The 187,929-nt window shown below is 73.5% G+C and carries 152 protein-coding genes and 3 pseudogenes; 93 read left to right on the top strand and 62 right to left on the bottom strand.

Annotation, left to right across the window (positions count from 1 at the left end; translation table 11 throughout):
• Positions 1–373 precede the first annotated feature (373 nt).
• On the bottom strand, positions 374–2,098 hold the full coding sequence (locus NX794_RS06800) for an FUSC family protein (protein ID WP_258777295.1): 1,725 nt from the start codon (positions 2,096–2,098) through the stop codon (positions 374–376).
• Positions 2,099–2,266: 168 nt separating this feature from the next.
• On the opposite strand from NX794_RS06800, the gene NX794_RS06795 reads away from it, so the two are divergent.
• The 5 genes from NX794_RS06795 (at position 2,267) to NX794_RS06775 (ending at position 6,247) form a co-directional block, all read left to right on the top strand.
• The gene (locus tag NX794_RS06795) at positions 2,267–2,845 is read left to right on the top strand and encodes a DUF5134 domain-containing protein (protein WP_258777294.1); all 579 of its coding nucleotides are present in this window, start codon (positions 2,267–2,269) and stop codon (positions 2,843–2,845) included.
• Between the two features lie 13 nt (positions 2,846–2,858).
• Complete coding sequence (locus NX794_RS06790; protein WP_258777293.1) at positions 2,859–3,794, top strand: M56 family metallopeptidase; 936 nt, start codon at positions 2,859–2,861, stop codon at positions 3,792–3,794.
• 193 nt (positions 3,795–3,987) lie between these two features.
• Positions 3,988–4,686 carry a phosphatase PAP2 family protein gene (locus NX794_RS06785; RefSeq protein ID WP_258777292.1) on the top strand — a complete coding sequence of 233 codons (699 nt, stop codon included), beginning with the start codon at positions 3,988–3,990 and terminating at the stop codon, positions 4,684–4,686.
• A gap of 10 nt (positions 4,687–4,696) precedes the next feature.
• Positions 4,697–5,386, top strand: a complete 690-nt coding sequence (locus NX794_RS06780) for an HAD family hydrolase (protein ID WP_258777291.1) — start codon at positions 4,697–4,699, stop codon at positions 5,384–5,386.
• Positions 5,387–5,572: 186 nt separating this feature from the next.
• Positions 5,573–6,247: a TetR/AcrR family transcriptional regulator gene (locus NX794_RS06775; protein WP_258777289.1), complete on the top strand. Its 675-nt coding sequence runs from the start codon at positions 5,573–5,575 to the stop codon at positions 6,245–6,247.
• 32 nt (positions 6,248–6,279) lie between these two features.
• Here the strand turns inward: NX794_RS06775 and NX794_RS06770 are convergent, their stop codons facing one another.
• Positions 6,280–6,891, bottom strand: a complete 612-nt coding sequence (locus NX794_RS06770; RefSeq protein ID WP_428985862.1) for a DUF6214 family protein — start codon at positions 6,889–6,891, stop codon at positions 6,280–6,282.
• A gap of 195 nt (positions 6,892–7,086) precedes the next feature.
• On the opposite strand from NX794_RS06770, the gene NX794_RS06765 reads away from it, so the two are divergent.
• A complete protein-coding gene (locus NX794_RS06765) occupies positions 7,087–8,445 on the top strand; it encodes an FAD-dependent oxidoreductase (protein WP_258777288.1) in 1,359 nt (452 codons plus the stop codon).
• 97 nt (positions 8,446–8,542) lie between these two features.
• Positions 8,543–10,066 carry a nucleobase:cation symporter-2 family protein gene (locus NX794_RS06760; RefSeq protein WP_258777287.1) on the top strand — a complete coding sequence of 508 codons (1,524 nt, stop codon included), beginning with the start codon at positions 8,543–8,545 and terminating at the stop codon, positions 10,064–10,066.
• Here the strand turns inward: NX794_RS06760 and NX794_RS06755 are convergent.
• A pseudogene (locus tag NX794_RS06755) lies at positions 10,043–10,120 on the bottom strand (transcriptional regulator); the annotation flags it as partial. The gene NX794_RS06760 and the pseudogene NX794_RS06755 overlap by 24 nt on opposite strands.
• A gap of 269 nt (positions 10,121–10,389) precedes the next feature.
• On the opposite strand from NX794_RS06755, the gene NX794_RS06750 reads away from it, so the two are divergent.
• Positions 10,390–11,469, top strand: a complete 1,080-nt coding sequence (locus tag NX794_RS06750; RefSeq protein ID WP_258777286.1) for an NADH:flavin oxidoreductase/NADH oxidase — start codon at positions 10,390–10,392, stop codon at positions 11,467–11,469.
• Positions 11,470–11,498: 29 nt separating this feature from the next.
• Here NX794_RS06750 and NX794_RS06745 read toward each other — a convergent pair whose 3' ends face one another.
• From NX794_RS06745 to NX794_RS06735, 3 genes are all read right to left on the bottom strand, one after another.
• Positions 11,499–15,812, bottom strand: coding sequence for a cation-translocating P-type ATPase (locus tag NX794_RS06745; protein ID WP_258777285.1), 4,314 nt, complete (start codon positions 15,810–15,812; stop codon positions 11,499–11,501).
• Between the two features lie 10 nt (positions 15,813–15,822).
• Positions 15,823–16,398 carry a hypothetical protein gene (locus NX794_RS06740; protein ID WP_258777284.1) on the bottom strand — a complete coding sequence of 192 codons (576 nt, stop codon included), beginning with the start codon at positions 16,396–16,398 and terminating at the stop codon, positions 15,823–15,825.
• A 277-nt stretch (positions 16,399–16,675) separates the two neighbouring features.
• The gene (locus NX794_RS06735) at positions 16,676–17,416 is read right to left on the bottom strand and encodes a PaaX family transcriptional regulator C-terminal domain-containing protein (RefSeq protein ID WP_258777283.1); all 741 of its coding nucleotides are present in this window, start codon (positions 17,414–17,416) and stop codon (positions 16,676–16,678) included.
• Positions 17,417–17,479: 63 nt separating this feature from the next.
• Here NX794_RS06735 and NX794_RS06730 point away from each other — a divergent pair, with 63 nt between their 5' ends.
• Together NX794_RS06730 and NX794_RS06725 are read left to right on the top strand one after the other, a co-directional pair.
• The gene (locus NX794_RS06730) at positions 17,480–19,159 is read left to right on the top strand and encodes an acyl-CoA dehydrogenase family protein (RefSeq protein ID WP_428985858.1); all 1,680 of its coding nucleotides are present in this window, start codon (positions 17,480–17,482) and stop codon (positions 19,157–19,159) included.
• A 134-nt stretch (positions 19,160–19,293) separates the two neighbouring features.
• A complete protein-coding gene (locus NX794_RS06725; RefSeq protein WP_258777281.1) occupies positions 19,294–21,264 on the top strand; it encodes a HEAT repeat domain-containing protein in 1,971 nt (656 codons plus the stop codon).
• Positions 21,265–21,289: 25 nt separating this feature from the next.
• On the opposite strand, the gene NX794_RS06720 is transcribed toward NX794_RS06725, so the two are convergent.
• Entirely contained in the window at positions 21,290–21,871 is a 582-nt protein-coding gene (locus tag NX794_RS06720; RefSeq protein WP_258777280.1) for an Rv1733c family protein, read from the bottom strand.
• 256 nt (positions 21,872–22,127) lie between these two features.
• Between NX794_RS06720 and NX794_RS06715 the strand changes: the two genes are divergently transcribed.
• The 3 genes from NX794_RS06715 to NX794_RS06705 all read left to right on the top strand — a co-directional run bounded on the left by NX794_RS06715 (position 22,128) and on the right by NX794_RS06705 (position 24,874).
• The gene (locus tag NX794_RS06715; protein WP_258777279.1) at positions 22,128–22,805 is read left to right on the top strand and encodes a uracil-DNA glycosylase; all 678 of its coding nucleotides are present in this window, start codon (positions 22,128–22,130) and stop codon (positions 22,803–22,805) included.
• Positions 22,802–23,779 (top strand): N-acetylglucosamine kinase, encoded by a 978-nt coding sequence (locus NX794_RS06710; RefSeq protein ID WP_258777278.1) that lies wholly within the window; start codon positions 22,802–22,804, stop codon positions 23,777–23,779. The genes NX794_RS06715 and NX794_RS06710 overlap by 4 nt, the downstream gene beginning before the upstream one ends.
• Positions 23,780–23,947: 168 nt before the next feature.
• Positions 23,948–24,874 (top strand): sirohydrochlorin chelatase, encoded by a 927-nt coding sequence (locus tag NX794_RS06705; RefSeq protein ID WP_258777276.1) that lies wholly within the window; start codon positions 23,948–23,950, stop codon positions 24,872–24,874.
• A 123-nt stretch (positions 24,875–24,997) separates the two neighbouring features.
• On the opposite strand, the gene NX794_RS06700 is transcribed toward NX794_RS06705, so the two are convergent.
• Together NX794_RS06700 and NX794_RS06695 are read right to left on the bottom strand one after the other, a co-directional pair.
• The gene (locus NX794_RS06700; protein WP_258777275.1) at positions 24,998–26,035 is read right to left on the bottom strand and encodes a lactonase family protein; all 1,038 of its coding nucleotides are present in this window, start codon (positions 26,033–26,035) and stop codon (positions 24,998–25,000) included.
• A gap of 173 nt (positions 26,036–26,208) precedes the next feature.
• A complete protein-coding gene (locus NX794_RS06695) occupies positions 26,209–27,702 on the bottom strand; it encodes an FUSC family protein (RefSeq protein WP_258777274.1) in 1,494 nt (497 codons plus the stop codon).
• 231 nt (positions 27,703–27,933) lie between these two features.
• Between NX794_RS06695 and NX794_RS06690 the strand changes: the two genes are divergently transcribed.
• From NX794_RS06690 to NX794_RS06680, 3 genes are read left to right on the top strand one after another with little or no spacing between them, the layout of a single operon-like run.
• Positions 27,934–28,410, top strand: coding sequence for an Lrp/AsnC family transcriptional regulator (locus NX794_RS06690; protein ID WP_258777272.1), 477 nt, complete (start codon positions 27,934–27,936; stop codon positions 28,408–28,410).
• Positions 28,411–28,446: 36 nt separating this feature from the next.
• Complete coding sequence (locus NX794_RS06685) at positions 28,447–29,166, top strand: HAD family hydrolase (RefSeq protein ID WP_258777271.1); 720 nt, start codon at positions 28,447–28,449, stop codon at positions 29,164–29,166.
• 53 nt (positions 29,167–29,219) lie between these two features.
• Positions 29,220–30,740, top strand: a complete 1,521-nt coding sequence (locus tag NX794_RS06680; RefSeq protein WP_258777270.1) for an MFS transporter — start codon at positions 29,220–29,222, stop codon at positions 30,738–30,740.
• 21 nt (positions 30,741–30,761) lie between these two features.
• Here the strand turns inward: NX794_RS06680 and NX794_RS06675 are convergent, their stop codons facing one another.
• On the bottom strand, positions 30,762–31,577 hold the full coding sequence (locus tag NX794_RS06675; protein ID WP_258777269.1) for a LysR family substrate-binding domain-containing protein: 816 nt from the start codon (positions 31,575–31,577) through the stop codon (positions 30,762–30,764).
• A gap of 58 nt (positions 31,578–31,635) precedes the next feature.
• Between NX794_RS06675 and NX794_RS06670 the strand changes: the two genes are divergently transcribed.
• The gene (locus tag NX794_RS06670) at positions 31,636–32,025 is read left to right on the top strand and encodes a DUF5997 family protein (protein ID WP_258777268.1); all 390 of its coding nucleotides are present in this window, start codon (positions 31,636–31,638) and stop codon (positions 32,023–32,025) included.
• A 166-nt stretch (positions 32,026–32,191) separates the two neighbouring features.
• Positions 32,192–32,527: a beta/gamma crystallin domain-containing protein gene (locus NX794_RS06665; RefSeq protein ID WP_258777267.1), complete on the top strand. Its 336-nt coding sequence runs from the start codon at positions 32,192–32,194 to the stop codon at positions 32,525–32,527.
• Between the two features lie 125 nt (positions 32,528–32,652).
• Here NX794_RS06665 and NX794_RS06660 read toward each other — a convergent pair whose 3' ends face one another.
• Positions 32,653–33,075, bottom strand: a complete 423-nt coding sequence (locus tag NX794_RS06660; RefSeq protein WP_258777266.1) for a secondary thiamine-phosphate synthase enzyme YjbQ — start codon at positions 33,073–33,075, stop codon at positions 32,653–32,655.
• 121 nt (positions 33,076–33,196) lie between these two features.
• Between NX794_RS06660 and NX794_RS36040 the strand changes: the two genes are divergently transcribed.
• The 6 genes from NX794_RS36040 to NX794_RS06635 all read left to right on the top strand — a co-directional run bounded on the left by NX794_RS36040 (position 33,197) and on the right by NX794_RS06635 (position 38,409).
• Positions 33,197–33,280: a putative leader peptide gene (locus tag NX794_RS36040; protein WP_313884353.1), complete on the top strand. Its 84-nt coding sequence runs from the start codon at positions 33,197–33,199 to the stop codon at positions 33,278–33,280.
• Between the two features lie 170 nt (positions 33,281–33,450).
• On the top strand, positions 33,451–34,347 hold the full coding sequence (locus tag NX794_RS06655; RefSeq protein ID WP_258777265.1) for an ABC transporter permease: 897 nt from the start codon (positions 33,451–33,453) through the stop codon (positions 34,345–34,347).
• Positions 34,320–35,054, top strand: a complete 735-nt coding sequence (locus tag NX794_RS06650) for an ABC transporter ATP-binding protein (protein WP_258777264.1) — start codon at positions 34,320–34,322, stop codon at positions 35,052–35,054. Before NX794_RS06655 ends, NX794_RS06650 begins: the two co-directional genes overlap by 28 nt.
• Before the next feature lie 53 nt (positions 35,055–35,107).
• Positions 35,108–36,121 carry an ABC transporter substrate-binding protein gene (locus tag NX794_RS06645; protein ID WP_258777263.1) on the top strand — a complete coding sequence of 338 codons (1,014 nt, stop codon included), beginning with the start codon at positions 35,108–35,110 and terminating at the stop codon, positions 36,119–36,121.
• Between the two features lie 20 nt (positions 36,122–36,141).
• Positions 36,142–37,287: an LLM class flavin-dependent oxidoreductase gene (locus tag NX794_RS06640; RefSeq protein WP_258777261.1), complete on the top strand. Its 1,146-nt coding sequence runs from the start codon at positions 36,142–36,144 to the stop codon at positions 37,285–37,287.
• A 42-nt stretch (positions 37,288–37,329) separates the two neighbouring features.
• Positions 37,330–38,409 (top strand): NAD(P)-binding domain-containing protein, encoded by a 1,080-nt coding sequence (locus NX794_RS06635; RefSeq protein ID WP_258777260.1) that lies wholly within the window; start codon positions 37,330–37,332, stop codon positions 38,407–38,409.
• A gap of 46 nt (positions 38,410–38,455) precedes the next feature.
• Here the strand turns inward: NX794_RS06635 and mltG are convergent, their stop codons facing one another.
• Together mltG and NX794_RS06625 are read right to left on the bottom strand one after the other, a co-directional pair.
• The gene (mltG, locus tag NX794_RS06630; RefSeq protein ID WP_258777259.1) at positions 38,456–39,352 is read right to left on the bottom strand and encodes an endolytic transglycosylase MltG; all 897 of its coding nucleotides are present in this window, start codon (positions 39,350–39,352) and stop codon (positions 38,456–38,458) included.
• A 63-nt stretch (positions 39,353–39,415) separates the two neighbouring features.
• Positions 39,416–41,218 (bottom strand): ABC transporter ATP-binding protein, encoded by a 1,803-nt coding sequence (locus tag NX794_RS06625; RefSeq protein WP_258777258.1) that lies wholly within the window; start codon positions 41,216–41,218, stop codon positions 39,416–39,418.
• Positions 41,219–41,332: 114 nt separating this feature from the next.
• Here NX794_RS06625 and NX794_RS06620 point away from each other — a divergent pair, with 114 nt between their 5' ends.
• Complete coding sequence (locus NX794_RS06620; RefSeq protein ID WP_258777257.1) at positions 41,333–41,782, top strand: MarR family winged helix-turn-helix transcriptional regulator; 450 nt, start codon at positions 41,333–41,335, stop codon at positions 41,780–41,782.
• 88 nt (positions 41,783–41,870) lie between these two features.
• Here NX794_RS06620 and NX794_RS06615 read toward each other — a convergent pair whose 3' ends face one another.
• A complete protein-coding gene (locus tag NX794_RS06615) occupies positions 41,871–43,481 on the bottom strand; it encodes a peptide-N4-asparagine amidase (RefSeq protein WP_309505966.1) in 1,611 nt (536 codons plus the stop codon).
• 413 nt (positions 43,482–43,894) lie between these two features.
• Between NX794_RS06615 and NX794_RS06610 the strand changes: the two genes are divergently transcribed.
• Together NX794_RS06610 and NX794_RS06605 are read left to right on the top strand one after the other, a co-directional pair.
• Positions 43,895–45,223: a M1 family metallopeptidase gene (locus tag NX794_RS06610; RefSeq protein WP_428985861.1), complete on the top strand. Its 1,329-nt coding sequence runs from the start codon at positions 43,895–43,897 to the stop codon at positions 45,221–45,223.
• Between the two features lie 156 nt (positions 45,224–45,379).
• A complete protein-coding gene (locus NX794_RS06605; RefSeq protein WP_428985857.1) occupies positions 45,380–47,452 on the top strand; it encodes an N-acetylmuramoyl-L-alanine amidase in 2,073 nt (690 codons plus the stop codon).
• On the opposite strand, the gene NX794_RS06600 is transcribed toward NX794_RS06605, so the two are convergent.
• On the bottom strand, positions 47,449–48,198 hold the full coding sequence (locus NX794_RS06600; protein WP_258777254.1) for a hypothetical protein: 750 nt from the start codon (positions 48,196–48,198) through the stop codon (positions 47,449–47,451). The two genes, NX794_RS06605 and NX794_RS06600, sit on opposite strands and share 4 nt — an antisense overlap.
• Before the next feature lie 135 nt (positions 48,199–48,333).
• Here NX794_RS06600 and NX794_RS06595 point away from each other — a divergent pair.
• The 3 genes and pseudogenes from NX794_RS06595 to NX794_RS06585 all read left to right on the top strand — a co-directional run.
• Positions 48,334–49,936, top strand: a pseudogene (locus NX794_RS06595) (ABC transporter ATP-binding protein); the annotation flags it as partial.
• A 396-nt stretch (positions 49,937–50,332) separates the two neighbouring features.
• Positions 50,333–50,800: a DUF5709 domain-containing protein gene (locus NX794_RS06590; protein WP_258777253.1), complete on the top strand. Its 468-nt coding sequence runs from the start codon at positions 50,333–50,335 to the stop codon at positions 50,798–50,800.
• 42 nt (positions 50,801–50,842) lie between these two features.
• Entirely contained in the window at positions 50,843–51,106 is a 264-nt protein-coding gene (locus NX794_RS06585) for a type B 50S ribosomal protein L31 (protein ID WP_258777252.1), read from the top strand.
• Between the two features lie 30 nt (positions 51,107–51,136).
• On the opposite strand, the gene NX794_RS06580 is transcribed toward NX794_RS06585, so the two are convergent.
• Complete coding sequence (locus NX794_RS06580; protein WP_258777251.1) at positions 51,137–51,931, bottom strand: metal-dependent hydrolase; 795 nt, start codon at positions 51,929–51,931, stop codon at positions 51,137–51,139.
• 145 nt (positions 51,932–52,076) lie between these two features.
• Between NX794_RS06580 and NX794_RS06575 the strand changes: the two genes are divergently transcribed.
• Together NX794_RS06575 and NX794_RS06570 are read left to right on the top strand one after the other, a co-directional pair.
• A complete protein-coding gene (locus NX794_RS06575; RefSeq protein WP_258777250.1) occupies positions 52,077–54,590 on the top strand; it encodes a DEAD/DEAH box helicase in 2,514 nt (837 codons plus the stop codon).
• A 19-nt stretch (positions 54,591–54,609) separates the two neighbouring features.
• Positions 54,610–55,476 (top strand): acyl-CoA thioesterase, encoded by an 867-nt coding sequence (locus NX794_RS06570; RefSeq protein ID WP_258777249.1) that lies wholly within the window; start codon positions 54,610–54,612, stop codon positions 55,474–55,476.
• Positions 55,477–55,541: 65 nt separating this feature from the next.
• Here the strand turns inward: NX794_RS06570 and NX794_RS06565 are convergent, their stop codons facing one another.
• Positions 55,542–56,531: a DUF6397 family protein gene (locus NX794_RS06565; protein WP_258777248.1), complete on the bottom strand. Its 990-nt coding sequence runs from the start codon at positions 56,529–56,531 to the stop codon at positions 55,542–55,544.
• Between the two features lie 125 nt (positions 56,532–56,656).
• A complete protein-coding gene (locus NX794_RS06560) occupies positions 56,657–57,070 on the bottom strand; it encodes a roadblock/LC7 domain-containing protein (protein ID WP_258777247.1) in 414 nt (137 codons plus the stop codon).
• A gap of 93 nt (positions 57,071–57,163) precedes the next feature.
• On the opposite strand from NX794_RS06560, the gene NX794_RS06555 reads away from it, so the two are divergent.
• The gene (locus NX794_RS06555) at positions 57,164–57,592 is read left to right on the top strand and encodes a PPOX class F420-dependent oxidoreductase (RefSeq protein WP_258777246.1); all 429 of its coding nucleotides are present in this window, start codon (positions 57,164–57,166) and stop codon (positions 57,590–57,592) included.
• A 7-nt stretch (positions 57,593–57,599) separates the two neighbouring features.
• On the opposite strand, the gene NX794_RS06550 is transcribed toward NX794_RS06555, so the two are convergent.
• Together NX794_RS06550 and NX794_RS06545 are read right to left on the bottom strand one after the other, a co-directional pair.
• Positions 57,600–58,202 carry a GTP-binding protein gene (locus tag NX794_RS06550; protein WP_258777245.1) on the bottom strand — a complete coding sequence of 201 codons (603 nt, stop codon included), beginning with the start codon at positions 58,200–58,202 and terminating at the stop codon, positions 57,600–57,602.
• Between the two features lie 190 nt (positions 58,203–58,392).
• Positions 58,393–58,803: a DUF742 domain-containing protein gene (locus tag NX794_RS06545; protein ID WP_258777244.1), complete on the bottom strand. Its 411-nt coding sequence runs from the start codon at positions 58,801–58,803 to the stop codon at positions 58,393–58,395.
• A 152-nt stretch (positions 58,804–58,955) separates the two neighbouring features.
• On the opposite strand from NX794_RS06545, the gene NX794_RS06540 reads away from it, so the two are divergent.
• A complete protein-coding gene (locus NX794_RS06540; protein ID WP_258777243.1) occupies positions 58,956–59,555 on the top strand; it encodes a class I SAM-dependent methyltransferase in 600 nt (199 codons plus the stop codon).
• A 165-nt stretch (positions 59,556–59,720) separates the two neighbouring features.
• On the opposite strand, the gene NX794_RS06535 is transcribed toward NX794_RS06540, so the two are convergent.
• On the bottom strand, positions 59,721–60,626 hold the full coding sequence (locus NX794_RS06535; protein WP_258777242.1) for an oxygenase MpaB family protein: 906 nt from the start codon (positions 60,624–60,626) through the stop codon (positions 59,721–59,723).
• A 105-nt stretch (positions 60,627–60,731) separates the two neighbouring features.
• Between NX794_RS06535 and NX794_RS06530 the strand changes: the two genes are divergently transcribed.
• Together NX794_RS06530 and NX794_RS06525 are read left to right on the top strand one after the other, a co-directional pair.
• On the top strand, positions 60,732–61,019 hold the full coding sequence (locus NX794_RS06530; protein WP_428985860.1) for a hypothetical protein: 288 nt from the start codon (positions 60,732–60,734) through the stop codon (positions 61,017–61,019).
• 141 nt (positions 61,020–61,160) lie between these two features.
• Positions 61,161–62,024, top strand: coding sequence for a hypothetical protein (locus tag NX794_RS06525; RefSeq protein WP_258777240.1), 864 nt, complete (start codon positions 61,161–61,163; stop codon positions 62,022–62,024).
• Positions 62,025–62,097: 73 nt separating this feature from the next.
• Here the strand turns inward: NX794_RS06525 and NX794_RS06520 are convergent, their stop codons facing one another.
• Positions 62,098–62,280 carry a hypothetical protein gene (locus NX794_RS06520; protein ID WP_258777239.1) on the bottom strand — a complete coding sequence of 61 codons (183 nt, stop codon included), beginning with the start codon at positions 62,278–62,280 and terminating at the stop codon, positions 62,098–62,100.
• A 206-nt stretch (positions 62,281–62,486) separates the two neighbouring features.
• Positions 62,487–63,653, bottom strand: coding sequence for a xylose isomerase (gene xylA / locus NX794_RS06515; RefSeq protein ID WP_258777238.1), 1,167 nt, complete (start codon positions 63,651–63,653; stop codon positions 62,487–62,489).
• A 122-nt stretch (positions 63,654–63,775) separates the two neighbouring features.
• Between xylA and xylB the strand changes: the two genes are divergently transcribed.
• The 16 genes from xylB (at position 63,776) to NX794_RS06435 (ending at position 93,256) form a co-directional block, all read left to right on the top strand.
• Positions 63,776–65,236: a xylulokinase gene (gene xylB, locus NX794_RS06510; protein ID WP_258777237.1), complete on the top strand. Its 1,461-nt coding sequence runs from the start codon at positions 63,776–63,778 to the stop codon at positions 65,234–65,236.
• 27 nt (positions 65,237–65,263) lie between these two features.
• Positions 65,264–66,472, top strand: coding sequence for an ROK family transcriptional regulator (locus NX794_RS06505; RefSeq protein WP_258777236.1), 1,209 nt, complete (start codon positions 65,264–65,266; stop codon positions 66,470–66,472).
• A gap of 458 nt (positions 66,473–66,930) precedes the next feature.
• The gene (locus NX794_RS06500) at positions 66,931–67,536 is read left to right on the top strand and encodes an N-acetylmuramoyl-L-alanine amidase (protein ID WP_258777235.1); all 606 of its coding nucleotides are present in this window, start codon (positions 66,931–66,933) and stop codon (positions 67,534–67,536) included.
• A 163-nt stretch (positions 67,537–67,699) separates the two neighbouring features.
• Positions 67,700–69,007, top strand: a complete 1,308-nt coding sequence (locus tag NX794_RS06495; RefSeq protein WP_258777234.1) for a GAF domain-containing protein — start codon at positions 67,700–67,702, stop codon at positions 69,005–69,007.
• A gap of 56 nt (positions 69,008–69,063) precedes the next feature.
• A complete protein-coding gene (gene adh, locus NX794_RS06490; protein ID WP_258777233.1) occupies positions 69,064–70,587 on the top strand; it encodes an aldehyde dehydrogenase in 1,524 nt (507 codons plus the stop codon).
• Between the two features lie 1,572 nt (positions 70,588–72,159).
• On the top strand, positions 72,160–73,461 hold the full coding sequence (locus NX794_RS06485; protein ID WP_258777232.1) for an MFS transporter: 1,302 nt from the start codon (positions 72,160–72,162) through the stop codon (positions 73,459–73,461).
• Between the two features lie 279 nt (positions 73,462–73,740).
• Positions 73,741–78,762, top strand: coding sequence for a non-ribosomal peptide synthetase (locus tag NX794_RS06480; RefSeq protein ID WP_258777231.1), 5,022 nt, complete (start codon positions 73,741–73,743; stop codon positions 78,760–78,762).
• Positions 78,759–82,100 (top strand): non-ribosomal peptide synthetase, encoded by a 3,342-nt coding sequence (locus NX794_RS06475; protein WP_258777230.1) that lies wholly within the window; start codon positions 78,759–78,761, stop codon positions 82,098–82,100. The genes NX794_RS06480 and NX794_RS06475 overlap by 4 nt, the downstream gene beginning before the upstream one ends.
• Positions 82,097–86,104 carry a non-ribosomal peptide synthetase gene (locus NX794_RS06470; protein WP_258777229.1) on the top strand — a complete coding sequence of 1,336 codons (4,008 nt, stop codon included), beginning with the start codon at positions 82,097–82,099 and terminating at the stop codon, positions 86,102–86,104. Before NX794_RS06475 ends, NX794_RS06470 begins: the two co-directional genes overlap by 4 nt.
• Positions 86,105–86,220: 116 nt before the next feature.
• Positions 86,221–87,228, top strand: a complete 1,008-nt coding sequence (locus NX794_RS06465; RefSeq protein WP_258777228.1) for a GHMP family kinase ATP-binding protein — start codon at positions 86,221–86,223, stop codon at positions 87,226–87,228.
• Entirely contained in the window at positions 87,203–88,261 is a 1,059-nt protein-coding gene (locus tag NX794_RS06460) for a pyridoxal-phosphate dependent enzyme (protein WP_258777227.1), read from the top strand. Before NX794_RS06465 ends, NX794_RS06460 begins: the two co-directional genes overlap by 26 nt.
• Complete coding sequence (locus tag NX794_RS06455) at positions 88,258–89,490, top strand: ATP-grasp domain-containing protein (RefSeq protein ID WP_258777226.1); 1,233 nt, start codon at positions 88,258–88,260, stop codon at positions 89,488–89,490. The genes NX794_RS06460 and NX794_RS06455 overlap by 4 nt, the downstream gene beginning before the upstream one ends.
• Positions 89,487–91,010 carry an argininosuccinate lyase gene (gene argH, locus NX794_RS06450; RefSeq protein ID WP_258777225.1) on the top strand — a complete coding sequence of 508 codons (1,524 nt, stop codon included), beginning with the start codon at positions 89,487–89,489 and terminating at the stop codon, positions 91,008–91,010. Before NX794_RS06455 ends, argH begins: the two co-directional genes overlap by 4 nt.
• On the top strand, positions 90,997–92,079 hold the full coding sequence (locus NX794_RS06445; protein WP_258777223.1) for a GntG family PLP-dependent aldolase: 1,083 nt from the start codon (positions 90,997–90,999) through the stop codon (positions 92,077–92,079). Before argH ends, NX794_RS06445 begins: the two co-directional genes overlap by 14 nt.
• A 118-nt stretch (positions 92,080–92,197) precedes the next feature.
• Positions 92,198–92,395 (top strand): MbtH family protein, encoded by a 198-nt coding sequence (locus NX794_RS06440; RefSeq protein ID WP_258777222.1) that lies wholly within the window; start codon positions 92,198–92,200, stop codon positions 92,393–92,395.
• A 102-nt stretch (positions 92,396–92,497) separates the two neighbouring features.
• The gene (locus tag NX794_RS06435) at positions 92,498–93,256 is read left to right on the top strand and encodes a class I SAM-dependent methyltransferase (protein ID WP_258777221.1); all 759 of its coding nucleotides are present in this window, start codon (positions 92,498–92,500) and stop codon (positions 93,254–93,256) included.
• An 85-nt stretch (positions 93,257–93,341) separates the two neighbouring features.
• On the opposite strand, the gene NX794_RS06430 is transcribed toward NX794_RS06435, so the two are convergent.
• The 4 genes from NX794_RS06430 to NX794_RS06415 form a co-directional block, all read right to left on the bottom strand.
• A complete protein-coding gene (locus NX794_RS06430) occupies positions 93,342–94,622 on the bottom strand; it encodes a helix-turn-helix domain-containing protein (protein WP_258777220.1) in 1,281 nt (426 codons plus the stop codon).
• Between the two features lie 97 nt (positions 94,623–94,719).
• Positions 94,720–94,893, bottom strand: a complete 174-nt coding sequence (locus tag NX794_RS06425) for a hypothetical protein (RefSeq protein ID WP_258777219.1) — start codon at positions 94,891–94,893, stop codon at positions 94,720–94,722.
• A 135-nt stretch (positions 94,894–95,028) separates the two neighbouring features.
• On the bottom strand, positions 95,029–97,110 hold the full coding sequence (locus tag NX794_RS06420) for a P-loop NTPase (RefSeq protein ID WP_258777218.1): 2,082 nt from the start codon (positions 97,108–97,110) through the stop codon (positions 95,029–95,031).
• Positions 97,111–97,173: 63 nt separating this feature from the next.
• Entirely contained in the window at positions 97,174–100,233 is a 3,060-nt protein-coding gene (locus tag NX794_RS06415; protein WP_258777216.1) for an AfsR/SARP family transcriptional regulator, read from the bottom strand.
• Positions 100,234–100,598: 365 nt separating this feature from the next.
• On the opposite strand from NX794_RS06415, the gene NX794_RS06410 reads away from it, so the two are divergent.
• The 3 genes from NX794_RS06410 to NX794_RS06400 all read left to right on the top strand — a co-directional run bounded on the left by NX794_RS06410 (position 100,599) and on the right by NX794_RS06400 (position 103,252).
• The gene (locus NX794_RS06410; RefSeq protein WP_258777215.1) at positions 100,599–101,045 is read left to right on the top strand and encodes a nuclear transport factor 2 family protein; all 447 of its coding nucleotides are present in this window, start codon (positions 100,599–100,601) and stop codon (positions 101,043–101,045) included.
• 436 nt (positions 101,046–101,481) lie between these two features.
• Complete coding sequence (locus NX794_RS06405) at positions 101,482–102,516, top strand: helix-turn-helix transcriptional regulator (protein WP_258777214.1); 1,035 nt, start codon at positions 101,482–101,484, stop codon at positions 102,514–102,516.
• A 253-nt stretch (positions 102,517–102,769) separates the two neighbouring features.
• Positions 102,770–103,252, top strand: a complete 483-nt coding sequence (locus NX794_RS06400; RefSeq protein WP_258777213.1) for a hypothetical protein — start codon at positions 102,770–102,772, stop codon at positions 103,250–103,252.
• Here the strand turns inward: NX794_RS06400 and NX794_RS06395 are convergent.
• The 5 genes from NX794_RS06395 to NX794_RS06375 all read right to left on the bottom strand — a co-directional run bounded on the left by NX794_RS06395 (position 103,213) and on the right by NX794_RS06375 (position 115,865).
• Entirely contained in the window at positions 103,213–106,254 is a 3,042-nt protein-coding gene (locus NX794_RS06395) for a lantibiotic dehydratase (protein ID WP_258777212.1), read from the bottom strand. The genes NX794_RS06400 and NX794_RS06395 overlap by 40 nt on opposite strands.
• A gap of 79 nt (positions 106,255–106,333) precedes the next feature.
• Positions 106,334–109,543 carry a non-ribosomal peptide synthetase gene (locus NX794_RS06390; RefSeq protein ID WP_258777211.1) on the bottom strand — a complete coding sequence of 1,070 codons (3,210 nt, stop codon included), beginning with the start codon at positions 109,541–109,543 and terminating at the stop codon, positions 106,334–106,336.
• The gene (locus NX794_RS06385) at positions 109,540–112,758 is read right to left on the bottom strand and encodes an AMP-binding protein (protein ID WP_258777210.1); all 3,219 of its coding nucleotides are present in this window, start codon (positions 112,756–112,758) and stop codon (positions 109,540–109,542) included. Before NX794_RS06385 ends, NX794_RS06390 begins: the two co-directional genes overlap by 4 nt.
• A gap of 13 nt (positions 112,759–112,771) precedes the next feature.
• Entirely contained in the window at positions 112,772–114,076 is a 1,305-nt protein-coding gene (locus NX794_RS06380; RefSeq protein ID WP_258777209.1) for an MFS transporter, read from the bottom strand.
• Between the two features lie 79 nt (positions 114,077–114,155).
• Positions 114,156–115,865, bottom strand: a complete 1,710-nt coding sequence (locus tag NX794_RS06375) for a carbamoyltransferase family protein (RefSeq protein ID WP_258777208.1) — start codon at positions 115,863–115,865, stop codon at positions 114,156–114,158.
• Positions 115,866–116,130: 265 nt separating this feature from the next.
• On the opposite strand from NX794_RS06375, the gene NX794_RS06370 reads away from it, so the two are divergent.
• Positions 116,131–117,006: a GNAT family N-acetyltransferase gene (locus NX794_RS06370; protein ID WP_258777207.1), complete on the top strand. Its 876-nt coding sequence runs from the start codon at positions 116,131–116,133 to the stop codon at positions 117,004–117,006.
• Between the two features lie 12 nt (positions 117,007–117,018).
• Complete coding sequence (locus NX794_RS06365) at positions 117,019–118,725, top strand: CocE/NonD family hydrolase (RefSeq protein WP_258777206.1); 1,707 nt, start codon at positions 117,019–117,021, stop codon at positions 118,723–118,725.
• On the opposite strand, the gene NX794_RS06360 is transcribed toward NX794_RS06365, so the two are convergent.
• The 4 genes from NX794_RS06360 to NX794_RS06345 all read right to left on the bottom strand — a co-directional run bounded on the left by NX794_RS06360 (position 118,710) and on the right by NX794_RS06345 (position 122,619).
• The gene (locus tag NX794_RS06360; RefSeq protein WP_258777205.1) at positions 118,710–119,780 is read right to left on the bottom strand and encodes a glycosyltransferase family 2 protein; all 1,071 of its coding nucleotides are present in this window, start codon (positions 119,778–119,780) and stop codon (positions 118,710–118,712) included. The two genes, NX794_RS06365 and NX794_RS06360, sit on opposite strands and share 16 nt — an antisense overlap.
• Positions 119,777–120,538 (bottom strand): class I SAM-dependent DNA methyltransferase, encoded by a 762-nt coding sequence (locus NX794_RS06355; protein WP_258777203.1) that lies wholly within the window; start codon positions 120,536–120,538, stop codon positions 119,777–119,779. Before NX794_RS06355 ends, NX794_RS06360 begins: the two co-directional genes overlap by 4 nt.
• 57 nt (positions 120,539–120,595) lie before the next feature.
• A complete protein-coding gene (locus tag NX794_RS06350) occupies positions 120,596–121,789 on the bottom strand; it encodes an ATP-grasp domain-containing protein (protein ID WP_258777202.1) in 1,194 nt (397 codons plus the stop codon).
• A 65-nt stretch (positions 121,790–121,854) separates the two neighbouring features.
• A complete protein-coding gene (locus tag NX794_RS06345) occupies positions 121,855–122,619 on the bottom strand; it encodes a class I SAM-dependent DNA methyltransferase (protein ID WP_309505965.1) in 765 nt (254 codons plus the stop codon).
• 85 nt (positions 122,620–122,704) lie between these two features.
• Here NX794_RS06345 and NX794_RS06340 point away from each other — a divergent pair, with 85 nt between their 5' ends.
• Positions 122,705–124,081, top strand: a complete 1,377-nt coding sequence (locus NX794_RS06340; protein WP_258777200.1) for a condensation domain-containing protein — start codon at positions 122,705–122,707, stop codon at positions 124,079–124,081.
• 52 nt (positions 124,082–124,133) lie between these two features.
• On the opposite strand, the gene NX794_RS06335 is transcribed toward NX794_RS06340, so the two are convergent.
• From NX794_RS06335 to vioD, 7 genes are read right to left on the bottom strand one after another with little or no spacing between them, the layout of a single operon-like run.
• Positions 124,134–124,799 carry a PIG-L deacetylase family protein gene (locus NX794_RS06335; protein ID WP_258777199.1) on the bottom strand — a complete coding sequence of 222 codons (666 nt, stop codon included), beginning with the start codon at positions 124,797–124,799 and terminating at the stop codon, positions 124,134–124,136.
• Entirely contained in the window at positions 124,796–125,770 is a 975-nt protein-coding gene (locus NX794_RS06330) for an NAD-dependent epimerase/dehydratase family protein (RefSeq protein ID WP_258777198.1), read from the bottom strand. Before NX794_RS06330 ends, NX794_RS06335 begins: the two co-directional genes overlap by 4 nt.
• A complete protein-coding gene (locus NX794_RS06325; protein ID WP_258777197.1) occupies positions 125,767–126,825 on the bottom strand; it encodes a Gfo/Idh/MocA family protein in 1,059 nt (352 codons plus the stop codon). The genes NX794_RS06330 and NX794_RS06325 overlap by 4 nt, the downstream gene beginning before the upstream one ends.
• A 48-nt stretch (positions 126,826–126,873) precedes the next feature.
• Positions 126,874–127,620 carry a GNAT family N-acetyltransferase gene (locus NX794_RS06320; protein WP_258777196.1) on the bottom strand — a complete coding sequence of 249 codons (747 nt, stop codon included), beginning with the start codon at positions 127,618–127,620 and terminating at the stop codon, positions 126,874–126,876.
• Between the two features lie 7 nt (positions 127,621–127,627).
• Positions 127,628–128,656 carry an arginine beta-hydroxylase, Fe(II)/alpha-ketoglutarate-dependent gene (gene vioC, locus NX794_RS06315; RefSeq protein ID WP_258777195.1) on the bottom strand — a complete coding sequence of 343 codons (1,029 nt, stop codon included), beginning with the start codon at positions 128,654–128,656 and terminating at the stop codon, positions 127,628–127,630.
• Positions 128,657–128,662: 6 nt separating this feature from the next.
• Positions 128,663–130,585, bottom strand: a complete 1,923-nt coding sequence (locus NX794_RS06310; protein ID WP_258777194.1) for a non-ribosomal peptide synthetase — start codon at positions 130,583–130,585, stop codon at positions 128,663–128,665.
• On the bottom strand, positions 130,585–131,721 hold the full coding sequence (gene vioD / locus NX794_RS06305) for a capreomycidine synthase (protein ID WP_258777193.1): 1,137 nt from the start codon (positions 131,719–131,721) through the stop codon (positions 130,585–130,587). Before vioD ends, NX794_RS06310 begins: the two co-directional genes overlap by 1 nt.
• Before the next feature lie 359 nt (positions 131,722–132,080).
• Here vioD and NX794_RS06300 point away from each other — a divergent pair, with 359 nt between their 5' ends.
• From NX794_RS06300 to NX794_RS06290, 3 genes are all read left to right on the top strand, one after another.
• Positions 132,081–133,439 carry an MFS transporter gene (locus tag NX794_RS06300; RefSeq protein WP_258777192.1) on the top strand — a complete coding sequence of 453 codons (1,359 nt, stop codon included), beginning with the start codon at positions 132,081–132,083 and terminating at the stop codon, positions 133,437–133,439.
• Complete coding sequence (locus NX794_RS06295; RefSeq protein WP_258777191.1) at positions 133,436–134,425, top strand: macrolide 2'-phosphotransferase; 990 nt, start codon at positions 133,436–133,438, stop codon at positions 134,423–134,425. Before NX794_RS06300 ends, NX794_RS06295 begins: the two co-directional genes overlap by 4 nt.
• Positions 134,426–134,516: 91 nt before the next feature.
• Positions 134,517–134,936 carry an acyl carrier protein gene (locus NX794_RS06290; RefSeq protein WP_258777190.1) on the top strand — a complete coding sequence of 140 codons (420 nt, stop codon included), beginning with the start codon at positions 134,517–134,519 and terminating at the stop codon, positions 134,934–134,936.
• A 15-nt stretch (positions 134,937–134,951) separates the two neighbouring features.
• Here the strand turns inward: NX794_RS06290 and NX794_RS06285 are convergent, their stop codons facing one another.
• Positions 134,952–135,749, bottom strand: a complete 798-nt coding sequence (locus NX794_RS06285) for an alpha/beta fold hydrolase (RefSeq protein WP_258777189.1) — start codon at positions 135,747–135,749, stop codon at positions 134,952–134,954.
• A 299-nt stretch (positions 135,750–136,048) separates the two neighbouring features.
• Between NX794_RS06285 and NX794_RS06280 the strand changes: the two genes are divergently transcribed.
• Both NX794_RS06280 and NX794_RS06275 read left to right on the top strand, forming a co-directional pair.
• Positions 136,049–136,303, top strand: a complete 255-nt coding sequence (locus NX794_RS06280; protein WP_258777188.1) for a response regulator transcription factor — start codon at positions 136,049–136,051, stop codon at positions 136,301–136,303.
• 56 nt (positions 136,304–136,359) lie between these two features.
• Entirely contained in the window at positions 136,360–136,545 is a 186-nt protein-coding gene (locus tag NX794_RS06275; protein ID WP_258777187.1) for a hypothetical protein, read from the top strand.
• A 200-nt stretch (positions 136,546–136,745) separates the two neighbouring features.
• Here NX794_RS06275 and NX794_RS06270 read toward each other — a convergent pair whose 3' ends face one another.
• Entirely contained in the window at positions 136,746–137,594 is an 849-nt protein-coding gene (locus tag NX794_RS06270) for a LysR family transcriptional regulator (RefSeq protein WP_258777186.1), read from the bottom strand.
• A 93-nt stretch (positions 137,595–137,687) separates the two neighbouring features.
• Between NX794_RS06270 and NX794_RS06265 the strand changes: the two genes are divergently transcribed.
• Positions 137,688–138,425, top strand: a complete 738-nt coding sequence (locus tag NX794_RS06265; protein ID WP_258777185.1) for an SDR family oxidoreductase — start codon at positions 137,688–137,690, stop codon at positions 138,423–138,425.
• Positions 138,426–138,510: 85 nt separating this feature from the next.
• Positions 138,511–139,014 (top strand): hemerythrin domain-containing protein, encoded by a 504-nt coding sequence (locus NX794_RS06260; protein WP_258777184.1) that lies wholly within the window; start codon positions 138,511–138,513, stop codon positions 139,012–139,014.
• A 103-nt stretch (positions 139,015–139,117) separates the two neighbouring features.
• Here the strand turns inward: NX794_RS06260 and ppk2 are convergent, their stop codons facing one another.
• The gene (gene ppk2, locus NX794_RS06255; RefSeq protein ID WP_258777183.1) at positions 139,118–140,113 is read right to left on the bottom strand and encodes a polyphosphate kinase 2; all 996 of its coding nucleotides are present in this window, start codon (positions 140,111–140,113) and stop codon (positions 139,118–139,120) included.
• Positions 140,114–140,283: 170 nt separating this feature from the next.
• A complete protein-coding gene (locus NX794_RS06250) occupies positions 140,284–141,837 on the bottom strand; it encodes an MFS transporter (protein ID WP_258777299.1) in 1,554 nt (517 codons plus the stop codon).
• 320 nt (positions 141,838–142,157) lie between these two features.
• On the opposite strand from NX794_RS06250, the gene NX794_RS06245 reads away from it, so the two are divergent.
• The gene (locus NX794_RS06245; RefSeq protein WP_258777182.1) at positions 142,158–143,153 is read left to right on the top strand and encodes an Lrp/AsnC family transcriptional regulator; all 996 of its coding nucleotides are present in this window, start codon (positions 142,158–142,160) and stop codon (positions 143,151–143,153) included.
• Between the two features lie 15 nt (positions 143,154–143,168).
• Here NX794_RS06245 and NX794_RS06240 read toward each other — a convergent pair whose 3' ends face one another.
• The 4 genes from NX794_RS06240 to NX794_RS06225 form a co-directional block, all read right to left on the bottom strand.
• Positions 143,169–143,732: an MSMEG_1061 family FMN-dependent PPOX-type flavoprotein gene (locus tag NX794_RS06240; protein WP_258777181.1), complete on the bottom strand. Its 564-nt coding sequence runs from the start codon at positions 143,730–143,732 to the stop codon at positions 143,169–143,171.
• Positions 143,733–143,805: 73 nt separating this feature from the next.
• Complete coding sequence (locus tag NX794_RS06235; protein WP_258777180.1) at positions 143,806–144,705, bottom strand: NmrA family NAD(P)-binding protein; 900 nt, start codon at positions 144,703–144,705, stop codon at positions 143,806–143,808.
• Positions 144,706–144,872: 167 nt separating this feature from the next.
• Positions 144,873–146,321, bottom strand: coding sequence for a family 43 glycosylhydrolase (locus NX794_RS06230; RefSeq protein ID WP_258777179.1), 1,449 nt, complete (start codon positions 146,319–146,321; stop codon positions 144,873–144,875).
• Between the two features lie 169 nt (positions 146,322–146,490).
• Positions 146,491–147,774, bottom strand: coding sequence for an ATP-binding protein (locus NX794_RS06225; protein ID WP_258777178.1), 1,284 nt, complete (start codon positions 147,772–147,774; stop codon positions 146,491–146,493).
• Positions 147,775–148,697: 923 nt separating this feature from the next.
• Here NX794_RS06225 and NX794_RS35880 point away from each other — a divergent pair.
• The 3 genes from NX794_RS35880 to NX794_RS06205 are packed head-to-tail and all read left to right on the top strand — an operon-like array spanning position 148,698 to position 150,830.
• A complete protein-coding gene (locus NX794_RS35880; protein WP_309505964.1) occupies positions 148,698–149,597 on the top strand; it encodes a GNAT family N-acetyltransferase in 900 nt (299 codons plus the stop codon).
• Positions 149,598–149,622: 25 nt separating this feature from the next.
• The gene (locus NX794_RS06210; RefSeq protein ID WP_258777177.1) at positions 149,623–150,168 is read left to right on the top strand and encodes a putative immunity protein; all 546 of its coding nucleotides are present in this window, start codon (positions 149,623–149,625) and stop codon (positions 150,166–150,168) included.
• A 53-nt stretch (positions 150,169–150,221) separates the two neighbouring features.
• Positions 150,222–150,830 (top strand): TetR/AcrR family transcriptional regulator, encoded by a 609-nt coding sequence (locus NX794_RS06205; protein WP_258777176.1) that lies wholly within the window; start codon positions 150,222–150,224, stop codon positions 150,828–150,830.
• Between the two features lie 101 nt (positions 150,831–150,931).
• On the opposite strand, the gene NX794_RS06200 is transcribed toward NX794_RS06205, so the two are convergent.
• A complete protein-coding gene (locus NX794_RS06200; protein WP_258777175.1) occupies positions 150,932–151,696 on the bottom strand; it encodes an SDR family NAD(P)-dependent oxidoreductase in 765 nt (254 codons plus the stop codon).
• Positions 151,697–151,936: 240 nt separating this feature from the next.
• Here NX794_RS06200 and NX794_RS06195 point away from each other — a divergent pair, with 240 nt between their 5' ends.
• On the top strand, positions 151,937–152,788 hold the full coding sequence (locus NX794_RS06195) for an NmrA/HSCARG family protein (RefSeq protein WP_258777174.1): 852 nt from the start codon (positions 151,937–151,939) through the stop codon (positions 152,786–152,788).
• 93 nt (positions 152,789–152,881) lie between these two features.
• Here the strand turns inward: NX794_RS06195 and NX794_RS06190 are convergent.
• Together NX794_RS06190 and NX794_RS06185 are read right to left on the bottom strand one after the other, a co-directional pair.
• Positions 152,882–154,044 (bottom strand): annotated as a pseudogene (locus tag NX794_RS06190) (alpha/beta hydrolase family protein).
• Positions 154,045–154,169: 125 nt separating this feature from the next.
• Positions 154,170–154,493, bottom strand: coding sequence for a hypothetical protein (locus NX794_RS06185; protein WP_258777173.1), 324 nt, complete (start codon positions 154,491–154,493; stop codon positions 154,170–154,172).
• 388 nt (positions 154,494–154,881) lie between these two features.
• Between NX794_RS06185 and NX794_RS06180 the strand changes: the two genes are divergently transcribed.
• The 7 genes from NX794_RS06180 to NX794_RS06150 all read left to right on the top strand — a co-directional run bounded on the left by NX794_RS06180 (position 154,882) and on the right by NX794_RS06150 (position 165,428).
• On the top strand, positions 154,882–155,358 hold the full coding sequence (locus NX794_RS06180; RefSeq protein WP_258777172.1) for a hypothetical protein: 477 nt from the start codon (positions 154,882–154,884) through the stop codon (positions 155,356–155,358).
• A 244-nt stretch (positions 155,359–155,602) separates the two neighbouring features.
• Complete coding sequence (locus NX794_RS06175) at positions 155,603–158,182, top strand: Pls/PosA family non-ribosomal peptide synthetase (RefSeq protein WP_258777171.1); 2,580 nt, start codon at positions 155,603–155,605, stop codon at positions 158,180–158,182.
• A gap of 13 nt (positions 158,183–158,195) precedes the next feature.
• Positions 158,196–161,459, top strand: coding sequence for a non-ribosomal peptide synthetase (locus NX794_RS06170; protein WP_258777170.1), 3,264 nt, complete (start codon positions 158,196–158,198; stop codon positions 161,457–161,459).
• Positions 161,460–161,501: 42 nt separating this feature from the next.
• Positions 161,502–162,506 carry a TauD/TfdA family dioxygenase gene (locus NX794_RS06165; protein ID WP_258777169.1) on the top strand — a complete coding sequence of 335 codons (1,005 nt, stop codon included), beginning with the start codon at positions 161,502–161,504 and terminating at the stop codon, positions 162,504–162,506.
• Entirely contained in the window at positions 162,503–163,573 is a 1,071-nt protein-coding gene (gene sbnB / locus NX794_RS06160) for a 2,3-diaminopropionate biosynthesis protein SbnB (protein WP_258777168.1), read from the top strand. The genes NX794_RS06165 and sbnB overlap by 4 nt, the downstream gene beginning before the upstream one ends.
• Positions 163,574–163,609: 36 nt before the next feature.
• Positions 163,610–164,701 (top strand): 2,3-diaminopropionate biosynthesis protein SbnA, encoded by a 1,092-nt coding sequence (sbnA, locus tag NX794_RS06155; protein ID WP_258777167.1) that lies wholly within the window; start codon positions 163,610–163,612, stop codon positions 164,699–164,701.
• Positions 164,702–164,789: 88 nt separating this feature from the next.
• Positions 164,790–165,428: a DedA family protein gene (locus NX794_RS06150; protein ID WP_258777166.1), complete on the top strand. Its 639-nt coding sequence runs from the start codon at positions 164,790–164,792 to the stop codon at positions 165,426–165,428.
• A 12-nt stretch (positions 165,429–165,440) separates the two neighbouring features.
• Here the strand turns inward: NX794_RS06150 and NX794_RS06145 are convergent, their stop codons facing one another.
• Positions 165,441–165,920 (bottom strand): hypothetical protein, encoded by a 480-nt coding sequence (locus tag NX794_RS06145; RefSeq protein ID WP_258777165.1) that lies wholly within the window; start codon positions 165,918–165,920, stop codon positions 165,441–165,443.
• A gap of 75 nt (positions 165,921–165,995) precedes the next feature.
• Between NX794_RS06145 and NX794_RS06140 the strand changes: the two genes are divergently transcribed.
• From NX794_RS06140 to NX794_RS06130, 3 genes are all read left to right on the top strand, one after another.
• A complete protein-coding gene (locus NX794_RS06140) occupies positions 165,996–166,343 on the top strand; it encodes a VOC family protein (RefSeq protein WP_258777164.1) in 348 nt (115 codons plus the stop codon).
• 99 nt (positions 166,344–166,442) lie between these two features.
• Positions 166,443–166,805, top strand: coding sequence for a DUF779 domain-containing protein (locus tag NX794_RS06135; RefSeq protein WP_258777163.1), 363 nt, complete (start codon positions 166,443–166,445; stop codon positions 166,803–166,805).
• Between the two features lie 72 nt (positions 166,806–166,877).
• On the top strand, positions 166,878–168,116 hold the full coding sequence (locus tag NX794_RS06130) for a phosphodiester glycosidase family protein (RefSeq protein ID WP_258777162.1): 1,239 nt from the start codon (positions 166,878–166,880) through the stop codon (positions 168,114–168,116).
• A gap of 18 nt (positions 168,117–168,134) precedes the next feature.
• Here NX794_RS06130 and NX794_RS06125 read toward each other — a convergent pair whose 3' ends face one another.
• From NX794_RS06125 to NX794_RS06105, 5 genes are all read right to left on the bottom strand, one after another.
• Positions 168,135–168,329: a hypothetical protein gene (locus NX794_RS06125; protein WP_258777161.1), complete on the bottom strand. Its 195-nt coding sequence runs from the start codon at positions 168,327–168,329 to the stop codon at positions 168,135–168,137.
• 124 nt (positions 168,330–168,453) lie between these two features.
• Positions 168,454–169,536 (bottom strand): acyl-CoA dehydrogenase family protein, encoded by a 1,083-nt coding sequence (locus tag NX794_RS06120; RefSeq protein ID WP_258777160.1) that lies wholly within the window; start codon positions 169,534–169,536, stop codon positions 168,454–168,456.
• Entirely contained in the window at positions 169,533–170,714 is a 1,182-nt protein-coding gene (locus tag NX794_RS06115) for an acyl-CoA dehydrogenase family protein (RefSeq protein ID WP_258777159.1), read from the bottom strand. Before NX794_RS06115 ends, NX794_RS06120 begins: the two co-directional genes overlap by 4 nt.
• Positions 170,711–171,676 carry an NADPH:quinone oxidoreductase family protein gene (locus NX794_RS06110; protein ID WP_258777158.1) on the bottom strand — a complete coding sequence of 322 codons (966 nt, stop codon included), beginning with the start codon at positions 171,674–171,676 and terminating at the stop codon, positions 170,711–170,713. Before NX794_RS06110 ends, NX794_RS06115 begins: the two co-directional genes overlap by 4 nt.
• Before the next feature lie 107 nt (positions 171,677–171,783).
• Positions 171,784–172,359, bottom strand: a complete 576-nt coding sequence (locus NX794_RS06105) for a helix-turn-helix domain-containing protein (protein WP_258777157.1) — start codon at positions 172,357–172,359, stop codon at positions 171,784–171,786.
• 77 nt (positions 172,360–172,436) lie between these two features.
• On the opposite strand from NX794_RS06105, the gene NX794_RS06100 reads away from it, so the two are divergent.
• The 8 genes from NX794_RS06100 (at position 172,437) to NX794_RS06065 (ending at position 180,839) form a co-directional block, all read left to right on the top strand.
• Positions 172,437–173,369, top strand: coding sequence for an NAD(P)/FAD-dependent oxidoreductase (locus NX794_RS06100; RefSeq protein ID WP_258777156.1), 933 nt, complete (start codon positions 172,437–172,439; stop codon positions 173,367–173,369).
• A 728-nt stretch (positions 173,370–174,097) separates the two neighbouring features.
• Entirely contained in the window at positions 174,098–175,636 is a 1,539-nt protein-coding gene (locus NX794_RS06095) for an ATP-dependent DNA ligase (RefSeq protein ID WP_258777155.1), read from the top strand.
• Positions 175,636–176,106 carry an NUDIX hydrolase gene (locus NX794_RS06090; protein WP_258777154.1) on the top strand — a complete coding sequence of 157 codons (471 nt, stop codon included), beginning with the start codon at positions 175,636–175,638 and terminating at the stop codon, positions 176,104–176,106. The genes NX794_RS06095 and NX794_RS06090 overlap by 1 nt, the downstream gene beginning before the upstream one ends.
• A 78-nt stretch (positions 176,107–176,184) precedes the next feature.
• A complete protein-coding gene (locus NX794_RS06085) occupies positions 176,185–177,570 on the top strand; it encodes an NADP-dependent succinic semialdehyde dehydrogenase (protein ID WP_258777153.1) in 1,386 nt (461 codons plus the stop codon).
• A 26-nt stretch (positions 177,571–177,596) separates the two neighbouring features.
• On the top strand, positions 177,597–177,830 hold the full coding sequence (locus NX794_RS06080) for a DUF6213 family protein (protein WP_258777152.1): 234 nt from the start codon (positions 177,597–177,599) through the stop codon (positions 177,828–177,830).
• A 201-nt stretch (positions 177,831–178,031) separates the two neighbouring features.
• Positions 178,032–179,099, top strand: a complete 1,068-nt coding sequence (locus NX794_RS06075) for a type III polyketide synthase (protein WP_258777151.1) — start codon at positions 178,032–178,034, stop codon at positions 179,097–179,099.
• The gene (locus tag NX794_RS06070) at positions 179,096–180,313 is read left to right on the top strand and encodes a cytochrome P450 (protein ID WP_258777150.1); all 1,218 of its coding nucleotides are present in this window, start codon (positions 179,096–179,098) and stop codon (positions 180,311–180,313) included. The genes NX794_RS06075 and NX794_RS06070 overlap by 4 nt, the downstream gene beginning before the upstream one ends.
• Before the next feature lie 7 nt (positions 180,314–180,320).
• Positions 180,321–180,839, top strand: a complete 519-nt coding sequence (locus tag NX794_RS06065) for a cupin domain-containing protein (RefSeq protein ID WP_258777149.1) — start codon at positions 180,321–180,323, stop codon at positions 180,837–180,839.
• 49 nt (positions 180,840–180,888) lie between these two features.
• Here the strand turns inward: NX794_RS06065 and NX794_RS06060 are convergent, their stop codons facing one another.
• Positions 180,889–182,118, bottom strand: a complete 1,230-nt coding sequence (locus tag NX794_RS06060; RefSeq protein WP_258777148.1) for an acyl-CoA dehydrogenase family protein — start codon at positions 182,116–182,118, stop codon at positions 180,889–180,891.
• Positions 182,119–182,284: 166 nt separating this feature from the next.
• Between NX794_RS06060 and NX794_RS06055 the strand changes: the two genes are divergently transcribed.
• Complete coding sequence (locus NX794_RS06055) at positions 182,285–182,929, top strand: TetR/AcrR family transcriptional regulator (protein WP_258777147.1); 645 nt, start codon at positions 182,285–182,287, stop codon at positions 182,927–182,929.
• Here the strand turns inward: NX794_RS06055 and def are convergent.
• Entirely contained in the window at positions 182,926–183,510 is a 585-nt protein-coding gene (gene def, locus NX794_RS06050; protein WP_258777146.1) for a peptide deformylase, read from the bottom strand. The two genes, NX794_RS06055 and def, sit on opposite strands and share 4 nt — an antisense overlap.
• Before the next feature lie 153 nt (positions 183,511–183,663).
• Between def and NX794_RS06045 the strand changes: the two genes are divergently transcribed.
• The 4 genes from NX794_RS06045 (at position 183,664) to NX794_RS06030 (ending at position 187,917) form a co-directional block, all read left to right on the top strand.
• The gene (locus NX794_RS06045) at positions 183,664–184,902 is read left to right on the top strand and encodes a MurT ligase domain-containing protein (RefSeq protein ID WP_258777145.1); all 1,239 of its coding nucleotides are present in this window, start codon (positions 183,664–183,666) and stop codon (positions 184,900–184,902) included.
• A gap of 19 nt (positions 184,903–184,921) precedes the next feature.
• Entirely contained in the window at positions 184,922–185,650 is a 729-nt protein-coding gene (locus NX794_RS06040) for a type 1 glutamine amidotransferase (protein ID WP_258777144.1), read from the top strand.
• 165 nt (positions 185,651–185,815) lie between these two features.
• Positions 185,816–186,841: a 6-phosphofructokinase gene (locus tag NX794_RS06035; RefSeq protein ID WP_258777143.1), complete on the top strand. Its 1,026-nt coding sequence runs from the start codon at positions 185,816–185,818 to the stop codon at positions 186,839–186,841.
• A gap of 119 nt (positions 186,842–186,960) precedes the next feature.
• On the top strand, positions 186,961–187,917 hold the full coding sequence (locus NX794_RS06030) for a cytochrome c oxidase assembly protein (RefSeq protein ID WP_258777142.1): 957 nt from the start codon (positions 186,961–186,963) through the stop codon (positions 187,915–187,917).
• Positions 187,918–187,929 lie beyond the last annotated feature (12 nt).

The following is a 187,929-nucleotide window of genomic DNA, read 5'->3' as shown; positions in this document are numbered from 1 at the left end:
TGGTCGGGGTGGGAGGCTGCCGGGGGCTCGTGCCCGGGGCGGGCGGAAACTGAGAGTTCGTGCTCCGGCCCGGCGGCTGCGAGGGGATCGTACTCAAACCCGGCAGCAACCGAAGACTCCCCGCCCGGCCCGGCGGCAGCCGGCGGTTCGGGCTCCGACCGGGCGGCAGCCGGGGACTCAGGCTCCAGTCGGGCGGCGACGGGAGACTCATCCCCGAACGCGGCGGCAGCCGGAGACTCGGCAACCGGAACCCCCTCCTCCGACCCGGCAGCGACCAAAGGCCCCTCCCCCAGCCCGGCGGCAGCCGGAAGTTCCTCCCCCGACCCGGCGGCAACCGTTTCGTTGGCGGGCGGCGGTTCGCCGTTCGTCGCCGTCATGGCCGTGTGTCCTCCGTCGTCCTGCCGGTGTCGTGGTCCCGCGGTACGAGGTCCTGGTGTCGTACCGTCGCGGCGAGCGTACGGTGTCCGGCCTGCTCGGTGAGCACGACCCGCTCCTCGGGCAGGGCGCGCTGCCACCACTCGCCGGCGGCGGCGTCGGCCGTGGCGCGCAGGTCGACGAGGGCGGCGGCGAGGGCGCGGCGGGCCGGCTCCAGAGCGCGTGGCGCGGAATCCGGTGCGGCGAGCAGCCGGGCGGCGTCTTCGCGGGCGCGTTCCGCCGTGGTCAGCGCCTGTTCCAGGCGGTCGCCGGCGCGCCGGTTGGTGACGGCGACCGCGGCGACGAGGCCCACGAGCGCGCCGACGAGGGTGTCCAGGACCCGTTCGGTGATCAGCCGGCCGGCGTCCTGGGTGTGGGCGAACTCCGTGACGAGCAGCGCCATGGGGGTGACGCAGACGCTGCCGAGCCAGTAGTTGCGGCTCATCAGCGCCTCGGCGCCGAAGTTCAGGGCGGCAGAGGCGAGGACCAGGAGGGCGGGGTGCAGATGGGCGAGCGGGGCGAGGGCGGCGAAGGCGAGGACGCCGAGGAGATTGCCGACGACGCGCTGGAGGCCGCGGCTCCAGGTGAGGGTGACGTTGGCCTGGTAGAGGGAGGCGGCGGTGACCAGCGCCCAGTAGGGGCGGCCGACGCCGAGGGCGAGGGACGCGTAGCCGGCCAGGGCGCAGCCGACGGCGGTGCGGACGGCGATCGGCGCGAGGGGGCCGAGGAGTCGCCGCAGCGGCCTGCGCGGCTGTGCGCGTTCGAGGTCGACACCCAGCAGTTCGTCGTCCAGCAGTTCGTCGCCCAGCAGTTCGTCGCCCAGGAGTCCGTCGTCCAGGAGTCCGTTGTCCGACTCGCGCGGCGGCGCGACCCGCGGCACCGGGCCGTTGCCGCGCAGTTGCCGGGCCCAGGCACGCAGGCGTGCGGGATCGGCGTCGGCGGGGGCGGCGAGGGCGATCTCGGCGCGGACCAGGAGCTGTTCGAGGGCGCGCCGGGTGCGGTCGGGGCGGGCGCCGGCGGCGAGCAGCGACTGCCAGCCGGTGTGGATGGCGGCGGCGCTCGCGGCCCGGGCGCCGGCGTGGCCGTCGCCGGTGCCGCAGGTGTCGGCGTACGCGGCGGTGGCGTTGAGCGCCTGGGCGGTGGCGCGGCGCTCGGGCCCGTGCGGGCGCAGCAGTCCGGGCGCCATCCCGACCAGCCAGGCCCAGGCTCCCGCCGCGAGGGCCAGACCGATGTGTCCCGGCACCTGGCCGAGCGTCTGCGGGGCGAACAGCGAGGCGGAGCTGATGAAGGTCAGGACGACGTTGGCGGGCGGCCCGACGCGGGTGGCGTCGCACACCGTCTTCTGCGCGGCGGCCAGGAGTGCGCCGACCGTGACCAGGACGACGGCGTCGGAGGTGAGCGCGGCCGTGAGCAGAGCCACGGCGAGACCGCCGACCATGCCGAGGATCACCCACGCCAGGGTCCGGGCGCGGGCGGCGTAGGGCCGATTGTGGCCGTAGAGGGCACACAGGGAGCCGGCCATGGTGTACATGGCGAGGTCGAGGCGGCCGAGGGCCAGCAGGGCCAGGTTCGGCGGCAGGACCGAGGCGACCACGCTCAGCGCGGGCTTGAACCAGATGTCGGAGGGCCGCCCCAGGCGGAACGCTCCGGCGAGGGGAAGACGATGGGGGGTCGCACGACTCATACATACCAATTTAGCATGTGTTTTACTCGTGAAATATATACACGGTCCGGGGGTACTCCCGCCGGCCGTGCTCCGCCCCATGCCCCCCGCGTACACCCTTGCGCTCGCGTGCGCTCCGCCTGGCGTGGGCATCGCACCCTCGACCGACCGTCGAGCGGGGAGGCGCGCATGCACGGACCGGTGGCGGCAGCCTGGTTGCTGGTCGCCCTGTGTGCGGCGACCGGGGCCTACTGTCTGCTGCGCATGCGCAGCGGCGTCGAGGAGCAGCGCCGGGCCGCGGGCGGCGAGGCGCTGATGGGCTTCGGGATGGCCGTGATGGCCGTCCCGGCGGCGGTGTTCACACCGCCGGAATGGACCTGGCCGCTCTACGTCGCGGTGTTCGCCGGGGCGGCCCTGCACGCGCTGTGGGCCGCCCGCGCCGCCCCTCACCATCTGCACCACCTGGTCGGCGCCGGAGCGATGGTCTACATGTCGGTCACGATGACCGCGGCCCCGTCGGCCGCCCACCACGCGCACGCACACGGCGGCGCCGGCGCGCCTGCGCTCACCGGCGCACTGCTGCTGTACTTCACCGGGTACGTACTGCTGTCCGGCGCCCGACTGGTGCCCGCCACCGGTACCGGGATGGCCGTCGGCGTCACCAGCAGCGGGCCAGCCGCCCTCCGCTGGGGCGACCGGCCGGAGCTGGCGCGGGCGTGCCGGCTGTCGATGGCCATCGGGATGGTGGCCATGCTCCTCACCATGTGAATAGGCTGCGTCCATGATGGTCCCGGAGACCCTGTTGCTGCTCGGCGCCCTGACCGCCGTCGTGGCCCCGCGGCTGCTCGCCCGGGCCGACTGGCCGGACCGTGAACCGGTCGTCGCCCTGTGGGCGTGGCAGTGCGCGGTGGCGGCCGTCCTGCTGTGCTGCGCGCTGTCGATGACGCTCAGCGCCGCCGCGGCCTGGCAGGCGGTGCGCGGGCACGTGTTCGCGCCGGCGCCGCGCGCGGTCGTGGAGGCCTACGCCCTCGGTACGGCCGGGCCCTGGGCGGCGGCGACCGCCGTCCTGCTCGCCTCGGGTGGACTGTGGACCCTGGCGATGCTGGTACGCGAGGTCGTACGGGACCGGACCCGGCGGCGTGCGCGGCGGGCCGAACTCCTGGTGCGCGCACCGCTGTTGCCGGGCGAGGAGCTGGCCGACGGCCCGCTGGTGGTGCTGGAGGGCGAGCGCCCCGACGCCTGGTGGCTGCCCGGTACGGCGCCCCGGCTGATCGTCACCACAGCCGCTCTGCGACGCCTGAAGGGTCGCCAGTTGGACGCGCTGCTCGCCCATGAGCAGGGGCACGCGCAGGCGCGGCACGACTGGCTGCTGCACTGCTCGACCGCGCTGGCCACCGGGTTCCCGCAGGTCCCGGTGTTCGGTGCGTTCCGCGACGAGATGCACCGGCTGGTCGAACTGGCCGCCGACGACGTGGCCTCACGGCGCTTCGGCCGACTGACCACGGCGCTTGCGCTGGTCGAACTCAACGAGGAACGCGGCGTGTTCGGCCCCACGCCGACCCCGCTGGCGCACGTGCCGCAGCGGGTGCACCGGCTGCTGACCGCGCCGGACCGGCTGTCCGCACCGCACCGCCTGCGCCTGACGGCGGCCGCGGCGCTCGTGCCGGTGGTGCCGGTACTGGTGACCCTCGTACCCGCGCTCCGGACGCTGGGCTGACAGCGGTCGCCGCCGTGGTACCGGTGCTCGTGACCCTCGTACCCGTGCTCCGGACGCTCGGCTGACGCCGTTCCCGCACGGGCCCACCAGACCAGTGAGTCGGCCCGGCCCGGGCCGGACCCACGACCTCCGCCACCGGCCTCACGGCGGCCGCCATTGGCCTCACGGCCGCCCGGTCGGCGAAGATCGCGGAATGCACCGTCCACCCACCGCACCCGCCCCGCCCCGCCCCCGCACCGCGCTCCGCACGGCCGCCCTGCTCGGCGCCTGCTCCGTGGCGCTCCTGGTCCTGGTCGCCGTTGGCTGGCACCCGTTGCTCGCGGCGGACGACGACCTCTCCCGTACGTTCCACCGCTGGGCGGTGCGGGAGGGGGCGGTGACGGACGTCTTCCGGGTGCTGACGGACTGGGTGTGGGATCCGCTGACCATGCGTCTGGTGGCCGCCGCGGCCGTGGTGTGGCTGGTGTGGCGGCGGGCGGCCTGGTGGACGGCGTTGTGGCTGGCGGTCACCTGTGCCCTGGCGACGCTCGTGCAGCAGGTGGTGAAGGCGGCCGTGGACCGTCCCCGGCCGGTGTGGCCGGACCCGGTGGACTCCGCCCACTACGCGGCCTTCCCCTCCGGGCACGCGATGACGGCCACGGTCGTCGCCGGCCTGCTGCTGTGGCTGCTGCACCGCCACGGCGCGGGCCGCGCGGTGTGGCGTACGGCCGTCGCGGTGGCGCTGGTGTCGGTGCCCGGTGTGGGTGTCACCCGGGTGTGGCTGGGTGTGCACTGGCCGTCGGACGTGGTGGGCGGCTGGCTGTTCGGCGCCCTGCTGGTGGCGCTGGCCGTGGTGGCGTACGAGTGGCCGTGGGCCCGGCGGGCCGAACCGACCGGCCGGCGGCGCGGGTGAAGTCCCGCGCATGGCAGCCGTGTTGTTCGACTTCTCCGGGACGCTGTTCCGCGTCGAGTCCACCGAGTCCTGGCTGCGGGCGGTGCTGGACGATTCCGGCATCCTCCTTTCCGAACCCGAACTGGAGCGTGCGGCACAGGCCTTGGAGGCGGCCGGTGCCCTGCCGGGCGGCGCCGAGCCGAGGCAGCTGCCGGGCGAGCTGGCCGGGGCGTGGGCGGTACGGGACAAGAGCGCGCGACTGCACCGGGCCGCCTACACGGGCCTGTCCCGGCGGGTGCCGCTGCCCGACCCGGCGCTCCACGACGCCCTGTACGAGCGGCACATGACCCCGGCCGCCTGGTCGCCCTACCCCGACGCCGTCGAGGTATTGCGGGCCCTGCGCGAGCGCGGCGTCGCGGTGGGCGTGGTCAGCAACATCGGCTGGGACCTGCGCCCGGTGTTCCGCGCGCATGGGCTCGACCCCTTTGTCGACGCGTACGTGCTGTCGTACGAGCACGGCGTGCAGAAGCCGGACCCGCGGCTGTTCTCGGTCGCCTGCGAGGCGCTGGGCGTCGATCCGGCGCGGACGCTGATGGTCGGCGACAACAGGGCGGCGGACGGCGGTGCGACCGCGCTCGGCTGCCGCGTCCATTTCGTAGACCATCTGCCGGCTCACCTGCGACCCGACGCGCTGCTTCCGGTACTCGACCTGGTGGGCTGACCGCCCCGGGGCCCGGCCCCGACCGCCCTCGACCTGGGTGCCCATGCGTGGGCCTCGCGCCGTCCGTCTGAGACGATCCCCCGCGTCGCCCCAGACGGACGGCAGCTCTCGGCAGGTCCCGCGCATGGCGGAGCCCGGTGCCCTGAGTATAGTTGGCTGGCAGCCAGTCAACGCAGGAGTTACAGGATGTCCCCGCGCAGCCCCTCGGTCAATGAAGAGTTGCGGCGGCGTTCCCGGGAACGGCTGTTGCACGCCGCCCTGGAGCTGGTCGGCGAGCGCGGCTTCGAGGCCACGACGCTCGGCGACATCGCGGACCGCGCGGGTTCGGCACGCGGTCTGGTCTCGTACTACTTCCCCGGCAAGCGCCAGCTGGTGCAGTCGGCGGTACACCGGCTGATGCACCGCACGCTGGAGGAGGCGCTGGAGCGGGAGCCGCGCACCGAGGACGGCCGGGAGCGGCTGGCCCGGGCCATCGACGCGATCCTGGGGCTGGCCCGGGACCGGCCGGTGCTCATGCGGCAGCACATGGCGGGGCTGCTCCAGGCGGAGGGCTTCGTGCAGTGCCCGGAGCAGCGGCGGCTGTCGGAGCTGCTCGGCGAGACCGTCGCCCGGTACGGCTCCGAGGACGTCTCGGCCGACTACCCACTGCTGCGAGCCGTGCTGATGGGCGCGGTGTACGCCGCCCTGGTGCCCGGCGTGCCGATGCCCGTCCCGGTGCTGCGGGCCGAGCTGTTCCGGCGTTACGGGCTCGGCTGGGAGCTGGGCGTACCACCGGAGAGTGTCGGGCGGGGAGCGGCCCGGGAGCCCGACCCGGACCTGTCCCGGTTCTTCGCCACGGGGGAAGGGCCGGGCTCCGCCTGACGGACGAGGGCGTGCCCGGGGCGTCACGGGGGTCAGCGGCGGGCGTGCCTCGGTGTCAGGAAGCCCGCGTCCCGTGCCTGGGCGATCAGCTTGAGGGAGCGGCGGCGGCCGTGCCCGGTGGCGCTCATGACCGCGAGGACCGGATCGGTGCCCTGCCGCTGCGCGGCCCGGTACTCCTCGGCGGCGAGCCGGCGGCCCTCGGTCCCGCGCGGCCACGCCTGCCGGGCCCGGCCGGCGGTGGCAGTCGCAGTCGCAGTGGCGCAGCCCGGCGGTGCCCCGGCGGGCAGGTCGGCGAGGCGGGCGGGCTCGGCATCGCAGAGTGCGGGCTCAGTGTCGCAGAGGACCGGCTCCGCCTCGCGAGCGGCGGACTCCTCGGATGGTCGGGCACTTCCCCCGGCCCCCGCACCCGCCCCGTCCGCCACCCCGCACGCGGTGAACAGCGGTGCCTCGATCCACTCCGGCAGCGCCTTCAGGTCGGCGAGGGAGAGGGCGGGCTCGGCGCTGACGTCCTCGACGGAGACGGACCCGCCGCTCAGCACGGCGAGGGCGTCGACGCGGGCGCCGTCCGGGAAGGCCAGCAGGACATGGAACCAGGCGAGGTCGCCGCCGTGCTCCCGCACCGTCCACGCGGGCCACACGGAGATGGCGCCGTCCCGCGCGCTCCGCCGGGACAGATCGAGAAACGCTGCTCCTGACACCCCCGCAAGGTAACCGCATGATCACATTCCATACGAACGGACACGCGTCCGCGTCACCCCGCCGGACCCTGCCGTCACGGGCCCGGCGGTGGGATGCTGGAGCCATCCGCACACCGTCCTCCCTCCGGTGAGGAGTCCGCCGTGCTGCGAGTCGCCGTCGTCGGTTCCGGGCCGAGCGGGTGCTACACCGCCCAGAGCCTCGTCCAGCTGGATCCCGGGGTGCGCGTCGACGTCCTGGACCGGCTGCCGTGCCCGTACGGGCTGGTCCGGTACGGCGTCGCCCCGGACCACGAGAAGATCAAGTCCCTCCAGGGCAGCCTGCGTACGGTGCTGGAGCACGAGCGGGTGCGGTTCCTCGGCGGTGTCCGGGTGGGCGGTCCGGGCGGGCTGCCTCCGGTGCGGCTGCGGGAGCTGTACCACGCGGTGGTGTACTGCGTGGGCGCCGCCGGCGACCGCGGGCTCGGCGTCCCCGGCGAGGAGCTGCCGGGGAGCTGGTCGGCGACCGAGTTCGTGGCCTGGTACAGCGCGCATCCGGACGCGGCCGACGCGGGGTTCCTGCGCGGGGTGCGCTCGGCGGTGGTGATCGGGGTCGGCAACGTCGCGGTGGACGTCACGCGGATGCTGCTCCGGGGCTCCGCCGAACTGCGCCCGACCGACATCCCGCAGGCGGCCCTCGACGAGCTGTCCGCGAGCGCGGTACGCGAGGTGCACATGGTGGGCCGGCGCGGTCCGGCGCAGGCCCGCTTCACGACCAAGGAGCTGCGCGAGCTGGGTGTACTGCCGGGCACCGAAGTGTCGGTCGACCGAGGCGAGTTGACGCTGGACCCGGTCGACCCCCGCACCCTGCCCGCCGTACCGCGCCGGAACCTGGAGGTGCTGCGCGGCTGGGTGGAGCGGCCCCCGGCGGCGGCCGGGCGGCGGATCCGGCTGCGCTTCTTCCTGCGCCCGGTCGCCCTGCTGGAAGGCGCGGGGGGCCGGGTGGGGGCCGTGCGGTTCGAGCGGACGGCTCCGGACGGGCTCGGCGGCGTGCGGGGCATCGGCCGGTTCGAGGACGTGCCGGCGCAGTTGGTGCTGCGCTCGGTCGGCTATCGCGGGGTGCCGCTGGAGGGGCTGCCGTTCGACGCCGCGACCGGCACGGTTCCGCACCTGGCGGGGCGGGTCGTCCGTGACGGCGTCCCCTCCCCCGGTGAGTACGTCGCCGGGTGGATCAAGCGGGGCCCGTCGGGCGTCATCGGCTCCAACCGGCCCTGTGCGAAGGAGACGGCGCTCTCCCTGCTCGCCGACGCGCCCGCGCTGGAGCACCGGACGGTGCCCGAGGACGCGGTGCCGGTGCTGCGGGCGGCGGGCGTCGAGCCGGTGCCCTGGAGCGGGTGGCTGTCGATCGAGCGGGCCGAGGCCGCGCTGGGGGCGGGTCTGGGGCGGGGCGCGGTCAAGCTGGCCGACTGGGAGGCGCTGCTCGGGGCGGCGCAGTCGGGTCCCGCCGGGCGTCGGGAGCCGTGACACACAGCGGCAACAGCCTGGAAATCAACAATCTGTTCAAGGCTCGTACGGTCTCGTCCTGTTCGCTCGTCTCCCCCGCCGCCGCCCTGGAGTCCCCATGAGTACGACCGCCGAGGTGCACCCCGTCGACGCGATACCACCGGCCCGGCACCTGGCCGCCTTCGGCTTGCAGCACGTGCTGGCGATGTACGCGGGGGCGGTCGCGGTGCCGTTGATCGTCGGTGGCGCGATGAAGTTGTCGCCCGCCGACCTGGCGTACCTGATCACGGCCGATCTGCTGGTGTGCGGCATCGCCACACTGATCCAGTGCGTGGGGTTCCGGCGGTTCGGGGTGCGGCTGCCGATCATGCAGGGGTGCACGTTCGCCGCCGTCTCGCCGATGGTGCTGATCGGTAAGACGGGTGGCGGACTGCCCGCGATCTACGGCGCGGTGATCGTCGCGGGGCTCGCGATCATGCTGCTGGCGCCGGTCTTCGGCAGGCTGCTGCGCTTCTTCCCGCCGCTGGTGACGGGCACGGTGATCCTGATCATCGGGCTGTCGCTGCTGCCGGTCGCGGGCAACTGGGCGGCGGGCGGCGCCGGTGCGAAGGACTTCGGGGAGCCGAGGAACCTGGCGCTGGCGGGCTTCGTGCTGCTGGTGGTGCTGGGGGTGCAGCGGTTCGGGCCGGCCGCGCTCGCCCGGGTCGCCGTCCTGATCGGCATCGCGGTGGGGCTGGCGGTCGCGGTGCCGTTCGGGTTCACCGACTTCGGTGGCGTGGCGGACGCCGACTGGCTCGGGATCAGCACGCCGTTCCACTTCGGCGCGCCCGAGTTCAAGGTGTCGCCGATCGTGTCCATGCTGGTGGTGGCGCTGGTGACGATGACCGAGACGACCGGTGACCTGATCGCCGTGGGAGAGCTGACCGGGCGCCGGGTCGAGGGCCGGCCGCTGGCCGACGGGCTGCGCGCGGACGGGCTTTCCACGGTGCTCGGCGGTGTCTTCAACACCTTCCCGTACACGGCCTACGCGCAGAACGTCGGCCTGGTCGGCATGACGCGGGTGCGCAGCCGCTGGGTGGTCGCGGCGGCCGGTGCGATCCTGGTGCTGCTCGGGCTGCTGCCCAAGCTGGGCGCGGTCGTCGCGGCGATCCCGGCGCCAGTGCTGGGCGGGGCGGGTCTGGTGATGTTCGGGACGGTGGCGGCCAGTGGGCTGCGGACGCTGGCCCGCGTCGACTTCCAAGGCACCCACGACCTGACCGTGGTGGCCGTCTCGGTGGCGATCGGCATGCTGCCGGTGGGCGTGCCGACGGTCTACGCGAAGTTCCCCGACTGGTTCCAGACCGTGATGAACAGCGGCATCAGCGCGGGCTGCCTGTCCGCGATCGTGCTGAACCTGCTCTTCCCTCACCTCCCGGAGAAGGCGGATCCGGCCTCAGACGGTGTCGCCGAGCCGGCGGTGCTGCCGGTCGGCGGCGGCGAGCAGACTGTCGAGCAGTCCCGGGAAGAGGCCGTCCAGGTCGTCCCGGCGCAGGACGTTCAGCTTGGCCGTGCCCCGGTAGACCTGCCGGAGGACCCCGCTCTCGCGCAGCACCCGGAAGTGGTGCGTGGTGGTGGACTTGGTCACCGGCAGGTCGAACTGTGAACAGGTCAACTCGGTTTCCTTCGCGGCGAGTTCGCGTACGATCCGCAGCCGCATGGGGTCCGAGAGCGCGTGCAGCACCGACTCCAGCCGGATGTCCCCACGCTCCGGGTGCGGCAGCGCCCGCCCGGGGGTGGCGGTGTCGGTCACGGCGGCTGCCTTTCGTCGGGGCCCCTCGGACGCGGACACGGGGGCCGGGCGCGCGGACCGCGTGCGGCTGCGGCCCGCTTCCCGCATTGTACGAGAGACGTCGTAGTTTGACAGCTCTCGTAGTACGAGCGTTATCGTACGAGCGATCGCTGGTCCCGTGACGATTGGAGTCCGTCGTGAGCGCGCTCTTCGAGCCCATCACCCTGCGCGGGGTGACCATCGCGAACCGCGTCTGGATGGCCCCGATGTGCCAGTACTCGGCCGCGCCGGAGGGCCCGCTGACCGGCGCGCCGGACGACTGGCACTTCGCGCACTACGCCGCCCGGGCCGCGGGCGGCACCGGCCTGATCGTGACCGAGGCGACGGCGGTCTCGCCCGAGGGCCGGATCTCGCCGTACGACCTCGGCCTGTGGAACGACACGCAGGTGGAGGCCTTCCGCCGGATCACCCGCTTCCTCGTCTCCCAGGGCACGGTCCCCGGCATCCAGCTCGCGCACAGCGGCCGCAAGGCGTCCACGGAGCGGCCGTGGCGCGGTGGCGGGCCGGTCGGTCCGGAGGAGCACGGCTGGCAGCCGGTCGCCCCGAGCCCGTCGCCCTTCGACGCGGGCCACCCGGTGCCGGCCGAGCTGACGGTGGACGGGATCGAGGAGATCGTCGGGCAGTTCGCGGACGCGGCCCGCCGGGCGCTGGCCGCCGGTTTCGAGGTCGTGGAGGTGCACGGCGCCCACGGCTACCTCGTCCACGAGTTCCTCTCCCCGCACTCCAACCACCGCACCGACGCCTACGGCGGCTCGTACGAGAACCGCGTACGGTTCGCGCTGGAGGTCGTCGACGCGGTACGCGAGGTGTGGCCGGACGACAAGCCGGTGTTCTTCCGGGTGTCGGCCACCGACTGGCTGGCGGAGGGCGGCTGGACGGCCGAGGACACGGTGCGTCTCGCCCGCGATCTGCACGCCCACGGTGTCGACCTGCTCGACGTGTCGACCGGCGGCAACGCCCCCCGCGTCCGCATCCCGGTCGAGCCGGGCTACCAGGTGCCGTTCGCCGCCCGGGTGAAGGCGGAGACGCCGCTGCCCGTCGGCGCCGTCGGCTTGATCACGGAGGCCGAGCAGGCCCAGAAGATCATCGCCAACGGCGAGGCGGACGCGGTGTTCCTGGGCCGCGAACTGCTCCGCGACCCGTCCTGGGCCCGGCGCGCGGCACGCGAACTGGGCGGCGAGGTGCGGGTACCTGACCAGTACCACCGGTCGGTGTGAGGTCGGCGGCGGCGCCGGGGGCGGGCTTCTCAGGCCGGCTCCGGTGTCGGATTCTGCCGGTCGGGCAGCAGGCGGCCGATCGTCTCCTCCAGGCGGGGCAGGGCGCGCTGTCCGGCCAGGGCGAGGGCGATCGCCGCGGCGACGCCGGCCCAGGCGACCGGGCCGAGCGGGGTGCAGCCGACGAGGCGGCTGACGCCGGGGGTCTGGACGACGGCGACCAGGGCGGCGGCCGACCCCAGTGAGGTGACCTGGACCAGGCGGCTGTCGCGCCGGTCGAGCAGGGTCTGCGCGAGCTGGGTGCCGACCACACCGCACAGCGCCATGGTGCCGGCGCGGCGGGCGGTGCCCGGTGTGTAGCGGCCGATCAGCCAGGCGGTGAGCGCGCCCAGGCAGGTGGTCAGGGCCCGGTGCCGGATCTGCCGGAGCAGGGGTTCGCCGAGCACCCCGGCCGCCTCCTCGACGTGCGCCAGGTCCGCCTCGCCCTCCTTCTCCGTCACCGCCACGGCCATCGACGGGAACAGGTCGGTGAAGAGGTTCACCATGAGCATCTGCCGGGTGGACAGCGGCGCCCGTCCGGACAGCAGCGTGCCCAGGATGCCGAAGCCGACCTCGCCGGCGTTGCCGCCGATCAGGATGGCGATGGCGTCGGCCACGCTGTGCCACAGGGCCCGGCCCTCGCCGACCGCGTCGATCAGGACGGTCAGGTCGTCGGCGGTGAGGACGATGTCGGCGGCGTTGCGCGCGGCGGCCGAGCCCCGGGCGCTGATGCCGACGCCGATGTCGGCGGCGCGGATGGCCGCCGCGTCGTTGGCGCCGTCGCCGACCATGCCGACCACCCGGCCGGCGTCCCGCAGCGCCTCCACGACCTGGAGCTTCTGCTCGGGTGCCACCCTCGCGACCACACCGGCGTCGCGCAGCATCCGGGCCCGGGACGCCCGGTCGGCCGCCGCCAGTTCGTCGCCGGTCACGACCACGGTGTCCTCGGGCCAGCCCAGGTCGGCGGCGATGGCCCGCGCGGTCTGCGGGTGGTCGCCGGTGAGCATGACCGGTCGTACCCCGGCCTCCGTCAGACCGTGCACCAGGGCCGTGGAGGTGTCGCGGGGTACGTCGGACAGGGCGAGCAGTCCGGTGAACTCCAGGTCGGCCAGCGGCTGTTCGAGGACGTCGGACTCGTTCTCGTCCCGGCCGAGGGGCCGTTCGGCCACCGCGAGGATGCGCAGGCCGCTGCCGGCGAGCGTGTGGGCGGATTCCTGGGCGTGCTCGGCGAGGCCGGTGCAGGCGGGCAGCACGGTCTCCGGTGCGCCCTTCACGACGAGCACGGGCGGACCGTCCCCGGCGCGGCCGACGGCGGCCGCGTAGCCGCGCGCCGCCTCGAACGACAGGCCCGCGAGCTGGGTCCACTCCGGGTCCGGCTCGGCCGCCGCCAGGACCGCCTCGTCGGTGGCGTGCACCGGGCGCTCGGAACCGCCGTTGAAGCGGGGGCAGGCGCGTGCCGCCGAGCGGACGGCGTCCGCCGAGCCCGCGTCGCGCGCCGGCCGGACGGTGCCCTCGGTGTCGGAGACCCGCACGAGCCGCAGCCGGTTCTCGGTCAGGGTGCCGGTCTTGTCGAAGCAGATGGTGTCCATGCGGCCCAGCGCCTCCAGCGTGCGCGGGGTGCGGACCAGCACGCCGCCCCGGCTCAGCCGCCGGGCCGCCGCGAGCTGGGCGACCGTGGCCACCAGCGGCAGCCCCTCGGGCACGGCCGCCACGGCCACCGCGACACCGCCGCTGACCGCCTCCCGGATGGAGGTGCCGCGCAGCATCGCCAGACCGGTGACCGCGGCACCGCCCGCCAGGGTCAGCGGCAGCGCCTTGCGGGTGAGGTCCTGGAGCCGGGCCTGTACTCCGCCGGCCGGGGGCGTGCGGGCGGCCAGGTGCACGGCGCGGGCGGCCTCGGTGTGCTCCCCGGTGTCGACCACGACGGCGCGGGCCTCGCCGGCCACCACGGTCGTGCCCTCGAAGACCATGCAGCTCCGGTCGGCGACCGGGGCGTGCGGGGTCGGGTCGGTCTGCTTCTCCACCGGCAGCGACTCGCCGGTCAGCGCGGACTCGTCGACCTCCAGTCCGTCCTGCCACAGCAGCCGCGCGTCGGCCGGGACGACGTCGTCGCCCTTGAGCTGGATCACGTCGCCGGGCAGCAGCCGGCCCGCCGCCACGGTGCGGGTGCCGCCGGCCGGCGCCTCCTCCTCGGGCGGCACGACGCGTGCCTTCTGCTGCTGGTCGGCGACCAGTCCGGACAGCGCCCGTTCGGCGCGCAGCCGCTGGACGCCGCCGACGAGTGCGTTCAGGTCGAGGGCGCCGACGACGAGCAGCGCGTCCACGACCGAGCCGAGGATCGCCGACGCCGCCGAGCCGACCGCGAGCACCGGGGTGAGCGGGTCGTGGAGTTCGCCGCGCACGGCCTGGCCCAGCTGGTAGGACCAGCGCAGGGGTGCCACGGCGGGGTGTCCGGCGACGCCGGCGGCAGCCTCGCGCACCCGGCCGGCCAGGTGTTCGCCGGGTCCGGTCCCGGCGGCCGGTTCGCGTTCCAGCCGCTCACGGGCCTCGTCCGGCTCCAGTTCGTGCCAGTGCACGCGCGGGCGCGGATGCGGGGCGCGGGCCGTGGCCACGCCGAACGCGGCGCGGGCTCCGGACAGCAGGGCGGTGGCGGCACCGACGTCGACGGGTGCGTGCCGCAGGCCGGGCAGCAGGGCGAGCCGGCCGCGTCCGCCGCCGGACTCGCCGACGGCCACGAGGAGCCCGGAGAGCGCGGCACCGGAGCGGGCCAGCGTCTGCGACCGCCGGCCGACACCGCGCGCGGCCGGTACGGCGACGAGCACCCGCCACACGTCGGGCAGGCCGCCCAGGGCCAGGATGTCCGCGCCCCACACGACCGCGCCGTCCTGGTCGGTCAGGGCGACCGCGACGTCGCTCGCGCGCAGCGCGGCCAGGACGTCCTGCTCGTCGCCCGAGCGGACCCGGGCCACCGTGAGGACGGTGCCCTCCTCGCCGCGCGCCTCGTACACCACGTCGTCCAGCGGCCGGCGCGTGTCGACCACCTGGTCGGCGAGCATGGTGAAGTCCCTGAGCGCCGGGTCGTCGACGAGTACGACGCGCAGCCCCGCCCGGCGTGCGGCGTCCAGCACCGGCTCGGCCCAGGGGTCGGCCTCGCCGTCCGGGCCACGCAGCGCGCCGGAGTGCAGGACGACCGTGCCGGCCATCTCCAGCTGGCGCAGCCGCTCGGGGTCGCGGACCAGGACGCCGGTGCGGGCGAGGGCGGCGCTGAGGAGGGCGTGGAAGGCGGCGGGACCGTAGCGGGCCGCCTTCGGCGAGCCGGCCAGTACGGCTTCGGCGGCCTCGGTGGTGTTGTGCTTGACGAGCAGGGTGGCGGCGGCGCCGAGCAGGCTTCCGGCGGAGGCGTGCGAGGCGTACTCCTGGGCCGGGGACTCGCGCAGCGGCGGCCGGGGCGCGCCCCGGTCGGCGAGGCTGACCCGGTCGGGTGCGCACAGCCGGTCGTGGACGGTGTCGAACGCGGCGGCGCGGGCCGCGGTCTCGAACACCTGGCAGCCGCGCAGGGCGCCGTCGAGCACCAGGGAGGTGGGGGTCTGGCCGGCGCCGTGCACGGCCGCGTTGGCGCAGGCGAGTGCCAGGTCCATGCGGGCGGGGCCGAGCCGGTCGCGCAGCCAGGTCCGGAAGCGGGGGTTCTCGCGCAGCAGCGTCACCGCCGCGGTCACCATGCGGGGCGAGGGCGGCAGCCGCAGGGAGTAGGCGCCGACGGCCACGCCGACGCCGGCGCAGTCGGCGGCCAGGGCGGCCACGGCCTGCCGCACCCCGGCCGGGTCGGCGGGGTGCGTGGTCTCCTCCACGTCGTCGGCGGACAGCAGCAGCCCGTGCCGCTGGGCCAGTCCGGCGGCGTGCGCCACGACTTGGTCGGCCGCCTCCTCGCCGGTCGCGGTGATCACCAGGCGGGCGAGTCCCTCGTCCCAGTAGGCGACGAGGACGTCCGGCCGTTCGGCCAGCGCCTCGGCCACCCGGCGCGCCAGGTGGGCGGTACCGCCCGGGTGCGCGGCACCGGTTTCCGCCGGGCGGAGGGCCAGGTGGGCGCGGGCACCGGCCCGCCAGTGGTCGTCGGTGCCGGGCAGCGTGTTGCGGGCCACGCGCGCCACCCGTACGGCGGCGTCGGCGCCGCGCACCCCGGCGCGTGCCGTCCCGGCGGCGGCGCCGGCGGCCACCCCGACGGCCGGCGCCGCGGCCCGCGCGAGCAGTCGCGGGGCCGCGGGCAGCAGACGTGCGGCGGTGGCGGGCACCGTCAGCAGACTGAGCACATCCCTCTCCTCAGAGCGTGGTGCGGTCGGGCCGCGCGGTGGGTCCGAGCGGGCCGTGCGAGGGCTTCGGGGCGTTCGCCGCGGGCGCCGGCGGGGTGTGCCGGGCCGCCTTCGGGGGCCCGGAGGGCTCACCGGCCGACGGCGTCGGTGGCGCCGGCGGTGTCTCGACGGGGCCCGGCGGCTCGGTGCCCGCCGGCGGGTACGGGGCGGCCGGGCGGGTGCCGGTCGCCGGTTCGTCCGCCAGGGGGTCGCCGGCGGACCGCAGGGCCGCGGTGCCGATGTCCTGCGCGGGGTCGGGGCGGTGGATCGACACGCCCTCCTGCGGATGCGCGGGCCGGGGCTGGGTGAGCCAGGCCACGGCAGCGCCGGTCAGCGCCACGGGCCACTCGACCACGCCGGCGGCGCCGAGCAGTCCGGCACCGGCGTACACCGCCATGCGCCGGCCGCGCGGCGAGACCACGCCGACCTTGTCCAACGTCCCCTCGGCCGCCCGGGTGACCGTCCCCGCGCCGGGCACCTTGCGGAGCACCGAGGCCGCGCCGCGCAGGGGCGCCGTGAGGGTGGACGACGACTTCTGCTCAGCCATGACTCTCCTCGGGGTGAGATCGCTTGCCGTCCCCCGATCCCCGCCGGGTGCCCACGACCGCACCGGTCATCCCCTATGCAGTGAAATGACCGGTTTCTCCCAGGGAACGCCATGCCACGCACCGGCGCCACCCGCCCCGATCCACCCGAGGACCGCACCGGACCCGGACGGACGAGTCCGTCACCCGACGCGCCGCCGCTCCTTCAGTGGACGACCACCCCGAGCCCGGACCGTGGGCGGGCTCAGCCGCTCAGCGCCGTAGGTACGACACGCCAGGTCACCCCAGTGCCCGAGCCAGCTCCCGCCGGTACTCCGCGTACGCGGCCCGCAGCGCCTCCCCCGGCCAGTGCGCGGGCAGCAGGGCGGCAGGCAGCACGGGGTCGGTGAGCAGGTGGCGGACGGAGGCGGCGTAGGCCGTGAGGCGGTCGGCCGGGGTCCCGGCCCGTGCCGCGACCGCGAGCAGGGAGCGCGCGGTGGCCGCCCACGCGTCCAGCGGCCAGAGCCGGGCGGCCAGCTCGCGCGGGGGCTCGGCGGGGCGGGCGGTGTAGAGGTCGGCCGTGGCGCGCAGGTCGTCCGGCAGGGCGCGGTCGAGGTTGGCCGGGCGCAGCCACACACCCTCGCGGCGTTCGGCCAGCCGCAGGCCGGTCAGCCGGGCCCGCAGGTCGGCACGCTCGGCGGGCCCGCGGCCGGTCGCGGTGACGACGAGCATCTCCCAGTCGCCGCGCCACGCGCGCGCGGCGGGGTCCACGGCGTCGTCCTGGCGGCGCTGGCGGGCCAACAGCCGGTCGCTGAGCCCGTAGACGCCGTCCGCGCGCCGCAGGTCACCGGCGGCCACCATCCGGCTCAGGGCGGCCCGCAGCGTGGAGCCGCCGACCCCGAAGGGCGCCACCAGGTCGACCAGGTCCTTCACGGGCAGCCTCGGCGGGTGCGCGCCGAGCAGCAGGCTCAGCACGACGGACCGCGCGGACAACGGCCGCAGCTCCCCCGCACCCGGTTCCGCCGGCACGTTCATACGCATGGGCACGTACTGTACGGTCCCCCTCCTGTTGCATCATTGCCACGGCCGTAGAAGAAGTGCAACATGGCGCTCATGGCCTCGCTACCCGCACCCTCGCCGCAGTCGCAGCCCCTCTCCGTCACGCACGACGTCACCAACCAGCCCCCGCCGCTCGCCCCGTACGACGCCTCGGAGGACCAGGCCCTGCTGGAGGGGGTGCGCCGGGAGGGCGCCGGATGGGCCGAGGCGGACCTGCGCGCGCTGGGGGTGCGGGCCGGCAGCGCGCAGGCGCAGGAGTGGGGCGAGCTGGCGAACCGGCACGAGCCGGTGCTGCGCACCCACGACCGCTACGGCCACCGTGTCGACGAGGTGGACTTCCACCCCAGCTGGCACCACCTGATGCGGACGGCGGTCGCCGAGGGCCTGGCCGGCGCGCCCTGGGCGGACGAGCGGCCGGGCGCGCACGTGGCCCGTACCGCCGGCGGCCTGGTGTGGGGACACACGGAGGCGGGGCACGGCTGCCCGACGTCGATGACGTACGCCGCCGTGCCCGCGCTGCGCGCACAGCCGGATCTGGCCAAGATCTACGAGCCCCTGCTGACCAGCCGGGAGTACGACCCGGAGCTGCGGGTGCCGACGGAGAAGCCCGGGCTGCTGGCCGGGATGGGCATGACCGAGAAGCAGGGCGGCTCCGACGTCCGCACGAACACCACCACGGCCACGCCGACCGGCGAGCCCGGCGTGTACACGCTGCGGGGGCACAAGTGGTTCACCTCGGCGCCCATGTGCGACGTCTTCCTGGTGCTCGCGCAGGCCCCGGGCGGCCTGTCCTGCTTCCTGGTGCCGCGTGTCCTGCCGGACGGCAGCCGCAACACCTTCCGTGTCCAGCGGCTGAAGGACAAGCTGGGCAACCGCTCCAACGCGTCCTCGGAACCGGAGTTCGACCGGACGGTGGCCTGGCTGGTGGGTCCGGAGGGCCGGGGCGTGAAGACCATCATCGAGATGGTCAACTGCACCCGCCTCGACTGTGTGATGTCGTCCGCGACACTGATGCGCAAGACGCTGGTCGAGGCGGGCCACCACACCCGGCACCGCAGCGCGTTCGGGGCCCGGCTGATCGACCAGCCGCTGATGCGCAACGTCCTCGCCGACCTGGCCCTGGAGTCGGAGGCCGCGACGACGCTCACCCTGCGGCTGGCGGGCGCGGCCGACCGCGCGGCGCGCGGGGACGAGGGCGAGCGGGCCTTTCGGCGGATCGCCACCGCGGTGGGCAAGTACTGGGTCACCAAGCGGGGCCCGGCGTTCACCGCGGAGGCGCTGGAGTGCCTGGGCGGCAACGGGTACGTCGAGGACTCGGGCATGCCCCGGCACTACCGGGAGGCGCCGCTGCTGTCGATCTGGGAGGGTTCCGGAAACGTCAACGCGCTCGACGTGCTGCGCGCGCTGGGCCGGGAACCGGACAGCCCCGAGGCCCTGTTCGCCGAACTCGCCCTCGCGCGCGGGGCGGACGCCCGCCTGGACGCGGCCGTGAGCGGGCTGAAGGACCAGTTGGCCGAGACCGGCCCGCTGGGCGCCCGCCGTCTGGTGGAGCGGATGGCCCTCGCCCTGGGGGGGTCTCTGCTGGTCCGGCACGCCCCGGCCCCGGTGGCGGACGCCTTCTGCGCGACCCGGCTGGGCGGCGACTGGGGGCACGCCTTCGGCACCCTGCCCGCCGGCACCGGCCTGGACACGATCCTGGAACGCGCGTTGCCCGGCCAAAACTGATCCCACCCCGCGCGCGGTGCCGCCACTGGCCGATCACAGCCGACGAACAGCACACAGTCGGCCACCCTTTCCGGACCACTGTCAGTGCCGTGGTGCACACTCCCCGTCAGATGGCACTCGTCTGGGGAGGACACGTGTTCAGGGGGATCGACGAGGTGGACTGGGCCTCGCTGCGGCACGCGCACGGCAGCGCCGAGGACGTGCCCGGCTGGTTACGGGGGCTGGCCTCCGCGGACACCGCCGAGCGGACGACCGCGCTCGACGGGATCTACGGCGCCGTGCACCACCAGGGAAGGGTGTACGACTCGACGCTGGCCTGCGTGCCGTTCCTGTTCGCGCTGGCCGCACAGCCGGAGGTGCCGGACCGGGGCGCCCTGGTGGAACTGCTGGTCAGCATAGGGACGCAGGGCGCCGACGGGGACGGGCGGGCCAGGTCGGCGGTGTGCGCGGGCGCCGAGGACTTCGTCGCCCTCGCCGGGGACCCGGACCCCGGGGTGCGGTGCGCGGCGGCCTGCGCGCTGGTCCGCTTCCTGGCCGAACCGGCCCGCGTCCTGGACCTGTTGCGGCGCCGTCTGCGGGCCGAGCGGGACGGTGACGTCCTGCACACCCTCACCGAGTCGCTGGGCCTGTTCGCCCGCCGGCACCCCGCGCACGCCGACGCCGCGGTGGACCTGCTGGCCGAGCTGAGCACACCGCCGTACGCGCCCGGTACCCGGCTCGCAGCGCTCGGGCAGCTCGCGCTCGGCACCCCCGGCCGGCTCCCCGCCGACCTGGTGCCGACGGCCGTACGGCTGCTGCGGGAGCGCTCCGCGCACCGGGCCGACGGGGCACGGCACGGCGAGGCCGACACCCTGGTGGGCCGCATACGGCGGCTGCGGCCGTCCGACGAGCGGGGCTCCCGGCTGCTGCGCACCCTGCACACCGCGCTGGGCGACCGGGTCGGGGACCGGATCGCCCTGCTCGCCGGGCAGTTGACCAGCCCGGACCCGGTGGACCGGTGCAACGCGGCCTGGATGGCGGCGGACCTGTTCCGCGGCCGGCGCGGCGACTTCACGACACCCGTCCGGCTGCTCGGCGCACAACTGGCCACCGAGCACGACCGGTTACGGGAGGCGGCGGTGACCGTCCTGGCGGAGCTGTTCGCCCTGGCCGCGCCCGCCGCCGACGACCTGCACACGCTGGTGGCCGCCCGGCCCGACCTGTGGACGCACCGCTGGGAGCGCGGCACCGCCCTGCTGGGCCACCCGCTCAAGGCCCTGGCCAGAACCGGCGATGCCCGGGCCCTGCCGGCCCTGACCCACCTGCTGGCCGCGCCGACGGTACCCCCCGATCTGGTCCCCGAACTCGCCCACCTCGGCCGGGCCGCGGCCCCCCTGGCTCCCGAGCTGCGGCACCGCCTCGGCCGGATCCCGCTGGACTCCCCGTCCGCCGCCGGGCTCGCCGCGCCGCTGCTGTCGGCGGTCCGGGCCGTCGGGGACACGGACGCCGTCCCGGAGGTGCTGCGGCTGCTGTCGGGCGCCCCGGACAGCCTGGGGCCCCGCGACGCGGTGGCTGGCCAGGCGGTCCGGACCCTGGAGGCACTCGGCGCCACCGACCGGGCGGCACCGTCGCTGCGTGCCCTGCTCGGCACCCGGCACGCGGCCACCGCGGCGGGCGCGCTCTGGTCGGCGGACCGGGACGCGGGGGCCGTACTGCCGGTGTTGTTACGCGAGTTACGGGAGGGGGACCCGGACAACCGCCGCGTCGCCGCCCTCCGTCTGGGTGAACTGGGCCCGGTCGCCCGCCCCGCCCTCCCGCACCTGCGCCGGGCCCTCGCCTCGGGCCCGCCGGCCCAGCGCGCGGCGGCCGCCTGCGCCCTGTGGCGCGTCGACCCGGACCCGGGCCCGGTGCTGCCGGTGCTGCGCACCGCCTGGGTCCAGGCCCCGCGCACCCGTCTGCCGATCGCCCGCTCCCTCGCCACCATGGGCCCGTTCGCGGCGCCCGCGCGGGACCTGCCGGCCACCGAACTGCTCTCGCCCCGGCGGCACATGACCGGCGGAGACGACGCGATCCCCGAGGACGAGGCCCTGCTGAGGGCGTGCCGGGAGGTGCTGGCGATGACGTAGGCACCCGCCCGGACGGACCCGGTGATCAGACCATCGGACCCCATCGCCGGCCGAAGCGCGCCCAGGCCGTGTCCCAGTCGGCCATCCGGCGGCGCTCCAGCCGGCCGCGCAGGGCGAGGCCGCCGACGAAGGGGACGGCGGCCGTGCTCAGGCCGGCCAGGGCGCCGATGAGCGAGGACCGGAAGGCGGCCTCGGAGGCGGACACGGGGTGGCCGACGAGCCGGCCCCGCGCATCGGTCCAGACGGTGACCGGGGTACCGGCCCCGCTGCCGGCCCGGACCCGGATCCGGCCGGTGCGGGCGCTGCCGTCGGCCGCCGTCCAGCGGATCTCGGCCCACACCCGCGCACCGGAGGAGCCGTGGCCGTGCCGGTGCACGGGTGCCGGGACGCGCTCGGCGACGTGTGCCGTGACCGGGCGGGACGCGGCGCGTTCCCGGGCGAGTCCGCGCTCCACGGAGCGGGCCGCCACCAGCCCGGCCGCCACCCCGGCCACGACGGTCAGCACCAGGGCGCCGAACACCACCCAGGCCTCCACCACGTCGGCCCGGCGTCTCAGCGGGTTGCGCCGCCAGCGCCAGAGCCACACCTTCGGACCACGGAACGCCATCAAGGGCATCCTCCTCACGAGCGCACCGACCGGCCGGACCGCCCCCTCCCATACGGGAGAGACCGCTCCGTCGCTCACGACGAGCCGTCACCCCGACGGTCGCACGCGACCCCCCTCGTGCGCGGGCGCATCCCGCAACGCACCCGCCCGCCACCGGGAACCGGCCACCTGCCCGGCCCCCGTCCGGGTCCCGGCGACCGACCCGTTCGGGTCATCGTTTGATCGCCGACGGGTGTACGGCAGTAGGGTGACGCCCGTGGCACCACGACCCTTGCATGAGATCGTCGAACCGGGCTGGGCGAAGGCCCTGGAACCCGTCGCCGGACGGATCGCCGAGATGGGCGACTTCCTGCGCGCGGAGATCGCCGCGGGACGCACCTACCTCCCGGCCGGCCCCAACGTCCTGCGGGCCTTCCAGCAGCCCTTCGACGAGGTGCGGGTCCTGATCGTCGGTCAGGACCCCTACCCGACGCCCGGGCACGCGGTGGGCCTGTCCTTCTCGGTCGCCCCGGAGGTACGGCCGCTGCCGCCGAGCCTGATCAACATCTTCCGCGAGCTGAACAGCGACCTGGGCCTGCCCCAGCCCGCCAACGGGGACCTCACCCCGTGGACCAGGCAGGGCGTCCTGCTGCTCAACAGGGCACTGACCACCGCCCCGCGCAGCCCCGCCGCACACCGCGGCAAGGGCTGGGAGGAGGTCACCGAGCAGGCGATCCGGGCGCTGGCGGCGCGCGGCAAGCCGCTGGTGTCCATCCTGTGGGGCCGCGACGCCCGCAACCTGCGCCCGCTGCTCGGCCGCCTGCCGGCCGTGGAGTCCGCGCACCCCTCGCCGATGTCGGCCGACCGCGGGTTCTTCGGCTCGCGTCCGTTCAGCCGGGCCAACGACCTGCTGACGCAGCAGGGCGGACAGCCGGTGGACTGGCGCCTGCCGTGAGCGAGCCCGGCCCCGACGGGTACCTCGCCGTCGACTCGGGTGGCTCCGGCCTCCGGGTGGTGGTCGGCGTCCCGGGCCGGGAGCCCTCGGCGCCGCGGGAGACCCGGGAGCCGGTCCGCACCGGCGCCCGGGGCATCGACCCCGGCCACCTGCTGGCACAACTCCTGCCGCTGGCCCGCTCGCTGGCGGCCGAGGCGGGTCTCGCGCGACTGGACACCGCGGTCGTCGGCGCCGCCGGTTTCGCCACCCTGGGCGAGGCCCTGCGCGCCGAGCTGCCCGGCGCTCTCGCGGACGGCCTCGGCGTGCGCAGGGTGGCGCTCGCCGCGGACGCCGTCACCGCCTACGCCGGCGCCCTCGGCCCGCGTCCGGGCGCGGTGGTCGCCGCCGGTACCGGACTGATCGCGATCGGCACCGACCTGCGGACCTGGCGGCGGGCCGACGGCTGGGGCCATCTGCTGGGCGACTGCGGCGGCGGCGCCTGGATCGGCCGGGCCGGGCTGGAGGCGGCGCTGCGCGCGTACGACGGCCGGGACGGCGGCTCGGCGGCGCTGCGAGCCCGCGCGGAGGAGCGGTTCGGCGCGCTCCCCGGACTGCCGGGACAGCTGTACCCGCGCCCGGACCGGCCCGCCGTCCTCGCCTCCTTCGCCCCCGAGGTGGCCGGCTGCGCGGCGCACGACCCGGTGGCCGCGGGCATCCTGCGCACGGCGGCCCGGCACCTGGCCGAGTCGGCCGCAGCGGTGTGCCCGGCCGGGGGCGAGCCGGAAGTGGCGCTCACCGGCGGCCTGTGCCACCTCGGCGATCCCCTCCTGCTGCCGCTGGAGGAGGAGTTCGGGCGGCTGCTGCCGCGCGCCCGCCGGGTGCCGGCCGAGGGCGACCCGCTGCACGGCTCGGTCCGGATCGCCACCGCGCTCGCCGCCGACCGGCTCACCCTGCCGGGTGAAGCGACGATGCTGCACGTCACCTCGTGCCGGTGACCAGGACGTCCGTGAAGGGCGATTGACCCCGGGGGCGCCCCATGCGTCCGGCACGTGCCAGAAGCAGGTGCGCACCACCCGCAACTCATCAGACAAAACCGGACGGATACCGCTCACCTGCACCCTCCCCGAACAGGGGAGCACCGGAAGCCAGTAACATGCGGCGCCATGAGCTCCCCCACTGGACCCGCGTCCGGCCTGCCAGTACGAATGCCGCGACCCCGCCAGCCCGGACGGCACCGCCGCCCGGAACCGCTGGTGGCCCCCGAGGGCGCGCCCGCGCTCGTCCTCGCGGTGCCCGGTGCGCCCAGCGCCGCCACGCGCGGCCTCGCCGAGGAGGTCGTGAGCATCGCCCGCTCCGAGCTGCCCGGCCTGGACGCCCGGATCGGGTACCTGGACGGGGACGACAGCGAGTTCCCCACCCTGACGTCCGTGCTCGCGCACACCGCCGCCCAGCGCGCCGCCCGTTATGAGCAGGCCGTCGCCGTCGGCATCGAGGGGATCAAGGAGCCCGACGGCCCGGTCGCCGTGGTGGTGCCGCTGCTGGCCGGTCCGGACAGTGCGCTGCTGCGCCGGATCCGCCAGTCCGTGATGGACAGCCGGGTCGCCGCCGAGCTGACCGACGCCCTCGGCCCGCACCCGCTGCTCGCCGAGGCGCTGCACGTGCGCCTGTCCGAGGCGGGCCTGGCGCGTGCCGACCGCGCCCGTCTCTTCACGGTGGCCACCGCCGCCGACGGCATCATCCTGGCCTCCGTGGGCGGTGACGAGGCCGTGCAGGCGGCCGGGATCACCGGCATGCTGCTCGCCGCGCGTCTGGCCGTGCCGGTGATCGCCGCGGCCCTGGACCAGGAGGGCTCCATCGCCTCCGTCGCCGAGCAGTTGCGCTCCTCCGGCTCGCAGCAGCTGGCCCTCGCGCCGTACCTGATCGGCCCGGAGATCGACGCCGGTCTGCCGGCCGCCGCCGCCGAGGAGGCGGGCTGCGCCACGGCCGAGCCGCTGGGCGCCTACCCGGCGATCGGCAAGCTGGCGCTCGCCAAGTACACGACGGCGCTGGGCATCTCCCCGCAGCAGCCGCAGGGCGCCCCGGTCCGCTGACCGCGCGCTCCCGCACCGGTACGACACAGGGCCCGCTCCGTCCCCGGAGCGGGCCCTTCGCCGCTGTCGGCCATGCCGCCCTCGGACTCGGCCCCAGACCCAGACCCGGACTCGGGCTCGGGCTCAGCCGAAGACGACGCAGGAGGCGGCCGTGACCGGTACGGAGCCGTCGTACCGGGGCAGCCCGGTGCGCTCGTCCAGGGCGAACCAGCTCACGTCCCCGGAGCGTTCGTTGGCGGCGTAGAGGAAACCGGCGTGTTCGGCGAGGGCGCGCGGCCAGTGCCCGCCGCAGGGGACCGTGCCGACGAGCCGGAGCCCGTCCCCCTCGACGGCGAGGACCGACAGGACGTCCTCGCCGCGGGTGGCGGTCCACACGAAGCGGCCGTCGGGCGCGACCACGATGCCCGAGGGATAGGCGTCGCCGGCCGGGGCGCCCGGCAGCAGCGGGACCTCGGCCAGCGGCTTCAGGGCGCCCTCCGCCGGGTCCCAGCGGCACACGGTCACCGTCGGGGTGAGTTCGTTGACGACGTAGGCATGCTCGCCGTCCGGGTGGAAGGCCAGATGGCGCGGTCCCGAGCCGGGGCGCAGGGCGAACTCGCGGTACACGACGGGGGTGCCCTGGTCGAGGGCGCACACCCGCACCGAGTCGGTGCCGAGGTCGACGCTGACGGCCCACCGCCCGCCGGGGTCGGGCAGCACCTGGTGGACGTGCGGGCCGCGCTGGCGCCGGTCGTGCGGGCCCGATCCGGTGTGCTGGAGCTGGCCGGAGGGCTTGGCGGCGAGGGTGCCGTCCGGGCGCACGGGCACGGCGGTGACGCTGCCGGAACCGTAGTTGGCGGTCAGCACGTGGCCGTCGTACAGGCTGAGGTGGGTGGGGCCGCTGCCGTCCACCGGTACGGGCGGCCCGGCGAGTTCCGGCCGCTCGCCGCGCAGCCGGTACGCGGCGACGGCTCCCTCGGCGGTCTCGCTGACCGCGTAGAGCGTGCCGCCGCCCGGCGCCAGGGCCAGGTAGGACGGATCGGGTACGTCCTTCACGGCGGCGACCAGGGTGAGGGCGCCGCCGTCCGGCGCGACCCGCGCGGTCACCAGCCCGGGACCGCCCGCCGCGGTGAACGATCCGATGTACGCCCGGCGCCCGTCCGCGCCGCCGTGCTGTGCCACCGCTGTCCCCTCTCGGTAGAACCGCTCGCGGCCGACGGTAGCAGCCGCCCGTGCGCGGTCTAGACCAAGGGCGGGACAGCGGGCGGGTCTTTACGGACGCTGGGCAGGCCTCACAGGCCCCGGAAGACCCCTCGGACCCTGGGAGACCCCTCGGACCGGCCCGCAGGAGGTCCTCAGGCGTCCACCAGCCGTGAGCCCGCGGGCGTCCGCAGCGGCTCCGCCAGGTCGGCGAGGGCGCGCTCCAGCCCGTGCAGGTGGGCCAGGGCAGGTTCGACCGGTGTCTCGGCGGCCTCGGCCGGAGTGTGCGGGCCGCCCGCCGTCAGTGCCTCGACCGCGGTCTCCACGCGCCAGCAGGCGGCGGCCAGCCGGTCGTCGTGCGAGGCCTCCGGGTCGGCGGCGATCGCGACCAGGCCCCGGATCTCGCGGGCGCAGTCGTCCAGCAGCGCCAGCACCCGGTGGGCGCGCCGCTTGCGGGCCGGCATCAGGTGCAGCGGGTGCACCAGCGGCGCCACCGAGAGCCGTACCCGGCCGAGCAGGTGCTCCAGCTCGGCGACGAGCGGCGCCGGGTCGGCCCCGGGGGAGCCGCCGAGCCGGGCGGCGGCCTCGGCGGTGCAGGCGTGGACGCAGCGCAGGGCGCGCTGTATCCAGGCGTCGGTGGTGGCGTGCGTGGTGACCGGCAGCAGGAGCAGCACGGCCAGCGCGGCGCCGAGCGCGCCCACGGCGGTCTCCGTGACGCGCAGGGCGAGCAGGTCCGGGGTGAGGACGCCGAGCAGGCCGTACAGCATCTCGGCGAGCACGGTCACCCAGAGCATCATCCAGGTGTAGGAGACGGCGGCCGTGTAGAAGATGCCGAAGACGGCGACGGCCACGGCCACGGCGGTCGGGACCGGCGCCCCGTGCACCGGTACGGCGACGAGGAAGCCGAGGCCGATGCCGATCACCGTGCCGAGGACCCGGCGGAAGCCGCGCACCAGCGTCTCACCGCGCGAGGCGGTGTTGACGAAGACCCACCAGGTGGCGCCGACGGCCCAGTACCAGCGCTGGCCGGACACCAGTTGCCCGACGACCAGCGCGAACCCGGCGCCGGCGGTGGCCTGGAGCGCCTGCCGCGTGGTGACCCTGGCGAGGCCGGTGCCGCCGGGCGGCGGGGCGGGGACGAGGGCCGGGGGCAGCCGGCGTTCGTAGCACCAGCCACCGAAGCGGACCAGGGCGGCGCTGAGCAGGGAGAGCAGGACGGACGCGGAGAGCTCGGGCAGCCGGTCCGGGGTGGCGTGCAGGAACTGGGCGACGAAGAAGGTCATGAAGGCGAACACGCCGAGGCTGTGGCCGCGCGGGCCCCAGCGGCGGGCGTAGACCCCGGCGCCGACGACGGCCAGGAAGACCAGGTCGCGGGCGACGGGCACGGCGTGCAGCCCGGCCGCGGCGGCGAGCACCGGCAGGCCGACCGCGGGCAGCAGCGCCGTGGTGACCGCCTGCCCGCGCACGGTCGGGTCGGCGACGGTGAACAGCGCGAGTAGCGCGGCGAGGCCGCCGGTGACGGCTCCCACCAGCGAGTGTCCGACCGCCAGACAGACCACGACGGCCAGGCCGATGCCGAGGACGGCCCGGGCGGCGAAGCGCAGGCGCGCCCGCCCCGGGTCCGGGGCCACGAACATCCTCTTCAGCACTGCTGTCCTCCCCTGGGAACCACCGGCATGGAAAAGGCGCCGCGGAGGTCCGCAGCGCCATCGACACGCCCATGAGAGCACCACAGGGCTCACTGGCTCAAGTGTTTCCCGGATCACTGGGCCATTGGCGCAGCATCCGCCTGCGGTCTGAGCCGGGCGGAATGCCAACGGTCCAGGTCGGGTGGGTTCCTCGCGGGGCGGGTGGCTGGGCCATTGGTACAGTCGGGGATCATGGCCGTGGACGAGCTCGACACCCGTATCCTCCGGCTGCTCCTGGAGCAGCCGCGCACCAGCGTGCGCGAGTACGCGCGCGTCCTCGGCATCGCCCGCGGCACGCTCCAGGCCCGGCTCGACCGCCTGGAGCGGGACGGCGTGATCACCGGCACCGGCCCGACGCTCTCCCCCGGCGCCCTGGGCCATCCGGTGCTGGCGTTCGTGCACATCGAGGTCACCCAGGGGCATCTGGACGACGTGGGCGACGCCCTGGCCGCCGTACCGGAGATCGTGGAGGCCTTCTCGATCACCGGCGGCGGCGACCTGCTGGCCCGCGTGGTGGGCCGGGACAACGCCCATCTCGAAGACGTCATCCAGAAGCTGATCAGCCTCCCGGGCGTGGTGCGCACCCGCACCGAGGTGGCGCTGCGCGAGCGCGTCCCGTACCGGCTGCTGCCGCTGGTGGAGTCCGTCGGCCGGGCGGCCCGCGCCTGACGCCCGGCTCGCCCGCCCCTTGGCATTCTGTCCCGCATGAGCGATCTCGGTGCCCTTTCGGTCATCTTCGATCTGGACGGCACGCTGGTGGACAGCGAACCGAACTATTTCGAGGCGAGCCGGCGGACCCTGGCCGAGCACGGCGTCCCGGATTTCACCTGGACGGACCATGAGGGCTACGTCGGTATCAGCACCCGGGAGACGGTGGTGCTGTGGCGGGAGCGCTACGCCCTGAGCGCCCCGCCCGAGGAACTGCTGGCCGCACTGGAGCGGCGCTATCTGGCCCTCGCCCGCATCCGTACCCGGGTCTATCCGCAGATGCGCGCGTTCGTCGAATTGCTGGCCGCGGAAGCGGTGCCCATGGCGGTCGCCTCGGGCTCCTCCCCCGAGGCCATCGCCGCGATCCTGGCCGGCACCGGCCTGGGCGCGCACCTGCGTACGGCGGTCTCGGCCGACGAGGTCCCGCACGGCAAGCCCGCCCCCGACGTCTTCCTGGAGGCGGCCCGGCGTCTGGGCGCTGACCCCGCCGACTGTGTCGTCCTGGAGGACGCCGCACTCGGCGCGGCAGCCGCCCACGCGGCCGGGATGCGCTGCCTCGCGCTCCCCTACGTGGCCGCTCAGGCGCACGACCCCGGCTTCGCCGACGCGAGCCTGCTGCTGCCCGGCGGCCAGGAGGATTTCACGGCCCGGTCGGCGTACGCGTGGCTGCGGGAGACGGCCGGCGCGCGCCGGCACCGGGAGCGGCGGCCGGGGTGATGCCGGCGGTGGTTCTGCGTGCGCGCCGGGCCGGGGCTGCTTAGCGTGATCGCATGACCACACCACAGGCCCCGCCCGCGCCCGCCCCCGACGACCGGCGGTGGAAGGCGCTCGGGGTCTGTCTGACGGCGGGTTTCATCTCGCTGCTCGACACCTCGATCGTGAACGTGGCCCTGCCCTCCATGGAGCACGGCCTCGGGGCTTCCGAGGCCGCCCAGTCCTGGGTGGTCTCCGGGTACGCCCTCACCTTCGGGCTCGCGCTGGTGCCGGCGGGCCGGCTGGGCGACATGCGCGGCCGGCGGCAGGCCTTCCTGTTCGGGCTCGCGCTGTTCACGGTGGCCTCGGCGGCGTGCGGACTCGCCCCCGGCGCGACCTGGCTGGTGCTGTTCCGGCTGATCCAGGGCACCGCCGCCGGCATGGTCGCGCCGCAGACCTCCGGGCTGATCCAGCAGATGTTCCAGGGCGCCGAACGGGCCAAGGCCTTCGGCCTGCTCGGCAGCGTCATCGGGGTGTCGACGGCCGTGGGTCCACTGGCGGGCGGTCTGCTGATCAACGCGGTCGGCACCGATGACGGCTGGCGCTGGGTGTTCTTCGTGAACCTGCCGATCGGCATCGCCGCCTTCGTCGCGGGCCTGCGGCTGCTGCCGCGCTACCCCGTGGCGGCCGGCAAGCGGGAGACGTTCGACCTGTTCGGGGTGCTGCTGCTCGGCTCCGGTGTGCTCGCGCTGATGCTGCCCCTGGTGCAGGAGCAGCAGTGGCAGGGGCGGGAGAAGTGGGCGCTGTTCCCGGTGGCCGCGGTGCTGCTGGGCGCCTTCTGGGCGTGGGAGAAGCGGCAGGGCCGGCTCGGCCGGGCCCCGCTGGTCGACCTGGGATTGTTCTCGCTGCGCTCGTTCACGCTGGGCGCGCTGATCAGCCTGTCCTACTTCGCCGGGTTCACGACCGTCTTCTTCGTCATCACGCTCTACCTCCAGAACACCGTCGGCTACAGCGCGCTGGCCGCGGGCGTGACGGTGCTGCCCTTCGCGGCGGCCTCGGCCGTCGGCGCGGCCCTCGGCGGACGGCTGGTCGTGCGGCACGGCCGCAGGCTGGTCGTCATCGGGCTGAGCGGGGTGGCGCTGGGGCTGCTCGGGGTGGTCGCGGCGGTGCAGCTGGTGCCGGGGGACGGCGTCGGCTGGGCTACGGCGCTGCCGATGGTCGTCGGCGGGATCGGCTCCGGGCTCACCGTGTCGCCCAACACGACCCTCACCCTCACCCTCGTGCCCGTGCGCCGCGCCGGTGCGGCCGGCGGGGTGCTCCAGACCGGCCAGCGGGTCGGCTCCGCGGCCGGCATCGCCGTGGTGGGCGCGGTGTACTTCGCGCATCTCGCCAGCCACGGCCGTACGACCACGGCGATCCAGCTCGGACTGCTCACCGCGGTCGGCATCATCCTGATCGCCCTGCTGCTGGCGGTCGCGGACATGCGGGAGCGCCGGACGCGCACCGAGCCGGTGAGGCCTGGAGAGGCGGCACGGCCGGGTTCGGACGGAGACGGGGAGGGAGACGGGGTCGGGGAGAAGGTGGGCCGGGGCGTGTGAGGGGCGTGCCGGGCCCCGCCGTCACGATCTGCGGCGCGGCTTTCCTCGCTGCTTCGCCGGCTTGGCTCCGCCGCCACCGGTACGGCCGCGTGCCGTGCGCCCGGCCGACTTGGCCCCGCCCGACTTGACCCCGGCCGACTTCGCTCCGGCCGACTTCGCGGGTCCGGGCTTCTTCTGCCCCGCGCGCTGCCCCTTCCCCTCCTGCCCGGCGTCCGCATGCGCCGGCGTACGGCCGCGGGTGCTGTTGACCGTGCGGCCCCGGACGATGCCGATGAAGTCCTCCACCAGGTCGGTGGTGGCCTCCTGCGGCCAGGACAGCGCGACGCCCGACTGAGGGGCGTCCACGACCGGGCGGTAGGTCAGATCGCGGCGGTGGTGGAGGCGGGCCAGCGACTGCGGGACGACGAGCAGGCCGACGCCCGCCGCCACCAGCTCGATCGCGTCCTCGGTCGTCGCGGGCCGCTCGAAGGCCGGCTCACCGGGCGGCGCGGGCCAGTCGAAGACGTCGTCGCGGGGGTGGAACAGCACCTCGTCGGCGAGGTCGGCGAGCGTGACCTCGTCCACCGCGGTGATCAGGTGGTCCTTGGGGACGACCACCACCGAGGTCTCGGTGTACAGCGGGATCGCGCTGAGGACGTCCCGGTCCACGGGCAGCCGCACGAGGCCCGCGTCGGCCTCCCCGGCGCGCAGCAGCTCGGGCGCCTCGGCGGCGGACGCCTGGACGAGGACGAGCGGGATGTCCGGCAGCCGCTCGTTCCAGATCCTCACCCACTTGGCGGGCGTCACTCCGGGAACGTACGCGAGCCGGAACGACGGTGATTCCTCCGAGCCTGTCACCAGGCCAGGTTACCGGCCGTGGTCGGGATGCCCGCACCCGGCCGATACCCTTGACCTCATGAGTTCGCAGCAGAGCACCCAGACGATGAAGCCCGCGACCGCGGCGAAGAAGCTGGGTGTGTACCTCCCCGCCACTCCCGCCTCCTTCCAGGAGGGCGTGGTCTCGCGCGCCGAGCTGAACGAGTTGCAGACGAATCCGCCGGAATGGCTGCGCGAGCTGCGGCAGAACGGCCCCCACCCGCGTCCCGTGGTCGCGGCGAAGCTGGGCGTGTCCATCGCCGGTCTCGCGCGCGGCGGTGTCACCGAGGCGCTGACCACCGACCAGATCGAGGCGCTCAAGCAGGAGCGGCCCGAGTGGCTGGAGAAGGAGCGGGCCACGCAGGCGGAGGTCCGCAAGGAGGCCGCGCGCATCAAGCGCAAGAACGCCGAGCAGGCCGAGCAGGACTGACCTCGCGTCCCGCTTCCCGGCCGACGGCTCGGCCTGATCCCGGCCCCCGACCCACCGCTTCGAGGAACCCGGAACCGGCGGGAACGAGCAGCGACGTTTTCACATCTCCTCAACTGCACGTTCGCAAGCTGCACTTCTGCACATGCGCAACCTTGAAGGAGACTCGATGAATCGCGCGATCAAGCGGATCGGACTCACCGTCGCCGCCACGGCCGCCCTGTCCGTGCTCATCCCGGTGAGCACGGCTTCCGCGCTCAACCGCACGGACTGCGGCGGCCGGAAGGACCTCCTCAAGGTCACGAACTACGGCGGTTCGGGAACGCTCTGCTTCGCCAACGCGGGCTCCCAGAACGTCCACATCTACAACGTGAACAAGGTGGAGGCGGGGAACAACCGGGTCCTGGTCACGCTCGGCGGCCGCAACTACACCATCGAGAGGAACCACTCGATCGTGGACGTCGAGGGCCTCGACCAGGAACTGACCTACATCAAGATCTACTAGGGCTCCCGCCGCCACGGCCCGTGGCGGTAGGCCCGTTCCCACTCGTCTTCTCGCGAGAAGGGGCCCCACCGGCAAGGCCGGTGGGGCCCCTTCCATGTCGATCGACCCCACTCGTGCGATCTCGCTCAGGCGAGAAAGCTCAGCCGCACCCGGCGGCTCTCGTTGTCCTTGTTGGTGTCCACGAGACACACGGACTGCCAGGTGCCCAGTTCCAGACGGCCGTCGATCACCGGGAGGGTGGCGTGCGGAGGTACGAGGGCCGGCAGGACATGGTCGCGGCCGTGGCCGGGGCTGCCGTGGCGGTGCTGCCAGCGGTCGTCGGCGGGGAGCAGGGTGTGCAGGGCGGCGAGGAGATCGTCGTCGCTGCCGGCGCCCGTCTCGATGACGGCGATACCCGCGGTCGCGTGCGGGACGAAGACGTTGAGGAGGCCGTCGCGGCCGGCCGCCGCCTCCCGCAGGAACTCCTCGCAGTCCCGGGTGAGGTCGACGACGCGTTCCCGGGAGCCGGTGGAGACGCTCAGCGTTCGGGTGGTGAAGGCATCTGACATGACCCCATCCTGACCCATACGCCAGGTTTCACACCCCCGGACGTGACCAGCTCGCGATACCGGGGTCCACAGAGCGAGACATCGTTGACCCTGCGGTGCTCATCTGGCTACGTTCACCCGCATGTTGCGTTCAGCCCTGCTCACCACGCGCGGTCACATCGACCTGCTGCGGGTGGCCTCCGCCGCGTGTCGCCGCGGCCGCTGACGCCCTTCTCTCCTCCTTCTCCGTCTTCGCCTCGCCGACGTTTCGGCGGGCCGCCCCGTCGTACCCGTACGCCGCTCCCGGCCTGGATGGCCTGATCCGGTCGTGCCGTAGCGGCGGCGACTGCTGACGCGCCTCCGTTCTCCCGTCCGCTCTCTCCTCGTGGAGCGTCCATGAGCATCAGCCATGCCCCGCCCGGGTCGCCCTCACCGGACATATCCGGTATATCTAAGTCTTTTGCCCCGAATGCCGAGGGCGTTTCCGGCCCCGACCTCCAGCCCGTCGTCCCCGTCTCCTCCCGGCGTGCCCGCGTACCGCGCTGGCTGCGCCGTACCTCCGGTCCGCTGCTGCTGCTCGTCCTGTGGCAACTCCTCAGCGCCACGGGGGTACTGACGGCCGATGTGCTCGCTTCCCCGGAGCGGATCGCGCAGGTCGGCCGGGATCTGATCAGCGACGGCTCGCTGCCGTCGGCGATGGGCACCTCACTGCGGCGCGTCGCTTTCGGCCTGCTGTTCGGCACCGTCATCGGGACCGGACTCGCGCTGGTCTCGGGGCTGTTCCGGATCGGCGAGGACCTGGTGGACGCGCCGGTGCAGATGCTGCGCACGGTGCCGTTCGTCGGTCTCATCCCGCTGTTCATCATCTGGTTCGGCATCGGCGAGGCCCCGAAGACCGCCATCATCACCCTCGGTGTGACGTTCCCGCTCTACCTCAACGTGTACGCCGGCATCCGCGGCGTGGACACCCAGCTCATCGAGGCGGGCGAATCGCTGGGGCTGTCCCGGTGGGGGCTGGTGCGGCACGTGGTGCTGCCGGGCGCCCTGCCCGGCGCGCTGACCGGGCTGCGCTACTCGCTCGGCGTCGCCTGGCTCGCGCTGGTCTTCGCCGAGCAGGTCAATGCCGACTCCGGCATCGGGTTCCTGAGGGTGCAGGCGCGGGAGTTCCTGCGGACCGACGTGATCGTGGTCTGCCTGATCGTCTACGCCTTCCTCGGTCTGCTCGCCGACTTCATCGTCCGCTCCCTCGAAAGGCTGCTGCTGCAATGGCGACCGACGTTCACCGGCCGGTGACGCCCACGGTGACCCAGGCGGTGCGCGTGGAGGGGCTGTCCCGCACCTTCGACGGCCGCGCGGTCATCGACGACCTCCGGCTCGACATCGCACCGGGCGAGTTCGTCGCCCTGCTCGGCCGCAGCGGCTGCGGCAAGTCGACACTGCTGCGGATCCTCGCGGGCCTGGACCGCGACATCAAGGGCACCGCGCTGGTCCCGCGCCGCAGGGCCGTGGCCTTCCAGGCACCCCGGCTGATGCCGTGGAAGAAGGTGTGGCGCAACGTGCTGCTGGGCCTGCCCGGCAAGCCCGAACGGGCCCGTGCCGAACGGACGCTGGACGAGGTGGGCCTCGGTCATCGGGCCGGCGCCTGGCCCAAGACCCTCTCCGGCGGCGAAGCCCAGCGCGCCTCCCTCGCCCGGGCGCTGGTGCGCGAGCCCGACCTGCTGCTGCTGGACGAGCCGTTCGGCGCGCTCGACGCGCTCACCCGGATCAAGGCCCAGCACCTGGTCGCGGAGGTGTGGCAGCGCCGCGGCTGCGCCGTGCTGCTTGTCACGCACGACGTCGAGGAGGCCGTCCTGCTCGCCGACCGGGTCCTGGTCATGGACGACGGCCGGATCGCCCACGAGCAGCACGTCGGCCTGGACCGGCCGCGTGACATCACCGATCCCCGGTTCGCCGAACTCCGCGCCGGCCTGCTGCGACGACTCGGCGTCGACACCGCCTGACCCCCTCTCCTGATTCTCCCCCTCTCTTTTCCGCGCACATGAACGGAACCGTCATGCGACAACGCCTCCTGCCCGCCGCGCTGCTCCTGCCCCTCGCCCTGCTGCTCACCGCCTGCGGCGGCGACTCGTCCGCCGACACCGGCGGCGACGTCGACGGAAAGGGCTCGGTCACGCTCAACGTCGGTGACCAGAAGGGCGGTTCGGAGGCCATCCTGCGCGCCGCCGGTGAGCTGAAGAACCTCGACTACAAGATCAAGTGGTCGACCTTCACCTCCGGTCCGCCACTGCTGGAGGCCGTCAACGCCAAGGCCGTCGACATCGGCGGAGTCGGCAACACCCCGCCGGTCGTCGCGGCGGGCTCGGATTCGAAGATCAGCGTCGTGGCCGCCTGGCACGGCACCTCCAAGAGCGACGCCATCCTCGTACCGAACAGCTCCAAGCTGACCGCGCCGAACCAGCTCAAGGGCAGGTCCGTCGCGGTCGCGCAGGGTTCGTCGGCACACTTCCAGCTGGTCGCCTCGCTCCAGGCCGCCGGGCTGAGCCTGGACGACGTCAAGGTCAAGTACCTCCAGCCCGCCGACGCGCTCGCCGCCTTCACCTCCGGCAAGGTCGACGCCTGGGCGGTCTGGGACCCGTACACCTCCCAGGTGCTCCAGGCCAAGCAGGGGCGCGTGCTCACCACCGGCGAAGGCATCACCAACGGGCTCACCTTCCAGGTGGCCGCGCCCTCCGCGCTGGCGGACCCGAAGAAGGCCGCCGCCGTCAAGGACTACCTGACACGGTTGCGCCGGGCGCAGGACTGGGTCCACGGCCATCAGGAGGAGTGGGCCAGGGAATGGGCGAAGGACACCGGGCTGCCCTATGAAACGGCGCTGGGCGCGGTGCGGCGAAGCGTTTCCACGCGGGTCGCGGTCGCCGTCGACAAACCGCTGATCGCCTCCGAGCAGCAGCTCGCCGACACCTTCACCAATTTGCAGCTCATCCCGAAGAAGGTGCGCTTCGCCGACTTCGTGGACGACCGGTTCAACGGTGACCTGCCCCCGTCCACGACCGCTCCCAAGAACTGAGAGACGAGAGGAGATTGGCGATGGCCGTACGACTGCACTGGTTCCTGCCGACGGGCGGCGACGGGCGCACCCTGGTGGACCGGCACGCCTACGGCCCGAACGACGGCCGCAGGACCGCCGGGGTACGCGCCCCGGACATCGAGTATCTGACGCAGATCGCCAAGGCGGCCGAGCAGCTCGGCTTCGAGGCGGTGCTGACGCCGACCGGCACCTGGTGCGAGGACGCCTGGCTGACCACGGCCGCCCTCGCGCAGCACACCGAACGGCTGAAGTTTCTGGTGGCGTTCCGGCCGGGACTGCTGTCGCCGACGCTGGCCGCGCAGATGGCGTCGACCTACCAGCGGGTGACCCGGGGCCGGCTGCTGCTGAACGTGGTGACCGGCGGCGACTCGGTCGAACAGCGCCGCTTCGGCGACCATCTGGACCACGACAGGCGCTACGAGCGCACGGACGAGTTCCTGTCGGTGGTGCGCGGGGTGTGGCGGGGGCAGCCGTTCGACTTCCACGGCGCCCACTACCAGGTGGAGGGCGGGCTGACCGCGCTGGCGCCCGACCCGGTGCCGCAGGTGTTCTTCGGCGGCTCCTCCGCCGCGGCCGGACCGGTGGCGGCCCGGCACGCCGACGTGTATCTGACGTGGGGCGAGCCGCCGGCGCAGGTGAAGGAGAAGACGGACTGGATCCGTTCGCTGGCCGAACGGGAAGGCCGTACCGTGCGCTTCGGCATCCGGCTGCACACCATCTCCCGGGACTCCTCGGCGGAGGCGTGGGCCACGGCGAACCGGCTGCTCGACGACCTCGACGCCGATACCGTCGCCGCGGCCCAGGCCGCGCTCGGGCGCAGCGAGTCGGTGGGCCAGCGCCGGATGCTGGAGCTGCACGGCGGCTCACGGGACCGGCTGGAGATCCACCCGAACCTGTGGGCGGGGATCGGGCTGGTCCGGGGTGGCGCGGGTACGGCGCTGGTCGGCAGCCACGCCGAGGTCGCCGACCTGATCGAGGAGTACCACGCGCTCGGCATCGAGCACTTCGTCCTCTCCGGCTATCCGCATCTGGAGGAGGCGTACTGGTTCGGTGAGGGGGTGATCCCGGAACTCGCCGCACGGGGCCTGTCGGCGGGCACGGCCGCCGGGGACGGGGCGCCGCTGCTGGTGGCCGGCGGGCGCTGAACGGCCGGGAAGATCCGCGCGCGGCTCCCTGTTGGGGGAAGCGTGAACGCACTCCACGAGGTTCAGGTAGTCGTCATAGGCGCTGGTCAGGCCGGTCTGGCTGGCGCCTATCACCTGCGGCGCACCGGGTTGGAGCCGGAGCGTGACTTCGTGGTGCTGGACCACTCCCCCGCGCCGGGCGGCGCCTGGCAGTTCCGCTGGCCCTCGCTGACGTACGGCAAGGTGCACGGGATGCACGCGCTGCCCGGCATGGAGCTGACGGGCGCCGATCCCGCGCGGCCGTCGGCGGAGGTCATCGGCGAGTACTTCGACCGGTACGAGCGCGCCTTCGGCCTGCGGGTGCGGCGGCCGGTGGACGTGCGCGCGGTCCGGGCGGGCGAGGGCGGGCGACTGCTGGTGGAGACCTCGCGGGGCGCTTGGTCGACACGCGCGCTGATCAACGCGACCGGAACCTGGGACCGGCCCTTCGTGCCGCGCTATCCGGGCCAGGAGGCCTTCCGGGGCCGGCAGTCGCACACCGCGCGGTACACCGGGCCCGAGGAGTTCGCGGGGCTGCGGGTGGTGGTCGTGGGCGGTGGCGCCTCGGGCACCCAGCACCTGCTGGAGCTGGCCCCGTACGCCGCCGCCACCACCTGGGTGACCCGGCGGCCCCCGGTGTTCCGCGAGGGGCCCTTCGACCAGGAGGCGGGCCGGGCAGCGGTCGCGCTGGTGGCGGAACGGGTGCGCCAGGGGCTGCCGCCGCGCAGCGTGGTGTCGGTCACCGGGCTGCCGCTCAACGACGCGATCCGGCGGGGTCTCGCGGACGGGGTGCTGGACCGGAAGCCGATGTTCGACCGGATCACTCCGGACGGCGTGGCCTGGGACGACGGCCGGCGGGTGGCGGCCGACGTGATCCTGTGGGCGACCGGTTTCCGGGCCGCGCTCGACCACCTGGCCCCGCTCCGGCTGCGTGAGCCCGGCGGCGGCATCCGGCTGGACGGTACCCGCGCGGTGGCCGACCCGCGGGTGCACCTCGTGGGGTACGGTCCCTCGGCGAGCACCATCGGCGCGAACCGGGCGGGCCGCGCGGCCGTCCGGGACATCGGACGGCTGCTGGCCGGCCAGGACACGGCGGCCGCGTGACGTCCCGTCAGCTCGGACGTCCCGCCGGCCCGGACATCCCGTCGGTTCAGCGGGTGGCCGGTGCCGAGGACGCCGGTGACTGCCGAGGGCCCGGGGTTCCTGCCGCGGCGCTCTGGTGGCGGGCGTTGAATTCCGCCACATTGCGCATGTGCGTGGTGTAGTCCGCGGTGAAGCGAGTGTCCCCGGGCTTGACGGTGACGAAGTACAGCCAGTCACCCGGTGTCGCGTTGAGCGCCGCTCGCATCGCGTCCTCGCCGGGGTTGTCGATCGGAGTCGGCGGCAGACCCATGCGCTGGTAGGAGTTGTAGGGGCTCTCGATCCGGGTGTCGTCCTCGGTGGTGCTCAGGGTGGTGCGGTTCAGCCCGTAGTTGAGGGTCGAGTCCATCTGGAGCGGCATGCCGCGCTCCAGCCGGTTGAGGACGACCCGGGCGACCTTGCCCATGTCCGCCTTCGTCCCGGCCTCGGCCTGCACGATGCTGGCGATGGTGATGGCCTGGTAGAGGTTCATGGCGTTGCGCTGCGCCCCGGCCGCGACCGGCGCCGCGTCGAACTTCCGCTCGGCGGTGGTGACCATGTCCCGCAGCAGGGACTCGGGCGTCGCCCCCTGCCGCACCGGGTAGGTCGCCGGGAACAGATAGCCCTCGGGGTTGCCCTCGGCCTCACCGGGGAGCTTGAGACCGGCCTTGCCGACGGACTTGCGGGTGCTGCCGGAGGGCAGCTTCAGCACCTTGTCGATCGCGTCGTACACCTGGCCGGCGCGCCGGCCCTCCGGGATGACCAGGGTGACGGGCTTCGGCTCCGGGCGGCCGGGCTCGTCGCCGCCCACCACCAGCAGCGGCACCGCCACGGCGGTGCCGGCCACGACGGCGCCTGCCGCGACCAGGGCGAGTCGGCCTCGGCGGGTCAGTCGGAACGTGCTCCGCAGCGGAGTTTTCGTCTGCATGCGGGCACGGTAGTACGCATATCGCCACAAACCCGGCAAATATTCAGTTTGTCTACCGCTGCGTCAGGCGACGGGTTCCAGCTGTGCGTCCCGGCGCACCAGGGCCGCGTAACGCCCGTCCAGCTCCAGCAATTCGTCGTGGCTGCCGCGCTCCACGACCCGGCCCGCGTCCAGGACCACGATCTGGTCGGCGTCGCGGACCGTGGACAGGCGGTGGGCGATGGTGACGGTCGTGCGGTTGGCGGACAGGGCGTCGATGGCCTTCTGGACGGCCGCTTCCGTGCGGGTGTCGAGCGCGCTGGTCGCCTCGTCGAGGATGAGCACCGGCGGATCGCGCAGGATGGTGCGGGCTATCGCGAGGCGCTGCTTCTCGCCTCCGGAGAAGCGGTGGCCGCGCTCGCCGACGACCGTGTCGTATCCATCGGGCAGGGCGGCGATGTGGTCGTGGATCTGCGCCGCCCGGGCCGCCGCGTGCAGTTCCTCGTCGGTGGCGTCCGGCTTGGCGAAACGGAGGTTGTCGGCGACCGTCGCGTGGAAGAGGTACGTCTCCTGCGAGACGACGCCGACCGCGCGGGCGAGGGTGTCGAAGTCCAGGTCGCGGACGTCGATGCCGTCCAGGGTGACGCGGCCGCCGGTGACGTCGTAGAGGCGCGGCACCAGGTAGCCCAGCGTGGACTTGCCCGCGCCGGTCGGGCCGACGACGGCGAGGCTGCCGCCGGCGGGCACGGTGACGTCGATGCCGTCGAGCACCGGGCCGCCCTTGCCGTCGTACCGGAACTCCACCTCCTCGAAACGGACCTCGCCTTTGACCCGGTCGAGGTGGACGGGCTGTTCGCGCTCGGTGATGTCGACGGGCAGGTCCAGATACTCGAAGATGCGCTGGAAGAGCGCGAGCGAGGTCTGGATCTGGACGCCGGTGGCGAGCAGGCTCACGGCGGGGCGGAACAGGCCCTGCTGGAGGGAGACGAAGGCGACGATGGTGCCGAGGGAGACCTCGGGACCGCCGAACCGGAGGGCGAGGCCCGCGGTCCAGTAGATGACGGCCGGCATCGCGGCCATGACGACGGTGATCACGGCCATGCGCCAGCGACCGGCCATGTTCGATCTGACCTCCAGATCGACCAGGCGCTCGGACTCGTCGGCGAAGGACGCGGTGAGCGAGCCGGAGCGGCCCATCGTGCGGCCGAGCAGGATGCCGCTGACGGAGAGCGACTCGGTGACGGTCGCGGCCATGGCGGCCATCTGCTTCTGCCGCTGGGTGGTGATCCTCTTGCGTTCGTCGCCGACTCTTCTGCTGATCCACACGAACACCGGAAGCAGGAGCAACGAGACGACGGTGAGCCGCCAGTCGAGGGCGACCATGGCGACGATCGTGGCGACCACGCTGGTGACGTTCGAGACCAGGGAGGTGGCGGTGGAGGTGACGGTGGCCTGCATACCGCCGATGTCGTTGGCGATGCGGGACTGCACCTCACCGGTGCGGGTGCGGGTGAAGAAGGCGAGGGACATGCGCTGGAGCCGGCCGTAGACGGCGGTGCGCAGGTCGTGCATGACGCGCTGGCCGACCGTCGTCGAGATCAGTGTCTGCAGTACGCCGAAGACGCTGGACAGGAGGGCGCTGAAGATCATGCCGAGCGCGAGCAGGCTCAGCAGGCCGGTGCGCCCCTGGGGGAGCGCGACGTCGAGGATCTCCCTGAGCAGGAAGGGCGTGGCCACCGAGACCAGGGAGGAGGCGCCTACCAGCAGGCCGACGATCGCGAGCCGGCCGCGGTAGGGGCGGAAGAGGCCGAGGATGCGGCGCACCTGCCGGGGCTGTTCGCCCGCGTCGGCGGGTGGGGTCCAGGAGGTTTCACGTTCGGGGTTCATGGGCTCCTACGGAGGTGAACGGGCGCCGGCCGAGGACGGCCGGCGAGGACTGAATGGAGCATAGCTCATTGTTACCTATACTCACAATGAACGGCGTCCTGATATTGTTCCCGCATGACCATCCCAGATCCCGACGGACTCCTCGCCGAGCAGTTGCTGCGGCTGACCCGCCGGGTGCACCGCATCCAGAAACGTCATCTGGAGGAGCGTGACCTGGGCGTCACACCGGCCCAGTCCCGGCTGCTGCGCACGCTCGCGCACTACTCCTCGCCGCCCCGCATGGCCGACCTCGCCGCGCGCCTGGAGGTCGTGCCCCGAGCGGTGACGACGCTGGTCGACGGGCTGGAGGCGAGCGGCAAGGTGCGCCGGGCACCCGATCCGGCGAACCGGCGCGTGACCCGGATCGAGCTGACCGACGAGGGCCGGGCGACCCTGGACAAGCTGCGCGGCGCCCGCCGCTCGGCCGCCGAGGAGATACTCGCTCCGCTCACCGAGAAGGAGCGCCAGGTGCTCGGCGTCCTGCTGGACACCCTGGTCGACGGAGACGCCGTCAAGCCCTGCTGACAGCGGCACGGCCCCCGCTCGGGAGAGGGGGCCGCTGCCGCCTGACTCGCTCCGCTGCCGCCTGACTCGCTCCGTCAGGGCCTCCGGTTCAGCACCGGTCGCGGTCCTCGGTCAGCACGCCCTGCGCGGTGGCCAGCGAGCGGTCGTAGCAGCCGTCGGAGCCGTGGAGCCGGTAGCGCTCGCTCGACGTGCCCACCGCGTGCCGCTGTTCCCGCGGGACGTTCAGGGTGTAGGCGGCGTCGCCGCTGTAGGTGTCGTCGAGCCGGGACCAGGCGGTGCGCCGGCCGGCCCGTCGCTCCACGATGTCGGCGCGGTCGCCGAGGGTCAGTTCGGTGCGCAGCCGGTCGTCCGGCCCGGTCGTCGTGGCGCCGTTCATCGTGTACGTCCGACGGGTGTGAGTCGTCCGCGCGGGGCCGTACCCGGCGACGGTGACGGTCTCGTCGTCGGTCCAGGCCGCGTCGAGTCCGTCGGTGGTCTCGCCCTCGGTCCAGCGGTGCGCGGAGGTGTGGGCGAGGACGCGGCTGACGGTGGTGGTCACCCGGCCGTGCGAGGTGTCGAGGTAGCCGGAAACGGTCAGCCGGTGCCCGGCATCCGTGTCCACGCGGTTCTCCGCACCGGGCGTGTACGTCGACGTGTTCACGGGATCGGTGTCCTTGCCCACGGTCAGCGCGCCGGTGACGTGTGCCCGGTGCGCGTCGCGCCAGACCAGGACGTTCACCGGAGTGCTCCACCCCGACTGGCCCTCCGGGACGCCGGCGACGGAGACCTCGACGCGGTGCGGCCGCCCGTCGTTGAGCAGACCGGCGAACGGTGTCAGGTCGTACTCGACGGGCCGGACGTCGAAGGCGCGGGGGGCCGGGAGGACGTACCAGAGGAAGGGGTTGGACCAGCCGCCGGTCCAGACGTTCGGGAACGGCGCGGCGATGCCCGCGAGCCGGCCGTCGACCCGGATCCGCACCTCGCGGTAGGGCCCGTGATCGGCCTTGCAGGAGTACGACGCGGGATCGGCCACGGTCAGGTACCAGAACTCCTCGCAACCGCCTCCCGACCCGGTCGCGTACACCTCGGCGACGATCCGCTCGCTGTTGCGCGGCGTGGTCAGAGTGGTGCCGTCGGGCGTGTCGGCGAGGGTGAGGACACGGTCCGGTGCGGGGGTCTCGGGGCGGCCGGCGTAGAAGGTGAGGGTGACGTGGACGTCGATGACGCCGGTGTAGGTGTCGTCCACGACATTGCCGATGAGCATCTCGACGTCGTGCGCCCCGCGGAAGGTGTCGCTGTAGCGGGTGACGTCCTTCTCGACGTGCCACGCGATGCCGTCGGGCGAGGGCTCGGGGGTGGAGGTGCGCAGGATCTCGACACCGCCGACGTGCAGATAGCCGAGCCGGTCGTACTGACGCCCCTTCACCTTGCCGTCGAGGCGCAGGACGACCTTGCTCCAGCGGTCGCCGCAGCCCTCGGGCGGGGTATACGCGCCCCGGTAGGGGGTGTAGTCGCGGAACTGGGTGTCCGCCAGGGTGACCTGGCAGGACCTGGTGTGCGGCCGGTCGGGCGGCGGTGCCGCGGTCACCGGGTCGTGCCAGTCGGTGCCGAACTCGGCGGGGACGTCCGCCGGGCGGGCGGTGGCGGCTCCGGCACCGAAGAACGTGCTCACCAGAAGGGTCGCTCCGGCGAGCATGGACATGACTATCCGTCTGCTCATGGCCGCTGTTCTACGGCGTGTTCGCCTCCGGCCGCAATGAGATCTCCGGACATACGGAGGCCTCGCCCCCGCTCCCCGCACGGCACCTGCGGCATGACAGAGAGGCGTTCGGTGATATAAGCGGATCTTACTGACATAGTGCCGTCATGGAGATCGTGAAGGGGTCCCCCACGGGGCCGGAATCCACCCATCGGCAGGCCCGACGGGAGCGTTCCCGGTCTTCCCCGCACATCCGTCGCGCGGTCCTGACGCTCGCCGGTGCCGGTGTCCTCGCCGGTGCCGTCGCCCTCACCGGCCTGCTCCCCCACGGCATCCACGGCTCACCCGCACCGGGCCCGGCCGCCTCGCCGGACCGGACCGCCCCGTCCGGCCCCGCCCCCTCCTCCGGCGCCCGGGGCATCGGCGACCCGCTGATGCCGCTGGCCGGCAACGGCGGCTACACCGTCCGCCGCTACACGCTCGACTTCGACTGGCGGGCGCCCCGGACGCCCTTTCCCGCCGGCGCCGCCATCAGCGCCACCGCCACCCAGGCCCTGTCCCGCTTCGACCTGGACTTCGCGGGCAACACCCTGCGCGAGGTCACGGTCGACGGCGCCCCCGCCACCGCCGTGCGCGACGGCGACGAACTCGTCGTCACCCCCGCCCGGCCCATCCAACGCGGTGCCACCTTCACCGTCCGCGTCCGCTACACCGCCGACCCGACCCTGCAACGCCACCGCGACGACGCGATCCAGGACTACGGCTGGGTACCCACCGCGGACGGCACCCTGGTCTACGCGCAGCCCGACGGTGCGAAACTGGTCTTCCCGGCGAACGACCACCCCAGCCTGCGCGCCCCGGTCACCTTCCACATCACCACCCCCACCGGCCTCAGCGCCGTGGCCAACGGCCGGCTCGTCGAGCGGACCCGGCAGGCGGACGGCCGCACCCGGTGGACGTACGACTCCGAGCAGCCGATCGCGGCCCAACTGGTCCAACTGGCGATCGGGAAGTTCACCTTCGTGGACACCACCGGCCCGCACGGACTGCCCGTCCGGGACGTGGTCCCCGAGCACCTGACCGGCGACACGGAGCCGTACCGCTCACTGACCCCTGATCACCTCGCCTGGCTGGAGCAGCGGCTCGGCCCGTACCCGTTCAGCCGCTACGGCGTGCTCGTCGGGGACACCGACCAGTCCGTGGCGCTGGAGACGCAGTCGCTCTCCGTCGTACCGAAGGACGACCTGCTCGGCGACCGGGTCGACGCCGAACGCGACCTCGTCCACGAACTGACCCACCACTGGACGGGCGACAGCGTCGCGCTGCGGCGCTGGTCCGACCTCTGGCTGAGCGAGGGTCACGCCCGGTTCTACGAACGCCTGTACTCCGAGGAGCACGGCGGCGCGAGCCTGGAGGACACGATGCGAGCCGCCTACGAACAGCACGACCAGTGGCGGCACGACGACGGAGCGCCCGCCGAGCCCACCGGGCCCACGCTGTTCAAGCTGATGCGCTACGACGGCTCCGCCCTGGTGCTCTACGCCCTGCGGGAGAAGGTCGGCGCCGGCATCTTCGAGCGGATCGAGCGCTCCTGGGTGACGACGTTCCGGGGCCGGGCGGCCGGAACCCGGGACTTCGTCACCCTCGCGTCCAGGGTGGCCGGCGAGGACCTGACGCCCTTTCTGACGGCCTGGCTGTACGGCCCGCACACCCCGCCGATGCCGGGTCATCCCGACTGGCGGACGGACCCGGTCGAGGACTGATCCGCACGCCGCCGACCGAGTGGCCTGTGCCCGGCCGCTCGGCCACCCCGGTGACGGTTGGCGCGACGTGGCGCCGAAGGCACGGAAACGTACCAGGGGTGGCGAACAGGACAACTCCTTCGTCCTGGTGTGTCGAGCATGTCTGGAGACCGTGCAATGAGAAGACCGGCCGCCCCACGCGTTCCCAACGCCCTCCGCGGGTACCGCCGAACGGCCTGCGTGATCGCGTCGGCGGCAGTGCTGGCACCGCTGCTGCTCATCCCGCTGTCCGGCGAGGAGGGCTCCTCGGACCGCCGTCTCCAGGACGCCTTCGAGGACGCCGCCCGCGAGTACCACGTGCCGCGCAGTGTGGTCATGAGCGTGTCCTATGTGCAGTCGCGCTGGGACGCGCACCCCGGCTCCCCCAGCGTCGCCGGCGGCTACGGCCCGATGCACCTGCTCGACACGGCCCTGCCCACGTCCCCGGCTGCGGCGGCCGGCGGCCAGGCGCAGGACGACACCGCCGTCCGGCCGCCCGTGGGCAAGTCGGCGGCGAGCCCCGCGGCATCCGGTTCTCCGAAGAACGACCACACGGTGCGGCCGGCGGACCTGGAGCAGGCGGCGCGCCTGATCGACGCCCCGGCGGAGCGGCTGCGCACGGACGCCGTCGCCAACATCCGGGGCGGCGCGGCCCTCCTCGCGGCCACCCAGCACAAACTCGGCAAGCCCCTCAGCGACAACCCGGCCGACTGGTGGGAGACGGTCGAGCGCTACCCGGGCACCCGCGACCTGACCTCGGCGGCCGAGTACGCCAACGACGTCTTCGACGTGATCCGCAAGGGCGCGCGCCGCACCACCGCCGAAGGGCAGGTCGTCACCCTCGCCGCCAGCCCCGGCGTCCGCCCCCGCGCCGCCCAGACCCAGACCCCGAAACGGGCCAAGGAGGTGGAGTGCCCGGCAGGGGTGTCCTGCGACTGGCTCAGCGCGCCGTACGAGCAGATCGACGACGACGGCGCCTACGGCAACCACGACGTCGCCGACCGGCCCCGGGACCAGAAGATCGAGTACATCGTCATCCACGACACCGAGGCCAGCCTGCGCAGCATGCTCCAGACCGTCCAGGATCCGACCGAGGCCTCCTGGCACTACTCGATCCGCTCCAGCGACGGCCACATCACCCAGCACGTCAGGACCAAGGACGAGGCCTGGCACTCCGGCAGCCAGTTCGTGAACTCGCACTCGATCGGCATCGAGCACGAGGGGTTCCTGACCCAGCCCGGCACCTGGTACACGGAGCGGATGTACCAGTCCTCGGCCCGGCTGGTGCGCTTCCTGGCGAAGAAGTACGGCGTCCCGCTCGACCGGCAGCACATCTTCGGCCACGACAACGTGCCCTCGCCGACCGCCGAGTCCATCCCGGACATGCACGACGACCCCGGCCCCTTCTGGGACTGGCGGCACTACTTCGACCTGCTGGGCGCCCCGCTGAAGGCCACGGCCGGACCGGACAGCGGCATGGTGATGATCCTCCCGGACTACGCCAGGCACAAGCCGTCGTTCACGGGGTGCGGCGGCCCCGGCGTGCCGTGCCCGCCGCACGGCTCCAGCGCCGTCCGGCTGCACACGGAGCCCTCCGACGACGCCCCGCTGATCCAGGACCCCGGCCGCAAACCGGACGGCGACCCGTCCACGGAGGACGTCAACGACCTCGGCTCGCGTGCCTCGGCGGGGCAGACCTTCGCCGTCACCGAGCGCAGCGGCGACTGGACGGCGATCTGGTTCCAGGGCCACAAGGCGTGGTTCCGGAACCCGACGAAGCAGCCGACGGCGGTCGGAGCGGCCGGCCGGATGGTGACGCCGAAGGAGGGCCTGGACGACATCCCTGTCTACGGCCGTGCCCTGCCGGAGTCGGACGCCTACCCCGAGGACGTCGAGGAGCCGGCCGAGTCGCCGCTGCCGTACCGCTTCAAGGCCGGCCAGCGGTACGTGACCCAGGACCGCATCGGCAGCTCCTACGTCGACCGGTCGTCCTTCGCCGACACCCCCGAGCCGGTCATCAAGGGCCACGAGGGTTACTACGAGATCCAGTTCGGCCACCGGCTCGCCTACGTCCGGGCGAGCGACGTCGACGTACTGGCCGCCCCTGCCACGGCGGGGTCGTCGTCCACTGCCGGGTCCTCGGCCGGTGCCGGGCCGTCGGCCGCTGCCGGGCCGTCGGCCGGGCGCAAGAGCGGGCCGGCCGGGCATTAGACGGTCGGGCGACCGGCGGACAGTGCGGCGCGGTCCCCCATCACGATCACGGGATGGCGGGACGGGTCGAGCGTACGCAGCAGGAACTCCATGGCCTTCTCGGAGACGCTGACGCACGCCGAGGTGCCGCTGTGGTGGTCCAGGTGCAGCCAGATGCCGCCGCCCTTGGCCTCCCCCTGGGGACGGGTCGGGTCCAGGGGCGAGGTGCCGCGGATCCGGTTGTAGTCGATGGCGATGACGTAGTCGAAGTCGTGCTGGTGCGCCGCGTCCCATTCGGCCGGGGGCGCGTAGGCCGGATCCTGGCGGTACGGCAGCCGGGCACCCGGATCCCGCAGCCGTCCGCCCGCGTCGGACAGGGTGAAGACCCCGACCGGGCTGCGTCCGTCGTCCACGTGGTGGTGGGTGGTCCAGCCGTGCCGGCCGTTGTGGGCGGGCCAGCCGGCGACACGGTGCCAGTCGGTGCCGGTACGGGTGTACAGCACCACGGTCGAGTCGGAGGAGTTCTTCCCCTCCCCGTACACGGCCACCACCTGGCGAGAACTCGCCGGGATCCGCCGGAGCAGGCGGTCGCCGACACCCGGGACCCGGGTGGGATCCGCGGTGGACGGTCCAGGAGCCGGGTGCGCGGTGTGGCGCCGGCCGTCCGCTCCCGGCGCGTCGTCGGTTCCGGTGGAGCCGGCCGAGCCGGTGGAGCCGCCGCCACCGCAGGCCGTCAAGGCCGCCAGAAGGGTTGCCAGAGTTGCCACGGCGACCGCCGCGCGCCGCACGCTGTCGTTGCACACCGGTCCATGGTGGCATCACACATCGCTCGATCATGCGATCTACCCGGACCTCCCCTGTTCCTGGCGGTTTGTCACCCGATCGGGCCCGCCCGGCCGGAAGCCGTCGTCGCCTCCATGGTGGGTCCGTACCTGCACGGCGACCTGGCGGAACGGGTGTCGGCGGACGCGCGGGGAGCTTCATCTCGGCCTGACGGCGGGCCTGTTCGTGCTCGCGCTCGGCGTGCAGGCCGTGTTCGTCCAGCAGGTGCGGCTGCGCGGCGCGATGCCGGGCGAGCGGATGCTCGCCGACCTGCGCGAGGACTTCCTCGTCCGGTCGGTCGGGCTGCCGCCCGGTGTCCTGGAGCGGGCGGGCACCGGCGATCTGCTGTCCCGCATCACCACCGGCATCGACCGCCTCGCCAACGCCATGCGCGAGGCCGTGCCGCAACTGGCCATCGGTGTGGTGTGGGCCCTGCTGCTGCTCGGCGGGCTGGTCGTGACGGCCCCGGCGCTCGCGGCGGCCGTGCTGGTCGTGGTCTGCCGGTGGTACTTCCGGCGGGCGCCCTCGGCCTACCGCTCCGAATCCGCCGGCTACGCCGCCGCGGCCCTCGCCGAGACGGTGGACGCGGGCCGCACCGTCGAGACCCACCGCCTCGGCGCCCGCCGCGTCGCGCTGCCGGAACTGCGGATCAAGCGCTGGGCGGCCTGGGAGCGCTACACGCTCTGGCTGCGCTCGGTGCTCCTTCCCGCGATCAACGCCGTCCACCTCATCGTGCTCGGCTCGGTCCTGATGGCCGGAGGCGTGTTCGTGCTCCACGGCTGGATCGGGGTGGGCCGGCTCATCACGGGCGCCCTCATCGCACAGATGCTCGGCGACCCCGTGAACCTGATCCTGTGCTGGTACGACGAGGTACAGGTGGCGCAGGTCTCGCCGACCCGCCTGGTCGGAGTGCGGGAGGTCGAGCCGGCCGCCGGCGACGGCTCGCCGCACCCGGACGGACGGGACGTGCGCGCCGACCGGGTGCACTTCGGCTACCACGAGGGCGTCGACGTGCTGCGCGGGATCTCCCTGGACGTCGCGCCGGGCACCCCGCCGGCCCTGGTCGGCCCGTCGGGCGCCGGCAAGTCCACCCTCGGCAGGCTGCTCGCCGGGATCTACGCTCCCCGCGCCGGGCGGATCACCCTCGGCGGGGCGGAGCTGTCCCGGATGCCCGCCGAGCGGATCCGCTCGCATGTCGCCCTCGTCAACCAGGAACATCACGTGTTCGTGGGGACCCTGCGCGACAACCTGCTGCTCGCCCGCACCGACGCGACGGACGCCGAGCCATGGGCGGCGCTGGGCGCGGCCGACGCCGACGCCTGGGCGCGAGCGCTGAACGGCGGCCCGGACGCCGAGGTCGGCTCGGGCGGGCTCGCGCTGACTCCGGCCCAGGTCCAGCAGATCGCGCTGGCCCGACTGATCCTGGCGGCCCCGCACACGCTGGTCCTGGACGGGGCGACCTCGCTGCTCGACCCACGGACGGCGCAGCACCTTGAGCGCTCCCTCGCCCGTGTCCTGGACGGGCGCACCGTGGTGGCCCTCGCCCGCCGGCTGCACACCGCCCACGACGCCGACGTGATCGCCGTCGTCGAGAACGGCCGCATCAGCGAGCTGGGCGGACATGACGACCTGGTGGCGGCTCAGGGGGCCTACGCGGCGCTGTGGCGGTCCTGGCACGGCTGACGGCCAAGCGCCGTCGGGCCGGGTGGCGCGGTCATGCGCGGGAGTGTGACCGGGCGACGGCTCGGCAGGCGCCGGTACGGCCCCCAGGCCGGCGGTGCCACCCGGTCGCGCCCAGGCACCCGGCCGGTTTCCGCCGGGCGGCTCGCCGAGAGCCTGGAGCCCTGTGCCGCCCAGGCCCCGCTTCGTTCCCATCCGTCCGCAATGCGCCGACGCGGTGCCCGGCCGGTGCCCGTGCCGTTGCGCGGTGCCGAGGCGGGGTGGAAGTCTGGGAAGCGGCACCGGTACGGAATCCGTCCGGGAACCGAACGGCTCGCGTGGTGTGCCCGCGCCGCCCGTGCCGACGGCCCGTGACCCGTCCGGGCACCCCGCGGCCGCCCTCACCACCTGGAGGTACTCGTGGACACCGACGGTTGGGGGGACGACGTCTACCAGCCCGATCCCTCGGAGATCCTGGAGGACACGGGGGTGCTCGACGTCGAGGACACCCTGGACTCCGACGGCGTCGCCGAACCCCTCGACCGAGGCTGGTCCCCTCCCGAGCGGCCATGGGCGGTGAACCACCTCGGGGTGACGGCCGCCGAACGTCAGGCGGGCGAGACCCTCGATCAGCGCCTCGCGGAGGAACTCCCGGAATCGGCCGCGCCGGACGGCGACGGCATCGGTGACTGTGACGGCAGCGACGGGGAACTCCTCGACAACGAGGTCGGCAACTTCCGCTCCGGCCGTCTGGTCGCCCCCGACGAGGGCGCGCACGAGGACGAGGAGGCCGCGCTCGTCGCCACCGATATCGGCATCGACGGTGCCGCCGCCTCCGCCGAGGAGGCCGCGATGCACGTCGTCGACGAGGACACCCTTCCGGGCTGACCCGCACGCCCCCTGCCCGACCGCCCCGCACCTGGAGCCGCCATGCAGCAGGACAAGCACCCCGACTACCACCCCGTGGTCTTCCGTGACCGCGCCGCGGGGTACGCCTTCCTGACCCGGTCCACCGCGCGGAGCGAGCAGACCATCGAGTGGGACGACGGCCAGAGCTACCCGGTGGTCGACGTGGAGATCTCCTCCGAGAGCCACCCCTTCTACACGGGCAAGGCCCGCACCGTGGACACCGAGGGCCGCATCGCCCGCTTCGAGCGCCGCTACGGCGGCCCGGACGCCGGCGTGACGAGCTGACGGCCTGGCCCCCGCCAAAGCGGCGGTGGCTCAGATCAGGTTGAGGGCCGCCGCGCAGCCCGCTCCCCCGAGCAGCATGAACGCGGGCATCAGCACCTTGAGCTCCACCCAGCTGCCGGCCCGGAACCGCATCGGCTTCGGCGGGCCCAGGGGGTACCAGCGCTTGCGGCCGATCGGGATCGGCCACAGGACGGGGCAGCCCGAGACGGTCAGCGCGTCCCCGAGGTCGTGGACCAGGGCGCCGAGCACGATCGGCAGGCCCAGCCACAGGTACTCCTGTCCGGGGTCCGTGAACAGCCAGTCCGAGCCGTTGCCCGGCTTGTCCAGGATGCCCGCGAGGATCCAGGCACTGGTCGCTGCCAGCAGCCAGACCAGCACATCGCTGCTGGAACCGCGCGCCGCCCGCCACAGCAGCCCCTCGATGGCCAGCACCATGTGCACGAAGAGGATCGCCAGCACCGCCCAGCGGCCGCCGAAGATCGCCGCGGCGGAACTGCCGGCGCCGATCAGGACCGCCCACAGCCAGGTGTGCGTCAGTGTGCGGTGGCCGCCGGAGCGGCGCGGGTCCCCCTTCATCCTGGTCGCCTTGTAGACGGCGTAGGACAGCTTGTCGACTATCTCGCAGATCCAGCGGGAGACCGGCCCGAAGGCGCGGGAGATGGTGGCGGCCTTGTGGTCGAGGTCCGGGGCGAGGGCGGCACCGGCGCAGATCAGGGCACCGACCAGCAGCACGGGCCAGGGCATCGGGTGCCCGGCCGCGGCGGCGGCCGCTCCTACGCCGAGCCAGGCCGCGGCCCCCGACAGTGAGTGTGCTGGTCCCATCATGGCCGCTGCCCGCCCCATTCCTCATGTGCGGCTGTCCAGTTGGCCTGGTGCGCTGACGCCGCGTCGGCCACACAGCGTAGCGGTCATGATCTTCGGGCCCGCAGCCGATTCCCCCCTCGGCCCGAAGGCCAGGCAAGATGGGGGTGTGACCCTCATCGATCAGTTGCCGCCGACCGCCGATCCCGACGCCCTCTACGAAGCCTTCGAGTCGTGGGCGCAGGAGCGCGGTCTCACCCTCTATCCCCACCAGGAGGAGGCGCTGATCGAGGCGGTATCCGGGGCGAACGTGATCGTCTCGACGCCCACCGGGTCCGGCAAGAGCATGATCGCCGCGGGCGCGCACTTCGCGGCACTGGCCCGGGACGAGGTCACCTTCTACACGGCGCCGATCAAGGCACTGGTGTCGGAGAAGTTCTTCGAGCTGTGCAAGCTCTTCGGCACCGAGAACGTCGGCATGCTCACCGGCGACGCCTCGGTGAACGCCGACGCTCCGGTGATCTGCTGCACCGCCGAGGTGCTGGCGTCGATCGCGCTGCGTGACGGCAGGAACGCCGACGTCGGCCAGGTCGTCATGGACGAGTTCCATTTCTACGCGGAAGGCGACCGCGGCTGGGCCTGGCAGATCCCGCTGCTGGAGCTGCCTCAGGCGCAGTTCATCCTGATGTCGGCCACGTTGGGCGACGTGTCGTTCTTCGAGAAGGACCTGACACGGCGTACCGGCCGCCCCACCTCGGTGGTGCGCTCCGCGACCCGCCCGGTTCCGCTCTCCTACGAGTACCAGCTCACCCCGCTCACCGAGACGCTCACCGACCTGCTGGAGACGAAGCAGGCCCCCGTCTACATCGTGCACTTCACGCAGGCACAGGCCGTGGAGCGGGCGCAGGCGCTGATGAGCATCAACATGTGCTCGCGCGAGGAGAAGGACCGGATCGCCGAGCTGATCGGCAACTTCCGCTTCACCACGAAGTTCGGCCGCAACCTGTCGCGGTACGTCCGGCACGGCATCGGCGTCCACCACGCCGGCATGCTGCCCAAGTACCGGCGCCTGGTGGAGAAGCTCGCCCAGGCCGGTCTGCTGAAGGTCATCTGCGGCACGGACACCCTCGGCGTCGGCGTCAACGTGCCCATCCGCACCGTGCTGTTCACGGCCCTGACCAAGTACGACGGCAGCCGGGTGCGCACGCTGCGCGCCCGGGAGTTCCACCAGATCGCGGGCCGGGCCGGCCGGGCCGGGTTCGACACGGCCGGACTCGTCGTGGCGCAGGCGCCCGAGCACGTCATCGAGAACGAGAAGGCCCTGGCGAAGGCGGGCGACGACCCGAAGAAGCGGCGCAAGGTGGTGCGCAAGAAGGCGCCGGAGGGCTTTGTCGCCTGGACGGAGAACACCTTCCAGAAGCTGATCGAGTCGGACCCGGAGCCGCTGACCTCGCGTTTCCGGGTGACGCACACGATGCTGCTGTCGGTGATCGCCCGTCCGGGCAACGCCTTCGAGGCGATGCGCCACCTGCTGGAGGACAACCACGAGCCGCGCCGGCAGCAGTTGCGGCACATCCGGCGGGCCATCGCGATCTACCGCTCGCTGCTCGACGGCGGGATCGTGGAGAAGCTCGACCAGCCGGACGCCGAGGGCCGCATCGTCCGCCTCACGGTCGACCTCCAGCAGGACTTCGCGCTCAACCAGCCGCTGTCCACCTTCGCGCTCGCGGCGTTCGAACTCCTCGACCCGGAATCGCCGTCGTACGCCCTGGACATGGTGTCGGTCGTCGAGTCCACCCTGGACGACCCGCGGCAGATCCTGGTCGCCCAGCAGAACAAGGCGCGCGGCGAGGCCGTCGCGGCGATGAAGGCGGACGGTGTCGAGTACGAGGAGCGCATGGAGCGCCTCCAGGACGTCACCTACCCGAAGCCGCTGGAAGAGCTGCTCTTTCACGCCTACAACACCTACCGCAAGAGCCATCCGTGGGTCGGCGACCACCCGCTGTCGCCGAAGTCGGTCGTCCGGGACATGTACGAACGGGCCATGTCCTTCACGGAGCTGGTGTCCTTCTACGAGCTGGCCCGCACCGAGGGCATCGTGCTGCGCTACCTCGCCAGCGCGTACAAGACCCTCGACCACACCATCCCGGACGATCTGAAGTCCGAGGATCTGCAGGACCTGATCGAGTGGCTCGGCGAGATGGTCCGCCAGGTCGACTCCAGCCTGCTCGACGAGTGGGAGCAGTTGGCCAATCCGGAGGAGATGACCGCCGAGGAGGCCCAGGAGAAGGCCGACGAGGTGAAGCCGGTCACCACCAACGCCCGCGCCTTCCGGGTCCTGGTCCGCAACGCGATGTTCCGCCGGGTCGAGCTGGCGGCGCTGGACCAGGTGGACGCACTCGGCGAGCTGGACGCCGAGTCGGGCTGGGACGCCGATGCGTGGGGCGAGGCGATGGACAAGTACTGGGACGAGTACGAGGACCTGGGCACCGGCCCGGACGCCCGCGGCCCCAAGCTGCTGGTCATCAAGGAGGAGCCGGAGAACAGTCTCTGGCGCGTCCGCCAGATCTTCGACGACCCGAGCGGCGACCACGACTGGGGCATCAGCGCGGAGGTCGACCTCACGGCCTCGGACGCCGAGGGCCGTGCGGTCGTCCGTGTCACCGATGTCGGCCAGCTGTGAGCCAAGGAGGGTCGCGCCGATGACGAATCCGGCCGAGCGCCTGGTCGATCTGCTCGACTTGGAGCGGATCGAGGTCGACATCTTCCGTGGCCGAAGCCCGCAGGAGTCCCTGCAACGGGTCTTCGGCGGCCAGGTGGCGGGCCAGGCGCTGGTGGCCGCCGGCCGCACCACGGAGGGCGACCGGCCCGTGCACTCGCTGCACGCGTACTTCCTGCGCCCGGGCCGCCCGGGTGTGCCGATCGTGTACCAGGTGGAGCGGGTCCGCGACGGCAGGTCGTTCACGACCCGCAGGGTCACGGCCGTGCAGCAGGGCCGCACGATCTTCAATTTGACCGCCTCCTTTCATCAGGCTGAGGAAGGACCGTTCGAGCACCAGCTGCCGCCGGCCCGCGAGGTGCCGGACCCGGAGTCGCTGCCGACGGTGACCGAGGAGATCCGCAAGCATCTGGGCACGCTGCCGGAGCAGTGGGAGCGCATGGCGCGCCGCCAGCCCTTCGACATCCGCTATGTGGACCGGCTGCGCTGGCACCCGGACGAGATCGACGGAGCCGAGCCGCGCAGCGCGGTGTGGATGCGGGCGGTCGGACCGCTCGGTGACGACCCGCTGGTCCACACCTGCGCGCTGACCTACGCCAGCGACATGACCCTGCTGGACGCGGTCCGTCTGCCGGTCGAACCGCTGTGGGGGCCGCGCAACTTCGACATGGCCTCGCTGGATCACGCCATGTGGTTCCACCGGCCGTTCCGCGCGGACGAGTGGTTCCTGTACGACCAGGAGTCGCCGATCGCCACCGGCGGGCGCGGTCTGGCCCGTGGGCGCATCTACGACCTGCGGGGGCGTCTACTCGTCTCGGTCGTCCAGGAGGGCCTCTTCCGGGCCCTGTAGCGGGCTGCCCGTGCCGGCGCTCGGGTGTGGGCGCGCGGTGCGGGCAGGCGGGTTCCGCCGGGCTGTCAGGCCTGTACCGGTCGCGGGTTTCTCCGGCGCAGCCACGCTCGCGGGCCCCTTGCGGGCCGGGACTGACGCGGTCCCGGATCGTCGCGCCTCTGCGGGGCGGGGAGTGCCGGCCTGTGCACCGGGGTGGCCGGCCGTGTGACCGTCGGTGCCATGGGCGGGATCGGCCGTGCCGCTGCCCGCAGCGCAGGCGCCTTGCGGGGGGCGGGACGCGGGGCGGGCACGAGGGTACGCGCCTCGTCCAGCACCTGGTCCAACTCGGCGCGCAGCCAGGCGATCTCGTCCGTGTCCTGTGCGGTCATGAGCCGCTCGGCAAGGTGCGCGGAGGCTGATCCCGGAGCCGCCTGGCCGGGCGGGGCCGGCCGCAGTCCGTTGATGTGAGCGCGTTCGTACGGATCTTTGACGACTTCGGCGACCTCGATCGCCGGCAGGAAGGCGGCGAGGGCCCCGGCTCGGGCCCAGGGCTCCTCGGCCTGCCGCAGCAGGAATCCGAGGTGCCGACCTCGCCAGTTGCGGGCTCGCAGGTCCACCCCCGCCTCCAGCTGTGCGCGCAGGGTTTCGGGTGTGCGCCCCTTGAGCAGACGCGTGTTCTCGGGGGCCGTCTTGAACTGGCGCAGTTCTTCCGCCAGGTAGAGCCAGACCACGGCTCGGTACCGGTTGGAATAGAACCGCACCGGCAGAAGCAGGCCCAGGCGCGCGAGGCGGGTGAACCGGCCGGCCGGGATCTCCATCAAGGCCGCGCCTTCCGCGGTCCCGACGGCTCGGACCCGTTCGAGCAGGGTCCCGGGAAAGCCGTCCTGGGCGCGGAGGCGGTCGATCTCCGGGTGCTCCACTCGCCGGGCCCCTCCCCCGCCCTCGTCGGGCACGGTACGGATACGGCCGAGTTGTACGGCGAGATCCAATTCAGCGCGTTTGAGGCCAAGTTCGCGAGCGGCGTGGCTCATGGTGCAGGTGGCGGGGCCGGACGGGCCGAAGGCTTGGGTCGACATGACGGTGCTCCCCCGGGAGTCGAGCGGCCGACGCCCATCGCGCAGGCCGTGCACACACCGTAACCAAAAAGCCGTTTCTCGTGACGGGCCTGTGGATAACTCCGAAGAGTCCGGGAAACCGCTGGTCAGAGGTCCGTGGTGGGAGCGCGCTCGGGTTGCCGGGCGTCTACACCGAGGTGTTCGCCGACACGGTTGACCAGCAGGGTCATCTCGTAGGCGATGTGCCCGATGTCGACCTCGGCACCGCTCAGCACGCACAGGCAGCTACCGGAGCCGGCCGCGGTCACGAACAGCACGGCATCGTCGTACTCGATCATGGTCTGGCGTACCCGGCCCGCGCCGAAGTGACGTCCCGAGCCCTTGGCCAGGCTGTGCAGCCCGGATGCCACGGCGGCGAGATGCTCGGCGTCCTCGCGCCGCAGGCCCGTGCTCGCCTCGGTGACCAGTCCGTCGTTCGACAGGACCAGGGCGTGCCGCACATGGTCCACCCGCTCGGTCAGATCGTCCAGGAGCCACCCGAGTCCCTGGTTCTGCGCCATGTCCCTCTCCCCGTGTGACGTCTCCCCCTGACAGGAGGAACTCCCCCCGCCAGCCTTCCCCACGACCGGCGCGCGGGCAAGGAGGATGGGGGCATGGCAGAGAAGATGACCGACGAGGAGTGGCGGGCGTTCGTCTCGGAGGGCACCCGCACCGGCAAGCTGTCCACCGTTCGCGCCGATGGCAGCCCGCATGTGGCGCCGATCTGGTTCCTGATGGACGGGGACGAACTGGTGTTCAACACGGGCGCGGACACCGTGAAGGGGCGCAATCTGGCCCGTGACAGCCGCGTCGCGTTGTGCGTGGACGACGACCGGCCCCCGTTCCACTTCGTGGTGCTGACCGGCCGTGCCCGCCTGTCAGACGACCTGGACGACGTACGGCAATGGGCCACCCGGATCGCCGCCCGGTACATGGGCGACGACCGGGCCGAGGAGTACGGCGCCCGCAACGGTGTTCCGGGAGAGCTGCTGGTCCGCATGACCGTCGACAAGGTCGCCGCCGTGAAGAACCTGGCGGCCTGAGCCCCATTCAGCCCACCGAGTCCAGGAGCCGGGCGGTGTGCATCCGCCCGGCGTACTCGACGAGCCGGACCAGGACCTCCTTGCCGGAGTCCCGGTCCCGCGCGTCGCACAGGACGACGGGAGTGCCCTGGTCCAGGTCGAGGGCCCGCGAGACGTCGTGGGCGCCGTAGGCGCGGGTTCCCGCGAAGCAGTTGACGGCCACCACGAACGGGATGCGCCGGTACTCGAAGAAGTCGACGGCGGGGAAGCAGTCCTCCAGGCGCCTGGTGTCCGCGAGTACCACAGCACCGAGTGCCCCCTCGGCCAATTCGTTCCACAGGAACCAGAAGCGGTCCTGCCCCGGTGTCCCGAACAGGTAGAGGGAGAGGCCCGAGTGGATGGTGATGCGTCCGAAGTCCATGGCCACGGTCGTGGTCACCTTCCGGGCCACCCCGTCGGTGTCGTCCACCAGCCGGCCGGCCTCGCTGAGCCGTTCCTCGGTGCGCAGCGGCCGGATCTCGCTGACGGCGCTCACCAGCGTCGTCTTGCCGACTCCGAATCCGCCCGCGACCAGTATCTTCAGCGTCAGGGCGTCGGTGTCGCGGACGGCGTCGGCGTGCTCGGAGGTCATGATCACTTCTCTCGGAAGGGCCGGCTGGGACGGACGTCCGCGTACTCCGGAGGCGAAGTCAGCATCATGACAATCCGGCCACCCTTTCGGGTGATTGGACCGGAACGCACCACATGTGACCGAGTTCCGTCCGGTCGGGGGCGTAACCCGCACGGTCCCGGACGCCGCAGGGCGGCTTGCGATCGGTCGCCTACAGCGCCCGCAGTCCCGCGATGACCTCACGCACGACGCGGTCGTCGGTCAGCCGTACCGGGAGCGCGGGAGGACTCAGTGTGACGCAGCCGAGTCGCAGGAGATCGCCGAGGAGCACCCTGACGACGCCGACGGGCAGGCCCGATTCCGTCGCGAGTTCCGCGACCGACTGGTTCCTTGTCCGGCACAGCCTGAGCAGGCCGCGGTGCTCGGGGCCGAGAGCGATGTCACCCGGCCGGGACCCGGCGGGATCGAGGGTCACGAGCGCGAGCAGGTCGATGCGCGCGCCGGCAGTCACCGGCCGGAGACGGCCGTCCGTCGCGGCGTACGGGCGGACCAGGGGGCCGGCCTCACCGTCGTACCACTCGCTGCCCGTGCCCCCTGGCCCGCCACGCCTGTTCTCGGTCATCGGTCCGGGACGCTAGCCGGAGCAGGCGCGCGCCAGGAGCACACATTTCTGAACGTGCTGGGATCCGACGTAGAAAGACAACCCAGGGACTGTTTCATGTCCGGGCTTGAGCACCCGCACGTTCCGCGCGACAGTGCGGGATCATTTCGGACATGAGCCTCGACCACACACACGTCCAGGAGTTCTTCGGCGCCCGCGCCGCCGACTGGGACAGCAGGTTCCCCGACGACGCTCCCGCTTTCGCCGCCGCCGTCGCCGACCTCGGGCTGCGGACCGGTGACCGGGTACTGGACGCGGGCTGCGGCACGGGGCGCGCCCTTCCGTCACTGCGTGCGGCCGTGGGCGCCTCGGGGGTGGTGCTCGGCGCCGACCTGACGCCGGCAATGCTGAAGGCGGCCGTGCGGGCGGGCCGGGGCCGGGAGGGACGCCTGATACTGGCTGACGTGTCCGCGCTGCCGCTGCGGTCGGGGGCCCTGGACGCCGTGTTCGCCGCCGGCCTGATCGCCCACCTGCCGCACCCGGCGGAGAATCTGCGGGAACTGGCGCGCACGGTACGGGCGGGCGGCACACTCGCACTCTTCCATCCCATCGGCCGAGCCGCCCTCGCGGCGCGCCAGGGCCGGCAGATCACCCCGGACGATCTGCGAGCCGAGGCGAATCTGGGCCCCCTCCTGACTCGTTCCGGATGGCATATGACGTCCTACACCGACGAGGCCAACCGCTTCCTGGCTCTCGCGGTGCGCGCGGACTGAGGCCGACGTGCGTCAGCCGGCTCCGACGACGGCTGCCACACAGGCGTCGAGGATGGGGGAGCCCACAGCGGGCCGACGGCTTCCAGCACGCGCGCATATCCTCCGCGTCGAGGACGACGGCGACCGCGTCCGCGCCCGAACTGGCCTGGCGACGACCCGCCGGCATCACTCGACCGGGTCGGCCGCTGAGGCGTCCCGCCGTCGGACGGGGCAGCCGCCCAGTCCCGGAACCGGGTGAGTACCCAGGTCAGTCACCCGATAGCCGTTCGGGTAGCCCTTGATCTCCCGGTTCTGGCGGGCGAAGTGCGGGGTGCTCCGGGGTGGCAGCAGGCGTACGAGCCGGCCTCGGGTGCGGACCGCGCGGCGGACGAGCGCCGTGGTGTTCGCGCCGGGTGGGCGGTAGCGGAAGGCACGCAGCAGGGGCTCGTCGAGCAGGGCGAGGGTCGCGGTGCGCAGCAGCGGTGCCAGGGGGCGCGGATACCAGGACGCCATCAGGGTGAGGGTCGCGTCGGAGACCTGCCGGGCCTTCTCGTCCCAGCCGAAGTGGGCCTCCTCGTAGGAATCCAGGAGTGCCTCGAACTCCTCGTAGGTCTCGGGGATGTCCGGGATGCCCAGGTGCCGGCCGAGGGTGCGGTAGTACTCGGCGGAGGCGACGACCTCATGCCGGGACAGGCGCCGCCAGCCGTAGGCGTCGATCCAGCGCCTGGGTACCACGACGAACGTGCTGAGGACATAGCGCATGTCGTCGTCGCCGATGTCGTAGCTGCGGTGCATCTGGTTGATGCGACGGATCGCGGTACGCCCTTCGTCCGAGGCGAAACCGTGTTCCACGACGGTGTCGAGGAGCAGGGAGGTGTCGTCGTACCGCTTCTGCGTGCGCTCGGTGAGTTCCGCCGTCCGTGCGAGGAGACGTCCGATGCTCGGCACCGCGTAGGTGCGGTACAGGGCCAGTTCCAGGGCGCGCGTGTAGTCCCAGGGAAATTCGAACGCCGTACTGAGACGGTAGATCTCGTGCGCGTCCGCCACCGGGTCAAGCCGGCGGATGTGCCCGAGCCGCTCGAAACGCTTCACCGCGTCGCCCCCTTCTGCCGTCGGAACGTCAACCCTACGGTGAGGGACAGCAGATGAGCGATCGGTGACGACCCGGTCCAGGGAAAGGTGGCACGCGTGTTCGGGATGATCCGTAAGTACGCCGCCAGGTTTCGCAGCCCCGCACGCGTGCGGCCGGATCCCGCCGGACAGCGGCGTGCACACAACCTGTTCGAAGCGGCGGCCGTCTATGTCGCGGCCCGCACGGCGGACGACCAGCCTCGGATCGACGAGGCGGCGGGCCGGGTGTCGCCGGAGGCACTGTCCTTCGGTGTGAGCGAGCCGGCGTGCCGGGGGGTCGCCGTCCTGGCGCGGGAGCGCGACGAGTCGCCCGACGCCGTGGCCCGCGCCCTCCTCGGGCTGCCCGCCGCCTGACGGACGGCATCTGCCCGCCATGGTCGTTTCGCCCCTCTCCAGGTGGAAAACTGCAGCTCCGCACGGTGTCCGGAGTCGTGACAAGGGCCGTCCCCGGGCATTAAGGTGCGCGCCGTTGGACCAACCACTCGGGAGGCTGGGATGGCCGAAACGGACCGTGAGGCCGTCGCCGCCGCGGACGATGCGTTGTACGTGCTGACGGCGGTGCTGCTCACGCCGGCGCAGTTTCCGAGCGTGCTGGGCGACGACTATCCGGAGGCGTGCGCGGCGCTGGGGCTAGCGCCCCGTGCCGATGGTTACGGTCTGGTGCTCGGCCAGGACGGCGAGGGCGCCCGTTGGACGGTCGTCGTCGACGATGTCTCCCTGGTGGCCGTGGCCATCGCGTCATGGGACTGCGGCATGGAGTACGACCTGTCGCCGGACGAGCGCTCGGTCGTGTCCGCGCTGCCGGGCTGGCCGCTGGCGGTCGCCGTGGCGGCGCCCGGCGTCCCCGCCCCGCACGATCCCCCGCCCGAGGTCACCGACCGGCCTCCGCTCACCCCTGCGGACACCGCCTCCTGGGGCTCCGCCCAACGGAGGTTGGGTGCCGACGAGATAGCGCTGCGCTGGTCCGCGTGGCGCGATCAGCTGAACGGCGACGACTTCGCCGCGCCGGGCGAGCAGGCTCCGTCCACGCCACCGGCCGAGACAGCGCCTGAGTCCGCGCCGCCGGCCGGAGACACACCTCCGAAGGGCGGCCACCCTGGTGTCCGGCGAGTCCTCGCGGAGGCGCGCGCGTACATCACCTCGCCGCCGCCGCTCGGCCGGATCCGCTCGTCGTTCGCGCCCGGCGATGCGCGGACGCTGCGCGCCGACGGACCGGGCTGGTCGATCGTCGCCCGCACCGACGACATCGCGTTCGTGCTGCTCGACGAGGAGCCGCGCGAGGTCCGTCCGATCGGCCGGGGCCCCGAGCTGCCGGGTCTGCTGGAAGCGCTGGACAAGCTGGCCGTACGCCCCGTGTGAGGTGGGTACGCCTGCGACCGGGGTGCGGGCGTTTCGGCAGGGGCGAGGTGGGCCGAGGGTGCCGGCTGTCCGGTCAGCGGCCCAGTTCCTTGCGGCTGATCCTGCGCAGCCTGCGGCGCTGCGAGGGGTCCAGCGCCAGGTAGGCCGCCACCGGGACGCCCACCACGATCAGGAACGCCACCCACCAGGGCAGCCATATCAGCAGGATGAGTCCGACCGCCACACCGCCGACGGCGACCTTCGCGTTGTTGGACATGCGTGTCCCTCCTTCACGGCTGTTGCCGCTTCCTGCTGTGAGAACGCCTCCCCCGCTTCCACGGTTCCGCACCGCGCCCCTGAGACATCCCCGAGCCCGTCCCTTAGTGGGCGCCCCGGGGCAGAGCTGCACAGGGGACTCGGTGTCGCGCGTCCCTACGCCCGGCCCTCCTCCCGCCCGCCCCGGTGTCGCGCTGGGCGCCGCCGTCAGCCGCGTGCCCCGAGCAGATGGTCCATGGCCAGCTGGTCGAGCCGTTCGAAGGCCATCCCGCGCGCGGCGGCCGTTTCCACGTCGAAGTCCTCGTAGGAGGCGCGATCGGCGAGAAGGGAGCGAAGGCCGTCGGCGGTGGTCGGCTGGGCCAGTTCGTCCAGCCGGGAGGCGCGCAGTGCCTCCCGCACCTCGGGGTCGGCGCGGAACGCGGCGGCGCGCTCCTTGAGGATCAGGTAGTTGCGCATGCAGCCGGCCGCCGATGCCCACACGCCGTCGAAGTCCTCGGTGCGCGGCGGCTTGAAGTCGAAGTGGCGAGGTCCCTCGTAGCCGGCACTTTCCAGGAGGTCCACGAGCCAGAAAGCGGCCCGCAGGTCGCCGGCCCCGAAGCGCAGGTCCTGGTCGTACTTGATGCCGGACTGGCCGTTGAGGTCGATGTGGAAGAGCTTGCCGGCCCACAGGGCCTGCGCGATGCCGTGCGGGAAGTTCAGGCCGGCCATCTGCTCGTGGCCCACCTCGGGGTTGACGCCGTACAGCTCCGGACGCTCCAGGCGCTCGATGAACGCCAGCGCGTGGCCGACGGTCGGCAGCAGGATGTCGCCGCGCGGCTCGTTCGGCTTCGGCTCGATGGCGAAGCGCAGCTCGTATCCCTGCTCGGTGACGTACTCGCCGAGCAGGTCGAAGGCCTCCTTCATGCGGTCCAGAGCCGCGCGGACATCCTTGGCGGCACCGGACTCGGCGCCCTCACGGCCACCCCAGGCCACGTACGTCCCGGCGCCCAGCTCGGCCGCCAGGTCGATGTTGCGGATCGTCTTGCGCAGTGCGTAGCGGCGCACGTCGCGGTCGTTGGCGGTGAAGGCGCCGTCCTTGAAGACCGGGTGGGTGAAGAGGTTGGTGGTGGCCATGGGGACGGTCATGCCGGTCGCGTCCAGGGCCTGGCGGAACCGCTTGACGTGCGATTCGCGCTCGGTGTCCGAGGACCCGAAGGGGATCAGGTCGTCGTCGTGGAAGGTCACTCCATGGGCGCCCAGCTCGGCCAGGCGCCGCACCGACTCGACCGGGTCCAGGGCGGGGCGGGTGGCGTCGCCGAACGGGTCCCGTCCCTGCCAGCCGACGGTCCACAGGCCGAACGTGAACCGGTCCTCGGGGGTGGGCTGGTAGCTCATAGTGCGGCTCCTCGCTGCGTACGCCTATTCGTCATGGCCGTTGACAAATTAATATGCGGGCGCACGTCTGGGAAGAGACAAGATGTCCTCGTTCCCGAAGAGACGCGGAAAGGGAGAGCCCGATGTCAGCAGCCGAGGGTCCGCTCGTCGTCGGCGTGGACACGTCCACCCAGTCCACGAAAGCGCTGGTCGTCGACGCGGCCACCGGTCAGGTGGTGGCGCGCGGCCAGGCGCCGCACAGCGTGTCCGCGGGCGCGGGCCGCGAGAGTGATCCCCGTCAGTGGTGGGACGCCCTGCGCGCGGCCCTGGCGCAGTGCGGTGACGCGGCCCGCGAGGCGGCGGCGGTGTCGATCGGAGGCCAGCAGCACGGCCTGGTCACGCTGGACGAGCGCGGCGAACCGGTGCGTCCGGCGCTGCTGTGGAACGACGTGCGCTCGGCGCCCCAGGCCCGCCGGCTGGTGGCGGAACGGGGCGGCCCGAAGGCCTGGGCGGAACGCACCGGCAGCGTGCCGGGAGCGTCGTTCACGGTGGCCAAGTGGGCCTGGCTGGCCGAGCACGAACCGGACGCCGCGCGCGCGACCCGGGCGGTACGGCTCCCCCACGACTACCTCACCGAGCGCCTCACCGGCCAGGGCACGACCGACCGGGGCGACGCCTCGGGAACCGGCTGGTGGGGTTCGGCGACGGAGGCGTACGACGAGGAGACGCTGGCGCACGTCGGTCTCGACCCCGCGCGGCTGCCCCGCGTGGTGCGTCCGGGCGAGGTGGCCGGAACCGTCCGCGACAGCCACGACCTGCCGTTCTCCAAGGGCACCCTGGTGGCGCCGGGCACCGGGGACAACGCGGCGGCGGCCCTGGGGCTCGGTCTGCGGCCCGGCACCCCGGTGCTCAGCCTCGGCACCTCCGGCACCGTGTACGCCGTCTCCGAACACCGGCCGGCCGATCCGACCGGCACGGTGGCGGGGTTCGCCGACGCCCGCGGGGACTGGCTGCCGCTGGCCTGCACACTGAACTGCACGCTCGCCGTGGATCGCGTGGCCACGCTGCTGGGCCGCGACCGGGAGGCCGTCGAGCCGGGCGGCTCGGTGACGCTGCTGCCCTACCTGGACGGCGAGCGCACCCCTAACCTGCCGAACGCCTCGGGCCTGCTGCACGGGTTGCGGCACGACACGACCCCGGGTCAGCTGCTCCAAGCCGCGTACGACGGCGCGGTGCACGCGCTGCTCGGTGCCCTCGACCTGGTCCTGGACGAGGACGCCGACCGGAGCACGCCGCTGGTGCTGATCGGCGGCGGCGCCCGGGGCACGGCCTGGCAGCAGACCGTGCGGCGCCTGTCCGGGCGGCCCGTGCGGGTACCCGAGGCCGGCGAACTGGTGGCCCTGGGCGCGGCGGCCCAGGCGGCCGGCCTGCTGACCGGCGAGGACCCGGCGGCCGTGGCCCGCCGCTGGAAGACGGCCGCGGGCCCGGTGCTGGAGGCCGTGCAGCGGGACGGGGCGACGCTGGACCGGATCACCGGGGTACTCTCCGACGCGGCCCCGCTGCTCGAACAGGGGATCGAGACCCAGCCGCGCGCGCAGAGCTGAGCGCCGACCACGAGGATCGACGGAGGCATGACCGCACCGCCGCACGAGACCCGCCCGAGGAACACCGGGCGCGCCCTGCCGGACACCCAGCAGGGCATGCGCCGGCGCAACCTCGCCCGGGTGCTGCACTCCGTCAGCGCCGAGGGGCCGCTGTCACGGGCCGGGGTCGCCGCACGGATCGGTCTGACGCGGGCGGCGGTGTCGACGCTGGTGGACGAGCTGATCCGGGCGGGCCTGTTGGAGGAGCTGGGCCCGGAGCGGCCGGCCCGGGTGGGGCGTCCCGGCTCGGCCCTGACGGTGAGCGACCGCGGTCCGGCCGGCATCGGGGCGGAGATCGGGGTCGATCACCTCGCCGTGTGCGCGGTCGACCTGCGCGGGGCGGTCCGGGCACGGGCCGTACGGCACGGCGGCAACCGGGGCCGGGCACCGGGGCCGGTGCTGGAGGATCTGACAGCGTTGATCCACCGGGTCGTCGCGGAGGCCGAGCGGGCCGAACTGTGGCCCGCGGGACTCGCCGTGGCCGTGCCCGGCCTGGTGGCCGGCGACGGGCGGACCGTCGTCCGCGCCCCGAACCTCGACTGGCTCGACACCGATCTGGGCGGCCTGCTGCCCGCCGACTGGCCGCTGACCGTGGACAACGAGGCCAACTTCGGTGCCCTCGCCGAACTCTGGCTCGTCGACGGCACACCGCGCGACTTCCTGCACGTGTCGGCCGAGATCGGCATCGGCGCCGCGATCGTCGTGGACGGCGATCTGCTGCGCGGCGCCCGCGGTTTCGCGGGCGAGCTGGGCCATGTGCCCGTACGGCCGGACGGGCCGGCCTGCGCCTGTGGAGGCCGCGGCTGCCTGGAGCGGTACGCGGGCGAGGAAGCGGTGTCGCGTGCGGCGGGTGTGGAGCCCCGCGGCGACACCGTGCGGTTGCTGCAGGAGCGGGCCGAAGGGGGCGACGAAGGGGTACGGGCCGCTCTTCGGGACGCCGGTACGGCACTCGGCATCGCCCTGACCGGGGCGGTGAACCTGCTCGATCCCGAGACGGTGGTGCTGGGCGGTGCCCTGGCCGGGCTCTCACCTTGGCTGCTGCCATCGCTGGAGGCGGAGCTGACCGGTCGCACGACAGGCCCCGCCTGCCCGGTGACGGTGTCCGGGCTGGGCTCGGAAGGGCCACTGCTGGGGGCCGCGCATTCGGTCGTGCGGGCCGTACTGGACGACCCGGCGTCTGTGGCGGGACGTTCCTGACGTTCGGGGAGCGGCCCTCGCGGCGGTCCTGTCCCTTCCCGCACGGGACGACCGGCGGGGCCTGATGCCTGGGCCCCGGCGTCACCTCAGCACGGTGACACCGAGTCATGCCTGTTCTCCCACAACCTGCTTCGCCCGAACGGGTGGCCGAGTTGTCCACAAGAGGCGAGTTGCCCACCGAACCGTGGCGTGGCCTTCTGCCCAACCGGCCCGAGCCGTACCGTGATTCGCGTGAGGCACTCCCGCCAGGCCCGGCGCGGCCGGCGAGCGCTAGCCGTACGAAGGCGATCCACACGCAACGAGACACACCGGGCCGACACGGATCGGGGGGGCACATGCACGCCGATCCCGACCTACGGCCGTCCGCGCCCCCACCCCCTCCAGCACTCCCCCACACCCCCGGACAGCTCCGCCGGTCTCGATGGTCCCGTCCCCCACTCCTCGAAAGGGGCCCCACGATGGACACGCACCGCTCGAAGCCGCTGCTCAGCAGGCGCCGGCTCCTGCAAGGCGCGGCACTGGCCGCGGTCCCCTGCGCGCTGCTTTCCGACCCGCTCGCCACCGCCCAGACCTCCGCAGTCGACTACCCGTCAGCCGAGTGGCAGCCGGCGAGCAGCTCCAACTACACCTCCTCGGACCGCCCACTCGGTTACGGCGTCGACCGGGTGATCATCCATGTCACACAGGAGACGTACGCCGACACACTGGCCATCTTCAAGGACCCGGCGAAGAAGGTGTCGGCGCACTATCTGGTCCGCTCGGCCGACGGGCACATCGCGCAGTGCGTCCACGAGGCCGACGTGGCCTGGCACGCGGGCAACTGGGACTACAACACCCGCAGCGTCGGCATCGAGCACGAGGGATGGGTGGACCAGCCGGCCTACTTCACCAACGCGCTGTACGAGCAGTCGGCGAAGCTCACGGCGGCGGTCTGCGCCAGATACGGCATCCCGAGAGACCGGGAGCACATCATCGGCCACTACCAGGTGCCGGGCACCGATCACACCGACCCGGGAGCGTACTGGGACTGGGTCCGTTACATCCGGCTCGTCAACTTCGCCTAGCAGGTGGCCACCGGCACCGGAGGCGGCGCGCGCAGGACCGGAGAAGGGAGCGGACTTCCCATGCCGCGCAGGAACCGGTGCACGACCGGTTGTCCGTGCGAACACGGCGCGTGACGATGGCTCCGAGCCGCATCACCGCCTTCGATCCGCCAGGGAGGCAGAGTTGACCGATCAGTGGGTGGCCCTGGAACCGGGGGCCGATCCCGCCGAGCGCGCCCGGATGCTGCGCCGGGCGCACGAGACGTTCACCTCGGTGGGCACGGTGCCGCGGCCGGTGCGGCCGGTGGTGGCGGACTCCTGGTGGCGCAGCGCCCGGGCCGGCGTCGGCCCGGACGGCACGGCCAGCGTGGAGCTGACCGACGGCGACCTCGGCACCTATCGCGCACAGCATCCGCTGGCCCGGGTGATGCCGCTGTTCCGTGAGCTGCTGGGCACGTTCGCGGCCGACGGCGAGCATCTGCTGGCGGTGTGCGACGCGCACGGCCGGCTGCTGTGGGTGGAGGGGCATCCGGCTACGCTGCGCCGGGCGGACGGCATGAACTTCGTGCCCGGCGCGCGCTGGTCGGAGACCGCGGTGGGCACCAACGCGCCCGGTACGGCGGTCGCCGTGGACCGTCCGGTGCAGGTGTTCGCGGCGGAGCACTTCATACGGCGGGTGCAGCCGTGGACGTGCGCGGCGGCGCCGGTGCACGATCCGCGTACCGGGCGGGTGCTGGGGGCCGTGGACATCACGGGCGGGGACGAGCTGGCACACCCGCACAGCCTCGGCTTCGTGCAGGCGGTGGCGCGGGCGGCGGAGGCACAGCTCGCCCTGCTCGCTCCACCGTCCCGGGCCCCGGACACACCCCTGCTGCGGGCGCTGGGCCGGGACGAGGCGGAGCTGCTCCTCGACGGGCGCCGGCTGCGGCTGAGCCGGCGGCACAGCGAGATCCTGGTCCTGCTGTCGCGCCATCCGGAGGGCCTGACCGGTGACGCGCTCCTGTGCGCGCTGTACGCGGACGAGTCGGTGACCCCGGTGACGCTGCGTGCGGAACTCGCCCGGCTACGGCGGCTGTTGGGACCAGGACTGCTCGCCTCGCGGCCGTACCAGCTCACGGTGGTGGTCGAATCTGATGCCACCACGGTGGAGCGGCGGCTGGAGGCGGGTGCGGTCACGGCGGCGGCGCAGGGCTACTCCGGGCCGCTGCTGCCGGGGTCACAGGCACCGGCGATCGTACGGATGCGGGACCGGCTGGCCGATGGGCTTCGTTCGGCGCTGATCGCGCACCGCGATCCGGATCTGCTGGCGGACTGGGCGCGGGCGGGGTGGGGCGAGGACGACCTCGCGGTGTGGCGGGCGCTGGCGGCGGTGCGTCCGACGGCTCCGGTCCGGGCCCGGCTCGCCGCGCTGGAGGCCGAACTGGCCGCTCCGGCCGGCCGCGCGACGGGGCGGGCCCGCGGCGCAACGTACTTGCAACGTCCGCCGGTCTAACCTCGCGCCGAGAGCTGCCCAACGACGGGCAGTGCCGCACCGGGAGGCACACCAGCATGACTCGTTACGCGGCGCCGGGCACCGATGGCGCGATCGTCTCCTACCAGGCGCGCTACGACCACTTCATCGGTGGGGAGTACGTGCCGCCGGTGCGCGGGCAGTACTTCGAGAACCCGTCGCCGGTCAACGGGCAGCCGTTCACCGAGGTCGCGCGTGGCACCGCCGAGGACGTCGAGCGGGCGCTGGACGCGGCGCACGAGGCCGCGCCGGGGTGGGGGCGTACGTCGGTAACGGAGCGTTCCGACATCCTGCTGAAGATCGCCGACCGGATGGAGGCAAGCCTGGAGCAGCTGGCCGTTGCCGAGAGCTGGGAGAACGGGAAGCCGGTGCGGGAGACGCTGGCCGCCGACATTCCGCTCGCGATCGACCACTTCCGCTACTTCGCGGGCGCGATCCGCTCGCAGGAGGGCTCGCTCGGCGAGGTCGACGACGACACGGTGGCCTACCACTTCCATGAGCCGCTGGGTGTGGTCGCGCAGATCATTCCGTGGAACTTCCCGATCCTGATGGCGACGTGGAAGCTGGCGCCGGCGCTGGCCGCGGGCAACGCGGTGGTCCTCAAGCCCGCCGAGCAGACCCCGGCGTCCATCCACTACTGGGTGGGCCTGATCGCGGACCTGCTGCCGCCGGGCGTGCTGAACATCGTCAACGGGTTCGGGGTGGAGGCGGGCAAGCCGCTGGCGTCCAGCCCCAGGGTGGCGAAGGTCGCGTTCACCGGGGAGACCACGACGGGGCGGCTGATCATGCAGTACGCCTCGGAGAACATCAAGCCGGTCACCCTGGAGCTCGGCGGCAAGTCGCCGAACATCTTCTTCGACGACGTATGGGCGCGGGACGACGACTTCCGGGACAAGGCACTGGAAGGCTTCACGATGTTCGCTCTCAACCAGGGCGAGGTCTGCACCTGCCCGTCCCGGGCGCTGATCCAGCGCGGCCACTACGCGGAGTTCCTGGAGGCGGCGGTCGAGCGCACCCGTCGCATCACGCCGGGGCACCCTCTCGACACGGACACGATGATCGGCGCCCAGGCGTCCAACGACCAGCTGGAGAAGATCCTCTCCTACCTGGATATCGGCCGCCAGGAGGGCGCGAGGGTCCTGACGGGTGGGGAACGCGTCGAATATGACGGCGAGTTGAAGGGCGGCTACTACGTCCAGCCGACCATCTTCGAGGGCGACAACCGCATGCGGATCTTCCAGGAGGAGATCTTCGGACCGGTCGTGTCGGTGACGTCCTTCGACGACTTCGACGACGCGATCAAGATCGCCAACGACACGCTGTACGGGCTGGGCGCGGGCGTGTGGACCCGCGACATCAACACCGCCTACCGCGCGGGCAGGGCGATCCAGGCCGGCCGCGTGTGGACCAACTGCTACCACGCCTACCCCGCGCACGCGGCGTTCGGCGGCTACAAGCAGTCCGGGATCGGCCGCGAGACCCACAAGATGATGCTGGAGCACTATCAGCAGACCAAGAATCTTCTGGTGTCGTACTCGCCGAAGAAGCTGGGCTTCTTCTAGAGCATGCGAAAGGGCGCCCGACCTGGTGTGCCACCCATTTGACTGATCCCAGAGCAGAAGAACGGCAAGACCGCCCGCCTGCGCCGGGGGTCATGTGGCGGACGACCCCCGGCTTCGACAAGGATCGGTACAGAGATCGCAACATCCCCGGGCTTCTGTTCGCACAGCTGCCAGTTCGACTCGATGAGCACCTGGCGGCTGTCGCTGGACGCGTTGTTCACGGTGATCGACGTGCCGCTGTCGAGCGCGGCGCACCGGCCCGCTTCGCGCCGCCGCCACCCGCTTGGGCCGCGCCTGGTTCGCTGCGCAGGTCCTCGGCATGGGCGACTCACATCCGACAGAGCCGCTACCACAGTGCGGGCTCGACGGGTTGCTTCCACGGCTCGACCGTGAGGTCGGCGGCACGGGCCTGGTCGTCCCGGTCGGCGGCGGCGCCAGATGATCGCAGGCGATGGCCAGTCGTCTACATCCTGTGGGGCGCCGTCTCGTGCCACAGGGTGTCCGTGGGCAGCATGTTGATGTTTTCGTGGGTCACCACGCGTTCGCGCTGCAGGAACCGACGACGCCTGCCTTGATCCGGAGTTCCCGGACGAGTTCAACTTCGGCACCTTCCTGAGCACCCATCCCGGACGCCTGGACATCACGAGCGCCGGCCATACCCACACCGCCTCTCTCACGGCCGAGGTGTGGGACAGGCCCGCGCCTGTGCAAGACGCCGCAGCGTAAGAAGAGCAGGCGGAGGCGGACTTCGAATCGGTCAGCGACCAGGTCGCGGTGTGGTCAATGAGCCTGGGTCGACTCAATGACCTGATCACGCTGGCGGACTCGGGCGGGTCGTGGCGTGTGCGTATCAGTTCCGCGGGCCGAGCTGAAGTCAAGTCCTTGGCCGAGAGCGAGGAGAGCATCAAAGGAGTCGAGCGCTACCTCGTGCAGTTCTGGCCTGCCGGTTCGTAGCCGCCGTACCGCCTCGGGAGCGGGCCGTCGCTTCCGACGCGAGACACTTCGGCCGATGATCCGGACGGTGCAGCGGATGCGTGAACGCCGCCTTGATGTGCTGGGCTTCGCGCGTTCCTCCCCTCCCGGCTTCGCACTCGGAGTCAGCGACGCGTAGTAGGCGAAGCGTGCCGCGCCCTTCTTGGCCGGATCTCCGCCGCCGGTGGACTAGTCGGTGGTGCGACTGTTCTCCGCGATGGTTCCGACAACATTCCTGTACGGACGGGGCGCCGTCACACACGGCGAACCGCGACCTGACTGAGATGGGGTCGTCGGAACGCAAGCCCTTGCGCGCTCGTCGAGCGTCATCCTCGTCGACGGTTCCAGTGTCGTGGCGGCGCGCTATCGTGGAGGTTCGGTCGGGGGGTCTGCAAGGTGGGGCGGGCGGTCCACACCTCACCCCGGCCGGGTCATGTGCTTCCGGCGGCTCGGGTCATCGAACGGTCGTGGTCGTGTGCCATGCCGTGGAGCCGGTCGGCCCGTGCTTCGCGTCGGGCGGTCCGCTCCGGTCCCGGTATGCCGTGCGGCCACGGGCATCTCGCCGCACGCCATGCCCGACGACCACAGGAAGGCCCTCCCGTGCACGTGCCCGCCCCCGAGGAGACCGCCGCCCCCGCCACCCGGCCGGCCGCCCGCTCCCGCGCCCTGTCCTGGCTTCCCGGCCTGCTGTACGACACCGCGTTCCGCCGCTACTGGACGGCGCAGACGGTGTCGTACCTGGGTGACCAGGTGTCGGCGCTCGCCATCCCCCTCATCTCCGTCACCGTCGTACACGCCGACGCGGCCCAGATGGGGTATCTCGGTGCCGCGGTGTGGCTGCCGCACCTGCTGTTCGGGCCCTATGCCGGGCTCTGGGCGGACCGGCGCCGGCACCGTCGTCGGGTCATGATCGCCGCGGACCTGGGCCGTTTCACGCTGCTGCTGACCCTGCCCGTGGCGTACGCCCTCGACATGCTGACGTTCTCCGTCCTGTTCACGGTGGCGTTCGGCGTCGGCCTGCTGTCCGTGCTGTTCGAGGTGTGCAACTCGCCGCTGTTCAAGGCGTTGGTGCCGCCGGGCGGTTATGTGCAGGGCAACGCGTTGGGCAGTGGCAGCCGGGCCATGGCGAAGGTCGTCGGGCCCGGTGTCGCCGGCTTCCTGGTCCAGTTGTTCTCCGCGCCCGTCGCCCTGCTGGTGGACGCGTTGTCGTATCTCGTCTCGGCCGTGCAGCTGGCGCGGATCGCGCCGCAGGAGGCACCGCCGTCGCGGGATCGCGCCCAACTGCGGGCGGCCGGCCGGTTCATCGTCCGGTCCCGGACCGTCCGGGCGGCGCTGGCCGCCACCGCGACGGTCAACTTCTTCTGCTTCGTGACCACCACCCTCTTCGTCCTGTACGCCACCACCACCCTCGGCCTGAGCGCGGGCCTGCTCGGCACGGTGCTGAGTGCCGGAGCCGTCGGTGCGGTGGTGGGCGCGGTCTCGGCGACCGCGCTGACCCGGCGGCTCGGAGTGGGCCGTACCTTCCTGCTCGGCTGCCTGGTGACCCCCGCCCCGCTGCTGCTGATCCCGGCGGCCCACGGCTCCGGGACGATGACTCTGCTGATGCTGGTCGGCGCTCAGTTCGGCTCGGCGACGGGTGTCATATGGATCGACATCACGGCGGCGACCTTGTTGACCTCGCAGGTCCCGGACGCCGTGCGGTCCAGCGTGTTCGGCGCCTACCAGGGGGTGAACCTCGGCGTGCGGCCGCTCGCCTCGCTGCTCGCGGGTGCCGTCGCCGGTCCGCTGGGGTTGCGGGCCACGCTGTGGGCCGCCGCGGCCGGGGCGCTCACCGCCTGCCTGTGGGCCCTGCCCTCGCCGTTGGCCCGCAGGACCCCGCCCGAGGCCGTCCGGGAGGCGTGAGCGGCACGACCGGCACTTTGAAGTGCCGCTCCAAGGGCCCCTGACAGTGCCGTTCCGGCCGTCGTGGCGCGGTTAGCGTGGCTGCACCGATCGATGATCGCCGTCGCAAGCAGCACACAAGCACCCCTCGTTTCCCGGACGTCCGCCCGCGTCTGCCCGTAACCGCCGAAGCAGGGCGAGCCGGGCGGCGGGGCGCACCGCGGCCGGCCCCCGGGCCGGCGCGGCCGCCCCCGTCCCCCGGTCGTCGCCCGTCCGCCACAGCCCCTCATGGAGACCTCCGTGACCTCAGCAGATTCCGGACTCTTCCTCGACAATTTCATCCGGCAAGCAGCAGCAACCCCCGACCAGCCCGCGGCAGAGTTCGGCGACCGGCAGCTGACGTACGCCGAACTCGACGCCCGCGCCGCCGCCTCGGCCGCCCGTCTGCGGTCCCTCGGCGTCGGTCCCGGCGCGACGGTCGGCGTGTTCCTGGAGCCGTCGCTCGACCTGGTGGCCTCGGTGCTCGCCGTGGCCCGCGCGGGCGCCGCCTGGCTGCCGCTGGACCCCTCGTACCCGGCCGACCGGCTGTCGTACATGATCCGTGACTCGGGCGCCGCGCTGGTCGTCGCCGACGCGTCCGCACCCGAGTGGCTGCGCGGTCTCGGCGTCCCGCTCGCGGACCCGGCCGACGACACCGCGCCCGTCGAACCGCTCCCGCTGCCCCGCTCGCACCCGGATTCCGCGGCGTACGTCATCTACACCTCCGGGTCCACGGGCCGGCCCAAGGGTGTGACGCTCACCCAGCGCGGGCTCGCCAACCTGGCCGACGCCCAGCGCAGCACGTTCACGGTGCGCCCGGGCCACCGGGTCCTCCAGTTCGCCTCCCCCAGCTTCGACGCGTCCGTCTTCGAACTGGCCATGGCGCTGTGCTCGGGCGCCACCCTGGTCCTGCCTCCGCGCCGTGACGTCCTGTACGGGCCCGGCCTGGGCGACTTCCTCGCCGACACCCGGATCAGCCACATCACCCTGCCTCCGAGCGTGCTCGCGATGGTGCCGGAGCGGGAACTGCCGTACCTGGAGACGATCGTGTGCGCCGGGGAGGCCCTTCCCCAGCAGCTGGTCGACCGGTGGGCGCCGGGCCGGGCCATGTTCAACGCGTACGGCCCGACGGAGACCACCGTGTGGGCCTCGGTGTCCCGGACCCGGGAGGGCGGCGGCAAGCCGGTCATCGGCCGGGCCATCGACGGCGTCCGCCTGTACGTGCTGGACGAGTCGCTGCGCCCCGTGCCGGCCGGTGAGCCGGGTGAACTGGTCGTCGGCGGCGCGGGGGTGGCCCGCGGGTACATCGGCCGGCCGGTTCTGACCGCCGAGCGCTTCGTGGCCGACCCCGACGCCCCCGGCGAGCGGGCCTACCGCACCGGTGACCTGGTGCGGATGACGCCGGACGGCGAGCTGGACTTCCTCGGTCGCATCGACCAGCAGGTCAAGCTGAACGGCTTCCGGATCGAGCCCGACGAGATCGCCGGGGTGCTGCGCGAGCATCCCGCCGTGCGGGACGTCGCGGTGGTCGTGGCCCGGGTCGGTGACGAGGACCGGCTGGTCGGCTATGTCGTGGCACCGTCCGCGGAGCCGCTGGAGCTGCGCGAGTTCGCCGCCGGGCGGCTGCCGCACTTCATGGTGCCGTCCGTCGCGCTGATCGACCGGCTGCCGCTGCTGCCCAACGGCAAGCTGGACCGGGCCGCGCTGCCCGCCCTGGACCGCGCTTCGCTGGGTCTGGGCGGCGGCGGGACCGGGGCCCGCACCGAGACCGAGCGGCGGCTGGCGGAGATCGTCGCCGGGTTCCTCGGCATCGACGGTGTCGGCGTCGACGACGACTTCTTCCTGCTGGGCGGGCACTCGCTGCTCGCGGGCCGTCTCGCGGCGCGGGTGCGTTCGGAGTTCCGCACCGAGCTGCCGATATCGAGCATCTACGAGCAGCGCACGGTGGCCCGGATGGCCGCCGAGCTGGACCGGCGGGACCGCGCCGCGCCGCCGCTGCCGCCGGTGGTCCGGGTGGACCGGGACCGTCCGCTGCCGCTGTCGTTCCCGCAGGAGCGGATCTGGTTCCTGGAGCAGCTCTCCCCGGGCAACCTGGCCTACAACGCCCAGGCCACCATCCGGCTGCGCGGTCCGCTCGACGCGGAGGCGCTGGGCGCGACGATCACCGAGGTGGTCCGCCGGCACGAGATCTTCCGTACGGCGTTCACCACGGTCGACGGCGTGCCGATGCAGGAGGTCCGTCCGCCGATGACGGTCCGGCTGCCCGTGGTCGACCTTGAGGACGTGCCGGAGGCGGACCGGGAGCGGCGTACCGAGGACGTCGTACGGGAGACGATCCGTCGTCCGTTCGAGCTGACCGATCCGCCGCTGGCCCGCTGGCTGCTGATCCGGCACGCCGCCGACGACCACACCCTCGTCCAGGTGGAGCACCACTTCGTGCACGACGGCTGGTCGTTCGGTGTGCTCCTCGACGAGATCCGCGCGATCTACCCGGAGCTGGCGGCCGGCCGGCCGTCACCGCTGCCCGAACCGCCCGTCCAGTACGCCGACTTCGCCGCCTGGCAGCGTGCCTGGATGCGGGACGAGGTGCTGGAACGTCATCTCGACTACTGGAAGGGGCATTTGAAGGACGCTCCGCTCGTCCTCGACCTGCCGACGGACCGTCCCCGGCCGCGTGTCCCGTCGTTCCACGGCGCGGCGTTGCGGGTGGAGCTGCCGGCCGAACTGAGCCGTGCTCTGCGGGAGTCCAGCGAGCGGTCGGGGGTGACGCTGTTCGCGTCGATGCTCTCGGGCTTCGCCGCCCTGCTGAGCCGCTACTCGGGCCAGAGCGACCTGGTGGTGGGCACGGGCGCCGCCAACCGCCGGCTGGCGGAGACGGAGCGCATGCTGGGCATGGTGGTGAACACCCTGCCGCTGCGGTTGGACACCTCGGGTTCGCCGGGCTTCGACGGCCTGCGGCGCCGGGTGAACGACGTGCTCGTGGAGACCTCGGACTGGCAGGATGTGCCGCTGGACCGGCTGGTGGAGGCCGTGGCGCCGCCGCGGGTGCCGTCCATCAACCCGCTGTTCCAGGTGATGTTCAGCTTCCACAACGCCATCGTCCCGGACCTGGAGTTCGGGGGCGTGCGAGGCACCGTCCTGGAGCGGCACAACGGCTCGTCCAAGATGGACATGAACATCGTGGTGGTCCCCCGGGCCCAGCAGGGCGCGCATGAGGACCACCCGGACCGCGACCGGATCACGCTGATCTGGGAGTACGCCTCCTCGCTGTTCGACGAGGACACCATGCGGCGGATGGTGGACCAGTACCTCACGCTGCTGCGGTCGGCGGTCGCCGATCCGGGACGGCCGATGGACCGGATCGAGCTGGCGGCCGGTGCCGACGCGGACGACGCGCGTGCGCCGCTCGGTGGCGGGCTGGGTGAGCGGGTGGAGTTCTCCGGTGGTCTGCTGACCGATCTGGTGGACGCCGTGGCGGCGGCCTCCCCGCACGCCCCCGCCGTCACCGACGCCGACACCACCCTCACCTACGCCGAACTCACCGGCCGCGCCAACCACCTCGCCACACGCCTGCGCACCATGGGCATCACCGCGGACACCCCCGTCGGCCTCTGGATGGACCGCTCCGCCGAGATGACCGTCACCCTCCTGGCCATCCTCAAAGCCGGCGGCGCCTTCCTCCCCCTGGACCCCGACCTCCCCGTCGGCCGCGTCACCACCCTCCTCACCGACGCCGGCGCACCCCTCATCTGCACAGACACCCAACACGCCACCGCACTCGGAACCGGTACGGCCGACACGTTCACCATCCTGGACTGCGGACCCGGCACCCTCACCGACACCTCACCCACACCCCCCGACAACGACATCACCGGCGACAACCTCATCTCCCTCTACTACACCTCCGGCTCCACCGGCACCCCCAAAGGCGTGGCCTCCACCCACACCGGCTGGACCAACCGCATGCAGTGGATGCAAGCCCACTACCCCCTCACCCCCGGCGACACCGTCCTGCACAAAACCGTCCTCAGCTTCGACGACTCCGCCGTAGAAATCCTCTGGCCCCTCATCGCCGGCGCCACCGTCGTCATCCTCCCCCCAGGCCTGCACCGCGACCCCCGCGCCATCGCCGACTGGACCACCGACCACCACATCACCGCCCTCCACTTCGTCCCCTCCATGCTCACCCTCTTCCTCGACGAGATCACCCCCACCCGGCCACCCCTCACCCACCTCCGCCACGTCATCTCCAGCGGCGAAGCCCTCCGCCCCGACCTCGTCACCAAATTCCACGACCGCCTCACCCACACCCCCGCCCAACTCCACAACCAATGGGGCGCCACCGAAGTCTCCATCGACTCCACCAGCCACACCTGCCTCCCCGAAGACGCGTGGGCGGCGGACGTGCCCCTCGGTGAGGCCATCGCCAACAACCAGGTCCTGGTCCTGGACGAGCACCTCAACCCGGTACCCGACGGTGTCCCCGGTGAGCTCTACCTGGGCGGTGCGGGCCTGGCCCGAGGCTATCTCGGCGACGCCCGCAAGACCGCCGCGGCCTTCCTCCCCCATCCGTTCGCGGAGGGTGAGCGGCTCTACCGGACCGGCGACCGCGGCGTACGACGCCCGGACGGCAGGTTGACCTTCCTGGGGCGTGCGGACAGCCAGGTCAAGATCCGCGGCATCCGCATCGAACCCGCCGAGATCGAACACACCCTGCGCCGCCACCCTCACGTCCGCGACGCCGTCGTCACCAAATGGGAACCCACCCCCGGCGACCACCGACTCGCCGCCTACCTCACCACCGACCACACCGGCACCGAAGACGCCTTCCTCACCGACCTCAACACCCACCTCAGCGACCAGCTCCCCCTCTACATGATCCCCTCCAGCATCACCCTCCTCGACCACATCCCCGTCAACGCCAACGGCAAGACCGACCACCGAGCCCTCCCCGCACCGCGCTTCGAGGCGGACGCGGTCGCGGTGCGGCCGGCCACCGAGGCCGAGCAGCTGATCGACGCCATCTGGGCGGAGGTGCTGGACCTCTCCGAGCTGGACATCCACGCCAACTTCTTCGCCCTAGGCGGACATTCGCTGCTCGCCACCCGGATCGTCTCCCGGCTGCGCACCGCCCTGTCGGTCGACATCCCGCTGGCGCTGATCTTCGATAACCCGACCATCCACACCATGGCGACCGCCTTGGAGAACCTGCTGCTGGACGCGGTCGGCGACCCGGAGCCGGGCCTGGCCGGGGACGCGTCCGCCGAGAGGACCCGCTCATGACCACGACCGGGACACCCCAGGCGGATTCGCGGGAGGCGCGGCGCGCGCAGGTCAGGTCGCTGCTCCTGGGAGCCCGTACCGCCCAGCGCGCCGACGCGGCGGCGACGGCCATCCCGGCGGCCGCGCCGGACGCGCGGGTGGCGTCGTACGCACAGGAGCGGATGTGGCTCCTGGAGCAGATGATGCCGGGCTACAACACGTCCACCGTGATCAGGGTCCGGGGCGCACTCGACGCCGATGTGCTGGCCCGGAGCTTCACCGTGGTGGCCGGCCGGCACGAGGTGCTGCGGACGGTCTTCGACGAGCGGGACGGCGCCCCCGTCCCCCGGGTGCTGCCGGCCGCACCGGTCCCGGTGCTGGTCCACGATGTCGTCGCAGACAGCTCGGACACCGTCGGAGACAGCGCGGATGCCGTCGGAGACAGCGGGGGCGAACGGTACGCGGCGGGCGTGGAGTTCGCCCGTGGGCTGATGCGCGAGCCGTTCTCGCTGGCCACCGGGCCGGTCTTCCGGGTCGCCGTGGTGCGGCTGGCCGAAGACGACGCGCTGCTGGTGCTGGTGGTCCACCACATCGCCATCGACGGCACGTCGATGCGGGTGCTGTGGTCGGAGCTGTCCCGGGCCTACGAGGCCCTGGCGGCCGGCCGCGAGCCGGAACTGCCGCCGCTGCCCCTCCAGTACGGGGACTACGCGGCGTGGAGCCGGGACCACCAGACGCCGGAGCGGTTGCGGCACCAGTTGGAGCACTGGCGGGAGCGGCTGGCGGGGGCGAGCGGCGACGAACTGCCGACGGACCGGCCCCGGCCGGCCGTGCGCACCGGGAACGGCGCGCAGTTCTCCTTCGCCGTCGACGGCGAGCTGGGAGCGGCGGCCAACCGCTTCTCCCGGGAGCACAACGCGACCGCGTTCATGACGCTGACCGCCGCGTTCAGCGTGGTCCTGGCCCGGCATTCGGCGACCCGGGACGTCACCCTGGGCACGCCGATCGCCGGGCGGGTGCGCCCCGAACTGGACGGTCTCGTCGGCTACTTCGTGAACACCCTGCTGATCCGCACCGAGTTGGCCGACGACCCGTCGTTCGAGGAGTTGCTGGCCCGGACCCGGGCGAACACGCTCGCCTCCTACGAGCACCAGGAACTCCCCTTCGAGGCGCTGCTCGAAGAGCTGCAGCCGGAGCGGGACCCGAGCCGCAACCCGCTGTTCCAGGTCCTGTTCGCGCTGGGTGACGAGGAGACCGACGATCTGGTGCTGCCAGGTCTGACGACCGAGCGGGTGGAGTTGGTCGACGGCAAGTCGCGGTTCGACCTGAACGTGGCCCTCACCCGGTCCGGTGACACCTTCTCGGGTATCGCCTACTACGAGTCGGATCTCTTCGAGCCCGCGACGATCAGCAGGCTGATGCGGCACTTCGTCAGCTTCCTGCGCAACGCGCTGGCCGAACCCGGCCGTCCCGTCTCCGCCGTCGGCATGGTCGACACGGACGAACGCGCCCGGCTGCTGGCCGCGGGGGCGGGTGAGCGGGTGGAGTTCTCCGGTGGTCTGCTGACCGATCTGGTGGACGCCGTCGCGGCGGCCTCCCCGCACGCCCCCGCCATCACCGACGCCGACACCACCCTCACCTACGCCGAACTCACCGGCCGCGCCAACCACCTCGCCACACGCCTGCGCACCATGGGCATCACCGCGGACACCCCCGTCGGCCTCTGGATGGACCGCTCCGCCGAGATGACCATCACCCTCCTGGCCATCCTCAAAGCCGGCGGCGCCTTCCTCCCCCTGGACCCCGACCTCCCCGTCGGCCGCGTCACCACCCTCCTCACCGACGCCGGCGCACCCCTCATCTGCACAGACACCCAACACGCCACCGCACTCGGAACCGGTACGGCCGACACGTTCACCATCCTGGACTGCGGACCCGGCACCCTCACCGACACCTCACCCACACCCCCCGACAACGACATCACCGGCGACAACCTCATCTCCCTCTACTACACCTCCGGCTCCACCGGCACCCCCAAAGGCGTGGCCTCCACCCACACCGGCTGGACCAACCGCATGCAGTGGATGCAAGCCCACTACCCCCTCACCCCCGGCGACACCGTCCTGCACAAAACCGTCCTCAGCTTCGACGACTCCGCCGTAGAAATCCTCTGGCCCCTCATCGCCGGCGCCACCGTCGTCATCCTCCCCCCAGGCCTGCACCGCGACCCCCGCGCCATCGCCGACTGGACCACCGACCACCACATCACCGCCCTCCACTTCGTCCCCTCCATGCTCACCCTCTTCCTCGACGAGATCACCCCCACCCGGCCACCCCTCACCCACCTCCGCCACGTCATCTCCAGCGGCGAAGCCCTCCGCCCCGACCTCGTCACCAAATTCCACAACCGCCTCACCCACACCCCCGCCCGACTCCACAACCAATGGGGCGCCACCGAAGTCTCCATCGACTCCACCAGCCACACCTGCCTCCCGGAGGATGGCGAAGCGGACGTCCCGCTGGGCCGTGCCATCGCCAACAACGAGGTGCTGCTCCTGGACGAGCACCTCAATCCGGTGCCGGATGGTGTCCCCGGCGAGTTGTACCTGGGCGGCGCCGGCCTGGCCCGCGGCTATCTCGGTGACGCCCGCAAGACCGCCGCGGCGTTCCTGCCGCACCCCGAGGTGCCGGGCGTACGGCTCTACCGGACGGGTGACCGGGGCATCCGGCGGTCCGACGGGTCCCTGGTCTTCCTGGGGCGTGCGGACAGTCAGGTCAAGATCCGGGGCATCCGCATCGAACCCGCCGAGATCGAACACACCCTGCGCCGCCACCCCCACGTCCGCGACGCCGTCGTCACCAAATGGGAACCCACTCCCGGCGACCACCGACTCGCCGCCTACCTCACCACCGACCACACCGGCCCCGAAGACGCCTTCCTCACCGACCTCAACACCCACCTCAGCGACCAGCTCCCCCTCTACATGATCCCCTCCAGCATCACCCTCCTCGACCGCATCCCCGTCAACGCCAACGGCAAGACCGACCACCGAGCCCTCCCCGCACCGAAGGCCCCCGCCGAGGAGACGGCCACCCGGGCGAGCGGGGCGGCCGAGGAGCTGGTCGCCGGGATCTGGGCGGAGGTGCTGGGCCGGCCGGACCTGGACGTGCACGCCAACTTCTTCGCCCTAGGCGGGCATTCGCTGCTCGCCACCCGGATCGTCTCCCGGCTGCGCACCGCCCTCTCCCCGGACATCCCGCTGGCGCTGATCTTCGACAACCCCACCATCCACACCATGGCCGAAGCGGTCGGGCACCTCCTGCCCGCTTCCGGTACGCCCGAAGGGAGGACGCGATGACGACCAGTCCGATCGTGGACCGCACGGTGGAGGCCGTGCGGCGGGAAGCGGGCTCCGGTCCCGTCCCGGACGCGCCTCTGTCGGCGGCGCAACGACGGGTGTGGCTCCTGGAGCACCTGCGGCCCGAACTCGTCGAGTACAACATGGCGCAGGTCTTCGAACTGGCCGGGACGCTCGACGCGGACGCCCTCGCGGACGCGCTGCGGTGGGTCGTGGAGCGGCACACCATCCTGCGCTCCCGTGTGGTGACGGACCCGGCGGGCGGCCCGCGGCTGCGGGTGGGACCGGCATCGGCGGTCCGGCTCCAGCGCACCGATCTGCGGTACCTGTCCGTCGGGCCCGCGTACGAGGAGGCGTACCGGCTGCGGGACGCGGACGTCAGCGGCCGGTTCGACCTCGCCACCGGTCCCTGGTTGCGCGCCCGGCTGACCGAACTGCCCGAGCAGCGCTATCTGTTCACCGTGGTCGTGCACCACATCGCCGTGGACGCGGCGTCCATGCAGATCCTCTGGCGGGAACTGTCCCAGGCCTACGCCGCGTTCACCGCGGGTGCCCGTCCACAGCTGCCGGAGCTGCCGATCCAGTACGCGGACTACGCGGAGCGGGCGGCCCGCGAGCTGGAGACGCCGGAGGCGGCCGCCGAGGTCGAGCACTGGAAGCGGACCATGGCCGGGGCGACCCCGACCGAGCTGCGCGGCGACCGGGCCCGGCCCGCGGTGCGCAGCGGCGCCGGCGCGCGGGTCTCCCATGTGATCGACCCGGGCGTCGCCGACGGGGTGCGGGGCCTGGCCCAGAAGTACCATGTGTCGCCGTTCATGGTGCTGTTCGCCGCGTTCGCCGCCCTGGTGTCGCGGCACTCGGGCAGCCGGGACGTCACCGTCGGCGTCCCGATGTCCGGCCGTACGCTCCAGGAGACCGAGGGTCTGATCGGGTTCTTCGTGAACACGGTGCTGCTCCGTACCGACCTGGAGGGCAACCCGACCTTCGCCGAGCTGCTGTCCCGGGTCCGGGGCACCACCCTGGAGGCGTACGAGCACCAGGGCGTGCCGTTCGACGTGCTCGTCGACGAGCTGCGGCCGGAGCGCGACCTGAGCCGCAACCCGCTGTTCCAGCTGCTGTTCAACCTGGTCGAGGAGCAGGCCTCGGGGCTGCGGCTGCCCAGGGTGTCGGCCAGGTCGCTGCCGGTCGAGGCGGACACCGCGCGCTTCGACCTGGACGTCACCGTGGTGACCCGGGGCCCGCGGATGGAGGTGCTGATCTCCTACGCGACGGAGCTGTTCGAGGCCGGGACCGTGGCCCGGTTCGCCGAGCACTACCGAAGGATGCTGGCGCACGCCGTCGAGCGGCCGGAGACCCGGATCGGCGATCTCGGCCTGCTGGGGCCCGACGAGGAGCGGCTGCTGCTCTCGGACTGGAACGACACGGCGAGCCCCGAGTCGCCGCTGCTGGTGCCCGCCCTCGTGGACCGGCAGGCCGAGCTGACCCCGGACGCGGTGGCCGTGCGGGGCGTCGACGGCGAGGGGCTCACCTACGCCGAACTGGTGCGGCGGGCCTCGGAGCTGGCGGCCGTGCTGCGGGCGGAGGGCGCGAACCAGGACGCCCCGGTGGGCGTGATGACCGAGCGTTCCCCCGATCTGCTGGTCGCGCTGCTGGCCGTCCTCAAGTCCGGTGCGGCCTATCTGCCGCTGGAGTCCGACTATCCGCCGGAGCGGCTGGCGTACGTGCTGGCCGACAGCGGGGCCCGGCTGGTGCTGGGCCGCCCGGAGCTGATGGCAGGGCTGGGCCTGGACACGGACGTGCGGGTCATCGATGTCGGACGGCCTCCGGCAGCGCCGGTGGAGACCGGGCCGGCCGCGCCGATCCGGCCGGACGACCTGGCGTACGTGATCTACACGTCCGGTTCGACCGGGCGTCCCAAGGGCGTGATGGTCCCGCACCGCGGGCTGGTGAACTTCGTCGCGGACATCGGCCGTACTCTCGGCCTGTCCGGTGACGACGTGCTGTGCGCGGTGACCACGGTGGCGTTCGACGCCTCGGTGCTGGAGCTGTTCGCGCCGCTCGCCCACGGCGCCCGGGTGGTGCTGGTGGACCGGGAGACCTCGGCGGACGGCGCCGCGCTGGCCCGGATCGTGTCGGAGTCGGGGACGACGGTGATGGCGGCGACGCCGGCCACCTGGCACCTGCTGCTGCTCAGCGGCTGGCGGGGCGGGGACCTGCAGGCGGTCTCCGGCGGCGAGGCGCTCTCCGCGCAGCTGGCCGAGGAGCTGGCGCCTCGGGTGTCCAGGCTGTGGAACGTGTACGGCCCCACCGAGACGAGCGTCTACTCGACCGTGCAGCTGATCGGCCCGGAGGGTCCCGGCGGGACGGTGCCGATCGGCCTGCCCTTCGCCAACACCCAGGTGCACGTGGTGGACGACCGGATGCGGCTGGTGCCGATCGGCGCCGTCGGCGAACTGGTCATCGGCGGCGCGGGGGTCACCCGCGGCTACGCCGGGCGGCCGGGTCTCACCGCCGAGCGGTTCGTCCCGGACCCGTTCGGGACCGGCGGCCGGCTCTACCGCACCGGTGACCTGGCCCGCCGACGGCCCGACGGCAGGCTGGAGTTCATCGGCCGGGAGGACACCCAGGTCAAGATCCGCGGCCACCGCATCGAGCTGGGCGAGATCGAGTCGGTGCTGCAGCGGCACCCCGCGGTGGACCGGGCCGCGGTCGTCACGGCGGGCGAGGACATGGCCCGGCGGATCGTCGGCTACGTCTCCTGGCGTGAGGCGTCCGACGAGCCCGGGCTGCGCACCTTCCTGCGGGAGCACCTGCCGCCCTACATGGTGCCGGCCCTGCTGGTGGGCCTGGAGCGGATGCCGCTGACGCCGAACGGCAAGGTGGACCGCAAGCGGCTGCCCGAGCCTGCCGCGGAGCCGGGCGCCGAGCCCGTGGCCCCGCGGGACTCGCTGGAGCTGCGGGTCACCTCGCTCTGCGAGCGGGTCCTCGGCCGGTCCCCGGTGGGCGTGCGGGACGACTTCTTCGCCGTCGGCGGCAACTCGCTCAGCGCCTTCGAACTGGTCGAGGCGGTACGGCGGGAGCTCGGTGTGAGCGTGCCGCTCAGCACGTTCTTCCGGACGCCCACCGTCGAGGCGCTGTGCGCCGCGCTCCCCCGGCTGTCGGCGGTCTCCGAGCAACTGCTCGTGCCCCTGTCGGCGGCCTCGCCCGCCAGCCGTTCCCCGCTGTTCCTGGTCCATCCGCACGGTGGCGGTGTCAGCTCCTACATGGGCCTGGCCCGCGAGCTGGAGGGCGGTGTCGACCTGTACGGGATCGAGGCGGTCGGCTACAACACGGACGCGGCCCCGCTGCGTACCGTCGAGGAGATCGCCGAGCGCTATCTCGCCGCGATCGCCGAACTCGCCCCCGAGGGGCCGGTGCTGCTCGGCGGCTGGTCGTTCGGCGGGGTCGTGGCCTTCGAGATGGCGGTGCGTCTGGAGCGGGCGGGCCGTGAGGTCGGCGCGCTGGTGCTGCTGGACTCCCCGGTGCCCGGGTCCGCGGATCTCGTCGGTGACGAGGACGTGCTCTCCCGGTTCGGGGCCGACGCCGGGCTGTCGTCCGACGAGATGGACGAGCTGGACGACAACGCGCTCATCGCCGCCCTGGTCCGCCAGTCCCACCAGGACGGCCGGCTGCCCGACCGGATCGAGTCGACGGCCGTGCGCCGCATGGTGGAGGTGGCCCGTGCCAACGGGGAGGCCGCCGGACGCTACCGGCCCGGGGCGGTCGTCGCCGCGGACGTCCATCTGCTCACCGTCTCCGAGTCCCACCCGACCCTCAAGAGCCCCGACGTCGACCCGGACGCCTGGCAGGCGCTGACCCGTGGCCGGGTCGGCACGGTCCCGGTGCCGGGCAACCACCACGACATGGTGCACCCGCCGCACGTCGCCGAACTGGCCGCGCGGATCGCGGGGATCGTCCGCCCGCACCAGACCGCGGGCGGTCCCGCCCGTCCTAAGGACGCCTGACAAGGAACGAAGCCGGCCGGACGCGGGGCGCGCGCGCCCCGCTCCGCCGGCCCCCGCCGCCGCGCGCGGCGGAACGCGTGACCTCCATTCCCGACCCGACGTCCGAGGAGGCGTAGGTGAAGATCGGCGTGCAGAGCCAGGACGTGCTGTCCGCGCAGGACCCGCACGGCCAGGCCCACATGGAGCCGGTGCCCCCCAACCTGGAGCACGGTGTGCTCCTGGGCACCGGAACGGCCCCCAGCCACCACGGTGAACTGCTCCAGGGGGTGTTCGAGGACGACGGCGGGCTGCGCCGGGGTCTGGTGACGCTGCCCTGTGCCCTGTTCGCCAGCAACGCGACGGTGCGGCTGACCCGGTGGGAGCCGGAGCTGACGGTCACCCCGTCGTGGAAGACGAAGGCCCTCACCGCCGCGCGCACCACTTTGGAGGTGCTCGGCATGGGTGCCTACGGCGGCCGGCTGGAGCTGCGTGGTGACGTCGCCGTCGGCCGCGGCCTGGGATCGTCGACCAGCGATGTGACGGCGGCGATCCTGGCGGTGCTGGCCGCGGCCGGCCGCAATCTCGCGCCGGAGCGGATCGCCCGGATCGCGGTCGCCGCCGAGGCGGCCACCGACCCCCTGATCTACTTCGACCGGATGCTGCTGTTCGCGCACCGCGAGGGCGCGGTCATCGAGGACTTCCACCGGCCGGTGCCGCCGCTCGCGGTGGTCGGCTTCTCCTCGACGGAGCAGGAGATCGACACCCTGGCGCTGCCGCGGGCGCGGTACAACGCCTGGGAGATCGGGTGCTTCCGGGCGCTGCGCGGCCTGATGCGCCGGGCCGTGGCCCGCGGTGACCAGCGGGAGCTGGGCCGGATCTCCACCGCGAGCGCCCGCATCAACCAGCGGTTCCTGCCGATGCCCCGCTTCGACCGGGTGCTGGAGATCGCCGAGGAGACCGAGGCGCTGGGCGTGCAGGTGGCGCACAGCGGCACGGTCGCCGGGCTGCTCTTCGCGCCCCACCAGGCGGGGCTGGAGCGGCGCACGGCGCTGGCCGCCCGTCGGCTCGCCGAACTGCGCATCACCGACCATTGGCGCTACACAGCCGGGAGCGAGACTCATGTCCCGTACGCACACCAGTCGTAGGGCCTTCACGAGCGTGGTCGACGGCCACGTCCTGCCGAAGGTCATCCAGGTCGGGCCCAACGTGTACGGGGCCGCCTTCCATCTGATGAAGCTGCTGCCCGCGCAGTTCATCCTGACCAGTGCCATGGAGACCGGTGAACTCACCGAGGGCACCACGGTCGTGGAGACCACGTCCGGCACCTTCGGGCTCGGGCTGGCGATGGTGTGCCGGCTCAAGGGCATCCCGCTGGTCCTCGTCGGGGACCCGGCGATCGAGCCGCCGCTGCGCCGCCGGCTGGAGGCGCTCGGTGCCCGGGTGAGCATCGTGTCGGGTCCCGAGCTGCGCACCCGCGGAGTCCAGCAGGCCCGGCTGGACCGGGTGGCCCGCATCCAGGCCCGGCTGGGCTCGTACTACACCCCCGGCCAGTACGACAATCCGCTCAACCCGGTGTCCTATGGTGCGGTCGCCGAGCTGCTGCTGGAGAGCATGGGCACGTTCGACGCGCTGGTCTGCCCGGTCGGCTCGGGCGGTTCGTCGTCCGGGATCGGCTCGTTCCTGCGGGCGCTGAACCCGCGGCTGAAGCTGATCGGTGTGGACACCCCGGGCAGCGTGCTGTTCGGCGCCCCGGCCGGCCCCCGCCAACTGCGCGGACTGGGCAACGGCCTGGTGCCGCCGGTCCTGGAGCACACGTTGTTCGACGAGATCCACTGGCTGGACGCGGGGACCGCGTTCACCGCGACCCGGCGGCTGCACTCCGAGCACGCCGTGTACATGGGGCCCACCAGCGGCGCCGCGCACCACGTGGCCCGGTGGTACGCCGAGCAGCACCCGGAGCTGCGGGTGATGGCGCTCTTCCCCGACGAGGGGCACCGCTACACCAACACCGTGCACAACGACGCGTGGCTGCGCCGCAACGGCTTCCTGACCCCGCCGCCGGCGGCGCCGAGCACGCTGGACCATCCCGTCCAGGCCGCCGGCAGCTGGTCCCGCTTCTCCTGGCAGCGGCGTACCCGTGACGAGGTCGTCGCCCTCGCGGAAGGAGTGACCGTATGACCCGGGACGTGTTCGTCCTCGTCGAGAGCAACACCACCGGGACGGGCCGGCTGTTCCCCGTGGCGGCCCGCGCGCTCGGTCTGCACCCGGTGCTGCTGGCCGCCGACCCGTCCCGGTACGCCTCGGTGGGCGGCGCCGAGGTGGTCCGCACGGACACCGACAGCGTGGCGGCGGTGGTCGACGCCTGCCGGCGCCTGGCCGTCGGGCGGCGCGTCGCGGGTGTCGCGACCAGCTCCGACTACTACGTGGAGACGGCGGCCGCCGCGGCCGTGGCGCTCGGGCTGCCGGCGAACTCCCCCGCCGACCTCGCCGCGATCCGCGACAAGGGCACGCAGCGGGCCCGGCTCGCGGCGGCCGGGGTGCGGGTGCCCCGGTTCACGGTGGCCGGCACGGTCGACGAGGTCCTGGCCGCCGCGGCGGCGACCGGCTATCCGGTGGTCGTCAAGCCGGTCACCGGCAGTGGCAGTCTCGGGGTGCTGCTGTGCGCGGACGCCGAGCGGGCGGCCGGACACGCCCGCGCCCTGCTGTCCCGCGAGAACGACGAGCGCGGCCGGCCGGTGCCGCACCGGGTCACGGTCGAGGAGTTCGTGAGCGGCCCGGAGTACTCGGCGGAGGTGCTCGACGGCACGGTGGCCGGGATCACCGCCAAACACCTCGGCGCCCCGCCCCTGTTCGTGGAGACCGGGCACGACTTCCCCGCCGATCTGGCGCCGGCCGTGCGCGAGGCGGTCACCGAGGCCGCGGAGGCGGCCGTACGGGCCCTCGGCATCGCTCTCGGCCCGGCCCATGTGGAACTGCGTCTCGGCCCCGCCGGGCCGGTCCTGATCGAGGTCAACCCGCGTCTCGCGGGCGGCTGGATACCCCGGCTGGTGCGGGAGGCGACCGGGGCCGACCTCATCCTGGGCACGGTCGCCGCCTTCAGCGGCCGGCCGGCCCCGGTGGCCGCGACCGCGGCCCGGGGCGCGGCGATCCGGTTCGTGATGGCCGCCGGCGACGGCCGGCTGCGCGGCATCGACGGGGTGGCACGGGCCTGTGCCGTCCCCGGCGTGGTCGACGTGGAGACCTACCGGGAACCGGGCGCGGAGATCGTCGTGGGCGGCGACTTCCGGGACCGGATCGGGCACGTGCTGGCCCGGGGCGCGACCGCCGCCGAGGCGGCGGCCGGCGCCGAGGAGGGCGTGGGCCGCATCACCCTGTCCATGACGGTCCGTCAGGAGGTGTCGGCATGACGGACTCCGGCCGCCTGCGCAGCGCCGCCTCGCCCGAGATCCGCCGGATGCTCCTGGAGCGGCGGGACCCGCCGAGGGCCGCCTGGAAGACGGAGCTCGACCGGATCACCCATGTCGACCTCGCCCATGTCGTCATGCTCGCCGAGCGCCGTATCGTCGGCGCCCGGACCGCTTCCACCCTGCTCGCGGCCATCACGGACCTGCGCGAGCGGGACTACGGTCCGCTGGAGAGCGTGCCCGCCCCGCGCGGCCTCTACCTGGCCTACGAGTCCCATCTGATCGAGACGCTCGGCGACGAGACCGGCGGCGTCCTGCAGACCGGCCGCTCCCGCAACGACCTCGGGGTCACCTGCCTCCAGCTGGCGTTGCGCGAACCGTACCGGCGGCTGTCGGAGGAACTGGCCGAGCTGGGCCGGGTGTTGCTGGAACGCGCCCATGAGCACCGCGAGGTGCTGATGCCCGCCTACACGCACTTCCAGGCGGCCGTGCCGGTCACCTACGGGCACTATCTGCTCGGGCTGGCGCAGACCTTCGAGCGGGACGCCCGGGCCCTGGCCCAGGCCGGTGAGCTGCTGGAGCGGTGCCCGCTGGGCGCCGGGTCGATCGGCGGGACCACCGTCCCGATCAACCCGGGGCGCACGGCCGAACTCCTCGGTTTCGGCGAGCCGGTGCGCAACTCGGTGGATGCCATCGCCACCCGGGACACCGCGCTGCGGCTGCTGTCGGCGGCCGTGGTGCTCGGGGTCACCCTGGACCGGGCCGCCCTCGACCTGCTGATGTGGTCGAGCGCCGAGTTCGGGCTGGTGACGATCCCCGACGGGCTGGTCGGGTCCAGCTCGATGATGCCGCAGAAGCGCAACGCGTTCGTCCTGGAGCACGTGCAGGGCAAGTCGGCCGCCGCTCTCGGCGGGCTGACCGCGGCGGCGGCCTCGATGCGGGGCACCCCGTTCACCAACTCCATCGCGGTCGGCACCGAGGCGATGACCCATGTGATGCCGGCCCTGGACGCGACGATCGACGCGGTGAAGATCCTGCGGCTGACCTACGACGGGGCCCGGCCGGTGCCCCGCGCCATGGCGGACCGGGCGACCGCGGGGCTGACCCACGCGACCGGCACCGCCGAGTGGCTGGTGCGCCGGGGGGTGCCGTTCCGGCGGGCCCACCACCAGGTCGGTGAGGCCGCGCTGGCCGTCGTGGAGGGACGGGCCGGCTCACTCGGCGCGGCCCTGGACGCGCACGGTCACACACCGGCCGGCGAGTCCGCACAGCTGCGGCCGGAGGCCGTGTGGTCGGCGGCCGAGTTCGGCGGCGGTCCCGGCCCGGCCTCGTTCCGCCGCTGCCACGAACTGCTCACCCCGCGCTGGGACGGACACCGTGCCCGGCTGGCCAAGGAGACCGCCCGCTGGCTCGACGCCGAGGAGCGTCTGCGGGACGCCGTGGCACTGGTGCACGGCAGGACGCGGAACACCACCCGGGCCGCCGGCCCCGAATCCGAGGAGGACTTCCATGACGAGCACTGAGCACGGCACGTTCGCGGCCCGCGTGGTCGAGCTGCGCAGCGACACCTTCACCCTGCCGACGCCCCGGATGCTGGCGGAGATGACGAGGGCGCCGCTCGGCGACGACGTCTACGGCGAGGATCCCACCGCCCGGGAACTGGAGGAACTGGCCGCCCGGCTGCTGGGCATGGAGGACGCCTGCTTCATGCCCAGCGGCACCATGGGCAACCTGGCGGCCCTGCTCGCCCACTGCCCGCGCGGCACCAAGGCCCTCGCGGGGGCCGAGTCCGACATCTACGTCTACGAGGCCGGCGGGGCCTCCTACTGCGGCGGTGTGATCGTGGAGCCGGTGGCCAACCGGGCCGACGGCACGATGGCGCTCGCCGACATCGAGGCCGCCTTCCCGGAGGACCCCGAGGACCCGCAGTTCGCGCTGCCCGCCCTGCTGTGCGTGGAGAACCCGCAGAACCGCTGCGGCGGCCGGGTGCTCCCGCTGGAGTACCTGGCCGAGGTCCGGGCGCTGGCCCGCTCCCGGGGGGTGGCGGTCCACCTGGACGGGGCCCGCCTCTTCAACGCCGCGCACGTCCTCGGCGTACCGGTGCGCGTCATCGCCGGATACGCGGACTCGGTGCAGTTCTGTCTGTCGAAGGGACTGTCCGCGCCGGTCGGTTCGATGGTCGCCGGCAGCGCCGAGTTCGTCCGGTCGGTGCGCCGCGTCCGCAAGATGCTGGGCGGCGGCATGCGGCAGGCCGGGGTGCTGGCCGCGGCCGGGCTGGTCGCGCTGCGGGAGATGACGGCCCGGCTCGGCGACGACCACGCGACGGCGCGCCGGCTGGCCGCGGGCCTGGCCGAGCTGCCCGGGGTCGTGGTGGAGCCGGTCGAGACCAACATGGTCTTCTTCCGGGTCGACGCGCCCGGCCTGCCCCAGGCCCGGTTCATCGAGCGGGCGTGGCAGGAGGGCGTGCGCCTGGCCGAGCTGGGCCGCGGCCGGATCCGGGCGGTCACCCACGCCGGGGTGGACGACGCCGACGTGGACCGTGCCCTGGCGGTCTTCCGGGAACTCCTGGTGCCGCAGACCGCCGCCGCCTGATCCCGGCCGCCGGTTTCCCGGGCCCCTTTCACCACCTCGTCCGCACCTCGGGAACCACTCGCTCCACCCATACGAAACCCATCCGGAAACAGCTCCACCACACGATCGGAGAATCGTCATGCAGCAGAACACCCAGCAGTGGCTCGTCGTCGTCAACGGCGAGGAGCAGTACTCGGTCTGGGCCGCCGACCGTGACGTCCCGCAGGGCTGGCGCGCGATCGGTGTCAGCGGTGCGAAGGAGGACTGCCTCGACCACATCGAGCGCGTCTGGACCGACATGCGCCCGCTCAGCCTGCGCACCGCCACCGCCGCCTGACACCGCACGCGGGGGTGCCGGCTGACCCCGGTTCGCCGGCACTCCCGTACCGCACCCGACCACCAGGACCAGGGCGCAGGCCCGGAACAGAGGACTCAGCGGATGACGACGCTCCAGCCGCCCCTGCCGCTCACGCCCCGCACGGCCGACGCGTGGGGGCAGCTTCTGCTCGACTGCCAGACCGCGGGGCTGCCGCGGGACACGTACTTCGAGATCTGTGAGCGCGACGACGGATACATCAGCGGCTACGACGCCGTGGGCTTCTTCACGGGCCCCGACTCCTGGCCAGAGCTGGACAACTGGGCCTTCGCCCGCTTCCACGGCCGGGTGCTGGACATCGGGGTGGGCGCCGGCCGGTTCGCGGTGCCCTTCCAGGAGCGCGGTGGCGAGGTCGTGGGCCTCGACGTGTCGGCCGACGCACTCGACGTGTGCCGGCGCCGCGGGCTGGCTCGGACGTTCCTCGGCACGGTCGACGACCTGCCCGAGAACCAGCGCTTCGACACCTTCCTGCTGCTGGGCCGCAATCTCGGCTTGCTGGAGAGCCGTGAGCGCGGCTCGCGGCTGCTGAGCGCGCTGGCCCGGCTGGCCCGCCCCGGGGCCCGGATCGTCGGGACGGGGATGGACCCCTACCTGCTCGACGGGGCCCAGCACGCCGAGTACCTCGCGGCGAACCGGCGGCGGGGCCGGATGAGCGGTCAGATGCGGCTGCGGCTGCGGCACCGGCTGCTGGTGACGGACTGGTTCGACTACTTGTTCGCCTCGCTGCCGGAGCTGGAGTCGCTGACCGAGGGCACCGGCTGGCGGATCGCCGAGGTCGAACGGCGCGGCCCGGACTACGGCGTCGTCCTCACCCTCGCCTGACGCCGGTCCGGACCGCCGAACGCCTCGGACGGCGACTGCCGTCCGAGGCGAGGCGTACGGGGGTGGAGCCGGCGGCGCGACCTGGCTAGCGGACGCGGTCCCCGGTCCCGGTGCCGCGGGTGAGCGACACGGTCCGCAGCCGGGGTTCGCGGCGGGTCTCGGCGTACAGGTGGCGGACGTGGTTGAGGACCGAGAAGCGGGGTTCCTCACCACCGGTGCCCTCCGGTCGTACCAGACCGTAGGTCACCAGGGTGAAGACGATGACGGCGACGTCGGCCCCGGACGTGCCGACGGCCGTCGCCGCTTCGGCGACCGACCAGCTGCGGTGGTCGCGGGCGACGGCGGCGAGGAAGGACACTCCGGCCGGGCTGACCCGGCTCAGGGTGCGGCGCAACCGGACCCTCAGGTCGCGCGAGGTGTCCGCGGTCATGGGCGGCGCGGTCAGGTCGAACGGGCTGCGCTCCACCTCGGCCAGCAGCTCCGGCAGGCCGCGTACGAGGGTCCAGCGGCCGGCGAACTCCAGGGCCCGCGGCAGTCCGTCGAGACGCCGGCACAGGTCGGCGACGACCGCCGCGTCGGCGTCGTCCAGCCGGAACAGGGGGTTGCCGGCCCGGATGTGGGCGCACAGCAGCCGTACGGACGGCACCTGGCCGAGCGACTCCGGGTGCGACTCGGCGCCGGGGTCGGGCACCGGCAGCGGGGCGAGGCGCAGGAGCTGCTCGCCGGGGACGCCGGCCGGCCCGCACGCGGTGAGCAGGACCCGCAGCAGGGGGTGGGCGCGCATCAGCGCGGCCAGCCGGTCCGGGTCGACCGCGGGCTCGGCGTCGTCCAGCACCAGGACGGTCCGCTCCCCGGCCGCGCGGTCGGCGACCTCGGCGAAGGGGATCTCCTCGCCGCGGGTCCGCCACAGCACCCGGGTGCCGTCGGCGGCGGCCCGGCTCACGGCCTCGGCCGCCAGGTGCGTCTTCCCCACCCCTGAGATGCCGACGACGGACACCAGGCGTCCGCCCGGCCGTCGCAACAGGTCGGTGAGGGCGGCCGCTTCGGTCTCCCTGCCGATCAGCGGGCCCCGGACGAGCCACGGAGCGGGGCCGCGGTCGTCGTCCGCCGGGCGGCCCGCGAAGCCCGGGCGGCGGCGCGCCGCGTCCAGCAGGGTGTCGCGCTGGGCGGGGGCGAGCCGCAGTCCGTCCGCGAGCAGCCGGACCGTGTCCGGCCGCGGGGACAGGACCTTGCCCAGCTCCAGGTTGCGTATGGCGCGCACGCTCACGGTGGTGAGGTCCGCGAGGTGCCGCTGGGTGAGTCCGGCGCGCCGGCGGTGGTTCCTCAGCAGGGCGCCGAGGTCCGGCTGGGTTCGGGTGTCGTTCATGACCTGCTCCGGTGGGCTGTTCCGGTGTGCTGGTGGAACCGTGGGGGCGGGACGCGGTCCGAGTGGTTCACCCGGTGCCGTCCCGGTCGGCGCGTCGTCAGCTCCAGGGGTTGGTGTTGTCCGTGGAGCTGTCGCCGGCCTGCACGGTGGCCGTCCGCTGTCCGTGCGCCTCGGTCTCGACCGCCACCGCGCCCAGCAGGGCGGCGACCGCGGCGGTGACGACGGCGGTGGCCCTCATGTGCCTCACGACCAGTGCGAAAGTCCTGTTCATGGTGGCTTCCTCTCTCTCCCTCGGCCCGCTGCCGGGCTTGTGGAAGGAAAGTTAGGAGTCGCGGTAATCACTCCGCTTTGACGCCGCTATCCCCCGTGGATAGCCGTCCTGGCCTGCGGTTTCTCCCTCTCACGGCTACCAGGCGGAGGTTCCCCGCGCGGCGTTCGCCGCCTCCTGCTCCCACAGGTGCCAGCACACCCGTTCCAGACCGCGTTTGAGATAGCGGCGGTAGGTGCTGAAGGACAGCGCGAGTTCCCGGGCCACCGCCTGCTGGGTGCTGCCGCCCTCGACGTACGTCGCCCAGACCGCGGCCCGTTGTCCCTTCGCCCTGGGGTCCTGGTCGATGGACTCGATGGCCCGGACGACGAGCCGGCGCAGGTTCTGCTCCGGGTCGCCGGAGTGCCGGGCGACGAACGCGGCGTGCAGCAGCGGGTTCTGGGCCAGCCGCTCACGCTGGTGCCAGTCGCGCAGCAGGTCGTGGACGGCCCGGTCGAAGGCCGCCCGGGACAGCGCCGCCGTGCGGGGCGGTCCGGTGCCGCCGGGTGTGCGCAGTCCGAAGAGCATGCGGTCGTCGAGCAGATCACACCACGCGTTCATTCCCGTGGTCCCCCAGTCGTGTCCGAACAGCGTGACGTTCTGTGCGGCGAGTCGCGGGCCGCCGGGCAGGCGGCGGAAGTCGGCGTACTCCAGCAGGCCGTCGGGACCGTCGCCGTTCTGGGCATGGAAGGTCCAGGCGAGCCGGTCCTGGACGTGCAGTTCCCGGGTGACGCGCACGAGCATGGCCGCGGAGGCGGCCGCGAGGTCGTGCGGGCGGCGGCGCAGCAGGGCGAAGCGCACCAGGTTCACCCGCTCTCCGGGGCCCGGTTCACGGTGCGACTCGACGTGCTCGCGGACGACGGCGACCACCGGGTCGATGGCGGTCTCCACGGCGTCCCAGCGGTCGAAGGTCAGCAGACCCAGCACGCCGACGATCTCGCCGGTGCGGGCAGCGCGGTAGAGGTGGAAGCCGTGCGGCCTGCGGTGCAGCCAGAAATCGACGGCCGCGACGCCCTCCGGGCCGAGGCGTTCGTGCGCGAGGTCGCGTACGGCGGGCAGGTCCTCGGCGTCGCAGGGGGTCTCGTACACCGGGTCGCATCCTGCCTCGGCGTGTACGTCCCGGCCGGGTCCGGACAGGCGCCGGCCCCGGGTCTGGATGTGGTGGAAGGCGCCGGCGGCGGACAGCGAGACGGGCTCGGGGCGGGTGCGGATCAGCGTCTGGAGGTGGGTGCGCAGGGCCTTGTGCAGGGACAGGTAGGCGTCGGGCGCGCGCCACCCGAGGTCACGGTCCAGGGCCTCGGCCACCACGGGCAGCAGCCGCAGCCCGGCGCGGCCGCTGATGGCGTAGGGGCGGCGGCGCAGCCAGTCGAAGATCTCGTGGGCCTGGTCCGGCAGGAAGGCGCGCAGCAGGTCCTCGGTGGTCTCGGGGACGTGTGCGCAGATCTCCAGCGCCTGCCGGTGCAGGGGCGAGGGGACCGGGCCGACCACGCGGTCCATCAGTTCGGCGACGGTCTCGGGCGCGGGCTGCCAGGTCTGTCCCGGCGGCGCGTCCCGGTCCCGGGCGGCGAGCCGCAGGGCGAGGGGGTGGCCGGCGGCGAAGGCGAGGCGGGCGCCGCGGGCGGTGGTCCGGCCGGGTGCGGCGTCCTGGAGCAGGCGGCCCGACTCGGCGCGGGACAGCCGGTCCAGGCGTCCGACGCGCAGGGTGTCGGCCCAGGCCGGATCGGTACGCCAGCGCAGTCCGGGCGGTTCGCGGCCGGCGAGGACGACGAGGGAGCCGGGCGGCAGGCCGGTGAGGTAGCGGTCCCTGAACCAGTCCTCCAGCGGGCCGAGCCGGTCGGCGTTGTCCACGAGGAGCACCGGCCGGCCGGTGCCGGGGACGTCCGCCGCGGCGGCGAACGCCTCCTCGGTGGGGCCGGTGCGCCCGGCGTCCGCCGCGACGACGTGCCGCCCGCGCCGCCGGGCCTCCACGGCGAACCGGCGCAGCAGCTGGGTCTTGCCGATGCCGCCGGGCCCGTGCAGCGCCAGCACGGTGACCGTGCCGGGCGATTCGTCCAGCGCCGCGCGGAACCGGGCCAGTTCGGTCTCCCGGCCGACGAAGCGGCGCAGAAACGTCTCTTCTCGATCGTGGACGGAGGCGTCGGGGGCCGGCCGCCGGGGCGCCGGAGCGCTGTGCGGGTTCATGGGGGGACGGATACCTCGGGTCGGGGTCGGCTCGTCGGCACGTGCACGGCTGCGGTGTCGGCGTCACCGGTCCTCGGTGGTGCTGTCGGCAGTCACCCGGGTGAGCAGCCCGGCGGCCCGCTCCTCCTCCTCGGCCATGCCCAGCCGGCCGAACACCTCCAGGGCGTCGGTGAGCAGCCCGCCGGCCTTCGCGCTGTCGCCGGCGCGCAGGGACAGGTCGGCGAGGTCGACCCGGACAGAGGCGGCCCCGGCCTGGTCGAGGATGTCCTCGCGCACCGAGAGCGCCCTGGCGAAGTACGCGCCCGCCTCGGTCAGTTCGCCGAGCCGGGCGTGGACCTGGCCGAGGTCGTGGAGGATGTACCCCTCGCCGATCACGTCGCCCTCGTCCCGGACCATGCCGAGGCCCTCGGACAGCGCCGTGCGGGCCTCGTCGAGCTGCCCGCGGTGCAGGTGCAGCTGGCCCGCGCGCTGGAGTACCCGGGCCTGGCCGCCGAGGCAGCCGAGGTCGCGCCAGATCTCCAGCGCCTCGGCGAGTTCCGCCTCCACCCGGCGGAAGTCGCCGCGCCGCAGCAGGATGACCGCGCGCTGGACGAGGACGGAGGCGCGGGCCCACGGGTCGCCGTCGCCGAAGTCCCGCTCCGCCCGGGCGAACAGGTCCATCGCGGCGGTGTCATGGCCGGCGAACCGTTCCAGCAGGCCGAGGTCGCGATGGCACAGCCCGAGCCCTTTGGTGTGGCCGGACTCCTCGAAGAGACCGGCGGCGGTGGTCAGCGCGCGGCGGGCCTCGGGCAGGTTGCGGCGGTTGAGGTGCAGCGAGCCGAGGGAGGCGAGCAGGGCGGCCTGGCCCAGCCGGTTGCCGCTGCGGCGCACGGCGGTCAGTGCCTTGCGGTGGGTGCGGGCCCAGTGGTCGAGGTAGCCCCGGGCCTCGTAGAACGGGGCGAGACTGACGGCGAGTTCCCAGGCGTAGCCGTCCTCGCCCTCCTGGGCGAGGCTCTCCACGGTCAGGCTCAGGTTCTCGCGTTCGGTGTCCAGCCATTCCAGGGGCCGGGCCAGGATGGTCCTGACGTGGTCTGCGGGCGGGTTCCAGCGGACGGCGGGGCCGCCGATGTAGTGGGTGCCGAAGACCCGCCGCTGGGCCTCGCCGATCAGGGCGAGCCAGGCGCCGCCCACCCGGCGGAGCGCGGCCCGCCGTTCGCTCTCGTCGGACTCGGCGGCCAGCCGGTCCCGGGCGAACAGCCGGATGATGTCGTGGAAGCCGTAGCGCAGCTCCCCGGTGGCGTCGACCCCCGCGACGTCCAGCATCTGCACGTCGACCAGGGGTTCCATGAGGTCGGACGGGTACGGGTAGGCGTCCGGGGCGTCGAGGAGGGCGCCGCCGATCCAGCTGGGGAAGGTGGAGCCCTTGGTGAGGCTGAGCAGCCGCAGCAGGGTGCGGTCGGTCTCGGCCAGTCCGTCGTAGGTGAGGGAGAGACTGGCCCGTACGGTCATCTCGCCGTGGGTCAGTTCGTCGAGGCGGCGGCGCTCGTCGGCGAGCCGCTGCACCATGTACGCGAGCGGCCAGAGCGGGCGGGCGGCCAGCCGGGCGGCGACGATGCGCAGGGCGAGCGGCAGCCCGCCGACGGCGGCGGCCAGTGCCCTGGCGGCCTCCGGTTCGCCGTGGACCCGGTCGGCGCCGATGACGTTGCCGAACAGTTCCAGTGAACTCCGCTCGTCGAGGATGTCCAGCGTGACCCGGTGGGCTCCGGGGAGGGCGGTGAGCCGTGCCCTGCTGGTGACGAGGACCCCGCAGGAGCGGCCGCCGGGCAGCAGCGGGAAGATCTGCTCCTCGCCCACGGCGTCGTCGAGGACGACCAGGATGCGGCGGTCGGCGAGCATGCTGCGGTAGATCGCGCCCCGCTCCTCCAGGGAGTCGGGGATGGCGGGCCCCGGCAGGCCCAGGGCGCGCAGGAACCGGCCGAGGACCTCGCGGGGGTCGACGGGGTCGGCCCGGCCGCCGCGCAGCTGGCAGTAGAGCTGGCCGTCGGGGAAGTGGGACTCGGCGAGCCGGTGCGCGACCCGGGCGGCGAAGGTGCTCTTGCCGATGCCGGAGCGGCCGGTGACGACGACGATGCCCGGGGCCCGGTCCGGCGAGGTGTTCGTCAGGACGCCCTCAGCCTCGGCGACGAGCCGCTGGTGCCCGACGAAGTCCCCGGTGTCCACCGGGAGTTGCCGGGGGACGGCGGCGCGGGCCGCGGTGCGGCCGTCCTCGGCGGCGGCCGGTTCCGGTTCCGGTCCGGCGGGTGCGCCGGGCATCTGCTCGGTGCCGCGCAGTGCGGTGCCGGCCGGACGCTCCAGCCGCAGGCAGGCGTCCTCGGTCAGGATGGCCCGCTCCAGCAGGCGCAGATCCTCACCGGGCTGGAGGCCGAGTTCGTCCATGAGCAGGGTGCGGCCCTGCCGGTAGACCTCCAGGGCCTCGGCCTGTCTGCCGGAGCGGTGCAGGGCGAGCATCAACTGTCCGCGAAAACGTTCCCGCAGGGGGTTCTCGACCACCAGCCGGGCTGTTTCGGCGATCAGTTGGTGATGGCGGCCGAGCGCGAGTTCCAGCTCGACGAACGACTCCGTCGCCGCGAGGCGTTCCTCGTCGATGTGCTCGGCGACCCGGACCAGCGCGTCACTGGGAACGCCGTTCAGACAGGGGCCGTGCCACAGGCCGACCGCCGTGCGCAGCAGGGCGGCGGCCTCGGCGGTGCGTCCCTCGCCGCCGAGCGCGGCGGCGTCGGCGACACCGCGCCGGAAGACGTTCAGGTCGAGCGCCGTGTCGTCGATCTGGAGCACGTAGCCAGGAGGGCGGGTCTCGATGACGGCCTTGACGGCGGCGGCGGCCAGGGTCTTGCGCATCCGCGACACACAGATCTGCACCTGGGTCCGGGCGGTCTCGGGCGGGGTCTCGGCCCACAGCAGCCGGATGAGGTGGTCGCAGTTCTGGAGCCGTCCGCTCTCCAGGAGCAGGGCGGCGAGGACGACCTGCTGTCTGCCCGCGGTGACCGGCACGGCGCCCTGGTCGCCGAACACCTTCAGCTCGCCGAGCACCTGGAACGTGAATCCCGCTGACCGGTCACGCGATTCGAGGTGCACTCCGGTCATGAGCCCTCCCCTCCCCCTCACACACAGCAGGTCACAGCGTGTGTCCGGCCGCCAAGTCTAGGGCCCGGACACCCCTGCCCACCGGCCTGAACACCAGCTGGACAGCGGTGAGCAGCGGGTGGACCAGGGACGTGGCCGGGGCCGTGACGTGACCCGCACGCCACCGCCCGGTCCGCCGCCCCGAAGGCGCCCGGCCGCGCCGGGTGGTCAGGGGTGACCAGGATCCGAGCAACGGGTGACCAGGTCACGAGGGCGCGATGGCGCGGTGATAGCGGCGGGACAGCGACCGGCCGGAGGATCGCCCGGTGGGAGCCGTCGGCTCCGCGGCACCCGGGCACCGAGAGCGAGAGGCCGGTCATCCAGTCATGAACACCGACAACTCCCCTTTTCCGCAAGCCGGTTCGAAGGTGACGGCGGCCGGCGTGAAACATGTGATGCTCACCTACCACTACTTGGACATCGGGGACATCGACGGGTACGCCTCGCTCACCGAGCAGGACGTGCGGCTGGACCATCCCGGTGCCCCGCCGCTCCGGGGCCGTGACGCGGTGCTCAGCGCGCACGCGGCGCAGGCCACCCTGCTCAGGCGGCACGAGGTGGACACCGTCGTCGCCGACGAGGGACGGGTGGTGGTGCTCGGCCGGGTGGTGCGCCAGCCGCGCGGGGCGGGGCACCAGGCACCCTACGGCGTGGACTTCGCGGACGTGTTCACCCTGTCCGGACAGACGCTGGTCCGGTCGTGCCGACGCTACTACCACGCACCCCTGCCGGGCGGAGCGCCGTCGCACACCGAGGGCTCCACGGCGGAGTGAGATGATCAGCGCCGTTTCAGGGGACCTCGCCACGGCTGCCACGCATCGCCGCCGGATGCCGCCGCCTCCGGCAGCCGCGCGGAACGGGACCGCCGGGGCGCGGGGCGCCGGTTCGCGCGGTGGCCGGAACCAGGCCGCGAAGGAGTCCGCCGTCCGCGCCGTATGGCGGAGGACTCCCCATGCCGCGCCCCTTCGTGGGTCCCGTGTTCCGCTGTCACCAGAGGCGTTCACCGCCGGCGGTCTTCCTTCCGCTGCTCAGTGTGGGCTCGGACCCGCTCGAAAGACAGTCACGCGAACGCGCCACACACGGCCTCCGAGCGGCACTCGCCCGCCCGCGGACCGGCTTCGGACCCGTGTGCGGAAGGTCACGCGGCGTTGGAGAACACCACGTCGGATCGCCTATGGATTGTTCATCTGCTATGCAAATACTGAACGAATGAATGAGCAGCGAACGTCACCCGGCTCCCCGCCCATCGACGAGGACGACATCCTCGTCTACGGGTGGATTGTCGACGGGGGCAGCGGCCGGCCCGAACAGGCGGCCGCGGAGCTCGGACTCCCTCGGGGGAGAGCCGAGTCGGCGCTGAAGCGGCTGGGCGCGCTCGGCCTCGTCAGACCCGTCCGCGACTCCCCCGGCGAGGTCGTGGTCGTGGACCCGGACGCGGTGGCCCCCACCCTGACGGCGCCGCTGCGCGCTGCCATCCGCCATCACGAGGAGCAACTCGACCTGGTGCACGGCAAGATCAACCGTTTACGCGATCACTTCTTCGCCGGCCGCGCCTCCAACCGGGACTTCACCGTGGAGGTGATCCCGACGCTCGAGGAGGTCAGGGCCGCGCTGAACCGGGCGTCGGCCGAGTGCCAGGAGGAAGTGGTCAGCAGCCAGCCCGGTGGCAGCGGGCGGGTTCCGGAGGCGATGGAGGAGGCCCTGGGCCGGGATCACGCCCTGCTCTCCCGGAACGTGCGCATGCGCACCCTCTACCACCACACGGCCCGCTTCAACGGCCCCAGCCAGGCCTACGTCGCGGCGGCGACGGCGCTCGGCGCCGAGTACCGGACCTCGCACGAACTCTTCGGAAGGGTCATCATCTACGACAAGAGCCTCGCCTTCCTTCCCGACCGGACGGACAGCTGGGGCGCGGTCGCGGTGCGCGAGCCCACCATCGTGGGCTACTTCCATGACATCTTCGAGCAGTACTGGATCCGGGCGACCCCCTTCTCCGACGCCGCCCAGGACGGTCTGGAGCGGGTGGCCAAGGAGATCCACCAGACCATCGTGGACCTGCTCGCCGCCGGGCTGAAGGACGAGTCGATAGCCCGCCGACTCGGCATGTCGCTGCGCACCGCCCGCCGGCACATCGCCGACATCATGGAGACCCTCGGCGCGGACAGCCGCTTCCAGGCCGGGGTGCTGGCCGCCCAGGCGCAGCTGACGGGACGTCCGCCGGTCGGCAGTGGCGCGGAATCGTGACTTGCGCGCCCCGGCACGGTAGGACACGGTCACGAACGTGGCAGGCGTCGGCGCCGACGCGACGGCACCGACGCCTGCCGGTCCCCGCCGGGACCCGCGTCGTGTGCCGCCGCTCGGCCCGCGCCCCTACCGCGAACACCCGGAACACGACCCGCACACCGGATCCGGGGCCGCACCACGTCGGCGAAGCGCCGTGCCGCGGGGATCGCCCGCGGTCTCTCCGTGCGCCCCGGACCGAACGAGGAGATGTGCATTGGACGCAGCATCGGTTCTCCAGGCCGACCTTGAGACCTTCCTCACCGACATGGTGTGGACGTTCTCCACCCATGGCGGACGCAGCGCCGCGGTGGTGTGGCCGCGCGGCGAGGACACCGTCGTGCCCGCCCTGGCCGCCGCCCACGGGCAGGACGGCGACGCGCCGTGGCACCCCGCCCTCGACTTCGCCGAACGCCTCGGCGCACTCGTGGACCACGAGACCCGCGCCGCCTACCACACGGTCCCGGCCGGGGACGCCACCGAGGAGACGCCGGTCGCGGCCGACACCTTCCTGCTGCCCCTGCTCGGAGCCGTCGAGGCACGGCTCACGCCGCTCGGGACGGACTGGCCCGACGGAGTCGGCTGGCTGCGCCACCGGCTCCGGGCGGGCGAGGTCCTCTACCTCCCGGCCGGGTTCAGCCGGGCGCTGTCCGCGCGCAGTCAGGCGCTCGTGCTGGAGCTGACCCTCTCGGTCCGGTGAGAGCCGGCCCGGGTGGCGACGAACCGCAGCTCGCTGGTGTAGCGGGCGCCGGCCGCGTCCGGCAGCCAGAGCCTGTCGGGCCCCGGATACATCTCCGTCAGGGTGACGGTGGCGTCCGGACCGTCCGGCACCGCACGGACCGTCCTGGCCATCAGGTTCACCAACGCCAGACTGCCGAAGTCCCCCGCCATCGGTTTGAGTTCGTGCGGGACCCGGTAGAACACCCGCTCCGGAAGGCCCAGTTCGGCCCGCCACCGACGGGCGGCGGCGAACCGGGCGGCCTCGTCGGTCTCGCGGACCCAGCCCAGCGCGGCCACCGGCACCGACCACGACTCCCGCGCCACCACCAGCCGGCCGACGGTCACCCGGGGCCGGTGCGGAGCCCGCGCGAAGGGGCTGAACGCGCCGGCCACCGCCGCGCTCAGGAACTCGCCGACCGCCTCCAGCAGCGGGACGCGGGTCCCGTCGTCGGCGCGGACCACCAGCCCGCCGTCCTCCCGGCACACCCGCAGCCCGCCCGCCGGCAGCGGCGTCCCCGGCACCTCGGCCGAGTCCTGCCCCTCCGCCCACGACCAGTAACGGTACGCCGGTGACAGCAGCGCCGACGGAGGCGCCAGCCGTGAGCTGACGAACAGCGAGTCCTTCGGCGGTACGGCGTACACCCGGCGGCCCGCGTAGTCGGCCTCGGCCGCCCGCAGCAGCCGCTCCGGGTCGGGGTGCCGGTCGACGAAGGCGCGGCCTTCCAGGGTGTTGGTGGCCACGTGGAGTTCGCCGAGCACGCCCTCCCAGTCGCCGTCGGCCACCGCCTGCGGTCCCGTCGCCGCGATCATCAGGTCCGGGCAGTGGTGGGTCGCGGCGGCCCAGGGCAGCGGCCCCGCCGGGAACTCGCGTGCCACGCCCTCGGCGAGGGCGGCGGCGGTCACCGTGTGGCGCGCGGTGCCGGGCAGCGGCAGCACCCGCCGCCAGCGGTCCTGGAACTCCGTGACGGCCCGCTCGACCGGCGGGGGCACGCTGCGGTGGCCGGTGGACAGCTGGTCGGCCGCCAGCGCCACCAGCCACGCCAGCGGGACGCCCGGCTCGCCGGTGCGCCGGGTCTCACGGTCGTACAGGGCGTCGAAGAGGTCCCGGTAGCCGTCGGCGACCCGCCGTACCAGCCAGTCGGCGCTGTCCAGGAGCAGTCCGAGGGGCGCGGCCAGCTCCGAGATGAGCGGGGTGCCCAGGCCGACCTGGACGTCCCGGGCGGTGTCCTCGTAGACGAGGGTGCGGCCGGCGTAGTCGGCGCCCGCCCTGCGGGTCGCGTCGCGGGCGGTGATGTCCTCGAACGCGCCGCGCAGCGCGGTCAGCGCCGGGTCCAGCCGGTCCGGGTCGCCGGCCGCGGCGGCGACGTCCTCCCGCAGCCGCACCAGCCGGTCCACGGGGGCGAGGGCGCGGGCCCGCACCTCGGGGTCGCCGATCCGGGCCAGCGCGCGACGCAGGGTGTGTTCCGGCCGGGCCTCGACGGGGCCGGTGAGGTCGAGGCGGACGATGCCCTCCTCGTGCAGCCGTACCAGGACCGGCAGGGCGGCTCGCGGGCCGCCGGGAGCGGCTGCGGTCACCTCGGCGGTGGTCCGCCGCCCGTCGCACAGCTCCAGCAGCGCGAGTTCGTCGTCGGTGAGTTCGCGCGAGGGGCGGCGGGGGCGCAGCAGCGTGTGTCCGCGCCGGGCGTGCGAGGCGACCGGGCGCGGCACCAGCCAGGGCAGTACGCCGGGTGTCCGGGCGACCGTGGCGGCCAGGGCGTCCACCGCCCAGTTCTCGAAGAACGTGTGCCGTTCGGCGGTCAGCGCCGGGCCCGGACGTACCGTCAGCGGGCCGTCGGCGTCGGTGCAGCGGGCCCAGCCGACGGGCCCGAACCACCCGATGGTGTCGTTCTTCAGGGTGTACCGCTGGAGGTAGGAGGCGATGACGAGTTCGTTGCGGCGGCCTTGTGCGTTGCGCGGGCCGCCCGCGGCCGCCTTGTGCAGGTGGTGGTGGACCACGGCCTGGTTCTGCCAGAGCACGGCCTCCCGGAAGGCAGTCGCGCCGGCCGTGCGGCCCACCGCGGCCCGCAGGTCGTCGACGGCCCGGTCGTAGGCGTGCTTGTAGTCGGCCGCGGCCGTGGGATCGCCGTCGGCCGCGAGGTCGGCCGCCGCGGCGAGAGCGGGGCTGGCCAGGGCCGTGAGGTCGGAGGCGGGGAAGCCGGCGCCGCGCAGCATCACGTCCCGCCACACGGACCAGCCGGTCGTCCCCAGCGGGGCGAGGTGCGCGGGGTGCGCGGGCGGGGGTTCTCCGGCCCGCGACGCCAGCTCGGTGCGCTCCAGCCCGGTGGCGGCCGACCGCAGCCGGGCCTCGAACACCCAGTCCGTGACGGGGTTGCCGCGGCTCCACAGCAGGCGCCCGCCGAGCAGGGCGTCGCCCCGCCCGGCAAGGCCGGCGTGCCAGTCGCGGAACTCGGGCGACCGCCACAGGGCGAGCGGGACATGCCGGTCGGCGCCCTCGCGACGCGCACCCGGGCCGGCCAGGGCGAGGGCCGCCGTGACCGCGCCGGGCAGGTCGTGGGCGACTGGTACGGCGAGCAGCTCCGCGAAGTGCAGCAGGTACTCGTTGCGCTGGGCGCCCGGCGGGGAGCCGAGCACCGCGCGCCCGCAGTCGTGCCAGGCGCCCCACTTCACGTTGGTGACCAGGCCGGGCAGGGTGGCCAGGTCGCGGGGGACGTAGAAGAGGATGGCGTCGGCCGCGTGCATCGCCGCCTCCTCCCAGGCGACCTGCTGCGGGTAGGGCGGTTCGGACTGCCCGTCGGGGGCCTCGGGCAGGAAGACGGCGAGCCGGCCCTCGCCGCTCCAGTGCTCGCGCAGCAGGTGTTCGGCGTGCGGGCGCCAGGAGTCCAGGGCGGGGTCGCGGGGTGTGGGGCCGCACAGGTAGACGGACGTGGACCAGTGCTCGGGCCAGGGCTCGCCTACGTGGACCACGGTGACGTCGCCGGACACGGGCGCTCCTCTCGGATAACAGGGGCGGGGGAAGGGGGAAGGGAACCGGGCGGCGTGGTGCGCGCGCCGCCCGGGCCGGTCAGCCGGGGCCTGGGCCAGGGGCGGCCTGGTCGGCGAGGGCGCGCATGTCGGGCAGGTCGAGGACGTCCTCCACCTCAAGGTGGAAGCCCTCGGCCCGGACGAGCGCGGTCAACCGGAGCGCGGTGAGGGAGTTGCCGCCCAGGTCGAAGAAGTTCTCGTGGTCGCCGACCGCCCGGTGGAAGATCTTCTCGGCGGCGGCGAGCACCGCGCCCAGTGCCGGGTCCGGCGCCTCGCCCGTGGCACCGGAGCCGGGCGCCCCCGACGTGCCGGGAAGCGCGGGGCGGGACGCGGCGTCGAGGGGGCCGGGGCCGAGCCCCGCCGTGCCGGTACCGGCCGCGGCCGCTTCGCAGGCGGCCCGTACGGCGAGCCGGTCCGCCTTGCCGTTGGTCAGCCGTGGCAGGGCGTCCAGGACGACGAGTTCGGCGGGCAGCATCGCCTCCGGGACCTCCGCCGCGAGCAGCCGTCGTGCCTGCGCCGGGTCGAAGGACGCGGGGTCGGCCACCGTGACGGCGGCGGCCAGCCGGATGCGTTCGGGGTCGCCGGCGTCCAGCACCACGGCGACGGCCTCGCGGACGCCCGGCAGGACCAGCAGCCGTTGTTCCAGTTCGCCGGGTTCCACGCGGTGGCCCCGGATCTTCACCTGGTCGTCGTCGCGCCCGCGGAAGTACAGGCGCCCGTCCGGGCCCGCGCACACCAGGTCCCCGGTGCGGTAGGCGCGCGTCCCGCCGGCCGTGGCCACCGTGGTGAACCGCCGCCGGGTCGCGTCCGGGCGGTTCAGGTACCCGGAGGCCACCGAGTCGCCGATGACGAGGAGTTCGCCGACGACGCCCTCGGGCACGTCGTGTCCGTGCGGGTCCGTCACCAGCACCCCGCTGTTGGGCAGCGGCCGGCCCAGGGGCACGTCGGCGCCCTCGTCGCCGCGGACCACGTGGTAGGTCGCCCACACCGTCGCCTCGGTGGGGCCGTACATGTTCACGAAGACGGTGTCGGGGTAGGCCGCGCGCAGCCGCTCCAGGAGCGCGCCGGGCAGCCGTTCGCCGCCCAGCAGCCAGTAGCGCGGCGCGACGTCCCACCGGCCCAGCGGGTGGCCCAGTTCCCGTGCGGTGAGCAGTTGGCCGGCCCGCGCGGGCGTGCACTGGCGGTGCGCGAACGGCCGCCCGTCGCCGGGGTCCTCGCGGGCGTCGGGCGAGCGCAGCTGGACATGCCGGCCGTGGGTCAGCGGCCAGAACATCTCGACGTAGGAGATGTCGAACGACGGCGAGGTCTCGGCCAGCCAGTCGCCCTCCGCCGCTCCCGGCAGGGCCAGGGTCATCGCCCGGAGGAACCCGGCCAGGTTGTGGTGGGTGACCGTCACCCCCTTGGGGCGGCCCGTGGTGCCCGAGGTGTACATGAGGTAGGCGGGCTCGTCCGGTTCCGGGCGGCCGGCGGCGGGTGCGGTGCCGTCGGCCGGTTCCGGGGGCAGCGCGTCGGTGGTGACGACGTCCCGCTCGGGCGTCCCGGCGAGGAAGGAGGCGTCGGACGCGCCGGGGGCGCACACCACCAGCGCGGCTTTGGAGTCGGCGAGCACGAACCGGTTGCGTTCGGCGGGGCCCCGAGGGTCCACCGGCACGTAGCACAGGCCCTCCTGCCAGACCGCCAGCGCGGTGGCCACCTGCCAGGCGTCCAGGCCGCAGGCGACCGCGACCCGCGCGCCGCGCGGCAGTTCCCGGGACCGCAGCACGGCCCGCACCCGGCGCACGGCCGCCGCCAACTCGTCGTAGGTCCAGGTGCGTTCGGCGTCGCTGAGGGCCGGCGCGTCGGGAGCGCGGGCGGCGGCGCGCTCGACGAGTTCGACGACGGAGGGCGCCGGGGCGCCGGCCGTCGGCGGCTGGCCGCCGAGGTGCCGCCGTACCTCGGCGGTGCTCCCGGCGTCCAGCAGGGCGAACTCCCCCACCCGCCCATCGGGCCGGGCGGGCAGCTCGGTGAGGGCCTGGACGACGGCCGAGGCGAGCTGTGCGGCGGGCGGCCAGGGCACGAGCCCGCTGCGCCAGTCGAAGAGGATCAGCCCGTGCTCGGGACCGAGCACCACCTCGACGTTGAGCGGGGCGCCGGGTTCCGCGGTCCGCCGGGCAGCCGCGGCGCGCTCGTCGGTGCCGGGCGGCAGGGAGCCGTCGCGGAAGGCGAGCACCAGGTCGGCGTAGGCGCGGTTGCCGGGCCGGGCGACGCCGTCCGCCGCGGCGAGGTCGCCGACGGACGCGAACTTGCGCCCGTGCAGGGCCAGCGACTCGGCGCGGACCCGCTCGACTAGGTCGCCGAAGGTGTCGTTTTCGGAGCAGGGGATCGTGGTGGGCACGACGTTGAGGTAGAGGCCGACGGCGTCGAAGCCGACGGCCCGCAGGTCGCGCAGGGTCATCGGCACGCCGACGACGGGGGTGCGGTCGGGGACCAGCCGGTGCAGCGCGGCCAGGACGGCCGCGTGCGCCACGGAGACGGCGGAGGCCCGGGCCTGCCGGGCCGCCCGCCGTAGCGCCTTGACCGTTTCGGGGGCGAGCCGCACCACGTGGTGCGCGCGCTCGCGGGGGTCCGTGCCCGGACGGCTCAGCAGCGGCGCGGCCGGCCCGCCGGGGTCGGCCGGGCGGCGCGGTGCCTCGCCCCCGGGACGCGGGGCCGGCGGCCGGCGGGACGCCTCCAGCAGGGCATCCTGGGCCCGCCGGTAGTGGTCGCCGTCGTCCTCGGGGAGGGCGTCGGGGTGGGCGAGGAAGTGCCGCAGCGCCCGGCCGAGGAGCAGCACGGAGTGCTCGTCCACGAGCGCGTGGTGCACGCGCACCGCCAGCACCGGGCCGCTGCCGCGCAGGTCCAGCCGGGCCGTCAGCAGCACGGGCCCGAACGGCGCGAGACCGTCCGCGTCGGGGTCGTCGTCGCCGAGGGTCACCCGGACGGTGTCCTCGGGCAGGCCGTCGTACCCGCGCGGTTCCTGGACGAGCCCGTCGGGGGTGTCGTGGAAGCGGACGCGCAGGGCCGTCGTCGAGCGCAGCAGTGCGGTCCAGGCGCGCTGCGCCTCGGGGAGGCCGACCACGGCGCCCGCTCCCTGGGCGTCCGGCCCGTCCAGCGGGATGCGGACGGGCAGGGTGCCGACCCGGTGCCGGTCGGACAGCAGCGAGGCCATCAGCTGGGACGCCTGGTACGGGGTCGCTTCCAGCGTGGGTGCCGGAGGCGGGGCGGAGTTCATCGGGTCTCCTCGTGGGCCGTGGTGCCGTCGAGCACGGAGCCGATCAGCCGGTGCGCCAGGTCCAGCCGCTCCCGCCGGGACAACGGCGCGAGGGCGGGCCACAGCACCTCCAGCGCGGCACTGTGGCCGGGGGTGCGGCCGGTGGCGTCCGCGGGCGCGGGCCCGGTCGGCACGGGCGCCGTGGTCCCGGCCTCCCGTCCCTGTGCCGCCAGTTCCGTCAGGCGCCGCTGGTCCACCTTGCCGCTGGCGTTGTACGGCAGGGCGTCCGGGTGGTGGATCGTCAGGTGCCGCAGCTGCGCGGGCAGGGCGGCGCGGATCGCCTCGTCGGTCGCGTCCGGGTCCGTGCCCGCGGCGAGGGTGACGAAGAGGTGCAGCCGGGGACCGGCGGCCGACCCCGCCGTCAGCGCCACGGCCTGCTCGACGCCGGGCCTGCGCAGCGCGACCGCCTCGGTCTCGCCGAGTTCGAAGCGCACCCCGGCCAGCTTGAACTGCCGGTCCCGGCGCCCCGAGTAGTGCAGCCGGCCGCCGCTGTCGAGCCGGACGAGGTCACCGGTGCGGTACACGAGCGCGCCGTCCTCGGCGTGCGGGTCGGCGACGAAGCGGGCGGCGGTCTGCCGGGGCGCGTTCGCGTACCCGGTGGCCACCCCGTCCCCGCCGACCCAGAGTTCGCCCTGCTCGCCCGGTGCGGCGAGGGCGCCGTCGGGGGTGACCAAGCGTGTGTAGCCGTAGGGCAGGGCGCGGCCGATCGGGGGCAGTCCGGTGCCGCCGGGGTCGACCCAGCCGGCCGTGGCCACCACGGTCGTCTCGGTCGGGCCGTACATGTTGAGCACCTCGAACGGCGTGTCCTCGGGGAGCGCGTGCAGCCGGTCGCCGCCGGTGGAGACGCGGTCGAGCCGGCTGCCGGCCGGCTTCGGCACCCGGGCGAGGAGTTCGGCGATGGGGGTGGAGACGAAGGCGTACTCGACGCCCGTCTCGGCGAACCAGTCCGCGAGGCGCTGCGGGTCGGCGCGGAGTCCGGCGGGCGCGAACCGGATGCGGGCGCCGGCGTACAGCCCGGACCACACCTCGAACGCGGAGGCGTCGAAGGCGGCGTTGGCGAGCTGTCCTACGGCGGTGTCGGGGCCGATCCGCAGTTCGCGCACCGCCCAGTCGGCGAGCCGGTCCAGGGCGGACCGGGGCACCATGACGCCCTTGGGCTCGCCGGTGCTGCCGGAGGTGAACATGACGTAGGCGGGGACGGCGCTGCCGGTGTCCGGCGCGGTGTCCGAGGCGGGGGCGGCGGGCCACGCGTCGATGAGTGCGGCCCAGTCCACCTGGCGCGCCGCGGTGCCGGGTCCGTCGAGCGCGGCGGCCCGGCCGGCGGGGACGCCGGGCAGCCGGACGACGGTGGTGCAGCGGGCCTGGGCGACCATGGAGGCCAGTCGTTCGTCGGGCTGTCCCGCCTCCAGCGGGACGTAGGTGCCGCCGGCGTGCAGGACGGCGTAGGCGCAGGCGAAGAAGTCGGGGGAGGCCGTCCCCAGGATGCCGACCACCTCGCCGGGCCGGTCGAGCAGCTGCCGGGCCCCTTCGCCCCAGGCCGTCAACTCGCCGTAGGTGAGGCGGCGTTCGCCGTCATCGAGGGCCACCGCGTCCGGGTCGGCGGCGGCGCGCTCGGTCACCCGGGTGACGAGGGTGGCGGGGGACGGGGTGCGCCGCTCGGGCAGCAGCTGGACCCAGGTGCGCAGCCATTCCACGGTTCCGGTCCACAGCGCCCACAGGTCGTCGCGGTCGACGGCGCCGTCCTGGGCCTCCATCAGCAGTTCGACGCGGGTGTCGTCGCCGGTCCCGGAGGTGACGGCGATGACGTTGACGGGGAACTTGGCGGCTCCGTTGAACACGCCGAGCTGGACCCGGGCGGTGGCGCCGGCCAGTTCGATCTCGTGCTCGACCTGCTGGTGCATGCTGAACGCGGCCCGGACCACGGCGGTGTCGCCGCGGCCGTCGGTGCCGCCGACGGCCTGGACGACGTCGGCGAGCGGAACGGCGGAGCGGTCCATCGCCTCGCGCAGCGCGCCCCGGGTGCGGCGCAGGGTGGCCTCGGGCAGCTCGCCGGGGCGCCGTTCGACGACCACGGGGACGGTGGAGACGAACATGCCGACGGTGTCCTCGTGGCCGGGCGGCCGGTTCTCCACCGCGCTGCCGAGGACGGCGGCGCCGACCCCCTCGTACTGGGTGAGCGCCTGGGAGAACGCCGTGAACAGGGCGGTGAACAGGGACACCGACGCCCGGCGGGCGCCCTCCCGGACCTCGCGCAGCAGCGCGGGGGGCACGGGCAGCCGCAGGAAGGTGTCCCGGCCGGTGGCGGCGTGACCGCCGTCCAGGACGCGGCCGGCGGCCTTCGCGGCGCGTTCGGCGACCTCGCGGACCTCTGCGGGGTCGGCGGGCGTCTGGGCGGCGGCGTAGCCGAAGTAGCGGGTGTCGGGCGTGTCGGTGTCGTCGTGGAGGCTGCCGAGCAGGGCGACGAAGGACTTGCCGTCGTGGATGAGGTGGTGCTCGGTGTGCACCAATACCGCGCGGCCGTCGGGGAGCCGGACCAGCACCCAGCGCAGCAGCGGGCCGGTCCGCAGGTCGAAGGGGCGGTCGGCGCCGCTGAGTCGGACGAGTTCCTCCGGGGACGCCGTCGCCTCGGGGAGGTCCACGACGGTGAGGTCGGTCTCGGCGTCGGTGACGTCGGCGGCGGGCACCACCTGCCAGGGTTCGCCGTCGTCGAAGACCAGCCGGGTGCGCAGCACCGGGTGGCGGCGCAGCATCCGGCGGAGCAGTACGCGCAGGGCGGCGGGGCGGGGCGCCTCGGCGAAGTGGAACAGGGCGTGGAAGACGTAGCGGGAGGAGTCCGGATCGAGCAGGGACTGGTACCAGATCACCCGCTGCTGCCAGGTCAGTGGCGCGCGGTCGAGGGGCGCGGGGTCCGCGGCGCCGGCGGCCGAGGCGGTGCGGGGGCGGGCGGCGAGGTCGTCCAGGAGGTGCCGCACGCTGACCGCGTTGAGGAGTTCGTGGGCGCCGACGTCGAGGCCGTGGACGCGGCGCATCCGGAGGGTGAGCTGGGCGGCGTCCAGGGAGCTGCCGCCCAGGGCCGCGAACGAGGGGTCGAGCGGTTCCCCGGGGGTGAGGCCGAGGGCCTGCCGTACGTCGTCGGCCAGGCTCTCCACGACGGCGTCGGCCGTGTGCGTTGTCATGCTTCGCTCTCCTTCATGAGTGGCGTTCGACGGCGTCGGCCCGTGCGGGACGCGGGGAGTCGTCGGGCGGTGGCGGGGTGTGGTGCGCGGGGGCCGGTCGCAGGGCCAGCCGCACGGCCAGCAGCAGTACCGGTACGGCGGTGAGGGCGACCAGCACGGCCGCGGAGGCCCAGCGGGCCGCGAGGCCGAGGGTCAGGAAGACGGCGAGGGCGACGGCCTGGGCGCCGAGACCGGCGACCGAGGTGACCGTGGCCCGGGCCGGCCCGGAGATGGCGTGCTGGAGCCGGGTGTCGGCGACGACCTGGGCCAGCCGCAGCACCCAGTAGAACGCGGCGATGCCGAGGAACCCGGCCGGGCGGGCGGTGAGCGCTCCGGCGGCCAGCGCCGCACCGCCCGCGCCGAGCAGCACCGCCAGCAGGCGGTCGCCGGCGCCGGCCATGCGTCCGCCTGCGAAGCCGCCCGCCGCCATCGCCGCCCAGGGCAGCAGCAGGAGCAGCGGCACGGCGGCGGCGGGCGTGCCGGCCTCGCGGGCCAGCACCGGGAGGTACTCGTCCACCACGGCGAGGCCGGTGAGGGCGGCGGCCAGCAGGGCGGCGGAGCGCACCCGCGGGGTGGTGCGGGCCTCGGCGAGCCCGGCGCGCAGCACGGCGAGATAGCCCTCGGGGTGCGCGCCGGGGTCGGGACGCGGGTCCGGCTCCCGGCCCGACTCCGTGTCCGGCTCCGGCGCGGCGGCCGGAACCGGGCCGGGGGCCCGGCGGCCGAGGCCGAGGGCGGTGGGGACGGCGAGCAGGGTGAACAGGACGGACACCCAGCCGGCGGCGGGATAGCCGCCGAACAGGACCAGCGGGGTGGCGGCCAGTGAGCTGGCCGCCACCGAGCACGCCTGGACGGCGGCCACCCGGCTGCTGACATGGGCGTACCGGCCGGCTCTGCCCTCGGCGGCGAGGCCGTCGTAGACCAGGGACTGGAGCGTCCCGGAGGTGAGGGCGGTGCCCGCACCCCACAGGACGAATCCGGCCGCGAACGAGCCGAGCGAGGGCAGCGCGGTCCACAGGGCGAACCCGGTGCATTGCGCGAGCGCCGCGGCGGCGAGCACGCGGTGGCGGGGGAAGCGGTCGGCCAGGGCCCCGGAAGGGACCTCGCAGACGAAGGTGGTCACCGTCCACACCGCGAAGAGAACCGACAGTTCTCCGGTGGAGACCCCGTGCGAGGTCATCGACAGGGCGTAGACGGCGTGCAGCGGGAGGAGTTCGGTCAGGCCGGTGTACAGGTACACGAGGCCGACGCGGAAGGGGCCGGAGGACGGCGGCTGGGGCATGCGGACCTAATAAGGCATGGGAGGACGCTAGCACGGGGGCGTCCGGCGGACAGGGCGGTCTGGGGTGCGGCGGGCGGCGTCAGTCGGTGCGGCGGATCAGGAACGGGCCCAGCGCCAGGGCGTCCAGGGGGCTGCGGGCGAAGGTGGCGAGGGCGTCGGCGGGGGTCCACACGACCGGCTCGTCACGGCCGTTGAACGACGTGTTGAGGACGACCGCGTGGCCGGTGTGCTCGGCGACTTGGCCCAGCAGCCGGTGGTAGAGCGGGTCGTCCTCGGCGGTGACCGTCTGCGGGCGGGTGGTGCCGTCGACGTGGATCACCGCGGGCATCGCGTCCCGCCCGGCGTCGGGCACGGGGGTGGTGACGATCATGTAGGGCAGCGGGGTGTCGTCGCCGAGCAGGGTGCCGGCCTCCTCCAGGCGCATGCTGGGCGCGAACGGCCGCCACCATTCCCGGTCCTTGACCGTGAGGTTGATGCGGTCGCGCTTGGCCACCGGGAACGGCGCGGTCACGATGGAGCGGTGGCCCAGGGCACGGGGGCCGCCCTCGCCGCGTCCCTGGTGCCAGCCGACGATCTGGCCGCGGCCCAGCAGCCCGGCCACCGCGTCGGCTATGTCCTCGTGCTCGGCGTGGCGGACGCCCTGCTTGTGCAGCACCCGGCGGACGGCGTCGGCGTCCCACTGCTCGCCGTACGCGAGCGAGCCGGTCATCGGCGTGATGGTCTCGCCGTGCTGGGCGGCCACCCAGCCCGCCGCGCCGAGGCTGACGCCCTGGTCGCCGGCGAGAGGCTGCACGAACAGGTCGCGGACCTCGGGGAGTCGGGCGAGCTTGCCGTTGAGGGTCGCGTTGAAGCCGACACCGCCGGCCAGCAGCAGGGTGTCCTGGCCGGTCTCGCGCAGCAGCCGCCGGGCCATCGCGACGACCGAGCGCTCCAGTGCCTCCTGAGCGGTGGCCGCGAGGTCCCGGTACTCGTAGGGGTCGCGTTCGGTGCGCCGGACGAAGCGGCCGCGCTCGCGGTCGTAGTGGCGGCTGGTGCGGTTGGGCGGCAGCGCGCTGGTCTTCTCCAGGTGGGCGAGCCACAGCCGCAGGGTGTCCGCCTCCTCGTCGGTGCTGCCGGTGGACAGCAGGGAGCGCGGCACCGGTCCGACGGTGTAGCCGTCGTCGTGGAAGCCGAGGCCGCCGCCGAAGGTCAGGTCTCCGGGCGTGCCGTAGGGGGCGAGCCCCATGGCCTTGCCGGCGGCGTCGGCGCCGAGGCCCGCGTACTCGCAGACGGCGGCGTAGAAGTAGCCGAGGGACCAGCCGGGCGGGACGGCCTCCAGCACCTTCAGCTCGCCGCCGACGGCGGAGGCGAGCGTGGCGCTCTCGCACTCCCCCTGGCCGTCGAGGACCAGGACGGCGCCCTGCTCGCGGCCGGAGAAGTAGTAGGCGCTGGCCGCGTGGGCGGTGTGGTGCGGGACGAAGACCAGCTGCGGGTCGCGGCTGCGCGGGTAGAACTCCCGGGGGAACAGGAAGTCCAGGGCGGTGGCGCTGTCGGGGAACCAGTCCAGGCCCCGCCGGGTGAGCAGCGAGGGCATGTCCCAGCCGTGCGCGACGACGTCGATGTCCTCCAGCGTCAGGCCGCCCTCCCGGAGGCAGAACGCGGCGGCGTGCAGCGGTGCCTCGCCGTAGCCGTGCTTGTGCCGGGTGAAGCGTTCCTCCTCGGCGAACGCCACCACCTTCCCGTCGACCAGGAGGCAGGCGGACCCGTCGTGGCTCGCGCCCGGCCAGCCATTCACACCGAGAATTCGCATGGCAAGTCATTCCCTTCGAACGGGCCGTGGGCCCGGTAATTGACGGACGACGACCGGTGCGCTAGAAATTAGCAGCGATACCGCGCCGAAGAAATAGGCGCCGGCCTCTTTCCTTCTCCGAGACCGCACCGGGCGGAAACCCGCCGGGCGGTTCGGTCACCTCTTCGCACTTTCTCGTTCTGCCGCATGCCGAGAAACCCGCTGGACACGTCCAATTTCCCGCGCGAGAAACCAGAAGAAAGGTCACACCGTGCTTCGTCCGATCATGCATTCGGAAGACACCGCCGACGTTCCCGACGAGGCGGACGTCCCCGCGGAGGACTTCCACCAGAGCGCCGGCCGGTTCCGGCTGCTGGCGGGGCGCGGCGATCCGGTGCGGCTGCTGCGCGCGGACTCCCCCGGCGGCCGGAGCGCCGCCGCGCTGCTGGAGGACGGCGGTGACGACGGCTGGTTCCTGTGGAAGGGACCGGCCGGACACCCGGACCCGGAGCTGCTGTCCGCCCTGCTCAGCGGGGTTTCCCGGCTCGGCTCCGCCACGCTGGTGCTGCTTCCGGAGTGGGACTTCCCCGAGGTGCTGGCAGCCGCCGGGTACCGGCCCGCCCCGCCCTACGCCACCGGACTCGTGCCCACCGGTGGCGGTGCCGAGGCGATCCTCGCCCGGATGCGCCCGAGCACCCGCGGCCGGGTGCGCCGGGCACTGCGCAGCGGTCTGGAATTCTCCGACGACCCCGGCCGGATCGAAGAGTTCTACGACTTCTACGCACCGGCGATGGTCCGCGCGGATTCACCCGACCTCGCCCCCCTCGATCTGCTGCACGATCTGCTGGAGCATCCGTCGGTCCGGCTTTTCACCGCTGTGCACGAGGGGCGGGTGGCGGCCGGTTCCATATGCTTCCGGAACCGGAATTCCCTGGAGGCGCGTTTTGTGGCCACGCATCCGGATCACCGCGTCGACGGCTCGATGAACTTCGTGCATTTCGAGACCATCAGGCGGGCGGCGGCCGAGGGGCTGGACCATTTCGACCTGAGCGGTATATCCACCGGCGAGGTGACGGGGAAGACGGCCGGGATCAACCGGTTCAAGCTCGGGTTCGGCGGCTCGGTCCTGCGCTACCCCACCTACACGCGGTCCGCCGGCTGAGAGGGGACGCTCGTGCGACTGGTGATCGACCGGGACGTACCCGTCCCCATGCGTGACGGTGTGGTGCTGCGGGCGGACGTGTACCGCCCGGACACCTCCCGCCCCCTGCCGGCCCTCCTCCAGCGGACCCCGTACGACAAGGGGTCGTCGGCGGGGGGCCGTTCGCTGAACTGGATGCGGCTGGTCGAGGCCGGGTACTGCCTCGTGGTGCAGGACGTGCGCGGCCGGTACGCGTCCGGCGGGGTCTTCCGGCCGTTCGCGGACGACGCCCGCGACGGCCGGGACACCGTGGAGTGGGCCGCCCGCCAGAGCTGGTGCGACGGGGCCATCGGCATGATCGGGCGGTCCTACGAGGGTGCCGCGCAGTGGCACGCGGCGGCCGCCGCGCCGGCGGCGCTGCGGGCCGTCGCCCCGCATGTCGCCGCCGCCGACCCCTACGAGGGCTGGACGTATCTGGGCGGTGCCTTCCAGCTCGGATTCTGTCTGCACTGGGTGCTGGGCGACCTGCTGCACGGACAGGTCGAGCGCGCCGGGGGCGACGCGGCGGACGTCCGCGCGGTGGCGGAGGCGCTGGACGGCATCGACCAGCTCTACCGGGCGCCGTGGCGGGCGCTGCCGCTGCTGGACCGGCTCGCCCCCTACTACCGCGAGTGGCTTGAGCACCCGGAGCCGGACGCCCACTGGCGCGGGCTGGCCGCCGCCCCGCGGGGGCCCCGGCCGCCGGCGCTGGTCGTCGGAGGCTGGTACGACGTCTTCCTGCCGGGCACCCTGCGCGGGCCGTCGCCCCGGCCCGGCGACCAGCTGCTGATCGGCCCGTGGTCGCACTGCGTGACCGGAGGCGTCTTTCCCGAGCGGCGCTACGGACTCCGCGCCGACGAGGCGGAGTTCGACATGACGGCGGCCCATCTCGCCTTCTTCGACCGGCATGTGAAGGGGATGGCCGGCGAGGCCGGGCCGCCGGTGCGGGTGTTCGCGAGCGGGGCGGACCGCTGGGTCCGCCCCGCCGGACCGCCCGGCGCCGACAGTTCCCCGCTCGCGCTGCACCTCGGCGGCGACGGCGACGCCCGCACCCGGCACGGCTCGGGCGTGCTGCGCTTGGAGCCGCCCCGCCGGGAGGGCACGGACGTCTACCGCTACGACCCCCGTGACCCCGTCCCGACCGCCGGTGGGGCGACCTGTATGACGGGCATGCTCGTCGGCGCCGACTGCGGCCCCCTCGACCAGCGCGCGGTGGAGGACCGCTCCGACGTGCTCTGCTACACCGGTCCCCCGCTGGACGCGCCGCTCGTGGTGTCCGGGCGCGTCGTCGCCGAGCTGTACGTCTCCTCGTCCGCGCCCGACACCGACTTCACGGCCAAGCTGGTCGACGTGTACCCGGACGGCCGCGCGGAGATCCTCTGCGACGGCGTCGTCCGGATCGGACACCGGGCCCGGCTGGACGGGGTGCGTCCGCCGGCCCCGGACACGGTCCACGCGCTGGCGGTGGCGGCCGGGACCGTCGTGCACGTCTTCCGGCCCGGCCACCGGGTCCGGCTGGAGGTGTCCAGCAGCAACTTCCCGCGTTTCGACCCCAATCCGAACACCGGCGGCACCCCGCTGACCCTGGCGGACGCCCCCGTCGTCACGGCCGTCAACCGGGTCCACCACGGACCCGGCCGACCCTCGCGACTGCTGCTCCCGCTCTCCCCCGGCCTGCCGGACGCTCACGACGCCGCCTGAGGCGACGGTTCGGGCTTCGGCCCGGCGTCGTGCCGGAACACGGTGAGGTCCGTGAGCGGCACGATCCGCCGCCCGGCCCGCAGGTGCGCCCGGCGCAGCCGCTCCCGCTGGGCGGGCGTCAGCTCGGTGCAGTGCTGCGGGATCGCCCGGAGCATCCGGGCCCGGGCGGCGGTCGCCGGATACCGGGGCCGCACCCCGTAGGGGTCGCGCACCAGGTGGTAGAGGGTGCCGGTGTGGAACGCCGCCTTGAGCAGGGCGTAGTAGGCGGCGGCACCGACGCCCTTGTGCCGGGCGCACCCGGCGAGGGTCCGGCTCGCCTCGTACAGCCGCCACAGCACGGGCACGGCGGGGGTGGTGAAGACGCCGGTCTCCTGGGCGATGCCCTCGCCGACGCCGTAGCGGAAGTAGCTGCGCATGTTCTGGAGGCCGACCTGGGCGTCGTGGAAGATCCGGGCCTCGGGGACGTGCCGTACGGGGATGCCGGCCAGTTGGAGCCGGAAGTCGAACTCCCGGTCCTCGCACCAGTGGATCAGGCCGTCGAAGTGGTAGCCGCCGATGTGCTCGACGATCGCCCGGTCGTAGATGAGCGGCGGGGACAGGGCGCTGACGTACTCGCCCTCGTCGTACTCGCGCACGCGGGCGGTGAGCCGGCTCATCAGGCTGCCGGACTCGCCGTAGACGACCTGGCCCTTGACCACCGGGTCGTCCGCGACGGCCGCGGCCATCATGCGGACCACGCCGGGGGCGAAGGTGCAGTCCGAGTCCATCAGCAGCAGATAGCGTCCGGTCGCCGCCTCGGCGCCCGCGTTGTAGGCGGCGCCGAGGTTGCCCGCGTCGGGGATCTCGGTGACGGTCAGCGGTCTCGGGTGTTCGCGCAGCAGGCGGCGGATCTCGTCGGTGGCGCCGTTGAGCGCGAGCACGATCTCCACGTCTTCGTCGATCGAGTCGACGCAGTCCAGGATGCGCACGTCGTCACGGAGCGCGATGACCACGCTGGTGCTCGCCAGTACCCGTTCGGTGCGCTCGTCGGCCGCGGCGGCCCCGGCGGCGGTCATGCCCGCTCCCCGGTGGCCGGGGCACCCTGCTCGTCCTTGCGCAGGAGGTAGAGGTGCGTGGTGTGGCCGGGGGTGAAGCCGTCGCCGTCGATGTCGCGGACCCGGACCGTGCGCAGGCCGGCCGTCCGGCCGAGTTCCTCCATGGTGAACGGGTCGACGACGTACTGCAGATGGGTCTCGCGCCAGCGCAGGCCGTCCGCGCCGTACAGGGAGAGGACCGAGCGGCTGCGGGCCAGTACGGGGTCCCAGCGGTGCGTGCGGTGCAGGCGGACGCCCTCGCGGGTCTCCTCGTGCTCCAGGTTCCGCCAGTCCTCCTGGAGGACCTTGCGGGAGGAGTAGTCGAAGATCAGGTGGCCGCCGGGGCGCAGGGCGGCGGCCGCGTTGCCCAGGCACTCGGCGAGGTCGGCGGGGGTCAGGTAGTTGAGGGCGTCGAACCCGGACACCACGAAGTCGAAGGAGTCGGGTGCGACGGTGAAGCGTGCCATGTCGCCGACGACGCGCAGCTCGGGCGGTATGCCGCCGTGCTCCAGCATGGCCGCCGAGCGGTCCAGCGAGGTCACCTCGCCCTGCGGGACGAGACCGGCGAGCACCCGGCTGCCCATGCCGGTGCCGGCGCCGAGGTCGAGGATGCGGACGGGGCCGGGGGCGGCCAGCTTGGCCAGTTCGGCCCCGATGCCCAGGCGCCAGGTGTCCTCGGCCATGGCGCCTTCGAACAACTCGTAGGTGTCGGACCAGTGGTCGTACGCGGTGGTGGTCATCGGTGTTCCCTTGTCGGAGGGTGGGGCGCGGGGTGGGCGTGTGGTGCGCGGTCGTGGTCAGGGGGCCGGTTCGGGCGGGGCCGGCCGCGTTCCGGGGCGGTCGGTGAGGTGGAGCGGCAGCCGGGACAGCACGTCGAGGGCGAGGGCTTCGGCGGCGGCGGCGTCCGGGCCGGTGGTGATCGCGCCGGCCAGCACCTCGTCACCGCCGCGGTAGTGCGGCAGGACGGTGCCCGGGGCGAGGTCCAGGCCCCAGAAGACGTCGTGGACACCGGGGGTACGGGCGAGTTCGGCCAGGTCACCGACCCGTCCGACGGTGCCTCCGTCGGCGGGCAGATAGCGCTGGACGACCGCGCGGTCACGGGTCCGGCGCAGTTCCTCCTCGACCAGGGGGCGGCCCAGGGCGAGACGGACGGCGTTGGGCAGCGGGTCGATTCCGGTGGCGAGCGGCATGACCTCGGTGGCGATGCGGGCGCCGGTCAGCCGGCAGGTGATCTCCAGCAGGTACACCCGCCCGTCGGGGGTGCGCAGGATGTCGGTGTTGACGACGGCGGTGGTCAGCCCGAGCGCGTCGACGCCCCGCTGGACCGTCCGCACCACCTCGGCGCGCTGCTCCGCGTCCAGCACGGAGGGCAGGGTGTCGCCGCCCTCGAAGAAGTGCGGGAAGAAGCGTTCCTTCTCGCCGTACTCCCGGTCGGCGAACCCGGTGACCCGCAGGACGCCGTCGAGGGCGAACCCGGCCACGGTGTGCTCGGTGCCGGACAGGTACTCCTCCACGACGACCCGGCCGGTCGGGCTCAGGGCGAGGGCCTGCTCGACGGGCCCCCGCGCCGTGTCCCGGCCGTCCAGCTTGGCGACGCCCAGGGAGCCGGTGCGGTCGCTGGGCTTGACGACGGCGGGCAGCCCGATCCGGTCCAGCGCGGCGAGGGCCGCGTCGGCGGTGGTGGCCACGGCGAACCGGGGCACGGGCAGCCCGGCCCGGTCCAGCGCGGCGATCCGGCGGTCCTTCAGGGTGCACAGGTCGGCCACCTCGACGGGCACGCCGGGGCAGCCCAGCTCGGCGGCCAGCCGAGCCACGACCGGCGGATTGTCGTAGCCCAGTGACATGACCCCGGATATTCTCCCGGGCCGCTCCGCACGAATTGCCGAGAGTACGGCGCCGAAGTCGTCCGGGTCGGCTTCCAGGAGAATATCGGCGCCTTTTTCGACGCGTTCGGTGATCCGGTCCGTGACGACCAGTGTCCGCACGCCCATTTCTTGCACACGGGCGAGCGACCTGTCCATTCCGGAGCCTATCCCGGGGATCAGGAGGGTGTCGGTCACCTGGCCACGTACCAGACACGGCGGGTGTCCTCGCGTACCGGCTCACGGTCGAGTCCGGCGTACGTGTCCACGCTGGAGAAGCCAGCCGCGAGCAGGGCGGCGGTGATCGCGGCAGGGTCGTGGCCGCGCTGCGGATGGGTCTCGTGGACGCGGTGCCAGCCGCCCTCGGGGGTCCGGCGCACGACGGTGACCGTGGTGTCCACGCGGCCGGTGGCGGCGTCGTACGGGTTCTCCCAGACCTCCAGGACGTCCTCGGTGTTCTGCTCCACGAACACCTGCCCGGCCCAGCCCCGTTCGACGAACCAGACCGGGTGCGCGTCGAGCACGGCGAGGCCGCCGTCCTCGGTGGCGGCCCGCAGGGTGCGGGCGGCGCGCTCCAGGTCGCCCTCGTCGACCATGTAGTTGACCGTGTTGTAGGTGCAGGTGACCACGGAGTGGCGCCGCTCGCCCCGGTAGTCGCGCAGGTCCCCGCGGACGAGGTCGACGCGCACCCCGGCCCGCTCGGCGGCCGCCCCGGCGTGCCGCAGCATGTCCGGCGACTGGTCGACGCCGGTCAGCCGGTCGAAGCGGCCGGCCAGCGCGACCAGCAGCGTGCCCGTGCCGCAGCCCAGGTCGAGCAACGAGCCGGTACCGGCCCGGTAATGGGAAATAAGCTCGGGGAGTTTCTTGGAAACTTCCTCGGTGAAATCATTGTAGGGTGCCCCGGCATAAATGTCGGCATACTCGCCGAAGAAATCTGTGCGTGCTTCGTATTGCGTCATGACCGCCCCATTCAGTAGTGTCGATTTCCGCGCCGGGCACTTCGCGGCCCGCCATTTCCTTTTCGATCCCAGAAGGAGAATTCGCATGCACACCGCGAACGAGGGAAGCCTTTCCGCAGATCTTCCGCTGCTGTCCGACCAGATAGACCGCCTGGCGATCCAGGAGTGGGTCGAGCAGCGCGGCCTCGGGGTGGAGGTCCGCATGTTCGGCCGGGGCTTCCGGCTGACCGGCCCCCTCGACACGGACGCCCTGGGCGCCGCGCTGACCACGCTCGTCGCCCGGCACGAGGCGCTGCGCGCGGCCTTCCCCGACCGGGGCCGGGCCGGGCGCCAGGAGATCCGTCCCGCCCGGCCCTTCACGCCCGTCCACGAGGACCTCACCGCGCTGCCCGAGGACGAGCGGGCGGACGAGGCGCTGCGCCGGGCCGGCGCCTTCCTGAGCCAGAACCTCGACCTGGACGGCGGACTGCTCATGAGCGGGGTCGTCTACCGCCTGGGCGAGGAGGACCATCTGCTGGGCCTCGCGGTCGACCACCTCGTGGTGGACGGCCAGTCGTTCGAGATCCTGGTGAACGAGCTGTGGGAGCTGTACGCCGCGGCCGTCGAGCATCGCGAGGCCAAGCTGCCCGAACAGCGCTTCACCTACGCGGACTTCGTCCGCTGGGAGGCGGAGTGGCTGGGCCGCGACCCGAGCCCCCGCCAGATGATCGCCCGCTTCGCGGAACTGCTGGACGGCATCGGCACCAACGCGCCCGTGTACCTGCCCGGGATGCTGCGCGAGACCAACGACCGGTACGCGGTGGGCACGTTCGACGGCTCGTTGCCGCCGGAGACCGCCGCGCTGCTCGCGGAGTACTGCCGCTCCTCCCGCACCACCCCGTTCGTCGTGCTGTTCACCGCCTACCTGTGCGCGTTGCACGCCCGCAGCGGGCGCAGCGACCTCGCGGCGCTGATCCCGGTGACCCGGCGCACCGAGGAGCACCTGCTGGACCTGGTGGCGTTCCTGTCCACCTACGCCACGGTCCGGGTGCGGATCGACTCGTCCCTGACGTTCAAGGAGCTGAGCCGCACGGTCCGTTCGGCCGTGCTGGAGACGCAGCGGCTGGGCCAGGTGCCGGCGCCGGAGGTCACCTCCTCGCTCGCCCCGCACCACCTCGGCCGGCTGCTGGAGCGGCCGTGCACCTTCTTCGACGTGGCGCCCGGCGGCTGGAGCGGCGGTGGCCGCGAGACCGGCGGTCTGTCGGTGGAGCCGACCGAGGTGCCCGGCGACCAGCACCAGATCGAGAGCCTGGAGCTGTTCGCCTCGGTCGACGACAGCGGTGTGGACTTCACCGTGCTCTTCCCCGCCGATGTCTTCGGCGAGGAGAGCGTGCGAGAGCTCGCTCATGAGTTCACCTCCTTGGTGCACAGGTTCCTGACTGCTCCGGACACGGCGATCGAGGACGTGCTGCGGGCCGGCTGAGCCGGCCCGCTCGGACCGGGAGCCGCACGGCCGGCCCCCGGTCCGGACCGGTTCAGGACGGCGCGCCGGCCATCCGGATCACCTCGAAGGCCTCGCTGTGGCCGTGGCCCGCGCTGGTGACGGCCCGGTAGGACGCCAGCCCGCGCACCGCCTCGTCCCAGGCCGCGTGCCGCAGCTGGGAGCGGTAGCAGCGCATGGCCGCCACCTTCAGCTCGATCTGGTCGGTGACGTCCTCGGTGTACTGGGCCTCGCCGAGCGGGGCCCAGACCTCGTAGCCCAGCACCAGGGACGGCGGCGGCGCGGGCGGCCCGGCCTCCTCGAAGAAGTCGGACTCCGCCATCCACAGCGACTCCAGGCCGAGCCGGTGGACGGCCCGGTGCTCCATGTCCCCGTCGTCGCGGTGCGGCAGGTACACCCGGTCGGGGCGGACCTCGCGCAGCACCTTGACGACGGCGAGGTGCAGCCGCCGGTCGGCGGCGAAGTCACGGGACGGCTCGTCCAGCGTGATGCACCGCTTGACGCCGAGCACCCGGCAGGCGTCCGTGGTCTCCGCCGAGAACTCCTCGTCCCCGACCCCGTGGTCGGCGAGTCCGCGCTCACGGCGGATCACGATGACGACGGTGACCTCCGCGCCGGACTGGGCGAGTTTGGCGATGGAGCCGCCGCAGCCGATGACCTCGTCGTCGGGGTGCGGGGCGATCACGAGGACCCGGGTCACCGGCTCGCTCCGCCCGGCGCTCCGTACCCGGCCCAGCGCGCCCACTCGGCCGTGCGCGCCATGCCGTCGTCCAGGGTGGTCCGGGGCGCGGTCAGGACGCGCGCGGCGAGGGCGGCGTCCACCCGGGCGGGGCTGGCGTAGAGGGCCTGCTCCCAGTCGGGCACGGCCCCGCGGGCGGCGGTGCCGGCCGGGGCGGTCAGACCGCGGATCTCGCGCAGCCGGTCGAAGAACTCGCCCCAGCCGGGCTCGTCGGGCCCGCCCACGAGGAACTTCCGCCCCGCCGCCGCGGGTTCGGCGAGGGCGGCCAGCACGGCGTCCACGACGTCGTCGACGTAGACCGCGTTGCAGGCGCCGCCGGCACCCGTCACCGCCAGCTCCTCGAACTCCTCCGCCGGGCGGGTCAGCTGGGCGACGGTCCACTGTCCGCCCCAGGGTCCGTAGACCACGCCGGGCTGCAGGACGACGGTCTCGGGTCCGTCGCCGTGCGCGGCCAGCACCAGCCGTTCGGCGGCGGCCTTCTGCTGCTCGTACTCGCGGTCGTCGGCGTTCTCCGGGAGCGGCGGGGCCGTCTCGTCGAAACGGGTCAGGCCGGTCGTGTCGTACACGTCGACGGTGCTCAGGTGCACCAGCCTGTCCGCGCCGGCGAGCTTGGCCGCGGCGAGCAGGTTCGCGGTCCCCTCGACGGTGGTGCGCCAGCGGTCCGCCACCTCGCCCTGGGACCCGAACGCGCAGTGCACGACCAGGTCGCCGCCGTGCAGGGCCTTGCGCAGGCTCCGCGGGTCGTCCAGGTCAACGGTCTGGAAGGTGAGCCGCTCCTGCGGCAGCACGGAGAGCCGGGCGGCCCGGCCGTAGCCGCGCACCAGCGCGCGGACCTCGGCACCGGTGTCCAGCACCAGCCGCTCCACCACGCGGGCGCCGATGAACCCGCTGGCGCCGGTGACGACGATGCGCCTGCCCGCGAAGTCGTTCATGCCACGCTCCTCGAAGTCGTCCCGGTCAGCCAGGGCTGGGCCAGCGGGCGCCGCGCGGGCCCCGTGTAGCACTGCTCGATCAGCCGGGCGACGCGCAGTCCGTCCTCGGCGGTGGCGTGCGGCGCCACGTCCGCGCCGGAGCACACGTCGGCGAAGTTGCGGAGCTGCTCGACGAACAGGTCGTCCCACTCGTCCTGGGCGGGCGGTACGGCCCGGACGTCGCCTCGGTGCAGTTCCTCGCCGGAGGCGGTGACCAGCGTGCACTCGCCGGCCGGGAAGTCGGTGCCGACGCTGACCTCGGCGGCGGTACCGGTGACGACGCAGTTGATGCCGAGCGCGCGGACCCTGCTGAGTTCCAGCACGGTCTCCACGCCCCCGACGCGCAGGGTGACGACGGCGTCGGCCTCGACGCCGCCGAGGCTGTCGTCGACGTAGTCGACCACCTCGACGTCCGGGCCGAGCCACCACAGCAGGATGTCGAAGACGTGGGAGGCCGTGTCGGTGAGGACACCGCCGCCCGCGAGAGCCCGGTCGAACATCGACCAGGAGACCGGCTCCCAGCTGTACGGGTGCCCCTCGGTCCACTTGACCCGGGTCACGGTGCCCAGCTCGCCGTCCTGGATGAGGCCGCGTACCCAGGCGTTGGCGGGGAACAGCCGCCGCGGGTGGGCCATCAGCAGGTGGGTGTCCGGGGCGGCGGCCGCGGCGGCGGCGAGGGCCTCGGCGTCCGCGGCGGAGGTCGCCATCGGCTTCTCCAGCAGCACGTGCTTGCCCCGGGCCAGCAGGTCCCCGGCGACGGCGGCGTGCAGGGTGTGCGGTACGGCGACCACGGCGGCGTCGAAGGCGTCGGCGGCCTCCTCCACCGAGCGGGCGATCAGCACGTCATCGGCGCTGCCGCCCTGTTCCGTGTACCAGTCGAGGGCGGCTCGGGCCTGCTCGGGGTCCGGGTCGATCAGGGCGGTGAGCCGGATCTGCGGGACGTGGGGCAGCGCGGTCAGGTGACAGGACCGGGCGGCGGCTCCGCAGCCGACGACGGCCAGTCGCAGCGGGGGCATGGGCGACTCCTCGGGTGTGGTGTGCGGGGGGGGGATGGGAGGGGCGGGTCAGGTGGCCGGGTGGAACACCCAGAAGTTGGGCTCCGCGTAGACGCCTTCGCCGTCCGCCGAGACCTCCAGCGGGGCGAGGGCGCCGGGTACGAGATGGCGCGCGGGGCCGGGCAGCGGGTGTCCGGCGATCTCCTCCCAGCGGGAGGCGGGCTGGCTGATCACCAGCGAGCGGTCGCAGGGGCCGAGCAGTTCGGCGCCCAGCGCGGCGTGGGTGGCCAGCCAGGGATCGAACGGTGTGCCGTCCGGCCGCCGCCAGCGCGCGTAGTCGGCCATCGGGACGAGCGGGTAGCGGGCCTTGCGGGTGGGGCGGACCGGGATGAGGACCCCGCGCAGGCCCGCGGCGCGCGCCGCGTCCCCGGCCCGGGTCAGCAGCCGTTCGGCGAGGCCGCTGCCGCGCAGCCGGGCGGAGACGCTGACGGAGAGCATGCACAGCGTGTCCGGACGGGCGGCGGGTCCGTCGAACGCGGAGACGAGTACGTCGTCGGAGCCCCCCGGCAGGCCGGCGGTCGTGCCGTCCCAGCCGATCGGCAGGCCGTTGGCGGCGGCCACCAGCCGGCCCTCCTCGTCCAGGACGCAGATCTGGTGGGCCGGGTGGGTGTCGTAGAGCCGGTGCCAGCGCCAGTTGCCGGGCGATTCCCAGCTCATGAACGCGGGCATGTTGCCGGTGATCAGTTCGTCGACGGCCGGCTCCAGCTCGGGCGCCCGCTCCAGGCTGGTGACCGTGAGGGCCGACAGGTCCGCCACGGCCGCCTCAGCCGATCAGGCGGTTGCCGGCGCTCGCCCGCATGGTGCGGGAGCGGCGCAGGTCGTGGGTGACGTTGATGCGCTTGAGCCAGCGGTCGGTGCCGTCGTAGCGGGCGGTGAAGGGCAGCCGGCCGTGGACCACGCGGTGGTTGTTGACGAACAGGCAGTCGCCCTGCTCCAGGGCGACCTCGCGCAGCCCGGCGTCGACGACCGCGATCAGGTTGTCGAGGGCGCGGCGGGCCTCCGGGTCGTCCTCGGGGACCTCCATGAAGTACGGGTCCAGCCGCAGGTACGGCTCCTGGCGCGGGCCGAACAGGGCGGCCACCGGGCGGCGTTCGTGGATCAGCCGCTCGATGGTGGCGAACCGCTCGGAGTCGCCGTCGGTGCGGACGGAGTTGTTCTTGGGCAGGTGCGACTCGTCGGGCGCGATGTGGAAGCGCTCCGCGAAGAGCACCTCCAGGTCGTCCTCGGAGAGCGCTCCGTGGGCGTAGCAGCCGACGGTGGTGGCGACCTTGTCGGGGTTGCGCAGGGAGGCCAGGACCAGGTAGTCGCCGCGGTGCGGGTGGAAGGCGTCCTCGGTGTGCCAGGTCAGCAGTTCCTTGCTGCCGAGGCCGAGTTGGTCGTTCTCGTGGCTGCGGATGGGGAAGATGTCGTGCACCAGCCGGCCGTCCTGCTGGGTGGTCCAGCCGAACGGCTCGCCGAGCAGCGCCGCGTACAGCAGGACGAGGATCTCCTCGGGGAACTCCCGGTTGGGGCGGGGCCGGCCGCGCCAGTGCTCCGGGGTGGGGCCGATGCGGTCCTGGTCGAAGAGGTGTCCGCTGATCACGCAGTGGCCGGTGGGTTCGTCGATGGCGAAGGTGCGCAGGAACCGCTGGGTGCGCACCGGGAGGTCCGCGGCGAGCCGGGGCAGGTCGAGCAGGAGTGCCGGGTCGTCGTCGCCGGTGTAGCGCCGCGCGGCGTCGATCGTCAGCTCGGCCGTCTGCCGCGCCTCGTCCGGGGTCAGGAGCAGAACGTGCTCCTCGGCGGGGGTGTCCATGGCAGTTCAGTCCTTACGTATGACAGGTGGGAACGGTGCCGGCACCGGGCGGGTCCGCGCCGTGGCGAGCCACTGCGCGAGGCGGCGGGGTGTCGGGTGGTCGAAGACGGTCGTGGCCCGCAGTCCGACGGTGCCGGGGAAGTCGGCGCGGAGTTCCGTGACCAGGCGCATGGCGAGGATCGACTGGCCGCCGCTGGCGAAGAAGTCCGCGTCGCTCTCCAGCCCGGGGTCCGCCAGCAGCTCCCGGAAGCGTCGCAGGACGACGTCGAGCGGGTCGTTCGCACCGCTCGCCGCGCCCGGGACCGGGGCGCCCGGGGTCCCGGCCGTGCCACTGTCGCCGTCCGGGCCGGTGGCGGTGTCGCCGTCCGGGCCGGTGGCGGTCAGGAGCGCGGTGAGGGCGTGGCGGTCCACCTTGCCGTGGGCGTTCTTCGGCAGGGCGCCGGTCCAGAAGAACTGCTGGGGCGCGGCCCAGCCGGGCAGTTCGGCGGTGAGTCCGGCGAGGAGCCGCGCGCGCTGCTCGGCGGTGACCGGCGTCACGCCGTCCGCCGCCGTGACCGGTCCGGCCGGGACGAGGCAGGCCAGCAGGGTGCCGCGGGTCCGGGTGTCCGGGAGGACGACGGCCTGGGCGACCGCCGGATCGGCCGTCAGCAGGCGTTCCACCGAGGCCGGTTCGAGCCGGTGACCGCGGATCTTGATCTGGTCGTCCACCCGGCCGTGGAACTCCACGTCGCCGCCGGGCAGGACGCGGCCGAGGTCGCCGGTGGCGTACAGCCGTCCGCCGCCGGGCTCCGCGCCGGTGACGAACCGCCGCGCGGTCTGCTCCGGGTCGCCGAGGTAGCCGGGGGCCAGTGAGGGGCCGCCGATGTGGATCTCCCCGACGGTGCCGGGCGGCACCGGCCGCCGTTCGGCGTCGCGCACGCTGACGTCGGCGTTGGCGAGCGGGGTGCCGATCGGGACTTCCGTGGCGTCGTCCGGCAGCGGTCCCTCGTACATGGTGGAGGTGACGGTGCACTCGGTCAGCCCGTAGACGTGTACGAGCCCGGCGTGTCCGGCGCGCTCCCAGCGCCGCCAGTCCCCGGGGTCCATGCGTTCGCCGCCGACCAGCACCCGGCGCAGCGCGGCCGGGGTGGTCGCGCCCCGGACGTCCAGCCAGTGCGCGTACTCGCGCCAGTACTGGGTGGACAGTTCCACGGTGGTCACGCGCTGATCGCCGAGCAGGGCGTGCAGTTCCTCCGGGTCCGGTACGGCGGTGTCCGGGCGGCAGACGACGGTCCCGCCGCGGGTGAGCACGGGGAAGACCTCCTCCACGACCACGTCGAACCCGAGGGAGGCCAGTTGCAGCCACCGGTCCCCGGGGCCGAGGCCGAGCCGGGCGGCGGCCGCCAGGGCGAACCCGTGCAGCGCGTCCCGCCCGATGCCGACGGCCTTGGGCTCGCCGGTGGACCCGGAGGTGAACATGGCGTACGCGGGACCGCCGGGCGTGCTCGCGCCGTCACCGGGGACGGACGCCGGGTCCGCCCCGGTACCGTCCAGCTGGGGGCCGAGGTCCACCCAGGGCAGGGCCGCCCCACGGGGCGCGGGGCCGCGCCCGACGAGCAGGGCGGCGTCGACGCGGGCGCAGCGGGCGGCGCGGGCGGCCTCGGGGAGGCCGTCCTCCAGGACGGCGAAGGCGGCACCCGCGGCCAGTGTGCCCAGCATGGTCAGGACGGCGTCCAGCGGGGCCGCCGCGTGCAGCATCACGTACCGGCCGGGACCGGCGCCCGCGGCGGCCAGCCGGCCGGCCACGGACCGTGCGGCGGCGTGCGCCTGACGGTACGTCAGGGTGCGGTGCCCGTCGGTGAGCGCGGGGCGGTCGCCGTGCGCGGCCACCACCTCGTGCCAGAGCCGGGACAGGGCGTCGGCCCCGCCCGTCGTCGGGGAAGCGGTCATCAGCGGCCGTCCCGGGCCCGCAGGAAGGCGGAGAGCGTGTCCAGCCCGTCGGTGAACTCCTTCTCGGTACCGCCGAATCCGAGGCGTACGGCGCCCTCGCGGCCGAAGGCGGTGCCGGGGACGAGCAAGGTGCCGTACGTCTCCAGGAGTTCGGCGCAGAAACGCTCGGAGTCGGTGACGCCGGGCAGCTCCAGCAGGCAGCAGACCCCGCCGCGCGGGGGTGTCCAGGCGACCAGGCCCGCGTGGTCGGCGACCCACTTCTCCAGCACGGTCAGGTTGGCGCGGGCCTCGGCCCGGCGGGGCGCGATCAGGGCGTCCGCGGCGCGCATCGCGGCGGTGGCCAGCGTCTCCACCAGCGGGGAGAGGAACAGGGTGGTGCGGTCGCGCACGGTGAAGCTGCGTTCGATCAGCTCCTCGGGCGCCGCGCACCAGCCGACGCGGAGACCGGGCAGCCCGAACGCCTTGGAGAAGGTGCCGTAGCTGACGGTGCGCGCATACCGGGTGCCGGGGTCGGGCAGCGGTGGCCCGTACCAGCTCATCTCGGCCGTCGCCGCGTCCCAGACCAGGACCGCGCCGATCTCCTCGACCCGGTCGAGCAGTCCCCGGTACGCGGTGTCGGTGAGGGTGGCGCCCGTCGGGTTGTGCGGGAAGTTGACGATCACCGCCCGGGTGTCCGCGGGAATCGCCCGCTCCAGGGCTCGCGGGTCGGTGTCGGCGGCGGTGAACACGTCCAGCGGCACGGGGTGCAGGACACAGCCGGCCGCCCGCGGATAGTGCACGAGCGAGTGGTACAGCATGTCCGGCAGGACCACCCGGTCGCCCGGCGAGAGCAGGGTCTCCAGGGTCAGGGCGATCGCCTCGCTGGAGCCGTGGGTGACCATGACGCGGTCGGCCCGGCCGGGGAGATAGCGGTCGGCGATGGCCCGGCGCAGCTCGGGCGAGCCCTGTGAGGTGCTGTCGTCGACGAGGATGCCGTCGAGGTCGGTTGCCTGGAGGCCGGTCAGCTCGCGCAGTTCGGCGTAGGTGTAGGGGTGCACTCCGCTGGAGCTGATGTCCCGCTCCGCCTGGTCGAGCCTGCGCCGGTACCACTCCTCCAGTACCGGAGGCTCCGCATGGCGCGATGCATTGAATTCCATTCGAGTCCGTGACACGAAGAAAACCTCATCGGATAAGGGCTCAGAAAAATCGGTGGACAATGCGTCCGGGCACTCACCATGCGCCTCGACTCGGCGGGGGAAATCGGTGCCGACTGCCCTGATTAAATCAAGGGGTTCGTCACGGTTACAAGTAACGTGAGTACGTGACAGGGCACCCGCCCTCGCCCCCACACGGCGGAATCATTCCGTCCGGTTCGCCATCTCCGCAGGCAGGAGCGGCGATATCGGTCGGCCGGCAAGGGCCCGGGCCCGCTGGAACAGCGCCGCTCGGGCCACTCGCCGATGTACTGGTGGACGCACTAGTGACCTGTCGAGTTTCCCATGGCACTATTACCGCCATGCGTCCAAAAATTCCGGCCGACAGCATTCTGCGGCTGGGCGATTTCCGTCAGATATTCCTCGCGGACGGCATCAGTCAGTTCGGCACACAGATCCTGACACTGGCCCTGCCGCTGGTGGCCGTGGTCAGTCTGGACGCCTCCCCGCTGGAGGTGGGAGCCCTGTCGGCCGCCGAGTCGCTGCCCTACCTGCTGGCGAGCGTCCCGGCCGGTGTGTGGGCGGACCGGGTGCGCAAGCGCCCGCTGCTGCTGGCCACGGACGCCGCCCGCGCCGTACTGCTGCTGTGGATCCCGGTCGCCTGGTGGGCCGGTGTCCTCACGGCGGCCCAACTCATCGCTGTGGCTTTCGTGTTCGGGCTGCTCACCGTCTTCTTCGAGGTGGGGTACGCGAGTTACGTGCCCTCGCTGGTGCCCCGGGACCGGCTGATCGACGCGAACACCCGACTCCAGGTGGTCCAGTCGGTGGCCCAGGCCGCCGGCCCGGGTCTCGGTGGCGTGCTGGTGCAGGCGCTGGCCGCGCCGGTGGCCGTCCTGGTGTCGGTCGGCGGCTACCTGTGGTCGGCGGGCTGTGTACTGCTGGTGCGGGGGCGTGAACCGCTGCCCGAGCACGCCGACGGGAAACCCGGCTCGTGGCGGAAGGACGCGGCCGAGGGGCTGCGCGCGGTCCTGGGCGACGTCCTGCTGCGGCGCACGTCCCTCAGCACCGCGTGCTTCAACCTCTTCTGGAGCGTGGGCACTCCGATGATCCCGGTGCTGCTCGCCCGTGACCTGGACCTCGGCGGGGGTGTCATCGGTCTGCTGCTGACCTTCGAGGGCGTCGGCGGCCTGCTCGGCGGCGTGCTGGCCGCGAAGGTGGCACGGCGGCTGGGGCACGGGCCGGCCATCTGGACGGCCACCCTGGTGGCCGGCGCCGGCTTCACGCTGGTGCCCCTGGTGGACACCGGGTGGCGGCTCTCCCTGGTCAGCCTGGGCCTGTTCGTCTCCTCGGCGGGCATGGTCGTCTACAACGTCATCGTCGTCACCTTCCGGCAGTCCATCACCCCGGACCGGCTGCTCGGCCGGGTCAGCGCCTTCAACCGGCTGCTGGTGTGGAGCACCCTGCCGCTGGGCGCGGTGCTCGGCGGCCTCCTCGGCCAACTCCTGGGCGCCCGGACCACCTTGTGGATCGCGGGCATCGCGACGACCCTGTCCTTCCTGTGGATCTACTACTCACCGCTGCGCACCCTCCGCGACATCCCCGAGGACTACGTCCTGGGCGGCTCGCTGACGGGCACGGCACCGCGGCCCGCGGACGGCTCCGGCGAGAGCGCGCCCGTCCCGGACACCGGCGCCGCCGTGGACCGGACGGAGTCCTCATGACCGCCCCCGACCCGCGTGAAGTCCTCACCGGCGCCCTGGAGTCGGCCGCCTCCCGCGGGCTGTCCCTGCGTCCGGCGACGGCAGTCCTCGACGACACGGGCTGGGACTTCCGGGTGGTCATGGTCCAGGACACCGAGGGCGCCGACTGGATCCTGCGGCTGCCCCGCCGCAGCCGCAGCGCCGACCGTATCGCCGCGGAGGCGGCCGTGCTCGCCGCGGTCCGGCCCGTGCTGCCGGTGGCCGTGCCCCGCTGGGAGCACGCCGACCGCGCGTTCATCGCCTACCGCAGGCTCGGCGGCGTCCCCGCCGGCGCCGAGGACCCGGCCGGTCTGCGCTACGAGTGGCATCCGGCCGCCGGGTGCGGCCGGCCCGGCACCGGGTACGTGACCTCTCTCGGGTCGGCCCTCGCCGCCCTGCACCGGATGCCGGTGGAGGAAGCCGTGGACGCGGGGATCCCGCCGCGCGAACCGGGCCTGGTGCGCGAGGAACTGGCCCGGACGCTGGCCGACGCCCGGACCGCCGTACCGCTGCCCGAGCCCTGGTACGCGCACTGGCGGGCCTGGCTGGACGACGAGCGGCACTGGACCCACCAGGCCCGGCTCACGCACGGCGACATGCATCCGGGGCACACCCTGGTCGGTCCGGGGTCGGAGGCGGTGACCGGCGTCCTGGACTGGACGAACGCCGCCTTCGACGATCCGGCGGCGGACTTCGTCGACCAGTACCTGGCGGGCGGCGGCCCGTTGCTCGACCGGCTGCTGTCGGCGTACCGGCGCGGCGGCGGCACGGTCCAGCCGGGCCTGCGCGAACGCGTGTTGCTGCGGGCGTCGTTCCGCTGGGCCCATGTGGGGCTGCTGGGCGCGCGCACCGGCCGTCCGGCGTTCACCGCCGTGGCCCGCGACCGGCTCGCCGCCCCGCCCCCGGAACCCGGCGCCCCGCCGGAACCCGCCACCCACCCGGCCCCGGACCCGCACGCCACCCCCTGACCCGGGCCGCCCGACCGACCTCCCCCTCCCTGACGACCGCCCATCCGCCCCGCACACCGGTTCCACCCAGCCCGAGAAGGAGAACGAAGCGATGACCCTGACGGACGAAACCCGCGCCCAGGCCCTGAAGCTGGCCCGCACCTACCTTGGCCAGGAGGACCTGGACGGCGGCTGGTTCGAGCTGGGCGGCTCCTCGCTGGACGCGGCCCGCCTGGTCAGCTCCCTGGAGCACGACCACGGCTGGGAGATCGCCCTCCAGGACCTGCTGACCGCCCCGTCGGTCGCCGACCTGCTCGCGGCCCCGGCCACGCCCGCCGCGCCCGAGACGCCCGGCGCGGGGTCCGCCGCCGTACCGGACGCCCCGGCGCGGACCCCCGAGCGGGCCGCCGCCCCGGCGGGCGGCGTGGACGTGCTGTGGCCGGCGCTGGCACGGCTGTCGGCCGACGAGCGGCTGGCCCTCGCCCACCGGCTGCTCGGGGACGTGCTGGGCGAGTCCGCCCGGGAGCACTGACCCGTACCGCCCGGGTCAGGCCGCGGTGGTGAGGAACTCCAGCAGCGCGGCGTTCACCTCGGCGGGCCGCTCCAGATATCCGTAGTGCCCGCACTCCGCGAGTTCGGCGTACCGTCCACGGGGCAGTGCCCCGGCGACCTCGCGGCACAGCCACGGGGGCACGATCAGGTCGTGCTCGAAGCCCAGCACGAGGACCGGGACGGACACCCGGCCGAGCGCGGCGAGCCGGTCCGCCGGCTCGCCGCCGGCCGGGACCGGCACCGGGGCGGTCCCGGCGCGCTCGGCCGCCTCGAACAGGTCGAGCCAGTCGAGCAGTTCGTCCTCGCGCCGCCAGGTGGCGGGCGACAGATTGAGCACGGCGCGCTGCCAGGCCGCGTAGCGCGGCGGCAGCCGCACCCCGGCGGCGGCCAGCTCCCGCTCCGCGTCGGCCATCGTTCTGCCGGACAGGTCGCCGCGACCGCGCGTGGCCATCAGTACGGCCCGCGTCACCAGCTCCGGCCGGCTGAGCATCAGCTCCTGTACGACCTCGCCCCCGAAGGAAGCGCCGACGGCCCGGCACCCGGGTAGGCCCAACTCGGCCAGCACGTGCGATAGTTCTGCGGCGAGGGCACGCGGGTCCGGCGGGGAGGACGTCTCCTGGAGCGGTCGTCGGTCGAAGGTCAGGACCCGGAAGCCCGCCGCGCGCAGGGCGGGCACCTGGTGCAGGTCCCAGACCCGGCCGGCGGCTCCGCTGCCCGCCACGAGCAGTACGGGCTCCCCGTCGCCCTCGTCCCGTACGTCGAACTCGGCGCCCGCCACCCGCAGTGTGCGCACGTCCCCTCCTCGCGGTCGGTCCCGGCGTGGGCGACCGGAGCACCGGGCCGCCACACAGCCGCCATGCTAGGGCGGCGCAGGTCAGCGGCCAGGGGTCGGACTCCCGCAGGAGCACCGCTTCGCACTTTTGTCCCCCTCTGCCCCCTCCTCCTCTTCTTGCACGACAGCTTGATGAGCGGGCTTCCCGCCCCACTGGACCCGCTCCCGGGCCAGGATTTCTCCCGAAGGGCCCGGCCCGCCGGGCACGGCCCTCCAGGCACCACTCAGACCCCCTTCACGACCAGGAGGGCCGCAAGCGAATGGACAACACTGTCATCACCCCGGCCGCGCCGCTGAGCCGGCGGGAGCGACAGGTGCTGGTGCACATGGCGGACGGGCTGACGTACGACGCGATAGCCCAGCGCATGGCTCTCAGCCGCCACACCGTGGACACTTACATCCGCCGCATCCGGGCGAAGACCGGCGCACGCAACCGCATGCAGCTACTGATGTGCGCCATGCCCCTGATGGCCGGCTCGCTCGGTGCGGCACCCGAGCCGGCCCTCGGCGACTGAACAGCGCGGGAAGCACGATGAACGGGCAACAAGGCACAAGTACAGGAGACTTGATAATGACGCGTCTGATCTGCGCACTGCGTGTCCGGTTCTGTGTAGCGATCACCGCTCTCGTGGCGTGCGGGTTCGTGGGGGCCGCCCAACACGCGGAGTCCGTGCGGACGACCTCCGTCACCACGTCCGTCACGGCGGCCGACTGCATGCCGCATTTCCGCTGCGACGACACGTCCTGGGGCGGCTGAGTCCGCCGGGGGCGGCTCACCGGCCCGGTCACGCCACGGGGACGCGTTGACGCGCCTACGGGTTCGCCTGGCGCTCCCCCGCCTCGGACGGAGCGCTCGGCACCGCCCCCGCGGAACCCCGGGGGCCACCACGCGCGTCGACGCCGAGTGCACCCGGGCCGACGAGGGCGTGCGCCCAGCGGGCTCACAGCCGGGTGGGCTCACAGCCGGGTCGCTGTACGGATCAGGTCGGCGAGGGGGCGGGAGCGGCTGTGGGACGGCCAGGCGATGTGGGTGGTGACGGGGGGCGCGTCGGTGAGGGGGACGGCGGTGTGGGCGGTCCACAGCCAGGCGCGGGCGGAGGCGGGGATGACGGCCAGGGTGCGTCCGAGGGCGATCAGCTGGGCGAGCTGCGACAGGTCGTGGATCTCGGGGCCGGGGCCGGGCGGGTAGGTGCCGTCGTGGCGGGGCCAGCGGGCGGCCGGCAGATCGGGGACGCCGGCGACGTCGGCCATGGCGAGGGAGGGCCGCGCGGCCAGAGGATGTCCGGCGGGCAGGACGGCGACCTGACCCTCGGTCAGCAGTTCCTCGCTGTCGAACCCGGCGAGGGAACTGTAGAGAGGGTGCAGCAGGGCGACGTCGGCGCGGCCGTCGCGTAGCAGGCGTTCCTCCTCGCCGATTCCGCACAGCACCACCTCCACCTCGGCCGCGTCGGGTTCGGCGGCGTAGGTGTCGAGCAGCTTCCGCAGGAGTTCGTGGGAGCCGGTGGCCTTGGTCACCAGCACCAGACGGCTGTGGGGCGCGGCCGCGCGCCGGGTCCGACGAGCGGCGGCGGTGGCGGCGTCGAGGGTCGCGCGGGCCTCGTCCAGCAGGACCTCACCCGCGGCGGTGAGCGCGACGCCGCGCCGGTCGCGTTCCAGCAGCCGGACGCCCAGACGCCGTTCCAGACGCTGGATCGCCCGTGACAACGGCGGCTGGGCCATGCCGAGGCGCTCGGCGGCGCGGCCGAAGTGCAGTTCTTCGGCGACCGCCGTGAAGTACCTCAGCTCCCGGGTTTCGAGGGCGTCCACCACTCCAGTGTAGTGCGGTGATACCCGGAGGGTATGACAGGAGAGCCGATCGGTGTTGGCGAGCCGCACGGCCCACGGGACAGCATCGACGGTATGAGCGAGCAGAAGACCGCGCTGGTGACCGGCGCGAACAAGGGGATCGGATACGAGATCGCGGCCGGGCTGGGGGCCCTCGGCTACCTGGTGGGGATCGGCGCCCGCGACCGGGCCCGGCGCGCGGCCGCGGTCGAGAAGCTAAGTGCCGCCGGGGCGGACGCGTTCGGCGTGCCGCTGGACGTCACCGACGACCGGAGCGTCAAGGAGGCCGCCGAGCTGGTCGAGCGGCGGGCCGGGCACCTGGACGCGCTGGTCAACAACGCCGGTATCGCCGGAGAGCTGGGGCCGGACTGGACCCAGGACCCGACCTCGGCCGACTTCGACGACCTCCGCGCGGTCGTGGAGACCAACGTCATCGGTGTCATGCGGGTGACCAACGCGATGCTGCCGCTCCTGCGGCGCTCCGCGTCGCCACGCGTCGTCAACGCCTCCAGCAGCGTCGGCTCGCTGACCCGGCAGGCCGATCCCGGCGTCGACGTCGGTCCGGTGATGGCGGTGTACGCCCCGTCGAAGTCGTTCCTCAACGCCGTCACCGTGCAGTACGCCCGGCGGCTGGCCGGCACGGGCATCCTCGTCAACGCCGCCTGCCCGGGCTTCGTGGCCACCGACTTCAACGGCTTCCACGGGCCCCGTACGCCCGAGCAGGGCGCGGCCACCGCGATCCGTCTCGCCACGCTGGCCGACGGCGGTCCGACCGGGGGGTTCTTCGAGGACGACGGCGTCATCCCCTGGTGACCGGCAGGGACCGGGAAGCCATCAACGGGGACGGTGGGGGTACGCGGGAGTACCCCAGCCGTTCGCACGAAAGTGGTGCCACCTCATGGCCGAGACAGCCGAGACACAGGACGTCGTCGAACTCATCCTCCAGGACCACCGGCGCATGGAGGACCTGTTCCGTCTGATGCGCAGCGTCGAGGCCGACCGGGGTGCCGCGCTCCGGGAGTTCTCGGAGCTGCTGGTCGCCCACGCGCTGGCCGAGGAGGCCAAGGTCTACCCGGCCCTGAAGAGGTACAAGGACATCGACGACGAAGAGGTCGAGCACGGCGAGCACGAGCACGACGAGGGCAACCAGGCCCTCCTCGGCCTCCTGGAGGTGGCGGAGGTCGGCTCCGAGGAGTGGGACAGCAGGCTGGAGGAGCTGGTGGAGGCCGTCGCCCACCACACCGACGAGGAGGAGCGCACCATCCTCAACGGCGCGCGCGAGAACGTGGCGATGCAGCGGCGCGAGGAGCTGGGAGCGGCGTTCTGGGAGGAGCGCGGGCGTCAGCTGAAGGCCGGCTGCGGCTCGGTCGACAACGTACGCCGCATCGTCAAGTCGTCGTGAGACGCACCGCCCCGGGGCCGAGCCCCGGGGCGGGACCCGCCGCCGTCATCACGGGTCCGGGCCGTCACCATGGGCCCGGACTGCCACGCCGTGGGTCCGGTCGTCACCGTGGGTCCGGATGGTTCCCGGGGCCGTCGCCCGGGCCGGCCAGCGGGGTCGGGGACAGGGCCGTGGGTGCCTCGCCCGGCTCCAGCAGGGTGTCCGCCGCGCCGACGATCAGCGGGTCGGGCTTGCCCACCGCCTCCGGGTCCTTGGCCGGGTAGTCGAAACGGCTCAGAAGGCTGCGCATCGCCTCCAGCCGGCCACGCCGCTTGTCGTTGTTCTTCACGACCGTCCAGGGCGCGTGCACGGTGTCGGTCGCCCGGAACATGTCGACCTTGGCCGTGGTGTAGTCGTCCCAGCGGTCGAGCGAGGACAGATCGGTGGGCGACAGCTTCCAGCGGCGGACGGGGTCGACCTGCCGTATCGCGAACCGGGTGCGCTGCTCGGCGCGCGACACCGAGAACCAGAGCTTCACCAGCAGGATGCCGTCGTCGGTGAGCAACCGTTCGAACAGCGGGGCCTGGTGGAGGAACTGCCGGTACTCGTCGTCCGTGCAGAATCCCATGACCCGTTCGACTCCCGCCCGGTTGTACCAGGACCGGTCGAAGAAGACGATCTCGCCGCGAGCCGGCAGGTGGGTCACATAGCGCTGGAAGTACCACTGCCCCGCCTCCCGCTCGGTCGGCTTGTCCAGTGCCACCACCCGGGCCCCGCGGGGGTTGAGCCGCTCGGTGAACCGCTTGATGGTGCCGCCCTTGCCGGCCGCGTCGCGGCCCTCGCAGACCACGACGATCCGCTGTCCCGTCTCCTTCGCCCAGCGCTGAAACTTGAGCAGCTCGATCTGCAGGATCCGCTTGGACCGGTCGTAGTCCCGCCGCCCGACCCGGTGGTCGTACGGGTGGTTCTCCCGCCAGGTCTCGATCGGCCGGCCGTCGGCGTCCAGGAGCACCGGCCGCTCCGGATGCCGATCGTCCACCGCGAGTCCGCGCAGCAGCTCGTCCTCGCGCTCGGTGTTCCCGGTCCCCGGTGCCTGCGGCACCTGATCCTGCTCGGCCACGACGTCGCCTCCGCCCCTCGCCACTCACGTCACTGCACCTCCTCCACGTGCCCAGACAAGCGGTGTCCAGACACGCCGCCGGAGAGGGCCTCCTGGTGGCCGGCGGTGTGAAGGCGCCCGCCCGGTCACGTGCCCGCGCGAGGACACGTGATCGTCGCGGCCGCGTCAGATCATCGCTGCCGCGTCGCCGACAGGGACTCCGACGGCCGCGGCACGGCGGCGGTGCCGGATACGGCCCGGGTCGTGCCGCCGCCGGTGGCCCGGGGGCGCAGGAGGACGAAGGCGAGGACGGCGGCCAGGAAGGTCAGGCCGGCCGAGACGGCCAGGCACAGGCGCATGCCGTCGAGGAAGGACTCGCCGACCGCGCCCCAGACCTGCCCGGTGCGGGCGCCGAGCGGCACCGAGCCGACCGCGCCGAGACCGCCGTCACGGACCGCGTCGGTGAGCCGCTCGGCGAGGGTGCCGTGGACGCCCGCGTCGGCGAGGTGACCGGGCAGCGCGGAGACGGCGCGGCTGGTGAGGAGGGCACCGAGCACGGCGGGGCCGAGGGCGCCGCCGACCTGGCGGAAGGCGTTGTTGCCGGCGGCCGCCATGCCGGCGAGCGGGTGCGGCACGGAGGCGACGGCGGTGGCCGTCATCGGGGTCGTCACGAGCCCCATGCCCAGGCCCAGCACGACCAGACGCCAGCCGAGCGAGCCGAAGGAGGTGTCGGCGCCGGCGTTCAGCAGCGTCAGGAGTGCGGCGGTCACCATGAGCAGGCCCGTGGTGATCATGAGGCGGGGTGAGACCTTGTGCATCAGGCGTCCGGCGATGCCGCTGACGACCAGCGCGGCCCCGGTGACCAGGAGCAGCCGCCAGGCGGTGCCGAGGGTGTCGAGGTGCTGGACCATGCCGAAGTAGAGGCTCAGCACGAAGAAGAAGCCGATCATGCCGAGGAACATGACCATGGCGACCAGGGTCGTCGCGGTGAAGCCGGGGCTGCGGAAGAGCGCGAGGTCCAGCATCGGGTGCGTGGAGCGCCGTTCGGCCAGGACGAAGAGGGCTCCGCTGAGGACGGCGACGACGAGCGCGACGACGACCTCGGTGTCGCCGAAGGACCCGGCACCGCCCTGGATGACGCCGTAGACGAGCGCGGTGATGGCGAGCGCGGCGGTGATCTGGCCGGGCCAGTCGAGCCGGCCGGCGCGCGGTGCGCGGGACTCGGGCAGCAGCCACAGGGACAGGACGAAGGCGAGCAGCGCGACGGGTATCGGCACGAGGAAGATCCAGCGCCATGCGGTGTGGCTGAGGACCGCCCCGGCGATCATGCCGCCGACGGCGAGCGCCCCGAGCAGGCACATCGCCCAGAAGCCGATGAACTTGCCGCGTTCGCGGTGGTCCGGCACGGCGTGGCTGATGAGCGCGAGCGTGGTGGGCAGCAGCGCGGCGGCGCCGAGCCCGGAGAGGGCCTGGCCGGTCCACAGCCGGCCGACCGAGTCCGCGGTGAGCGAGGTGGCGGCGCCGGCGGCGCAGAGCAGCAGCCCGGCGAGGTAGACCTTCTTGCGGCCGTGGACGTCGCCGAAGACGCCGGCGGTGAGGATGAAGGCGGCCATCGGCAGCACGAAGGCGTCGGAGACCCAGGACAGCTGGGAGGTCGTCGTGGAGAGCGCCGACTGGATGGCGGTGAGGCTCACCGAGACGCTGGTCACCGGCAGGTAGGCGACGAAGACGCCGAGGCAGGCCATGAGGAGCGTCGCCCCGCGACGGGGCTCGGCTGCGGGCGGTGAGTGGGACAAGACGACTCCTTCGGAGCGCACCGGGCTCCGGCGCGGGGGCTGCTGAGGGCGTGGGGGCGGTACGACGGACGCGGCCGTACGGCACCGATGCGGGCGGCCGTCGTACGCGCCGGGGTGCGCGGTGCCTCCGGAGCGGGTCCGGGAGCACACGCCGAAGAACCGTCGGCCATCCTCCAGAAGTCTGGTTCAGGGCCGGTGGAATTCCCAAACCCCTGCCGGTTGGCCGTCCGAAACCGCCACCCATAAGCTCAGGGTGCGATGCTTGCTCCATGCTCGACGTCCTGGACAGTCATATCCTCCACGCGCTGCACGTGGCGCCGCGCGCGCCGTTCCGCCTGGTCGGACAGGTGGTGGGGGCCTCGGAGCAGACCGTGGCGCGACGGTACCGGGCGATGCGGCGCGGGGGCATGGTGCGGGTCGTGGGGCTTGTCAACCCGGCCGTGCAGGGAGCCATGACGAGCGTCGTGCGGATCTCGCTGCGTCCCGACCGGATCGACGCGCTCGCCGAGGCGGTGAGCCGGCTGCCCGAGATCTCCTTCGCGAGCGTCTCCTTCGGCGGCTCGGAGATCGTCTGCTCGATGGAGGCGCCCCACGACGGGCGGGTTCCGGACGTGCTGCGCCAACTCGCCCACTCCCCCGGCGTGCTGGGGCTCGACACGCGCATGATGCTGCACACCTACTCCCCGCCCGGCGCCGACTGGGCGCGGCTCGGCCCCTCGCTTCCGGAGGAGGCGGTGGCGCTGCTGCGCACGCGGCTGCCCCGCCCGGAACCGCAGGGCGCGCCGACCGGGTTGCGCGAGGAGGACGGCGCGCTGCTCGCGGCGCTCGCCGAGGACGGCCGGGCGAGCCAGGCCGCGCTCGCCGAGCGCACCGGCTGGACCACCGGCCGCGTCGGGCGCCGGATGGAGGTCCTGGAGGGCTCGGGCACGCTCTTCTACGACGTGGACATCGTCCCGGAGCGGCTGGGCTACCCCTTCAGCGCGGCGCTGTGGCTGCGCACCTCCCCGGAGCGGCTGCACGAGACCGGCACGGCGGTCGCCGCGCTCCCCCGCGTCGTCTTCGCCTCGGCCACGACCGGTGCGGAGAACCTGATGGCGATCGTCATGTGCACGGACGTCACCGGTTTCTACGACTGGCTCAGCCGGAGTCTCGCGAGCGTCCCCGGCATCACCGGTTACACCGTGAGCGTCCGGCTGCGCCCCCTCAAGCAGGCCGCGTCCCTGGTGTTCCGGGGACGGCTGGTCGCCCCGGCCCCGCGGCGGTGAGGGCACCGCGATGTCTCAGCGGGCCTGCCAGGAGGCCGGATCCCAGACTCCCGAGCGGCGCAGGGACTGGGGGCAGTGCAGGTAGACCTCGTCTATCTCCAGGACCAGGGCGAGTGCGGGGCGGCGGTCGCCCTCCGCCATGGCGTCGAAGAACGGGGCGTCGGTGAGGATGCGGGCCCGGCCGTTGACGCGCAGCACCTCCTTGCCGCCGGGGATCAGGTACAGCAGACCGGCGTGCGGGTTGTCGAGGATGTTGTGGAAGCTGTCACCGCGCCGGTTGCCCGGCCGGTCGGGCAGCGCGAGCGTGCCGGCGTCGACGACGTGGGTGAACCCCGGGGCGTCCCCGCGCGGGGAGACGTCGCAGTTGCCCCGGGAGTCCGAGGTGGCCAGCAGGCAGAGCGGGGAACGGGCCAGGATGTCCAGGTCCTGGTCGGTGAGCCGGTCGTGCACCTTCTCGATCACCACGGGCCAGGGCTCCCCGAGGAGTGCGCGCAGTTCGGCTGGCGAGGTCAGCTCGGCCCAGCCGTCCTCGGCCAGGGCGCCCGGCCCGCTTCCGGGTGTGTCGGTCGTCTGCGGCAAGGCCGGCTCCCTGGTGTGCGCGTCCCACGGGTAGTTGCGCACAAAACTTTATCGGATATGAGGGTCGCCTTACTTACGCACCTCCCGGTTCCGCCCGGCGGGTGGCGAGGAGCGGACGCAGGTGGGCGTGGGCCCAGGCGGACAGGGTGGTGGGGGTGGTGGTGACCACGTCCCGTGGCTGCTCGGGGACGAGGGCGCGGGTGCCCGCGGTCATGCCGACGATGCCCTCGACCGCGCCCGGTGGCAGGCCGGCCGCGGCGAGGGTCCGGCGGACGTCGTCGTCCGAGACCACCCGCAGCCGGACATCCCTGCCGAGCGCGGCCGTCAGGATCTCCGCGACCCGGCGCCACGACAGGTCCTCGGGACCGTGGACGCCCTGGACCGTCCGGCCGTGCCAGGTGTCGTTCAGCAGGCGGGCGGCGGCGATGTCGCCGATGTCGCGCGGATCGGTCCACGGCAGGGTCCGGTCCGGGTCGTCGGAGGTGGTCAGCCGGCCGGCGGCCAGGTCGTCGAGGGCGAGGAGCAGGTTGGTGAAGAAGTAGCCGCAGCGCAGGTGCAGGACGTCGGCGCCGGTGGCGTCGAGCTGTTCCTCGACGGCGGCCAGTCCGTCGAGGTGCCCGGCGCCGTCCCGCAGTTCCGCCCCGACACTGCTGAGGAACACCACGCGCCGCACCCCGGCCTCGCGTACGGCCGCGGCCAGACCGGCTCCGGTGCGGCGGGAGGCGCCCACCGGGTCCGCGACGGTGTGCGGTGTCGGGTCCACCAGGAAGGCCGCGCCGGCACCCGCCATCGCCTCACTGACGTACCCGCCGTCGGTGAGGTCGCCGGTGCGGACGTCCACCCGCGCCCGGACGTCCGGTTCCAGGCGGCTCGGATCGCGCAGCAGGACGCGGGGACGGACGCCGGCCTGGAGCAGCAGCCGGACCACCCGCGAGCCGACGTGGCCGGTGGGGGTGGTGACGACGACGGTCATGGGGGTCTCCTCCGGGTCGTGGACCTGTGTGCGGCACCGTAGCGGCCGGTACGAGGTCCTGCGCGGGGCCGCGGCCGTGCGGTGGGCGGTGACGCGGCCGGGGTGCGGCCCGTCAACACCTCGAACACCCGGTCGAATTGCGGCTGTACGGCGTCGGCCGCGCGGCATCAGTCGGTGTAGACCTCCGCCCGGTCCACGCTCACGAACGCCGCCGTGGAGGAGGCGTTGCGCTCCCCGGTCACCCGGACGCGCAGGGTGTGCGGGCCGGAGGGCAGGCGCGGGCTGAGGTACTGGAGCGTCTCACCGGTCCGGATCGCGCCGTAGAAGTCGACGCGCTGCTCGGCACCGCCGTCCACGCTGATCGCGGCGATGCCGTTGCCGGTGTCCCGCACCGAGAGCAGGGCGATCCTGGTGCCGGTGAACCGGAACGTCGCGGTGTTGCCCGCCCGGTCGCTCCAGTGGTCGTCGCCCCAGAAGCACTGCGCGGCGCACCCCGTGCCGGAGTTCCAGGAACCCGTGTAGGCCAGCGTGCCGTTGCCGCTGGAGCGCCCGTCGTCGTTGATCCAGTGGTTGCCGGATCCCGGGTCGCCGGACGGCAGGTTCTGGGTGGCGCCCAGGGCGAGCGGGGCGCCGAGGTCGGGGCTGCCGTCGGCGCGCCAGCCGATCTTCTGGGCGCGGGTGGTGCGGTTGGCGTAGGTGAAGTCGGCCGTGGTCTTGGCGTGGTAGACGATCCAGTCCTCCTTTCCGTCGGGGGAGCGGAAGAAGGCGTGGTGGCCCGGCCCGAAGACGCCCCGGGCGTCGGCGCGGGAGAAGACGGCCCCGTTCGCCTGCGTCCAGTTGCCGGGCACCAGCGGGTCGGCGCCGTCGGGCAGGGACATCATCCAGAGCTGGTAGTCGGGCTTGCCCGTGTCGCAGGTCGAGTACGTCATCCAGGTCCGGCCGTTGCGGTTGAGGAACTCGGGGCCCTCGCGGACCTCGGGGCAGCCGCCGGCGCCGTTCAGCGCGACCGCGTCGCCGGACACGGTCCAGGGGTTGGACAGCGGCGCGATGTTCAGCCCGTTGTGCTGATAGGCGTTGATGCCGCTGTAGGCGAGGTAGAGCCGGCCGTTGTGCTGGAGGATGCCGGGGTCGATGGCGAAGTCGTTCGTGTGGTTGGGCGGGGTGAGCTTGGCCTTGAAGTGGTACGGGCCGGCCGGGTCGTCGGCGTCCGACTCCAGGACGTAGAGGCGGTGGTGGTCGTCCACGCCGTCGTCGGCCGTGTAGTACATGTACCAGCGGTTGCCGAAGCGGTAGAACTCGGCGGCCCAGATGTGCTGGTTGCGGGAGGCGTCGGTGTCCCGCCATACGGTGATCGGCTCGGCGTCGAGCAGGGTGCTCAGCGAGGGCGAGCGCCACATCTTGATGCTGTCGCCCTGCGTGGTGGTCAGGTGGTAGGCACCGTTCGCGTAGGTCATGAACGGATCGGGGCCGGTGTTCAGCGGGTTGCGGAAGGTTCCGGCGGTCGCGGTGGTGCTCACCGGCCCCGCGGTGGCCCCCGGGGCCGAGACCGCCGAGGCCAGCGTGACGAGCAGGGCGAACAGCAGGGTGATCAGCGTGGTGCGGGAGCGGGCTTTCATCGGCGGCTCCTGGTGTCTGCGCGCGGGTCGTGAACTACGCCCCGAACTACGCATGGTGACGACTGTTCAGGGCGGCTCAGGGCATGCCACCACAGCCATTACATCGATGTAAAGACGCCCTTGCCGGGTCTCTCGCGACTTCTGCCCGCGCCGGTCCGGTACCGCGTGCTCAGAGACGGGTGTACGTCTCGATGTCCTCGGAGAACTCCTCGATCGCGCGGGCCGTGAGGGTGGGGCGGGTGTCGGCTATCGCGGCCATGTAGTCGTCGGTGGTGGCCCGCAGCCCCTGGTGGTGGGTCACCTCGCGTTCGAAGGCCGCCTGTGCCCCCTTGCGGGCCGCGAACTCGATGTCGGCCGGGGTGAACAGCTCGGTCGCCGCGACCAGTTCGGGTACGTCGATCGTGCCGGTGGCGGCCCGCAGATAGCGGGACCAGATCGCCGCGCGGGCGGTCGGGTCGGGAGGGCCGATGGGGATGACGTAGTCGAACCGGCCCGGCCGCAGGAACGCCGCGTCCAGCGAGCGCACCGAGTTGGTCGAGCAGGCCAGCAGGCGGGCGTCCTGCTCGCGGAAGACGGGGATCAGCTTGAGCAGTTCGTTGGTGACACCGTGGCCCGGATCGACCGCCCTCCCGGACCTGGCGCCGGCGATCTCCTCCACCTCGTCGATGAACAGCAGCACCGAGTCCAGTTCCGCGAGTTCCGCGAACGCCTCCCGCAGCGCGGCGGCCAGTCCCTCGCTCGTGTCGGCGGCCAGCCGGGACGGGAACAGCTCCACGAAGGGCCAGCCGAGCCGCGAGGCGACCGCCTTGGCGAAGCTCGTCTTGCCGGTGCCGGGCGGTCCGAACAGGATGACCGCCTTGGGCGGGACCACGCCGTACCGGTCCGCCAGCGCCGGTTCCTGGAGCGGCAGGACGACACGGCGCTCGACCACCTGCTTCTCCCGCTCCATCCCGGCCATCGCCTCCCAGAGGCCGCCGGGCAGCATGCGTCCGCCCAGCGCGGCGAGGACGTCCGCGTTCGCGGCGCCGAGCGGTTCGACCTTCTCGTAGTAGGTCAGGTCGGCGCGGTGGCGGTAGCCGGAGTTCTCCAGCGCCTTGGTGCCGGCGGCGCCCTCGGGCAGCAGGGCGCTGATGTGGCGCACGCCCAGCGCGCGCAGCCGTCGTTCCAGTTCGGCGAGGAGGGCGCTGCCGATGCCGCGCTCGCGCCAGCGGGAGGCCAGGGCGATCAGCAGGATCCAGCCCCGGCCGCCGTGCGCCTCGGCCACGCCCATGCCGACCAGTTCCTCGCCGACCACGGCGACCACGGCCGGCTGCCCGGCCTTGGCGGCGGCGATCACCTCGGAGACGGGGAAGACCGGGTCCAGACCGGCCTGCCGGCTCTGGTCCCAGGCCTGGATCGCCTGGTCGAGATCGTCGTCGTGGTAGTCGCGCAGATGCCATGCGGGCATCGGCATCACCTCATCCGGCCCGGAGGTGCCATTGTGCCCCGGTGGGGGGTGGGGTGCGATGTGTGGGGGGTGCGGTGGGAGGGGCGGCCCTTGGCAGGAGGAAGCCGCGACAAGAGAGCCCCCAGCGACAGAACAGGCAGCGACGCGCAGGGGCGCCTACGGCAGGGGCGCCCCTTTCGGAAAGGAGGCCCCTGGCGCAAGGGCGGACCCCGGGAGAACGGGGCACGCCCGCAAGGGCAGGCAGCGGCCGTGCCGGGGGATCGCCACCGCCGGCGCCGTCCGGCACGGCGACCACCATCGGCCGCGCCGGGATACGCGCCGGCGAGGGCTGAGACAGCACCCGCCGGACAGCCGCCCGCCCGGAGAGGCGCAGCGCGCCGGCCTCTCACCGGCGGGACGGCAGCCGCCCCGCCCGGGGGCGCACCGGCGTGTCACCCCCGGATCGGAGGGCGCCCCCTCCCTCCACAGGCCCTCGACCACTGCGAGACGCGGCAGCGAGGAGGCCTGGAATCGCACGTACCCAGGGAGGCGCCCAGCGCTCCGGGGGTCACGCCCCCGGGGAGGACGGCGAGCCCTTTCCGGCCGACGCCCGACCGCCCCGTCGACTGACACCGGCCACGCCGGGCAGCGGTCACACCCGCGCAGACGGACGGCGCGCCGGGACTTCCGCCCGCCGGAACGAGCAGCGACCGCCCTCGTCGCCGTGGGCCCTCGGCAGCCGAGGCCTCCCATGCGGAAGACCGGGAACGGTATCGCGACCGGCCGCTCCACCCGTCCCCGTCCCCGTCCCCCCGGCCGGACCGTAACGCCTTGTGCGGCGGCCCAGTTGTCGTGGCAGCCGTGCCGTCATCCTGGTTCCGGAGGGACCGTGCACCGTGCACCCCGGAGGGCGGCGACGCGGCGGTTCCGTGACGAGAAAGGGCGACCCGTTGACCGACCCCGTGACCGCTCCCCCGGCCAAGCCGACGGCCTGTGCGTTGCCGGCCCCGCGCCGGGCCACTCCCGACGACGCCGAGGGCATCAGCCGCCTCCGCTCCGAGCTGATCCTCTCCCGTCCGCTCGACGCCGCGTGGCTGGCCGTCTGCCGGGAGCAGCTGGCGGGGCGGCTGCGGCCCGGCGGTGACGCGCGCGCCTATGTCGTGGACGCGCCCGGCGGACGGCTCGCCGGCTGCGCGCTGGCCCTGGTCAGCCCGGTGCTTCCGGCACCCCGGTACCCGAGCGGGCTGGCCGCGCGGGTCCAGGCCGTCGCCACGCGGCCCGACCACCGGCGCCACGGCCATGCCCGGGCCGCCCTCACCGCCCTCCTGCACGACCTGGAGCGGGACGGCGTCACCCTCTTCGAACTGCACGCGAGCCCCGAGTCACGAGCCCTGTACGAAGGCCTCGGGTTCCGCGGCGACCCCGCCCTCATGCGGCGGACCCGGCTGCTGCCCGAGCAGCACGCGCAGGACGCGCGGCCCGCGCCGCCCGCCACCGCTCCGGACCCGTGGGCCACGGTCCAGCGCCTCGCCGAGCTGTTCGGCAGGCTGGACACCGGCAACGGGCTGCGGCCGGAGGAGCAGTGGTCGCTCCAGGTGCTGAAGCTCGCTGAGGAGGTGGGCGAGGCGGCGCAGGCCGTCATCGGCGCCCGGGGCACCAATCCCCGGAAGGGGCGCAGCCACGCGTGGACCGATGTGCAGGACGAGGTGGCCGACGTCGTCATCACGGGCCTGGTCTCCCTCGCCCGGATGCGGCCGGACGCCCCCGCGTACTTCGCCTCCGTGCTGGCCCGCAAGGCCGAGAAGTTCCTGTCGCCCAAGGGCCCGGAGTCCGCCTCGCCGGCACCCTGACCGGGCGGTCGGGCAGGATGGGGCCGTGCCGAACGAACCAGGGACCATCGAGCTGAGCGAGGCCGAACTGCGGGAGGTCACCCGCTTCGCCGCCGGCTGTGCGCGCAGGGTGCTGCCGGTCTTCGAGCAGAGCCTGCCCGACGACCTCCGGCCACGTGAAGCCGTCGACGCGGCGGACGCCTTCGCCGCGGGCGGCCGGCGCACCGGCGCGCTGCGGCAGAGCGCCTGGGCGGCGTTCCGGGCGGCGCGGGAGGCGGCGGTACCGGCCGCCGCCGACGCGGCACGGGCGGCGAGCCACGCGGCCGGCGCCGCGTTCCTCCACCCCCGGGCCAGCGCCCACCAGGTGCGGCACGTGCTGGGCGCGGCGGCGCACGCGGCACGGGCGGCGGAACTCGCCGCCGACGGCCGGCCCGGTGTCGCCGAGGAGGTCCTGGTGTGGGCCCGGCGGCAGGCGCCGACGGCGGTCGCCGCAGTGCTCGGCCGGCTGCCGGCCGCGCCGCCCGGTGGCGGACGGGTGGGGGGCCTCATGCGCGACCTGGACACGGCGCTACGCGCTGTACGAGGCGCCTGACCTAGACTGGACCGGTCGGTCCATTGCTGGGAGGCGGTCATGCGAGGCGGGTCATGCCGGAGAAGCTGACGGCGAAGGGGCGCGCCACCCGGCGCCGGATCGTGGAGGGCGCCTCGGCGGTGCTGCGCGAGCGGGGCGTGGCCACGGCGACGCTGGACGACGTCATGGCACGGACCCGCAGCAGCAAGAGCCAGCTGTTCCACTACTTCCCCGGCGGCAAGGACGAACTGCTCCTCGCCGTGGCCCGGTTCGAGGCGGACCAGGTCCTGGAGGACCAGCAGCCCTACCTCGGCTCCCTGGACTCCTGGGAGGCGTGGGAGCGTTGGCGGGACGTGGTGGTGGAGCGGTACGAGGCCCAGGGCGACGAGTGTCCGCTCGGGGCGCTGTTCCTCCAGGTCGGGCGTTCGACCCCGGGGGCGCGGGCGATCGTGGTCGAGATGCTGAACCGCTGGCAGGAGAGCCTGGCCGCCGGCATCCGGGCCCTGCGGGCGGCCGGTGAACTGCCTCCGGACATCGACGTCGACACCCGGGCCGCCGCCCTGCTCGCGGCGATCCAGGGCGGTGTGTCGATCCTGCTCTCGACGGGACGGTCCACGCACCTGCGCGCCGCGCTGGACCAGGGGATCGCGGATCTACGGAGCACGGGCCGCGCCCCCGCGTGACCCGACGCCACCCGCACCCCCGCGTGACCCGACGCCACCCGCTCCAACGGAGAACCGGCACCGCCCACTCCCCCGGAGAACCGGCCCGCGACGACCGACGCTCAGCCCGCGATGACGGCGACGGTGGTACGCCCGCCGTCGACGTCGAGCACGGTGCCGTGCACGAAGGAGGACTCGTCCGCGGCCAGGTACACGGCGGCGTTCGCGATGGCGTCCGGGGTGCCCATGCGGTTCGCTGGGGTGCCTTTCATCATGGCCTCGGCGGGGTGCTCCGTACCGGCGGCGGCCGGGAGCACCACCCCCGGGGAGATGGCGTTGACGCGCACCCCCTGGGGCCCGAACTCGGCCGCCCAGGCCCGGGTCAGCGTTTCCATGGCGCCCTTGGTGGAGCTGTAGAGGGCGCCGACGGGGATGCCCAGGCGGGCGATCCAGGAGCCCAGGTTGACGATCGCTCCCCCGCCGGCCCGCGCCATCGCGGGCGCGATCGCCGCGGTCAGGAAGAACGGGGCCTTCACGTTCACGGCGTAGACCCGGTCGAAGGTCTGCTCGTCGGTGGCCAAGGTCGTGTCCCCGGGGTAGACGCCCGCGTTGTTGACCAGGATGTCGACACGGCCGCCGAGGACCCGCGTCGCCTCCTCGGCGAGCGCCCTGGACGCGGCGGCGCTGCCGTCCAGATCGGCCCGGACGAAGTCGGCGCGGCCACCGCGCGCGCTGACGGCGTCGACCACCTCCCTGCCGCGTTCGGCGCTGCGGCCGGAGACGACGACGCGCGCCCCCTCGGCGGCGAAGGCCTCAGCGATCGCCCGTCCGATGTTGCTGGTGGCCCCCGTGACCAGTGCGGTCCTGCCTTCGAGACGCATCGGCATGGTCCTCTCCCCTGCTCGTTTCCCGCGTGTGGAGCCGCCCGGAGGGGTGCGGGCGCATGCCGCCCCCGGCCGGTCGGGGCCCTGGTCGGCCAGGGCGCAGGGCCACTGTGCGACGCGACGATTGGACCAGCAAGTCCAGAATCTGGCGCCGCCGGACGTGTGGCTCCCGGGCCGGACGGCTACCGTGGGAGCGCTGGCGATCGTCGTGTCGTCACCCGCCCGCAGCGAGGGAGTTCCGTGATGAGCGAGGGACCGGTCCTGGTGCTCGCGGCGACCGGCGGGCAGGGCCGGGCCGTGACGGACGCGCTGCTGGCCCGCGGAGCGCCGGTGCGGGCGCTGGTGCGCGACCCCGGGCGGGACTCCGCGCGGGCGCTGACCGCGCGGGGCGTGGAGGTGGTGGCGGGGTCGCTGAGCGACCGTGACTCCCTGGCCGCGGCGATGGGCGGCGTGGCCGGGGTCTTCGCGTACACCACGCCCTTCGAGGCGGGTCTGGAGGCCGAGGTCGAACAGGGCCGGGCCGTTCTCGCGGCGGCGGCCCGGCAGCGGGTGCCGCACCTCGTGTTCAGCTCGGTGGCCGGTGCCGACCGCGACAGCGGGGTGCCGCACTTCGAGAGCAAGGCGCGGATCGAGGCGGAGCTGACCGGCGGGGACGTGCCGTACACGGTCCTCGGGCCGACGTACTTCTTCGACAACACGCTCGGGGGTGCGCGGCGCGTCCTCGACGGTGTCCTCGATCTGCCGCTGCCTCCCGACCGGCCGTTGCAGCAGCTCGCCCGGCCCGATCTGGGCGCGTTCGCGGCGGAGGTGCTGCTCGCTCCCGCCGGGTACGCCGGCCGGCGCATCGAGCTGGCCGGGGACGCGCCGACGCCGGCGCGGATGGCGGACGAGCTCGGCGGGGCGCTGGGGCGAAAGGTGCGGTTCGAGCGGACGCCGCTGTCCGCGATCGACGATCCCGACATGCGCGCGATGTGGACGTTCCTGAACGGGCCCGGGTACCGCGTGGACATCCCCGCGCTGCGGGCCGCCCACCCGGAGATCCGCTGGACCGGGTTCGCCGACTGGGCGCGGGACACCTGGCCGGCCATCCGCTGAACGGCTGCGGCCGGACCAGGTCCGCGCACTCCTCCCCGGCACCGGCCGCGTGCACGGTTCCGCACCGCGGCCTTCGACGTACCGCCAGGGACCCTACGGCGCGATCCCCACCCCCGGCACCCGGCTCCAGGTCTTCTCCCGCGCCGCCGTCATGGCCAGCCAACGCGAGCCTCCGGGGCGGGAGTTGACGCGGGTGGCGTAGGGGGCCGGGCGGAAGGCGGCGTCGTAGAAGCAGCCGGTGGCGTAGACGCGGTCGAAGGCGGGGCAGGAGGCCGCGACCGTCGACGGTGAGGGTTTGCGGCCGGTGCGGACCCAGGTGTCCAGCGCCGTGATCGAGGTGGCGTACTCGGCGTCGCTCAGCCGGCTGTGCTCGTGCTCCCCCGTGAACGTCTGCACCAGGTACGTGTCGCGGTGGCCTCCCTTGAGGGTGGCGCGGTAGGCGGCCTCGTGCTCCACGAACGCGGTGGGGTCGTCGATGGCGTGCAGGGTGAGCACCGGGATGGCGACCTTGCCGGTGAGGTCGCTGTCGTAGGACAGGTCGCGTACGGCGGTGGGGTCGGCGGTGAAGCGCTCCACGCCCGCGTTGAGCGCCTTGTCGCGGTGGGGCGAGGCAGGTTGGCGCAGTAGTACTGGTAGACGACGCGCAGGTCCACGCGGTAGTCGTAGCCGCGGGAGCCTCCGGCGAGCACTCCGTCGGTCAACAGGGCGCCGTCGTAAGGTCCGTTGGGCCTGCCGTACAGCTCCACCGCCTTGGCGGCCACGTCGCCGCCCCAGGACTGGCCGTGCAGATAGGTCCGCCGGGGCATGCCGAAGGCGGACACGAACAGTTCGCGTACGTGCTCGGTGTCGGCGGCGGCCATGCGGGTGCCGTAGCCGCCGCGGCGGTAGGCGGAGCCGGCCCAGGCGTAGCCCTGGTCCACCATCACCGACCAGCGGGCGAGGTCGTCGGTGCCGCGCGCGGGGTCGGAGGCCTCGCCGAGGTCGGGGCCGCCGTGCGCGTGCACGACGAGGGAGCCGTTCCCGTGCTTCGGTACGGCCATGGCGTAGTACGCCCCGTGCGCGTCCTGCCCGGTGTAGCACGTGGCCTTGTCCGTCAGGGCGGCCGGACACGCCGTGACGGCCGGGCGCCCGGTGTCCGCGCGGGCGGCGGGTGCGCCGAGCAGGGAGCCGGCGGCCAGGGCGGCGAGGGCCCGTGCCGACGCGGCACGGGGGCGGGGTCGTCGGGCCCGGCGTGCGGACGGGCGGGTGCGGTCCATGGTGCGGCTCCTCGGTCGTTCGCCGTGCCCCTCACGGCGGCGCGAGGCGTGATGCTACGAAGCGGGCCGGAGCGGGCCGGAGCGGAGCCATGATTCGGACCGATGCGTTCACAGTGTTCGCACGCTCACTCGGGCGCGAAGGAGAAGCTGCGCCACAGGCCGTTCGCCCTGACGACCTCGTTCGACGTCTGGATGTCCACGTAGATGCTCGGCCCGGTGCAGTCGGGCGTCGGGTACATCTGGAGGTTGCTCTGCGTGTAGTTCTCGACGTTGGTCACGCCCTCGGGAAAGCGGTGGCAGCCGTCGACCGACGGGTTGGAGAGCGTCTCCACCACCCTGGCCCCGTTCCGGACCACGATCTGACCGGACGCCTGGTCCTGGCACGCGGTCAGTGCGATGGCGAGTACGGCGATGCCGGTGAGCGCGGCCATGGACCGTGGAGCGGGCATCGGGCCTCCTGTGCGGGGGGCAGTGAGCTGCCGAAACGTGGTCCCGACGGGCCGCCGGGACTTGGTCCCGCCACCCACTATCCGGCACACCAGGCGGACCCGCCCGACGGAACCGTCCGTTCCGGGCTGCGACCGGGTGGCTGCCATGGTGGCTGCCATGGGGTGGGCCGCGGTGACGACTACCGCGCCGTCTTCCTCGCCTGGCCGGGCGGGGGCGAAGGGGGTCGCGCCCCTGTTCTCACCCCGGACGTCGTCCCGTCCCGATCACGGCCATCGCACCAGGTCACCGCAGGGCCGCGCGGCGACGCTCCGGGCCCGGTGGCGGGGCGCGGACGCACGACTTCCACTGAGAGGAGCGGTTCGTCGCCGAGGACGCGGGAGGCACACCATGGCAGCGCAGTGGACACGGAACGTGCTGGGCGCGGTGCTGGTGGCGGTCGCGGTGGCCGGGTGCTCCGACACCTCCCGGAGCCCGTCGGGCGCCGCGAGCAAGGCGGCCTCGGCCGCGTCCTCGCTCGCCTCGCGGGGCGGTGACGCGCTGTCCTCGGCCACGGCGGAGGCCAGGCGCCGGCTCGACGAGGCCAAGGGCGGGGTGAACGCGAAGGACCAGGTCACGCTGGGCTCCGTGGCCACGGGCGGTGACGACCGGGCCACCGTCGAGGTGACCGCGAGGAACACCGCCGGGTCGGCCAAGTCCTTCGCCGTCCAGGTCGATTTCCGAGACAAGGGCGGCAACCTGCTGGACGTCGTCGTGGTGACCCTCAAGGGCGTGGCCGCCGATGCCTCCCAGCACGCCACCGCCCGCAGCAACCGCGCGCTGGGCGGCGAGGTCCGTGCGGACGTCGGCTCGGCCCTGCGCTACTGAGCCCGCCGGGGTGCCGAGGGCCGTCCGGCGGCGCGGACAAACCGCCGTTCGGGTGATCCCCCGGGACGGCCCCGGGCGGCACGGAAGGCCAGGAATTCGGACCCGGCGAGCCTTTCCCCGCACTTTCGGCCATCTGTCCTAAGTGGCAGCCCTCTGTGGGCCTGGCCAGACTGAAGCAGGCGGTTCGTGATCAGCACGGAACTCGTTTCGAGCCCTCGATCCACAACGTCATCCAGGAGATCGCATGGTGGAGCAGTCCTCCGAGGTCCATATATCCGGGCCGGACGAACCTGCCGTCACCATGAACGGCGACGGCCCGGCTCCGACGGAGACCGAGCGGAAGCTCGCCGCGGCCCTGGCCGGCGTCATCGAGGCGGAGCGGGTTCCGGTCGACGGCAACTTCTTCGACGACCTCGGCGCCAACTCCCTGGTGATGGCGCAGTTCTGCGCGCGGGTGCGGAAGGCCCCGGACCTGCCGTCCCCTTCCATCAGGGACATCTACCGGCACCCCACCATCCGCGGCCTCGCCACGGCGCTCGCGGAGTCCGCCCCCGCCACCCCCGCTCCCCCGCCCGGCCCGCCGGCGCCCACGACACCGGTGCGCCGTGTCGGACAGCTCCGGTACGCCCTGTGCGGGACGGCCCAGCTGCTGGTCTTCCTGTGCTATTCCCTGGTCTCCGGATTCGTCACCGCGGCCGGCTACGAATGGATCGCCGCCGGTTCCGGACTGCTCGACATCTATCTGCGGTCGCTGGTCTTCGGCAGCGGCGGATTCCTCGCCCTGTGCCTGTTCCCGGTCGTCGCGAAATGGGTCCTCGTGGGCCGCTGGAAACCGGGGGAATTCCCGCTCTGGGGAATGGCGTACCTGCGTTTCTGGCTCGTCAGGGTGCTGCTGCACGCGAACCCGATGGTGTTCCTCGTGGGAACCCCGCTGTACCCGCTGTACCTGCGGGCTCTGGGCGCGCGGATCGGCAAGGGGGTCACGATCCTCTCCCGTACGGTCCCGGTCTGCACCGACCTGCTGACGATCGGCGCCGGCAGCGTGATCCGCAAGGAGTCGTACCTGCTCGGCTACCGGGCCCACGAAGGCCGGATCCAGACCGGGCGGATCACCCTCGGCCGCGAGGTGTTCGTCGGCGAGAAGACGGTCCTGGACATCGACACGGCGATGGGCGACGGCGCCCAGCTCGGCCACACGTCCTCGCTGCACCCCGGCATGTCGGTGCCGGCCGGCGAGCGCTGGCACGGCTCCCCCGCCGAGCCGACCCGCGTCGACTACGTACGGGTCCCGCCGGCCAGGTGCGGGACCCCGCGCCGGACCTGGTTCGGCTGCGGCACGCTGCTGCAGCTGCTCCTCCTGTACGTCCCGCTCGCCGTCGGCGGTGTCTACATGCTGTTCACCGAGGTACCGGCGATCGGCGAGCGCCTGGACCCCCAGACCGCCGCGCTGAGCCGGCCGGAACTGGTGTCGGACGCGCTGGTGCTCTCGCTCGGCCTGTTCCTCGGCTTCGTGGCGCTGGGTCTGCTCGCCCTGTTCTCCGTGCCGCGTCTGCTGCGGCTGGTGGTCAGGCCGGAGCGGGTCTATCCGCTCTACGGCCTCCACTACACCCTGCACCGGTTGACCGCCCGGCTGACGAACGTGAAGTTCTTCGCCTGGCTGTGCGGCGACAGCTCGTACATCGTGCCGTACCTGCGCGGTCTCGGGTACGACCTCTCCCGGGTCGAGCAGACCGGTTCGAACTTCGGCACCGAGGTGCAGCAGGAGACGCCGTTCCTGGTGTCCGTCGGCACGGGCACGATGGTCGCGGACGGGCTGTCCGTGGTCAACGCGGAGTACTCCGGCACGTCGTTCCGCCTCTCGAAGGCGTCGATCGGGCCGCGCAACTTCCTGGGCAACAACATCGCCTACCCGGCGGGCGGCAGGACCGGCGACAACTGCCTCCTCGCGACGAAGGTGATGGTGCCCCTGGACGGGGAGGTCCGGGAGGGCGTGGGACTGCTGGGCTCGCCCTGCTTCGAGATCCCGCGCTCGGTGGAGCGGGACGCGCGCTTCGACCACCTGAGGTCCCCCGACGTCCTGCGCCGCCACCTCGCCGCCAAGAACCGCTACAACCTGCGCTCGATGACCCTGATGCTGTCCGTGCGCTGGCTGCACGTCTTCGGCCTCACGCTGCTCGCGCTCACCTCGGTCGACCTGTACGGCGTCCTGGGGCACGTGGTGATCGGCGCGTACCTGGCCGGGACGCTGCTGCTGTCCACCGCCTACTACGTCCTGGTGGAGCGCTGCCTCACCTCCTTCCGAAGGCTGAACCCGCTGCTGTGCTCCATCTACGACCGGAAGTTCTGGCTGCACGAGCGGCTGTGGAAGATCCCGGACCGCTACCTGAACATCTACAACGGCACGCCGTTCAAGCCCCTCGTCTGGCGCCTGCTGGGCATGCGCGTCGGCCGCCGGGTGTACGACGACGGGCTCTCGGTGACCGAGCGGACCCTCGCCGCCGTCGGCGACGAGTGCACCCTGAACCCCGGCAGCAGGATCCAGTGCCACTCGCAGGAGGACGGCACCTTCAAGTCCGACCGGACCGCGCTCGGCGCCGGCTGCACGCTGGGCGTCGGCTCGCATGTGCACTACGGCGTGACCATGGGCGACGGCGCGGTGCTGGCGGCCGACTCCTTCCTCATGAAGGGCGAGGAGATCCCGCCGTACGCCCGCTGGGGCGGCAACCCCGCCACCGAACAGCCGGAGACCGCCGGACCGGACCGCGGGCCCGTCCGGGCGGCGCCCCCGTTCTCCGCCGACGCCACCGCGGCGACCGCGAGTTGAGGAAGGACTGGCGATGGGAACACACGTGGAAGCGGACCCGGCCCGGGAGTTCTGGAGCCGTGTGCTGACCGCCGGTGGCGTCACCGCCGTACCGCGCTGGGCCGAGCGGCCGGTGCCGGGCACGGCCGAGCAGGAGATGTCCGTCCCGGACGACGTGACGGACGCGGTGCACGGGCTGGTGCGGCGCTGGGGGGTGCCGGTCAGCGGGCTGCTGCTGGCCGCGCACGCCAAGGTGCTGGCGGCGCTGTCCGGCGAGCGCGAGGTGGTGACGGGATATACGACCGGGGTGCGGGGCGAGCCGCTGCCGTGCCGGCTGACCGTCCCCGACGGCTCCTGGCAGGCGCTGGTGACGGCCGCCGAGCACGCCGAGGCGGAGGTGCTGGCACACCGGGAGTACCCGGTGGAGCGGCTGCGGCGGGAGCTGGCGGTGACCGGGCCGTCGTACGAGGTGGTGTTCGGCCCGCTGGGCGAGGACGAGTCGCACGCCGACGACGGTGTGCTGCACGTGCGCTGGTCCGAGCGCGGCGGCCGGGTGAAGCTGCGGCTGCGCTACCGCACGGACGTGCTGGACGCCGCCGCCGCGGCCCGGATCGGCGGCTACCACCTGACCGCGCTGCGGCTGATGGCGGCGGCACCGGACGCCGACCACACCGGGCAGAGCCTGCTGTCGGCCGATGAGGTGCGCGAGCAGCTCGACGGCTTCGACGGACCGCGCCGGCCGCTGCCCGACGCGCGGGCGCACGAGCTGTTCGCCCGGCGGGTGCGGGCGCATCCGGACGCGGTCGCGGCCGTGCACGGCGAGCGGGAGTGGACGTACGCCGAACTCGACGCGCGCGCCAACCGGCTGGCGCGGGCGCTGCTGGCGCGCGGCCTGGGCCGGGAGGACGTGGTGGCCGTCGTCACCGAGCGCAACCTGGACTGGCTCGCGGCGACGCTCGCGGTGTTCAAGGCGGGCGGCGTCTACCTCCCGATCGAGCCGCACTTCCCGGCCGGCCGGATCGCGGCCACGCTGTCACGCGCCGGGTGCCGGCTGGTGCTGACCGAGCCCGGCGGCACCGCCACCCTGGACGAGGCGCTGGGCGGGCTCTCCGGCATCGAGAAGCTGACGGTCGAGGCGGCGTACGCGGAGGACCACGACGACACCGACCCCGGGATCCGGGTGGAGCCGGGCCAACTGGCCTACATCTACTTCACCTCGGGCTCCACCGGGGAGCCGAAGGGCGCGATGTGCGAGCACGCGGGGCTGGTCAACCACCTCTTCGCGAAGATCGACGACCTGGGCATCGGCGAGGGCACGGTGGTGGCGCAGACGGCACCGCAGTGCTTCGACATCTCGCTGTGGCAGCTGCTGGCGGCGCTGCTGGTCGGCGGGCGGACGCTGGTGATCGGCCAGGACGTGGTCGTGGACGTGGAGCGGTTCGTGGAGACGCTGGCGCGCGGCCGGGTCGGGGTGGCCCAGGTGGTGCCCTCCTATCTGGAGGTCGTGGCCTCCTGCCTGGAGCAGCGGCCCCGGGACCTGCCCGACCTGCGCTGTGTGTCGGTGACCGGCGAGGCGCTGAAACCGGAGCTGGCGCAGCGCTGGTTCGCGATCCGGCCCGGCATCAAACTGCTCAACGCCTACGGCCTGACGGAGACGTCGGACGACACCAACCACGAGCTGCTGGACCGGGCGCCCGAACGGGTGCTGCTGGGCCGCGCGGTGAACAACGTGCACGTCTATGTCGTGGACGAGCGGCTGGCGTTGGTGCCGCTGGGCGCGCCGGGGCTGATCGCGTTCTCGGGCGTCTGTGTGGGCCGCGGGTACGTCAACGACCCCGAGCGCACCCGCGAGGCGTACCGCACGGACCCGTTCCGGCCCGGTGAGCGGCTCTACCTGGGCGGTGACTGGGGCCGCTGGCACCCGGGCGGCCGGCTGGAGTTCCTGGGCCGCCGGGACAACCAGGTCAAGATCCGGGGCTTCCGCATCGAGATCGGCGAGATCGAGAACTCCCTGCTGCGGGTGGACGGGGTGCGCGACGGCGCGGTGGTCGTCGCCGAACTGGCCGGCGGCAACAAGCATCTGATCGCCTTCTACTCCGGCAGGCGGCACGAGCCGGAGGTGCTGCGCGAGGCGCTGGCCGCGCGGCTGCCCGCCTACATGGTGCCCTCGGCCTTCCACTGGCAGGAGGCGCTGCCGCTGACCGGCAACGGCAAGACCGACCGCAAGGCGCTGACCGCGCTGGCCGAGCGGACGGCCACCGCCGACGCGGGCCCGGACCGGGAGGCGGCCGTGCCGCTGAGCCCGGCCGAGCGGCGGGTGGCGGCGGCCTGGGCCGGGGTGCTGGGCGTGCCCGAGCACCAGGTCGGCCCGTCGGACCACTTCTTCGACGCCGGGGGCACCTCGCTGACCGCGGTCAAGCTCAGCCTGGCCCTCGACCGCGCCGTGTCCCTGAAGGACATCACCCGGAACCCGGTCCTCGCCGATCTCGCGGCCCTCCTCGACGGCGCGAGCGGCCGGCACCCGGGGCTGCTCCAGCCGCTGTCGGAGGCGGCCGGTGCGGCCGGTCCCGCGCTGGTGTGCTTCCCCTACGCGGGCGGCAACGCGGTCAACTACCAGCCGCTGGCGAGCGCGCTCGCGGGCAGCGGGGTGGCCGTGCTCGCCGTGGACCTGCCGGGTCACGACCTGGCCGCGCCCCGGGAGCCGCTCGCGTCGATCGAGGAGGTGGCCGAGCGGGCCGCCGAGGAAATCGCCGCGCGGGGCCTCACCCGGGTGATGCTGTGGGGCCACTCCTCGGGTGCCGCGCCGGCCGTGGAGACGGCCCGCCGGCTCCGGGAGCGCGGGGTGGGCGTGACGCGGCTGTTCCTCGGCGCGCAACTGCTCGGCACCGCCGCCGAACGGAGCACCGCCATCGAGGAGTTGACCGCGCTGAGCGACGCCGAGGTGGCGTCCCGGCTCATCGCGGGCGGCGGCTACGGCGAACTCACCGAGCTGGACGCCCCGCACGCCGAGCATGTCGGCGCCGCCTACCGGCACGACTGCGTCGCCGCGCACCGCTACTTCGGCGCCCTGCTGGACGCGCCGCCGCCGGCCCGGCTGGCGGTGCCGGTCACGGTCGTGGTCGCCGCCGACGACCCGTTCACCGCGGGCCACGCCGACCGGCACCGGGACTGGCTGCTGCTGGCCGAGCAGGTCGATCTCCACGAACTGGCCGACGGGGGCCACTACTTCCCGCGCACCCGGCCGGCCGACGCCGCCCGGGCGGTGCTGCGGGCCGCCGTACCGCTGGCGTCCTCCTGAGAGCCGTAGACCCGCCAGACGGGCGACCGAAAGGAAACCGAGATGTCCTTCTCCTCACTGGCCCCGCCGCTCGACGTGGAGCAGGCGCCGGACCGGCCCGCGCTGGTGCGGGTCGATCCTCCGGGTGACGCGGCGAGCTGGGCGGCCGAGTACCGCGAGGCGGTGTGCGCCCAGGTCACCGAGCACGGGGCGCTGCTGGTGCGCGGGCTCGGGCTGCGGGACGCCACGCAGGCGGAAGCCGTGTTCACGCGGCTGGCCGGTCCGCTCATGACGGAGCGGGAGGCCTTCGCGCCCCGCGAGGTCAAGGGGCCGGGGGTGTACGCCTCGACGCCGTGGCCGGCGAACCAGCCGATGTGCATGCACCACGAGCTGAGCTACACGCTGGAAGTTCCGGGTCTGATGCTGTTCGCCTGCCCGACCGCGCCCGAGCAGGGCGGCGCGACGGCGGTGGCCGACGCCGAGGAGGTGCTGCGGGCGCTGCCCACCGCGCTGGCCGAGCGGTTCGAGCGCGAGGGCTGGCTGCTGACCCGCAGCTACAACGACGAGATCGGCGCCTCCCTGGCCGAGTCCTTCGGCACCGACGACCGCGCCGAGATCGAGCGCTATTGCCGGGCGAGCGCCATCGACTTCACCTGGCGGGCGGACGGTTCCCTGCGCACCGAGCAACAGCGCGCCGCGGTGGTGCGGCACCCGGTCACCGGCCGGCGCTGCTGGTTCAACCAGATCGCGTTCCTCAACGAGTGGACGCTCGCCCCCGAGGTGCGCGAGTACCTGGTGGACGAGTACGGCGCGGACGGCCTGCCGTTCAACACCCGCTTCGGCGACGGCTCCCCGATCGGCGAGGACGTGGTCGAGCTGCTCAACTCCACCTACGAGGCGCACACCCGGCGCGAGCCGTGGCAGTCCGGTGACCTGCTGCTGGTGGACAACATCCGTACGGCGCACAGCCGGGAGCCGTACACCGGTGACCGCGAGGTGCTGGTGGGCATGGCCGAGCCCCGCCGCCTGGCCGACGGCCGCCCGACCCCGGAGGCGAGCGAGCGATGACCGATCTGCTGTCCACGGCCGCGGAAGCGGCCGGATCCGGCCGGCCCGCGGTGCCGACGTTCGCGGTGATCTCCGGCGAGCAGGTGCAGAAGGCGCTGAGCGGGTCCGAGAAGCAGCTCGTGGAGCTGGTCGAGGCGACCTACAAACTGCACGGCGCCGGAGACTCGGTGAACCCGCCGTCGTACTTCCTGCGCTTCCCCGACCGGCCCTCGGCGCGGATCATCGCGCTCCCGGCCTCCGTCGGCGGTTCCGTCCGCGTGGACGGCATGAAGTGGATCTCCAGCTTCCCGGAGAACGTGCGGGAGGGGCTGCCGCGGGCGTCCGCGGTGCTGATCCTCAACGACCACGACACCGGCTACCCGTTCGCCTGCCTGGAGAGTTCCATCATCAGCGCGACCCGGACCGCCGCGTCCGCCGCGCTGGCGGCCGACTGGCTCAGCCGGAACCGGCCCCGCCCCACCCGGGTCGGATTCGTCGGCACCGGCCTGATCGCCCGGTACATCCACACCTTCCTGGCCCGGACCGGCTGGTCCTTCGAGGCGATCGGCGTGCACGACCTGTCCGCCGAGAGCGCCGAGGGCTTCTGCGGCTATCTGCGCGAGAGCGGCGCGACCGAGCCGGTCGCCGTCCACGACAGCGCCGAGGCCCTGATCCGCTCCAGCGACCTGGTGGTCTTCGCGACCGTCGCCGGCCGGCCCCATGTCACGGCGCCGGCCTGGTTCGCCCACAACCCGCTGGTCCTGCACGTGTCCCTGCGGGACCTCGCCCCCGAAGTCCTGCTCGCCTCGGCCAACTTCGTGGACGACGTCGAGCACTGCCTGAAGGCCGACACCTCCCCGCACCTGGTCGAACAGCTCACCGGCGACCGCGACTTCCTGAACGGCACGCTGAACGACGTGATGCTGGGCCGGGCCGCGCCGCCGACCGACCGGCCGGTGGTCTTCTCACCCTTCGGACTCGGCGTCCTCGATCTGGCCGTCGGCAAGTACGTGTACGACGAAGTGGCCCGGGCGGGACAGCTCCGCCTGATCGACGACTTCTTCCACGATCTGCGCCGGCACGGCTGACGCCGTTCCCCTCTGCCTGGCTCCAGGAGGTCCGCCGTGCCCGTCATATCGGCTCCCTACGCCTTCAACGAAGGCGAACTCTTCGTCGACCTAGAGACGATCTGCGGTTGCCCGCTGTACCTGAAGTGCGAAGGCTTCAACTTCGCCGGCTCCATCAAGCTGAAGGCCGCGAACGAGATGGTGGAGACGGCCGAGCGTGAGGGGGTCCTGACCCCGGACTCCGTCCTCGTGGAGTCCTCGTCCGGGAACCTGGGCGTGGCGCTCAGCATGATCGCCGCGAGCAAGGGCTACCGGTTCCTGTGTGTGACGGACTCCCGTTGCAACCTGTCGACCAGGCTCCTGATGGAGGCGCTCGGCAGCGAGGTCCACGTCGTCGCCGACCAGGACTCCAACGGCGGCTTCCTGGGCATGCGGATCGACTACGTCCGGTCGCTGTGCGCGTCCGACGAGCGGTACGTGTGGCTCAGCCAGTACACCAACGCGGGCAACTGGCGTGCGCACTACCGCACGACGGCACCGGAGATCGCGGAGAAGTTCCCCGAACTCGACGTGCTGTTCGTCGGCGCCGGCACGACCGGGACCCTGATGGGCTGCGCCCGCTACTTCCGGCAGTGGCACCGGCCGGTGCGCATCGTGGCGGTGGACAGCGTGGGGTCGGTCGCCTTCGGGGGCGAGCCCGGCCGGCGGATGATCCCCGGCCTCGGCATGAGCATGCGCCCGCCGCTGCTGGACGAGTCCTACGTGGACGAGGTGATCCGGGTGGAGGAGGCGGACACCATCCGCATGTGCCACCGGATGGCCCGCCGCGGCTTCCTGTTCGGCGGCTCCACCGGCACGGTGGTCAGCGGGGCCAGCGACTGGCTGGCGGCCGAGGACGCCCGGCGCCGGCTGACCGCGGTGGCCATCGCGCCGGACCTCGGCGAGCGCTACCTGGACACCGTGTACCAGACCAACTGGCTCCAAGACCTCTACGGCGACCACATCTTCGACGCCGAGGAACAGCTGCGTACCGTGGCGGACCTGGAGACCGGGGGCCGCGCGGACGCCCCGCCGGTCGAGGAGGTGGGCGGCACACCGCGGAAGCCGAAGTCCGCGTCCCGGGCACCGGGCCGGCGGCGCAGGCCGTAGTGCCCCGCAGGCCGACTCGACCCATACTGGTGGCTCGTCGAGGAGGCCCGTCGAAACAGCCCCTCGCGGAGGCCAGGAGGCTCGGCCGGTGATCGCCGTCAATCCGCTGGACAGCGCGTCGGTGCTGGCCGCCTTCGGCGCGCTGGGCGTCCTGGCGGTGATCTTCGCGGAGTCGGGTCTGCTGGTCGTCGGCTTCTTCCTGCCCGGGGACACGCTGCTGTTCCCGGCCGGGGTGCTGTGCGCGGGCACCGCCCAGCAGCCGCCCCGGCTGGCACTGTGGCAGGTGCTGCTGTGCGCGGCCGTCGGTGCCGTGGCCGGCGGGCAGGTCGGCTATCTGATCGGGCGGCACGGCGGCCGGACCCTGCTGACGCGCACCTCACACCCACGGGTGAAGGCCGCGGCGGCGCGCGCGGAACAGCTGCTGGCCCGGTACGGCTACGGCAAGGCGCTGGTGATCGGCCGGTTCGTGCCCGTACTGCGGACGGTCCTGCACCCCGTGGCCGGCGCCCTCGGCGTGCCCGCCCGGACCTTCACCCTCTGGCAGACCGTGGGCGGCGTCCTGTGGTCGCAGTTCCTGGTCCTCGCCGGATACACCCTCGGCGCCTCGGTCCCCCACGTGGACGACTACCTGCTGCCGCTGGTCGCCCTGGTCGTCGTCCTGTCGGCACTCCCCCTGCTCTTCGAGGCCCTGCGCGCACGACGACAGCGCCGCCGGTCCTCCGAGTAGCCGGCACCGGCGTCAGCGAGGCTTGCGGCGTTTGCGGTTGGGGCGGCGGGGGCGGTGGATCGTGTCCAGTTCACCCACGGCGGCGCGGGTGTGCGCCGGGTCGGCCGGACGGGACGTACCGGCACACCACCAGGACGCCCGGCCGCCGTCCTCGGCGACGTGCATGCCCAGCCCGTGCAGGGTGCACACCGGCCAGACCTGCCACAGCATCTCCATGACGGTGTCCTGGGCGGCCTCGGCGACGACCGCGAGCGCCCCGTCGGGGGTGGTCTCCGGTCCCAGGAAGTTCCCGTGCGACTCCCCGCTGTGCAGCGCCACGTACAGCAGCTCCTCGTCGTCCTCCCATCCCGGGCAGGCGACCAGGCGCAGCGGCTCCTGGTCCGGCAGGGTCACCGCCAGGTCCCGGTTGACGGTGGCCAAGGCCGCGTCCCACAGCGGGTGTTCGCCCTCGGCGACGAACTTCGGCTCGGACGGATCGGGAAACGTGTGCATGATCCCATTCTTCCAGCCGCCCGCCGGGCTACCCTGACGGGTCGTACCCGAGCCGACGACCAGGGGAGCCGCGTGATGCAGGTACGCCGTGTCGTGCCCAACGTCCAGTCGACCGCACTGCCGCGGAGCGCGGAGTTCTACGGCGTCCTGGGCCTGGAGGAGGTCATGGACCACGGCTGGATCAGGACGCTCGCCCCTGCGGGCAACCCGACCGCCCAGCTGAGCCTGATGAGCGAGGACGCCACCGCCCCCGTCGCCCCGGACCTGAGCATCGAGGTGGACGACGTCGATGCGGCGTACGCGGCGATGCGGGCGCGCGGCGCGGAGATCGTGCACCCGTTGACCGACGAGGAGTGGGGCGTGCGGCGGTTCTTCGTCCGGGACCCGGACGGCACCGTCGTCAACGTGCTCGGCCATCGCTGATCCGCCCCGGCCGGCCTGCGCGGCGTTCTGGACGGGACCCTGACGAGGCGTGAGACTTGACCGGGTCCGACGACGCTCCCGGCTGCCCAGGACGGTGCCATGGAAGAGGAAGTCCCCCGCGTCGAACTCACCCCGCGCGCCCAGGAACTGGTGCGCCGGCTGCACGCGACGCACGGTCCGCTGATGTTCCACCAGTCCGGCGGCTGCTGCGACGGCAGCGCGCCCATGTGCTACCCGGACGGCGAGTTCCGCACCGGCGGCTCGGACGTGCTGCTGGCGGAGCTGTCGGTGCCGGGTGTCGCCGAGCCGGTCACCTTCTGGATCTCCCGGAGTCAGTACGAGGCCTGGCGGCACACCCGGCTGATCGTGGACGTCGTGCCCGGCCGGGGCAGCGGCTTCTCCCTGGAGGCACCCGAGGGGGTACGTTTTCTCACCCGTTCTCGCGTAGTAGACGTCCAGTAGGCCCGCCGACCGCCGCCGTCTGGTGCACTGCCCCTTGTGTCAGGGACAGTTGACGAGACATCAGGAGGCACGGTGACCAGACGTCGCGGACGTGGGGCAGCGGGCAGAGCGGTTCTCACGGTCGTCACGGCATGGGGTCTCCTCGCCGGTGCGGCCCTCACGGGAGCGGCACCGGCCGGGGCGGCACCGGCAATCCGGCGGATCGCGCCGGGCGTCGGCTACCGGCAGTTCGACATCGCCGGGGCCGCGGGCACCGCGCACGCGCATCTGCTCACGGTCGACCTCGGCAATCCGCGGGTGCGGGTGGGCCTGCTCCACCCCGGCGCGGTGGGGGCCCGGGCCACCGTGTCCCGGCTGGCGGACGCGGCCGGCGCGATCGCGGGGGTCAACGGCGACTTCTTCGACATCACCGAGACCCAGCACCCGGGCGTGCCGGCCACCGGGGCGCCGGTCGGGCCGGCCGTCGCCGACGGGCGGGTGCTCAAGGCCGCGGTGCCGCGCGGCCAGCGGTTCGGGCCCGCGCTGCCGCCCGGCACCGACACCCGGGACGTGTTCGGCGTGGGCACCGACCGGCGGGCCCGACTGGACCGCCTCTCCCTGTCCGGCACCGTCAAGACCCCCAAGGCGCGGCTGCGGTTGAGGGGCCTCAACCAGTACGCCCTGCCGCAGAACTCCGTCGGCGCCTTCACCGCCGCGTGGGGCGACGTCTCCCGTGAACGCGCCGTGTGCGGCACCGACACCGAGCGCGCTGCGCCGTGCAGCACCGACACCTACGAGGTGCGGCTGCGCGGCGGCCGGGTGGTGTCCGCCGCCGGCTCCCCCGGCAGCGGCGCGATCCCCGCGGACACCACGGTCCTGGTCGGCCGCGAGGAGGGCGCCCGGCAGTTGCGCGAACTCGCGGTCGGGGACCGGGTGACCGTCACCCACACGCTGGTGGCGGCCGGTTCCGGGGTGCCGTACGCGTTCGCGATCGGCGGCTTTCCCGTGCTGCGCCACGGTCGCCCGCTGACCGGACTGGACGACGGCACCTCGGCGGTGCGCACGGTCGTCGGATTCAAGGGCGGCGGCGAGCAGTTGCTGATCCTCGCGCTGGACGGGGCGGCGGCCTACCGGACCGGCCTGACCGTCGCCGAGGAGGCCGGCACCATGCGGTCACTGGGCGCGTCCGACGCGTTCAACCTCGACGGCGGCGGTTCGACGGAGATGGTCACCCGGGACGCCGGCGCCGGTGCCGTGACGGTCCGCAACCATCCGAGCGGTGGCGCCGAACGACCGGTGCCGAACGGCGTCGGGGTCCTCCCGGCCGGCTGACGGACCTCGTGGACGGGCTCACGGCCGCAGACCGCTCACCAGGTCGGCGGTCGCGCTGAACCCGTTGTGGATGGTGGGCGCCATGCTCGTGCTCGCCAGGTAGAAGCCGAGCAGCATGCAGACCAGGGCATGGGAGACCTTGAGCGAGCCGTTGCGCATGAAGAACACGGCAAGGATCAGGAGCAACAGCACCACAGAGATGGAAATGGCCATCGGAAAACCTCCTCCGCCACGCCCGGTGTGCGGCGTTCGGCCGCAAGTGTGGCGTAGCGGAGGGTTCCTCCGGGCGGCTGACGTGTCCTCCGATCGAGTGGTGTCCCCGGGAACAGGGTGGCGGTCAGGGCGCCTGGAGGTCGACCAGGCCGGCCAGCGCCTCGCGGTGGGCGCCCGCCGTGCCGTAGGCGATCGAGTCCGCCTTGGCCCGTTTCAGGTACAGGTGGACCGGGTGCTCCCAGGTCATGCCGAGGCCGCCGTGCAGTTGCAGCGCCTCCTCGGCGGCGTGGACGGCGACGGGTGCCGCGTAGGCCTGGGCGACGGCGACCGCCACGTCCGGGTCCGTGCCGGTGGCCAGCGCGTCGGCGGCGGCGCGGGCGGCGGCCCGGAGGTTGACGACCTCCAGCCACAGCTGGGCGAGCCGGTGCTTGAGCGCCTGGAAACCGCCGACCGGCCGGTTGAACTGCTTGCGCTCCTTCAGATAGCGCACGGTCTCCGTCAACGCCCAGTCGGCCAAGCCCAGTTGCTCGGAGGCCAGCAGTCCGGCGGCGGCGCGCAGGGCCCGGCGTACGGCGGGCTCGGCCGCTCCGAGGCGGCGGCCGGCGGCGCCGTCGAGGGTGACGGTGGCGAGCGGGCGGGTCGGGTCCAGGGCGGTCGCCGGGGTGAGCGTGACGGCGTCGGCGGCCACCGCGTACAGACCGCCGTCGTCGGCCGGGACGAGCAGCACGTCGGCGCCGACGGCGTCCGCGATGCCCGTCAACTCACCACGCAGGAACCCTCCTTCGAGGCGTACGGCGGGGTGGTGGGCGTCCGGGCCGTGGTGCAGCGCGACCGCGAGCGCGCCGATGGTCCGCCCGGCGGCGAGCTGCCCGAGCAATTCCTCGTCGGCGCAGGCGAGCAGGGCCTCGGTGGCCACGACCGCGCTGGTGAGGTACGGCACGGGGGCGACGGCACGCCCCAACTCCTCCAGCACGACGGCGACTTCCCGGTGGCCGGCGCCCTGACCGCCGTACTCCTCGGGGACGAGCAGTCCGGCCAGGCCCATGCCCTCGGCGAGGGACTTCCACAGGGCGCGGTCGTGCGGGGTGTCCGACTCGGTGCGGGCGATGACGTCCGCGGCGGCGCAGTGGTCCGTGAGCAGGTCGCGGACGGCGGCGCGCAGGTCCTCTTCCTCCTCGGAGTAGAGCAGGTCCGGCTGTGTGCTCATCGGGCGAGGTCCTTCCACGCGACGTCCTTGTCGGTGCGCGGTTCGGCGGGCAGGCCGAGGACCCGCTCGGCGACGATGTTGAGCAGGACCTCGCTGGTCCCGCCCTCGATGCTGTTGCCCTTGGCGCGCAGATAGCGGTAGCCGGCGTCGCGGCCGGTGAAGTCGACCAGTTCGGGCCGGCGCATGGTCCAGTCGTCGTACAACAGGCCCTCCGCGCCGCGCAGTTCCACCTCCAGGCCGCTGATCTCCTGGTTGAGGCGGGCGAAGGCGAGCTTCATGCCGGAGCCCTCGTAGCCGGGCTGGCCGGCGGCGAGCTGCTGGCGCAGGCGCTCGGCGGTGAGGCGGGAGACCTCGGACTCGACCCACAGCTTCAGCAGGCGCTGGTGGAGGTCGTGAGTGCGCAGGTCGGGGCGGTCCCGCCAGGTGCGGGCGAGCGGGCCGATCATGCCGCCCTCGCGGGGTAGCCGCATACCCCCTATCGAGACGCGCTCGTTCATCAGCGTGGTCTGGGCGACCCGCCAGCCGTCGCCGACCTCGCCGAGGCGGTCGGAGTCGGGGATGCGGACGCCGGTCAGGAAGACCTCGTTGAACTCGGCCTCGCCGGTGATCTGCCGCAGCGGGCGGACCTCGACACCGGGGTCGGTCATGTCGCAGACGAAGTAGGTGATGCCCTGGTGCTTGGGCAGGCCCGGGTCGGTGCGGGCGATGAGGATGGCCCAGCGCGCGAGGTGCGCGCTCGACGTCCACACCTTCTGCCCGTCGACCACCCAGCCGTCGCCCTCGCGCACCGCGCGGGTGCCGAGCGCGGCCAGGTCGGAGCCGGCGCCGGGCTCGCTGAAGAGCTGGCACCAGACCTCCTCGCCGGTCCACAGGGGCCGCAGGAAGCGCCGCTTCTGCTCGTCGGTGCCGTAGCGCAGCACGGTCGGGGCGGCCATGCCGAGGCCGATGCCGATGCGCCGGGGGTCGTTGTCGGGGGCGCCGGCCGCCTCCAGCTCGGCGTCCACGACGGCCTGCAGGGCGCGCGGTGCGCCCAGGCCGCCGAGCCCCTCCGGGTAGTGCACCCAGGCGAGGCCGGCGTCGAAGCGGGCCCGCAGGAACTCCAGCCGGCCGGTGCCGGCGGGCGGGTGCGCGGCCAGGAACTCCCGGGTACGGGCGCGCAGTTCGTCTTCGCCGGTCATACGGCCGCCTCCGTCACCACGGCGATCCGGCCGGTGGAGCGGCCGTCCGCGACCTTCCGCACGGCGGTCGCGGCCTCGCCCAGCGGCACCCGCTCGCTCACCAGCGGCCTGACCACGCCCCGGGCGGCCAGCTCGGTGAGCTGTTCGTGGCACTGGAGCACCAGTCCGGGGTTCTTGGTGTGGTAGAGGCCCCAGTGCAGGCCGACGATCGAGTAGTTCTTCACCAGGGCGTGGTTGAGCGCCGGACTCGGGATGGTGCCACTGGCGAAACCGACGACGACGATCCGGCCCTCGAAGGCGACCAGCTTGGCGGACTGGGCGTAGGCGGCGCCGCCGACCGAGTCGTAGACCACGTCGGCGCCCCGGCCGCCGGTGGCCTCCTTGACGGCCGCGACGACGTCCTCGGCGCGGCGGTCCACCACCGCGTCGCAGCCCAGCTCCCGGGCGACGGCGGCCTTGTCGGCGCCGCCGACGACGCCGATGACCCGGGCGCCGGCCGCCTTGCCGAGCTGGACGGCCGCGCTGCCGACCCCGCCGGCGGCGGCGTGCACCAGCAGGGTCTCCCCCGCCTCCAGGCGGGCCCGGCGGTGCAGGCCGAACCAGCCGGTCTGGTAGCCGATGTGCAGGGCGGCGGCCTCGGCGTCGTCCAGCGCCTCGGGGGCGGGCAGCAGGGCGCGGGCGTCGGCGAGCGCGTACTCGGCGAAACCGCCGTGCGGCAGGGCCGGGTTGGCGATCACCCGGCGGCCGTCCTCGGTCTCGCCGCAGATCTCCAGGCCCGGGGTGAAGGGCAGCGGCGGCCGGATCTGGTACTCGCCCCGGCACAGCAGCGCGTCCGGGAAGTTGACGTTGGCGGCCCGCACGCGCAGCAGCACCTGACCGTCACCGGGGACGGGCCGGTCCACCTCCGCCAGCCGCATCACCTCGTCCGGCTCGCCGTTCTCGTGCACTTGCCATGCCTGCATGCGGGGCCTCCACGGGACTGCTTCGTCTGACCGGGTCCGCCCGCATACTAAGCGGTCGCTTGCCCATCAGGGAACAGCCGGCGGAACCTTCTCGGTCACTTCCCCGGTCACTTCCCGGCGGCCGGGCGGGCCCGTACGTGCATCCGCTCGCCCTGCGGCCCGAACAGGCTCAGGAACTCGACCGGTCCCTCGCCGGCCGAGCCGAACCAGTGCGGTACCCGGGTGTCGAACTCGGCCGCCTCACCGGCCGCGAGCACGACATCGTGCTCGCCGAGGACGAGCCGGAGCCGCCCGGACAGCACGTACAGCCACTCGTAGCCCTCGTGGGTGCGCGGGTCCGGCTCCGCCGCCCGCCGGGGTTCGAGCACCTTGAAGGCCTGGAGCCCGCCGGGCTGGCGGGTCAGCGGCCAGAAGGTGCGGCCGTGCCGCGTCAGTGGCCTGGCCCGCACCCGGGGGTCGTCGACCGGCGGCGCGCCGACCAGCTCGTCCAGCGGGACCTGGTGGGCCTGCGCGATGGGCAGCAGCAGCTCCAGACTGGGCCGGCGCAGGCCGGACTCCAGCCGGGACAGGGTGCTGACGGAGATGCCCGTGCGCTCGGACAGCGCCGCCAGCGTCACCTCACGCTCCTTGCGGATCCGCCGCAGCCGGGGGCCCACCTCGGCGAGGACGTCGTCGGTACTCATACCTGACATTGCAGGTTCGGCAAACACGTTTGTCAATACGGCAGGGTCCGGGCGACCGTCGGGGCGGAGGTGGTCACATGACCGAGAACTACGAGGTGATCGTCGCCGGTGGCGGCGCGGCCGGCCTGTCCGCCGGGCTGGTGCTGGGCCGGGCCCGGCGCCGGACACTGGTGGTCGACGCGGGCGAACCGCGCAACGCGCCGTCCGCGCACCTGCATGGCTATCTGGGCCGGGACGGCATGTCCCCGGCGGAGTTCCTGGCCGTCGGCCGGGAGGAGATCGCCCGGTACGGCGTGCGGGTGGTCCGGGACCGGGTCGTGGACGCGAGCCGGGAGGGGGCGGGCTTCGCGGTGCGGGTGGCGGGTGGCCGGACCGTGCGGGCCCGGCACCTCGTGATCGCCACCGGCCTGCGCGACGAACTGCCGCCGGTGCCGGGGCTGGCCGAGCGCTTCGGCCGCGACGTGCTGCACTGCCCGTACTGCCACGGCTGGGAGGCGCGCGACCTGCCCACCGGGGTGCTGGCCACCTCGCCGCTCAGCGCGCACCAGGCGCTCATGGTCACCCGGTGGTCCGAGGACGTACGGCTGTTCCTGCACGAGGTGGACGAGTCGGAGCTGTCCGGCGACGACCTGCGACGGCTGGCCACCGCCGGGGTCGCCCTCGTACCCGGCCGGGTCGCGGAACTCGTCGTCACCGACGACCGGCTCACCGGCGTCCGCCTCGCGGACGGCACGGTCCACGCCCGCGAGGTCCTGTACGCCGCCCCACGCGCCGTCCCGAACAACGCCCTGCTCTCCCGGCTGGGCGCCGAACTCCACGACACCCCGTTCGGCGCGTACCCGGTGATCGACGAACGCGGCCGGACCAGCGTCCCGGGCCTGTGGGCGGCGGGCAACGCGAGCGGCTTCGCCGAACAGGTGGTGAACGCGGCCAGCCGTGGCTACCGGGCGGGCGCCGCGATCAACGGCGAACTGCTCTTCGCCGACCTGGACACGGGGGTCCGGCGCTAGCGGCGCGGGCCGTCCGGGCGGGGGGGCACGGGGATAGCGGTTCGCGCCGTCCGGGCGAGACGGCTGCCGGTGCCGGCTCGCGCCGTCCGGGCGGGCGGCTGCGGGTGTAGCGGCTCGCGCGGTCCGGGCGGGACAGCCACGCGGACACCGGCTCGCACCGCACGGCCGCGACAGCCGCAGACACCGGCACACGCCATCCGGGCAGGACAGCCACGCGGACACCGGCTCGCACCGCACGGCCGCGACAGCCGCAGACACCGGCACACGCCATCCGGGCAGGACACCGGCTCGCACCGCACGGCCGCGACAGCCACGGACACCGGCACACGCCATCCGGGCAGGACACCGGCTCGCACCGCACGGCCGCGACAGCCACGGACACCGGCACACGCCATCCGGGCAAGACAGCCACACGGACACCGGCTCGCACCGCACGGCCGGGACAGCCGTCGGTACCGGCTAACGCGGGGCACCACTCGGGCCGCTTCTCACAGCGCACGCGTCACACGGCCCGCGCGCCATCCTGCCGACCCGCCCCCGCCCGACCCGACCCCACCCGTCCCGCCCCCGCCCGACCCGGGACCGCCCCACCCCGGACCGGGCCGCGCACGGACCAGTGCCGCCCTCCCCCAGTGGGCGGTACCCCGGCCCCGTAAAGCCCCTCTCCCTCACCCGCCGGACGGCACGGCGCAGGTGTGGGCCCCGCCTCCGCGGTGCACCCTGAGGGCATGTTGTTGAGCCGGCTCGCACAGGTGTCGCGGGAGGTGGCCGCCACGGCGGCGCGGTCCCGGAAGGTCGCGTTGCTCGCGGAGCTGTTCCGGGAGGCGGAGGCGGAGGACGTGCCGATCGTGATCCCGTATCTGGCGGGACGGCTGCCGCAGGGGCGGATCGGGGTCGGCTGGAAGGTGCTCGGCCGCGCGGTGGCGCCGGCGGAGGAGCCGTCGCTGAGCGTGCGCGAGGTGGACGCCCGGTTCGGGGAGCTGGGCACGGTGGCCGGGGCCGGTTCACAGGCGGAGCGGGCCCGGATCGTCGGCGAGCTGATGGGCGCGGCCACCGAGGACGAGCAGCGCTTCCTGCGCGGCCTGCTGACCGGCGAGGTCCGGCAGGGCGCGCTGGACGCGCTCGCCGTGGAGGGGCTGGCCCTGGCGACCGGCGTGGAGCCGGCGGACGCCCGGCGGGCGGTGATGCTGGCCGGCTCGCTCCAGACGGTGGCCGAGGCGCTGCTCGCCGAGGGGCCCGGCGCGCTGGAGCGGTTCCGGCTCACCGTGGGCCGGCCGGTGCAGCCGATGCTGGCGCACAGTGCCTCCTCGGTCGCCGAGGCGGCGGCGAAGCTGGGCGCCTGCGCGGTGGAGGAGAAGCTGGACGGCATCCGGGTCCAGGTGCACCGCGACGGCGACACGGTCCGCGTGCACACCCGCACCCTGGACGACATCACCGGCCGGCTGCCCGAAGTGACGGCCGCCGCGCTGGCGTTGCGTGGCGAGCGGTTCATCCTGGACGGCGAGGTGATCTCCTTCGACGCGGCCGGGCGGCCCCGGTCCTTCCAGGAGACGGCGGGCCGGGTCGGCTCCCGCACGGACGTGGCCCGGGCGGCCGGCGAGGTCCCGGTCTCCCCCGTCTTCTTCGACGCGCTCTCCGTCGACGGCCGCGACCTGCTCGACCTGCCCTTCGCCGAGCGGCACGCGGAGCTGGCCCGGCTGGTGCCCGAGCCGATGCGGGTGCGCCGTACCGTGGCGGGCGGCCCGGACGACGTCCCCGAGGCGGAGCGGTTCCTCGCCGACACCCTGGCGCGCGGCCACGAGGGCGTGGTGGTCAAGGCGCTGGACGCGCCGTACAGCGCGGGCCGGCGCGGCGCGTCCTGGCTGAAGGTCAAGCCGGTGCACACCCTCGACCTGGTGGTGCTGGCCGCCGAGTGGGGCCACGGCCGGCGCACCGGCAAGCTGTCCAACCTGCACCTCGGCGCCCGCGCCGCCGACGGCACGTTCGCGATGCTCGGCAAGACCTTCAAGGGCATGACCGACGCCATGCTCGCCTGGCAGACCGAGCGGCTGGGCGAGCTGGCGGTGGGGGACGACGGCTGGGTGGTCCGGGTCCGCCCCGAGCTGGTGGTCGAGATCGCCTACGACGGACTCCAGCGCTCCACCCGCTACCCGGCCGGCGTCACCCTGCGCTTCGCGCGCGTGGTCCGCTACCGCGAGGACAAGCGCCCCGAGGAGGCCGATACCGTGGAGGCCCTGCTCGCGGCCCACCCGGAGGTCACCCCCTGATGACGCGTGCGACGAAGCGCAGCGCGGGTCTGCTGCTTTTCCGGCACACCGGCGAGGGCATCGAAGTGCTGCTGGGGCACATGGGCGGCCCCTTCTACGCGAAGAAGGACGCGGGCGCCTGGACGGTGCCGAAGGGCGAGTACCAGCCGGACGAGCCGGCCTGGGAGGCGGCCCGCCGGGAGTTCCGGGAGGAGCTGGGCCTTGCGCCGCCCGACGGGGAGGCCGTACCGCTCGGCGAGGTCAGGCAGGCGGGCGGCAAGGTCGTCACGGCGTGGGCCGTCGAGGCGGACCTCGACCCGGAGGCGATCGTGCCGGGCACCTTCACCATGGAGTGGCCGCCGCGCTCGGGCCGGGTCCAGGAGTTCCCGGAGCTGGACCGGGTGGCGTGGCTCGGCCTCGACCGGGCCCGTGCGGTGATCGTCACGGCGCAGGCCGCGTTTCTGGACCGGCTGACGGAGCACTCGGGCTGAGACAGGCGGCCTTGCGTTGCGGCCGGCCCGGCCGCGCGCGAAGGTCGAGACACAGCCCGCTCCCAGGGGAGGTCAGCCATGCCCATCGCGACGGTGAATCCGGCGAACGGCGAGACGCTCAAGACGTACGAGGCCATGGGCGAGGAGGAGCTGGAGCGCCGGCTCCAGCTCGCCGAGGCCACGTTCCGCACCTACCGGACGACCGCGTTCGCCGAGCGCGCCCGCCTGCTGAACCGGGCCGCTGACCTGCTGGACGAGGACCAGCGGGAGATCGCCCGGGTCATGACGACCGAGATGGGCAAGCCGGTGCGGCAGGCCCGCGCGGAGGCCGCCAAGTGCGCCAAGGCGATGCGCTGGTACGCCGAGCGCGCCGAGGCACTGCTGGCCGACGAGGAGCCGACCGAGGCGGACGTGCGGGACTCCGGGGCCTCCCGGGCGGTGGTCCGCTACCGCCCGCTCGGCCCGGTGCTCGCCGTGATGCCGTGGAACTTCCCGCTGTGGCAGGTGGTGCGGTTCGCCGCGCCCGCGCTGATGGCGGGCAACGTGGGCCTGCTCAAGCACGCGTCCAACGTGCCGCAGACCGCCCTCTACCTGGAGGACCTGTTCCACCGGGCGGGCTTCCCGGAGGGCTGTTTCCAGACGCTGCTGATCGGCTCGGGCGCGGTGGACGAGATCCTGCGCGACGAGCGGGTCAAGGCGGCCACCCTCACCGGCAGCGAGCCCGCGGGCCGGGCGGTCGCCGCCACCGCCGGCGAGATGATCAAGAAGACGGTGCTGGAGCTGGGCGGCAGCGACCCGTTCATCGTGATGCCCTCCGCCGACCTGGACCGGGCGGCACAGGTCGCGGTGACCGCGCGGGTGCAGAACAACGGCCAGTCCTGCATCGCCGCCAAGCGCTTCATCGTGCACACCGACGTCTACGACGCCTTCGCCGAGAAGTTCGCCGCGGGCATGCGGGCCCTCCAGGTCGGCGACCCGCTGGAGGAGGACACCGAGGTCGGGCCGCTCGCCAGCGAGCAGGGCCGCGCCGACCTGGAGGAGCTGGTCGACGACGCCCGGCGCGGCGGTGCCGAGGTGCTGTGCGGCGGCGAGCGCCCCGACGGACCCGGCTGGTACTACCCGCCGACCGTGCTGGCCGACATCACCCGGGAGATGCGCGTCCATCGCGAGGAGGCCTTCGGACCGGTCGCCACGCTGTACCGGGCCGGCGACCTGGACGAGGCGCTGCTGATCGCCAACGACTCGCTGTTCGGCCTGAGTTCGAACGTGTGGACCCGGGACGAGGCCGAGGTCGAGCGGTTCGCGCGGGACCTGGAGGCGGGCGGCGTGTTCTTCAACGGCATGACCGCCTCGCACCCCGCGCTGCCCTTCGGCGGCGTGAAGCGCTCCGGGTACGGGCGTGAGCTGTCCGGGCACGGAATCCGCGAGTTCTGCAACATCACCACGGTTTGGCAGGGTGCCTGACCGCCACGCGGCTACCATCCCCTTTTGTGAACCGCGAAGTGACCCTGCCTCTGATCGTCGACGACCGCGGCAATCTGCAGGTCGCGGCGTCCGACGTGAGCAAACTGCTGCGCACCGTGGGCGGGCGCTGGCTGCGCCTGGTGGAGACCGGGGAACAGGAGCTGGACGAGGACACGGTGGCCGCGCTGACCATCGAGCTGGCCAAGCTCGCGGACCGTATCGACGTGGCGTGCATCGCCCACAGCAGCGGCGCACCGTAGTCCTAACGCCTATCAGCGCGTTTTCCCTCCTACGGCGGCATGAATTCGCCCTGGTCGCCGGGTTCCGGGTCCCCGATTCGGAGTAACCCAACGCGAGATGTTCGTCCCGTCGGGTGACGGTGGGTGGAGCACCCACAGAGGTGAACCACCTTCTGGACGGTGGGTGAAGGCCCACCGGTCGACGGAAAGCAGGGACGGTTCATGGCGACTTTGTGCAGGCCCTCGGTGTCGGTCCCGGAGCACGTGATCACGATGGAGGAGACGCTGGAGCTGGCGCGCTCGCACCACGCGGACCACCCTCAACTGCCCCTCGCGCTGCGGCTGATCGAGAACACGGGCGTCAAGACCCGGCACATCGTGCAGCCCATCGAGGAGACCCTCAAGCACCCGGGGTTCGAGGACCGCAACAAGCTCTACGAGGCCGAGGCCAAGGCCCGGGTCCCGGCGGTGATCCAGCGCGCGCTCGACGACGCCGAGCTGCTGACCAGCGACATCGACGTGATCATCTACGTGTCGTGCACGGGCTTCATGATGCCCTCGCTGACCGCGTGGCTGATCAACGAGATGGACTTCGACAGCACCACCCGCCAGCTCCCGATAGCCCAGCTGGGCTGCGCGGCGGGCGGCGCGGCGATCAACCGGGCGCACGACTTCTGCTCGGCCTACCCGAACGCCAACGCGCTCATCGTGGCCTGCGAGTTCTGCTCGCTGTGCTACCAGCCCACCGACCTCGGCATCGGTTCACTGCTCTCCAACGGCCTGTTTGGCGACGGCATCGCCGCGGCCGTGGTGCGCGGCAGCGGCGGCACCGGCGTCCAGCTGGAGCGCAACGGCTCGTACCTGATCCCGAAGACGGAGGACTGGATCGCCTACGACGTCCGGGCCACCGGCTTCCACTTCCTGCTGGACAAGCGGGTGCCGACGACCATGGAGCCGCTCGCGCCCGCGCTCAAGGACCTGGCGGGCACACACGGCTGGGACGCCTCCGACCTGGACTTCTACATCATCCACGCCGGCGGTCCGCGCATCCTCGACGACCTCAGCAAGTTCCTGGAGGTCGACCCGCACGCCTTCCGCTTCAGCCGGTCCACGCTGACCGAGTACGGCAACATAGCCAGCGCCGTCGTCCTGGACGCGCTGCGCCGGCTGTTCGACGAGGGCGGCGCCGAGGAGCGGGCCCGCGGTCTGCTCGCCGGGTTCGGCCCCGGCATCACCGCCGAGATGACGGTGGGCCGCTGGGTCGGCGACGGGAACGGGGCCTCCCGATGACCGAGGAGACGACGCTCACCGAGGCGATGCCCCCGGTCCGGCAGTGGCCGGCGTTCGACCTGTCCGGGACGGACTTCGATCCGGTGCTGGCCGAGCTGATGAGCGAGGGCCCGGTCACCCGCATCCAGCTCCCCAACGGCGAGGGCTGGGCGTGGCTGGTCACCCGGTACGAGGACGTGCGGATGGTGGCCAACGACCCGCGGTTCAGCCGGGAGGCGGTGATGGAGCAGCCGGTGACCCGGCTCGCCCCGCACTTCATCCCGGACCGGGGCGCGGTCGGCTTCCTCGACCCGCCCGACCACAACCGGCTGCGCCGCTCGGTCGCCGCCGCCTTCACGGCCAAGGGCGTGGCGCGGGTCCGCGAGCAGGCCCGCGGCATGCTGGACGAGTTGGTGGACGGACTCCTGCGGGACGGCCCGCCGGCCGACCTGACGGCGACGGTCCTCAGCCCCTTCCCGATCGCGGTGATCTGCGAGCTGATGGGCGTCCCGGCCGGGGACCGGCACCGGATGCACGAGTGGACGCAGCTGATCCTGTCCTCCGCGCACGGCAAGGAGGTCAGCGAGCGGGCGAAACGCGAGATGAGCGCCTACTTCGCCGACCTGATCGGGCTGCGCGAGAACAGCACGGCCGAGGACGTCACCTCGCTGCTCGGCGCCGCCGTGGGCCGCGACGAGGTGACGCTGGAGGAGGCCGTCGGTCTGGCGGTGCTGCTCCAGATCGGCGGCGAGGCGGTCACCAACAACAGCGGTCAGCTGTTCTACGTGCTGCTGACCCGCCCGGACCTGGCGCGCAAGCTGCGCGAGGAGCCGGGGATCCGCCCGAAGGCGATCGACGAACTCCTGCGCTACATCCCGCACCGCAACGCGGTCGGCCTGTCCCGGATCGCGTTGGAGGACGTGGAGATCAGGGGCGTGCTGATCCGGGCCGGGGACCCGATCTACGTCTCCTACCTGGCCGCCAACCGCGACCCGGAGGTCTTCCCGGACCCGGAGACCATCGACTTCTCGCGCAGCCCCAACCCCCATGTGGCGTTCGGTTTCGGCCCGCACTACTGCCCCGGCGGCATGCTGGCCCGGCTGGAGGAGGAGCTGCTGGTGGACGCGCTGCTGGACCGGCTGCCGGGGCTGCGGCTGGCGGTGCCGGCGGATGAGGTGCCGTTCCGCAAGGGCGCGCTGATCCGGGGGCCCGAGGCGCTTCCGGTGACGTGGTGACGGCCGCATGACGACCGAGGGACTGCTCGTACCGCCGGGCGAGGGCCGCGTGATGGCGACGCCCGCCCAGCGGGTGACGTTCAAGGTCACCGGCACCCACTCACGGATGGCCTCCACCTTCGAGGTGGAGGTCCCGCCGGGGTTCGACGTCGGCGCCCATGTGCACACGCGCAGCGAGGAGTTGTTCTACGTGCTGGAGGGCGAGCTGGACGTGCTCGCCTTCGAGCCCCGTATCCGTACCCCCGACAACTGGCGGCACTGGGAGTCCCGTTCGGGCAGCCGCGTGGTGCGCGCGACGCCGGGCACGGTCATCGTCGTACCCCCGGGCTGCCCGCACGCGTTCGCGAACCCGACGGACACGCCGGCGAAGATGTTCTTCCAGGCGAGCCCGCCCCCGGACCACGAACGCTACTTCGAGGAACTGCTGGAGATCCTCAGGGACGGCGGTCCGCCCGACCAGGAGGCCATCGAGGCTCTGCGGGAGAAGTACGACATCCAGCAGCTGACACCGCTCAGGCACCGGTGAGCGCACCCGGACGCGGGGCACGGCGGCGCATACCGTGCCCCGCTCCGGACTACCGGATCGGCATGCCTGACAGGGTGCGGGCGATGACGAGGCGCTGGATCTCGCTCGTCCCCTCGAAGATGGTGTAGATGGCGCTGTCGCGGTGCATCCGCTCGACCGGGTACTCCCGGGTGTAGCCGTTGCCGCCGAGGATCTGGACGGCCTGCGCGGTCACCTTCTTCGCCGTCTCGCTGGCGAACAGCTTGGACATCGAGCCCTCGGCCGCCGTGAAGGGCTTGCCGTTGACCGCCATCCACGAGGCCCGCCACACCAGCAGCCGCGCCGCGTCGATCCGGGTGCGCATGTCGGCGAGCTGGAAGGCGACGCCCTGATTGTCGATGATCGGGCGCCCGAACTGCTCCCGGGTCTTCGCGTAGTCGAGGGCGACCTCGTAGGCGGCGCGCGCGGTGCCGACGGCCATCGCGCCGACGGCCGGACGGGACGCCTCGAAGGTGGCCATCGCCGCGTTCTTCACCCGCTCGCCGCCGCTCGCCTTGGCCTTCTCGCGGGCCCGGGCCAGCCGCTGGTCCAGCTTCTCCTTGCCGCCGAGCAGGCAGGAGCCGGGGACGCGGACGTGGTCCAGGACGACCTCGGCCGTGTGCGAGGCGCGGATGCCGTGCTTCTTGAACTTCTGGCCCTGGGAGAGGCCGGGGGTGCCCGGCGGGACGATGAAGGAGGCGTGGCCCTTGGAGCCCAGCTCCGGGTCCACCACGGCGACGACGACGTGGACGTTGGCTATGCCGCCGTTGGTCGCCCAGGTCTTCGTGCCGTTGATCACCCACTCGTCCTTGGCCTCGTCGTAGACGGCGCGGGTGCGCAGGGAGGCCACGTCGGAGCCGGCGTCGGGCTCGGAGGAGCAGAAGGCGGCGACCTTGACGTCGTTCTGGTCGCCGTACATCTGCGGGATCCAGGTGCCGATCTGTTCCTCGGTGCCGTTGGCGAGCACGCCCACGGCGGCGAGGCCGGTGCCGACGATGGACAGGGCGATGCCCGCGTCGCCCCAGAACAGTTCCTCCATGGCCATCGGGATGCCGAGGCCGGTGGGGTCGAAGTACTGCTGCGCGTAGAAGTCGAGGGAGTAGATGCCGACCTTCGCGGCCTCCTGGATGACGGGCCAGGGCGTCTCCTCGCGCTCGTCCCACTCGGCGGCCGCGGGGCGGATGACGTCGGCGGCGAAGCCATGGAGCCAGTCCCGGACTTCCCTCTGCTCGTCGTTCAGCTCCATGGTGAACTCGGCCATGACCCCTCCAGCGGCGGTACGGTGTTACTAGCGGTAACCGCAGTCTGTTACCGACGGGTAGAGAAAGTCAACCGGGACCGCCCCCCGGGCTCCCGTTCGATGTCAGGGCCCCGGTCAGTGTTAGTTTTCGCAAGCGTCACCGAATCAGCACGGGTGGGGAGAGCACATGGACACCACACAGCGGACCGATCAGCAGCGGTCCGCCGACCGCCGCCGGCGCGAGCTGCTGGAGGCCGCGGACCGGGTGGTGCTGCGCGACGGCCCGCAGGCGTCGATGAACGCGATCGCGGCGGAGGCGGGTATCACGAAACCGATCCTCTACCGGCACTTCGGCGACAAGGGCGGTCTTTACGCGGCCTTGGCCAAGCGGCACACGGACGCCCTGCTCGCCTCGCTGCGGGCCGCCCTCGACGCGCCGGCCGAGCGGCGCGAGCGGGTCGAGTCGACGCTGGAGACCTATCTGGCGGCGATCGAGGCCCGCCCCCAGGTGTATCGGTTCCTCATGCACCCGGCGGAGGGCAGCACCGGCGGCGACCAGGGCTTCGACGTCGGCAAGCACAGCGCCCCGCTGCTCAGGCGGATGGGCGAGGAGCTGGCCCAGGTGATCGAGGAGCGGGTGGACCTCGGCCCGGAGAGCCAGCAGCTCGCCCGGGTCTGGGGCCACGGCATCGTCGGCATGATGCACGCGGCCGGCGACTGGTGGCTCGGCGAACGCCCCTGCTCCCGGGCCGTGTTGGTACGCTCCCTCGCCGACCTCCTCTGGGGCCGCCTCGCGGCGGCGGGCGACCGGGTGGGCGGCCCGGGGTTCTAGCTACCCCCTGTCACGGCCGGCGGCTCCAACGGCCCCCCGTCACCCCCGTACCACGAGGCGCGCCGGACCTGTCCGGCCAGCCTCCGCCGCCGCCAGCCCGTGACACGGTCCGCGTACACACGCCCCTCCAGGTGGTCGCACTCGTGCTGGAGGCAGCGGGCGAAGAAGCCCGTGCCGTGGACCGTGACCGGCTCCCCCGTCATGGTCACGCCCTCGACCACCGCGTGGTCGTACCGCTCGGTCCCGGCCTCCAGACCGGGCAGGGACAGACAGCCCTCCGGGCCCCGGAGCACGATCCCGTCCGCCGTCACCAGGCGCGGGTTCACCACATGCCCGAGATGCCGGACATCGTCGTCGTCCGGGCAGTCGTACACGAACACCCGCAGCGGCACCCCGATCTGATTCGCGGCCAGGCCCACCCCCTGGGCCGCGTACATCGTGGCGAAGAGGTCCTCCACGAGGGCCGCCAGCTCGCCGCCGAAGCCGGTGACGTCCCGGCATCGTTCGCCGAGGGCGGCGTCGCCGAGCAGGGTGAGGGGCCGGACGCGCCCGTGGGCGCCCGGAATGGAACCGTGTCGCATGGCGGCAAGGGTACGGTTCGTTCATGCTCATGCCCGCCGCACTGGCGGTGGACCGGGATTCGGGTGTGCGAACGGATCTCGATAGGCTGAGGTCCACACCACGCTGCCGGATGGCCCCAGGCGCGGCGCGTACGCAAGGAGGATCGAGAACTGATGGCAGGCAACTCGGACCCGCTCTCGCCGCGGGCCAAGCTGGCCGTGACCGCGGGCAAGGCGGTCGCCGCGGCATCGCGCGCCGCGGGACGCGGCAGCGGTTCGGTGATCGGCGGCCGGGTCGCGCTGAAACTCGACCCCGATCTGCTCGGGCGGCTCGCGCAGAACCTGGACGTCGTCCTGGTGTCCGCCACCAACGGCAAGACCACGACGACCCGGCTGATCGCGGAGGCGCTGCGCGCCGCCGGCCCGGTCGTGTCGAACGCGCTCGGCGCCAACATGCCGGCCGGCATCACGTCGGCGCTCGCGGGCGGCTCGGAGTCCAAGTTCGGCGTCATCGAGGTCGACGAGAAGTACCTGGCCGGTGTCGCCCGTGACACCAGCCCGAAGTGCATCGCCCTGCTGAACCTCTCCCGGGACCAGTTGGACCGCGCCGCCGAGACCCGCATGCTCGCGGAGAACTGGCGCGAGGGCCTGGCCGGCTCGAAGGCCGTCATCGTGGCCAACTGCGACGACCCGCTGGTGGTCTGGGCCGCCTCCTCCTCCCCGAACGTGATGTGGGTCGCGGCCGGGCAGATGTGGAAGGACGACGCCTGGTCCTGCCCGTCGTGCGGCGGCGTGATGCAGCGCCCCGGCGACGACTGGTTCTGCGGCGAGTGCGGCTTCCGCCGGCCCACGCCCACCTGGGCGCTGTCCGGGGACCACGTCCTCGACCCGCACGGCTCCGCCTGGCCGATCCACCTCCAGCTGCCGGGCCGCGCCAACAAGGCCAACGCGGCCAGCTCCGCGGCCGTCGCCGCCGTGTTCGGGGTCCCGCCGCAGGTCGCCCTGGAGCGGATGTACGCGGTGCAGGCCGTCGCCGGCCGGTACGACGTCGTCCAGTTCCAGAACCGCGACCTCCGGCTGCTGCTGGCGAAGAACCCGGCCGGCTGGCTGGAGACGTTCTCCCTGATCGACCCGCCGCCCGCCCCGGTGATCCTCTCGGTGAACGCGCGCGGGGCCGACGGCACCGACACCTCCTGGCTGTGGGACGTCGACTACACGCGGCTGACCGGCCACCCGATCTTCGTCGTCGGTGACCGCAAGCTCGACCTCGCCGTGCGCCTGGAGGTCGCGAACCAGCACTTCCAGGTCTGCGAGGACCTCGACCAGGCCGTGGGGATGTGCCCGCCGGGCCGGATCGAGGTCATCGCGAACTACACCGCGTTCCAGGACCTGCGCCGCCGCGTCGGCAACTGATCGTCGAAGGGGATCACTCATGAGCGACAACCAACTGCGGCTGGTGTGGATCTACCCGGACCTGCTGAGCACCTACGGCGACCAGGGCAACGCGCTCGTCGTGGAGCGCCGGGCGCGTCAGCGCGGCCTGGACGTGGCCCGCCTCGACGTGCGCAGCGACCAGCCGATCCCGACCTCCGGCGACATCTACCTGATCGGCGGCGGCGAGGACCGCCCGCAGCGGCTCGCGGCCGAGCGGCTGCGCCGGGACGGACATCTGCACCGGGCGGTGGAGAACGGCGCGATCGTCTTCTCCGTGTGCGCCGGCTACCAGATCCTCGGCCACGAGTTCATCAACGACCTCGGCCAGCGCGAGCCGGGTCTCGGCCTGCTCGACGTGGTGTCCGTGCGCGGCGAGGGCGAGCGGTGCGTCGGTGACGTGCTCGGCGACATCGACCCGCAGCTCGGGCTGCCGCCGCTGACCGGCTTTGAGAACCACCAGGGCGTCACCCACCTCGGCGCCACCGCCCGCCCGTTCGCCCGGACCCGGATCGGCAAGGGCAACGGCACCGGGGACGGCACGGAGGGCGCGTACAACGGCACGGTGTTCGGCACGTACATGCACGGGCCGGTGCTGGCCCGCAACCCGCTGATCGCCGACCTGCTGCTGAAGCTGGCGCTCGACGTCAACGCGCTGCCGCCGATCGACGACCACTGGTACGAGGCGCTCCGCACCGAGCGCATCGCCGCCGCTCAGCAGCCCGCGTAGGCACCCGGCGGGTGACCGCCTGACGGGCGCCGCGCTCACATGTGCGGGCGCGTCCAGCAGGCGGACGCCCGCTACGGACGGACCCGGTCACGCCGGTAGGCTGACCGGGAATCCGCCGGACAACGTGGTCCGGTCCCTGGCCCACGTCGAGAAGGTAATCGGGCTATGCGCATTGGTGTCCTCACGTCCGGCGGCGACTGCCCCGGCCTGAACGCCGTCATCCGGTCCGTCGTGCACCGCGCCGTCGTCGACCACGGCGACGAGGTCATCGGTTTCCGGGACGGCTGGAAAGGCCTCCTGGAGTGCGACTACCTCAAGCTCGACCTCGACGCCGTGGGCGGCATCCTGGCCCGCGGCGGCACCATCCTCGGTTCCTCCCGGGTCCGGCCCGAGCATCTGCGCGACGGGGTGGAGCGGGCCCGGGGCCATGTCGCGGAGCTGGGCCTCGACGCGATCATCCCGATCGGCGGCGAGGGCACGCTGAAGGCGGCCCGGCTGCTGTCCGACAACGGGCTGCCGATCGTCGGCGTCCCCAAGACCATCGACAACGACATCGCTGTCACGGACGTGACCTTCGGCTTCGACACCGCCGTCACCGTGGCCACGGAGGCGCTGGACCGGCTGAAGACCACCGCCGAGTCGCACCAGCGGGTGCTGATCGTGGAGGTCATGGGCCGGCACACCGGCTGGATCGCGCTGCACTCCGGCATGGCGGCCGGCGCCCACGCCGTCGTCGTCCCGGAACGGCCCTTCGACATCGAGGAGTTGACCCGCAAGGTCGGCGAGCGGTTCGAGGCGGGCAAGCGGTTCGCCATCGTGGTCGCCGCGGAGGGCGCCAAACCCCGGCCCGGTTCCATGGAGTTCGACGAGGGCGGCAAGGACGTCTACGGCCACGAGCGCTTCGCGGGCATCGCGCGGCAGCTCTCGGTCGAGCTGGAGCACCGGCTCGGCAAGGAAGCCCGCCCGGTGATCCTCGGGCACGTGCAGCGCGGCGGCACACCGACGGCGTACGACCGGGTGCTCGCCACCCGGTTCGGCTGGCACGCGGTGGAGGCCGTGCACCGGGGCGAGTTCGGCCGGATGACCGCGCTGCGCGGCACCGACATCGTCATGGTGTCGCTGGCCGAGGCCGTGGAGACGCTCAAGACGGTGCCCGCGGAGCGGTACGACGAGGCGGAGTGCGTGCTGTAGTCCCCGACCCACTGGTCCATACGTGAACAACCCGCCCCCGGTCACCGGCGTGACCGGGGGCGGTCCTACTCTGGTGGGCGGACAGAATCGCACAACCCCCACGAATCAGGAGCCGGCGGATGGATCACAGCGGGCACGGCATGACGATGGATCTGCCGCCGTTCACGCTGGGGCGGGGGCTCCAGTGGTCGGCCGACCCCTTCTTCCTCGTCGCCTGCCTGCTCGGGCTCGCCCTGTACGGCTGGGGGGTCGTGCGGCTGCGCCGGCGCGGTGACGCCTGGCCGGTGTCGCGGACGGTGTCGTACGTGGTGGGCGTGCTGACCATCGTGCTGGTGATGTGCACCAGGCTGAACGACTACGGGATGGTCATGTTCAGCGTGCACATGGTGCAGCACATGATCATCAGCATGCTGTCGCCGATCCTGATCCTGCTCGGCGCGCCGGTGACGCTGGCGCTGCGCGCGCTGCCGACCGCCGGGAGAGGCCGCAGGGGGCCGCGCGAACTGCTGCTGGCCCTGCTGCACAGCCGGTACATGCGGGTCGTCACGCACCCGGCGTTCACGATCCCGATGTTCATCGCGAGCCTGTACGCGCTCTACTTCACCCCGCTGTTCGACTTCCTGATGGGCTCGAAGGCCGGGCACATCGCGATGATGGTGCACTTCCTCGCGGTCGGCGTGGTCTTCTTCTGGCCGATCATCGGCTTGGACCCGGGCCCGCACCGGCCGGGCCACCTGATGCGGATGCTGGAGCTGTTCGCGGGCATGCCGTTCCACGCGTTCTTCGGTATCGCGCTGATGATGGCGTCGACGCCGATGGTGGAGACGTTCCGGAACCCGCCCGGCTCGCTCGGCATCGACGCGCTGTCCGACCAGAACGCGGCCGGCGGCATCGCCTGGGCGTTCAGCGAGGTGCCGTCCGTGCTGGTGCTGATCGCGCTGCTGTTCCAGTGGTACGGCTCCGAGAAACGGCAGGCCAAGCGCATGGACCGGGCCGCCGACCGGGACGGTGACAAGGAGCTGGAGGCGTACAACGCCTATCTCGCCTCGCTGAGCGCCCGCGAGGGCCGGGCCTGACACGGACAACCG

The organism is Streptomyces pyxinicus (assembly GCF_024753135.1).
Lineage (GTDB): Bacteria > Actinomycetota > Actinomycetes > Streptomycetales > Streptomycetaceae > Streptomyces > Streptomyces pyxinicus.
Note: the sequence above shows the minus strand (reverse complement) of the source record. Positions and strands in the feature narration are given on the sequence as shown.

What these genes read in the sequence shown, in the direction of transcription:
- NX794_RS06800 (WP_258777295.1), bottom strand. Translation starts at nt 2,098, where the DNA reads ATGAGTCGTGCGACCCCCCATCGTCTTCCCCTCGCCGGAGCGTTCCGC.
- NX794_RS06795 (WP_258777294.1), top strand. Translation starts at nt 2,267, where the DNA reads ATGCACGGACCGGTGGCGGCAGCCTGGTTGCTGGTCGCCCTGTGTGCG.
- NX794_RS06790 (WP_258777293.1), top strand. Translation starts at nt 2,859, where the DNA reads ATGATGGTCCCGGAGACCCTGTTGCTGCTCGGCGCCCTGACCGCCGTC.
- NX794_RS06785 (WP_258777292.1), top strand. Translation starts at nt 3,988, where the DNA reads ATGCACCGTCCACCCACCGCACCCGCCCCGCCCCGCCCCCGCACCGCG.
- NX794_RS06780 (WP_258777291.1), top strand. Translation starts at nt 4,697, where the DNA reads ATGGCAGCCGTGTTGTTCGACTTCTCCGGGACGCTGTTCCGCGTCGAG.
- NX794_RS06775 (WP_258777289.1), top strand. Translation starts at nt 5,573, where the DNA reads ATGTCCCCGCGCAGCCCCTCGGTCAATGAAGAGTTGCGGCGGCGTTCC.
- NX794_RS06760 (WP_258777287.1), top strand. Translation starts at nt 8,543, where the DNA reads ATGAGTACGACCGCCGAGGTGCACCCCGTCGACGCGATACCACCGGCC.
- NX794_RS06740 (WP_258777284.1), bottom strand. Translation starts at nt 16,398, where the DNA reads ATGGCTGAGCAGAAGTCGTCGTCCACCCTCACGGCGCCCCTGCGCGGC.
- NX794_RS06735 (WP_258777283.1), bottom strand. Translation starts at nt 17,416, where the DNA reads ATGCGTATGAACGTGCCGGCGGAACCGGGTGCGGGGGAGCTGCGGCCG.
- NX794_RS06730 (WP_428985858.1), top strand. Translation starts at nt 17,480, where the DNA reads ATGGCGCTCATGGCCTCGCTACCCGCACCCTCGCCGCAGTCGCAGCCC.
- NX794_RS06720 (WP_258777280.1), bottom strand. Translation starts at nt 21,871, where the DNA reads ATGGCGTTCCGTGGTCCGAAGGTGTGGCTCTGGCGCTGGCGGCGCAAC.
- NX794_RS06705 (WP_258777276.1), top strand. Translation starts at nt 23,948, where the DNA reads ATGAGCTCCCCCACTGGACCCGCGTCCGGCCTGCCAGTACGAATGCCG.
- NX794_RS06690 (WP_258777272.1), top strand. Translation starts at nt 27,934, where the DNA reads ATGGCCGTGGACGAGCTCGACACCCGTATCCTCCGGCTGCTCCTGGAG.
- NX794_RS06685 (WP_258777271.1), top strand. Translation starts at nt 28,447, where the DNA reads ATGAGCGATCTCGGTGCCCTTTCGGTCATCTTCGATCTGGACGGCACG.
- NX794_RS06680 (WP_258777270.1), top strand. Translation starts at nt 29,220, where the DNA reads ATGACCACACCACAGGCCCCGCCCGCGCCCGCCCCCGACGACCGGCGG.
- NX794_RS06670 (WP_258777268.1), top strand. Translation starts at nt 31,636, where the DNA reads ATGAGTTCGCAGCAGAGCACCCAGACGATGAAGCCCGCGACCGCGGCG.
- NX794_RS06665 (WP_258777267.1), top strand. Translation starts at nt 32,192, where the DNA reads ATGAATCGCGCGATCAAGCGGATCGGACTCACCGTCGCCGCCACGGCC.
- NX794_RS06660 (WP_258777266.1), bottom strand. Translation starts at nt 33,075, where the DNA reads ATGTCAGATGCCTTCACCACCCGAACGCTGAGCGTCTCCACCGGCTCC.
- NX794_RS36040 (WP_313884353.1), top strand. Translation starts at nt 33,197, where the DNA reads ATGTTGCGTTCAGCCCTGCTCACCACGCGCGGTCACATCGACCTGCTG.
- NX794_RS06655 (WP_258777265.1), top strand. Translation starts at nt 33,451, where the DNA reads ATGAGCATCAGCCATGCCCCGCCCGGGTCGCCCTCACCGGACATATCC.
- NX794_RS06650 (WP_258777264.1), top strand. Translation starts at nt 34,320, where the DNA reads ATGGCGACCGACGTTCACCGGCCGGTGACGCCCACGGTGACCCAGGCG.
- NX794_RS06645 (WP_258777263.1), top strand. Translation starts at nt 35,108, where the DNA reads ATGCGACAACGCCTCCTGCCCGCCGCGCTGCTCCTGCCCCTCGCCCTG.
- NX794_RS06640 (WP_258777261.1), top strand. Translation starts at nt 36,142, where the DNA reads ATGGCCGTACGACTGCACTGGTTCCTGCCGACGGGCGGCGACGGGCGC.
- mltG (WP_258777259.1), bottom strand. Translation starts at nt 39,352, where the DNA reads ATGCAGACGAAAACTCCGCTGCGGAGCACGTTCCGACTGACCCGCCGA.
- NX794_RS06625 (WP_258777258.1), bottom strand. Translation starts at nt 41,218, where the DNA reads ATGAACCCCGAACGTGAAACCTCCTGGACCCCACCCGCCGACGCGGGC.
- NX794_RS06620 (WP_258777257.1), top strand. Translation starts at nt 41,333, where the DNA reads ATGACCATCCCAGATCCCGACGGACTCCTCGCCGAGCAGTTGCTGCGG.
- NX794_RS06615 (WP_309505966.1), bottom strand. Translation starts at nt 43,481, where the DNA reads ATGAGCAGACGGATAGTCATGTCCATGCTCGCCGGAGCGACCCTTCTG.
- NX794_RS06610 (WP_428985861.1), top strand. Translation starts at nt 43,895, where the DNA reads ATGCCGCTGGCCGGCAACGGCGGCTACACCGTCCGCCGCTACACGCTC.
- NX794_RS06605 (WP_428985857.1), top strand. Translation starts at nt 45,380, where the DNA reads ATGAGAAGACCGGCCGCCCCACGCGTTCCCAACGCCCTCCGCGGGTAC.
- NX794_RS06585 (WP_258777252.1), top strand. Translation starts at nt 50,843, where the DNA reads ATGCAGCAGGACAAGCACCCCGACTACCACCCCGTGGTCTTCCGTGAC.
- NX794_RS06580 (WP_258777251.1), bottom strand. Translation starts at nt 51,931, where the DNA reads ATGATGGGACCAGCACACTCACTGTCGGGGGCCGCGGCCTGGCTCGGC.
- NX794_RS06570 (WP_258777249.1), top strand. Translation starts at nt 54,610, where the DNA reads ATGACGAATCCGGCCGAGCGCCTGGTCGATCTGCTCGACTTGGAGCGG.
- NX794_RS06565 (WP_258777248.1), bottom strand. Translation starts at nt 56,531, where the DNA reads ATGTCGACCCAAGCCTTCGGCCCGTCCGGCCCCGCCACCTGCACCATG.
- NX794_RS06560 (WP_258777247.1), bottom strand. Translation starts at nt 57,070, where the DNA reads ATGGCGCAGAACCAGGGACTCGGGTGGCTCCTGGACGATCTGACCGAG.
- NX794_RS06555 (WP_258777246.1), top strand. Translation starts at nt 57,164, where the DNA reads ATGGCAGAGAAGATGACCGACGAGGAGTGGCGGGCGTTCGTCTCGGAG.
- NX794_RS06550 (WP_258777245.1), bottom strand. Translation starts at nt 58,202, where the DNA reads ATGACCTCCGAGCACGCCGACGCCGTCCGCGACACCGACGCCCTGACG.
- NX794_RS06545 (WP_258777244.1), bottom strand. Translation starts at nt 58,803, where the DNA reads ATGACCGAGAACAGGCGTGGCGGGCCAGGGGGCACGGGCAGCGAGTGG.
- NX794_RS06540 (WP_258777243.1), top strand. Translation starts at nt 58,956, where the DNA reads ATGAGCCTCGACCACACACACGTCCAGGAGTTCTTCGGCGCCCGCGCC.
- NX794_RS06530 (WP_428985860.1), top strand. Translation starts at nt 60,732, where the DNA reads ATGATCCGTAAGTACGCCGCCAGGTTTCGCAGCCCCGCACGCGTGCGG.
- NX794_RS06525 (WP_258777240.1), top strand. Translation starts at nt 61,161, where the DNA reads ATGGCCGAAACGGACCGTGAGGCCGTCGCCGCCGCGGACGATGCGTTG.
- NX794_RS06520 (WP_258777239.1), bottom strand. Translation starts at nt 62,280, where the DNA reads ATGTCCAACAACGCGAAGGTCGCCGTCGGCGGTGTGGCGGTCGGACTC.
- xylA (WP_258777238.1), bottom strand. Translation starts at nt 63,653, where the DNA reads ATGAGCTACCAGCCCACCCCCGAGGACCGGTTCACGTTCGGCCTGTGG.
- xylB (WP_258777237.1), top strand. Translation starts at nt 63,776, where the DNA reads ATGTCAGCAGCCGAGGGTCCGCTCGTCGTCGGCGTGGACACGTCCACC.
- NX794_RS06505 (WP_258777236.1), top strand. Translation starts at nt 65,264, where the DNA reads ATGACCGCACCGCCGCACGAGACCCGCCCGAGGAACACCGGGCGCGCC.
- NX794_RS06500 (WP_258777235.1), top strand. Translation starts at nt 66,931, where the DNA reads ATGGACACGCACCGCTCGAAGCCGCTGCTCAGCAGGCGCCGGCTCCTG.
- adh (WP_258777233.1), top strand. Translation starts at nt 69,064, where the DNA reads ATGACTCGTTACGCGGCGCCGGGCACCGATGGCGCGATCGTCTCCTAC.
- NX794_RS06475 (WP_258777230.1), top strand. Translation starts at nt 78,759, where the DNA reads ATGACCACGACCGGGACACCCCAGGCGGATTCGCGGGAGGCGCGGCGC.
- NX794_RS06470 (WP_258777229.1), top strand. Translation starts at nt 82,097, where the DNA reads ATGACGACCAGTCCGATCGTGGACCGCACGGTGGAGGCCGTGCGGCGG.
- NX794_RS06460 (WP_258777227.1), top strand. Translation starts at nt 87,203, where the DNA reads ATGTCCCGTACGCACACCAGTCGTAGGGCCTTCACGAGCGTGGTCGAC.
- NX794_RS06455 (WP_258777226.1), top strand. Translation starts at nt 88,258, where the DNA reads ATGACCCGGGACGTGTTCGTCCTCGTCGAGAGCAACACCACCGGGACG.
- argH (WP_258777225.1), top strand. Translation starts at nt 89,487, where the DNA reads ATGACGGACTCCGGCCGCCTGCGCAGCGCCGCCTCGCCCGAGATCCGC.
- NX794_RS06445 (WP_258777223.1), top strand. Translation starts at nt 90,997, where the DNA reads ATGACGAGCACTGAGCACGGCACGTTCGCGGCCCGCGTGGTCGAGCTG.
- NX794_RS06440 (WP_258777222.1), top strand. Translation starts at nt 92,198, where the DNA reads ATGCAGCAGAACACCCAGCAGTGGCTCGTCGTCGTCAACGGCGAGGAG.
- NX794_RS06435 (WP_258777221.1), top strand. Translation starts at nt 92,498, where the DNA reads ATGACGACGCTCCAGCCGCCCCTGCCGCTCACGCCCCGCACGGCCGAC.
- NX794_RS06430 (WP_258777220.1), bottom strand. Translation starts at nt 94,622, where the DNA reads ATGAACGACACCCGAACCCAGCCGGACCTCGGCGCCCTGCTGAGGAAC.
- NX794_RS06425 (WP_258777219.1), bottom strand. Translation starts at nt 94,893, where the DNA reads ATGAACAGGACTTTCGCACTGGTCGTGAGGCACATGAGGGCCACCGCC.
- NX794_RS06420 (WP_258777218.1), bottom strand. Translation starts at nt 97,110, where the DNA reads ATGAACCCGCACAGCGCTCCGGCGCCCCGGCGGCCGGCCCCCGACGCC.
- NX794_RS06415 (WP_258777216.1), bottom strand. Translation starts at nt 100,233, where the DNA reads ATGACCGGAGTGCACCTCGAATCGCGTGACCGGTCAGCGGGATTCACG.
- NX794_RS06410 (WP_258777215.1), top strand. Translation starts at nt 100,599, where the DNA reads ATGAACACCGACAACTCCCCTTTTCCGCAAGCCGGTTCGAAGGTGACG.
- NX794_RS06405 (WP_258777214.1), top strand. Translation starts at nt 101,482, where the DNA reads ATGAATGAGCAGCGAACGTCACCCGGCTCCCCGCCCATCGACGAGGAC.
- NX794_RS06390 (WP_258777211.1), bottom strand. Translation starts at nt 109,543, where the DNA reads ATGAACTCCGCCCCGCCTCCGGCACCCACGCTGGAAGCGACCCCGTAC.
- NX794_RS06385 (WP_258777210.1), bottom strand. Translation starts at nt 112,758, where the DNA reads ATGACAACGCACACGGCCGACGCCGTCGTGGAGAGCCTGGCCGACGAC.
- NX794_RS06380 (WP_258777209.1), bottom strand. Translation starts at nt 114,076, where the DNA reads ATGCCCCAGCCGCCGTCCTCCGGCCCCTTCCGCGTCGGCCTCGTGTAC.
- NX794_RS06375 (WP_258777208.1), bottom strand. Translation starts at nt 115,865, where the DNA reads ATGCGAATTCTCGGTGTGAATGGCTGGCCGGGCGCGAGCCACGACGGG.
- NX794_RS06370 (WP_258777207.1), top strand. Translation starts at nt 116,131, where the DNA reads ATGCATTCGGAAGACACCGCCGACGTTCCCGACGAGGCGGACGTCCCC.
- NX794_RS06360 (WP_258777205.1), bottom strand. Translation starts at nt 119,780, where the DNA reads ATGACCGCCGCCGGGGCCGCCGCGGCCGACGAGCGCACCGAACGGGTA.
- NX794_RS06355 (WP_258777203.1), bottom strand. Translation starts at nt 120,538, where the DNA reads ATGACCACCACCGCGTACGACCACTGGTCCGACACCTACGAGTTGTTC.
- NX794_RS06350 (WP_258777202.1), bottom strand. Translation starts at nt 121,789, where the DNA reads ATGGGCGTGCGGACACTGGTCGTCACGGACCGGATCACCGAACGCGTC.
- NX794_RS06345 (WP_309505965.1), bottom strand. Translation starts at nt 122,619, where the DNA reads ATGACGCAATACGAAGCACGCACAGATTTCTTCGGCGAGTATGCCGAC.
- NX794_RS06340 (WP_258777200.1), top strand. Translation starts at nt 122,705, where the DNA reads ATGCACACCGCGAACGAGGGAAGCCTTTCCGCAGATCTTCCGCTGCTG.
- NX794_RS06330 (WP_258777198.1), bottom strand. Translation starts at nt 125,770, where the DNA reads ATGAACGACTTCGCGGGCAGGCGCATCGTCGTCACCGGCGCCAGCGGG.
- NX794_RS06325 (WP_258777197.1), bottom strand. Translation starts at nt 126,825, where the DNA reads ATGCCCCCGCTGCGACTGGCCGTCGTCGGCTGCGGAGCCGCCGCCCGG.
- vioC (WP_258777195.1), bottom strand. Translation starts at nt 128,656, where the DNA reads ATGGACACCCCCGCCGAGGAGCACGTTCTGCTCCTGACCCCGGACGAG.
- NX794_RS06310 (WP_258777194.1), bottom strand. Translation starts at nt 130,585, where the DNA reads ATGACCGCTTCCCCGACGACGGGCGGGGCCGACGCCCTGTCCCGGCTC.
- vioD (WP_258777193.1), bottom strand. Translation starts at nt 131,721, where the DNA reads ATGGAATTCAATGCATCGCGCCATGCGGAGCCTCCGGTACTGGAGGAG.
- NX794_RS06300 (WP_258777192.1), top strand. Translation starts at nt 132,081, where the DNA reads ATGCGTCCAAAAATTCCGGCCGACAGCATTCTGCGGCTGGGCGATTTC.
- NX794_RS06295 (WP_258777191.1), top strand. Translation starts at nt 133,436, where the DNA reads ATGACCGCCCCCGACCCGCGTGAAGTCCTCACCGGCGCCCTGGAGTCG.
- NX794_RS06290 (WP_258777190.1), top strand. Translation starts at nt 134,517, where the DNA reads ATGACCCTGACGGACGAAACCCGCGCCCAGGCCCTGAAGCTGGCCCGC.
- NX794_RS06280 (WP_258777188.1), top strand. Translation starts at nt 136,049, where the DNA reads ATGGACAACACTGTCATCACCCCGGCCGCGCCGCTGAGCCGGCGGGAG.
- NX794_RS06275 (WP_258777187.1), top strand. Translation starts at nt 136,360, where the DNA reads ATGACGCGTCTGATCTGCGCACTGCGTGTCCGGTTCTGTGTAGCGATC.
- NX794_RS06265 (WP_258777185.1), top strand. Translation starts at nt 137,688, where the DNA reads ATGAGCGAGCAGAAGACCGCGCTGGTGACCGGCGCGAACAAGGGGATC.
- NX794_RS06260 (WP_258777184.1), top strand. Translation starts at nt 138,511, where the DNA reads ATGGCCGAGACAGCCGAGACACAGGACGTCGTCGAACTCATCCTCCAG.
- NX794_RS06250 (WP_258777299.1), bottom strand. Translation starts at nt 141,837, where the DNA reads ATGGCCTGCCTCGGCGTCTTCGTCGCCTACCTGCCGGTGACCAGCGTC.
- NX794_RS06245 (WP_258777182.1), top strand. Translation starts at nt 142,158, where the DNA reads ATGCTCGACGTCCTGGACAGTCATATCCTCCACGCGCTGCACGTGGCG.
- NX794_RS06235 (WP_258777180.1), bottom strand. Translation starts at nt 144,705, where the DNA reads ATGACCGTCGTCGTCACCACCCCCACCGGCCACGTCGGCTCGCGGGTG.
- NX794_RS06230 (WP_258777179.1), bottom strand. Translation starts at nt 146,321, where the DNA reads ATGAAAGCCCGCTCCCGCACCACGCTGATCACCCTGCTGTTCGCCCTG.
- NX794_RS06225 (WP_258777178.1), bottom strand. Translation starts at nt 147,774, where the DNA reads ATGCCGATGCCCGCATGGCATCTGCGCGACTACCACGACGACGATCTC.
- NX794_RS06205 (WP_258777176.1), top strand. Translation starts at nt 150,222, where the DNA reads ATGCCGGAGAAGCTGACGGCGAAGGGGCGCGCCACCCGGCGCCGGATC.
- NX794_RS06200 (WP_258777175.1), bottom strand. Translation starts at nt 151,696, where the DNA reads ATGCCGATGCGTCTCGAAGGCAGGACCGCACTGGTCACGGGGGCCACC.
- NX794_RS06195 (WP_258777174.1), top strand. Translation starts at nt 151,937, where the DNA reads ATGAGCGAGGGACCGGTCCTGGTGCTCGCGGCGACCGGCGGGCAGGGC.
- NX794_RS06185 (WP_258777173.1), bottom strand. Translation starts at nt 154,493, where the DNA reads ATGCCCGCTCCACGGTCCATGGCCGCGCTCACCGGCATCGCCGTACTC.
- NX794_RS06180 (WP_258777172.1), top strand. Translation starts at nt 154,882, where the DNA reads ATGGCAGCGCAGTGGACACGGAACGTGCTGGGCGCGGTGCTGGTGGCG.
- NX794_RS06175 (WP_258777171.1), top strand. Translation starts at nt 155,603, where the DNA reads ATGGTGGAGCAGTCCTCCGAGGTCCATATATCCGGGCCGGACGAACCT.
- NX794_RS06170 (WP_258777170.1), top strand. Translation starts at nt 158,196, where the DNA reads ATGGGAACACACGTGGAAGCGGACCCGGCCCGGGAGTTCTGGAGCCGT.
- NX794_RS06165 (WP_258777169.1), top strand. Translation starts at nt 161,502, where the DNA reads ATGTCCTTCTCCTCACTGGCCCCGCCGCTCGACGTGGAGCAGGCGCCG.
- sbnB (WP_258777168.1), top strand. Translation starts at nt 162,503, where the DNA reads ATGACCGATCTGCTGTCCACGGCCGCGGAAGCGGCCGGATCCGGCCGG.
- NX794_RS06145 (WP_258777165.1), bottom strand. Translation starts at nt 165,920, where the DNA reads ATGCACACGTTTCCCGATCCGTCCGAGCCGAAGTTCGTCGCCGAGGGC.
- NX794_RS06140 (WP_258777164.1), top strand. Translation starts at nt 165,996, where the DNA reads ATGCAGGTACGCCGTGTCGTGCCCAACGTCCAGTCGACCGCACTGCCG.
- NX794_RS06135 (WP_258777163.1), top strand. Translation starts at nt 166,443, where the DNA reads ATGGAAGAGGAAGTCCCCCGCGTCGAACTCACCCCGCGCGCCCAGGAA.
- NX794_RS06125 (WP_258777161.1), bottom strand. Translation starts at nt 168,329, where the DNA reads ATGGCCATTTCCATCTCTGTGGTGCTGTTGCTCCTGATCCTTGCCGTG.
- NX794_RS06120 (WP_258777160.1), bottom strand. Translation starts at nt 169,536, where the DNA reads ATGAGCACACAGCCGGACCTGCTCTACTCCGAGGAGGAAGAGGACCTG.
- NX794_RS06115 (WP_258777159.1), bottom strand. Translation starts at nt 170,714, where the DNA reads ATGACCGGCGAAGACGAACTGCGCGCCCGTACCCGGGAGTTCCTGGCC.
- NX794_RS06110 (WP_258777158.1), bottom strand. Translation starts at nt 171,676, where the DNA reads ATGCAGGCATGGCAAGTGCACGAGAACGGCGAGCCGGACGAGGTGATG.
- NX794_RS06105 (WP_258777157.1), bottom strand. Translation starts at nt 172,359, where the DNA reads ATGAGTACCGACGACGTCCTCGCCGAGGTGGGCCCCCGGCTGCGGCGG.
- NX794_RS06100 (WP_258777156.1), top strand. Translation starts at nt 172,437, where the DNA reads ATGACCGAGAACTACGAGGTGATCGTCGCCGGTGGCGGCGCGGCCGGC.
- NX794_RS06095 (WP_258777155.1), top strand. Translation starts at nt 174,098, where the DNA reads ATGTTGTTGAGCCGGCTCGCACAGGTGTCGCGGGAGGTGGCCGCCACG.
- NX794_RS06090 (WP_258777154.1), top strand. Translation starts at nt 175,636, where the DNA reads ATGACGCGTGCGACGAAGCGCAGCGCGGGTCTGCTGCTTTTCCGGCAC.
- NX794_RS06085 (WP_258777153.1), top strand. Translation starts at nt 176,185, where the DNA reads ATGCCCATCGCGACGGTGAATCCGGCGAACGGCGAGACGCTCAAGACG.
- NX794_RS06075 (WP_258777151.1), top strand. Translation starts at nt 178,032, where the DNA reads ATGGCGACTTTGTGCAGGCCCTCGGTGTCGGTCCCGGAGCACGTGATC.
- NX794_RS06070 (WP_258777150.1), top strand. Translation starts at nt 179,096, where the DNA reads ATGACCGAGGAGACGACGCTCACCGAGGCGATGCCCCCGGTCCGGCAG.
- NX794_RS06065 (WP_258777149.1), top strand. Translation starts at nt 180,321, where the DNA reads ATGACGACCGAGGGACTGCTCGTACCGCCGGGCGAGGGCCGCGTGATG.
- NX794_RS06060 (WP_258777148.1), bottom strand. Translation starts at nt 182,118, where the DNA reads ATGGCCGAGTTCACCATGGAGCTGAACGACGAGCAGAGGGAAGTCCGG.
- NX794_RS06055 (WP_258777147.1), top strand. Translation starts at nt 182,285, where the DNA reads ATGGACACCACACAGCGGACCGATCAGCAGCGGTCCGCCGACCGCCGC.
- def (WP_258777146.1), bottom strand. Translation starts at nt 183,510, where the DNA reads ATGCGACACGGTTCCATTCCGGGCGCCCACGGGCGCGTCCGGCCCCTC.
- NX794_RS06045 (WP_258777145.1), top strand. Translation starts at nt 183,664, where the DNA reads ATGGCAGGCAACTCGGACCCGCTCTCGCCGCGGGCCAAGCTGGCCGTG.
- NX794_RS06040 (WP_258777144.1), top strand. Translation starts at nt 184,922, where the DNA reads ATGAGCGACAACCAACTGCGGCTGGTGTGGATCTACCCGGACCTGCTG.
- NX794_RS06035 (WP_258777143.1), top strand. Translation starts at nt 185,816, where the DNA reads ATGCGCATTGGTGTCCTCACGTCCGGCGGCGACTGCCCCGGCCTGAAC.
- NX794_RS06030 (WP_258777142.1), top strand. Translation starts at nt 186,961, where the DNA reads ATGGATCACAGCGGGCACGGCATGACGATGGATCTGCCGCCGTTCACG.